Genomic DNA, 208385 nt, shown 5'->3' with positions numbered 1-208385 from the left:
ATTTTCAAGGATAGCCCTTGCAGTAAAAGGCCAGTGACGCAGCGGGCAAAGCCCGGGAACAACGTCTCCTTCCAGAGGCTAAAAAGGTGCAGCAATTTAAAATGATGCTGCAAGGGTAGTATGTTATTTCTTGCAAAATAACATGTTAATTACCCCATGCTTTGCCTCCCCTTAAAGGAGATATTGGTCTTGCTGAGGATGATTTCTTGGCCTGAACTGGTCGCAAAATCATCCTGCATGACACTTAAAAGGAGTCATCTTATTGCCCACATACCCACACTAGAGCCTCACTTAGGTTGAAGTTTGTTACGCTTCGTGTGGGTATGTGGACAAAAGAATCCAATGATTTTTCAGTAGCATAAAATTTGATGTTTGATACATCAGCAAGTTAAAAGAGATGATACAGTTATTTAACACTCTCGTTATTACTTATTGAAATTAAGTTCTTCCTCTATGATCTTTTGCATATCCTCTTTCTTCGGTAGCTCTAACATATATTTAGACACGAATAAGTTATTGTCCATGCCAGCAAGAGCATATTCTGCTAAGGCATGATTTTTATCTGTACATAACAAAATTCCTACGGGAGGATTGTCCCCTTCCATCATTATATTTTTCTTGTACCAATTCACATAAGTATTAAGTTGTCCTATGTTTTCATGAGTAAACTTCTCAAGCTTTAATTCAACCAATACATGGCATTTAAGAATCCGATTATAAAAAACTAAATCTACAAAGAAATGCTCTCCACCTATAAGAATTCTTTTTTGGCGTGCTTCAAAACAAAATCCATGACCCAGCTCTAAAAGAAATTCCTCTATTTTAGAAATTAATTGTTCCTCTAAATGTGACTCACTCATGACTTCTTTTGGCGTTAATCCTAAAAATTCAAATATATAGGGATCCCTAATATCTAAAGGCTTACTCTGAATCTCTGCTTTTTCTTTTGTTAGCTTAACTAATTCTTTTTTATCAATGGAAAGGCCTAATCTTTCATAGTAAAGGCTATCTATTTGCCTTTTTAACTCGCGAACGGACCAGTTTCCCTTAATACATTCTAGTTCATAGAAGTTCCTTTTTTGCTCATCCTTTATTTCTACTAGCATCTTAAACATGCTATACGAAATGTTATTCAAAAGCTCACTAGATGAAACTTTGAATTGTGCCGACACCGTAGGCACTTTTTCATCAGATACAAGAAAACCAGTAAGTTTTTCATTGAATTGTGCCGACACTGTAGGCGCAATTTGAGTATAGGTACGATAAAAATTAATGTAATCATAAAGTTGTCTTTTATTGCAATTGCTGACTTGGAGTCTAGCAAGATTTAAAGAAAGCTCTTTTAATAATTTATCTCCATAATTAGCGCGATCATCTCCTTTAAGCTCATATTCAGAAATATAATAACCAATTAGCCAATTTCTAATAGTGAGATATGTATTAACTGCTTTCTTAGCTTGGGAAGATAACTGATTATGAGTATCATTTATTATTTTTATGAGATCAGTAAAATTCGTTGGCTGCTTTTGAATCTGGTTTTTATTGCTCATTTATATCCTGTTAAAACCTATAAAAATAATTGATATTATACGCTTAACCAATGATAGTTTCCTTAATGAGTAATATTAGATAAGAAAATAAAGCAAGGGTCATGGGGTTGAAGCCCAACGGAAACGTACGCTAAGCTGAGCTGCTCATACGAAAAAAAAAATTAAGTTACCACCAAAATAAAAAACCCTGAATATCAGGGTTCTTAATAAATTAAACTGGGATCGCTTTATAACCGCTCTTGGGCTGGTACCTTAGTGGATGAGTGCATAGCATGGCTATCCTGTTCATACACTCACTAACAACATAATGGCACTTCATTGCTCAAAGCGCAGAAGTTTTTTGCGCTAGCATTCTTTTTATATCAACATAATGTGGTTTTTTTTCAATTTTTTCAATAAAGAATGCTTATCCATCCTTGGGAAGGATATTAGCGATTTTGTACGATTTTTAGAATTACAAAAAACATAAAGATAGAAAATCCTGCAAAAAGACACACGTTTCCAGCTGTTTCAATAAGAGGATACAAACCCTTTAGCAAATCACCTTCCGCAGGTGGTTTCTTTAAATGATATCCTACAAATAGAAATCCTAAAGTGGATAGTATTGCAAGTGCAGGCTCGGTAATCAGCCGGTATATTCCATAGATCAAACCTTCAATATTCATTTAATTTCCTTGTTTCAAATAACGTGATTAACATAATTGGTTTTGTAGGTCTGTTGCAAGCTTATTTAGCTCCCATTAAAAGAAATTAAACGAACAACCAATCAATACTGCCTGTTGTGCTGGGATGTGGTGCAACACTCCAGTCTCAGTTTCAGGGGAGACAGTTAGTTCGGGTTTTTTACCCCAGATGGTTTGATAACCTATAGTGATGGTGGCTTGTTGATTAATTCGATAGCCAAAGCCGGCCTGAATTTCAGGAGAATAGGCCTGCACATCATTGACCTCAACACGGTCTACTTGAAGTTGTCGAAAAGCAACCCCTCCCTTCATCCAGGCAATCAATGGGAAACCACCCATCGGCTCGGTTTCTAAGCCAATGAGTACATCCAGTAAGGGTTTAATCTGAGCAGATATTGGAACACCTCCTAATACATCAATAGACTCTTTGGACAAGGCAAGCCGCTGGGTATTTCCACTTTGAATGCCAGCTTCAATATCTGCTTGCCAATAAGGGTTGGTGAATAAAGTACGCCCTAAACTGAACCGACCCACAGCTGATTGGCCGTCATTATTGGTCATGTCAGGAGTATGTCCCATACCAAAGGCAGCATTGACTGTCCATGGTTTAAAATTAGTTTCATTATAGGCGTAAGTAAGTCCGGTTATATTCATTAAGGTGAGTAACAGTATTATTTTTTGTTTCATGATAAGTTCCTTAGTATTTCTCATAATTAGAGGTTAAAAACGACTGATGGCACGCACGCGCCCAATAGTGTTTGATTTGCTGCTGGCGATTATTTCTCCTGTGGAAAAATTTTGCAGCCAGGCATTGGCCACGCTGGCCTCAGTAGAGCTCCAATAAAATTCAGGGGCAAAAGACGATAAATTTGAAAGATGCAAATTGGTGTGCAGTAATTGCAACTCAAATGCGGAGGGAAGATACCAACCACCATAACAGATGTTGCCTACAGCAATTGGTGTTTTGCACGGCGTTACCCCATCCTCAAGCACTTGGAAATTAGCGGCCTGTAAGGCTGCAAAAACACCGCTTTGATTATCAATTGTCTGCGCAGCGATGATTCCCCGAGTATTACTTTCACCTGCCCCAATGCCATCACCTTTTGCATTGGTAATTTTGTTTCCCGAAGCCCCGTTACGCCATTGAATGCCTTGTCCGTTGACGTCAATCTTGCTGGCAATCAAACCGTGCTGTCCACTTTCATCCACATAAAATACCAGTCCTCCACGATATTCTTCGCCAATTTGATGGGATATTCGAGTCATTTTAATCACATCCCCTTCAATCGTGATGCCATCTCCTGCTGTGTAGGTTCCAGGAAGTCCACGCGGTCCTTCTGCACCAATTGGCCCTTGAGGTCCCGGAATACCTTGTGAGCCTTGAGAACCTGGTGTGCCCTTCTCTCCTGCAATACCTTGTGAGCCTTGAGAACCTGGTGTGCCCTTCTCTCCTGGAATACCTTGAGGGCCTTGAGAACCTGGTGTACCCTTCTCTCCTGGAATACCTTGTGAGCCTTGAGAGCCTGGTGTGCCCTTCTCTCCTGGAATACCTTGTGGGCCTTGAGAACCTGGTGCACCCTTCTCTCCTGGAATACCTTGTGGGCCTTGAGAACCTGGTATACCCTTCTCTCCTGGAATACCTTGTGGGCCTTGAGAACCTGGTGTACCCTTCTCTCCTGGAATACCTTGTTTCCCTTCAGGAATCTGATTCAACTCGATTTTTAGTTCGTTCACTTGTTTCATCAAAAGAGTGATGGCTTCCCAAATTTGTTTTTCACTACCGCCAGCTTGGACGCTTATACTGGTCAACAGCAATGCAATACTTAATATTTTTTTCATCATAGTTCTCATTTATTAGAATGCATGGATGGCACGAACGTGTGCGGGTGTTGATTTTTCATGGGTGCTTGGCTCACCACTACTAAAATCCACAAGCCAGGCTTGAGTGGTATTGTTTTCTGTTGAACTCCAATAGGGTTCATCAGCCAATTGACCTAATCCCATCCATTTTAAATTGTGATGCAAGGCCACAAGCTCATAGACTGAGGGCAAGTACCAACCTCCATAGCAGGCTGCAGTCGCAGTTATTGTGTCAGGACAAGGGGTTATTCCGTTGGCTGAAATCTGGAAATTAGCAGCAAGGAGTGCTGCAAACCGACCTTCTTGCTGATCAACGGTTTGTTCGGCAACGATGAGCCGAGTATTATGTTCTCCCGCCCCAAATCCTTTAGCTTGAGAATTAACCGTTCTGTCCCCTCCCTCCCCATTACGCCATTCAATGCCCGCGCCTTCATTCAAATCAGTAAGAGAAACCATTAATCCGTGTTGCCGACTGGCATCGACCCAAAATACCATGCCGCCTTGAAACACTTCACCAATTTGATGGGTGATAATGGGCAGTTCATTGACTTGTTTTTGAACTGAACCTACCCCAGTATTGAGTGCTCTAATCTCAGCATTAAGCTCACTGCGCAATGCATCTATTGATGCTTTTACATACTCCGTGGATGCCGGACTACACCATGCATTAATACTTAACACATAAATCAACACTCCAGTCGCAATCAATTTTTTTGTAGCCATATTGTTCCTTCCTCTTGCATAAAATTGGTCATTCATCATCTTTAAATAGTTTCGTCCTGTGTATAGTGCGTTGTTCTCTTTGTTCTGCGATAAGTCATCATTAAAGATGACTTGGCAAACCCGTGATTCGTGGTGCTCCTTTATTATCTAAAAAGGTGGTTTTACATTTAGGAAATCCCGAACATCCCCACCAAAACCCTTTTTTACCCTCCCTTCTGTACAGGGTGTTTTGACACTCTGGGCAGGAAAATTGACTTAATTCACAGGGATTTTTATAAGCGGGTGCGAGGTGTACTAATTGCTCTAGCATGCCGGTGAGCGTGTCACTCTGATCATCAAGAAAATCGGTGATCCCGCTCACCCCATTGGCAATACCATCCAATACTTGCTCCCAAAGTGCGGTGGTTGCAGGATTAGTAATGCTGGGTGGTAATTTCTGGATAAGGCCGCGCCCTTTTTGTGTGGAGATGAGTTGCTTGCCCTGGCGTTTGAGGTATTCTCTACTGATCAAGGTTTCTAAAATATTGGCACGGGTGGCTTCCGTGCCAATGCCTGCTGTTTCTTTTAGAATTTTTTTAAGCTGAGGATTGTCCACGTATTTGGCAATGGACTTCATCGCAGTGATTAAGGTTCCTTCTGTAAATCGTGCGGGTGGATTGGTTTTTCGTTTATCCACTTGGCAACTATTGACTGCCACCGGTTGTCCTTTGATTAATTGGGGAATGTTGCCTAAATGTTCCTGAGGAGAGCCTTCTGGTTCTTCTTGAGCTTCCTTCTCTTTAATCGCGTTTTTCCAACCTAATACTAAAGCTGTAGCACTTGAACCTTTAAAGAAATGTCCCCTGATATCAAGCACAACACTTCTTTGTAGGTATTCATAATCACCAAGAAATTGTGCCAGATAAAAGGCACGAATGATGTGGTAGAGCTGACGCTCAGGCTGTGACATACAGTGGAGGATTACCTGAGTGTTTGCTGTTGGGATGATGCCATGATGAGCCGTGATTTTTTTATCGTTCCATACCCTTGATTGGAACGTCTGCGGACATTGAGACAGTAAGGGTTCAATTTCTTTATCTACCCGTCCCAGCGCTTTTAATACGATGCTTGCTTCTGCAAATTGACTTTCGGGTAGATAACCGCAATCGGTTCGCGGGTAGGTGGTCGCCTTATGCTGCTCATACAAAGATTGAGCTACATCCAGGGTTTGTTTGGCACTGAATCCAAGTTTTGCCGAGGCGATTTGCTGTAAGGCGGATAAGGACAGGCATAAGGGAGGTGCCTCATTTTTTCGCGTTTCCTTAAATTCGTTAATAGTTCCCTGTTGGCCTTGTATTTGAAGTACCACCTCATCAATCAGAGATTGATTAATGCATCGTCCTTCCTCATCAGTAACCTCTTCAGGCATTACCCAGGTAGTCCAGAACAACTCTTGACTTATCGAGGCACATTGAGCTTTTAAAACATAATAATCCTTAGATTTAAAGTGTTCAATTTCAATGTCCCTATCCACAACCAATTTCAAAGTAGGCGTTTGTACCCGCCCTACAGATAAAACACCCTGCCCAGGAACACTGAATAAGCTGCTCACAGCCATCGTTAAATTCATGCCAATCAACCAATCGGCGCGGGCTCTGCCAAGTCCTGCTTGATAGAGCGATTCGGTGGAGCTGCCTGGACGAATAGAATTCAGTGCTTTTTTAATAGAAGACTCATCCAGGGCAGACAACCATAATCGCTCAACAGGACCTTTATAATTACAGTAATCCAACACTTCACGGCCAATCACATCGCCTTCGCGGTCAGCATCCGTAGCAATCACCACCGAGGTTGCTTTTTTTAATAACTGTTCAATGGCTTTGAGTTGTTTTTTGGTTTTTTCTTGTGGCTTTAAAACCCAATTCTTTGGAACAATAGGTAAAATTTCCATCCTCCAAGGTTTTATGTGTTCGCAATAGTGATCGGGTGGCATTAGTTCCAGTAAATGACCAATACACCAGGTGACTGCAATGCCCTGCCCTTCAAAACAGGATTGAGTTTTAATCTTAGCTCCAAGAACCGCAGCAATGTCTTTGGCTTGAGAAGGTTTTTCGCAAATATATAATTTCATGCAGCGCCCCTTTCTTCGGAGTGGTGGCTACTCAAAGGCTTGCTATCCTGTTCTAGTCTTTTGTTTAAACAAGACAGCAGCGGTTGCCTTAGTTTTTCTTCAAGCCTTGGTGCCACATTGGAGGTAAGTGCCTTATAAAGGAGGGAGTAATCCATTTCACCATGGTGTTTTGTATGGAGTTGATAGGGCTCTTTCTGATGAATTGCCTCATCGAGTGTAATCGAGGGCAGCTCTTTAACTGAGCTTAATAAAAGCGTACTTAAAAGACGATTCACCTCTTTGAAAGCGCGTCTTAGGTTATTAAAGTAATCATCATCATTGGTAAAGCATCCTGCTGTTCTTAAGGTTTTAAGAAGAGAGATGAAGTGGTCGTACACTTCAAAAAGTTCAACCAGACTACTGGCTAGCGCACTATCAAAGCGTACTTCAGGAAAGTGCACGGGTTGGTAGGTGATTTTTTTTCCAGCCAAATGCTTTTTCTTCTCCAACACCCCTTCGAATGTATCAATGTCATCATAAAATTTTTGGATGGTGGTATTAACGGCTTCATTCATTTGATAAAGGCTTAAGAGCGCATAAACACGCTGCTCCTGACAGAACTTGATTAAACTCGCTACCTTATTCATGAGCTTTTTGTAAAAATTCACCCCATTTTTTAGCTCGCGAGTAAACAGACGGTTCACTTCATTATTACTTAAAGTAAGTTTTACAAATGTTGTCATGATGGATTTCCTTCTTTAATGTCAGTGGAGTATTCAGTTCGAACAGGTTGGCTTAATCGACAAGGCATCACTTCCTGTTGCTGCCCCGATCTATTGATGAAATAAGTTTTTTCCTCACTAAAGGCTTGTTTTAAGGCGGTTTCCAGAACTTCGGTCACAATCCCTGAGCGACTTTGGTATTTGCCAAGAACTTCAGGCAGTAAAAAAACACGCTGGTCGTCTTGTTCTTGGAGTTGTCGCAGAATTAATTCTTGAGCATCTAACGAAAATTGTTTGTTACCAGATTGCATGCGGTGTTCAAGCCATTTGATAAAGTCCGGTATTATCTTTTTCGTTACATGGGGAGTTTCCAGCTCCTCTTGAGATACTACCAAAGACTCTTGAGCTGGTTCCTCAAAGCATGGCACGGAACGACTTACCTCAATTTCAGGACTTGATTCAGGGATTAATGGTTCAGCATTTTGCGACTGTTCGAGCTTATTGATGTCACACAAAACGCTTTTAATCTCATCGGGTGCCAGTCCATCGTTAAGAGGTAATGGAATTCGAACCTTATATAGTTCCCCGCCATTAACCAAAACAAACGCCTGGCCTTTAGGCAACGAGGTAATGTCGTTGACCTCCAGCATCCCAATTGAATTTTTTTGTACTCGGTCTTCATTGGTAGTATTAAAAAACACACCCTCATCACCATGTGGCGTATCACTCACCATTGACACTTGGGTATGTGATACCACATCAACACTGGGTAGAACTTTGATTAAAAGATTCGCGGTTTCATCATTTTCTACCCGTAAAATAATCAGCGTGTTTAAGTTGCCTTTGGTGACCTCAGCCATAGCCTTTGAGCCTAAAGCCACTTCTAAATCCTGTTTGGTTTGGGCATAAGCGGTGACCTGAAAGCCTGCTCCTCCTGCTTTATTTAATATTTTTACAAAGGAGTCCTGAATGATTTCAGACAGCTCGTCACAGTGAAGGTTCAGGCGGTAATTGGCATGGCTTTCTTTATAAATTTTTCCAGCGGTTGAGACTAAATCAGATAGAAACGCTTTGCCTACCGCTTGGGCAATATTGGGGTTCGTTAAGCTATCAAGACCTATATAAATCACCCGCTTGTTTTTAATGGAGGCCATCAATTCAATTTCAGACGTCGCTTGAGAAAAAGAAAAAATACCTGAAGCATTACTTTTATTAATTTCTGATAAAACAGGCCCAACACTGGCGGTAATTTTATCGTAATAGGTCTTGTCCATAAGGGCTGCATCGTATAAATCAATAAGTACCTGGTCGTGCAGGGACTCCACATTACCCTGGGCAATGGTGTCTGAGATGTATTGTTTAAAGTATTTAGAAACGGCCTTTGCGCGATCCATTGCAGGATAGGGATTGCCGTATTTATCAACACGGGCATCATTATCCGCAATGATTGAGGCAACATCAGTTAAATAATTAAGATGACGGGATGGCATAATGGTGTCGGCATAAGCCATCAATAATTGATCAAGACGACTGATGTAAAAAGCGATGGTTTTATAAGTAATGGGTTGATGCATTTCCTCAAGGCAAATCGCTACAATATTGACGTATTTCCAAGCGAAGGCGGCAAACTGTTTGCCCTCCCCTTCAGCGGCAATCGCATCAGTGATGCGTGTGGCCACCTCACTCACCTGGTCAAAATTTTTTAGGGGGTTGTAGCAGGCAGACAATTTTGGAAATCCTAAATGAACAATACGAAAATCTTCCAATCGATTAGAGGCTTTGCAGGCAGAATACATATCCCTGACCAATTCCAGATCTCCTTTAGGATCAACTACAATCACCGCATCACCATTTCGAATGTCTTGATTGATTAAGATGCTGGCCAGACGCGTTTTTCCAACTCGGGTCGTACCCACCACGAAGGTATGTCCCACGCGAATACTTTGCGGGATATAAACAGGCTTATCGCTGTCACCAAGCCCATGTAAATAAGGCTTGCCACCAACGTCAGGTGCGGGACGAAATGGATTTATCCGTGAAGGACTTCTGAGCCATGAAGCCAAATGTGTGGCTTCATGGTTTTTACAAAAGGCACTGACGGCTTGATGCACTACGTTTCGTTGTAAAAAACGCTCATTTTCAACTTGTTTGATTTGATGAAGGCGTTGGGTATGGCGGGGAAACCAACGAAAGCCGCGTCCTACAAAAAGCCAACGTTGTGACAGAGGTACTTGTGTTGTTGACATGGCATAATAAGGCATTGCTATCAAACGTTTTTGATAGCGAATTACGCGATAAGCTTGTAATGCACGATAACCACCCAGACCACCTAAGCTTAGGGCTGCATAAAGTCCCATGTTTTGGGTTAATAACAGTACATGAGGTAAGCAATATGCCAAAACAGCGAATGATCCCAAGGTTAGGGCAGAGTAGATCTCCGTGGGATCTCTTAATAAATTTTCAACAGGGTATCGGTTAGCCATGTTCTTACCTTAATAAATTTAAAACTTCGAAAATGACAAAGGCGCCAATTAAATAAAGCCGCGCATTCAACGCATATCGCCGCTGCTCCTCACTAGGAGGAGATGCTTGTTTTTTACTAAGTAGGTTGATTAAAAAAGGCCATGCAAAATAAAGGACTGCATAAAAAAGCCCATGGGTCATGAGTAAAGCCCACTTGAAGTGCTGAACTAATTGGCGAAATTGATTCAATGAATCTGTATTTTTTAATAAAAATGGCGTGATGCAGGCGATTAAAATCGCTAGCAAAATCAATTGAATTGCCACTATAATTGAAGGTCGAAGGAATTTTTTTAACATAAGGACAGCTCCTGATGAGTACTGCATTGAACGTCGGAAAAGGCTTGCTGAAACTGGCTTGGAGTTTGTTTAAAATAACTTTGTTGGTAGCTGATGCTGCGATTACCATATCCGGTTACAACAAAAAAACGCCACGGTATAACGAATTGGATGCCATTGAGCTTTTCCATAAAGGGGCGATAAGTCCTCAAGATTATGAGGATGCTACAAGACATCAGTAGTTGAATTAACCCACTCATATCATTCCTCGCGAGGCAACCTTAAGTCCTGTTTTGGCAACCTGCATTCCTGAATCAGCAGAATTTTGTGCGGCATTCTGTGAATACCCAAATAGACTTGCCAACCCTGCACCTGCATCTCCGCCAAAGTGGCTAGATAATTTAAACAACAATACTGGTGCAGCGTAGTAAAAAAGAACGGCCATATTGCGCATTGCAGCCACTAAATCACTGTCGCCCATGGGATCAATAACACTGCGTTCTAAAATACCCACGTAATGCCAAATGCATTGGACAAAAATCGCCATAATAAATAATCCGCAGAGCGTTCCTAAAGCACGCGGGCTATAACCGCTTAAAGCAAGAACAAGCGGTGTAAAGACAATTAAGAAAAAATAGAAGAATGCATGCATTACCGGCAGGGTTTGCATGGTGGCCTCTCTTTTTAATGGGGTAGATGTATACGATTTAACGGACTGCCCTATATTCACAAGACCGCGAGAAAGTGACGTTCCGATGCTGCTGTTGGTAGTATTCATCAGCGATTCGGAACTTTGTTCCTGTAAATCACGGTTATCCTGGATTAAAACTTTGGCGATGTAGTCTTGTGGGGTTAAATCAGAATTCCATGCAGACTGATGCTTTTGTTTGTAATCCAGTACTCGTTTACTCACATCAAGTGAGCCAATGTGTTTGTCGAAATACCCTGCTCGTTCAGATGCTTTCACCAAATCAGCCTGAATTTTGTCCCACCATTGATTGCATGTTGGGTACCCATTAGTAGGTTTATGGTTATTTACAGATTCATCAGCCTTAGCCGCCGACTCAAAATTAGGATTGGGGTATTGGGCGTAGGAAAATCCAGGCACCGGTTCTCGTGCTCTTGATTTGCCATAATAAAAAGTACGGAAGGTTTTAGAGCCCATCCAATTGAGATCGTCTTCACCACCATGACGCTTTAATATTTTTTTAATTTGTTCTTTTTCGTTATCAGTTCTAGACTCATTTAAATAACTGCCGCGTGCTTCTAAAAAGCACTGGCGATGAAACTGCAAGGCCTGCTGACGCAGCTCTTGTGGAATGTAGGTTGAAATCAAATCCCCCTGGATGGACTGAAGGCTATCAGTACACCCCGCCACTTTCATGAGCCCATAGCTGAAACTAGAAAACAGGTTTTGCAATACCGCAAATCCAATAGGCATTTTGACCTGATTGGTTAGTACGTTTGCAAAGGCTTCATCATAAGTAGTTCCTGAATCTTTAATATGCGATTCGCTGACTTCAGTGCCTTTTTTCATCGTGCACATCGGCTTAAACGACAGCCCCTTTTGTTCTAAAGGAACGCAGGGGTAGACAAATAACCCGCAAATTAAAAAAGTAATGGCCAACTCATACAAAAAATTATTTAGTGCATGCTCCGCCGCATTATGAGTCGAACCTGCTGGAGCCAGCACGTTTTTTAGATAGCGATACCCCACCATCAAAAAACCAATGTATAAGAGTCCTGTTTGCCATAGGGCATCAAACAACACATCATACTGCTGCCAGCCCAGATAGGTGGTATATAAAGCTAATGGACTAAATACAATCATGGTTCTACTCCTTCTTATCGCTGTTTTGATACACTGCGCCGTTTTTAATGAGATCAGTCTCATGAGTGCTGCCTGGCATTGATTTGGCTAAATCATGAGTGCGCAAATCCATAATGAGGTTTAGGGTTTGGGTCATCATTTTTTTACGAACCTCACTTTCAAAGGCCAGGGAGTGAATTTCTTTATCCAGCTTGCTGAGCGCGGCATTCACCATAGTTTGAGCGGGCTTTAGATTTTGTACCTCTTGAATTTGCATACCGGCTTGTAGGAGGTGGCGTAACATAATCGCCTCATCTAATAGATTTTGAATGGCAATTTCCTCTCCTAATTTGGATACGGTCATGATTTGTTGCTCGCGTGGCATGCGTTGGATTGCGGTAATGATTTCATCGGTAATAACTATATTAGAGGCGCTGATTTTTCGTAGATTCACTTCAGTTAAAGGCCACTTCTTATCAACCAACTTCCATAAAGCGCTACTTACATTAGTAACGCAGGTTGAGCTGCTGGCACTCTTTGGGCAGCTTTGAAGTAATGGGGAGAGACCAATGCCAGCCTTGGCATCATGTGCGCTGTTCTCTTTTTTATGACTGATGTGAATGTCACCTAAAACCAGTACCGCCCAATGAGCGGCCTCTTCGGGAGTACGCCAAATTTGAGCGAAATGATTTTTTTTAATATTGTCCTCTGAAGGAGCTGTCGCATCATCAAGCCCACGTGAAGGGGTGAGTAATACGTTATAACCTGCAATCACTACATCATTAATGACTTTAATAGGGACTTGTTTACTCCCACCCGCATTGCCTTTATCTCGATGCACCCAGGGTAGACCGTATTCTTCCCCCTTATTGGCAATGTCTTTGGCAGCTTTTGAAATATCGACAGACTCGCCCTTTTTGGCACGCCTTGCCGCATCCACCCACCCTTGAGAATCAGATACTGACAGCATGCCGCTAATGGGCGAATTTCCTTCCTCAAGGGCTCGTTTTGTTTCCTGACAATCAGCCACTTTTAAGGCAAATTCATTTTGCGCACCGGCAGAAGCATTTTGTAAGATATTATAAAGTCCTGGCATGGCTTGTTGCAGCTTGTACATAGGAAAGCCCGCAACAGAGCCTTTTAAATTATCGACGACATCCGAAGGCATGCCATTGACGGAATTTTTAAAATCATTAAACGTATTGGTAATAGTGACTACCGGATTAAACAAATTACAGCTCAACCCTCCTCCGTTGATGAACCCACCAATGGTTACGGTCTGGTCCCGATTAACCGGTGGCACGAACACATCCGACGAACTACCTAATTGATAATAATATTCGGACTGTTCTGGAAAGAGAGAACTCGCCAAGACCCCAGTACTGAATAAAACTCCTAACGCCACTACAGTTAATTTCATTGGTTTCTTCCTATCGTTTTTGAGGGGTGCCCACATCGGGTGTGCCCCAGAACAATTTGCCAGATTGTGTGACACAACCCTTGTATTTGCGCCACACCACAAAGACATAATTCCCATTGCCTTTGCGCTCATCATCTATACCCTCATCTGTTGGGTCGCCCGGGATGATGTTGCGATTGTTTGGATAAACTTCCTGCCAAATAACCTGTTTTTGGTGGGGATCAAACACCACATTAGCCGACACACAATGAGGCCCACAGGTATTGCTGGTCGAAATTTTTAAGTGCATGCCGCCTTCGTTGGTTACAATGTCTGCAGCATGCATTGCAGCCACGACTGAGGCTCTAAACCGTGAGGGCTGGGTGACGCGCATGAGGCGGGGCAGTTCATGACCCCATATATAGGATGAAGTTCCAATATCGTGATTCATTAAAAGCGAAAGCCTGCTTGCCATATAAGCAATTTCAGCGAGTTCCGTCCGTTCATTCACCGCATCAGCAAGACTTGAGTAATACAATTTCATGAACGTGGTTTCAGGCTTATGGGTTACTCCTTTCATTTGATAAATTGCTGATGGAGAGCCGATGACACTGACCACTCGGGTTCGGTCTTCATTAATGTGTTGCGACGCCAATTGTCCACTGCCATCACCAAAGCCCAAAGGCAGGTTTAGTGCTGTTGTAAATAACGACTTATAGGTGGTTAATGCCGCTTTATTTTCATAAAGAGTATTCGCCTCAATCCAGGGATTTTCACCAGGATTATTGGAAACGGTCACGATTAAATCAGGGACAAACTGAGATACTGCAGGACCGGGGGTTAATTTCGGTGGAACATTACGTTCTAACCACATGCAACCGCCAATCACCCGTGGATGGCTATTTTCTATTTGCTTTTTTAATACCCTGACTGCGATTTTAGGGGTGCTAATCGGCTTAATCGGTTTGGTGCTTTCAAACCCAAGGGCTGCCAATGAAAAAAGGACCATGTAAACGCACAGTATCCACTTAATCATGATGAGACTCTTTGTAATGACGACTTGCAATCAATGCCTTATCTGCTGCGCGTAGGCCATAAGTTACATAGCGCTTATCGATGACGATGGCAGGTAGTGATGACAGCGCATAAAGTCTTGCCCGCATCTGGCAGCGATAAAAGGCGGTCAGACGGGAATTTTGAACGGTATCAACCCGTTGTACTGCTGTAATCTCGGATGCATTACGGTTTAATTCCAAAGTCATTTCATTTAATGAATCAAGCGCACAGACTTCGGCCTGTAAGCCATTAAGTGCCACAGAGTATGCAGAGGTTGTAAAGACCTCGATGAGCTCTGCGTGAGTATTGAAACTAATCAGGCTAATCATCATAAAAACAATGCTCTTCAATGCTGCTGCTGCGTTTATTTTCCAAGCGTGTGGCCACCAATTCTGCCGCTTTAAGTACGCCATGTTCTTCCTCCAAAAGATGTCGGGTTGCTTTTTCTGATTTTTCATTCAGGAGTAACGCCAATAAATAGCGTGGTGGAATGACTCGAAATAAACCCTGATAGCGTGAACCTAATAAAACGGCTTCCGCATAGAGTCCCTTTTGCGAGTCAATATCCCGGATTAGGGCTTCTTGTTCAGGGGTTAATTGTTTGAATTTTTTTACATCAGCCAGTTCTTTTTCATCAAGTCCTAATAAAATCCAGGTTTCAATCAGAGAGAGAATTTTCATGGCCTTTTCTGAGCTCATGTCCCCCACATTCTGAGTAATGGGAACCAGCCATAGTCCTAATTTTCTGGCTACTTTTGCAGCCAGTAGACACGCCGACACAATCACATCAATTTGAAATTGCAGGTGGGCTTCATCAATAAATAAAAAAGTGGGTCTGTTGTCGTTTTGGGTGGCCTCGGCCATAGCCAAGATCCGCGGCAGCAAGGACACCATCACCAAAGCCAATTTCCCTTTATCGTCTTTAATGGCTGAAATATCGATATGAAAAATATCAAAGTCCCCTAAGGGCTCAGTGGGTACGTTAAAAAAGCGCGACTTATTGCTGTTAATTACATAGCTGTTGAGTCGGTCATGCATCTCCAAAATACGGTCTTTTTTACGAGGAACCTCCTCAAGAGCAAGTCGTTTTGCAAAGGCTTCCAATACATGTTCGGTCAGCATCTGCGGCACTTCATTTTTAAATGAAGTCAGGATGGCATCACTTAACACTTCAATCAGCAGGGTTTCATCACTTAAGGAAAACAACTCTTCTTCTTTTTCGTTCGCTTCCGTTATCATGGTACGCAAGGCTAAAAGCAGTTCACTTAAATAGCTGCGTGATTCTTCATCACAATTTAAATCAGAGTCTTGCGCAATTACTGCCAGATTGGCTTGTAAATCCAGCATCTTTTGGGCAAGTTTTGCGGCTTTTTCTTCCGATAAATTCTCACTGATTTCAGGGATTGCCTTATACGCTTCACAAAAAGGGTTTAAGGGAACCGCTTTGCTCTTTTGATTGCTGAGTAATAATTGTTTGGTGGATTTGCCCATCGTTTTAGCGTGAATGAGCATGCGATCAAAGGAGTTGCCCATTTCGAACAAAACAATCCGGGCATTTTTAGTGGCCATTAAGGAGTTAATCATCCAGCCTGTTGCCACCGATTTTCCAGCACCAGAGTTAGCAAAAAGGGCCATATGTGAGTTTTGACTGATGAAGTCATGATGCAAGATATCGAATAAAACAGGCTCACCTAAGCGATTAAAGAAGGTAAAGCAGGGAAGGTGCCTTGCCCCTTGATTGCGTCCATACACTGGGAGTAACGCCGCAAGCTCTGATGCAAACACAAGGCGGTCATAACACAAGTGTTTGCGTGCAAAGGAGGGAACGAAACTAAAAGGCAGGCTATTGAGGTAGCTGTTTAATGGATGTAAATCAAAGCTTGAATTAATGAGCGGCATCTTGGCATCAATAAATAACGAGTGCAGTTCTTTTTCAATCTGTAACAACGTTTTGTCATCACAGCCCCGGTAATACACCGCTTGATTCACCCAAAAAAGTCGATTGCCACAAGCCAGCTCATCACGAGCAGACTTGATGTCCTGACGTACTTCAGAGGGCTTAAGGCTTGTGCCAATAACGCCTTTTTCGATGCGCATCAAGTGCGCATCCAGTGATTCATCGCTTTCAAAGACCACCGATAAAGTATAAATAGAGCCTTCGGGTAAGCGATCTAATAAAGCGTAACGATGCTTGGGGTTGGCCTGGGGTTTTTCTCGGGAAATCAAACCAATTTCCGGGGCTTCTTTTAAGCCGTCTACATAAAGCACTCGATGCTTGATGCCATCAAACATAAAACCCTTCTCATCGCTTGCCACAGGACTAAAGAAGATGTTTTGAGGAAAGCAAAAGCTTGCGGGTTTATTCTTTTTTGGATAGGGGAAGCGCTTTAATAGCTCTTCACTATCGCCTTTCGTCAGTAGAGGGTTGGGGTTAAACCATTTGACCCACCAGCTGTAATACGCCCTACCGGTTAGGCGTTTTAAAGTAAGTCCTGGGGAGATGAGTTTGGCGGCAATTTGGGCGCATACTTCCTCGTGTTCACTCACTGCCGCATCCCTTGTTGTTTTGAGTCGCTGGTAGCGTCGATAAAACAATACCCGAATGCGCCTGCGTCGCCCACGAAAAGCCGCCCCGGTTTTGGGATCTAAAAACAGGCCTTCGGGCCGCGCCATTTTTTGAAATAAGTCCTGTAGGCGATTGAGGTACTCTTGAGTAAATTGGGTGTTTAAAATCTCAGGTTCAATGGCGTTTTGAATGTGTTTTAGCACAGGCTCTAATGAATATTCATCGCAGACGTACATCTGCATCACCCAAGGGTCGTCTTTGTGTAAAGGCACCACATTGGCAAAAGTATCTCTGATTTTATTAAAGACGGCTTCCAAGTGCTCAGGTGAGGTGGCTTCCGCCGGAATGTCGCCTAATTCAAAACCGCTTCCTACGCTTACTCCATCGTTGAGTAAAAAAAGATTTTTTTCATCACAAAAATCAACAAAGGCCAGGCGCTCCGCCAAAGAAGGGCCTTCTTTGGCGTACCCCTGCTCTATGGTTTTTGTTTTTAGAGGGCTAAGACCCCCCTCCCCTAATAACCAATTGATGGCCTGATTCACACGATTCATTCCTTGCCCCTTAATTAGTAGCGTTCACTGGCCAGCGCAAACTGGTTTTGCTTATAGAGAAAAAATTCGGTGGTGAACCCTGGTTTTACTAACTGCTCATCGCCAATGAGGGCCACGTGCGGGTAGATGTAAATAGGGATAGCCGGATTATCCAAAGCTTTAAACAAAGCTTTAGTTTCATTAGCTGCGGTTCGTGTTTCACCTTGGTAGTTCACCGCCATTTGGCCGCTTACCGTGCGTTTATAGCGCGGTGCAGTCCAGGAGGGCGCGGAAGTCGCTACACTTTGGTTGTAAATCTGGCTCACAGTAAGCCCCTCCTCAGGAATGGTTCCTGAGGCGACAGACTTGGCACAAGAGCTCAGCAACAGCAAACTACTTGAGACTAAAATCATGCGTATAGTGTTGTAAGTGACCATAATCTAATACCCTCCCTTTGGGTTCTTTATCGAGTTGAATGGTTTGAGTAAAATGAAGAGACATCCGGTTCGGGCGATAATGCGTTTGATTCCCCATCCGATACGGCACACTGGCAGGGACAAACACCATGTCAAAACTGCCTTGTATGCGCTTTTCAAGCCAATCGGCAGCTTTAACAGAGCCTTGCGCCAGAGCGCCACCTGCAGCATAGGGGGCAAAAGAGCCAGTAGGTGCAGCGCTTGCCCCGTTGGGTCCTGCAAAATAAGTCATCTGCCATTGGGATAAGGCATTACCAGCCCCTTCCATACCACCCGCAGCCAGCATGGCAGTAAGTACTCTTGGGGCGTTGGTGTAGTATTTGCCGTGAATGCAGGGATTACCGTAAGCCGTAGTTAAATAGCCCAAACTGTCGTTATTGACTAAATCCACCGAATTGGTCATCTGCTCTTTACCGACCACCACAAAATGACCGTCTTGAAAAGTGAATAACACGGAGGTGACATAAGCCCTGGCGCAGGAAATATTATCTAAAAAGGAGCCCACGCCGATTGCGTAGCCACTGACTTTCATCCCAGAAATATCAGGAGGAAGGGCTACGCCATTAGAGGCCATTAAATCTCCGCGGCTGATGATGGCGCTGAAGGGAAACAAGGGTTGCATCAGTTTGCCGTCAATGGGCACTTCACCGATTAATGCGGATAACAAGGTGGTATTGCCTAAGTCACTTCCTGCAGGAATGGTATAATAAGGAATACTTTGTTTTTTATGATCCTGATTGGGGATCTGCTTCTTAACCTTGCGGGTCAGTGTTTTTTGAATGCGCTTTCTTCTGTCATTTAACTTATTCCAGTAGCTCACCTCCTGTTCACTTAAAGGACGTTTCATGAGCTGTGCATCAATGTCAGTGACACCACCCATTGCATGAGGCGCTTCATTTTGAGCGAGTTGCCCTACGGGGTAGCCCGCAGCATTGTCCGCAGAGGCTCGTGATTCTTTTAATTGGACCAGCTCCTTTTTCAGATCTTCTATTGTTTGAGCTACTTCTGGGGGAAGCTCTTGGCGAACCACCACCCCGCCCTCTTCTTTAGATGCCATGAGCGCTGCATTGCGTTCACTTAGTGTTTTATTTTGTACTTCGATGGAGCGCATCTTTTGTTCGGTCTGTACCAAGCGTGCTGATACGTCACGAATATTGTCATTAAACTGACTGGCGATGGCTTCATTGATGTTATTAGGATTGGTTTTGTTCTCCGTTGAAACGGACTCACCACTGTTCCCGGAGTTGATTAAAACTAAAGCCACCACACCAACCACAACCCCTGTTAATACTTTAAGGCCTAAGTTCTTTTTCATCGGACAAACTCCTGAGTCTGAGATAAAGCCTCGCCAAAGGGTCGGTCAGACACCACAAAAACGGTGGTGGTGTCGGCAGTTCCACGAGGCTCTAGAGTATTGGTTGGGAAAAAGGTTGCTGTTTGCCAGTTGCCTATTAAATGATGCGGTGTGAGTACCACTCTTTTTTTAAGCTCGTTTTTTAATTCAATGGCTGTCACATACAAGTCTTCGCCCTGCCAGGAAATCAGGGGTCTTGCTAAAATACTGGCCCCATAAACCAGGGTGATGTTTTTATGGGTGCGCATCGCCGTGCGCGCCACCCCGGGAGGGGTTACTAACAAACGCTCCGGAGCATACAGCGATTGAATGGCAAACCGGGTTAATGACACCGGATTTACTTCAGGCGTTTTGCTGATTTTTGACGGCTCCTCTTCCTGCTCTGGGGCGGTAGAATCCTCACCATCTGATGCCATTAGGACTTCAATGGGTGCTGCATCCGTGGCCTCCTTGCTTGCCGAAAGGCTTAACACAATGGGCTCGCCCTCAGGCATTAATTGCACGACCAATCGTTTATTGGTAAAGGGCTCTTTGGCATTCAAGTACAAAGCATCCTGGATTTTCATCAAGCCTATGTCTTTGTCGAGCTCAGAATCCACAATGCTGATGGCCAAGGGAAATCTAATGAGGCGCTCCTGGTTCAATGGCAGCGTGATGTGGATTGGCGTCTTATCCCACAGGACATGTTGCGTGGGTTGCGTCTCGGCGTGCACCGTGCTGACACACAGCATCATTAAGAGTATCCATTGTTTAAAGTTCATGTTCTTCTCCTGTACGTTCCTGGCTTAATAAGTCTTTGACTAAGCGTTCGGGCTTGGTGTATCCATCAAGAGCCAATTGAAAGGGATTGAGTAATTTGGATAGGCTCACCTTGACTACTCTCAGGTGGTAATCCACTACTTTGTCTGCAATCACCATGGGGCTTTTGTCGTTTAGCCTCTGAGTAATGCGCAAGACCACATGCACCTCCCAGGTGTTGTTGCTTAGTCGTTTCACATCTCCTGGCTCTAAAAAACGATAAAGGCTTGCCACCTGTGCTCGATTAAAGAGTTGTGCCTGAAGGTATGCGTTAAAAGTCTGAGTCACAAGTTCTTGATGGCGGGGAGTGAAATAGTAATGAAAGCCTTTCAGGTTCGTTACAAATTCCTCTTTCCCCATTTGAGACCAGGAATTTAGGGGCGGGACTAAAGAGGTGACAAACCCATGCACGTATTCATCAGGCACCTCCCCGGCTTTCATTAATCCCCCATTAGCCACCATGTTAGGTGCCAGCCAAAATTCCAGCTTCTTAGGGGCTGTGCTCAAGGCGCCAATGAGTCCTGCAACCAAAAGCACTAAAATAATAATAAAAGTGAACAGCACGCGATTCACTTGATTGAGTGCATCAATTTTGTTCCAGTAATTAAACACGACGGGCTCCTAATCGTTTTGAGGTATGCCAAAGACCGCGATGGGCTAGATAAGGTGGTCGCACCAGACCCCATCTGGCCAGTTTTATTCTTATTTTTTTCATTAAATATCCGTGTGGTTTGCCCGCTTTTAAGCGAGAAATCGGTTTTGGTGCGAGGCTCACCCCGACAATGAAGCCAAGCACCAAGCCGAGACAGCCAAAAGCGCCAGGAAAGCCAAACAACACGCCGATGATAGTGAACACCAACGCCATCACCCCTGTGGTGATGGCCACAAGAACCATAAGTTCACGTAAAGTCAGCCCCTTAAATGCGGGAAAATCATGGGATAAATGACGGCTTGATGGGGTAGTCATGTTGTATCCTTAGAGTTTAAATTTATCGATGACGGTGTACCCTAAATAGCCCGTTGCAATACTGATGGTCAGATAGACAATCCCCATCACTGCAAAATTAGCAAATACTGCAAGCGAGCCGCCTTCATGTTTTTTAGCTTCCTCAATGCCATGCGATATCGTGGATATAAATTTGGTGAACATCACCACCGAGACGATGAATAACAAAATCATCAATCCCTGCCTCACCACATTGGATAAGACGGTCATGGCGCTCTTATTGCCTTGAGTCATGTCATCAGATGCCGCGACCTTAGGAAACCAACCACTATCAGCCCATAGGGCCGGCGCGTAGCTTAAATTGATCAGGGCAAGGTGGGCACTAAGTGCCCAGCGATTTATTGTTCTTGGTAGGTGCATCATGTCTAACTTCCTTTTGTTGTTAATAAACCGATAAATAAGGTGAGGCCTATGAGCAAACGCACGGTTCTTGAGCCTAGAGCCACCATAAATACTTCTGAAGCTTTTGCCTCCTCACTCATAAAGTGCACAATCGACCAAAGAATGGCTAAAATCACGCACATTAACGCCACGAAGCGAATCAGCCCGCTATAGGTTAAGGCCTGTTGCCCTCCTGCTTCGTTAAATGCTTTGGCAAAGTCACCCGCAAGTTGTTCTCTCATCGCTAGTTCCCCACAAAATCAAATGCGAGTGGCTTAACGGTTTTAGGCTCAATGGCGGGCTTGTTGATGTAGTCAATCAAGGCATTGCGAATGGCCACTAAATCCTCGCGAACCCCTGGATGGGTCTTTTTATCACTGCCTTCAAAGGCATTAATATGTAATTGAATGCGGGAATTAGGCTCAATTTCCTCTTCTGCCTCGGCCAATAAGGGCAGCGTGGCGTTAATTTGATTAATCACCCGCACTAAGGTTTTATTAAGCTCCGCCTGATTGCTGAAACTCACAGCACTAAAGAGCATTAATCCCAATCCAAACAGTGTTTTTTTCATCACATCTCCTTATAAATATTTTTTAAATCGACTGGAGGTCACGCTGACCAAACAAGCGAGCAACACGCTTAAACTCACAAAAACAGGCGTTGGCGATAAGGCATGCGGGATGGCAAGCCATAGACCCAAGACCCAAAACAAGGCGCGTCGCGCCAAAGGAATGGATTTATGAAAGACATAGGTTGATTCACGCCCTAAAGAGGCAGTACGAATGGCTCGTTGATTTAATCCGTCCACAAGTCCTGCACTAATGGCTAATAAAAACAGCGGAATGGCCGCAATCAAAATAGCTCCTTTGATTAATAACAGATCTCCTGTGGCGCCCAATAAAATCCAAAATTGTTGTGCCTTTAGCCAAAATTCATTGAAGGTTTGTTTTAACTCTGGCGCTATTGAAATTGGGTCTGGTTGAATCACCGCATCCATTTGTTCTTGTGCCATTTGAGCAAGCCTACCCCCTACTTCGTGTGCTTTGATCAAAGTGCTCGCCGAATGAGTGCGAAGGTCTGGGGTAACCCTTTGGCTTAACCAGGTAGTGAATGAGGCGTCGCTAAATTCACTAACAACCACTGCTTGCTTTAGGGACAGCGCTTTAATGGCGTTAGCAGTTGATTCAAAGCCTACATGAACCCAAGACCATAATGCCCAGCCCATTAAAACCAACCATCCAATAAATGCGACACACACCCAGCTCACCACTGCTCGTTTAAGCCAGGATGATTTTTTAACAGGTCTTTGTTTGCTTGCTACTGCCATATAACCCCCGAATCATAGGCAAATGGGTAATGATGCACATCTAATAAAGAGGCTAATTCATCGACATCAACTGCTTGTAAGGGTAGGCCCGCCAATTGTGTTAACTCATGCAGCGCGCGCGATGTGGCCACATTAGTAACAAGTCCCAATGCCTTGCTCTTTTGCAATTGCAAGGCATGTGCTTTTAACCAGGCACGGGAACGTGCATCATCGCCCACTACAAAAAGAGCGTGTGACAAGTTGCTGTTTCTAATGGTATGTGTGTTCACGACTCCAGGATTTATACGGCTGGTTACTGGTAAGGGAAATTCTTCTGATTCAGTGTGTGTCCCTTCTTGTTTTGAGGGAACCTGACCTGCCTCTAAATAGGGAGCTGCATCAATAACGGGTGATTCAATGGCTATCACTTTCAGCGCATAACAGGCTGCAATGAGACTCCAGGAGATGAAAAAAAACAGGGTTCGCATGTTAAAACACTCCCAAATCAACAACGCTTGAGGCGCCGCCTCTGGCCAACAGCAATAAAGGCGTGGTTTTTTTAGAGGCATTCAGTGCGTCAAAACTTAATTCACCGTGATTTAGGGTAATAGTTCCATTGCTTACTAATTCTCGTGGAATTTGATTAAGGTTTGCCCACACCTGAACCGCACGGTCATCCATCCCCATGAGCATCAAATGCAATCGTGTATTAGGACTTGCATTAATTGCTTCCATTAAGGTTAAAAGGACTGTTTTGATTGCGTCATCTGTTTTGATGAATAGAAATAAAGTATCGCCTTCATTAAGACGTATCGGTTTATAGGCAACTGGCGAATAAGGGGATGCATCAAACTCACCCACAACAGGTACATTGGCAAATAATTGATTGTAGGCTTTGTAAAACGCGTTATTCCACGCGATGTTTTTGGATACCTTTTGGGCTTCATGGCGAGCAGAAAGTAAGGCAAAATGGGTGCGCTCCGCCTCACTTTTTGCATTAATACCCAAGACATCCACAGGGGTTTGCCTTAATCCTTTATAATATACCGCACTGCGATTTTGCATTAAAAATACGTAGCGTTTTTCTTCCTCTTCAGTTAATCCCCAAACTCGTGCTTCATGGAGTTGCAAAGGGGTAAGTTTTAAGGTGTTCATGTCTTGCTCTGCGGTGATGTCGTCTTCATTCACTGAAAGACCTGTTTTGGCAAGCGTTTTATCGGTTGATGCCAAAGCATTGGAATTGTTGTGGTGCATGGCAATCCCAGGAATGGTTAAATCAGCATGTGCCTGGACATTTAAGAACATGAGGCTTAATAACAGTGATTTTTTAGACATGACTCACCCCTTCCTTAACCTATGTGCTCATGAGTTATAAGTACTCGCTCAGCGCGTGTATTTTCTAATTCAAGGCGTTGTTTGCCGTAATCAACGCTCACCACCTTCCATCCCGCGAGCGCATCGCCCTTCTCCAGGGGAATGGTTTTGTAGTCATAAGCAACACTGGCAACGGGGACTTGTTGAATGCTGTCAATACTCACGACAGAAAATGGCAGACTCTTTAGGGATACGTATTTGACCGGGGATTTTTTATCATCCAGGTGAGTTACCACTTCTTTGATGGAATGAAGCTCTTGGCCTAAGGTATTTTGGGTGTGGTTTAGAGACTCAGTTAATTGTTTGCTGTCGGCTTCTCGAAGCTGGTCGAGCCGACTGGATAACTGCGCAATTTGTTGGGTGATGGCATCAAAATTAACCTCTGGTAGGGGTTTATTAGCCGTTTCGCCCAACGTTTTTAATTGAGACTGCAGCTCGTTTAAGCGTGAAACGACCAGAGTGTCAGTCGCTGCGTCCTGTGTTGAAGAGGGCTCATTTCGAATGGTTGCCAAACCCAGCAAGGTGGACGTACCTATTGCCAGCACTAAGCCCCCAAAAAACACGCCTTTGCGAGTGGGTAGAATCAAAAGATTTTTTAATTGTTTGATGGCGTTGTTGTTCATGCTTTTTTTCCTTGGAGATTGGTTTGTGCTTTGGCGTATTGCGGTTTTAATTTAAAATTAACCTGGCGATGAAGTGGGTCTTGGATCAGAGAAAAAACTTGCTGTCCCACCAGAACCTCTAATCCATCCTGTACCGTTAATGGCCCGAGATTTCTCACCACTTGCGGTAGGGGTTGATTCATGATGTTTTTAAGCGCCTGGCTTTGTACCTTCTCATCAACCAGAGCGTATCCTGAATACTGCATCCAATGAGTTAATGCTTCACCTACGGTATGAATGCTTTGAGGAAAATGGATTTGTTGCACGGTGAGCAAAGGGTTAATTTGTGAGGTTAACGGCTTATTCTCAACGGTTGCGTAACGATTTACCTGGGTCACTTGAGCTGCATTCACAACGCTGGCGGACAGGCAAAAAATCACGATGCTGGTTGTGGTTTTTAACTGATTTACTGTTTTCACGGTCAAAAATCCCCCATCACGCTTCAAAAAGCGCAATTTTTTATTTAATTGATTTTTTATCTGCCAATACTTAAGCGCATTGGCAGTCCATTGGATTTAGATTAGAAAATGCCTGATAAGGTCCTCACTAATCCTTGCTCTAAAACAGGACGGGCGTCTTTAAAGGACAAATTCACTTTATCGGCATTAGACACCACACGAGTCCGATAACGCTGGTAATTGGTTTGTTTGCTGGATGTTTGATACGTGCCTGATGCGGTCCCGTTTTCAAGAGCAGAATTAAAATGCTCCTGCACCGTTACCCCTTTTCCTACGCGTTCAGAAATTTGAACGTCCGTTACTACGGTGTAATTGACGTCTTTTACTAAGGAATCAGCAGCCAATCCTACAAGCCCTCCTGCAATTCCACCGCCCAGCATGGTGTTAGAATTTCCAAAAGAACCAATGGCAGCACCAGTAGCTGCTCCCGCTAAGGCCGAGCCATAACCACCGCCCAGAGCATTTTGAGAGGCAGAGCGACTCATTTTCCCAACCTTCAAGATGTTGGCCTGAATCATGTAATGGGCTTGTGAAGGATTGGTAACAACCCGATAGCCACGCTCAGTTAATGCTTGGGCCAGCGGTTTCTCAATCGCCAAGCTCTCTTCTGAGGTGTTTTTTACGGAGACAAACACCGTTTTTTGAGACGGTGCAACGGGATCGAGAAAGATGGTTTTACTTAATTTAGTATTCGCCTCTAAAGTATGGTGCTCTAGTGCTGTTTGGGTTGCGGCACAGCCTATTAATGTTGATACAGCACAAGCTATTACAGTATATTGGATTGCTGTCTTAAGCCCTACTCTTGTTACGCTCATCATTATTCCTTTAAGTATTGTTGTTATTAGTTCACTGTATTTTTATTAATTAATGGCTCTTATTGGCATTATCGTTAACATGTATAGGTTTTATATAAAAACCACCCTGCTCTTTCTCTTTTTTTAATTTCAGATAAATCTCTTCACGATGTACGGAAATGGATAATGGTGCATTAATGCCAAAGCGCACTTGATTGCCTTTAACGCCTAAGACGGTGATATTGACCTCGTCACCAATCATCAGAGCTTCTCCTATTCTCCTGGTTAAAATGAGCATTTGTTTTTTCCTTTTTTTTATTAATGAATAGTCATTGATGGATTTGAATTCTGTTGAAACGCCAGGGTTTCGCAGGCATCGGCTGTCTTTTCAAAAGCCTCCCAAACGTCAGGTCTTAAGGTTTCGTCATACGCTAATAAGAGCTTGTTAGCGCATTGTTGCAGCATGGTCAGTAAGTCTTCAGTTAAAGTTCTCATCGATTACACTCCTATGTGTTGTTTGATTTGGTTTAAGTATCCCTTGCCTACCTCAAGATTTCGGGCTGGTTTGATTCGATGTGGCGCATCTATTTTAGGGAGGTCATGGCCTTGTTGAATCAAATGACATACTTGCTCATACTTTTCTTTAAATACGCTATAAGCTATGCCATCGTGATCGATTGAGAAGAAATCAAACGGCATTTTTTTTGCTACGAATTCAATCACTGGATGGCTCCAGCGTGGAATCGCCTTGCGAACGCTATTTTTGAACTCCCAATAGGCATCGGATGCTTTCGGCAGTTTTAAATCATCATAAAAAGCCATACATAGTGCTTTGAATTGCAAGCAATTAGGTGGGTACTCAGCAAACTTTCCATTGCCCGATAAGTTTCTTAATCGTTCCATTCCGCTCTCCAGAGCTTTAGGCGTTAAGCCTTTTAATGTGTCAAACCAAGTGCCGTTATCATGCGTACCAAATTTAGTTAGAAATAAATTGCCGTAGATTTTGGTGAGTTCCATCCAAAGCCAGGACACATGGTCTGTACTCAAGTTCGGCGCTGATGACTTTTGAGGTTGGGAATAACTCTTCTGTTGAAGGTTTGCAGGCGTTCTGGTTGAATCTTGCGACTGTCTCCAAGGCTGCGTCATAAGAATTGACTTTAGGGGATGCACGCTCATTGTTTGTACTCCTTGTCTGAGTGTTTGATATCATGGGCTCTTGTTGTTTGCGTTCGGCATGTTTAGCAAGAAAACTTAAATAAATGGGGTTGAAGTCAGCAAAAGTACTTCCCCATGCAGTGTTTTTGTCAATGAATTCTTGGATGATGTTGCTGTCAGTAGCAAAGCTGTAGCCTGATGCAATTGCTCGTGCAATTGTTTTTTGGCTGGGGTAGAAATTTGGCGATATGAGTTGTTTTAAATTTTTATTCCCAATTTCCTCGCCTAAGTTGTTGTTGTTTGTATTGTTATTTATATTAATAAATAACTTCTTTACACAGGGGTTAGGTATGTTAACTTCTGTGTTAAGTTCTATGTTAACTTCCTCATCAAAAACAACCTGTTCGTCAATGTTTTCTTGATTGTTGACTGGGTTTGTTAGTGTGTTAACTTCCGTGTTTTCAAAGATTTTACTAAAAATTTTAGGTAGTTGAGGAAAAAGGAATTTGAGGGATTGACCTTCGGAAACCACTTTAAAATATTCCCCGCATTCCCTCTCAATTGATTTGATGTAATTACGAATAGTTTGTTTGGATGGCGTACCACTTTCTTTTCTTCCTGGTGCGGAGTTAATTTCAATTAGCTTAGCAATATCATGATAGGAAACATCATAAACGATGCCCGTTGCTGGATCTGCCAAATTAATAAGAGACTTAATTAATAATGCGGGACCATAAGGGAATCCAATAAATGGGCGCTCTACATCTATTCTAGCTTTATTGAAGCATACGACTGCTTGAAGTTTATTTATAATTGAAATTTCATTACACATCTTAAAGATCCATTATTAATTGTTAATTGGCTGTTGCCATCAAATTAAACAAATTGTTCTATTGGATTATTTTTAACGAAGATTGTGTAAAGAATATTGTATTGAGCTATCATCCATAATTTCCTTGTCTAATGAATGCAATGGCTCAATCTATATGTTATGATTTTCACCATGGCATTCTGTCTTATGCCCGAATACACCGAGAGTGACTGTTTGGCGACCGTTCTCTCGGTGTTTTTTTTAGAACCTATGAAGATATTAACGCATAGCAATTCATGATTCAACATTTTACTCGATTTTTTTTCGACAAAAGTGTATTTTAATGAGATTAACCTAAATTTACACTAAAGATTACTATGACAGCACGCGGATCAATTACAGTTTCCTGGGAAGATGTGAAACAGGATGTGGCTAGACTAAACCCATCTTTACATCAAATTATTGAAAATGATATTAACTTAGTTCCATCGGAATTAACTATCCTAAGCTATAATTATGGCAGCCAGATAGGTGATGAATCGTATTTTTATTTCCCCGATTTAAAAAAATCTCCAACAATGCCATTCTGCATGGTCTATGAAAACAATTTTGAAATGTATATGGAGTTTAATGAACGAACATCACCATGGAAAATATATAAACCAGGGCAAATTTTCCCATATACTAAATTTTTAAAAAATAATTACCTATATGAGCCATCTGACATACTTAAAATGACAGCAGGTCTAAGGAATTCCTTTTTATTAATGAATAAATTCAGCGATAAAAAGAGACATTCATGGTTACAAAAAAAATATAATCTAACATGCTCCGTTCCCAATAATTTCGATGAACAATTTTTTGTTTTAAAACAAATCAGTGATCATATTAATCCTTCATGGAAAGCTAAATTACTTTCATTTCCTAAAACATGGGAAGAAAAAGCGTATAAATCACCTATGTTTGTAGATTATTTAAATTCTGTTGCCAATAATGATCATATTTTTAAGAGAAATATTTTATTGTATGACTATCTTCTAAATACCATTAATTTGGATAATAAAATAACTAATAATGGATTTATTAAGGAAGTAATTCGATATTTATTTTTCGTAGCCTGTGGAGATCAACCCGCTTATTTACCAACATCTAATGAATCAAACGCACCAATAAGCCTCTTTAGAGAAGCATATATTGACATTTTTAAATCTGAAACGATTCCCATTTTTATGACGCCACATAAATTGTCACCTTTTGAGTCAAATGAAACAGTGTATTATTCTCTTAATAAAGAAGATTTTTTATTCAAACCAAATCAAATCTCTAACTTAAATAAATTGTCTTCTGAAATTAAATCAGCTTTTGAAAATACTTGTGAAAAGATCTACTCTTCCAAAGTTGCAGTAAATACAATACTCCATAAATGCGCTGATAATTTAAATATTAATTTAATTCATCGTTGGAATATCAACTCTTCATCTGAAAACAATCAAGAAGAACTATTCTTTAATAAAGACAATTATCTCATGGACGAAATATCAAAATATAAAAACCTGGAATTTCCATTGAATTCATTATTTTTATCAGGGTGTTTTTCCATATCATATAAAAAAAATTATAAAGTATTAAATAAATGACCATTGGAAAGGAAATATGATTCTAATTTTAAAATGCCGTCAAAAATTGCCGTCAAATTACACTTGGATATCTTTTTTTTATCTAAAAATTTAATAAAGTCGGATGATAAAAATAGTTTTTGTTCACGTCTAATTTTATCCGAAACAATTTTAAGTCTTGTTTGTTTGTAACTAAAAGAATCTAATTCATTTAATATATAGGTAATTTTATGAGTATGATTTTTCTTATACTCTAAATAAATAACAATATCGTGTGCTATCTTTTCTAAGAATGGGGTCGCTGATTGTATCGGGATTGATGCCATGCTCTGTAGATTTTTTTCTAAATAATCTATAAGAGTAGGATACATTTTATTTGCTAGATCCCTGATAATATAGATATTTTTTGAACTATGCACGATAGGGATTTCACTTTTGATTGATTGATGATTTTTTTGAAAATATAAAAGCACATCTTTCTTTTTTTGATCTATGTAGTGCGCTTTTAATTGAACAAAAATTGCTTCTGGAACAGCAGCTTTTAGTGTCAACCAATTTCGTTTTTTAAAGTGAATTTTCCTTAATTTACAGATTAAATTATTGTCACATAAGTGTAACTTTTCTAATGTGGCTCTAATGTTCACCATAGCAATGGTTTTATCAAAACCATGGGTAGAGGGAAAATATGAAATTGCAACTTCATCATCCCCATCTAATACACCTGATAGATAATCTTCAAAAACCTTCCCAGATCCTAACATCCCATAATTACGAAGCTCATATGCCCGAAGAGCCCCCAGAGAAGATAATCCGATTACTTTTATTCCTTGCTCTAATGCCCACAAAATCTCTTTATGAGTAACACTAGCTTGTTGTTCAAACACACCATCTACAATAACTATTATTTCTATGCTTGGGTGTTTGAGTAAAACTCCGATTATATCCCCTCTTCTAATCGCTGGTAACAATAAATCGCTATCCTGAATATATTCTGATAATTCATCATGAGAAATTGTTGAGTCAACAAATATAGCTCTTTTTTTATTATTCATTATTTATTAGGAAAGTTTTTAAAATACATATATCTTCGTTACAGTAAGAGTATACAGCTAAGTCGTTATTGTTGTGATTTAGAAGTTTAACAATTTGATCGAATTGTTGTACCAGAGAAAGGTTCGAGGAATTAAGATTTTCGAAATAGATTTTTTCTGGAATTTGAGTCAATGTCTTTAATTTTAAAAAATTATAACAAGATTGATCCAAATCATCTCTTGCGCCAGATATAATACCAACTTTTGATTGAATTGCCTCAATATAGGCTTTCATAACCGCCTCATGCTTTGAAAAATGACAGCTATAACCAGCTACTACAGACTGATTATTTAGAGGATTACTATTTAAAATATTACTTTCAATCACAGGCAAATTAAAAATATTCTCATAAAAATAAAACGAGGCACTTATTTTATTCATATCTGTAAATCTGAATATGTCGCATTCAACGTGCTCTAGCTGTTTTTTTTTGGATAACTTGGTTGAATTTCTTTCTATTAATTCTAAAAAACTATAAATTAATGCTTCTTTATAATTTGACCCCGACGCAATACCATCGGAATTTTGTCCAAATATTTTAGAAAGAAGTAAATTACTATCAAGAGATAACGCTATATGTGGTATGTATATTTCTTTATTTGATATTAGGGTTCTTCCAAGGCACCAATCAAGACTTTGCTTACTTAATACTGTGGCGCCATAGTCTTGTTTATTTAAATTAACAAATAAATCATGATTATTAGCCAAATCTTCCTGTGAAACATTAATTATTTCTGGTTTAACTTCTTCTGCAAAATAAGTCTCTATAGATTCCATCAATGCTGCACACTGGGCCTCATCTTTATGTATTGATTTGCCCATGCTGACGGTTATTGATTTTGCATTCGGACGAATAGCAGAAAATATTTTTAGATCGGATGTATCATCTAAATAACTTAAATCAGCAAGCCTTGAAATTCCAGCTTGCTTTATATATTTTGAAAGCAGGGATAAAGTATCACCAGCAGATCTAAACCTCAAACTCATGATAAAATCATCCACCAGAAATTGCAGATAAAATATTCAAGGAGTCCTTATCTGTTAATTTAATGTAATTCAGTGTGTCTATTTTTATGCCATTTAAATAAAGTAATATATAATCTTTTGGCAAATCATCTTCGAATAAATACTTATATTTAGTTTTTAAAACATCACTTAGAAGTTCTTTCCAATATATTTTATCATTTACGATAAAACTATTGCTCAGATGATTTAACGCTCCAGGAAAGCTAACAGAAACTTCCATTTTAAATTAGGCCGATGGAATTCAAGGAAATAGGATTTTCAAATATATCATAAACTTCCTGAATATCTGTTTCAAAAAGATTAATATCCTGTTCAGATAAGGATACATTAAATTCTTGTTTATCATCCATTTTGCACCATATAGAACGAATTAATCATATTTTATTATATCATTGTTTTCTAAAGAGAAAAAATCATCTATTAAATCACTGTAAACGGAACTATATCCAACGAATGAAGCTGCAGTATTACTTGCTGATTTTGGAGTGTCATAATAACCACCAATATGAACTCGAAAATCAAAATTGTATTGTCCTTTAAGTTTTGGTAGGGATATTTGTGATACTTTGCCTTTTTTAAGAGGTATGTATCCACAAAAATCATATACCTCATTATTATTAAGCTTAATCGTCATATCTTTATCTAGCTCAAGGAGTACCATAGCGGTCTCCAGAGAAATCCCTGCCCTTCTTCTATGAATCAGATTTATAGCACCACCTGCTTGGCGAATATTAGTTTCTAGGAAAATGGGCTCTTGGTAATCATCTAGAAAAAATTCTGTATGCATAACACCATTTTTGTACTCTAGTAATTGCTGAACTTTAATGGATTCTTGCTCTATTTTTTTTTCAAGAGACAAATCAACTATAGGGAAACTGGCAATTATTTTCCCGTTTAGAAACATATGATTAGGATAAGAATATCTCCGTGCCTGAATATACTTAACTACGCCATTTTTTACTATCAATTCACAATGAAACAAGGGTTCAGGATAGAATTTTTGCAAAATAAACTTTATTTTAGAGTCAAAGCAAGTACTCTTCCAAACTATAAAGTCATTTTTACTTTTAATATGATAACCGCCCTCTGCACCAGCAAGATTGTCTGGTTTGATGAAATACTCACTGTAACCTATTGAATCAATAATATCTTCATACGCAAGATCTTCATGATAATCCAATGTTTTTGGAACCATCATATAAGGACTTAATAGTCTGTACATCTCTGATTTGACTTTATATTTCTCTATTGTTGGATAATTAATCCCAGGAATATTATATTTTGTTCTGAGCTTAGCTGCTTCAATTAGAAAATTATCATTAAAACAAACAATAGCATCAACCCTATTATTTTCTATGATTTTCGCTATTTCATCTATACACAAAGAATTATAATAAACACTGTTCTCTTTTCCGACTGTCTCTGTGCCCTCAAAATAAGCCAATGTTGGTTCAATATCGTTGGTTTTTAACAATTCAAAATCAACCAACTTATATGTAAAGGGCATACCAATTAATAAAGGGAATAATTTTTGCATTTAAGTAACCCTGTATTTAAATATAGAATTATATGCTAATGAGATTACTATCAAACCCATCATCGTGTTGATAAGCATTGCATCTAAAGATAAGTTAGTTAACTGAGAGCAAATGTATACCGAAAGATAGATTAATGAAGGACACAAACCATTAAGCACAATTACATTAAAGCTAGCTAAGCGCGTGCCTTGAAAATTATTGTAACCCGAAAGTTGTGCTACCTGACGCATAAAAAACATACTCATGTATTCTATATATGCAAAAACTCCAAACATAGTTATTAGTAAAATACTCACATGCTGCTCACTAATTAAAGAATAATAAAAAATCAAAAAAACCAATGGTACTAAGTAATTTATATAAGAAATTTGTTGATATAATTTAATCCGGGAATATTCAGTACGGCTCTTTACTAGTGACCAGGCCATTATGGCGCCTAAAATTAAAGAAACAAAAGGTTCAGAGGAATATGCAAAATTAAATAAATCAATACTGCTATGCAGATTGTGTAAGAAATAAGTTAATACCGAACCGGTAAACACTGCTAAAATAAGCCCATAACCCAATGAAATATTAATTATCAGTTTAAGGTCATTCGTGTGTAATGATTTTTTAAAATTATTATATATTATGCCTATGAATACAATTGTCAGCATTGGAGCTAGAACCCCAATAGACATAACAAATAAAGATAAACAACCAGAAAATATTAATGCTATAGTGATCAATATAATATAAGAAAATGCCCCTAATCTCCCAAATTTTAAGACTATCTTTAAACAGTCCCTCCAATATCCACGAATAATCAGTAAGTAAATAACAAATATGACTTCTAAATAAACACAATATTTACTATAAACTGTTAACTCGTTATTTTCATAAAACCATCCAAAAATAAATATTGAAATGATTCCAACTAGGTTCAAACTAAAACCGAAGTAATTATTAGCCTGGGTCACACTGATTCTTTGATTTTTTGTATATGTATTTAACTCAGCTCTGATTAAAAGCTGAAAAAATGAGATAATGAAATAATGAGCCCCACTCCAAAAATAAAGCTGGAGCTTATCAGCCGGATTTAAGACGAAGTAACTACTAATAACAAAAATAATACTAAGGATTGATGCAATAAAACGATACCAGTGAATAAACAAATGTTCTCTGTTTTTAAAATAATTCTTATTTAAGAAGTCCATGAAAAATGATAAAAAAATACTGGTAAATGCAATTAGAATTGTAATTTGTGAAAAAAATAAAATGAGCCTACTACTTTCATGCAACACTTGAGCATAGGCATTAAGCTCTACACCAAGTGCTCGGATAGGAAAATATACTGGTAAAATAAAAAAATAAATTAAACCAATATTCTCCGAAACTCCCCTGATAAATCTTCCTAACATTTTGTTAATCACATCCGTTCCCTTTTAACAACTTTACAAATACAAATGCTGAGGTTGATGACATAAAATGCTTTTGAGACTACAATGAGCAGATGTTGGTCTTAAAGTACCTAAAGTTTCAGTTCATGCTCTAGATTCAATAAATTTTTTCGTTATTTTTATAGTCATATATGCCATCAGAACGCTATTGTAGACAAATTAATCTTCTTGGGGAAGAAAACCAGCTTAAATTAGCTGAGGCTTCTGTGTTAGTAATTGGAGCCGGAGGAATCGGCTCCCCAGCTCTTATGTACTTGGTGGCTGGTGGCATTGGGAAAGTAGGTTTTATTGACTATGATTTTGTGACTCTGTCTAATTTACATAGACAAATTCTTTATACCGAACATGATATTGGGAGCACCAAATCATCTATTGCTTACCAAAAACTAAGCTCCATAAACTCAGAAACAAATTTAATTGAATACAATTCAAAATTAAATATTGAAATTGCAAATAGTATTATTCCTCAATACGATTTAATTATTGATGGTTCCGATAATTTTAAAACTCGTTATTTAGTTAATGATATTTGCTGTCAATTGAATAAACCATTCATTAGCTCAAGTATTTTTCAAAATAAAATACAAATCATTTTTTTTGATATTAAACAAGGATGTTATAGATGTATATTTCCTGAACCACCACCACCTTTTTTAATGAACAACTGCTCTGATGCTGGCGTTCTAGGTCCAACAACAGGTATAGCTGGATCGATGACCGCATCATTAGCCATTAAATATTTTGTAAATCCAAACGCCACCCCAGTTCAAAAAATAATTACTTTTGATAGTGATACCTTAAAGACAGAACAGTTACCATTTTCACAAATAGATCGCTGTTCAGGCTGCCATCATAAATCGATTTCTTGGCCAACTCAAAATTTTAGTGTGGAACTTCAAAAAATTGATTTATCAAATTATAAAGTCATTGATATTAGAGAAGTTAATGAAGATCGTAAGGTCAAGTTAACTAGTGATGAACTTCATATTCCTTTCAGCCAGATGATTGAGCTATCTAATAAAATTCCACAGGATAAATTGCTTGTTTATTGTCAAAGTGGCGTTAGAAGTGATTATGCAGTGCATTTTCTGCGCAAAAACGGGTTTCATGCGTTTTCACTTGACCAGGGAGTATCTACTTTGAAAATCAATACTGATGGATTTGCTTATTTATAAATATTTTTAATTTTCAATATCAAGATAATCATAAATCCTTTCAATACTTTCAAATTCCATCAAAACTCTTATTCGACCAGTCTTTAATGCATTAATTCTTACATTTTTGTTGTATAGGTTTAAAAATTTTTCGGATAAGATCTTCATGTCATCACTTGAAACCAGAGGCCTATTATTTATTTTTGTAACCTGAGGCTCAAGTAAATCCAGATATTTCTTCTCCTTAATAAACTTTTCTGTTTCTCGAACAGAGAGTTTTTTGTCTATAACATATTGAATTACAATATTTTGAAATTTATGATCTAAAATAATTGCTGCTCTAATATGGCCATAATCCACATCCCCATTTTCCCAAAACAATTTACATTCAGGGCTTAATAATGATGCAACACGAATTAAATTGGCAACAGTAGATCTCGGCTTACCGATTATTTTGGATACTTGATCAACACTTAAAAAATGCTCATCCTTAAGCTTTAATAAAGATTCAGATTCTTCAAGTAAAGTTAGCTGTTCTCGTTGAATGTTTTCAATTAATGCAATGGCAAAAGCTTCTCTCTCATTAACATTTTTTATTAGACAGGGAATTACAGTTAAACCAATTTCTAAAGCTGAAAGATATCTTCTCTCACCAGCTATCAGCTCATACTTTTCATCATCCATTTCTCTAACAATAATAGGTTGTAAGACGCCTTGTTCTTTAATAGACTCTACTAAGTCTTGAAGAGACTCTTTTGAAATTTTCCCATGTTTGCGAGGTTGATATTTACCAAGAACAATTTTTGCAAGCGAAATATTTTTCATTATATTTCCACTTTGCTTTTCATGGTTTAAGTTTAATAAATCAACTTCAATTGCATTAATACCCTTGCCTAAGATATTCATAAAATTGCCTTTTATTTGCTTGCAAAAAAAAACTTAAAAACCCCTATAATCCTCTGCCATCATGGGCTATAGAAGACTTGTCCCGTACGGGACTATTATTCTTCGCTTGCTATATCCTTAAGAAACTTTCGGTCCGCATACATCCATTGGCTTAAAGCCATCCGAATAATTGCGGGTTTAATATGTACTTCCAACATTTTTCTAGAATTTTTTATGTTAAGCTCTAAATCTATTAATTTCTCTATGTTATGCATATCAATATTTGCTTGAACAGGATTAGAACCAATGTTTTTCATCATGGCTCCTAATTTAATTTGAGTCAGTAAATTAATAAGAACATAATCATCGGATGAATTATTCCAATTAATATCATCTACTGATGAACTTTTAAAAAAGTGTTCTAAAGCCTCATTTACTAATTGAGATTGCTTCCCTCTTCCCGAATATTCTTTCTTGGCTTTTTCTTGAATAGATGTCCATAATTTTTCTGGGACGCGAAGAGTAATTTTTTTTTGTTTTTTTAAACAACTCTTTTGTTCTTTAGGTCTTTCTAGAAACATTATTTTTCCTCAGTACTTTTTCCCAATAAAAATTCTTCCAATGATTTTAAAAGAGATACCATATCATCAACTGTCTTAACTTCTGAAATAGTCGAATAATCCTTCAATTCGGGTATGCAGCTTAGAAGCTTATTACCTGCTTTAACACAATTGTCGATTGTTTTAATTTGCATTGAAGCAACGGATCTTTTGCGGCCATCAGTTCCTCTTGGAATGGGTTTTTTCATTTGAACAGGTAATTCAATATTTTTTTCTAACAACTTATAAATAAATAATTCCTGGCGATCTTGTCGATTATATGACGCCACTTTAATGAGATTATTGGCTGATAAATGCCCCGACTCCAACGCTGAGTATATTGATGAATGATACTTATCTGGATATAAAATTAATTTAATTAAGGTGGAAGCTAAATCTTTCTGAATTTTTAATCTAGTTGAAAGGTCTCTAACTGTTATCTTTGGATTTTCTTTAATTTCTTCAGAGGCAAGTTTAAAGTTACCTAGAACACTAATATTAGTCCTCAAACTATTTTCAGTAATTTGACGACCAATCTTATCTCTTCTGCTCAAATTATGAAGGCCTTCATTGCGAATTGCCTTAATATAGGGAATGCGACCAAGAATACAAGCCAAACGTCTTAAGTGACCCTCAAGCACAACTAATGTATTATTTTCAGAGTCTGATTCAATTTCGATCGGCTGTATTTGTCCAGTCTCCCTAATGCTTTTTGCAAGATTAACCAAAAAGTCAAATTCTTTTTTTTGAGTGATATTGGGAGAGTTAAGAAGCTCTTCAAATTGAGGAAATATAATAGATTCAATCAATTTGCCATCAACTTCTTCTTCATTAATTTTTACTAAACAATTCAAGTTCATATTAGATTCAAAAATATCCTCCATATCGATACCAACATGTTTTACCAACCAGGCATCATCAATCACCCAGTCTGGACGAGGATTATGAGCGCTAGGTTTTAAAGCTTTAGGCCTAACTTTATAATAGCCTTCGTCATTTCCATCATTAAAACTTACTTGTTTAGAAACATTTCCAAAATTTAATGACCTAGTAACATCACCATTTGATGAACTTGGTTTTTTTATTATTGTTTCTGTGCGTTCTATTGTACTGTTCTCAAAAATCATACTCATGCCATTTCCTCCAGCTCTTCTGTTACTAATCCTTTGGTTGCAATAAGATCTTCGAATCCTATTTTTTCAAAAATATAATTACATGCTTTAATCGCATCAATTCTTAATGTTGAACTCTTCTTTAGTCCATTAAAAGGCATAGCTAAATCAGCTCCTTTCGTATCTACTTTTGACATATCTCCAGAATCTCTTAATTCACATGGAATTAAATAAGGCTTGATATAAACACTCTCTTCTAATTTACTACGCTGGTCGTCTTGCCCTGTCCTTTTATTCCAGGCCTTTTGATTGGCTAGAAACCCAATAAGTTTACTAGCTTGAGATCTAGGTTTTGCATCATTTTGTTCATGAAAACAATGCAGCATTGCATTCAAACCCTCACAACTTTTCTCTTGTAGTTGAAACGGCATAACAGTATGAGTTGCAGCACGCATTAGACCAACAGACGTTATTGATATGGCCGGAGCGCAATCTGCAATAATCAAATCAAATCCAGCTTGATACATACGTTCAGGATCAAAAAATTTTCTTGGGATATCATATAAATCATCATATGATAAATTGCTATCAAATTGTTTTTCTTCAATTTTTTTCAAGATTTCATTATGGGCTGGTATAATTTTTAAGTTTTCATATTCATAGGCAGGATAAGCAGCAATAGGCTGATCTTTCATATATAAAGATGCTAGGCTAGAAATACCATCCCAATTAGGATGCAATTCAGGATCATATTCAGGATGAATTGGTGGAAAATATTTTGCAGGTAATTCTAGTCTATTATCTTTAACAATTCGTTTACTTAGGTTTGCTTGCCCATCACCATCTACAGCTAATACTCGCAACCCTAATATGGTAACTGCATAACTAATTAATAGTTGCGCTAACACAGTTTTTCCAACCCCACCTTTATTATTTGCAATAACAACAATTTTTGCTTTGTTATTCTCTATTGCCATATTAACTCCCCTAAATATTAAGATTTGTACTAACTACATTACATCAAAAAATATAAATAATAAAGCATAATTGCACTACCGTAGTGCTTATGAGTGTATTTCTTTTTTAGTGTCGGGAAAATAGAGATTATATTTTTTTGTTAATAAATTTATTCTTAAATATCAATATGTTATGTGAGTTTTGGGTGTGAAAAAATCATCTGATATTTTTTTAGATATTGATCATTTAAAATTTGTAGTGCATATTAAATCTCAATTAGAAGAGAAATATTATTCATAATAAAAAAAATATAAAATTTATAGAAGACGAAGAATGGTAAATAAATAGATAAAAGAAAAGAGGGCTTTATGGCATGGCTGCAACCAAGCCATAAAGAAAAAACATAGGATACTAATATGCATAATACTTCTGAGGGTATTCAGCTATCATATTAGTATTCCTTAAACTTTTTGTCAACGAATTGGCTAGACGCTAAGGATACTTTACGCATGCAAGAAAGTGCGTTAGTGATGGATTGCATTGATTTCATAAAGAAATCAACAGACACAAACTACAGCTCTAGACGAGCAGGAGTGGTGCGTCAGGGTAACTGGTGCGGCCATGATCCTGAGTCCCCGCGTTTTTTTCAAAAGCCACAGGAACATAAGGATCGCCCCAAAATAATTACCTGGGCGATTGATGCCTGGCGGCGTTACTATGGGCTACCCACATCCTATTTTAAAGAAATCCGTATGCGTCGCAACTCAACGCGCCAGCAGCGCTCTGAGGCACGTGAAGCTTTGGCAAGTATTGCTCAGGTCTTATTACATTACACAGAACTGGCAAGCCTTAGGGTGGGTGTACCTCATGCAAGTGAAGGATTTCGCTCCCTTACCATCGAATTTCTTGCTGATAAGGCAGGAATTGGTTTAAAGCGAGCACAACGCGCCATTAAATTACTGGTTCGTGCAGGCTATTTAAAAATGATCGAGCGTTTTGATGTCAAACTTGAAGAGGGAAAAGAGCGTTTTATTGGTCTTGCTGCGGTAAAATGCCTAACGCCCGCTTTTTTTAAAGCATGCAACATTAATCTGCAGGCTCTGTCTGCTCAACGCGCTCTAGCGCGTAAACGGCTTAATAAGAAGCGAAGCACCTTTATTGCCAATGCTCAGGAGTCTCAGGCTGCCGCACGTAACATTCTTGATTTTATAGCTCCCCAAGGGAATGCTAAAACCCATCTTGATGCGATGAAGGGCATGCTTAAGGGAGAGCAAAACACTGAAGAGCGGTTGCGCGAAAAAGAACGCAGACGAAGAGAATCCCTTCTACGTCGCCACAAATTGCGGGAATAGGGCGCTGTAACCTACTTCAATACCCTTACCTTTGTTATTAGAGAAGCCCTTCTATACCTCCAACACCACTAAAATGCCTCACAAACCCCAATTTTTATCACTATCTATAATTAGATTAAAAAAAATGTCCATCACCTGCAAAACATGTGAATTACAATGAATAAACCATCATTTTTAACAAAAGCTACTGTATATATTTTGTCATAATGAAATTTAAGTGTCTTATAGAATAGCTTTTAAGTGTCCGCTCTTACTTATAGTCCCGTTTAAACCTTCTTGAATATTATCCACAAGAAGGTTCTGTGGATAATTAATAATAAGGAATTCGCTTCGCTCATCAATCATTTCATCTTATTAAAAGGAATTGGCCTATGGCCAATAATCAAATAAAAAAACAAACAAAGCAATAATTAAAGATCGATTGCCTCATCACTCATCACTCAATCGCAATAAAAGATAACTCCGCATTTTATTAAGAACAATGACTACTCACTCGCAAGCTCGCTCCGTTCCTCATTGTTCTTAATAAAATACTCCGTTATTTTTATTTTTGCGACTGAGCGATGAATGACGAGGCACAAATCTAAATCTTTCTTTTAAACTGCTTTAAATGAATTCGCTTCGCTCATAACTATTAAATGCTCCTAAGCTCCAAAATCAAAGGCAGGTGGGCAAAATTCGAACATACCTTTATCCACATTTTTAGGGGATAACCATGTGAATAGATTGACTTAAGGCAATACCGATAAGGACTTAAGAACAAGGAGAAAGTGTACTCAATGAGAGTAATAGTTAAATGAAATAGTAATTAACTATTTCATTCGAACGCTATTTTTAAGATTAAAAGTTAAACATGACCCTTTTTTACCAAGATCCCGGCCGGGGGGCTAATTGATATAATCAATGTATCAACAGATGGTAAATACAAACAGGTGTAAAACCCAAATTAAACATATCTAATGTATCAACTATTGATAAATTCAATGGTTATCAATAAACTGCCTTCAATAATTACTATAGAGCTTTATAAACTATGGCCAATAAAAAGCGCAAAGTATCCCTGGATGACTATGTATCTTGTTATCACTATTTTGAACGTGCCATTCAAAATAATCGATTTATGACTGAAGAGACGAACAATTTGGTGAAAATAAAAGCAATCCAAGCCTTTGCTGAACTCAAAAACACAGCACATGATGAAGAAACAGTCCGCTTGTTTCAATTATGGCTTGATGAATTCGTAGATCCTCAAGCTTTTAGTCGCTGTTATCGTGCTCTGAATCAAAAAAAATATCTGGTCGAGAAAACTCTGCGTACTATCACCATCAGTGATGAAGCTTATAACGCATTAAAAGAAATCGCACATCAAAAAAATATCAGTCTCTCACAGGCGATAGTGGATGGCTGTACCGTACTGCGAGACAAAAATACTGAATCAATTAGACCATCGATAAACACGGACACATTAAAACCTAGTAACATCAATCCAAAACCAACTGGTTTGTCAATCCCAGTGATAACATCAGTTGCGCAAGGCAACACCAATGTCATTTCCTTGTTTGGTGATGAACTTGATAAGTCATCAGACGAGGAAGAGTCAGACACTGAGTTTGATTTCTTTGATTTTGAAGAAGTACGCGAATGGCCACGTAAACCTGAAGGCTATGATTTTAGAACCAATGAGTCCTATAAAAAATACCGCAAATATATTGAGCGTCTTACTATTAAAAAACCAGATGAAAAATTACTGGACACCTTTAATAAAACGATTAATTATTACCTCACCGAAGACAATTGCCAGCAGATTGGACCACAACTGCTTTTAATCCGTCAGGAACTCTTAAATCAAAAGCTCTTTTCTCAAAAATTTAATCCAGAACTCTTTGAGATCAGTAAGGGGTTTAACGTAGGGAATCTGACTATGGATGATTACGCAGATGAACTGATTTTTCTTTTAGGATACATCTTTGGCTGCACCACTGCCTCCATCACCGCAGGAAATAGACAGCCGACTGTGTTTGCAGGTCACCCAAACCATGTTCAGCTGGCCTACAAAACCTTTCATTACCTTGATGCCTTCTTGAACGATGAAGTGAAGTCCTTTGCCGCACGGTGTCATAAAAACACCAAAAGAAAAAATCGAACTACCCGTGCAAAATGGCATGGATGCCACCTGGTCGGAGTGATGCTGAACTCTATTATTGATGATGAAGAAGACTATATGTTGTTACCCCAATCAGAATATGAACAATTGTCTCAATATTCCTTTAAAAAAGTGCATGAGTATTTTGATGAAAACGAACCGCTTGGTGGTTGGTGGGATCCAAAAAAACATCCATTTAGATAACCTAAAGCCTGTAATATCATCAATAAAAGTGGGTCACTAAAAAAAGAATGACTGAACACAATTTATTCGATAGAATGACCAAGATTTAACCGTTCCAGGAAAAGCGCTCGGTTGATTGTTGTTTCAAACCAAATTAAGGAAACGTGGTAATGAGTAACATTCTGAATATTAAAAATCAATTTCCCCCCTCAATAAGCAACCTTAAGACCTTATTTTCACGGTTTTTATACGCTGCTTCAAAAACCGCAGATACACCTCAATCCAATACGTAAAAAAGGTACTGGTAATTAACTCAATAATTAAGAGGTTATCCGTTACCCTGCTTATCGTAATCTTACTCTGATAATCAGGTGACACCATTTCGATTTAAAAAAAATGGATGACCCATTCGTTGTAAGGAAGAATCATGTCGTATCAAAAAGTGGAACTTGAGTTGGCTTCTGATATCCATCAATCAGAAGACATGGAGCAGGACACTCTCGCTCAGAAAACAAAAAAAGATAAAGAACGTTTTGAGAAGATTGTAACGACTCAAAATAAAATACAGAAAATCAAGGTAGATCTGAATCAACTGATTCAAGCGATGAACCAAAATCCAAGTCTATTATCGAGGGCTGCCAATTTGTGGAATAAAATCCCTTTATGGCAAAAAATTACCGCAGGTGCAGTGCTTACCGTACCTCTTTTGTTGACTGGGCTCATGGCAAATCTTGCAGCCCTCATTACACTCAGTATTGTTACAGCAATTGTTTATACAGCAAGCAGTTTCCTTCTGGATAATCATCAGAGTCAAAATACAGACAATAGCGAACAATTAAATGCAGGAATTTCTAGTCTTGTTGAGCTGCTGGATACCATTATTTCAACTTTAGACCTCTTGCGCGAACAACTGGCCATTGAAATTGATGCATTTCAGAAAGAAAATGAACGTCTAACCGAGAGTGTTCAACAATTTTGTGAGCAAATTAAGACATTAAAGTCACAAATCAGTGAATTGAATGATACCGAAAAGGCACTGCGTGCAACTCAGATTGAACTCGAATTGACTGCCAAAACGCTTAAAGGCTCTATTGAGGAACAGTCTCAAGTTTTAGAAAACACTCAAAAGGAATTAGAGCAGGTTGTTCTGGCGTATAAAGACAATCAGAATCAGCTATCTGATAAAATTAAAGAACTTGAAGACATTAAACTAAAAATGGGTAAAGAGGTTGACCAGGCACAATCGATTACCCTCGTTCTGAGAAGTACCGTGGAGGCCTTATCAAAAACGGTCATTGCAGATGAAGAACAAAGAACTTCATTTCAATTAAGACTCAATGAGTTTCTTACCAATAAAGAAAAAAGTTTTGATCAAGTTGCGGAACGAATATGTGAGGCCGAACGCAAACTCGCAGTGGTTACGAAACAATTAGAACAAAGCAATCAAAGGTATCGCACATTGTTAGACAGGCAGGAACAACAGATTATTCGTCTGGAGCAACTGGATGCAGAACAATCCAATGAGGTGCAGGAGTTCAGTAATGAGGTTAAGCCTAGCATCAATGGGTTTTATGCAATTAAAAAAGAACCTCCATTTTTGGCAGTCTCCACCTATGGGACGCCGATGGTTGCTGCAGTATAACAGGGGCTATTCTTCTTTGAAAACGGTGTTGGAATAGGCATTGTCTTCATATTAGAATATCTGTATAGGGAAAACCCATCAATGAATGCCTTTTTCGGCAATTATTTTGAACTAAAACGAGTAAGCCAACATGGAAATAAGAACAGTAGCTTTTGAATCTGAGTTAATTATTACTTTGGAGAACAATCAAAAGGTGGTGATTACCCCTTTTAAAACCCATGAACCGGGAAATTTTAAACTGGGAATTGATGCGCCTAAACAGGTGACTGTGAACAGGCAGGAAATTTATTTAAGAAAACAGGAGCAGTTAAAGAAAGAGAATACATCAACTGACTCCTAATGGTTTTTGTCATAGCGAGATGAGTGGATTTTTATTAGCATTTATTCTGGAAATAATAAGGCTTGATGGTTTCATAAAGCAGATCGTTAAGGTGGTGTATCACTCGATGAATTAAAATATCATGGGTATCTGTGAATTGATGGGCGATTACATCACTGACTGCCTCAGTCGTTTGTTCTTCTTTGGCCAGGATTAACAGTAGATGCTCTGGTTGTGTGGAAAGAAATTCATTAATTAGCGGGCGAAGCAGTTCTTGCGTTACCTCTTTTTTGGATAAATAAATTAAACACTCGCGCTCCAGTGTATGAAACAATTTTTTATTCATGGGGTATTCCTTTGCAGCCATCCCTCAATATAGGTGATGGTTTCTTCTATAGTACTTACTGCCTGATGATAGAGTGCATCAAATAATTCACGTTGCCCAGTTTTCCAGTAGCGTTCAACATACTGACAGGCGTATTTCATACGGATGGTTCCTACATAAACCGCCCCACCTTTTATTTTATGGGCGGTTTTTTCAACCAGTGGATAATCAAGAGTCTTGAAGGCATTTTTCATGGATTCCAAATCAGTGGGAAGTTCCTGAGTCATTAAGGTTAACAATTCTTTTAACATCTCATGAGTTGCACAGTTCTTCAATGCTTCTTCACTGTTTAAGATAGGGAACTGGTTTAATTGAAACATCTCATCATCACTGTCAGGCAAGTCTTTTCTTGCTTTGGAGAGATCAACAGTTGGCGTTTCATGCCGCTCTGGTATGAACGATTTAAGAATATCTATGGCATGAGCCTGAGTTAGCGGTTTGGTTAAAACCGCGTCCATTCCTGCTTCGATGCAACGTTGTTTGCTCTCATCACCGCCATGGGCAGTGAGTGCTATAATGGGTACGTGTTTTGTTGTAGTGGTTTTATTTCGGATGTGGTGTGTTACTTCGTAGCCGTCCATTCCCTCACCTAAACCGATGTCCATGAAAATCAAGTCAAATGTGTGTTTTTTAAATAATTCAATAGAAGATAGTCCATTTGAAGCTATTTCCACCTCACAATTCATTGATTTAAGAAGAGTTTTTGCTACAGTTTGCGCAATTACATTGTCTTCCACAATAAGAACTTTTGTTTTCGGAATATTTTCACTTATTGGAGAAGGTATTATCGTTTGATGAGAAATGGGAGTCATGTAACTTACATCTGTTCTGATTTGCTGTTGATCTTCAGCTTCCTGTGTATCGCTTAAGAGTGGTTTTTGTAGAGGAACTATACAAGTAAATACTGTTCCTTTACGAGGTTCGCTATCTACGTAAATTTCCCCGTCCATTTCATCTATAAATTGCTTTACTACATAAAGTCCCAGACCAACACCTTTATATGTGCCTTGATACGAGGGAGTTAATCTTTTAAATTGTATATAAATCTCATCCTGTCTGTCCTTCGGTATACCAATTCCTGAGTCAATTATTTTTAATTGAATGATGAATTGTCGTTCTGTTTCGCGAGCTAAGGTCAAATTAATGGTAACGAACCCTGAATCAGTGAAATTAAGTGCATTACCTACGAGTTCCAAGACGATACGATGAAATCGGATTTTATCGCCAATAACGTATTGAGGTAATTGGGTGTCCAGTTCTAAATGCAGTTTTAATTGTTTCTCTTGTGATTTGGCACGATAGAGGGCTACAACATGCTCCATGGATTCATAGAGATTAAATTTTCTTTTAATGATAGGAATATCACCCGCGCTCACTCGAACTGCCTCTAATACTTCATCAAGCAATGAAAGCAGTGCATGACTGGATGCAATTAAATTATCAGCATACTCTTTAATTCGCTCTTCCCTTGACTCTGTTTTTAGTATTTCTGAAAATCCAACAATGCCAGAAAGGGGGGTTCTAATGTCGTGGCGCATATTATTTAGAAATTCCGTTTTAGCTATATTGGCGATCTCTGCACGATTTTTAGCATCCTGGAGTTCTAATTCTTGGGTTTTTCTGTCAGAAATATCAAAAGAAATGCCTAATATCCCAATTATTGCACCATCTTGAGTAAACAGGGGTATTTTACGAGTAAGTACTATAATGGGGCGTCCCTTTATAAAAATTTCTTCTTCAACTTCAATTTCTTTACCCTCTAACATGACTTTTTGATCTATGACACGAAATTGATCTGCATTTTCTTTTGGAGAGAAGTCATAATCTGTTTTTCCAATAATCTCATCAACAGAATTTAGGTTGAGATCATAAGCTTGCAAACTATTACAACCGAGATATCGGCCTTCTTTGTCCTTCCAATATACGTGACCAGGGAGACTAGTAAGTATGGTTTCAAACGAAATTTCAGAGGAATGAAATAAGGTGTGTTGTTGGCGAATAGGAACCGTACCAAATAGAGCAATTATCCGTTTATTCTCTATTATTGGTATGAATGAAAATTGCTGCATGACTAAGTTCTTATTCAAATCCCAGCTCAATAACTCTACCTGTGCTGAAATTTTTGCATTTAATATCAAATTAATATGTTCTTCCCATAATGAAAACACTTCAGGGTATGATTTGAAAAAGGGTAGAGTTTCTAATTGGGCTGAATCTTCCATGGGTGTTAGGGGAAGTCCAAAACAAACCTTTTGGAGCAAGGAGCAACTTAATATATGTTTATCCCTATCCAATAAAAATGTTTGATGCGGCATCTGAGGAATAAGGTATTTTAGTAAGTCTAGGGAAGGGAGTTGCCCCATAGATGTCCTTAAAGATATGCCTCGTCAATATTTAAATTAAGTATAGACCAGGTTACGTATATCTTTATGCCATCCGTAGACTAGCCTCAGGAAGTACTTGAATATGAGGTCTTATGCGTTCGATTGCAGTTCCAGGCATCTTTTTAAGAACACTATGAGGGTACTCATCCATAGTACTGCAAAAAATATGTTTCAAAAAAAACGTTGACGCATTACTTTGGGTTAATCCCCAGAGATGTGCTTTTAATTGCAAGTCTTTCAATTGCTCACTTAATTGCATGATCTGTGCGGTTTCAATAGAGCATAGTTGAGTATTCTCTATGAGAAGCGTTGCATAAGGGTTTTCGCGAAAGGCTGCGAGCGCGCTTCCTGAGTACTGAGGATGAGCCGCATTATTTGTAAGAACAATATGGCTTAATCCCATATGCTGTATAGCATTACGCATCCTCTGGTAATTGGGTGATTCTTGGTGTTCTGCTACACCATAGAATACCATGCATGGCAGATCATCCAGTATGAATGTGTCGCTGACCATAACAAATTCATTGAGATTTGGGTTTCCTTTGAAATGAAAGGTCATTATCTGCTGTTTTTGTGGTGTATTTATTTTCATTACCAAAACAGCATGGGCTTCGGATTGAATCATATGACGAACGATTATTTCAGTGACTGCATGACATGGTAAAACCATTCGCCCTTCATCGCCTGCGCGATGCAATAATGGAAAGATGGATTGTAATTGATTCAGTTTTGGGAGTTCAGAAAGCATTTGAAACATAAAGGAACACGATGCATTCGCAAGCGTTTTTTGAAAATAATGAGTCAGTTTCTTTGCATACCCTTGTGAGAGATTCCATTCGGATGCAACGTGCCGAACGTCAACAGACATCGGAATGTGCTCTTCATCTACTTTATGAAAATGACATAATAAGTGCGATAATACAATAAAGAGGGCATCATCGGATAGAGGAACTAAGCTATCACATTGGGAAAACAAGCCTTGCAAGGGTATGGAGGCACGTATCCAATCAGGTCTTTGATTTTTTGGGGTAGCTAGATAGCGTTCAAGTTCTACCTGGTGGGCAGTGATAATCGGGATAACTTGATGTATCCGAGAGTTTAATTGGTTTAAATCTAACGATATCTTTTCGCAATCTTGAGTTGCGAGACAGAGGATTTTATATGCCCTTATTTGACATAAAGTATCACCAACCTGCGCATCGAATCGTTTCAGATTTTGATTTTGAAACTGATTAATCGCTATTAAACTGTGCTCCATCAAGTTTTTCATGATATTTAAATAATGAATTTTTTGAGATAAGTCTTGGATTAAGATGGAGGGATCGTGAGGCAATAAAATTAAATTATCTTGCATGCAGTTTATTCCTTTATAGTGCACTTTATGGCTTCAAGAGGAGTGTGTATTTTATACTGTGTGCAAAATAAATACAATAAATATTTTTTAAGGACATCTAACGTATTGATTATTTCATCTTTTTATACCAATAGCGATAATAAATAATCAAGACTGATACGCATCCACAAGAAATTATACTCAATAAATAGCCTCCTGCCAGTAAATAATCACCAATAAGGACTCCATGTAACAAGGTAAACAGTTGAATAATATTAAATCCTGCAAAAGTAATGAGCGACAGGCCTTGAGATGATTTTGTTTTTATAAGGGTAATAATTTGCGGAATAAAGAGAAGGGCATTGACCAGGAGGCTCAGCGAAAAACCCAGTTGTATAATCCATTCTGTCATCATGCACTCTATCGGGGGAATTAATCTAATTATATGCTTATCTTGATAAGGATGTAATTTTACAGCATTTTTCTTGCAAGCTACTTTACCCTGCGCAAGGGCTATAATTTTTGAAGAGTTTTCCGATTATCATGTTCCATCTACGCTAATGTGTCATTTTTAGTCTTTATTTCATATAATAATTCTCGGATTCTCTTTGTCTGGTCTTGATTTAATGCGTTTTACACTTTTTTTTGCTGTCTTTTTAGTAAGTTCCTCCTCAATTGCGTCCCCAAATAATTTTGCTCAAGCAAAAAAAATTGCTGGTCTTATCGCGCGTGCACATTTATTTATGTCTCAACAATATACTATTCCCTTAAGCTCTTCGCAAAAAAAGCTTTTTCTTGCTTGGAATAAGCGCTTTCCTCCTACAGCATGGGAGCGTGAATGGGCGGCGCAGGTTGCCTTCATAGAAGGATATGAAAATCCTTACATTACTCAATGGGCATAGTGATTTCTCTGTCTAACCCCTTGGTGCATTACCAGGCTTTAAAAGGGAAATCTTGTTTATTAATAAAAAGCGATAAATTAGGCACTCCATTCATTAAACTTGACCAGGCACTCGTCTGATTGATCAGGTTACGCCCTAGGATATTGGTGGACGTTATTTTAGCAAATACACTTGACCAATCGAGTAAAGGATTCGCACAGAGATGTTCCCAAAATAGTTTTAGCTGTGCGACCCGATTATTGATTGGGTTGCCTGCTATAATTGCGGCATTAATAGCACCGATTGAAATACCTGCTACCCAGTCAGGAAGGAGATCAACCTCGGCAAGAGCTTCATAGACTCCTGCTTGATAGGAACCTAAAGCGCCACCTCCTTGTAACACCAGAGCAATACACTCAAACGGTGGTCTTTTTATTGTGTTTGATAACTTGTTCAGCCGTGATGCTCTATGCCCGTTGCTTTTCAAAGAATGCCCCTATAATAATGTATTATTAGCTTGAAAAATCCATTGACGGATTTAGTGTACTTTATTAAATATTAAGATAGGCATTATTGAGGAATTAGGCAAATTGCACCACCCATTGAATGAATTATTCAATGGGTGGTGCGGTAAAAATCTATTATCTTTCAGTGTCGAACATAAATGATCTTTAATTGGAGTTCTTTTATAGAATCCAAATGCGTTCCTTGTCATTAAGAAATCAGAATTAGTTTTATGCGAATGATGCATGGGTCAATAGGATTACGTTGTTATCATTTCATCTCTCGAAGGAGAAAAAGACTCACATCATCCATGGTTTCATGCCCCTCTCTAAACGGTTTTTCTAATACTCTGATGAGACGACCGATATAGAGGAAAAAATAAGCAATAAAGCCAAAAAGTATAAATGATTCTGGAGATCCTTCAGTCTTTAAGAACAGAAGAAAGAAGGTGAGAAAGCCTATTAATGATTCAGCCAGAATATGTACAGAGGGAATAAATTGAGTTCTTTGAATTTGATATATTCGTAAAATTATCTTTCTCAATGCACCTTGTTCTGTTTTTAAACGAACAAGAAAGTTAGGTGCCATACCTAATTGTTCCATCTCTAAGAATGAAGATGCTAATTGATTGATAGCATTTAGGCATGGATCTAAATCGTGGTGATTTCCTTCATGATCTATTCCTTTAAAAAAGAGCTGAACTATTTTACTAATAGTGGCATGAATTTTTTTTAAATCAAACTCATTATTCTTCTGATGAAAAAGGGTTGCTTCTTCCAGTATGTTTTCAAGAGAGGCTCTGATTTCTGCTGGAAATTTTTCGGCTTCTTTAAAGTCTGTCAAAATTCCAGCAAGCAAAATACTGATAATAAAAATGGCACCGGCCATGGTGCTTGTAAAAAGAGGGCTAACGACAACAAATTCTAAACTGAAACGATGGATAAAAAATTTGGTGATAAGCAACAAAATCATAAGGGGTACAACCCAAAAGCAGATATGAAATTTTTTGAACCCGTTGCTTTTCTTTTGATGTTTATGGCGCATCATAACGTAACATCCCTTGCTGATTTTTGTAGTAGATTTTATAAGTATCCCTATCCCTAAATTCAACTATACATTGATTTAATAAGGATTCAATTTATTAATTGATTGCCTGTACTCGATTTAAAGAGGGATTTATCCTTTAAGATTGTGCTCAGAAGTTAAGTGTTCGTTGGAAGCACATCGAGAAAAAAAAAGAGAGTAAAGGCAATTAATGCACAACCAGAAAGAATAAGTCCCATACGCCTCATTGTTTTTCCAGAATTCCCATTGGCCAGAACTAACAATACAATTCCTATAGCGAAAATAACACCACTTACAGCAAGAATACTGTGATTCATTACGATGTCCATTATCGCTCTTTTTAATCGTGAGATTGATTCAAGTATAGAGGAAAATAGATCACCAAGGGAACTCCATTAAAAAGATAGTTATTATAATTATTGAACATGTTTTTTAATGGAGTAATAGGTGTGGAGTTCATTTATAAAACTTCGTAGTTTTTTAAATTGGGCTTGAGTTGCTTCTTGGTCATTCGCATCGCTGCTGGCATCCATTTGTGTGGCCAGTTTTTTAATAGACGCAATAGAGTTTTGAAGCATCTTTAATTGGGCTGGGGATAAACTTTGGCTTAAATTAGGGAGTGCGTTCACCAATTTGAGAACAGCAAAAACATGATAATGCACTTCATTTAACTGATTGTTTTCAATTGCTTTATAAAGGACTATAGTGTACTCATCAATCTCTTGAAATATTTCTGGAGCAGTCGTAGGAATAATCACTTGAGATGCAAGATGCTCACTTGCTATTGCCAGTGATATCAATAGAAAAAAAAGCAATGAGATTTTAACACTTTTGTTGAATAACGAACTTAGGGTAAAGCGTTTTATATTCATAGTTTGCTCCTTTTAATGAGAGTCATTTATCCTCTGTTAATGTCGTGGATGGTGAGGATGATAGCCTCCAAAGCTGCGTTTCTTCGGAGCGTCATTATTGGATTTAGTGCTTTCTGTAGACGAGGAACAGGAGCATAAGAACACTAAAAGTGTTAAAAATACAAAAAATCTAATCATGTTACTATCCGTGTTAGTTTCAATAGATTAACTGTAATTTAAAAAGAATGGGAATGAAAGCGTTTATAATCATTAGTGCATGGGAATGGTATGAAAATATTTCTTATATAAAGAAAGATAAATATTATTGTTTACTATTTTTTTTAGTGCTTTATTCACTCTGTTTATTAATTTAAGGGAGTCATTCTTAGCCATAATTCCATAGCCTGTTCCAATGAGCAATGGTTCTCCAATCCCTTTAAACGATTGCTGATTATTGGTTATCCAATAGTCTGCAGAAAAATCGTCCATTAAGACACCATCCACTTCGTTTTTATTTAATGCGCTGATTAATTGTTCTGTCGTAGAGTATTCTGTAATGGATGTTCCTGGCAATTTTTGAGTAATCCAGTCTTTAAATATACTACCTTCTATAGCACCCACATTTTTTTTCGTTAAATCTCCCACTGTGGTGATTGAATTTTTATGGGTTGTCATAAAGCGTGCTTTACTTATTAAATAAGGCAGACTAAAAGAAAATTGTTGTTGCCTTTCATTGGTAATGATGATGGCAGCAATTGCCAGATCGATTGTTCCTTTGTTTAATTGAGTAAACAGTTGGTTAAAAGGCATGGGTTTAAATTGGCATTGAGTCTTCATTTCGGTACAAAGGCTAGTCATCAGCTCAATATCAAAACCAAAATAATGATCTTTATCCGCACGCATAGTAAACGGAGGATCGTAAGATACAATTCCTACTGTTAAGGGCTTAGCTGCTATGAGAGAAGTATGTATCAAAAGAATTATGCCTATAAACCGAATCAACATAGCAGAGTCACTTATAATAACGCATTAATTTGATAATCAATATCTTTGTTTTAACATGTATCCTCAGGTTTTTAAATGATTTTTAAAGAATAAATCGCAGGGGTGTATAATTAATCTATTTAAGGGTAAACTCAATAGAGATTCGTTAATACAGACAATTATTGAAGGTAAGGATGCTTTATTTTATCAGAGGGATAGTTACGGTTTTATTCATCTTTGTTTTCAACGAAGTGATGGCTGCTAATCCACTTACATTTAAAGACGCATTGAATCAAGCCTATCAAAACAATCCAGAATTGCAGGCAACAATTGACAAAGCACAGGCAATTCGTGGCTACTTTATTCAAAGCGGACTTTATCCTAACCCTCAAGTCACACTGACCGCAGAAAACTTTGGTGGCTCAGGTTCTTACAGCAGTTATGAAGCTGCAGAAACGACTTTTTCTATAACGCAACCCATTCCTTTAGGCCATCGGTTACAGTACCTGCAAAAAGCGACTTATGCGGATTATCTAGCCTCCCTTGCCAGTATTAATGTGCAAAAAGCAGTGCTCTATGTTGCTGTGGGTGTGGCTTATGTGGATGCATTGTATGCCTCTCAATGGCATCTCGTCACCAAGAAATTAATAAAATTAAACCAAGACATAGTTTCTGCAATAGATCGCCGTGTAAAAGCGGGAGCTGGAGCGGAATTAGATTTACGATTAGCCCAGGTGCGATTGGGTGAAGCGCGTATTCAAGAGAATAAAGCAGGACGTGAGGCCTTGTTACAGCGCGCAAAATTGGCGCGGTTATTAGGAACTAGTTTCCGTATTGATAATGTATTGGTGGATAGAGGATTGCCAGGTACGTTGTGGGACTGGCCGCAATTATTAAAGAAAATAGCGGGAAGTCCGCAATTACTGCAAATGAAACTTCTGCTGCAAGCCAAACGCGCCACCATTACTGCGGTAAAAAAATCGGTTTGGCCTGATTTAAACATCCAATTGGGTGGCCGTCATTTTTCAGACGATGGCAGTAATGCGGCTGTTGCCTCAGCTTATGCCCAAGTTCCTGTATACGAGCGAAACCAAGGAAAAATTCTCACAGCTGAAGCACAATACACTCAAACTGCTCATGAATATCGAGGAACCCAATTGGAATTGCGCCAAAATCTCTACGCGTTCTTTTTACAGGCACAGCAAAACAATTATGAAGCACAATTGGTTACTAAATCGTTGTTACCCTTAGCACGTAAATCCATAAACCTTGCTCAAGAAGGGTATCAAATGGGGCGTTACACCTACATTGAATTATCCGTAGCTTTAAATGCGTTATACGAGGAAGAGCGACATTATCAACAAGCTCATGCCGATTATCATAAATCATTAATTCAGATCACAGGACTTTTGGGGCTGGATAATCCCAAGGAGAGCAAATGAACTTTTTAAAACCCTTCATTATTATAGTCAGTGTTCTGTGTTTTTTTCATGTATGGGCGGGAGAAGATTCAACCGCTGCGGAAGAAACTGAACATCAAGAAAGTATAGAAAAAGGACCACAAGGCGGTCGTTTATTTAAAAAAGATTCATTGGCTATGGAGCTTTTAATTTTTGAACGGGGCATGCCTCCTCATTTTCGTGCCTACTTTTATGAGAATGGAGAAGTCATGTCACCTGATAAAGCGCGATTAACTGTTGCGTTAACTCGCTTTTCTGGAAAAAAAGAAACTATTCATTTCACACCTGTTGAGACTTTTTTACAAAGTAATGAAGTGATTCGTGAACCCCATTCATTTGAAGTAGGGATTAACTTAAACATCCAGGGGCAAAACATAACCTGGCATTATGAGACTGCGGAAGGGCGCGTTAAAATTCCCCAGACCGTTTTAAAAGCTGCAGACATCCAAACAGTGGTCGCACAAAGCCAAACCATTAAAACTCAATTAAAGGTAGTAGGAAAAATTGTTCCCAATCGCGATACCCTTACCCCTATTTATGCCCGTTATTCAGGTATTATTAAAGCCATCAATAAAAATTTGGGGGATGAGGTGACCAAAGGCGAGGTGCTAGTCACGATTGAAAGTAACGAGAGCTTACAAAATTACACTATAACCGCACCGATGACCGGGACTATTGTACAAAAATATGCAACCAATGGTGAGTTGGCACAAAGTACAAAACCCATTTTTGAAGTGGCTAATCTTGCTAATGTATGGGCAGATTTTACCTTATATCGCAAAGAAGCACCTTTGATAAAGTCAGGTATGGAAGTCACCGTAACAGGTGATGAAGGTAAGCCCCAATCCACGAGCATCATTTCTTACATTGCTCCTTTAGGGATTGAAGACAGTCAAACCACTTTAGCTCGAGCAATAATCCCCAATGAAGCTCGTGCGTGGTTACCTGGCATGTATGTGAATGCAGCCATCACCATTAAAGAAAAAGAAGTGCCTGTTGCGGTGCTTCTTTCTGCCATTCAACGTCTAAATGATCGCGAGGTGGTTTTTGTACAGCAAGGTGATTATTTTGAAGCCACTCCAGTGACTTTAGGGCAGAAGGACGACGAGTGGGCGGAGGTAGTGTCAGGTCTTGATAAAGACCAACGCTATGTGAGTAGAAACAGTTTCTTTATGAAAGCTGAATTAGGTAAAGATGGCGCAAGCCATGAGCACTAAGGATCAATAATGCTTGAGAAAATTATTCGGTTTTCCTTAAAACACCGTTGGTTTGTGTTGTTGTTTACTGCTGCTATTGCTGGTCTTGGGGTTTATAACTTTCAACGCCTTCCAATAGATGCCGTGCCTGATATTACGAACGTGCAAGTACAGATTAATACTCAGGCTTCGGGGTACTCCCCATTTGAGGTGGAGCAACGCATTACCTTCCCAATGGAATTGGCGATGAGTGGTTTGCCAAGTCTTAGTTACACCCGCTCTTTATCACGTTATGGATTATCTCAGGTGACGGTGGTCTTTAAAGACGGTACCAATATTTATTTTGCACGGCAGCTCATTAATGAACGCTTGCAAGAAGTGAAAAATAAGCTACCCCCTGAGGTGGAAACAACTCTTGGACCCATTTCTACCGGTCTTGGTGAGATTTTTATGTACACCGTGACCAATCAGGCGAACGTGCCTGTCAGCCAACGGTACAATCCTACAGAGCTGCGTACCATTCAAGATTGGATTATTAAACCGCAATTACGTAATGTTGAAGGCGTTGCAGAGGTTAATACGATTGGAGGTTATGAAAAGCAATTTCATATCACGCCCGACCCCATGAAACTGGTGCGCTATCGGTTGAGTTTAAATGATGTCGTTGAGGCTTTGGAACGCAATAATGCTAATGTGGGTGCTGGCTATATTGAAACTAATGGCGAGCAAAATTTAATTCGTGTTCCAGGTCAAGTAAAAGATAGTGCAGATATAGAGAACATTGTTATTGCAAGTTTTGAAGGAACTCCTGTTCGTATACGCGATGTAGCTGAGGTGGCTATAGGAAAAGAATTACGTACTGGTGCTGCGACTGAGAATGGTAAGGAAGTCGTTTTAGGAACGGTATTTATGTTGATGGGTGAGAACAGCAGAACCGTATCTGAGCGTGTGGCTGCAAAAATGAAGGAAATTAATAAATCACTTCCGTCCGGGGTTGAGGCCGTGACAGTCTACAACAGAACCTTATTAGTAAATGCAACGATTAATACAGTCAAGAAAAATTTACTGGAAGGGGCGTTATTAGTCTGTGTGATTCTGTTTCTCTTTTTAGGTAACGTTCGCGCGGCTTTAATTACTGCCATGGTTATTCCCTTATCAATGTTACTAACTATTACAGGGATGGTTGAGAATAAAATCAGTGCCAATTTAATGAGCTTAGGAGCGCTGGATTTTGGTTTGATAGTGGATGGTGCGGTGATTATCGTTGAAAATTGCATCAAACATTTAGGAGAGCAACAGCATGCTTTGAAGCGCATTTTAAATCTTGAAGAGCGCTTAAAAGTCATCTCCTATGCCACAACAGAAGTCATTAGACCAAGCATCTTCGGAGTGTTCATTATTACCGTGGTTTATTTGCCCATTTTAACCTTAACCGGAGTTGAAGGTAAAATGTTTCTGCCTATGGCAGAAACGGTCATCATTGCCCTGTTAGCTTCTATGCTCTTTGCCTTAACCTTTGTGCCTGCAGCAGTTGCTATCTTTTTAAATGGTCGGGTCCAAGAAAAAGAAAATTGGTTAGTGCATCATCTGAGTCTAGGATATGCCGTCGTATTAAGACGGTGTTTTCATGCCCGAAAAGTGGTCTTGGGTGCCGCATTATGTTTAGTAGCAGTAAGCCTTTTCCTGGCTTTTCGTTTAGGCGGAGAATTTATACCCAGCCTTGATGAGGGAGACATCGCCATGCATGCGATGCGTATTCCTGGAACCAGTTTAACCCAAGCCCTTACCATGCAGGATTTAGTAGAAAAACGGGTAAAAGAGTTCCCTGAAGTAAGCACTGTGTTTGGAAAATTAGGTACTGCAGAAGTCGCTACTGATCCCATGCCGCCTAACGTGGCAGATACCTTTATTATGCTAAAGCCACGTAAAGATTGGCCTAATCCTAAAAAAACTAAACAGGAATTAGTTCAAGAAATTGAACAGGCAGTTCAGCAAGTTCCAGGGAACAATTATGAATTCACCCAGCCCATTCAAATGCGTTTTAATGAGTTGATTTCAGGAGTTCGCAGTGATGTGGCTGTGAAAGTATTTGGTGATGATATGGATGTTTTGTTAAAAATTGCTGAATCTATAAGCGCCCAATTAAAAAAGGTTCCAGGGGCTGCGGATGTAAAAGTCGAACAGGTGAGCGGGTTACCTCTTTTAACCGTTAAGATTAATCGTGAGGCTTTAGCACGTTATGGACTACAAATCAGTAGCGTACAAGATGCCATTGTCATTGCGACAGGCGGTAAGAAGGGAGGGGAGTTGTTTGAAGGGGACAAACGTTTTGATTTGATCGTCCGTCTGCCAGAATCCATGCGCTCAGATCCTAATGTATTGCGCCAAATATTTATTCCTCTGCCGCCCTCAAAAGATGGAGAGCGTCATTTTATACCTCTAAATGAAGTCGCCTCTTTTGTTCGAAGTGAAAGTCCGAATCAAATCAGTCGTGAAAGTGGTAAGCGCCGTGTTGTGGTCAGTTCCAATGTACGAAATCGTGACTTAAGTTCTTTTGTGAATGAAGCAAAACAACGAATTGAGCAAAATGTCAAGATCCCTAGCGGTTATTGGATTACCTGGGGAGGACAATTTGAACAATTGCAATCCGCCACGCAACGCCTCCAAATTGTAGTGCCGATTACTTTAATCGGGATTTTCTTACTCCTTTTTATGAGTTTTGGGAGCGTTAAAAATGCCTTATTAGTATTCTCAGGAATACCCTTGGCCTTAACAGGTGGGATTATTGCTTTATGGTTACGGGATATTCCTTTATCTATTTCAGCAGGTGTAGGATTTATTGCTTTATCGGGTGTTGCGGTACTCAATGGCTTGGTTATGATTACCTTTATTAATAAATTGCGGGAACAAAAAAAGTTTTATTTAAAAGATGCAGTATTGCAAGGCTCACTAGCACGACTTCGCCCAGTATTGATGACCGCGTTAGTCGCCTCCTTGGGTTTTGTGCCTATGGCACTTGCAACAGGTACCGGTTCTGAGGTGCAACGCCCTTTGGCAACAGTAGTTATTGGCGGGATTATTTCATCCACTTTCCTGACCCTGTTGGTTTTACCAGGACTATATTACATTTTTCATGACCGCCGTAAAAATGGGCAACTCAGTCCACAAAAAAAGTCAGAGTGAATTTGACAAAGCACGGTATTTAGCTATAGTAATAGTTAAATACTTGTTTAACTGTTTAAGTCATTATGCTAACACACGATCAAATGATAACGCTAAGTGATATTTTACATTTAATGGGTGAACCTAATCGCTTAAGACTTTTGGTGACTTGTTTAGAAGGTGCTAAGTCTGTTTCTGAACTGGCACAACAATTACAATTATCGGTACCACTAACCAGTCATCATTTGAGTTTACTTCGTTCGGCTCGACTGCTCGTTGCTAACCGAGAAGGCAAACACATTTATTACAGTATTTATGATGCGCATGTACGCTGTATTTTAGATGACATGCTAAAGCACTTTACCGAAGAGACGGACAGTTAATAGGTTTTTTCTAATGGAACACGTCTTTGAGAGCAAGGTGTTGAATATCTTAATTGGTAGAACAAGGCCTATTTGGAGTGTTAACTATGACCGCACCTTTAACATTAACGACCTTTTTTGTTGCAGGCCTTGATTGTCCTTCTGAGGAACAATTAATCAGAAAGCAATTACAAACGATACCTGAAATAAAACAATTAGATTTTAATTTCATCGCGGAAGAAGTAACCGTACACCATTCTTTATCTACTATTGAGCCCATACAGCAAAAAATTGAAAGCCTGGGTATGAGCGTTCGTTCTAAAAGTAGCAATGTGTCAGACCAAAAGGGCAAGCGTTTTGGTATTGATGCGTCTTGGGGTGCCATTGGAATTGCTGGATTATTTGCACTTTTTTCAGAATTAGCTGCGTATTATTTTGCATCAGAACAATCCATTTGGGTCATTGTTCCTGCCTTATTAGCTATAGCGTTAAGTGGTCCTGCAACCATTAAAAAAGGGTGGATTGCTTTACGCACGAAAGCGATGAACATTAACAGCTTAATGTTAATTGCCATAACGGGTGCTGCCTTTATTGGTGCATGGCCAGAAGCTGCAATGGTGACCGTTTTATTTGCACTTGCTGAGCGTATTGAGCGTTATTCCTTAGATAAGGCACGTCAGGCGATTCGAAGTTTAATGGAAATTGCCCCAGAGGTCGCTCTGGTTAAAGGGGACAATGGTCAATGGCACACACTACTTGTTACAGAAGTACAACCTGGTGCCGTATTTAGAGTGAAACCCGGTGAGCGTATTCCTCTCGATGGTCATTTGATTTCAGGTCAAAGTACGGTGAATCAAGCGCCTATTACTGGAGAATCAATGCCGGTGAGTAAACGAGTAGGGGATAGTGTTTTTGCCGGAACACTCAATGAACATGGTTCGTTTGAAGTCAAAGTGAGTAATGCTTCAGGGGATACCCTACTCGCAAAAATTGGTAAGGCGATTGAACAAGCACAAAGTGAGCGTGCGCCAACTCAGCGATTTGTCGATCAATTTGCGAGGTATTATACCCCAATAATGGTACTCATTGCCGTTCTAATCGCCCTTATCCCACCCTTGGTATTTGGTTATCCTTTTTATGATTGGATCTATAAAGCATTAACCTTACTGGTTATTGCGTGCCCTTGTGCCTTAGTTATCTCGACACCTGTTACAGTGGTAAGTGGTTTAGCCGCTGCAGCTAAGAGCGGGATACTTATCAAAGGGGGAAGTTATTTAGAGAATGGATATCGCTTAAAATTAATTGCCCTGGATAAAACAGGCACATTAACTGAAGGAAAACCGGTAGTTACCGATTTTATTGCTTATGATAAAAACCATACAAAGAGCGAGTTATTACTATTGGCAGCAAGCCTCGATTCTCACTCCGAACATCCCGTGGCACACGCATTGGTGGCCTATTGGCATCAAGAGCAGCCTGATGAAGTGATGCTATCCATAGATCAATTTAGCGCATTGCCAGGTCGAGGTGTTAAAGGCCTCGTTGACCAAGAACTCTATTATGTAGGGAATCATCAATTAGCTGAAGACAATGAAGTATGTAGTTTAGGAGTCGAACAAGCGCTCGAACGATTGGAAGAAGAAGGGAAAACAACCGTGATCTTAAGCAATAAGACTCAGGTTTTAGCGATTTTTGCTGTAGCAGATACACTTCGTCCCACCAGTAAAAAGGCTATTGAAGCCTTGCATCAACAAGGCATAAAAACTGCGATGCTCACCGGAGATAATGCCATTACCGCTCGTGCTATTGCAACGCTTGTAGGAATTGATGAAGTACAAGCGAATGTATTACCTACAGACAAAATGAAGGCTATTGGTCTTCTTCTGAAGGAATATAAAGCAGTAGGGATGGTCGGTGATGGAATTAATGATGCCCCAGCCTTGGCTGCAGCTACTATAAGTTTTGCTATGGGAAAAGGCACTGATACTGCTTTAGAAACAGCCGATGTCGCTTTAATGAATGATAATCTGGCGATGCTGCCTTTATACATTCACTTAAGTCGTAAAACGTCTCGTATTCTACAGCAAAACATCAGCCTATCCCTGATTATTAAATTGGTGTTCTTTATTTTAGCTCTTAGTGGATTAGCTACCTTGTGGATGGCTGTATTTGCTGATATGGGTGCTAGTTTAATAGTGGTGGCAAATGGTTTACGATTGCTGAACGCTCATAAAAGCTATATGAAAAAGACTCATTTAGCCGAAAGTGACACGTTAATTAAGTAATTAAAGGGCGTAAATAGTACGCTTGTTACATGAGTTAGGAGGTCGTTATGTTGCAGTATAAAGGCTACATTGGACATGTGGTATTTGACGATCTCAATGAATTGTTTTTTGGAGAAATAATTAATACGCAAGCGGTAATTACTTTTCAGGCAACTATGGCTCACCATTTAAAAAAAGCCTTTATGGAAGCGATTGATCATTATCTAAAAAGTTGTGAGAAACAATTTAAAGAGCCTGAAGTACCTTTATTAGGACAATTGACACTCACTATTTCGCCCGAGCTTCATCGAGATGTATTCATGGCGGCAAAAAATTCAGGAGTGAGTTTGAATGTTTGGATTTGTAGTGCTTTAAGGCATGCAGTGTGTAGGCATTAAAAATAAGAAATAAGGGAGTGTTAACAAAAGAGGCTATATATTGAGAGGTAGTATATGAATAGCAAATTGCATTTCTTAGTAACCGAACCCTCTCTTGGCGCACGGATTATTATACGCGCTCAAATAACTCAATTGGGGCATTGTGTCGATATGGCCTTGGATGTTGAATCCACCTTAGTTTTGGTGGAATTAAAAACCTATCATGTCATTTTGATTGATGCTGAGCTTAATAAAGAATGCGATTGTTTTGAACTGACTGATCTTATCCGGGAACAATCAATCTTTAATAAACTGACCCCCATTATATTATTGAGTACATCACCTCATAAAATTTTAAAAAACAGTCGTTACCCTTGCTTTGCAAAGCCTATGAACATTAACGACGTCACTAAGATAATTAATTATTTGGAGGAATATAATAAAAATAAATGATGTAGTGTTGGGGTTGGGACATATTATCCTCAAATAGAATAGGAATACATCCTAATATTCAGTATGTTATGCTTAATAAGTATCGATTCAAAAGGAAATAAAAAATGACTATGGGATTTAAAAAAATTATTGTTTTGATAGGGGTATTCTTATTAGGTTGCAGTTTAATGTCCTGTGCAAAAAAAAATCCTGATACAGCTCATCCTGAGGAAGGATATCAAGGAGGGTTTGGTGGTGATGGTGGACATATGCATGAACCTAAAGAATAGCTCAGGTGTTTAATCAGTCAAGGAAAGATGATGGAACTTACTCCGTGGTTTTTAGTCGCTCTGTCTGCAGCAGTCATTGTGTTATGCGGGCTTTCTCTTTTCATTTTTAAAAAAAGAAAAAGCCGGTATTTCATTATTGTTCTCTTTATTTTTCTAATGTTTGCAGCCATTTTTTTACACGGGGTTTCATTTAGAATGTTATAAAGGGTGTGCCAAGTGCCTTTAAGTGCTAATTGTTAGATGCATCGGGAGTGATGTGACACATCATTGTTAGGAAGACATTATGGACAAAAAGATTAAGCCCAATGTTCAAGGAGTTTCGAGAGAACAATCACTTTGGTGGGCTCTTTCATTAACAGGTGGTTTTTTGATTGCTGAGCTAATCGGCGGTATTCTAACCGGCAGCCTTGCATTAATCTCCGACGCTGCGCATATGTTAACCGATGTTACTGCGTTAATTATTGCACTAATTGCTATTCATGTAAGTAAACGACCGGCTGATGCACGCCGTACTTTTGGTTACTATCGATTTGAAATTCTAGCTGCTGCATTTAATGCCGCTCTTCTTTTTGTAGTAGCGCTTTATATTATATATGAGGCATATCAACGGTTAAAACAACCTCCTGAAATTTATTCCACCGGTATGTTAATTATTGCCAGTCTCGGTCTGCTTATTAATTTAGCATCTATGTATTTATTATCCCGTGACAAAGATAAAAATTTAAATTTAAAAAGTGCTTATCTTGAGGTATGGAGTGATATGTTAGGCTCTGTAGGGGTGATTATTGCAGCGCTTTTAATTCGCTTCACAGATTGGAGCTGGGTGGACTCAGCTATCGCAGTTTTAATTGGATTGTGGGTATTGCCCCGCACGTGGATACTTCTCAAAGAGACTATAAACATCCTTTTAGAAGGCGTACCCGCAGGAATTGATTTTAACCAAATTAAGTCTCGAATAATGTCTATAAAAGGTATTTTAGACGTACATGATTTACATATTTGGGCTATTACTTCCGATAAGATTAGCTTAACAGCTCACCTTGTCATTGATTCTCGTTTTAAGGAAGAACTGGTCAGGGATGAAGTTCAGTTATTATTATTAAACCAATTTAAAATTTCCCATACTACCCTACAAACAGAAAATAAAAAGACACTTAGTCTGTGCAATAGGATTAATAATAATGAGTAATGACCAGGATTATCCAGTTAATCGTAAACGTTTTTTCGATGTCCTATATGGACAATAAGAATTATAAAATGATCGTCTTCAATTTTTGCGATAATACGATAATCCCCCGTACGATAACGCCACAGCCCCGAAAGGTTACCTGATAATGGTTTACCAAATGATCGCGGATCTTCAGCAGGAATTACTTGCTCCTTTAGATATTTAATAACTCTCTTTTGGGCAGAGTGTCCTAGTTTTTTTAGATCTTTTTCTACATCAGTATCAAATTCAATCTTCCAGGCCAAGGCGGTTTTCCATTTCTTCAAGAGTTATACGAGGATTTCTCTTTTCTAATCGTGAAAGGACAATAAGGTGCTCTTCCTGTTCATTTAGAAAATCTTCGATTGCTTGTTTTACATAATAACTTTTAGAACGATGTGTTTGTTCTGCTAAGCGTGACAAACGTTCTTCAAGTTTCTCCGGTAAGCGAACGGCTAACATAAGTTTCCTTTAAGTGTAACACATGTATTACAAGTATAGCATAGTGCAAGAGTTTGCACTATGCTCAAAGAATTTAAATTCTTATTAGGGCTGTAAGTTTTATATTTATTTGGCAGGAAAAAAATTAAGCCTTAAATAGCATTAGTCCAAAAAATAGAAGGCTTCTAAATTATATATTTTTATACAATCGAACGATACAAGACGATATCATGACGTCATTGCGTTCCCTGCCAGGGAATTTTAATAGTCAATTGTGTAAAGAGGCAAAAAATGAACACCACCAAAATCAGAGAAACATTAGATACTTGGCAAATTAGCATTTATTTTGGTGCGGTTGTAGTGGCAATCTTAATTTCTATGATTTTTTCAAGCACAATAGCTTTTGAACATGTAGTAAATCCGGCATTAGCACTGATGTTATTTGTAACGTTCCTCCAAGTGCCAATTGCTGATTTGAAGAGGTCACTCTTACAGTTTCACTTTCTAGGCATCCTGCTTTTAGTCAATTTTATGGTACTTCCGTTATTAGTTGCGATTTTAGTTCCATTTCTTCCCACGGATTTTATGGTGCGACTTGGAGTACTGTTGGTTTTGCTCACTCCTTGCATCGATTATGTCGTAACCTTTTCACATCTCGGGCAAGCCAATGCTCGCTTATTGCTGGTAGCTACACCAGCGCTTCTTATCGTACAGATACTACTGCTCCCAATTTATCTCGGTTTGTTCCTTGGAGAGAGAGCCACACACTTAGTTCAAATTGGTCCATTTGTTCAAGCGTTTATATGGTTAATTGCTATTCCCCTTTTATTTGCACTATTCGTGCAGGCATGGGCATCACGTAGCTTAACAGGGAAGAGAGTTTTAATAGCACTTGGATTACTTCCAGTACCAGCAACAGCTCTTGTGCTTTTCTTGGTAATTGCGTCGGTAATCCCACAACTTGGACTTTCCATTAAGTTGGTTTTAAAAGCAATTCCGATTTACATTGCCTTTGCAATTATCGCGCCTCTAATCGGATGGTTTGTCGCCCGAATGCTCCGACTGGATGTGCCGGCCAGTCGTTCAGTAGCTTTTAGCGCAAGTACTCGCAATTCACTTGTAGTTTTACCGCTTGCCCTAGCAATTCCAGGTGCTACTCCAATACTTCCTGCAATCATTGTTACTCAGACACTTGTGGAGCTGATCAGTGAATTGATTTATGTGCGCTTAATTCCTAAATTGATGTACTCAAAATAATAAACAATTTTATGGTATAAAAATTATCTACCAAATAAACAAAGCGACTCATTTGGGGTAGATAACGTACCTTATCTACCCCAAATGAGGTAAAATGAGAAAAATACTCATGGAGCATGCCTTGAATTTACTGAATGATAAAAACAACAAAAATCGAAAGTTTGGGGTAGATAAGGTTTTTCATCCTTTGGATGTTCATTTTGATACCAATTCGTTATCGGCCTGGTTGTCATTTTATTTTCAGGTTCATGTCAAAGGTGCGCCCGAAAAAACAGTTCAGGCTAAACAAAAAGACTTATCTAAATTTTTAAATTTTTTTCAGGTCGAAGTAGGGCACGACCAGGTAGATAATTGGACACCAGCAGTAAGTAAACAATTTCAACGTTCCTTATGCAATACCATTTCGGAGAAAACCGGAAAAGCATACAAAGCAACTTCCATTAATCGGACCATGGCAACCATTCGTCATGCAGGCCGTTGGCTTTATCAACAACGACCCTTAATTGCGGGCGATCCGTTATCAGGGGTTAAAGATTTACAGACAGATGCTCCAGAATGGAATGGCTTGAACTCGAAACAGCTTATGCGCTTAAAAGCAGCCTGCGAGCAACGCGCTAAAATATGTACTCGAAAAAATCAAAATGCATTATTGGAAACTGCTGTTTTTTATGTGTTGTTGGGAACAGGTTTGCGGGAATCTGAATTGGTCTCATTAAATGTACACCAATATCATTCAAAAGGGCTTCATTCTGTAGTACGACATAAAAGTAAACGGGTGACTACTAAAATTCCCTTACCGCAAGAAAGTAGAGAACATTTGGAACATTATTTAAAGAGTCGAGCTATAGAATCTGACCAACCCTTATTTATTAATAGGGCAGGGAATCGTATTAATACTCGGAATATATTTCGAATATGTCAGCGAGTTTTAAAACAAGTGCTTGCACTTTTACCAGAGAATGAGCGATTTGAATTTACACCTCATAAACTTCGGCATACTTTTTTGAAAAAAGTAACAGATAAGCATGGAGTGCATTTTGCTCAGGAACTTAGTGGAAATGTTTCAATAAAAGAAATTTTTCGTTATGCGAAGCCCAGTCAGGACGAAATGCAGGAAACAATAGAAGAATTATTTGAACCATAATTTGGTCTTATTTAAGCCATTAAAGTAAAGTAGATGTTAATGAGAATAAAATACAAAACGGTGGACAACTAATGAATAACAGAAATGATCTCATGATCCGCTTTGATAAGGCTTGGAAGCAAGGTGTAAAAAAAGTTGGTGTTGAATTTTTTAACCTAAAAGCATCCTCACTCAATGATGCCCACAAAAGATGGCAGTTAGAACCCAACTATCAATTCATTAAAGAGTCCATAGGCGGTTATAGCCATAGCAAACAAGTATTGCTTGCTATGATGTACTCTTTTTTTGATCCTGAGTGCGGTCAAGAACTACTTGAAAAAGTTGGTACATCAAACTTTGTTGATGCTCGATCCTACCTTGATGAAGAGGGGGTTTACATTATTTCTGAGCTTTGGAATAGCCATTACGGATGGTGAAAATCTTCCGAAATTCAGCATGTCCTTTATTTCTATAAGGTTAATATTCTGGATTTCCATCTATCAGGATTTAATCTTTTAGAATTTATCTGTTAATAATTGGGTTAGTATTTGGGTCAGTATTTCTTGAAATATAGAACTGAGTGCTATATAATTACACCATATAATAAAAAGAAATATGGAATGTTATTTTGCGGGTTTTTAAAAACAAATGGTTTACTAAATTTGCAAAGAAAGAGCGTATTTTAGATTCTCAATTATGTAAGTTAATAAAAGAGATTGAAAAAGGATTAATCGATGTTGATTATGGTGGTGGAGTTATAAAGCAAAGGCTTGGCAGAGCAAACCAAGGAAAGTCGGGTGGGTATCGGTGTATTATTTTATATCGATATAAAGATCTGGCCTTTTTAGTGTATGGATTTCCAAAAAATGAACGTGACAACATAAGCCAGGAAGAAGAGCAAATATTTAAAGATTTATCTTCGCAGATGCTTAATTTTTCTGGTGATGACATTGAGCGATTGCTCCAATCAGGTGCACTTGTGGAGGTACTATATAATGAGCACAAATAAAACATATAAAAGTGAGGTTTTTGAGGCTGTACATGAAACTGTTGTTGATATGTTTGATGCGGGTGTTATTGATAAAAAAACAATGCGACAATTTGATCGCGCATGTTTAACCCCGATACATGAATTTTTACCTGTAGAAATAAAGGCATTGCGTGAACGAGAAAATGTGAGCCAACCCATATTTGCGTATTGTCTTAATGTATCTAAAGATCTTATTAGCCAATGGGAGAGGGGGCTTAAAAAACCAGCAGGTACTTCTTTGAAATTACTTTCTTTAATCGAAAAGAAAGGACTAAACGCTATATTATAAATATATGGGACGAGTCAGGATACCTGTGATTACGATTGTAACCCAATCTTAATCACAAATAGAAATGGAGGCACTTACCCAATATTTTAGCCGAAGAAGAGTCTTATTGCCCTAATTCAGAAGCCAGATAACCTCGGACTGCTTTAAGAATCTCAACCAGGTAGTAATCCATCTTTTGCCATTCACTTTCACTGACACCAAAAAACACGGAAAAACGAAGCCAGTGGCTGAATAAAGCATTAGTAATGGCTTCGATGCGCATATCCTTTTTAAGGAAATCACAGGTGATGGTGTGAATGGCTGTGTTGACCGCTTCGGTCTGCTCCAGGGCAATTTTCTGCGGCACGTTATCCAATTTTTCAGGGTGGGTCAGATGTTTTTTTAATTGTTGCATAGAATCGTTTAGCGCACGAATTTCCTTGCTTAATTCTGGCTTGGGCAGGGAGTGGGTAGTTGATTTGACCAGTTTAATGATGGGCAGCATGTGGTGGAATGGATCAGTCTTGTCCAGTGTTTGTTTGCTGAATCCATTTATAGGCGCCTCCAAAGTAAACCAGAAATAAAAAAGGCTCATTAAAATGATTTTAATTTCATACCCCTGGGTTATCAGCTCCATGAGTGTTTTTTCAATGCCAGCATGGGCGATGAGAACCTCTTTTTGAAATGCATTGGCAGCGGGCGTTTTTTGGTTGTAGGTCTGTTCGGAAAGGTGGCGAATTTCACTTAAAAGGGATTCCGTTTCTTCATAATGAGCGCTTTGCTGGGCTTCTATTTTTGCATGCTCTGCGGTGGCGTACGATTCCATTAAGCGATAAATATGTTCTTGAAAGAGGCTCACTAAGGGTAGGCCATAATCAAAATATTGTGATTCTTTGAGGGATTTGTTTTGAAGGTGCGTGAAATAGCCCATCACCCAACCAATTTGGATGGCTAATTGATTGAGAACATAATGGTCTGAAAGCCCATCGAGTTCTTCTCTCCATTGTGCGCATTGTTCTGAGCCCATCAGCAGCATGAGTTTTGTCAGTGATTCATCGGAGCAGAAGGGGGTAGGTTGCTTTTTCTTGCTTCTGATTCCTGGCTGATTATTTATTTCGTCAAACATGTCCATGATTTCTCGCCCAAGGCGCATGGTTTGCACCACGATGCTGCCAGGGGTGATGTTGCGCAGTTGATCCAGATGGATTTTCTTTTTTTCCGTGCTTTTGACGCTGTGATTGATGGGGTGTTGTGCAAAAGCATCGAGTGAGGCTTTTGCCTGGTGCTGGATGAGCGTAAGGAGAGATGGTACTAAAGCTTCTGCTTTTTTAACGGTGTGTACCGTGGTGATTGTACCGAGGTAGGCGCAAAGATAACCGCACAGAATTTGAGGTATCTGCACCAGTTTTTCTTCGATGAGTACCCATTTGAGTTCTTCCAGAAAATGACTACAGCTTTTCATGGTGTCGTATTCAAGATCAGTTAACGAAAAATAAGCGTCTTCGTCAAGCAGTGCGTAATTGACATCGGGGAGCATCGGGGCTTGGTAGGAAATCATAAATTCTTCTTGTTACAAAATAGAAAGGGCTGATCCTGTGCCAAAATCAGCCCTTTGTGTTGGTATATGCAAGTCCAACCTTGCAAAGATGAAGCAATGATAATAGGTTTTTTGAAAAATTCAAGGCAAAAAAAAAGCCCCAGGATATGGGGCTTTGAACAGATTAGTTCTAAGGGCAAGATAACAAAGTATTTTCAGCAATGCTCCAAAGATCCCGATTTATTTTGATATTTTGATCAATTGCTTTAATTTGCCGGCTTCGAGCGCGTCGCCAGCGTCCTTTCTCATCCTGTCTGTAGCCAGGCAATCCTCCTTTGATAAGGTTCTCTTGAACGACATTTAAAACAGAAAATAAATCACGTTTCATGTCTTCACGTCGCCTTGGAGTTAACAGAGTTTTTGCCTCGATGACCAGGTTATCATCCTCACTAAAACGAAGAGCATGCGCCTGTTGAGCAAAATCCAGAAGCCTCTCATTGGTTAATTGAATCTCCTCCATTTGCTCCACAGCATCAAGCATTCTGTGAGACGACTCAACAACTTGATAGGTTCCTTCAATGACGTTTCTAATAACATCACCTTGATGTCTAACACGCACTTCATTGTAGTTTTTACCGGCAACCATACCATTGGTGCACACCTGACGATACAGTCCTGCCATCAAACGATACGAGGACATGCCATCGTGAGAGTTGACCAATACCAGTTCAGGAAATAAACCGCCATCCTGCTCGTGATAGTTTCTATGTCGAAATCGGACCATGTGTTTTGCAAAGGCCTTCCTTTCTTCATGTCTACTCGCTGATTGTGTTGCCTTGGTTGGATAAAACCCTTCCTGAAGCAATACATTAATGATGTCAGAAGTGGCAATTGGCTGATATCGCTCACTGGTATGTTCAGCAGCTCCTTGAGTAAATAGCGAAGGGGCTGCTTTATAAAGTTGTTCTGTTGTTAAAATATTCATTATGTTCTCCTGATTCAAAGAAAAAGGAGCAAGTCCCTAATGGGAGTCTTGCTCCCATTAGGGTTATTAAATTACTTTAATTAATTAAACTGGATAGGCTATACCCACAAAGACAAGTGAAGCAATTATCAATTGCCTGCCTGTCGGTGCTATTAAGGTACGATTCGACTAAAAGCTCCGACTGTTTCTCTGTTGGCTCTTCATCCTCTAATACAGCTGCGGTAATTTTCTCAATTAAATTCATGATGTTTTCCTTAAAAACAGTCAAAAATCCATCCCTTTCAGGATAGATTCCTGCAAGGGTTATGCTAGAGTATGAAACGTTTTAACCAATCGTTCATGCAATGTTTCTATGCATTCCGCGATGAATACACCTGGGTAGTATTCAAAAGGCTGCCAAAAATCTATTGCATCGTCATCAGTCCCTAATTCATCATTGTTTAACCGATTGATAAGGGTTGAATATTCAATATCATCGGGAAAATAACTGAGGAAAGTAGATGCTGCTGTCAGTTCAAATGGATTCATTTTAAGTGGTTCTCCTTAAGTTTTAAAAAAGGAGTTGTTCCCAAAGGGATAACTCCCTTCGGGATTAATGAAACAATTAAAAAGGAACTTCTTCACATTCCAACATCGAGTGCATTTGAGCTAAATACTCTTCTGGTGTTGGTTTATCAGTTTGCTCGGGTAGCTCTTTGGGTTTTGCGTTATCAAGTAACTGTATGGTTTGCACCACAATATTGATTGATTGGCGTTTAACACCTTCTGTATCAGTCCAGTTATTTGAGCGCAATTTGCCCTCAATATATACCTGACTGCCTTTTTGCAGGCGTTCCACAGCTAAAGTTGCTAATTTTCCAAAAAACACCAGATGATGCCATTCAGTAATGGTTTCCCATTCGCCATTACGGCGATAGGATTCATTCGTGGCAAGCGAGACTGAAGCAACAGGTTGATGTTCCTTTGTTTGGGTACTTCTAGGTGAATGACCCACGTGACCGATTAATTGGACTTTGTTTAATACTGCCATTTTAGTTCTCCTTTAAATGTAATTAATAAAAAATCGCACAATCGGAGAACTCCCGCACAAGGCAGAAGTTTTCCGATTGTGCGGATTAAAACGGGTAAAACAAGTAACAGGGTTAATCCTGCTTCCTAGACCAACTGTATGGAATGGTTCGTTGTGGTATTCCTTGCAATTATTCCATTCAACGTTCGAGCGCCAATTTGAAGTTGTGCTATGTCTTCTGCTGATATTTCATGCTGATAGGCATGAAGTTCAGCTATAGAGCGCAATAAATCAAAAAAGACTAAATCAGTTCGAGTGCATTGATTGGTGTATTCTGCAAAAGATGTTTGTTGCATGGGTTCTCTCCTTAGATTTTGGGAAATACCCTTGCCCCATGAGGAAGTGTGATTTCCCCGATGGGTTACAAACCTTTAAATAGGTTTAGTGATTGAAATGAATTAATGCTGAAAGATAAGCGGCTAATGAAAGACCGACTGTGATGATTGTACCAATCATCCAGCGTCTTGATGCCAACAACTCACTCCTGTTTTCACGCAGTTGCTCATTGTAGGATTTCATTCGCTCATCGAACTCGCGACGCTGTTCAACAAGTTTTTTATCTTGCTCAACAAACACTTGTCTGACGGCTTCACTTAACATGTTATCCACCTCATCAATACTATAAATGTTGTGAATTTCTATTTGAGTCAGTGTGGAAAAAAATCCCTCTGATGACTCTTTAGAAAACCCACTCACTTTAAGAATCTTAGCATATTTTAAGGTATCTGTCTGAATACGCACGACCATTTCTCCTGTAAAAGCCAGAGAAATAGTCAGCAAACGCTGAGTTCTTCTCCAGCGTAAGCCTACGTCATTCACCTTTTTTTAAACATGGTTGAATAACCCAAATTGTTAAAGAATATATTCTCAAAATGGGTTTGTCTGATAGGTATCAGACAATGAATTCAAACGGGTTCAAAACAAGATTAATTGCTTTAATGAAATAAAAATAAAGGAGTACACCTCTATTGTTTTAATAGGATTCAATATTTGTGTATTGAATTAAGGTATATCAGGTTCCCGACTAAACGCTCAGCTACAGTGATTGGGGAATTAGGGTAGCAAGTCACAAGACCGAAGAGTTCGGTTTCACCAGAATTACACTGGTTCATCAGTTGTGTTTTCTGTTTATTATTCTACTAAAATCAGTTAATAAATTCTACAAAAAATGATGAATTAACCACAATAAATTTTATGAACATTAGGCTTAGGAGCAATGCTGACTTTTTAATGGCACTTAACGTAAGTAGTATTGATATTATGTAAAGTATTAAAGCGGTTAGGTCTTGATTTTATTGGACTTCATCGAGTTACTTTACATAATCACTAACCGCAATAAATTTTAGTTACGGACAAGCGGGAGTGGCCTAATTCTCTAGAAATAATCTGTCTGGCACGTATGTCCCAGTCTTGTTCTTTTTGTGATAACTCTTTAAAAAGTTTTCCTCCTGCAATTGGTGGCAAAAGCCCTTGTTTGTTTTCATCAAACCAGCAGGTCAATTCGTGATAACGACGCTGTGCATAGGCATGACGAAGCCCATGTAAATTAGAGAGGCCTAATTGAGCTGTAATCGTTTTATAATGTCCCACCTGTTCTTTATAGGACTTCTCTGGTGGTATCAACGATTGTCCAGGACGGACTAGCTGGCTGATTCGATTAAGCCATTGTCGCTGTTCCTCAGTCCTTATTTTAATAATCCGGCCTATACCACCTTTGGTCCAGCTGGGTTGGATATTAAGATAGTTTCCTTCATAAGCCTCACTCAAGGTAAATTTAAGTGATTCTTCACGCCTAAATCCAAATAATGCCTGGCCTTCAAGAGACAAGCGTATGTGAGCATCGCAGCACTGTGAAAAATCAATATCAGTAATGGCTTTATTGACTGAGGGGACGTAAGAGCGACTTTCAATTTGATAAGCAGTGTTTTCTGATTTGATAAGTTCTGGAGTGCCTAGTTGTATTGCCATTTTACGCAGTTTGGCCATGTAATTTTTAATGGTAGCTGGATTTTTCCCCTGGCTTTTCCAATGTTCTATTAAGGCATGGACATGCCGTTCTTTAATTCCTTTGATATGCCCTACTTTAAAGCCCAGCTCATGTAAGTCTTTAATGCAACGCACCAGCATGACACGCGTATCTGCTCGAGTATTGAAGGATGAGATCCTCATCTGTTTCACCAGATGATGAATGGAGTAAGTAGCACTTCTCAATTTTGTTTTACTCATGGATCGTGTTCCAAAGAGGACTGGTTTTATTAATATTTGTTTCAGTAATCACTATTTTTTTTGCATCTGATTTGCTGTGGTTTTTACATAAATGATCAAAGCGTGATTTAGCATATAAATATCGATAGCTCACCTGCGTAGGGAGTTTTAAGGCACTTAATGCAAATTTATAAGCAAGGCGTAAATGATGTTCGCCAAATTGTTGATGCAGGCTCTTTTTGTTTTCCGTCAAGGTGACTAACTTAGTAATGATTATTTGTTGCTCTTCATTAATAATGGGTATCAGGCGATCTTTGCGATTAGTGCTGATTTCTCTAGTAATCCAAAGTTCATTTTCATGAATGTGGATGGCTGGTACAAGAAACATGGATTCAAGGAGTGTGAGACCAAATTTGGCTTGTAAAGCAAATAATAGATAAGCAATGGGCTCGTTGATTGCATTTAAAATGGTGTCGCTATGAATTTCTGGCCTCATGTTGTTTCGTGGTTTTACAAGACTCAATGATTGATTGTCTATACCCTCTATAGTGTGATTAATTTTATTTAAAAAATAGCGCAAACAAACCAGGTAATTCATAATGGTTGCCGTTTTTAACCCTTTGTTTTGCCAATAGCTCACTAACTTTTTAATATGTTCTGTTGTGAGTGCATACCAGGTTATGGGAACGATACGCGCTGCAAACAAATCGTCAATGATTCGATTCATCGAAAAAAGGCGAACCTGTCTTGTGTTCAATGATCCCTGGTTGTCCTGTTTCAGATATTGAATCATGGTTTGGGTTAATTTTTGCTTTCTGCTCATTGGCTTTAAGTTCCTATTAATGTCACTACGCTTACCCAGGATTTTGTTTAGTGTTATTCGAGCAGCTCATATAAATGATGCTTGGTAAGGACCACTAGGCTCGATGCGGGGGTAAACCCGTAGTTACTTCTTTAATCGATACTACACTTCGTTTTAAAGTCTTATTCTCCTTATACGATTCTTGGTTTAAAAGTCACAATTTCAGATTACGCCATTTGTTTAATCAAACGCTCAGTAAGAGTGTTCAATGCTTCTTCAGTCACTAAACTATTAATCAATTTCTTAAAGGTTGGTCTCATTTCAGTTGCTTGTTCTACGGTTTTTTGGACATTCATCAAACGTTCAAAGTTTTCCTGACTTAATAGATACTCTTTTTTATCCTGCATCTCATCAACGGTGCTCAACATGTCGCTATTACTAACTTCACGGGTGTTATTACTCATAGAGTTCTCCAGTTAAAATTTTAAAAACAAAAAAAGCAAAGTCATTTAATCCATTGCTTCACAATACAAACCATCAAAAATTTCAGTGTATTAATTCACAACACAAAAAAATAAATGTAATGGGTCAAAAAGTCACAATTTATAGTCAAAGTTTTTTATTCAAATAATTAATAAGTTATTAATCATTCAAGAGGTTCAACGAGGTGCAGAGCATTGCGTTGATTAGGATAGGTCAACATGTACGACATGTTGTTAGTGACTAATTATTAAAATAATTAGTTTTTTTAGGTCCTGAAGATTCAGGTTAATTTTGGTTCCCGACTAGGCGTCCGCTACAGAAGTTAGGGAATTAGGGTAGCAATTCACAAGACCAGGTTAACTTGGTTTCATCCGGCTTTCACGGATTCATCAGTTGTGATTGAAGTTAGTGTAGCAAAGGCCTGCATATCTCACAATCCAATCAAGGGATTTTTGCTGGATTTTTTACATTTATTTGAGTGCATTTTATGCGCATTTGAGTAATCGCTTTTAAAATGTGACAGAGTTTTCAAGGATAGCCCTTGAAAACTCTGTTGTTTGATGCAGCGAATCGCTGCGTCACTGGCAGTAAAAGGCCAGTGACGCAGCGGGCAAAGCCCGGGAACAACGTCTCCTTCCAGAGGCTAAAAAGGTGCAGCAATTTAAAATGATGCTGCAAGGGTAGTATGTTATTTCTTGCAAAATGAATAGCATGATGACATATAAAATCCTGGGGATTCGCCTCATTTGTGAATGGTGCAATCCATTATTTTTAAGAGTGGAATTATGGAGAAAACAGCTGAAATAATTCGGATGGAATCCATCCTGTATTACGACTTCGTCTAATACAGGCTACACTTGGTTTCTTCTGGCTTAGGAGCCGTCACAGTTACTTGTTTGGCCAAATCATCCATTCCTTCTGTCACAAAATCGAATCCGTCATCACCAGGAATTTGTTCTTCTTTAACAGTTCCGAATTCTAAAGGACGAAATATATAGGCTGTTTTGAAACCACACTGTCGCGCTGCTTCAAGATCATATTTATGTGAAGCCACAAGCAAAATTTCTGAGGCCTTTAATTTTAATACTTTTGCGGCACTTTGATAGACTAATGGATTGGGCTTATAACACTGAACTAATTCACCAGATAAAATAATATCCCATTCAAAACCAGCATTTTTGGATAAATCCTCCAGCAATCGAATATTTCCATTGGAAAGTACACCAATGCTGAATCGCTCCTTCAGCTTGTTGATTCCCGAAGGAACATCCGGCCATGGTTCCAGTCGATGCCAAACCATCCACATCTGCTCACGCTCTGGCTCGGTAAATTTATTAAGGATTTGATAGTGCTCTAAAGTTTTATTTAAAGCGATTTTATTGAGTTCATCAACTGTTGCAAAAGGACGTGTACCTTCGCTGATTTTTGTCATGTTTTCGGAATACGCATTGACCCAGAGACCTATAAACTCCTCGCAGCTCACATTGGTTATTTCTTTTTCCTCAAACAATACAGCAAATTCTCTAATCATTGTTCCACGCCAATCAACCAATGTTCCGAACACGTCAAACGCTATAAATTTAATAGAACCTTCAGGGGAAGGGAGTGAACAATCGTCATTTTTTATTCTCAACTCTGAAAAAAATCCATCACGTTTCGCGAAACCACCAAAACCCACAGAGGAAATGATATCTCTGCGACTTAAATCTTTTTCAAATAAAACATCCTTCAACGTATTCGTCTCCTGTACAATTAAAACAAGGATTATCCTGCCTCAACCCTATCACTGATTAATAGCTTTTCTGACAAAAAATAAAAAAACAGGTTTTCACTCTGTTATTGAACATGAATCAAATTCAGATTATAAATCGACTCTATTATTCACCGCAAAACTGGTCATACAATTTATGTGGCTTTTGGTGTACTCTGGTACACCTCAGTATCTTCAGAAGCAATCGTGTTATCATTGCCACTCTTGAGTTCAACCAACTGATGTTTAAACATGGTTACAACACAATGATCTATTTTATCTGCTTTTAATTCACCGTCACTTTTAAACAGAACACCGATTATTGGTGCTTTTGCCAATACTGAACGTATCGATTCGATAAATGAATCCCCATTAGGTGCCTGTTTGAGAATACTCTCCCCCTGTTTAAACTGCTCTGGAAAACTCAGTAACGCTTCATTGGTATCAGGCTTATTAAGAGAGTTCATTAATTTTCCCAGTACCTCATGTTGTTGAGGAAATAAATGAGAATCTCCCAACGTCGCCTGAAAATCAGTACATTACTTTTACAATTGATTGAGGGGAGCAAGACTCAACCTGCCTCGCAAAAAAATATCGAGACAGATTGAACACGAGTTATTCTTAAGAATTTGAACTACTGATTAGCCTTTTATACCAACAGGAAAAATGATATTGATCGAATTGTTGGATTGCCATTGAACAGCGCCACCCTTACCGTTTGTCAGATTATACGCTACACCAAACCGTGGCTCTACCGGATTATTACTTGCATAGTTGCAGGTGACTTGCCCTGTTGTGCTGTTGTAACTGGCTGATTCATTGTAGTAGTTCACTAGCTGAGATGGAACCTCATGAGCAAGTGAGATGGACTTAAAATAAATTGGATTATTTTGTGACAGAATATTTTCCACTCCATAACCAGCAATATAATCTCCAAAATGGGTGATGACATTTGGATTTCCCTGAGTAGCTGGGCAATAAATATCCACTACTAGTCCTACTGGGCCTGCATGGATAACAGGAGAAAACGTAATGGTAGACAGTAATAATATAGAATATACCAGACTGGATTTTTTCATCGAAATTCCCTCTTTCGGTTGTTTATTTATAGACTGATAAGACCTAAAGATCTGCTAGTCATGACTTCATGAATGAAATCATCTTACTGAATCGTTTCAGTAAAGGCATACAGAGAAAAGGCACCAGGTTAATCATGTTTCAGGACCTGTTAATTGTCAATAATCATTTATTCTCAGGATATTCAGCTCAAAGACTTTCATTAATAAAAACTGGCTTGACAGACCTTTAATAATTTATCTAGACAGTACGACAGAATTTGTATTCTAATGTCATAACTGACTCAAAGCAGGCAAAGGAATTATGATTTTTAAAAGGATGTTCTATCTCAGTATATTATTGAGCATTTGCTTTATACAGGCAGCTCAGGCAGAAGAAACAGATCAATTCACCCTTCCCCCTGGCGAACTGCAAGACATCGGACCAGCGGCAAGCAGCAGACTGTATGAAGTTCTCGAACAGATAGTAACTCAAACCAATTCGGAAATTCGAATGTTGCTGCCAAGAGCCAAGAACAGTCGGCTTGCTGCTGCAAAATTGGCATCGCGCCGTAAGGATTCCTATCTCGTTGATTTAATTTATGACAAAACAGGTCCCGGTTTTCCACGCTGGATGCGTTGGAGTCAATTACCAGTGGACATCAAACCCATGCAATATAAAGAATTCAGACCTTGGAAAACGGTTTACTGGCTCGTTTTCTCGCAATCGCCCTTATTTATTATTGGCCTGGCACCAACAATCAATATGTACGACTATTATTTTGGTACTGACAAGTTGGGGCATTTTTTCATGATGGGGCATACCTACTATAAAATTTATATGTTCTATCTGAATCACTGGAAATCGGCTAAAAAAGCCCATGCTGCTATCGTAACCTATGGTCAATTCCTGGAGCAAACCTATTTAGGCACCTTGATTAATGGCGTTTATTCCAATGGTGATTTAGCGGCAAATTACGCGGGTTGGAAATTTTACATGAATATTGGTCATCCTGTTAAAATTGGAAGTAAAACACTTCCCCCAATACTGGTTTTCAACAACAATCAATGGGAGTTTTCCAAACACGTCACCAGGGAGAACCTGTTGAAACCTTATATCTCGGATAATCTGAATGAAGCGTATAACCCCTGTCGTTACTCGTTTATGCGAGGCCAAATTCGCAGACAGATTAAAAAGCGCTGTGGCGAATGGATTGAACGCATAGGCATTACACAACAAATTGTTGAATCAAAACTTGAAGAAACTCGTCTGTGGCATGGAGAAAACTACGGTCACTGGCTTCCTGCAAGCAATGCGGTAACCCTCAATGCCTGTTTTGGAGGCAGCTAGAACAGAGTATAAAACCATAATCCTGTAACCGCTGTTGCGGCTTTTAATCCAAATGCCGCATTTTAGTGGTTGCAGCCACTTAAATCCCGTATAAAAATTGGGGTTTATGTCACTTAATTATCGTTCAAAGGATTTATTTCTTCATCCACCTGATTCTGCAGATCTTCAATAAACGCCGATACTTTTTCAATTTCTTCAAAACTGGCAATGTGATACATTGCATCGCCTTCATTAACCAATGGCAAATTAGTTTTACCTATAACAATTCCATTAAATGGTGCTTTTACAGTAATGGTCTTATTCATTAAAAAAGGATCATGAATATACCCAAGTGGGTCATCTTTTTTCACCGCTTGAGCAAGATCAACAATGGGTTGCACTAATCCGCTTCCTGGCGCGCGCGTCCAACTGCTGGTTTCAGTAATTACAGGTTCATATTTCTTCCGTTTGCTGGTTTTAGGCTTGGCAATCATACCCAGTAAGGTTAACACTTTAAGTATTCCGCGCACCCCCATCCGAATGCATAATTCATTAAACCTTAATGCCTCTCCACCTTCATAAACCAGGAGCGGAATACCTAACTCACTTGCAGCCTCCCTAAGTGAACCGTCACGTATTTTCGCATTGAGAATTACTGGTGTATCAAACGCTAAAGCCAGATCCCTGGCACCGGGTGTTTCCAGATTGACGCGCAATTGTGGCATGTTAATACGACCAATTGCGCCAGTATGCAAGTCAATCCCATAATTGCATTTGACAACCACTTCATTGATCAGGATATCAGCCAACCTTGCAGCAAGAGATCCCGATTTGGAACCTGGAAACGCTCGATTTAAATCCCTTCTGTCTGGCAGATAGCGAGATTGCAATACAAATCCAAAAATATTAGCCACAGGGATTGTAATTAACGTACCGTGTAGATGCTTCAATAAAGAATGATGATGAACTCGCCTAATGATCTCAATACTATTCAGTTCATCGCCATGAATTGTTCCGATGATAAACACTTTGGGTCCGGCTTTTTTCCCATGAAACACATGAACTGGGATATCCATGTTGCTCTGCGTATAAAGACTTGCTGAAGGCAAGGTCACACAAGCCCTGGTTCCCGGTTTTATTATTTGACCTGCAATTTCAAACGGAATATTTTGCATGGTATTTATCTTAAAGATAAAAATTATAAACTAAGTGTAGCAAAATAAATCAATTATTGGTGAATAGTTAAACGCTTAGAAGACATCCTGACATTGTTCCATAATAGTCAACATCTTAAAACGAGTACTCCCTATATTTCCTGTTTACTTAATGATGTGTCAGCGCTTAGAATACCCACCTCGATGCGGCTACCACTCACTTTGCATCATTTTTTATTCTCTTCATAAGGAAATACTATGTCTATTACCACTACCAAGATCGTTCGATTTCATAAAACTGGCGGTCCTGAAGTATTAAAATTGGAGGAAATGTCATTACCTGAACCCGAAGCTGGAGAAGTACGATTACGTGTACATGCAATCGGTTTAAATCGGGCTGAAGTGATGTTTCGCCTTGGACAGTATCTTGTAAATCCGCAGTTTCCATCCAAAATTGGTTATGAAGCCTCCGGTGTTGTTGAAGCAGTAGGCCCAGGAGTTGATAAAGGATTAATTGGTAAAAAATTCAGTTCTGTCCCTTGCTTTGATTTAGGTCAATACGGTGTCTATGGGGAAGTGGCCATTTTACCCGCGTACGCCCTTGCAGAATATCCAGAACACCTATCCTTTGCTGAGTCAACCTCAATCTGGATGCAATACATGACTGCTTATGGCGCTTTAATTCATTATGGCAAGATCACCAAAGGCGATTATGTTTTAATCACCGCAGCCAGTAGTAGTGTCGGAATAGCAGCGATTGAGATTGCACGAGCTCAAGGAGCCATCAGTATTGCGACCACTCGAACTCAAAAGAAAAAAGCCGAGTTATTAAAACTTGGAGCAGACCATGTCATTGTAACTAATGATGAGGATTTACCCGCTCGTGTACGCGAGATCACCTCGGGTAAAGGTGCTCGAATTATTTTTGATCCGGTGGCGGGAAAAGGTATAGAAGTTCTTGCAGAAGCAGCTGCACCCAAAGGAATCATCTTTGTTTATGGTAATTTATCAAATGAACCCATGCCCTATCCACTTTTTACTGCTTTAGCCAAGGGCATATCCATCCGTGGTTACACATTATTTGAACTGTCATCAGTACCTGAGCTGCGCAAAGAAGCAGAACAATACATATTCAACCATTTAAAAAATGGCACGTTTAAACCCAATATAGCCAAAACATTTGCCCTGGAAGATATCGTTGACGCTCACCATTATATGGAATCCAATGAACAAATCGGAAAAATTGTAGTCACCGTATAAATAATCTAAGTCATTTATCTTATCGGTCAAAGTACCGTTGGGTCACCCCGACCCATGGCCGTCAAATCAAAAGCCCGGATGAAGCACAGCGAAATCCGGGAGGCCTACGCGCAGCATGGTACCTTTTTAATCGGTGCCCGCTTCGCGGGACTTCCCGGATTACGCGCTTCGCACTTCATCCGGGCTACATTAAATACAGATATCAAATGTAGCCCGGATGAAGCACAGCGAAATCCGGGAGGCCTATGCGCAGCATAGTACCTTTTTAATCGGTGCCCGCTTACCGGGACCGTTGAACGCATTCTCTACTGACAAAAACTGTCAGCATCGAGTAGTACACTGGGTTCGATCATAACAACACTATCAGGACTTAAGAAAAACGCCCAATCTCTTCGTTAAGAGCATGTTTTTGTAATCCTGAATAAATTAAAGAGGACACTACTATGTTCGAACCAAACGCCATTGTACTTTATGTTGATAATCCTGCGATAAGCAGCACATTTTATCAGGATTTACTGAAAATAAAGCCGATAGAAGCCTCACCTGGATTCCATTCATTCACTTTATCCAATGGTATGAGTTTAGGTTTAAAGGCGATACACACGGTTATCCCAACTACAGATAATAGAGGTAGTGGTGAATTGGCCTTCACAGTCGATAATCACAGGAAGGTTGATGAATTATTTGCAGAATGGCAAATGAAAGGAATTAACATTGCTCAACACCCAACGCTCCTGACTTATGGTTATACTTTTTTAGCTCTGGATCCTGATGGGAATCGACTGCGCGTTGTCTCCCTCGAGTCATCATAAAAACTCAATATAGAAGGATCCAATCTTTATTTTATTTCTTGATTCTAATCCGCCTACGTCCCTAGGGATGTAGGTTTTTCATAACCTTATAACAGGTTACAAGTAGCAAACGAGCTAACCTTTTTACATTCAAAATGTGGCATAAATACTGCAATTATCAATCAAATATCAACAACCCCTGATATTCCAAGCACTAATCTGCTAAATTATAAGTTAAGACTGGATCTCAGGATCGCGCGAACAAGTCCGGGGAGTTCCTCAGTTTTTATACGTAATCCTCGCGAAAGCGGGGATCCATGCAAAAAGGTGGCATTGTGCTAAGTTTTAGGATGAATCCCCACTTTCGCGAGGATGACGCATAAAAAAAGAGGAGCTATCAGGAATAAATCGAGGAGCGTTGGGAATTAATTGACAACTCGCTCTAATAACCAAATTATGGTGTATTATTTTCTTAACTTATTGAGAACATGATGGCAGATATATTATTTATTTTATCTACAGTACTGTTTTTTTATCTTTGCAAGGGTGTAATCAGATTTTATGATTCATTATCATGGAGCAAGTGATGGATATTTATTGGATCAGTGGGCTAATTACTTTAGGATTACTTATCTATCTATTCATTGTTTTATTTAAACCCGAATTTTTTTAGCCTTCATACAGGGAATAGATTCTATGATTTCTGAAATGAGTATTGCACAAATTACTCTCTATCTTGTTGTGCTTCTATTATTGGTTAAGCCTTTAGGCTGGTATATGGCTATGGTTTATCAAGGGAAGTTCACTAAACTCAATCGTATTGGCGGCCCTGTTGAACGATTTATATTCAGGCTTTGCGGCATTAATCCAAATCAGGCTATGGATTGGAAACGCTATTTATCAGCAATGCTTCTTTTTAATTTACTTGGTCTATTGACCGTCTACCTTGTACAGAGACTTCAAGTGTATCTTCCGTTAAATCCACAAAATTATCCACCCCCCTCACCTCACTTAGCCTTTAATACAGCAGTAAGTTTTGCTACAAATACTGATTGGCAATCTTATAATAGCGACTCAACCATGAGCTATTTGACCCAAATGTTTGCCTTTACTTCGCAAAATTTCCTCTCTGCAGCGACGGGGATGTCATTACTCGTCGCTTTAACACGCGGAATTGTGAATCATGAACGTACTGATCTCGGCAATTTCTGGGTAGATACACTTCGTGGAATACTCTATATCCTCTTGCCTCTGGCATTTATTTTTTCGTTAATTTTGGTGTCACAAGGTGTCATACAAAATTTAAAGCCCAATCAAACCGTTAATTTGATCGATCCCTTTAATTATACGCAAGCTAGTAATAATTCCTTGGCACAACCCCTAATGGAAGGTACTAATCCAAGTACAGAGAGCATTAATGTGAAGCAACAAGTTATTCCAATGGGGCCTGTTGCATCTCAAATAGCAATCAAACAGTTAGGAACAAACGGAGGCGGCTTTTTTAACGTCAATTCAGCTCATCCCTTTGAAAATCCAACCCCACTAACCAACTTTTTAGAACTATTGGCGATCCTGCTTATTCCAGCCTCTTTGTGTTTCACCTTTGGCATGATGGTTAATGATAAACGTCAAGGTTGGGCTATCCTGACTGCGATGTACATTATGTTTATTCCTTTTATTTTTGTTGCAGTGTATTCAGAGCAATCAGGAAATCCTGCATTGACTGCAATTGGAGTTGACCAGGTAAGACAATTAAATGGATTTCCCGGCGGCAATATGGAAGGAAAGGAAACCCGATTTGGGATTGTCAGTTCCGCTCTATGGGCTACAGCAACAACAGCCGCATCAAATGGCTCCATTAACTCAATGCATGATTCCTATACTCCAATTGGTGGCATGGTACCCTTATGGATGATGCATCTGGGTGAAGTTGTTTTTGGTGGTGTTGGTTCAGGTTTATATGGAATGTTCATGCTGGTTATTATTACCGTTTTTATTGCTGGTTTAATGGTTGGAAGGACACCCGAGTATCTAGGGAAAAAAATAGAGCCTTTTGAGATGAAAATGGCTGCAATAGCAGTGTTGATAATGCCAGTAACCGTACTTCTTGCTACTGCAGTAGGATCAGTTACCCAGATGGGAACCAGTTCCATAGTAAACCCTGGCGCTCATGGTTTTAGTGAAATCCTTTATGCGTTTACTTCGATGGGAAGTAATAATGGCAGTGCATTTGAGGGCCTGATCGCAAATACTCCTTTTTATAATATATTAGGGGGTACGATGATGTTAATTTCCCGTTACTGGATTGCCATTTCCGTCATGGCTATTGCCGGCTCACTGACTCGTAAAAAACTAACAATCAGCAGTTCAGGAACACTCGCGACACATACGCCCCTCTTTATTTTTCTTCTTCTGGGTGTTCTTATTCTTATAGGCGCACTTTCATTTCTTCCAGCACTGGCATTAGGACCAATTGCTGAACAGTTGATGCTTGGGGGATATTATGGACAATAAATCAGGCCACTCCATGTGGGACATCAAAATTATAAAGCAAGCGGTATGGCAATCCATTTTAAAATTGGTACCTCAAAACCAAATCCGCAATCCGGTAATGTTTTGCGTTTATATTGGCTCCATATTAACAACTTTGCTATTCTTTCGGTCAATTACAGATCAAGGCGAATCTTCTCCTGGATTTATTTTAACCATTGCTTTACTCCTTTGGATTACCTTACTTTTTGCAAACTTTGCAGAAAGTATGGCCGAAGGACGTGGAAAAGCTCAGGCTCAGTCATTACGTAAAGCACGCAGGGAAATTCAAGCAAAAAAACTCTCCAAACCATCCCGAGAGGGCAAAATTACTTTAGTTCAATCCGCTCTTTTACGTGCAGGCGATATTGTATTGGTTGAAATGGGGGACTTCATTCCAAGTGATGGAGAAGTGATTGAGGGTATTGCCTCTGTTAATGAAAGTGCTATTACCGGCGAAAGTGCGCCTGTAATCAGAGAGAGTGGCGGAGATCGCAGTGCCGTTACCGGAGGTACACAGGTTATCTCCGATTGGTTAATTGTACGTATCACCTCAAATCCCGGAGAAACTTTTTTAGATGGAATGATCGCTTTGGTCGAAGGCGCAAAAAGGCAAAAAACACCCAATGAACTTGCTCTGACGATTTTGCTTGCTACGCTTACCATTATCTTTTTATTGGTATGTGCGACCCTTCTTCCATTTTCTATATACAGTGTTCATTCAGCCCATGCAGGCCAGGTTGTAACTATCACCGTTCTGGTAGCCTTATTTGTTTGCCTGGCGCCAACCACCATCGGAGGATTGCTTTCAGCGATTGGGATAGCTGGAATGGATAGAATGATTCAGGCCAATGTGATTGCCATGTCGGGGAATGCCGTAGAAGCAGCCGGTGATGTTGATGTCTTATTGCTTGATAAAACAGGGACCATCACCTTGGGTAATCGTGAAGCCATAGAATTTATACCTGCAGACGGAGTGGACGTAAAAACATTAGCGGATGCGGCACAATTGGCATCACTTGCTGATGAAACCCCCGAAGGAAGAAGTATCGTCATTTTGGCAAAAAAGAAATATGGGCTGCGTGGTCGAGAACTGACGCAGCTTGGCGCGACCTTTATTCCCTTTGCTGCAGAAACACGTATGAGTGGCGCTAATTTACCGGGTCGTCAAATCCGTAAAGGAGCATCCATTGCAATTGAAGAGTACCTTGAAGAACTTGGTAGTCTTTTACCGACATCTGTTCGAAGCAGTGTCGATCAGATCTCACGCAAAGGAGGAACTGCTCTGGTAGTGACCGAAGGAAACAGAGCTTTGGGCGTCATTCACCTGAAGGATATTATAAAAGGCGGGATTAAAGAACGCTTCATGCAATTACGGCGAATGGGTATAAAAACCATCATGGTCACAGGCGATAATGAGCTTACAGCCGCAGCCATTGCCGCTGAGTCTGGAGTGGATGATTTTTTAGCTAATGCAAAACCCGAAGACAAACTGAAACTGATTCGTCAATTACAAGCCAAAGGCAACTTGGTTGCCATGGCTGGTGATGGAACTAACGATGCTCCGGGACTAGCACAGGCTGATGTAGCTGTAGCAATGAATACCGGCACCCAAGCTGCAAAAGAAGCCGGCAATCTAATCGATTTGGATTCCAATCCAACCAAACTGATTGAAATAGTTGAAATTGGCAAACAATTATTAATGACCAGAGGAGCGCTAACAACATTTAGCATCTCCAATGATATTGCAAAATACTTCGCCATTCTCCCTGCGGCATTTGCAACAACTTATCCGGCCTTAAACGCATTGAATATTATGCATTTAGCCACTCCAAAGAGCGCTATTTTATCTGCTGTTATTTTTAATGCGCTGATTATCATTTTTCTAATTCCACTCGCTCTTCGTGGAGTGAGATATCGACATGTGGAAGCGTCCAAACTGTTGCGATCTAACGTTTTGATTTATGGTTTGGGCGGTTTAATAGTTCCGTTTTTCTGCATTAAACTCATTGATTTTATTTTAACCGGATTAGAGTTGGTATAAGGACACACTATGTTTAAAGAAGCTGTCAGACAAATAAGAACAGCATTTATTTTACTTGTACTATTGACTGTTTTAACGGGATTAATCTATCCGCTTATAGTAACCGGATTAGCGCAATTTTTTTTCCCATGGCAGGCCAATGGAAGTATTATTACGCACAATGACACGCCTGTAGGGTCCTTGCTTATTGGACAATCGTTCACCTCTCCAGGTTATTTTTGGGGTCGCCCCTCAGCAACCAACCCTTTTCCCTATAACGGAGAAGCGTCATCAGGATCGAACAGCGGACCTTCAAACCCGAATTTTTTATTAACCGTAAAAGAACGGGTAACCGAACTGAAAAAATATGATGTGCAACAAGACAGCTTGGTACCTGTTGATTTAGTCACTGCCTCTGGAAGTGGTCTTGATCCTGAAATTAGCCCCCTGGCTGCGATGTATCAAATACCCAGAATTGCTAAAGCCAGACAAATTCCGGTACAAATACTTGAGGATCTCGTACAAAAACATATACAAAATCGTACTTACAATCTATTAGGCGAACAACGTGTTAATGTTTTACAGCTAAACCTGGCACTGGATAACTTAAGGATTAGTCATGGTCAATCAACGCCTGAGTCCTGAACAATTATTACAGCAGATCAATGAAGAAGAACTGAAAGAACGGCGAGGTAAACTTAAAATATATCTTGGAGCATCTCCCGGTGTAGGAAAAACCTACTCGATGCTCCATGATGCGCTTGAAAAAAGATCCAAAAACCTTGACGTGGTTGTTGGTGTCGCTGAGTCTCATGGCCGAGTTGATATCAATGCCATGTTGGAACAGTTAGAAATAATGCCGCGCCAAACCATCAACTATCGAGACAGAGAATGTCAGGAGTTCGACCTTGATGCTGCGTTGAAACGCCACCCAGGCTTAATTTTAGTAGATGAAATGGCCCATACCAATGTTCCAGGCTTACGCCACGAAAAAAGATGGCAGGATATCAAGGAACTGCTGGATAAAGGCATCGATGTTTACACCACCCTGAACGTGCAGCATATTGAAAGTTTAAATGATGACGTTGCTCGTATAATTCAAGCGCCTATTAAAGAAACGGTACCTGATTCAATGATAGAACGAGCGGATGCAATTGAACTCATTGATATTCCACCCGAAGAATTATTAAAACGACTGCACGAAGGAAAAATATACTTTCCCAAACAGGCAGAACTTGCTGGCGAACATTTTTTTCGAAAAGGCAATTTGATCGCATTGCGCGAGTTAGCGTTACGTATCACAGCTGCCCGTGTTGGGTCTGATGCACAGGTATATAGGCATGATGCAGGAATAAAGGAAATTTGGGCAACAAATGATAAAATTTTAGTCTGCGTGGGTCCCCGGCCTGAAGTGCAAAGCTTGATTCGTTCTGCAAAACGTATAGCAAACAGCTTGCAAGCCGAATGGATTGCAGTCTATGTCGATACCCCCAAACTACGTTCATCCTCCCAACAAAGGAATAGTGCCATTCAAAATTTACGTCTGGCAGAACTTTTGGGCGCTGAAACCTATGTTTTAACAGGTTTTGACATTGTAAAAGAAATTATTAATTTTTCCCGTGAACAAAATGTCACTCAGATTATTATCTGGAAACATGTCTTAAGCCGCTGGCAAAGCTGGTTTCGTAGAAATCTCTCAGATGAAGTAGTACGTCAAAGTGGTGATATTGACGTTTACATTATTACGGGGGAAGAAACAAAATCCCAACCGGTAAAAAGTACCATACCGCATAGTTTTTCATGGAAATCGTACGGAATCTCGATTGGCATTGTGGCCTTTGTTACTGTCACCAATATCCTGATTGAGCCGGTCATGACCTCCAGTAATTTAGTCATGATGTATTTATTGGGTGTAACCGTTACTGCCCTGTGTGGGCAAATAGGACCTTCAATCCTGGCCTCTGTCCTTAGTGTGCTTTCTTTTGACTTTTTCTTTGTCCCCCCGGTTAATAGTTTTGAAGTATCTGATGTTGAATATTTTTTCACCCTGCTTGTGATGCTGCTTATATCGCAAATTATTAGTAATTTAACCATACTTGCACGTCGTCAGGCAGAGTCATCACGCATTACCCAAAGTCAAACGACAGCACTCTATACTTTGAATCGACAACTAACCAGAACACGGGGAGTTAATCACATCATAGAATTAGGCACCAATTTTATTGCCAAGGTTTTTAATAGTGATGTTCTGATATTAATCCCTATTAATGACCGGCTTATGCCCTCCTCCGATGATCTATCTCAGAACTCTCTAGATTTAAAAGAGTACAGTATCGCCCAATGGGTTTATGAAATGAAACAACCAGCAGGATTAGGTACAGATACCCTGGCATTCTCAAACGCATTATATCTTCCGATTATGTCTTCCGTTGAAACCATTGGTGTTTTAAGAATTCAACCCAAAGATGGGCATCTCTTTACCCCAGAACAAATGAAACTGTTGGAGTCGTGTATTAATCATGTCTCTTTAGCTTTGGAAGTGGATCGATTACAAGAAAAGGAACGAAGAAAAGATCTGGAAAAGGAAACAGACAAAGCCCGTACGGCCTTACTCCAGTCAATTGTTCATGATTTAAGTTCCCCGCTCAAACAAGTGATCAAAGCAGTCAATAGTTTAAAAAAAATCGAAGGGGCAAAAGTCAGAATTATTGAAGAACATATCGATTATGAAATTGATAAACTCAACAGATTAAACACGAATCTTCATCTAATTATTCAATTAGAGGCGGAGAAAATACCATTTAATAAAACGCCCTCTTCCTTAATTGATGTCATTAATTCTGTAATCGAATCCTCAAAAAACATACTCAAAGAAAGAACGGTGCAAACCAACATTCCTGAAAACCTTCCGCTTGTACTAGTGGATCAACACATGATAAAGGAGGTTTTTATTCACTTATTTGATAATGCTATTAAATATTCACCTCCAAAGACTCCTATTTATATTTCGGTACATATTAAGGACTACCAGCTGGTTGTCAGTATTGAGGACTTTGGATCCGGTATTGCTCATGAAGAAAAAAGTAAATTATTTAAAAAATTTTATCGGGGCAAGGGAGTCCTTACTGAACATGGGCTAGGTTTGGGTTTAGCAATCTGTCAAAAGATTATCGCGGCTCACGATGGCCAAATTTGGGTTGAAAATGTTGAAAACAAAGGAGCGGCATTTCGTTTCACCCTTCCGATCGTTAAAGATTAATCTTATAGACAGCCCAAGGTCTGAGTTTTTTAAAAATCACGACCACACACATTAACCCTTAACCTTCCGCATCATGCTCAAAACGATGATAATTCAGTAGCCTAACTATATTTTAGGTCCAGATACATTGACTTCCTCAAACATTCTCTCCAATTCAGTGATGGAGTCTGTTTGACTTTTGAAAAAACTTCCCAACATTAAAGGACTCTGTCGGGTCTTAAGCAACTGATACTCATATGAGTCTCTTATCCGTTCGATATAATCCGGCAAAAGTTCTTTAGGACAATCATTTAATTTTATCGCCAACTCGTTGAGGATCGCCATTTTTAAGCGTTCTCCCTTATATCCATAAAACGTATCACTACCTATCATGACAGGATGATTATCAATTAGTTGCCCAACCACTAACCCTTCAGCATACTCCAGTGTGTCATGACCCGCAGAATTTTGAACCCGTATATATCTGTTCTGAACATTGGAAAAGTTAAACAGATAGTTGCCGCACCTCAGCATCTGCAAAATGTGTATTTCATTTTTAAGCAATTGATTATTAAGGAATGATTCGCCCGCCACTTCATCTTCGACTAAAATCTTCATCTCAATTTTATTGAGTATCTTTTGACATAGTTCATAAAAATCACGCAGTGCCTGTCTTGTTGGCAGGCGATGTTCACTTTGGGTCAATTTTCCTATGATTTCAGTATTAAGTGCATCGCGCGCCTGAATAAACAAAGGGGTAGCGCGTGATTCTGACGTTGGAAATTGGCAATATAGTTCTTCATATTTGTATTTAAGCCAAAGATATACTTCGAGTACGCTGCGATTTTCGAGGCCTTCTTTCAACTCATCAAGAAATTTCAGATCATCAATACTTTTCATAATCATATACCCCGGAATATTTATAATATCCTATAATACGAGTTTAGTTTAACTAACGATCATTTAGGTATTTTATTTATCAAACCCATGGCCCCACAAATATCTTTCACCGTTCGATCCAAGTTATCCCCAGGATTGATTATTTTTTATGCAATTTTATATAATACGGTACAATTGATCCGTTGACTTATATTTTGGATAATGATTGGAAAATAAAAATTCAATTGCACCTGCTTTTATAATCATCGACTGGATAATCTGAATAAATTGTTCCTGTTTACCTTCAATAACGAATTTGCAATAAAAAGTAATTTCTTCAATTATAGCTCATTGTGCAATGAGCTATTGGGGCACACATAAACCATCAAATAATCCCTTTACAGTCCTTGCCTCAATGATATTAGCCATTTAGATAGAATACTGCTGCGCTTGGATTCATTGGTTTTGGTACCCAATGGGAATGAAGTTTTTTTCACTTATTTGATAATGCCATTAAATATTCACCTCCAAAGACTCCTATTCATATATCGGTATGTATTAAAGACTACCAGCTGGTTGTCAGTATTGAGGGCTTTGGATCAAGTATTGCTCATGAAGAAAAAAGTAAATTATTTGAAAGATTTTATCGGGGCAAGGGAGTCCTTACTGAAAATGGCCTAGCTTTGTGATTAGCAATCTGTCAAAAGATTATCGCAGCTCACGATGGCCAAATTTGGGATGAACATGTCGAAAACAAAGTGGCGGCATTTCGTTTCACCCTTCCAATCGTTAAAGACTGATGTTAAAAAATTAACAATCTTTGGTCAACTCAATGGATGCTATTTGAATTATCAGACGCATCTTTTTCCTGAAGCTGCTCTGTATTCTCTGAATCTCTCATACCAAATACAGAATCCTTGATTCTTTTTTGTGCGCCTTTCTGTTCGGTATCCATTATGGTACTTCCATCAGGAGTGCTGCTTATTGAGATAAGCTTTGTAAAGGCGTTCAGTGCACTAGTAAACATCGTTTTTAAAAATTGGGTAAAAGGTATTAAAGATTCAATAAATGTCATTGAGGATTTATCCCTTAAGACTATACCCGTGTTAGCCTCAGGAGCCGTTTTCTGTACTGTTGTCTCAAGGCCTGCTTTTTCTTTCAATAACTCAATACAGCTTCTATTTCCAGTTGCAATTGCTTTGGGTATAGCCTTAGCGTCAGTTATCAAACCTGGAATATCGATGCCAGGATTATTTTTTTCTATCAAGGAAATGACTTTTTCTATGCATTCGGGATTATTCGATTTGGCAGCTAACTGCAAATATCTTTTTTGAACATAAGGGTTCTGGATGTATTCATCGAAACGTTTACCAATATCCTCATCCTTCAGTAGACGCTCCAAGGCTTCGATCCTTCCTTCTTCTATAGCATTTACACATGCTTTATCGTATGTCGAAGTCACAAAACCAAATTCCAGTCCAACCATTCTGTCTTTATATTCAGGCCGCAATAAAACCTCAATGGCGTCCAACCGATTATGCTTCGCGGCTCGAGCCAAAGCCATGTCTGAACCGGTTACTCCCAAATCAAACAAAACTTCAATCATGCGTACATCATTTTGCATTGCAGCAACAGACAACTGATCAAAGTTTGAAACATTAACATCAATCATTCGAGTTAGAAAAGCCGGATCTTCTTCCATTAGACCTTCTACTAACTCCGCTTTGTCCGGAAATCCATAACTTATTTGTTTATCAGGATGGGCCATGACATTTATGGTTAATGGCATCTGGGTTAATGGTTGTTTATTTCTATCAGGACCAAAACTATCACTTGCTAACAAATTGGCAAGTTCCTCACCATTATCACAGATCATTATTTTTCTATCGTTTGGATCATAAACATGAAATTGCCCATCGATTACTGATATCGCAATAGTATGTTTGAGTGATGAGATAGTCCATGACGTTTCATTGGCCTTCATTTGTTCAAAGATCTTCGACCATTCTTCCGTTTTGGCAATCAACCCAAGATTGTATACTTTTTGCATGGGTTTTGAGATGAGAGCACCAGTCAATTTACCATCAGCATCTTTAACCGGTATAGAAACCCCTAATAAACTCACGCTATCATCCTGAGCATAACGCTTGTCAAACTCCTCTGGCAATAAAGCAAATATTGCCTCGCCAATAAATTTATTAATCTGGCTGTCGCTGATCTCACCCGACTCATTGAATTGTTGTGTTCCTTCAGCTATCTCGCCTTTTTTAATTAAAGCAATTGCACCCGCTTTTTTAATAATCGCCTGGATAATTTTAATAAATTCATCCTGTTTTCCTTCAATAACGTATTTGCAATACACAGAGGACAAACCATTACAAAGTCCGTTATTGTCGGCTTTTAGTTGTATTTTCCCTTGATGCTGCAAATAGGCATTAATCATTGGAATTAGATGGTATTGATCCATACCGATGACGTCATCGTATCCCAATGGTATTTCTTTATCGTTAGGTGTATTCACAATGATATTAATAGAGTAATAATCTCAAGTATAGCTCATGATGCTGGAGCTATGCCGGCACTTCGATATAATGAAATAGAAATTACCGAATAGTCTCTTTTCAGTCACTGCCTCTTGCTATTGGCAATTTAAATTGTATTCTGCGGTGCGAGTATGTGTTTGTTTTGATACCTCATGGGCATGAAGTTTATAGAGATAAAATGCTACGGTTTCGGTTAATAAACCTTCACTAAAACATTCAGCCATGTCTACCGGATCAGTTGTTAAATAAGTATCTAAAATTTCTTTTTCTTTATTGCTATAAGAAAATAATTGATTTCTGGCATAGGAATTTCCATGTAAAGAATATTGCCCTCTGTTATATTTAGGGTAGTCTGGAAGTTCCTGATATTGTTTTTCGTAATCAGAATGCGTTAATAATGGTTTAAGTTGTCTTAAAGAACTGGAAAGAACTCGTTGATCTTCTTGATTCAAACGGGGCAGACTCTCGAAAGACCTGGCAATAAACTCATTCAATTTCACGCCGCGAAAATTCTCATTGTTTATGATTAATAGTTCAAGGAACTCCAGGCGTCTTATCATTAATTTGTTATTTGTATCAAGCAAAAACTTGAAATCGATCTGGGCGCGTTCTTCAATCGTTGCCTCTGAAACGGTAGAACATAACTCGTATAAACATCTTAGCAGAACAAATTGTTCATTTCTGCTTTGCATGTGCTCAAATAACCTCTGCCAAATAAACTGAAAGAATTGGTTTTGCTGCTCCATGGTGAGTTGATGTAGAAAAGCTGACAACACAATAAGAGCGGTTGTAACACTCATTGGAGGTATGTATTCTTCATCCAGAAGGAACAATACAGTTTCTTCTATCAAAGATTTAACAGTTGGGGTATCCGATATACGATGAAGTGCTTCTTCGATCAAACTGTTTGCTGACTGTGTTTGTACCATTGTTGCTAATATATAATACACATCAGGGCATGATAAAAAGTTGTAACAAAAAGCCGAATCAAAATGTTCTTTAAGGCACGTTGGCTCTTCCAGACTAAGATAAAATGTACGATTTAAGAGAAGCAAGACATAATAACGATAGGCAAGATTCAGTTGCGTTGATAATTTATTTTCTAACAGAGGTAGCAAAAATTGAGCTTTATTATCCAATTCAGGATGAGCAACCCAATATCTTAAAATATTGGTCTGTTTCATCCGTGCTGTAGGGGTATTTTCCGCAAAAAATGTTGATGCGGCCTCTTGATTAGTAACAAGATGTTGAAAGAACAGGGGTAACGCAGAACTGGGCATTCTAATCCTTTAGCAATACTGTAATTGAGATCAATTCAATTCATCGATTAATTTAAAACTATGGCATTTTTAGCCCCAAATATCCAGATCCTTAACTGTTCTCGTAACTTAAGGAATCAAGACCTATAAGACCAAACAAAAGAACTTCGTCAAAAACCCATCCTTGAAATGACCTTCCATTTCAATTAAAGTGACCTTCCATTTTGTGAAACACCAAAGAATAACAGGAATACTATGAGCGCAACGAATGAAATGATGATTAAAGACCAATGGCAAATCATATCCGATTCTTTATTAAAAATTGCCCAGCTTGCAGAAAATAACACTCAAGTTATGGGCACGCTTATGCTTAACATAATTTCCAGCATTGGGGCGCTAGCAGAAAACACTTCACAAGGCGCATCTGCTGCTCTTTATTCCGAACTGGAAGCGTTTGCAAAAAGCAAAAACCCAAAGAATGCGGCAAATTCTGCCAATCAATCATTTACGAGTACCAATATTGCGGATGATGATTATTACTCTGCCATGAATTATATAGGTCAAAATCTCGTAGGCACTTTATTTAAGTCAATCAATGAACTTCCTGCACCGCTTCGTACACATGAAATGCTGTTAAGCGGAATCGAAGGCATGCTTGGTAATGTGCTCCATCAAAAATTTTCAACGAATGCTCATGAGAAACTGGACGGTTTTTATAAACACATTCGCATGCATCTTAATGAGCTGGGACATCGCCCAATAGAAACCGTATAAACCAGGATCAGGATAGTTCAGCGTCCTTCAGATTGATCCTGACAGGTTCTCAACTCATTGGGAACTTCTCAATACAGCAGGAAGTGGCATCATCCTGAACGCAACGAAGGATCTCCAAATGCAGGCACAATACCACATTCAGGAGATCCCTCATTGTATTCGGGATGACGTAATTCTTTGAATTGAGTCGAAGTGACCTCATCCTGAACGCGACGAAGAATCCCCAAATGCAGGCACAATACCCCATTCAGGAGATCCCTCACTGCATTCGGGATGACGTAATACTTTGAATTAAGTCGAAGTGACGTCATCCTGAACGCGAAAAAGAATCCCCAAATGCAAGCACAATACCCCATTCAGGAGATCCTTCACTGCGTTCAGGATGACGTAATTCTTTGAATTAAGTCGAAGTGACGTCATCCTGAACGCAGTGAAGGATCTCCTGAATGGGGCAGTATGCCCAACTCTGGAGCTCTCTCTCTTTGTTCGAGATGACGTAGAACAGTAATTCACTGAAACCTGACATCCAAACGGACAAGATACTCCAGGTTGCAAACAACCGAACCAGTTTGTTATAATTGCCCATTTTAAATACTACAAGGCTCAACTATGATCACTGTAATTTTTTCTTTAGGTCAATTTATTTCATCAGATTTAAAAAAATTAAAAGACTCTTTTCAAACATCTCTTGCTCAGGAACACAAAGAAGTCGATGGAGAAACGGTATGGAACTGGATTACTCCTTATTTACCCCGCCTGAGACTCGCCAAAATATCTCTAGAGGAACTTTGTCAGGAATTCAATACTCATTTTTCATCATCACTAACATTTGCAGAATTTAAAAAGAACTTTAACTCGATGTCCCAGGTCGATGCAAATTCACTCCATCGAATTGAACAATTCCGTGATTATTTAAGTGAACATCCTGATGTTCGCTTTTTAATCGTATCTCATACCAATACATCACACTTCGATTTCATCATGGACCAATTGGAACCGGTACTTCCCAATTGTCGCTCCGGTGTTATTAATAATCAAAGTACCGCTGACCTGGACTCTCAGATGCTGTTTGCTACATCCATGTATTCTCAATGCGAAAAACATCCTGATACCTTGCAACGCGCTATAACCCAATTGGAAATCGATTTAGATCAACCGATCATATCTTTTTTAAACACCGTACAAGAGTTAAAGGATGCTGCTGATTTTACCTATATTCAAGCCGATGCCGTTCTCAATACTGATAAAGTAATTGAGCAATTGGATGAGCGTCAGCGCTGTGGAGTATCATTGGGTTTTTAAACATGTTGAACGCCCAAATACAGTCCGGATTATGTGGGTGTTTTTTAGTTTTTGAAATCTAATCCTGAGTCTCGTTTTTATAAAATACCTGTAAGACTATGTCCTTCAAAGACATTGTCTTACAGGTATTTTTCTTGATAGAAACCTAATCTGCTCAAAATACTGACCGGTTTGAAGCCAAGATTATATGTATTGGAACAATACCCAATAAATCCTTGAATTAGGCTTTAAAATCCAAAATGCAAAGAAACACTAGCTATCTCAGGACCTAGTTTGAAGACTCATCATGTCCTTAACACTGAATCATTTATCCTGGGATTATTAGGTTTTTTCTCTCCCAAAACCAAAATGCCTCAACCGCTAGCCATCTTTGAAGCTGAATTAGAACATCTGGCAGCACGAAACGTTCCAGAACAAGCCGCTTCGGCACTATCGCTATGATACACAATAAGGCTTGATATGGCAGGCTAAATAATGAACAAATAAATTAAATTTAGACTAAACTATAATTATTACCAGTTTGTATGAGTATTCAATATGGGTACTAATCGTAAGAACAGGTCAGTTGTTAGCGTTAAGGCTGCTTTTGATGCAGCGAAAGTTACTGATGTAGTGGATGCGTTTAAACACATTTGCAATCAAACTGAAGAGTATTTACCTGTTGCCGGCCCTTTACCCAAAAATACCTACACTTATCAATTAGAGTTTCTTACACAAAAATTGCTGAGTATGGAACGTTTTTACATTAAAAATTCGGATGGGGAATATCAAATAATTTTTGACGATGGAACCCAACTGGATCTTACAAAAATCCTTGCTCATGCCAACTTCGAGCAACTGGAATTTAAACTCCCGGATTTTCAACAATATGAACAATACATTTATAATCACTCTCAATACAAACCGGATATAGAAAATGTTTTTCCGAGTGAAGAACAATTCAGAGCAAATGATAAAACAGGTGCGCTACGAGAATTGAATTATGCCGAAATGATGGCTATTAATCTGTATACCACTCAGGACTACTATAAAAATATAAATGCGTTCACCCGAGGTACTTATACTTTTGAAGATCGGCCAGAATGGATTAGAGATGTTATTCTGCATACAGTAATGAGTGCTAGTGGCCTGGCTAAAGCTCAGGAAGTAACGATACCTGGATCGTTTCGCTATGAAAGTGTTTATAGCGAAGAAGCACTTAAACAGCGTATTGATCTCGCCGAGTCGGGCGGTATCAGCATAGAGCGAAATTTCATCAGCTCAGCAGAAATACCCGCGGAACGGTTTGTGGATAAAATTGCAATTACCTATACTGATGTGAAAGGAAAATGCATTGCTCCCCTGTCGGCCTATCCTCAAGAACGTGAATTTTTAATTCCACCAACACAAATGCAGTGGAAAAACCACACACAAGAAGGGGATACGCATTACTTTCATGCAAGCCCGGTAGTTGACTTACAGAAGGTACATGAAGAAGCTTTGGAAATGACGTCACTAGAGATGCAAACCAATTATCAGTTAATGTTTTTGAGTAACCATGTACTCATGTTGCGAAAGCAGCTTGAATCATTGGATTCTGACATTCAGGAAGCTCTGGAACCCAAGCTTGCGGAAATGGAACAATGGATTAATGAACATGGAATCGCATTAGGAGAAGGAACCATTAGCAGCGAGGAGGTATCTCAATCACTCGATGGAATATGGAACCAGCTCAGTGAGGTGAGCGAGGAAGCACAGATCCTTCAGAATAAGCAGTTCATTCAGGAAAACGCCGTAGATACTGCTTACAGTTCCGGCGATTTTAAGACAAAACTGTCTGAGATAAAGCAAGAGGCTGAACCCGATCACGATCAGGAATATAATTTTAAACTTTAAGTCCTTAAAAAATATTCGCGCCATCAACATTAGGGTGTGTTGACAATTCATCAATTTATTCTCAACGTCCCGCGACCTGTTCGCGGGATCCAGAGATCGAGTATCATTACTGAACCTAGAAGGAATTGCCTCATTTCTCTTCTGTTCAATAACCAACCAGGTCATTAACATTTCATATAACCACTATTAATTTTTAAGCGTTCACTCAAAAAATTGAAATTGCTACCATGATTCTTGTTTTTACATGATGTAAAAATATTCTGAGCATTACTCATTCAATTCAGTACTGCAAAAAATAATCTTCAAAAGGATTTACGGCATGCCCAATATAGCAAAACGTACATTAAAATTTACTCAAGGCTTAGGTTACTGCACTTTAACTGCTGGAGCAGGTATAGGAACACTTATTTTGGCAACAGCAACCTGTGGTCTCGCCATGACTGGCGTTGGAATTCCCTTGGCATTTGTCACTGGAGTTGGAGCTGGTGGGTGTGGTTATGGAACAGTATTTTTTGCTAAAAAAACGGGACATAAATTTGTTCGCGCTTTTGAGGAGGGTGAGCATCATCACCATCATGGCAATCATGACGTAAGTTATGGTTTTACAGCAGTCGACGTTCATACATTTACTGGAAGTAATGCAGCAGATGCTTTAAAAAAAAATAATACCTCAAAAAGTACCAGCGCCAATGATGATCAATTACGAACTATCACAGAACCTCAAGTGCACAAACCACTGTTTAGTGTTCCTGTTACCGAAACAGCACCGACAGCTCAGATTATAGGAGATACTTCTCCAACCATAGATCCAAATTATGAAAATTCTACAGTTAGCCCGGCCGCATAAACTAAAATTTAACTCGAGATTTCAATTAATCTCGAGTTTCTACAATTTCATAAATCAATATCATTATCAATTCAGGCCCCTATTCAAGATGTTATAGTCTGTTTTACTTATTCTTTAGCTGTTTCCCATAAAGCCACATAGGCTCCCGTAGGATCAGCGATCACCGCCAATTTGCCCATCTCGCCAACGGGAGTAATTTCTTTTATTTCTTTAGCCCCATGATGAATTGCAGACTCCAGAGACTTTTTAATATCATCAACCAGAATATAAGACATCCAATGAGGTGGAATTTGTTCCCGCATTTCATTAGGTATTTGCCAAATTCCCGCGATGTCCGTTTCTTTTGAGGTAACAATGGTATAGGTCATAGTGCCTGCATCAACCTCTCTAAATTCCCAGTCAAATACTCGATGATAAAAATTCTTGGCTAGCGTCAAATTGGATGTCGCTAATTCATTCCAACAAAACTGTCCTGGCTTAATCATGATGATTTCCTTATATAAATTATGAACTCGCTTGATTGAATTCAATGTGACTGAAACAATAAAAATGCAATAACAATTGCCCCCTATTCTGCAGTATCACTTGGGTTTTGATTCAATTCATCATAACGATTTGAAGAATGGATTTTGAATCGATTTGTTCCTTCTGCCTTAATTTGATTCAATGCTAATTCAGCTAATTTAATCAAAGTTTGAATGTCATTACCGTTATGTGGATACATGCTGACTCCAACGTTTACTGACAAATGAATCACATGATCTTTGATTTGAACCGGCATTATCACTTCCTTTATCAACCGTTCAACAATAGAAACAAGCAGAGCAGTTGACGGTACATTGGCAAGCATGACCACAAATTCATCCCCGCCTATACGTGCTAAAATATCACCTCGACGTAAATTCGCTGTCAATTTAGAGGCTAAATGAATCAATAACTTATCCCCCACATCCTGTCCTAAATCCTCATTAATGGATTTAAAATGATCGACATCAAGAAGAATTAAAGCCACCGTGCCTTGAGTACGAGCAATTTGTTTTACCGTGATTTGGAAGAGTTCATACAACATATTGCGATTGGCAAGTCCTGTTAACAGATCATGGGTCACTTCATAGAAAATCCTGCCATTTTCAAGTGAGGTCATGGTTTGAGTCATTAATAAATGCAAACTGTTCAGATGCTCGAGTGTAAATGCACTACTCATGTTCATATGTTCCAGATAGAGTATTCTGGAACATTGGCCTTTGTAAAATAACGGCATCATTAAAAGGGCTTTAGGATTTTTTTCGATTACATAGACATCCTGACTGGATAGTTCTGATTGAGAAGCATCCTTTAAAATAATGGGTTGTTGCGTTCGATCAACATAATTCAGGATTGATTTTGGATAAACCTGTGGTGTATCAGCAGCTACCAGACCATTAAGAAAGACGGTCTGGTGCACCAGATTTCCTTCTGCTTCAACAATCCATTGCTCTTCAACTTTCGTTAAAATAACACAACGTTCAGCAGCAGTTAACTCCAATACGATGACCAAAAGTTTTTGTAATAGGTGATCCAGGCGAATTTCACCGGAGATTAACCGGGAGAATTTTAAAATGGCCAACATATCCAGGCTTTTTGTAGATGCGAGAGGATAAGGAGCATTCGATACAACGGATTCATAGCTCGAACTGTAATAATTAAGTAATAAGGTTGGATAAGCTTCCTCCAACAACTTGACTTTGGTTAAAGCCCCCCAGTCTTTATAATATCGATGTGCATTTCGCAAATAAAATTTGGCCACTCTATCGATCTTAATATCAAGACAATGAATAGCAGCCCGTTCACTGGCTATCGCTGCAATCAGAATCAGTCCACGGGAAAGAGCCAATTTTATTGACTCTTCATAAAGTGCAAGAGATTTTTCCTCATGATTATCCAAACGAGCTAATTCACTCGCCATAAGCAGTGAATAAATTTTATAATTATCAGGACACCAGGAGGCATATTTATCAATAAAAAGTGCCAATCGTTTTAATTTTTTTAAATAGAATTTACTCTGAGTTTTTGGCAAGTTTGGAAAATAAGAAAAAAGAGCAAGAGCAAAAAAGAATTTCCCATCTAAATGACTGACTAAGCCCTTATCGTATTCAGCATAAACCTCATGCTGTTCACCCGATTGAACTGCATCTTCATATTTACCCAATAAAAAATTCATGCGCGTCAATGTACTATAAAAAAAGCTTAACTCCGTTTTACTCTTTCCATGTTTTATTTCTTCTTCAAATAAAACAGATTTATCGATTGTGGCAAGTTCGGAATCTTCCAGGCATTGCACGGAATACTCCCAAAATTTTGCCACTGTGATAAAATCTGAAATTTTAACTCGATTCATAAACAACAAAGCCGAACCAATATTCTTTTTTACTTCTTCCAAATGATTACCAGCCGATAGGGAATGAAGAACCAACAATAATTTACTGTAATTGCTGTAAACCAAATCACCTACATCACAACATAATCTGAAGGCTTTATTGACTGTACTAGTACACTGTTCAAACGAGGTTTGATAAGGCTCTATAAAGGTACCTAAGATAAACTGATTTTTTCCTTCAAAATCCGATGCACCATACTCCTGCTTCAAACGGTCGTATAAACGAACAAAAGATATAGCTTCATCATATAAATTAAGTGAATGCATGATAATAAATGCATAAACAGGAATAGACATCGAAGTACTTTCGGTATATCCGTATTTCAGACTCAGGCTGATATTTTTACAGGTTAAAACAACAAAGAGTTTTTGATTGATGATAAACGCGCTATTTAATAATTGGGTAATTAAATCGACAATTGCTTTTTGTTGTAAATCACTCATTGGCGGTAAATAGAGTTCCTCAATTTTAGTATGTCTTAACTGGAATTTAATTTTATAAATAGCAATTAATATGTGCAGTACGTTCGGTTTCTCAGGAATTTTAATATTGAATTGACGTAATGCCGTCAAACCCATCTGCAAGGCCTCAGTATGTTTGCCTAAAATAGAGAACATTTCTATTTTCAATCGATATACTTCAAGACTGTCTGTCGCGCATCTTGAATGATTTAAAAGCTCGGAAAAATAAAGATCAGCAGTTATAAAGTCACCGAGCAGATATTTGCAAACAGCACACTCCTTATACAACTGAAAAGTCAGAGTGTACTTTTTACTCCAATTAACCGGCTCCAAAAATTCAACACCTGCGGATAAATGCTCATTTGCCGCATCATATGCCGATTCCATTTTCGCTTTTTGACCTGCCCAAAAATTATATTTAGCCAATGCATGTCGTTCTTCAATATCTTCAACTAAAGTGATGCTTTGGTTAAAATGTTTCAGCACACTGAATAGACGTTCATCATGCTCTTCCAACGGTTTTTGTTTTAATAACAATCGACCTATTTTTAAATGAATGGCAGGCCTATCCTGTGGTTCAATGAAGTCATATGCTGCCTGTTGAATTCGGTCATGGGCAAATCGATAATGTAAATTACCAAGATCCAAATCCGAAACTGTTTCATTTAACCCTACCAAGCCCAGTGTTTTATATGATTCTTCCAGAGGAATGATTAAATTGGCATTGATTGCCTGCCACAATTGTTCGGCAGTATTACTGGCAGATTGACCATTTGTAATAAGGAGCGTTTTTAAATCAAATTGATGACCAAAACAGGAAGCTAATTTTAAAGTGTCCTGACTGGGTTTTGAAAGCAGATGAATTTTGGCTGTTATCAGATTAATTACATTATCATCTGCACTTTGATGTTTGATCTCTTCTAAATTCCACTCCCAAATACCCTGATCATAAGAAAAAGTAAGCAAATGCTGCTGATAGATAAGCTTTAAAAATTCATTGATAAAAAAAGGATTGCCTTGTGTTTTTTCATAAACGCATTCAGCCAGACTCTGAATTCGTTCAGATGAACCAGCTAATGCATCCTGTAATAATTGTTGAACATTTCTTAAATTTAATGGCTGCAATGTTAATGTGGTGAACGGCACATGGCTCGTGCTTAAATGATTTAAACTGAGTTGCAGGGGATGATTCGCATTAATTTCATTATCCCGATAAGCCCCGATAATCAACAAATATTGAGTTTCTCTATCTTGTAATAAATTTTCTATAAAACCAAGAGATGAATTATCCGCCCATTGTAAATCATCAAGAAAAATCACTAGTGGATGTTCGACTTTTGCAAACACACGCACAAAATTTTGAAACGCCAGATTAAACCGGGTTTGTGCATCTACAGGATTTAACTGAGGTACGGCAGGTTGTTCACCAATAATCAATTCCACCTCAGGAATGACATCGATTACAACCTGACCAATGTTTCCCAATGAATGCAACAATTGATTTTTTAATATTTCGAGTGTTCCCTCTTGTTCTGCTAAAACCTGCTTAACCAGATTTTGAAACGCTGTTACAATGGCGCTGTAAGGCATACTCCTTCGTAACTGATCATATTTACCCTGTATGAAATATCCACGGTGCTCTATTATTGGCTTATATACTTCCCTGACTATAGAAGTTTTTCCTATGCCTGAATAACCGGCAATCAATATGATTTCAGAAGTAGCCTGACTTACCCTTTTAAAGGCATCAATTAATTGTTTTACTTCGTGTTCACGACCGTATAAATTGCGCGAGATACTCAAATGATCTCTGATGTCTTTAGTTCCTAGCGCGTATTCTGTGACATTTCGTTTCACCACCCACTGTTTATAACAATCCACAATATCTGACTTTATGCCTATAAAACTTGAATATCGATCTTCTGGCATTTTTTCCAATAATTTATCAATAATTGCTGCCAGCATTTTGGGTATATTTCGCCGGACAGCCAATACAGATAGTGGTTTTTTAGTGATATGGCTTTCAATTAACTCCTGGCTGTTGCTGGTTTGAAATGGCAATTGATTCGTCAGCATTTCATAGAATGTGACACCAAGCGAATAAAAATCTGTTCGATAATCTACTGGTCGATTAATTCGTCCGGTTTGTTCAGGAGAAATATAGGCGAGTCCCTCTACAAATTTATCCAAGTTCGAATAATCAAATGATTCTTCAGATAATTTAGTAGAAGCGCTCAAATCGATTAATTTAAGGGTTAAATGTTGGGTATCTATAATGATATTTGATGGCCGTATTTCCTTATGAATAATATTCCTCTGATGCAACTCACCGATAATATCAACCAATTGTAATGCCAGATCGAAAAAATCACCGATTTCCAGGGTATTTTCCATTAAATAAGAACTTAACAACTGCCCTTCTACATGTTCAAGAATCAAAACGGGAGCAGGAGTATTTTGTAAAAAATCATAGGCTTTAATAATTGGAGGGGCATTAATTGTTTTTAACAAATGAAATTCATGCTGCAAAATGGCCAGATTTTCTGAAGAGGTATAGTTATTATTAGGAATTTTTAATAATACCTTACACTTATCTTTTAGTCTCAAAGCATGATAGGTGTCGATATTATGATTATGCCTCATTTTATCGTGTAGTTCATATCCCAATACAGTAATCATTTACATCCCTGCTTGAGGTTGATCGTAAGTCCTGTCCTATGTCTTATCGATCGGAATATCTGATAGCATTAATTATAGACCAAATAGAACGGCCTATTCTTGAGTGCACAGTATGAACGAATTGAAATGGTGAGACCTTTACAGCATTTTTTTAATCAACTCGAATTAAGTATGAAATGCAATTAATAAGCTAAAATTAAATAAAGAGACCTCTTTGAAAGGACTAAGTTCCTCATGAAAAACCACAAAAATATCGCCGAAAACATCAGATCATCCGAGAATGGCACGAATAAGCATAAAAAAATAACCGTATTAGTTATTGTACTGATCAGCATCGCATTATTATGTTTTAATTAAATGCGCTGTAATTAGATTTTATCTCTTTGTATTAATAATAAAAAATGTCATATTTATGGAAGAGTTCAAGTTTTGTGTCATTCATAATACAACTGTCTCTTAAAAAAACATGGCGTTCTTAATTTTACCTTAATCTCTCCTACCTATAATATACAAATATGAATTTCAGGTAGGTTGATATGACTCATTTCAAAGATGATTTATCTCGAATATTTCAAAAATATCCGTTTTTACACATAGATAAATCAGGTGAGCTCACCATTATTGTTCCATTAACCGGTGCGCAAAAAATTACCGAGAATATATCGAAAGATACTAATAGAACAATGGCTCTTCATATATTTGGCGATAATACCTGTAAAGCAGATCTGGAACGAAGAAAATTCTTCCAAGGAACACAAAGATCTACCTCCAATATATTTAAAATCCAATTCCCCAATTTGATTAAGGAATTGAATCAATTAAGCTCTGATCCCGAACTCTTACCCAAAGATCACAAGTTTCTGCTCACAATAATAGATAACCTAAAAGTACTATGTGAACAGGTCGATACTTTTCAAACGGGCAATCCTGGTTATGAAGAAATGAAATCTGACCTTGAGCACAGGGAAGATCTGTTGGTTGCCAAAGGAGAATTTATTGTTAAAGTCAGGCCGGATAGCGCCAGGCCCTTAAATCTACCTAATATTATGAGTCTTACAAACCCTGGTGAACTGTCAACCCGAAAACTAGTACCCAAGGTAAACATCAATGAGTATCTTAATGCATTGTCCCAAATCAAAGCACCTGTCAAAAAAAACAGGAGTGCGCTTATCCCCAAAGCCATAGCACAAATACCCGATACCCGGGAGTATTTAAACCGATCTGATAATAAAAGTCCAAAAGAATTGTTTCTAAAAATATACCAATACTTGCAAAAAAAAGACAGCACCCTGGCAGATCAATCATTTGATGTATTTGAAAACATGGAAGAGAATTTCGCTTATCTCTGCGAAATAGATGATGATTTTAATCAGTGGAGTGATGATGAAATACTCAACGCCGTAGATTCAGTCTTTAATAATGCGGACATACTTAAAGAATCAACCCAAATCGAGCAAAAATCATTTGAAGCCATTTACCAGAATGCAGTAGCTCAATATGAAGAAAGACATTTGGATCCACAAAAAATTCGGGAAGATAAAAAATTAACCTATCAATTATTCATATTACAAACGTTTCTCTATCTGTGTACCGTGGAGCTCAGATTAAAAAATAAAGAAATTGCAAAGTCTTTTATCCATCTCATTCAAGATACGTATCAATTAAATAAGCTCATAGTCACTCTATGTACCGATGAAAAAGAATTCAGCAAAATCATGTCAAAAGAGTTTCAACTCTCTGCTGAAGAATATCAGTCAATCCTTGATGCAACCTTTGAAATCTCTATTCATCATTTGGAAGCAGACCATTATGACGAATTACGTGTAGCATGTGTCGCTGAAACCGTTCACGATTCAAATTACCTGATCATGGGTGGGCGTCTTTGCTGGAGTATGGTACCCATCACAGAAGACAGTAATCTAAACAGTCCAGAACAGCAAAAACAAGCCTCTGCGTTACATTTTGAAACCTTTTATAAAAACCGTGACGCCTACATGCAACGCTCTGTCGCATTTAAAGAAGTCAGGATATTACTCGATAAAACTTTGAAGGATGAATTAGAACAAAATACCTTAACGAACCTGATTCACGAGCTTTCAAACAACCAGTCAATACAACTTTTAACCGAAACGATCACCAATAAAAAATACGCGCAGACTGAACTATTAATTGAACACAGCAATTTAAAGTGCTCCTATAAAGCCATTACTCCTGCTCTAAAACAAAGCCCCATACCTACAAAGATAATTCAACTGTTCTTCAAAAAAAATCCTGAATTTGCCCAATATATTGAAGGGGCAGATTTGATTAAGGCCGTCCAGAGTGGCGATTTACAACTGATCAAACTCATTCTCTTGCACAGACCGGAATTGCTTGAACATGAAGATAACATGAAACAAACAGCCTTTCTTTGGGCATGCAGAACTGGACAGATTGAAGCAGCTGCTTTTTTAATGACCGCAGGCGCCAATATTCATTCCAGAACGGTTGTTCCACTAAATTATATTTATGAAACGGGAGAAATACCTTTTGGAGGCAGATCTGCTCGTCAATGGGCTGAACACTTAAGTACAAAAGATCCCCAAAAGGCAGCAATGTTTAAAACACTGTTTGCTAATTACTATCAACAATTGGAACATCAACTTATAACCAATCCAGCTTACAGAGAGCATTTTACCAAAAATCATATTACTCAGGCGATAGAGCACGGGGATTTGAATTTAATTAACCTTGTATTCAAACATCGCCCAGATTTAAAAAAGGATTTTAGTGATGAAGATTTAATTCGTGCGCAACACCAATTAGAACAAAACAATCTGCGTGAGCAAGTACTTCCCTATCAGGAACAATTTAATGCCAAACTAGAACAACTGCAAGTAAAAACAATGCAACTTGTCCAAAAAAGCGGTGGCAATGATGAGTTATGCCAGACACTTTACAAACTGAACATTAAATTAAACAAGGCAAGAAACCAGTTTTTTAATTATGAAATTACAGCAGAATCATTTAAAAGATTTCATGAAAAGTGCAAACAAGCACTTCAGAATGCCAGACCAATACTGGCTCAACACCGTGGCTGGCATAATTTCCCTGTATTCATCAGAGCAATTTTAGGGGTCATTTCAGCATTAACTGTTCTACCAGCATTAGCGATACAATGTACAGCACCCAATGGATTTAAAGGTACTTTTTTTGATAAGAAAGAAGCCATAAAAACCGATTCGGCTAAAAAACTGGATCAATTTGATTCGGATCTGGAGTCATTAAATTCTGAAATGAACAGCCAATTTAGTAAATAAATCCGAGTATAATGAATCGCCATTAATTCAGAACGAATCCTTCGCGAGGAGTCATCAATTTAAGGCGTCGCAAGGACATCAAACTCAGAACACTAATTAAACTGAGCAACATCAGAAACGAATCTACTCGCTCAATTCCCATCACACTCGTTATAAAGCTGAATAACGCAGAGCAGTTAAATTGACAAAACAAGGTGAGCGCCAAAGCCATAGCCATGTGCTGGGGAAATGGTCGAACAACTGATGCAGCAGCTGAGGCTACGATAAATCCTGTACCAAAATAATAGGCCATCATAGGAATAACGAAACTGAGTATTATATTCTCTGAACTGAGTGAAAATAACCACATGAAACATGCAGATAAAGCAAATAGACGGACGCCCAGGGTGGTCAACTGCACACTATGATAATAACTGACCAATAGACCACAGCATGCCGTACCTAATAGATGCATAATGGCCATAGTCGTTTTAATAGCTCCATATTCCGTACTGGTAAATTGAGCTCCTTTGATTAGTATAAAAGAAGCGCTGGTATTAAATGCAGATTCTCCAGCCATCATCAAAGCTGAGATCACTAAATAGCTGACAAAAACGGGATGACTAAAAACGGATAGCAGGCTCTTTTTCAATCCCGGAGGCAATAAATTGTGAGGTTTTGTTTCGACTAATCGCCCACTTAAGGGTAATAATAACAAGCCATAAGCAGCAATGAATAACAGAGCGACTCGCCAATTCCAGTACGTGTTTATTAGACCCCCAAACAAAGGAAGAAAACATATAAATACACCTGCCAAGGTAAATAACCAAGCAAAATATCGAGTGGCATTTTGCTCATTCTGAGTATCATTAATCATAGCCCTCCCCATTAACAAGGTTGCTCCGACACCTACACCTTGAAAAAAACGGCATATAAAAAGAAGATAAATTGAATCACTGAATGAGGCGATAAAGTTACTGCAAATAAACAATATCAATCCGCCAATCAATACCGGTTTTCTGCCGTAATAATCGGAGACAAGCCCCCACAAAACCATACTCAGTGCTTTCCCCAAGAGAAACAGGCTAACAGTCAGTTGCGCGATATTGGCTCCTACCGAGAAATAATCTGCCAATGCTGGCAAGGATGGAGTAAGAAAATGAATGTCCATATTTCCAAGAAACCAGGTCAATAATACCATTAATAAAGCACTCTTTTTCATGATGTCGCATCACCGTATAAATGAGATACATCCTTGATTTTTATAGGATACATCACGTGATATGCCAGTACCAAAACAGCAAAAAGCCCATACAGTGCAGCAATGACCAGAAAAATTAACGGATAGGAAATACAGCCAGCTAACAATCCTCCCAATAACAATCCAATAAGGTTGCCTGTTTTGGCAAATGAATTGGCTATTCCCAAAGCATAACCAGGCAGTACATTCCGATCCGAGCACAAAGCAAACAACGCTGGTAATAAAGCAGCGAGGACAACGCCCCAGAGTATTCGAAGCACAACAAAAATAGCGAAATTGCTTGTAAAAGCCTGCAGCAACATCAGGGACAGGCCCAACACACTGTAACGAATCAGAAACAGATTCACCTGCTCCGGATAATTACGACACCGATCAAACTGGCGGCCACACCATTCCGAACTACATAACATTCCAGCTGCTGGCATTGAGTACAGCAAACCAATCATCATTAAATTATCAGGAAAATAACCATTCAAATAGAGAGTAAAACCGGGATCTGGTAAAAACTTGGCAATTTGAGTCAACGAAATTAATACACACAGAAAATAAAAAATACTCCTGGAACCTGAAGACGATGATGCTTTGGGTATGCTTTGGCGCACATTATTTTTACTTGAAGGAGGTAAGCGAATTTGCATCATAAGAGTTATAAATAAACAGATAAGGCTTGCTGCGCCATATAAGCCTTGATAATCGGTAAACGCTAATGCTACGCCCCCAATAAAACCAGCAAGCGCTGTAGCCATTGCTTTTGTTGATTGTAATCGGGACAACTGTCTGCCTTTACTCTGCCAATCACAAATACTTACCGCATAGGTTTGCATGGCGATAATAAAACCTGCAAATGCACCCTGCAGGATTCGAATCACTAATATCCACGTTACAGAATCAACAAAGATCATACTCGCCTGAGTCACTACCAAAGCCCAGGAAGCACGCATAAGCATCGGCTTATACCCATAACGATCAGCGGCCATACCCCAGACAGGCGCTACTAAAATATTGGCTATCATAGGCAGGAGTAAACACAAGGTGCTGTAGAACACAACATGCTCCATAGGCGCATTACTTTGAGATGCAATGAGCAGAGGTAAAAATGGATTAGTCATTTCCAAAGCCAATATCATAAAAAACTGACCCAATAGAATGGTGCCCTGAACTGACTTAGTCATTGAACGTACTCAAAGGATTATCCAGAGTAAAATACTTCGGCTCATCCTGATCCTGATTCAGTCTCATGGTCAACAGGCTTTTATGTTGCCAAGGCCTGCTCAATAATTGCTGATAATGCCAACGATAGGCAGTCGGATGAATATCCCCTCTGTAATGCTCTAATAATCCTTTTAATACGGTTCTCACCTGAAGCCAGAGTTGATCGATAGGATAATCATAAGCAGCATTTAAAGTAGTTATCCAGTAAGTTAAATTACTTAAAAGATTTCCGTGGATAAAGGTTTGAGACAGACTGTTCAACTCAGAACAAGTAATCGTAGACTCAGGATGCAAAACTGGTTTCGTTGTTTCTTGATACAGTTCATGATAACAAACTTTTATTCCGCCCAAATCTCTGATTACCACCCCTACAGGTCGATTATTTTGAATCATAATGAGCGTATTTTGTTGATGAGCTTCCAGAGCGATCCCGTAACGTAGTAATAAATACAATTGTCCCGCTAGAACGGTATGACAATATTCAGAAAAGTACGCTCTGGGATTTAATGTACTGCTTTGAATTATTTCAATTAACAAGGGGACCTGACTAATGGGTGATAAAGCAAACAATGCGGCCAAAGGGACCAAGAACTGCTGTTCCTTCGTGTGTTGCAGAGGATTTTCACGTATCAACATAGCCACATGCTTTCTATTCTGAGCGGGAATTGATTGATCTGCAACATTAATCCCGGCTAAATCCCTGGCAATAAATAAAGCACCACCAAAGTTTTGATGCTGCGTCAGTAAATCACTGAGCCATGTTGAAAGCACTGAAGAATTATATACTGACGCAGGTGATACGGTTCGCATTGCGGAAGTCGTATGCACACCCACTGCCAATTTCAGATGCGGTTTATTATGTTCTAAAGGCATCATTGTGCGAAATGACATTGATGGTCTGGTTTTTTGGATATCAGGGATGATAACGAATTGCCTGGACTCAATTAAAGAAGAACAAAGCGTTTTTAATTGATGATTCCATTGCCAGGGATGAACAGGTAAAGGCAAATAATCATCCGGATCCTGGTGCATGGACAGCAGCGCCTGATTCCAATATTGATATTCTTGCGCAAAATGTTGAGCGAACAATAATCGGTAGCTTAGTTCATCTATTGAGGTGAAAGCCAAAGAACGATGGATGGCGGCCCAATGAATACTGACCTGGGTGTTAAACTCAGGTGAATAGTGCAGGACCTCATTAGAGCTAAAGCCCTTTTTAACTCGAAAATTTGGATGATAGGGATGGCCTGTACAGCCCCACTGTTCTAAAAACATCATCACTTCCTGTCGATCATGATGCTCAATTAACCAGGCCCATAATGTAGAGTAATTCTTTGCTTCTGTTTTTATCGACTGTTGCCAATGATGCTTATAGACGAGGGCTAAAGCCTGATTTATTATGCTCTCTTCCAGCTCCTGCTCCAAACCGTGCCATCGATTAAACAGATACAATGGATTGAGTGTTTTTTGATGATTTTTAAGCAGATTAAGATAGTGATGAATAGAGCATAAAGTAGTGTTACTCTCAATTAAGTGCTCACTAATCGCAGCATGCTGTAATCTGGAAAAACAGTCTTGATAAGCTGTTTCGATGAACTCATCAAGTTCTTTTGGGGAACAATGCAGACCGTTTTCAATGATTAAGCGATGCACGGGATGATTTACTTCTTGAGAACTAGTACTATTTACTTTCATTGAATCTACTTATTAAAAATCAGAATTAAGCACAATATAAATGATAATGATTCTCATTTGCAACAAATAAATCATTAAAAATGAATTATTGCTTGTAATGCAAAATTATTGACCTTTACCGAATTCCCAATAACCAAGCGATTCAATCCTGATGCTGTAGCTTTATCTGGATAACCATAGTCCTTGAAATATTGAAACTGCACACTCAAAAAGTGATAAGGAATTACTGAAAAACCAACGCCAACGCGTTTTTTAGGTAGTCTTAATGCCAACGCCTGAAATGAATAATCATAAAACCCGATCATTTTAAAAGGGATGTTTTTAATTTTAAGATCATTGGCACTCTGAACGCTGAAGGCTTTAGGCTGCGCCCCTTTATTATTGTAACTCAATTCTCCTTGATCAAAAGGACGTAGAGCCATCACATAAGTAAGATAGGTACTCCATGTGTTATTTTGCAGATTGACGTAACCAGAAAATCCTGGTACATCACTTCGAATTCGCTGAGATAAAAACCCGCCAAACCCTTTATTGTATTGAGATAACTGAGTCTCGGCAAAAGAGCGCAGGTAGCTTCCACCTACATCAAAATGTGCATCATGCACTCCAATATTAACATTATAATACAATGGCGATGATGAGGATTTTATTCGTGAGTATGGCTCGAAAAGCGAAACATTGGCATAAGCATAATCATCATAACTCAATACAGTAGTTACTTCATTGGTTTGCCCAAGTGCCTTGGTCAATGGTTTGTAGATTAAATCATTTCTATAACGCCCAAAAGTCAACCATTTTTTTCCGGTTTCAAAAAAAAGTTGGGAGGGATACAGATCAAAGGTGTCATAAAGTTGTTCAAAATAGAGTGACGGCGCAATTGGAGTCGGTACTGTGTTGTAAATCAATAAAGCGTTCACTTTATTCCAGTCCGTCAAAAGCCATTCAGAACCTAGTTTGATATTGGATAATTGTTGATTCAATAAGTAGCGTTCGCCCTGAGCCGCTGAGTTTGTCGCGTTAAAAAATATATGCCCATCATAAGTAAAATTTTTATGATCAAACAGACGGTCTGCTGAATCAGCAAAAGTAATAAAACTGCACATAATTACTGATAAGATAATACCAGTTATCAAAAATAATTTTGCCATATTGCGCAAATGATGAATGACTCATAAATACAAATGAGAATCATTATCATTTAAAATCATTGAATTTGGAACATCTATTTTTATCAGGTCAGGAAAATACACTCCAGAAGCTCTAGATCGCTAATGATTTAAATAGGCACAAATTAAATGGGATTATTAATAAGTTAAAAATATTAACTCCTAAACAGTTTCGACGTCCCGTGGCTTGTCCACGGGACGTCGAGACTTCGAGATGTGTATCTATTTAAATCATTCGTCGATCTGGTGATCTACTCGAAATGGTACTATATTCAACCTACTTATCAAAAATAACTACCAGATTACGCCCCAACTGTTTCGCTTGATATAATGCCTGATCTGCCTGTTCTATAATTGTTGACCCACTCTTGAACCCATCAAAAAAGGAGATGCCAGCACTGAATGTAACGCTAAAATGTTCATTCTCAATTATAAATCTGCATTGCGAAAACTGTTCTCTTAAATTATCTGCAATAGTTTTGGAATGATGAGGTGTGGTTCCAGGAAAAATCAAAGCAAACTCCTCCCCCCCATAGCGACCTACATTATCCTGACTGCGAATTCTCGATAAAAACATGGACGATAATTTTTTTATGACCATATCACCAACAGGGTGCCCGAAACTATCATTTATTTTTTTGAAATGATCGATATCAACCATAATAAATGACAAAGGCAAATGTTCTTGTCGTGCTTTCGCCAGTTGAATGTCCAACTGATTTAAAATACTGGAATGATTCAATAACCCGGAAAGACTGTCCGTTGTCATATAATAATTTAAAATGCTTGCCCGTTTTGATCGTGATCTGACAGCGGAAATTAAATGCTGTGGTGAAATCGGTTTTGTTAAAAAATCATCACCACCCAGACTGATGGCAAATAACTTCTTATCTTTATCGTCTTCGGTAGATAAAAAAATAATTGGAATCTTAGTATATCGACTTTCCTGACGAAGTACTGCAGCCAATTCGAAACCAGTACACTCCGGCATGTAGACATCCATTAACAGGAGATTCGGTTTAAATGACTCAAGCTCTTTTAATAAATTCAAGGGATTGGTTATCGCTCGAGCGTTCATCCCTGCTTGATTTAAAATCAGTGAATAATACTCAGCCAACGATTCACTGTCGTCAATAATTAAAATTCGATAAGATTCATCCGCGATGGTACTGCACTTGTAATTTAAAATTTGGGTTAATTGAATAACGTCTATTGGTTTTTGAAAAAAAGCAGTACATCCAGCACGAATTGCTTCCAGACGAGGCTTGATGTCTTCATTGGGGAGAATGCACAGTAATTGAATAGGAATTGGTTGTTCCTTTTGTAGCTCTAAAATATATTCAATTCCATTGTTCTTTAAATAATAAGTATCAAGAATTATCGCGACAGGTACTTGTTCTTCAACTGCTCGACGTAAAGTAATCAGATCCTGGATTTGAAAGGGTTCATAATCTATTTGTTTCAGACTCTCATACAATTGACGGTTTAAATTCTTGTCCTGCTCCAAAATATAAACAACCATTTTCTCAACTTGCGGTTCAGGTCTTGATTCAACCACTGGGAGTTTTTTGGGTAGCTCAAGAGACAGCACTTTTTTTAATTGATTGATATAAGACGCAATGTGTTTCTTGTCTTCTTGAGTCAGTTGGCCTTGAGTTAAAATATTTTTTAAAAATACCTCCATCTGACGCGCGGCTTTACTTAGTTCCATATAACCGTAAGTACCTGATGAGCCACATAAGCTGTGTACTTCCCTATGAAAATCCTGAAAGTGATCCACATTCCAATGATGCTGTTGTTCTTTCCAAAGCATCTCAATGCGATGAATTTTCTCAGGCAAATTTTTACTGTATATGGCGATAAGCTCATTGAGCTTGTTTTGCGCATTAATATTCATGATATTTTAACCATGCGTTCTGAATTGTTTCTGCAAGCGTCATGGGATCAAAGGGTTTAGCGATCACATCGATAGCTCCTAGCCCTTTATATTCCTCAATTTCATTAACTTGAATTTTAGCTGTCATAAAGATGGCTGGGATGTCAGAAAAATCGGTTATTTTTCGCAGTTCAGCCAAAGTGGTTGGGCCATCCATTTCCGGCATCATAACATCCAGCAAAATTAAATCAGGTATAAAGCTCTTCGCTACGTTCAAAGCTTCCTTACCATTAACACAATAACGTACAGTGAATAATCCAATATCCTCCAGAGCAATTTGCGCAATTGCTCGAATATCGTCTTCATCTTCAGCATATAAGATATTTTTAAGTTGTCTTTGTATCATTATCGATCCTTAAAAAATAAGCTCAGTTAAAGAAGATTCATGATTGTATTTAATAGAACCTCATTGGAGGAGTTTGATTTAACTAATGCCTGACTTACATATTTTGCATAATCTTCATTAAGTTGCATGTCAGAAAATACCAGTACGGGAGAATGATACTGAGCAAGCAGCGGTAAAATTTCAATGCCATTACCATCAGGCAACATTAAATCGAGAATTATTAAATCATAATCATTTTTATCCAGCAGTTCTTTCGCTTGCTGCAAATTGATGGCGGTAGAAACCAATGCGTGTTGCTCAAGCAAGGTACCTACCACATGTTGCATATCGATGTTGTCTTCAATATGCAAGATAAGAGGAAGACTGGGAGTTGAACCATTCCTTTTCTTTAATCGATTAATGGACGTTAATAATTTATTAAAATCTATAGGTTTATCAAACCAATCGACTACAGAAACCGCATCCCCATTTAATAGCGCATGACCCGTTTGAGCAATTACCGAAATAACAATAATATGTAAATCTTTAGTTCTGTCTTGCGCGCGTAACTCTCGAATAAAAGCAATCCCATCCTGATCAGGTAATATTAAATCCAGCAAAAGAGCCTGATATTGATGTTCTGCTAATAATTGTTTGGCCCGAGTAACGCTATCAGCAACATCAGCAATAAATCCTGCTGATTCTAAAAGCAGTCTGAGGTATTCAGATTGATCCTGATCATCATCACATATAAGCAATCTTCTTTGGGCTGACTGCGCATCAATTGTATTGGCTATTACAGGACTCGGTTTGACTTCGGTGACAGGAAGATCGAAATAAAATGTGGTTTGACTTCCCGGCTCACTCTCAAAATTAAGAACTCCACCCAGTTTTTCAATAATGGTTTTGCTGATATTTAAACCCAGTCCTGTCCCGCCTTTACCTCGTGTATCTGAGGAATCTGCCTGAGAAAATTTTTGAAAGATTCGAGATTGAAATTCGCTTGGTATCCCGAATCCCTTATCCGTGACCGATACACGTACTGTAGATTTTATTTGTTTCATAGTTACAGTAATGTGTTCACCTTTCGGAGAAAATTTACATGCATTTGAAAGCAAATTAGCTAAGACCTGCATTAAACGGCTGGAATCTACATCAACCTGTATGATAGATTCAGGCGGAATAAAGTCTATAAATACACCATATTTTTCCGCATACATTTTATTGGCCGCAATCGACTCAGAAATTAAATGATTCAAATCATAGGTCTTTATTTGAAAATCCATTTTCCCTGCTTCAATTTTTTCTATATCCAGGATGTCGTTGATCAATAACAACAAACGTTCACAATTATTATTTGCTATTTCAAGCAGCTTGTTCGCTTTTTCGCTGAATTCCCCCATAACGCCACTGACTAATAGGCCCAATGATCCACGAATTGAAGTTAATGGTGTTCTTAATTCATGGCTGACAATAGAGACGAATTCATTCTTTAATTTCTCTGTTCTTTTTAATTCTGTAATGTCATGCACGACTGCGACAGCGCCTAAAATATCACCATCGGAATTAACGATTTTCTGTCCATCCATAACGACATCACGTATTGTATTACTTGTAAAATTCATAATCAGTTCAACTCCATGCACCGATTCGCCCCTCAATACACGATGCAAAGGAAAATCTTCTTTGTGCAAAAGCGTGTGATCCCTAGTGGATAAACTGAAATAATCAAACAGATCATCAATAACCAGATTGTCTGCAACACCATTCATATAGTTTTGCAAGGTACGGTTTAATACGGTAATTCTACCTTTCGCATCACAGGCGATGATTCCATCTTCCAGATTATCCAACATCGCTTTTAAAAAATTTTTTTCGTTTTCTACAACAGCGATCATTTTTTTATAACTGTTTGATACGGTTAAGGCCAGACTGATTATTAATGCGGTAATTCCAGCAATAAAGAAAGCCAGATAATTGGGTTGGATTGCCTGCTCGTTTACCGGCATGTCGTGAAAAGGAATGGGAGTAAAGAGAGCTGCCGCCATACCGGTATAGTGCATACCGCAAATGGCAATACCCATAACTAACGCGCTGATAATTTTAAGATAATATTGCCGTCTTGATGAACCCTGGTTGCTTTGTAATGCGAGAAAAAGAGCCGCTTCTGCGGCAGTTATCCCGATCACGACCGAGAGAAAAAATAAACTTGGTACATAATGAATATTAACGTGACTTTTCATTCCCTCCATCCCCATATAATGCATGGTCGATATGGCAAGTCCGATAATTACGCCCCCCAGAGCAAACTGATAAATAGAATAATGGTGTTTTTGCAGAATAAAGAGAGCCAAAGCAGAAGCAAGGATAGCCATAATTAAAGAGGCAAGCGTCCAGGCTAATTCATAATCCATAGGCATGGGCATTATGAACGCCAACATGCCTATAAAATGCATGGACCAAATACCTGCCCCCATAGTGAACGCACCACCTGCAAGCCAGTATATTTTTGCGTGCGGATTTTGTTCCGCACTAAGTCGACCCACAAGGTTCAGTGCTACGCATGAGGCAAGAACAGCGACGACATAAGATAGAATTACTAATACAGGATCATACTGACCACTTATTAGATTAGATGGAATTTGGCCTACTTGAAACCAGTTGGATAAAGTAATCATATGTTCTTCCCTGAGTATCTATTACTACTTTTTAAGCGAGTATTTTATAAAGAATGTTATGAGAACCGTAATTGCGTTAAGTACCGGAATAACGCATCCCTCAATATTCCGAGCGCAACCATTATCAAAAGAAATTTCCTGAAACTCATTGTACGTTAATAAAAACTAAACCAAGTACCAATACCTAATTTTTATGATCTCATAGGAACATGAATACAAGATCATCTATATAAGTTTGGCACATGTTAGTTCATTAGTGTAATGAATCAGGCAAGCCCAAACAGAAAAAATCCATGCGCTAACAGAACTATTCCAATAATCGCTGCTATTATCGCTACCAGATAATATCCCCATCCAGAATAGACTTTCTCAGTATATTTGACCATACATTCAGGAAAGGCAAGCCACATCACTGATTTGATGACTAATAACCAGGCAATAAGTGTAATCAGTACATCTGACTCCCAAATCCAGATATTATGAACCAGAACCATCAGTATCCCGATGATTAATCCGATTGTTGCAGCAACAACTATGGTTGCACTACCTACTTTCAAATGGGTCAACATCTCCTGATAATAGGCAGCACGAGTCAACATAATAATTGCAATAATAATCAAATAAAGTCCGATTCCTTGAGCAAAAAATAGCGTGTGTAATGATTCGTGCACAATAAACTCCGTTTTGATTACACTTTATACTAGAAGTATAGTACAAAGCCGACAGTCTTTATCGGAACTAAAAGCAATAATGAATTAAAGAACCAATCTGTATGATTAATACAGGACTTTGCGCCATGGTTTGCAGATAGGGCAATAAAAACATCATGATTAAGGTCAAAACACTGCTGAATAAATCAAATAATGAGACAAAATCGAACGGAGAAAATTAGCCAGTTATATTGCAGTGAAAGAAAATTTTAATAAAATACTCATGCCAACAGAAGTAACAAGAATTATGGATATCAGATAAAAAATGACTGTCCTTAAACTGGTCTATAGTTCACAAGGCATCATTAATATTAAACTACTGCGAGTAAATCGTTTTTTTGATTCAGTGATTTATAATTTCAATTAATATTCAGATTCACACTGTCAATTTAGTTAATTCAATAATTTGCCTGTAATAATTGGTGTAATTATCAGAATCGAGTGGCGAATAATTTAAATTCTTTAATAAACCCATTAACTCAATAAAAAAATTCCGTGCGCTCTCTTTTTTTTCAAATTCATATTCTTTGATAATAATATCATTCAAAAGATTAAATAATTGTTTTTGTCTGGCTAAGGGAACGGATACATCAACAGAATCATAAGCATCTTGTTGCAAATAAACCATATCAAACATTAACGATTTCTGATAGGTGATGTAATCCTCCATCGTAATCCCCTCCTCCCCTGTCACCTGCATCATATTGAGGATATCCTGCCCCTGATGCAAGAGCTTGGTTATCTGGTTTACGTTAGCAGTCCAGGTAGATTCGAGATTGGTATCAAACCATGATTTTAGCTGATCACGATAACGTGACCATGAAATTAGTGGATCAACAGCAGGATAATATCGTTTATAAGCTCGATCGTAACTTAATCCAAGAAACGTTTTAACGGCACTTAATGTCGATTGAGTTACGGGTTCTTCAAAGTTACCTCCTGCGGGAGAAACAGTGCCCACTATCGTCAGGCTACCCACCGAGTTATCAGGACATTCAATGATACCTGCCCGCTCATATAATCCACGAATACTGCTGTCTAAATAGGCAGGGAAACCTTCCTCTCCAGGGATTTCTTCCATTCGACCTGAAGTTTCTCGCATGGCCTGCGCCCAGCGAGAAGTAGAATCAGCAATAAGCAGAACATTAAAACCCATTTGGCGATAATATTCACCTAAAGTAATCCCGGTATAGATTGATGCCTCTCTTGAAGCTACTGGCATAGAAGAAGTATTACAAATGATAATCGTTCTATCCATAAGCGTTCCGCCGGATTTCGGGTCAATTAACTTGGGAAATTCAGTAATGGTTTCAACTACTTCTCCAGCTCGTTCACCACAAGCCACAATGATGACTATATCCACATCTGAATATCGAGCAATCAGGTTTTGCAAGACCGTCTTTCCCGCACCAAATGGTCCAGGAATACAGGCTGTTCCCCCTCGAGCAATAGGAAAAAAAGTATCAATCAGACGTAAAGTAGTTATCATGGGTTGTGTTGGATAGAGGCGTTGTGCTTGGTGATTCATAATGAGCTTTTGAGCAATTGGAGTTCGTACAGGCCATTTCTGAATCATGGATACGTCCAGATGATGATGTCCCTCATCAACAAGCCGTGCAACAGGTGTGTCAACAGTGAATGTGCCCTGTTGAATCCAATCCACTTGAATATTTTGCCCCAAATCAAAAGGAACCATTATTTTATGAGTGAATCGACCTTCCTGAACAGTTCCTAAAACACTACCGGCGCCGAGAATATCACCTGCTCGAACTACCGCGTTAAAAACCCATTTTTTTCCCAGATCAAGTGCCGACTCACGAACCCCTCGAGGTAAAAAATAATTGTATTTGCTGGCAAAATTCAATAGTGGATTTTGCAAACCATCGTAAATCATTCCCAATAAACCCGGACCTAAAAGAACAGAAAGTTGTTCTCCTGATTGCTCTACTCGATTACCAATTGCAATTCCACTGGTATCTTCAAATACCTGAGCAATCGCTGTGTCGCCCTTTACATGCAAGACTTCTCCCATAATTCGTTCTTTTATCGCGACATTTCCTTGCTCGGGACAAATATAAATAATTTCATTTTTTATTAATGGTTGAGTGTTCGTTTGTTTGATCTGAACTATTCCTTCCTGAATAGCAATTACTGATGCACCGTAGTGTTCTGTTGGATTATAATTGTCGTTCATGACCTGCTTCCTTGATTAGGAGCCAAGAGCTTAGTACATAAATCATGTTCATCGATTATTAAATTAATCAATTCATCAAGATTTTTTAGAATACTGAACTTATTAAATTTGGACCAATAATCAATTATATTCCACCTTAGCAAATAGATAATGAGGAATTCGAAATCAAAATAATGGCCTGTTTCTATAATTGATAGGTAATTCCAAATGTGAACTAATAAAAACTCTTCAACAGCTAAAATATCATCCTTTGCTATTTCTACTGCTATTTTTGGAAGCCAGGGATACACTGCTTGTAATCCAAAATCAGGTTGATTCCAGTTTTGTTTTAATTTATAACTCCAACGTGTAATCCAATAATCTGTGGTGCCATCTGGCGGTATTTTCTTCTCATTTCTCATCCGAAGCGCCGTTAAAATACTGCGTAAATCCAAATACCAGGCAATGACTTCACGAACTAAAGCAGAGTCAATCTTTGGTAGATTGAGCCATTCCATTTTTGTTTCATTTAAACTGTGTTGCGGTTGAAACCAGCTGGTCCAAACCAACGATTCTATTTTAATAAGCAATTCATATTGTGTAGAAGGCAACAGTTTTAGGCGTTTTTCCAACTGAAGTCTCGATATAGGTGTTTCCTTAATTTTAAAATACGCGCTCATTCGAGGCAGACTGGAAACTACGGTATAGAATTGTGTCGTCATTGCAGCAATCCTTCCAACAATGCCCGGAATCGAGGCTGCATGTGCTTGATGAGTAATTGGCTTACGGCTTCTTCACTTAAATCCAGCACAATATCCTCATCAATAAGATGGATTTTAAGACCTGTCATATGAGTATTGGATGAATTAATTCGAACTTGCATTCCCTCTTGCAGCATTTTATTCGTGATACATTGAACCAAGGTTTTTAAAGAATCACCGTCCATTAAATCAGGATTTTTACGGATTTCATCAAAATCAAGCGCTTTTTCGGGTAACTGAATTTCAATATTTTTCGCCTTAAATGCATTCAGCTGCTCAACAGTGTTAATTCCCAATAATATAATTAACTCACGTAAGGTATTTTCGTTGTCCAATTCTTTATGAACAAGTCTTTTGACTTCCAAAGAAAATCTGTCAATTAATTTTTGTCTTAATTCAATTCGCATATTACGAGCAGCAAGCAGAAGCGCATCTTCAGCAGCTTTCTTTTCTTTTAAAATGTATTGATGCTCTTCTTCCATTAATGCTTTAACTTTAAGTTGAGCATCATTCAACATTTTATTGGCTTTTTCTTGAGCTGCATTGATTATTTTTTCGGCTTCTTCTTTTCCTGCATTAACACCATTTTGTTTTAATTTATCTATCAGTGTTTCTATCCCTTGAGAGATAGTATCGGGTGCATTTTCTTTCCTGGATTCCATAGTGAACTCCTAAAGTCCATTACTCAATACCAAAGCAAATACAAACACAAATACAGCAAAACCTTCTACTATCGCGGCTGGAGCAATAGACAAGCCAAATATTTCAGGTTTATTTTTAGTTGCATTTATCGCGCTGGCGCAACAAATTCCTTGTTGAATGGCACAAACCATCAGGGCAATACCTGTTAACATTCCAATACCAAAAAGGCCTCCGGAAACTTGTGGTGTTACAGTTCTATTTAAACTGAACATAATGACGATGCCCATAATAGCCTGAGTAGAAGGAAGTACCGAAACTCCAATATATTTTCCATACCCACCCTCAGTATCTAACATGACACCAATTGCGGCCTGACCTGCAATAGCACAGCCGCAGATACTGCCTATAGTTCCCAGCGCCATAGGTGCAAAAATCCCCATCCATCCAAAAAGCAACATAAAATCATTCATGAACAATTTCCTCCTTCCTGAAAGGCTGATATGGGTATCCATCTTCTTTGATAGACCATTTAAAAAACTCAATATAATTCAATCGTAATCCATGAATTACCGCACTCATTAAACACAACAAAAAATTCATTGTTTGACCAGCCAGTAAAATCAAAACTCCTAAAACCCAATGACTTGATTGTGTCGCCTGGTGAGCCATGGTGTTAAAAGTAATTGCCAAAGAGGCGCCGGCTAATCCTAAGGCGAATAAACGTAAATAACTGAGTATGTCGCCAAATAAAGAGGGTATTTCAGCTATAGCGACTAAACCATGGATTACCCTTTTTAGAAAAGTTAAGGGGCTTATTACAGGTTCGCTTGAAGCATAAAACATCATGAGCAACACGCTGATAATTAACATCAGAATAGCCAGCTTAGTGACAGAATTATTACTACCTATCAATCCAATTGATAACAGTACGACTGAAATGATTAAAATAATAATCCCCAGAGATTCCATTCGTTCATAATGAGTTTGGGCATACCACGAGCGTAAACCACTGGCTATACATAGATGAAGACAACCGATAAATAGTACAAGCTCCATCATCGATTTAAAATTGTTAATATTGAGTATCTTAAACTGCGCTAAAAACGTGCCCGACTTTGGTTCTATACCCCAATAACTGCCCAGCAGCACCCCATAAATAATTGAAAAAATACTGATGACTACCAATAATGGGCGTAGCCAGGATCCTGCATTATATGTTCCTATCCGTTTCCAACCAATGAGGGTAAAAACAGCGAGTACGATTCCATATCCAGCATCTGCAAGAATCATCGCAAAGAAAATTGAAAATGAAAAAAACACCATAAGTGAGGGATCCAAAGCATGATAACCCGGTGTTTGATAAAAATTTACCAATTCCTGGCCTCCCTTTAACCACGGTGGTGATTCCATCAGGGTTGGCGGTAATTCATCTTTTAATGGATCTTCAATGGCCAGGCCTAGTTGATTTACAGAACAATATTGCTCAATGAGCTTCAGTTGTGATTCAGGAATCCAACCTTGCAAAACGCTAAATTCTTGATGATCCTGAATTTTATCTTTGGCTTGATTCAATTGGGTACGATCTGAAAATTGAGCAACTTCACGAGACAGAAGATACCGGTAACGAGTCAGATTTCGTCGTTGATCAATCAAATCATCAATTAATTCATTAATTTCATCCAGTTCGTCCCGAAGACAATTTAGAGCAACTGCACCTGTATGAACTCTGGCAGAACTAAAGGGTGACAAAAGCGGTTCCTCTTCAGACAACCACACAATATAAACATGACGATGGGTTCTGTATACCTCTTGAATGGGTTGATCACTTGGAATTAATGCAATTTCCTTAAGGTTAATTTTATAAAACCATAATTTAATACCGCCTAATTCTTCTTCAGCAGGTAAAATAAAGTGCCCCCATTGAGATAATTCTTTGATTCTGGTTTTTAAAAACTCATGTCGATCAATCGCATCTCTTAATGCATGCTGATTGGCTAAAATATCTTTTACCACCTGATCTGGATTGAAATTTTTCCATAATAAACGGGATCTCCCCTGCTCTGGCGACTCGTTCAAGTAACGCAAAGCCATTTTGATCTGATCCAGCAAGGTTGTTGATGCATTTATTAAATTAGAGGTTCCTGGAGAATTTATGGCAATTAAATGGATACAACCCAAGTCTTGCAATGCATTTAAAATCGCTGATATATCGCTACTAAGACCTAAAATAGTCACTTTTTTAAACGATGCAATGCTCATGATAACTGCCTTTTCTTTTTGGCAATTTTGGAACTCACAACCGCAGCACGTTCATGATCAGATAAAAAGATCTGGATTAAACGAATATTCTTTAGCGCGGTAGGAATCAACACTTTTTCGAATAAATTTTTTCGTTGTGTAACCGTTTGAATGGATTTATTTAACAAAATCTGGCGTGATTCCATTACTTTAATATGTAATCGCAATTCAATTGATTGACATACCAAACGGATTAAACAATCCATCCAATGAGGAGAATTAAAATAGGCGTAATCAACAATTTTAAACTGGATGGATCTTAAAACCGGTAATTGAACGCCGACCAGATTCTCCTGATCTATATCAATTGTATCCAAATGGATCCATTGTTTTAGCGTTTCTGCATTAAAAAAAGCCATGGGCAAATGTGTTTCAATACGACGCTGTAATTCTGATTCCTGTTGGATATATAGGTTCATCTGTTTTTGATTCATATTCCGTTCGGACTGTAGCTTTTTTCTTTTTAATTCCAAAGAAGGCAAATATTTTTGATAATTTTTCAAATTATTTTGCTCCATGCTTAAATAAGCTTTATTCAGTTTGATTGGTTTCATAATCAACCTCCTGTCGCTTACCAGCCTGCGAATTCAAATATTTAGTAACTAATTCTTTTTTAATAAGTAATTCATTTTCGTGAAAACATTCACCAAGAGTCTGCCAACACAAATCCAGGGCTTTTTCTAAAGATATTGATACCTTGATGTCCATAAATCGTTTGCGGAATAAAAATCCAAACTTTAATAATCGTTCATCAAACTCAGAGATTTCAAAAGCCATAGCTTTTTTTTGTTCTGCTTCACAGGCTGCTGAATAGAACCGAATCATAGCATTCATTACTTGACCGTGATCATCTCTGGTTTGTTTGCCAATAACGTGTTGCTTTAATCGCGATAAAGAACCAAACGGATCGATAGATCCTGCATGCAAATAAAATTGTCCTTCAGTAATATACCCAGTATTATCAGGAACTGGATGAGTTACATCATTACCCGGCATCGTAGTGACAGAAAGTATGGTCACCGAACCAGCCCCCTGAAAATCACAGGCTTTTTCATAACGTTTTGCCAATTGAGAATACAAATCGCCCATATACCCACGATTAGATGGAACTCGCTCCATTGCAATTCCGACTTCTTTGAGTGCATCAGCAAATGCCGTCATGTCAGTCAGTAAGACCAACACACGCTTGCCTTCCTCCACTGCCATTTTTTCAGCAACCGCAAGTGCAAGATCTGGAACTAATAATCGCTCCAAAATTGGGTCTGAAGCTTGATTAACAAACATAATGGTTCGAGCGATGGAACCAAAATCTTCGAATGTTTTACGAAATGCATAATAATCATCAAAAAGTAATCCCATACCACCAAAAATAATAATATCGGCATCAGCCTGGGTGGCAATCTTTGCCAGCAATTCGTTATAGGGTTCACCAGCTATAGAAAATATAGGAATTTTCTGACTTTCAACCAAACAATTAAATACATCAATCATCGGTATATCGGTACGGATCATTTTTGACGCTAAAGTGCGTCGTGTTGGATTGACTGTTGCAGTACGAATAGGTGTTTTATCATCTTGTTCAAGATCTGGTCCGCCATCAATTGCTTTACCAGTTCCATTAAAAACTCGTCCAAGAATATTAGGGGAATAGGTCACCATCATAGGATGACCAAGAAATGTTACGGCCGAATCTGTAGCCAATCCCTTAGTACTACCATATATCTGTAACGTTACTACGTCTTCCTGTAAATGAGTAATTTGTGCTAAAAGCATTGAATCATTGGTAGTATGGACCAAGGCCAGGTCATTCAATCTCGGTACAACAAGGGTGTGATCTTTCGCTGTATGAGGTACAGTAACTTTAAGAATATCTCCTGTTATTTCTTTAATGTTCTTATAATAAATAATACCCATATCCATCCCTCTGTGTATTACGTATTCAATAAATGAACTGCAAAAGCGTATATACAAAACCTATTTCACTAGTATTACAAGATTTGCCAATCATCATTCTCAAAATGTCTCTGCCCAAATACTAATCTTTATTATCAGGCTGGCGTCGAGTTTTTTTTCTTCCCTTCATTGCATTATCCATCTTAAATTTTGAATGCTGTTCAATAAATGAATTAATTTCAGGAATAATAGTCTGACGAAATTTACTGCCATTAAATAATCCATAATGACCAACGCCCTTCGCCAAATAATATTTTTTCATGCTCTGAGGTAGATTTTTACACAGTTCAATTACTGACTTGGTTTGCCCAATTCCCGTTATATCGTCCTTTTCACCTTCAATGATTAAAATTGAAGTATTTTTAATGTCCTGCAATCGGATGTCTTTACCTTTCGATTTATATCTTCCTTTGACTAAGAGTTGCTCCTGAAAAACAGTATTGATGGTTTGCATATAAAATTCTGCTGTTAAATCCATGGTTGAGAAATACTCAAGATAAAATCGAACGGTTTTAAATGCTTCTTCTCGTTTATTTTCAGCATAATTATCAATGGCTTTTTTTAATGACTCCATATGCTTTTGAATATTCATACTCATGAAACCTGACAATTGCATAAATCCTGGATAGACCAGTCGCATTGCTCCGGGAAAACGAGTGGGTACCATGGAGATAACATTTTGCTGAAACCAGTCATCACCTCTGGAGACCGCCAGTTCATTAACAGCGGTAGGAGATTGGCTGGTATCAATAGGGCCACCTAACAAGATCGCACAACGCGGCAGAGCAGAATCATTATCGGTTGACATTAAAGCTATAGCAGCCAATACAGGAACAGTCGGCTGGCATATTGCCATGACATTGAGATCAGGGCCTAAAAGTTTAAAATACGACATGACATAATCAATATAATCATTTAAATCAAACGACCCTTCAGTTAAAGGTACATCTCTGGCATTTTTCCAATCAGTGATATATACATCATAAAAAGGTAATAGAGCTTTCACAGTATCTCTTAACAACGTGGCATGATGACCTGACATAGGGGCTACTAATAACAATTTGGGTAATGTTAAGGTGGTAATACCTCTTTTATTAAATCGCAATAAATCACAAAATCCTTTACGATCTATTGTTTCTTCATAAACATCATAATATTCATCCCCAATTTTAATTTCTTTAATATCAAAGGCTGGTTTTTCATAAATGTTGGTCATCATATGAAAGACATAAAAATAACCGTTTATCTCTCTAATGTTTTTAATATTTGATTGCATAAACGATTTAATTAATTCCTTTTGAAAATCGGGTAAAAATGGAATATTCACAGGTAAATTCATGGTGTCAGCTATTCGTCTAAACCGTTTTGACAGAATGAGACTGTAATCAGAATAAGGTTGGATAGCCCTCATTGTTAAATCATACCAATTATAAAGAGAGCGATTATCTAAAGGATTATGCAACATGGATAGAGTCCTTAAAAATAGCTGCGTCAATAAATCAGGCCAGGAACGATGTAATTTAAGGTATATAGAGTATAGTCAAAATTTACGCAATTTAAATTCTCACAAATAATTCAGGTACAAAGCCGCAGTTATTCTATAATTAATAACTAGGACCCTGAGTCACTAGGTACATATTATGGATACTTCTTTATTGTCCGGAAAAAGAGCTTTGGTACTAGGAATAGCCAATGAACACTCAATAGCCTATGGTTGTGCACGTATGTTAAAAGCTGCAGGTGCTGAATTGGCCATAACTTATCTAAATGATAAAGCCAAGCCATTTGTTGACCCAATAGCTAAAGAACTGACCTCGTCAATTTACACTCATTGCGATGTCACTAAAAATGATGATTTGGAAGAACTGTTCAAGCTAATCCAGAAAAAATGGGGGCACATTGATATCGTAGTTCATTCAATTGCCTATGCCCCAAAACAGGATTTGCAAGGTTCCTTGGTTGACTGCTCCAAAGAGGGCTTCCTTCTGGCAATGGATATTTCCTGTCATTCTTTTATTCGCATGGCTAATCTGGCTAAACCCTTGATGAACAATGGAGGAACACTGTTCGCCATGTCATTCTATGGTTCTGAAAAGGTTGTTGAACATTATAATCTGATGGGACCAATCAAAGCAGCATTGGAAGCATCTGTACGTTATTTGGCAGTTGAGTTAGGTCCCCGGCAAATAAGGGTTGTCGCACTGTCACCCGGCCCCCTTAAAACCAGAGCCGCATCAGGACTGGAGCAATTTGACAAGTTAATAGAACAGGCTAAAGAAAAATCCCCTTTAAAAACCCTTATTGATATCAATGATGTTGGAGCCATGTTGGTTTTCCTTGCCAGCAATTATGCTAAAAATATTACTGGAGATACCATATACATAGATAGTGGATACCATATTGTAAGTTGATATATGAGTATTTTGCTCAAATAATAGGGTGGGTTAATTTGACTACTATCTACTAATGGTTGTAGAGTTTTTAATATAGAATATGATGTATCACGTCAAGGAACGACATGATTAACCTACTCACTCGTTATCGATTTCTTGCCTTATTTATCATTTTAATAGTGTTTTGCCTATTTAAAGCAATAAATTCACAATTGGGTTGGTTTGAACGAACTGATGTTGTTTTTGCCGTTCTGATTGCTTCAAGCCTTTTAATTATTGGGCAAAAGCATAGATTGTTAATCTTTTTAATCAGTATACTCGTTTCTGTAGAGATTATATTACTCCTTATGACCCTTTATTGGGATGAAGCCACGATCTACGCATTAAAGCTTTTAGTCATTATTGCTTTTTTTATTCTGATGACCTCCTTCTGTCTTTATTTTACCTTACAGGATAAAACAATTAGTGTAACAACTTTGTTTGGTTCTTTATCAACCTATTTATTTATTGGCTTTGTTTTTGCATATATTTATCTATTCATTGAATGGGTTAGCCCAATGTCTTTTTCTGGATTACAAACACAACATGAGGCGCAGGCCATGTATTTTTCTTTCATCTCTCTAACAACGGTTGGATTCGGTGAAATAGTACCGCTTAAACCTATAGCACAAACGGTTGTTTGGCTCGAAGCATTCACTGGACAAAGTTACCTGGCGGTAATTATTGGACAACTGGTTGGACGTTATGTTGCCGATCACTTGAACATCAAAGGATGATCGTTATGAATAAAACTTCTGTTTCTGCAATCAGTTTTTATTGTTTGTGCATGGTTACAGGAAGTCTCCTTATCTCTTGTGGCGATACATCAAAAAAAAATGAGATAATTCAAGCCAGACCCGTACAGGCTATTCAGGTAGGCAGTTCAAAAAATTTTAACGGACGCTCTTTTCCAGGCAGAGCTACAGCGACTCAGGAAGTCAATTTAGCGTTTAATGTCAGTGGAACATTAATTGAATTACCAGTACATGTCGGTGACAAAGTAAAAACAGATACCTTAATAGCTCGACTTGATCCTAAAGAATTTGAGGTCAAACTGAACTCCGCCAAGGCTGAGTTTATGCGAGATGAAAAAAATTTCCTGCGCGCCAAACAACTCATTCAAAAAGGTAATATTTCTCAGGTAGATTATGATTTGCTTGAATCCAAATTAGCCATTGCTCAAGCAAATCTGGATCTGGCAGAAAAAGCTCTGAGAGACACGATAATTAAAGCACCGTTCAATGGAAAAATTGCCAACTTATACGTTGAAAATTATCAGAGTGTATCCACCCAACAAGCAATAGCACGACTTCTTGATACAACCGAGATTGAGATGGTTATCCAGATACCGGAAAATTTAATAAGTCTTATTCCTCAAGTGCAGAATATAGTCGTTCAATTTGATGCCTTTCCAACATATAAGATCCCCGCTCAAATTAAAGAAATCAGTAATGAGGCCTCCCCAGACACGCGAACGTACCCAGTAACCTTGGCCATGAAACAACCTAAAGACATAGAGATATTGCCGGGGATGGCGGGTAAAGCAACAGGTAGTGTTGAATATAAAACAGCAACAAACAATCTCATTACAGTTCCAGTTTCGGCATTGGTTACTCTGGGCTCTGATAACAAGAGCTATGTCTGGATAATTGACAGTAAAACCTTTCAGGTACACAGACGACAAGTTCAAATTGGCGAGCTAAGTCCAACCGGAGTTACTGTTCTCAGTGGATTAAATCCTGATGATTGGGTGGTTACAGCAGGCGTACATAGTCTGGATGAGGGTGAAAAAGTCACCATTTTAAATCAACCGGGTAATTAAAATATGTTTTCACTCGCGGGTTATGCCATTAAAAATCAAGTTGTAACTTCTTTTATTATAATTTTGTTAACCATTTCGGGGACTATCTGCTTTTTTAATCTGGGTCGTCTGGAAGACCCGGAATTCACAGTAAAAACAGCAACCATAACCACCCATTACCCTGGTGCAAACGCAGAACAAGTAGAATTGGAAGTCACTGATCTTATTGAAAAAAAAATTCAGGAAATGTCTGAGGTTAAGGACATTTCTTCCATCTCAAGAGCCGGATTATCCATCATCAAAGTCAATATAAAAAATGAATACTGGTCAGACCGTTTGCCACAGGTCTGGGACACCATGAGAAAAAAAATTGATGACATCAAAGATCGTTTACCTCCTGGTGCTGAAACACCAATTGTTGGCGATGATTTCGGTTATGTATTTGGTTTTTTACTCGCAGTTACTTCAGATGGATACAGTTACGCTCAATTAGAAACACTCACCAAAGCACTTCAAAAAGAATTAAGTGTAGTTAAAGGGGTTGCGCGAGTTGACTTATGGGGGGTTCAACAAAAAAGAGTCTATCTTGATATCTCAAATACCCAGTTTTCTCAATTAGGAATAACCATTGCGGATTTGGAGAGAACATTAAAACTACAAAACCAGGTCGTCGATTCAGGTCAGGTAGACTATCAATATCAACGCATGAGGATAGTACCAACAGGTGAATTTTCCACCGTAGATGCAATAGGGGATCTGTCCATAATTCCTCAATTAAAAGCTCATGCCCCTCAAAAAAGTGATGAAATCATCAGAATTCGTGATTTTGCTCTTGTTAAAGAAGGGTACATCGACCCACCTCAACAACTGATGCGTTATAACGGTTTACCAGCTATTGGTATTGCTTTGGCGCCACTATCCGGAGTAAATGCCATACAAGTGGGTGAGGAGATCAGTAAAAAAATTGATACTCTGCAAGTACACATGCCCAGAGGAATAGAAGTCCACAAAATTTCATGGCAATCCGACATTGTTGCGGAATCTATCAATGCGTTTCTCATCAATCTGCTTGAGGCAATTATCATTGTGCTGTTTGTCCTGGCGTTCACCATGGGACTCAGAGCAGGGATGATTATTGGTATTTCAGGGTTGATTTTAGCAATATTAGGAACGTTCATTGTGATGCAAATCCTGGTCATTGATCTGCAGCGAGTATCCTTAGGAGCGTTAATCATTGCCATGGGTATGATGGTTGATAATGCCATAGTTGTAGTCGATGGTTATACGAGCCGCTTGAGACAGGGTGAAGAAAAAGAACAAGCTGCAGTCAATGCTGCTCAAATTTCAGCATGGCCTCTTTTAGGTGCAACTATTGTTGCCTGTATGGCGTTTTATCCCATTTTTTCCTCCAGCTATGACACTGGAGAATATGCTGGTAGTTTATTTACTGTTATTGCTGTTGCCTTGATATTCAGTTGGGTACTATCGCAAACAGCGACTCCGCTTCTGTGTCTATTATTCATTACTCCGCCAAAACAACAATTAAACTCGGATAATGAATACAACAGCAGATTTTATAAATCGTACAAAAGATTACTTCAATTTGCAGTCCATTACCGTCTGACATTTACATTATCGATGTGTGCTTTATTAATCATTTCAATTTTTGGATTTAAATACGTCCCTATTACCTACTTTCCAGACTCATCGCGTCTGCAAGTAATGATTGATTATTGGGCGCCTGAAGGCACGCGAATCCAAGCAGTTTCATCAGATGTTCAAAAACTGGAAAAAAAACTCTTAGCTGATCCGGGAGTGGCTAGTGTCAGCACTTTTATTGGTCAAGGACCGCCTCGTTTTTACCTGCCGGTTGAATCCGAGTTCCCCTATTCATCTTATGCTCAACTCATTGTCAACGTAAAAAGCATGGCTGAAGTAGACAAACTGATAACTACCCTGCCTGCGTGGAATAAAACAACCTTTCCACAATCTATGGTCAGAGTAAGAAAATATGCTGTTGGAGCGTTTAATAACTGGAAAATAGCTGCACGATTTAGCGGACCAGCAAATGCTTCTCCCGCTGTATTGCGGCAGCTGGCCGATGAAGCCGTAGCAATTTTAAAAGCCAATCCCAACACCATAGATGTAAGAACAGATTGGCGGGAACGTGTACTGCAAATTGTCCCGTTATATCAACAGGAACGTGCACGTTGGGCCAATATTTCACGGCTGGATTTGGCGCAAACACTTTCCAGAGCCAGTGATGGTATTGTTGTAGGTCTTTATCGTGAACAGGACGATTTAATTCCCATATTATTGCGCCAACCGCAGTCTGAACGAGATACAGCAGCAATTGATCTTCCTCTATTACAAATTAACTCTCAGGTAAGTACCAAAACAGTACCCGTATCACAGGTAACTGACGGTATTAAATTGGAATGGACTGATCCCATTATCTGGCGTTGGGATCGAAAAAGAGCCGTTACAGTTCAATGCTCTCCAAACGGAGTTACCGCAAACACGCTGAGAGAAAGTATCCTGCCTAAATTTGAACAAATCAAACTTCCTCCTGGATATACGTTAACCTGGGATGGCGAATACAAAAGCAGTAAAGAATCAGCCGAAGCATTAAAGCCGGGATTATTTCCATCCGTTATTATCATGCTACTCATCATAGTCCTATTATTTAATGCCTATAGGCCCATGCTTATCATCATCGCCGTTATTCCATTTGCCATGATAGGTATTACATCCGGTTTATTAATTACCGGGGTATCATTTGGATTTATTGCATTACTGGGAGCCATGAGTTTGTCAGGAATGATGATTAAAAACTCAGTGGTATTGCTTGATCAGGTCAATATTAATTTAGCTCAGGGAATGAAACCCTATGATGCAGTAATTCAGGCGGGAATAAGTCGCTTATCGCCAGTAGTTAATGCCGCTTTAACGACCATTCTTGGCGTAATACCCCTTTTGCAAGATGTATTTTGGGTTTCTTTAGCTGTAACCATCATATTTGGTTTAACATTCGGAACAATACTGACTATGTTTTTAGTACCGACTCTTTATTGTATTTTCTATAAAGTTAAATCCAGTACTGATCCTCAGATAGAATAGCGCGTAAAACAATGATGGGAGTCGAGAGACTCCTTCACTGCCATGATGTATTGACCTTGTGGCTCAATGCCAGCAATTATTTGATTTGGGTAGGAGTTAATCCTGAAAACGCTTTATATTCATGAATAAAGTGAGCCTGGTCGTAATAATTACTGAACTCCATAATCTCCTCCCAGTTCTTCCCGTTCCGTAAATGCATTAAAGTAGTTTGAAATCGCTTGAGGAGCAAAAATTTTTGTGGACTGATACCAACATAATCCTTAAAGCGTCTTTCCAAGGTTCTATTTGTGTACCCCAAATCTGTCGCTAGATGATTCACACTACTGGTCACACAAAGATTCATGATTTGTTTCATTTGCTTAATAAAGTGCTCATCGACACGTTTATTTTTATTGGTATTTAAACCACTAAAAAATACTTCCAATGCCGGCACAATGTCTTCTATAGTGTGCAAAGATAAAAGCTGCTCTTCAAGTATGTCTTGAAGGGTTGTACCGAAAATATCGGATAAATTAAGTGCCTGATTTGTCAATGCGCTTGCACATTCATTAAAGAGAATAGGTACAGCCCAGGGATAAAAGGTGATTAAAAGGGTTTTTGTATCATTGGTGGAGTGTTTATATTCTTTATATTTTGTTTGCAGTCCACTGATTCCACAACGGCCCAGTTTTATTTGCTGACTCTCCTGGAGTAATAATAAAGAACCCGTATATTGAAAGCCCATAACCACATAACAATCAGGCATCACCCTATAGGGTTGGATGTCTGTCTGCTCTTCTTTGGAGTCAATCCCAATACTTTTTACTAGAGAAAACAACACGGGATTTAAAATATTGGATATGGGTAATACGTGCATCAGAAACTCTTGAATTCAACCTGTTTTAAAAACGTGTACCATTTCTATTATACAGATCTGCTCATAAATTCGCTAACCAAGTCCTGATGAGTTAAAAAGCCTCTCTATTGATTCCTTAGTACATTTCAAGATCACGCCCTATATGAGCTGTCGTATTTTTACAATACGAATGAATTCAATTATCGCATTATTAACTCTCTGATTCCTATTTCTAAACTTTATGGAGACATTACATGATGCAAAACCATCAATTTATTAGTGCAGATTACCCGTTTCAATCCCGATTTATTACTGTTAAGGGGTCAAATTTACATTATATTGAAGAAGGCGAAGGGAAACCCATCCTATTCCTTCATGGCATGCCATCCTCATCGTACATGTGGCGAAACATTATTCCCCATCTTAGAGGTTATGGACGATGCATAGCGCTTGATCTTATCGGTCATGGAACATCGGACTCGCCCGATATAGAGTTTCGTATTAAAGACCATTTAGCTTATCTTACCGAATTCATTGAACTACTTGATTTAAAGGATATTTTAATTGTTGGCCATAGTTGGGGCGCATCTCTGGGGATTGCTTACGCAAGAGAGCATGAACACAACATCAGAGGTTTAAGTTATTTAGAGCCTATGTTGGGTTCCTGGAAAAATTGGGAGGATTTTAATCCCAATAACCCCGCAGCTCAGGATCTCTTTAAAAAACTCCGTTCCTCAGAAGGATGGGATCTTATTGTGAATCAAAATATGTTTCTTGAGCACATTTTTGTCAATGCATCAATGAGAGAACTTTCTCCTGAGGAAAAAGCACATTACATCAGTCCTTTCCTAGCAATAGAACGACGAAAAGCTGCCTGGAGAGCACCCCAGGAATTACCTATAGAGCATAATCCAGCTGATGTCGTGACGCTTGTAGACACTAATTTCTCCTGGATGAAAAAAACAACCATCCCGCAATTATTTTTTTATACTGACCCTGCAGCTTTTTTCACTAAAGAAGCAGTTGAACACTTCGTACAACAAGCATGTGCTGTAACGCCCTGCTATTTGGGTAAAGGCGTTTATAATCACGCTGAAGATTACCCTCATGAAATTGGTTTTACCTTGGCTGCATGGATTATTAACACTTATTCTTTAGGATCGGTTACGCCAAAATTCAGCTTTTATACCACGATTCATAAAGCCATTAGAAAATCTCTATTTGATACTGCTGTACTTGCAGGACAGACCGACTTTTTTGATAGAGAGAAGAGAACGACCTTCGTCGAGAAATTTTCTGATTTGACGAGCTTATTAAAAAATCACTCGCTACATGAAGATACCTATATTCATCCACTCCTGATTGAAAAAAATATAGGTGCATCTATTGAAACAGATCATGAACGATTAGAAGAGGAACTACAGAGACTGGAACAGATGTTGCGAATAACCTGTGACAGTCAAGAGCAATCAATATGCTATGATTTAGGCACTAGTTTTTACCTCGCATTCAATGAATTTATTTCTCATTATTTACAGCATTTGTTAGATGAAGAAACACAAATTATGCCGGCTTTGCGAGAAGCATATCCCCTTTCAATCTTATTATCGGCTATGGATAAATTTAAAAAATCCCAATCAGAAGATGAGATGAGGCAATCGCTCAGTTTATTATTAGGAGCCATCAACATTAAAGAAGAACAATTAATGATAAATAATATTAAACAAGCTGCTTCGCAAAAATTAAATTAATTTCTGTCCAAAATTTAATCTATAATTTGATATTAAGAGAGCAAATAGGCGTATTTTCATCTGTTTTCTTTCTGAAAGATTGCCAAAAGGAGTAATTATTATGAATGCTTATATCAGGCCAATGTTATTAGTTTTAGCACTAGCTTTTACCCCAGCCATTGTATTTGCCGATGATTGCAATGTAAGCGACTGTAAAGGTGCAAAAGCTTCAGACGAAATTGACTGCCCGGGACATGGATGCGGTTGTTATTGCGATGAAAATGGAAATGCGCGATGTAAATGCACTCAACCCAACTAAAAAACTGGGTATACCACTTCATTAGGCGCTACAAACCCTACGAAACAAAAACCAATCTCTTTGTTTTCAAGGTTTTAAACAAAGGGGTTGGAGAGGGGCGCTAGTACATGGAGACAGTACTTAAAAGTTCCTTTTCCAATAATACCACTGTTTGATTGATTGCCTTTTCTACCGACTTAGAGAGTTCAGAATGATATTCCAGAGGACCTATCTCTATTCCGTACAGAATAATTTGTTCAGGCAATTCATCAAGGCTACGTCCTAAGGCGAGTGCCTGAGCTACTCCCATATCATGGGTTGAAAGCATAGGGTTTAGTTCGAAAATCTCTTCATTAATCAAACGATGAACGGTTCCCGGTTGGTTACCTGATTGAATGGCATCGATTAAAAAGACTCTATTAGCCTGACTCATTAATTCAAGCAAACGAACCCCAGGCCTATCATGTGCTTCGATAAGCACCGTACTGCAATTACGCCGTATCAAATCATTCTGTTTTAAACGTTCAGCAACTTTGCATCCGGCCTGATCATCGCCAAAAGGTGAGCCTATCCCAAGAACTTTTATTCGCTTCATGATCTATTAATGGTCAACTTTAAAAAGTGAGTGGAGCATGAAATGCAAGGATCGTAATTACGAATAATCATTTCACTAAAATGCCTTATTTCATCTTCCCCTTTATCCAAACCAAATTGCCTTAAAGAGACTCCCAGATCCTCTTCAATACGCGCCTGATTTTGACTGGTAGGAGGGACAATTCGCGCGAAACGGACCTTACCCTCTTGATCCAGTTTTAAATTCTGCCATAACATTCCTCTGGGTGCCTCCGTACAACCGAATCCCTCTCCGGCTTGTGGTATGACTTCGGGATATGAATAAGCAGGAAGCTCATACTGTTCCAAAATACGTATGGACTCAAGAACCGCATAATAAATTTCAACCGCACGGGCAATGATGCAGTGATACATGTTTCTTGAAGGAAAATGGATATTCAGATTCTGTAACAACAGATGGATGGGTACGGGAAGATGCCCGAAACAATTATTAAGTCTGGCCAATGGGCCTACTAAATAAGGCTTGTTCTGTAACAAACAATGTAAAGCAGTTGAATAAGGCACCTGGATCTCAGTAAAGTACGCATTAAACTCATCAATACTGATATTCAAGCCCTGATCAGAAACAATCCGTCCTTCATTCATAGGGTATTCAGTAGGATGATATAAAGACACCGAAGTAAATTCATGTGAATTGTCTGGCAATCCAAGCGTTGCAAGCCATTGAATTAATGCAACACAATCTGCCACCCGCTCTCTGGCCTGTTCCAGCATTATTTTTATATCTGTATGCGAAGGCGCTTTATAAAAACCACCGACACACGCGCCAACCGGATGCACCGAACGACCACCTAATAATTTGATTAAATCATTGCCAAAGGCCTGCAAACGCATGCCTCTGCGCACTTCTTCAGGATAGCGTTTTGCCATTTCAGGTACGGATTGAAATCCTAAAAAATCAGGCAAAGCCAAAAAATGAATGTGCATGCTGTGACTTTCCAGCCACTCACCACAATAAAACAAACGACGCATGGTTCGCACCCAGGGACTGGGTTGTATAGAAAAACACTGTTCAATCGCCTGAGTGGCACTCATTTGATACGCTACAGGACAAATACCACAAATCCGGGCGACTATATCCAATACTTCAGTGTAACTGCGCCCTTCCAGGAATTTCTCAAACAATCGTGGTGGTTCATAAATTTTTAACTTTAATGTTTCAATTTCGCTATTGCGAATATGCAGCTCCAGCGCACCTTCACCCTCAACTCGTGCCAGAATAGGAACATTAATCGATATATTATTACTCATTGATAATCCGAATTCCCTTAAAATAATTGCCCGCTTTATTGAAGGCGGGCGCTTGATTATTAATATGTAAAAACTGTCTTGCAACCGCTTCTTTATTGATTCCCCAGGACTCAAACCGAGTTCCTAAAGAGGTTGTATTCGCATTTTCTTTAGGACCATAACAGGCATAACAGGCACGGCCTAACGTAGGGCAAAGAGACCCACAACCTAACTGGGTTACCGGCCCCATACACGGTTGTTTTTTAGTGATTAAAACACAGACATTACCCTTACGTTTACATTCCATGCATTCAGAATCTTTTTTAATCCGCGGAGTCGCATTCGACAGCAGAAAACGAATGGCTTCTAATACCTGTTTGCCATTAACCGGACATCCCCATAACTCCCAATCAACACGAACATGTTGGGAAATAGCAGTGGATGTACTCAGGGTCTTGATGTAATCAGGAGAAGCGTAAACGCTGGACATCCATTCTGTTGCATCAGCGCTATTGCGTAAGGCCTGAATTCCTCCAGTAGTTGCGCAAGAGCCTATAGTAATAATGTATTTGCTTTGTTCCCGGATTTTTTTAATCCGTTCTTCTTCATGTGGCGTCGAAATACTGCCCTCAACAAAAGCAATATCTACTGTCGCATCAACTTCTATGGCACCTGCTTCAGCGAAATGCACCATATCCACCAATTCTGCCAGAGTAAGCAATGCTTCTCCTGCATTTAAAAAGGCCAATTGGCATCCATCACAGGATGTAAATTTATGTACAGCAACACGTGGCTTCATAGGGTTCTCAAGCGATTAAAAAATTAAAATCCCGGTTCTTTAAATAAAGCTTTAATTTGAGAATAAGCAAATACAGGGCCGTCCTTACATACAAAAAGTCCACCGTACTGACAATGTCCGCATTGTCCAATCCCGCATTCCATATTTCGCTCCATACTCAGAAAAATCTGGTCTTCGGAAAGTCCTTTTCCAGTAAGCACTCTGATCGCTGTATGCATCATCATTTCTGGCCCGCACATCATGGCTACTGTCTGCTCAGGATTAAGCGGTATTTTATCTATCATATCAGTCACATAGCCCACACTCCATGGCCATTTTGGACCTGCCTGATCCGCTGCAATATGTACTTCAGTGTGCGGTGACTTCTGCCATTTGGCGTATTGCTTTCGAAAGATGAAATCATCACTATGCTTCACCCCCTGCAAAATACTGAGATGACCGTATTCTTTTCTTCTGGCTAAAATATAATTAATAATTGAAATGGAAGGAGCGCAACCCAACCCGCCAGTCAGGACAACCACATCTTTTCCTTTAACCTGTTCAAGAGGCCAGCCGCGTCCGTAAGGCCCGCGAATGCCCAGTCTGTCACCAGTCCGTAATTGTTGTAAGGCTCTGGTCACTCGGCCAACAGCACGTATGGTATGGGTGAGTACCTTCGTTTCCTTGGGATCAGAAACTATAGATATGGCCACTTCACCCACCCCATAGAGATAGAGCATATTGAACTGCCCAGGATAAAAGCTGTACTGTTGATGAAGCTCATTATCAATAAACCGCAGGTGCAACGAAAAAATAGAGTTTGATTCCTCTACTCTATCAACTATTTCAACTTCATAAGGCAAATAAGGATCCGGGCAGGTATTAATCACTTTTTTTAACCCTCACGTTGGACTCTCCGGAAATGGCGGCCAGTTCTTCTGTAATATCAATACCGACCGGACACCAGGTCGCGCATCGTCCGCAACCGACACAGCCACTGGTTCCAAATTGATCAAACCAGCTTCCCACTTTATGAGTTAACCACTGACGATATTGTTTTTTAGTATCATTCCGGATGACGGTTCCATTCAAGTTACTGTGACCGGTAGTAAAACAGGAATCCCACTCTCGCTGATGTTCGCTGCTCGTGCCATCCAAAGCCGGCTTTTCTACCTCACTATGACAAAAACAGGTTGGACATACCGAAGTACAATTACCACAAGACAAGCACCGTTCTGCAACATCGTCCCAACGAGGATGATTTAAATTGGCAAACAATAAATCACGTAAAGCCCGTTGATTATCCAAAGGGATCTTTTTTGTTTGCATGTCTCCAGCATTTTTGACGTTGGCAGCTGCATTCGTGCATTGCGCTTTTTTTGCTTTAGTTAAGGTTAATGAATCAATAATCCCTTGACCTCGCTCAGTGCCCGTTTTAATCACAAAACCGTCATCTACTTCAGTCATTAATATATCAAAAGGATCCCTGACTTCTGGTCCGGTACCTGCCGAAACACAGAAACAATTTGAAGAAGAATAAGTACAGTTTACCGCAACAACGAATAATTGCTCTCTTCTCTTCTTGTACCGTGGATCAGGTTTACTGCTTTCGATAAATACTTTGTCCTGGATACGCATCGCGGCTAAATCACAAGAACGCGCGCCAATAATCGCGACCGGTAATTCATCAGGATGATGTGATTTAAAATTTAATTTCCCCTCTTCATTACGAACAACCGTCCATAAGGTTTCCTGCGGTTTAAATAAAACAGGTTTGATGGCTTGAGGGCCGTTGGCAAAGGCAAAAGCTTTACGTTCCGGGATTTGTTCCAGTCGATATTCCCCTGGAGCTTGATGATCACGAATACTCCAGGGCAATTGATCTGCACGTGTCAGGACATCATATACTATGGCATGATCCCGTACCTGCGGACCAATACAGGAATACCCGGCTCCTTGCAGAGCATCCAACAACGCTTGCAATTGGGTATGAGGTAAAAAATAACTGCTTGTATCATGCATCTGGATAATCCTTATAAGATGTAGTGACCGTACACTAACAAAAGGTCTAGCAAATCCTGGGTAATTGCTCCCCAATCAACCAATCTATTATCCTCGTCCCCCCTAATTTTGTTTTTAACTGAACAAAATGCCGAGGATCCTCAATCACCTCACCGATGACTGCAGCATCCGCACCCAAAGGATGGGAGCGCATTGAAGCCAATAATAGTTCGGTATCAGCAGCAGAGCAAATCACTACCAGTTTTCCTTCATTGGCTACATATAACGCATCCAGACCCAACAATTCACAGGCGCTGGCCACTTCAGTACGAACGGGTATTTTATGTTCATCAATGAGAAATCCTGCTTCTGATTGAAGTGCCAATTCATTTAAAGTTGTAGCAAGCCCACCTCGAGTCGGATCACGCAGACAATGAATGTCCGGTACAGCATGTACCATTTGTGAAACCAAACCATGTAATGAAGCCGTATCGGATTGAACCTGAGTTTGAAATTGCAGATTATTTCGATAAGCCATGATGGCAACACCATGATCTCCAATAGAACCACTGACTATAACGCGATCGCCTGGCCGTGCACGGTTACCCGAAATATGAATTCCCTCAGGCACTACCCCAATACCGGTCGTAGTGATAAAAACACCATCCCCTTTCCCGCGTTCAACGACTTTGGTATCACCGGCAATGATGGCAACCTGCGCCTCTTTTGCGGCAGAGGCCATAGATTCCACTATTTTTTTTAAATCAGCCAGAGGAAAGCCTTCTTCCAAAATAAAACTGGCAGTCAAATACAAGGGTTTTGCTCCGGACATCGCAATATCATTAATCGTACCATGCACTGATAATGACCCAATATCGCCCCCGGGGAAAAACAATGGGGAAATGACATGGGCATCAGTAGTCATCACCATACGTCCAGACGCCACTGCAAAACAGGCCTGATCATTTTTTTGCGCTAACCACTCATTATTAAAAGCAGGTAAAAACAGGTGATCAATTAACTGAGCCATGGCACGACCGCCACTGCCATGAGTTAAATTGATAACACCGTCCTTAAAATTCAGTTTGGGGCCTTGATATGTTCTGCTGAGCACTGCTTTTGTCATAGTGAATTCACCCGACCATAGGCATAAACTGCGGCACAGGCTCCCTCCGATGAAACCATGCAGGAACCCAGTGGATTTTCTGGCATACAGACCTTGGCAAACAATTTACACTCCTTTGGCTTTTTAATTCCACGCAACACATCGCCACAAAGACATTGCTTGTGTTCTTCTCCCACAGTTTCAGGTAATTCAAAACGCCGTTCTGCATCAAACTCTGCATACTGAGCTTTTATTTGCAGAGCGCTTTGGGGAATGTAGCCCAGGCCCCTCCACTCAAAACGATCTCTTAATTCGAGAACTTCTGCCATAATCTGTTGAGATACTCTGTTTCCCATTCGATTCACTGCCCGTGAATACTGAATCTCCACCTCACATCGACCTTCATTAATCTGTCGAAGTAACATCAAAATGGAATGCAGAACGTCCAAAGGTTCAAATCCGGAAATGACTATTGGTTTTTTATAAGCAGAACAAACCGCTTCATAGGGTTGGCTTCCTATAACGATGCTGACATGCGCTGGCCCCACAAAACCATCCAGATTCACCTCCTTGGATTGCAACAAACTGTCCATCGCAACAGGAGTGAGTACATGATTACAAAAAACACTAAAATTGTTTAACTTTAATTGCTTCGCCTGCTGAATCACCAAAGCGGTTGGAGGTGTTGTGGTTTCAAAGCCAATCGCAAAAAACACCACTTCCTTAAGCGGATTTTCCACAGCGATTCTTAGCGCGTCATCTGCAGAATAAATCATCCGGACATCGGCACCTGAAGCCTTGGCTGTTAAAAGGCTTTGTTGACCCGTGCCAGGAACTCGCAACATATCCGCGTAACTGCACAAGATCACATGAGGCATCCTGGCAAGACTGATTGCTTTATCGGTTCTAGCCATAGGTAAAACACAGACGGGACAACCGGGTCCATGGATCAGTTCAACATTATCCGGCAATAAATCCGGTATGCCGTACCGATGAATCGCATGAGTATGGCCACCACAAAATTCCATCAATTGATACTGACGTTCAGTGTCTGCCAACACGGCGATTTCACGAGCAAGGGCTTTTGCATAATCCGCATTACGGAACTCTTCAATGTACTTCATACGGGTTGATCCTTGAGCATTTCAGCAAACAGACTCAACGTTTTTTGAGCCTCATGTTCATCCAGGCGAGTGAGCGCATAGCCTGCATGAATAATGACGTAATCCCCCACGCTAATCTCATTCACCAAGGCTATTGAAATATCTTTAGTAATACCACCTAAATTAATAATGGCTCTATCGTCTTCAAGAATCTGAGTAATTTGTGCCGGCAATGCTAAACACATAAATTGTCCTTACATTATTCCAGTAATCCATGCCTGTCCCAATGAAATTCCACCATCATTAGGTGGCAGATTTCGTGGGAACAGCGGAGTAATTCCAGACTTGATTAACGCATTGGTTAATCCCTCCGTCAGGATCTTATTTAAAAAACAACCGCCACTTAATAGTACCCTAGCGAGTCCTCTCTCCTGACAGGCTCCTATAATCCACTCAGCAAGACCAGCAATTAAGGTTCCATGAAAAACATTGGCTCCTGTGATCGGATCGGCAAGATCAGATAAATAGTCCAGGGTGGGCATCATATCAAAAATATTATCTTTTATCCGCCAACCTCGTTTTAAAATTTGAGGAACGGTTACCAGACTTTCCAATCGCATGGGTGCCTGACCCTCATAAAAAGACAGAGTCTGAATACCCAATAAAGCACTTACCGCGTCAAATAAACGCCCACAACTTGAGGTCAGTGGACAGTTAATGCCTTGCTCCAGAAGAAGATGTAATGCCTGAGCCGAGGATTGTTCAGCAAAGCGCACTGCAATTTCATAGCCTTTTCCTAAACGATACAAAACACTTGCCGCCATTCGCCAGGGCTCGCGCGCAGCAACCTCACCCCCGGGTTGCGGAATGCAGGCTAAATGCCCCAGCCTTGTAAATTCAGCTCCTTCCAATAACAACAACTCCCCACCCCATGCAGCGCCATCGGATCCATATCCATAACCATCCAAAGCCAAACCAATAATTGGTTCGTCAATATGATGCTCTGCAGCTACTGAAGCAAGATGCGCATGATGATGCTGGATGGCATAAGCTGGAATCCCATAATGTTCTGCGAAACGAGTGGTATAAAAATCAGGATGCAGGTCATGAGCGATACGTTCTGGTTCTACATCCAGAAAGCGTATTAAATGTTCCAGCGACTCATGAAAAAACTCGATCGTTGCCTTATTGGTCAAGCTCCCAATATGTTGTGACACAAAGGCTTCATCCCCGCGAGTAATACAAAACGTATTTTTTAAATGTCCCCCTACAGCCAAAATTGAAGGAATGACACGGGGCAATTGGATGGGCTGGGGTACATATCCTCGGGAGCGTCGTATAAAAACGGGAGCATCATTCAACATATGGACAACTGAATCGTCAGCTCGGGTGACTATCTGGCGATTATACGATACGACTTTATCCGCTATAGATGAAAGGTTTTCCCAGGCTTCATGATCATCAATAATTAACGGCTCTCCGCCGAAATTGGCGCTGGTTACCACCAAAATAAGTTCTTGAAACTCATCCAGCCATTGACACCCATCAGGTTTTCCAGCAAAGGCATGAAACAAAAGATAATGAATTGGAGTATAAGGCAACATGACTCCGAGATGATTTAACCCCGGAGCCAGCCCATCAGGTACCGTTTGATTTTTTTTGGCAAACAAGACTATGGGTCTCTCCCGACTCTCCAAAACGGTTTTACCCTGTTCCGTCATGTCAACCAGAGCTTCAGCGCTTACAAGGTTCGCCACCATCAGTGCCAGTGGTTTGGCTTCTCTGTTTTTACCTGCTCTAAGTTTTAAAATACTGGATTCATTTCGCGCATCACAAATTAACTGATATCCACCCAGACCTTTTAAAGCAATCAGCTCTCCAAGGTGTATTCTTTTCGCCACCTCATCAATGGATAAAGACAGTTGCGGACCGCAGTCGGCACATGCTGTAGGTTGGGCATGATAACGTCTGTTTTCAGGATTTAAATAATCAGCAGTACAGGTCTCGCAAAGCGGAAATGCATCCATTGCGGTTTGACACCGGTCATAAGGTAAACCGCGTGTTATAGAATATCTTGGGCCACAATGAGTGCAATTTAAAAAGGGATAGTGGTAATAATGACTTTGCGGATCAAATAATTCATTCAGACATTGGGGGCATACACAGGTATCCGGACTAATTATCGTATGTACTTTTCCCTGTGCACTCTCCCGAATGTCAAAGGCGGTTTCCTCTGTTATTAATGGAATGAGTCGTGACTGAGAATTACTCAATTTTGCCAAAGGAGGTAAATTATTTTTTAACTCATCTAAAAATTGAGCACTTTGACCTCCCTGAATTTCAATGAGCACACCAGCGGCATTATTCTGAATCCATCCTGTTAAACCCAGTGTTTTCGCAATTCGATACACACAAGGCCTAAAACCAACACCCTGGACCTGGCCTTGAATAGTAATCTGCAGCCTTGTTGATTCCATCTACATCTTCTTTAAACTGGAAAGCCCCGACAATTTCGTGTTTAACCATTCATACCACTCTTGCAGCCCCTCTCCATTCTTCGTAGAAAGTGACAGGATTTCAAGTTCCGGGTTTATTCTGCGCGCGTACTCTTTGCATTGCTCCAGATCAAAATCAACATAGGGCAAAAGATCCGTTTTGGTGATCACTAATAAATCCGCAGCATGGAACATATCGGGATATTTAAGGGGTTTATTATCACCCTCCGTAACTGAAAGAATAACGATTTTATAGTGTTCTCCCAAATCAAATAAGGCGGGACAAACCAGATTCCCGATATTTTCAATAATGAGTATCGATTGTTCTTTCAAGGGGAGTGCTTCAACCGCATGCCCAACCCTGTGAGCATCCAGATGACATACTTTTCCGGTATTGATTTGGATGGCAGTTCCACCACTGTCTTTAATTTTCCTGGCATCGAAATCGGTTTGTTGATCGCCAACGACTACAGCGATATCAATGAGGGTGTTCAAGTCGCCTATTGTTTTGGCAAGCAAAGTCGTTTTTCCTGAACCCGGACTGGACATCAGATTTAAAGCCAAAATATTTTTTTGCAAAAAAAAACGTTCATTGTCTTCAGCGTACTGATTATTTTTTGCCAGAATATTCTGTTCGATTTGAACCAAATGCCCCTCATGTACATGATGATCAAGTTCATGATGATCATGGTGATGATGCTCATGATCCGTAGTTTGTTCCATTTCTTCAGTACAACCGCAGATTCCACACATTATTCAACCACCATGGATTTAATTCGTAACTCTTCACCCTGAGTAATACTTAATGAATGACTACCACACCTGGGGCAATCATCGTAGTATTCTTTTACAGGTACCTTTGCATGACAGGCATTACACACTGCTTCACCAGGAACATCGATAACCAGCAACTCGGCATTTTGCGCAACAGACCCCTGTGCTATTACCTTAAAACTAAAATTCAATGAATCCAGGTCAACGGCACTGAGCTGGCCAAGCTCCAAAACAATGGTTTTTACCCGCTCACACTTTGTCACAGCAGCCTGTTGAGTAATGAGTTCAAGGATGCTCTTGCACAACCATAATTCATGCATCACAAATTCCCGGTTCGATGAAGCAACACTTCGACCTAGAATACTCCAACACGACCTACAATGGGAAGCATTGTGCATCAGCAGTAAACGCTAAAATAAGCCAGACTGCATTTTATCGCTAGCGTAGACGCAACTTCCTAAATTGGGTTAATATGCGCTGTCTTAATATCAGTGGTACACCCATTAAAATCACTATGTCGAAAACTACACAACCTAAAAAACTGATTACCTGTGTCGTTCCTGTATTTAACGAGGAAGAGGTCATTGCAGAATTCGTTGCCGCGCTTGATAAAACACTAAAGGAGTTGAGCTACCCTTATGAAATGCTCCTTATCGATGATGGCAGTCAGGACAATACCTTTACGATCATTCAGCAATTAAGAACGCAATTTCCCATTCGATATCTTCGTTTTAGTCGTAATTTTGGAAAAGAAAAAGCACTAAGCGCCGGATTGGATCATGCTCGTGGAGACGCTGTTATTCTGATGGATGGCGACTTTCAACATCCACTTGAGTTATTAAGCGAATTTGTGCATCAATGGGAGCAAGGCTATGATATGGTTTATGCCGTCCGTCAAAACAGATCCGACGAATCCTGGTTAAAAAGAACCTGTGCAAAAGCATTTTATCAATTTACTTCCAAAATAAACCGCATCAATATCCCTGCAAATGCCGGCGATTTTAGATTACTAGATCGAAAAATTGTGAATGCCCTGCAAAAATTGCCAGAGCGCAATCGCTTTATGAAAGGATTATATAGTTGGGTTGGTTTCAAACAAATTGCCATACCTTTTGAAGTGCAACCTAGAAAATCAGGTACTTCACAGTGGAGTTTTTATTCTTTACTGGACCTGGCAATCACAGGCATTACCTCATTCACCGCTTTTCCTTTAAGAATGATAGCTGTTGGCGGAATAGGCGTCGCCACAGTAGCATTGCTCTACGCCGCATGGATTATCGCTAGCACCTTGATATTTGGCATACAGACACCCGGTTGGGCAACCATAGTCACTGCCATAACCTTTTTTGGCGGGTTACAATTATTTGCTTTAGGAGTGGTAGGAGAATACATAGGTCGTGTCTTTGATGAGGTAAAACATAGACCACATTATATAGTAGATGAGGATTCCAGTTTTGATGACAGCCGTTCTTAAATTATCTCATCGACTGATTTTCTATACAGGTATCGGTGCAACCTCAGCAATCGTACACATTCTGATCGTACTGAATCTGGTTACTTATGTTCAGTTAAATCCACTACTCGCGAATGTCTTTGCCTTCCTGATTGCCTTTAACATCAGTTTTCTGGGTCACAAGTACCTTACTTTTTCCAGACTTCAAGATCAAAAGGAATTAAGTTTACCGCATTTTTTTCTGGTCGCTGCCTCTGCGGGAATACTTAATGAATCACTGTATTTTCTATTATTACGTTTTACTCAATTAAATTATTTAATTGCTCTGATCCTGGTTTTAGGATTAGTTGCCGTCTACAGCTATTTGCTCTCAAGATTTTGGGCTTGTCGTTAAATTTAAAGATATGTGATGCTCCTCACAATCAAGCAAAAAGTCATCACTCATAAAATAATTCATTTCTTGTTTTCGAGTACAGGAAATCACATCAGCAGGATCATCACCCTCGCCCGGATGACACATGATTAGGGTATTAGAAGGCACTCGAGCCAACCATTGACGAAACAAAGATCTATAATCTGAGTCAGGAGCAAAATCATACACTCCCGAAAAAAAACTGTTGTGCGGGATGTTCAATTGCTTTAACTGGGTATTGAACTTTTTCCCCCCGGTTCGGGTCAGTATGGCTGATTTCACTTTAAATTGAGGGAGTGTTAAAGCGGGATAGGTGGATCGTAGGAATACTCCTTTGTCTTTTAATGATCGTTGCTTGTATAAATCAATAATGGTTTGGCGGATCACTGGAAACTGATGCACGTGTTGATGACCGTCTATAAATTCAGGATACTCACCCATCACCGTTACATAATGCTCCAACTGAGCATTCAATTCATGAAACACCTGCGCCTTGTTAATAGTCCGCGTATGGGTTCTTAGAATCAACTCGTTTAAACGAAAACATGGTCTTTCGGGTTTCGATAAAAAGGAACCCTCGGTGAGATTAAAATGCAGACCTGTACGAACCGGATTGTTCAGAACCAACAGTTCCTTAGCATATAACGAAAAATCCGGAACGTTCACCATGCAGCTTACTGCAGACAATCGATTCATGCGCACCAGCTTCAAGATACCAAGAGAAACCCCTTTATTCAGGCCAAAATCATCGGCACATAAAATGATGTTTTTAAGTTGACTCATCGGAATTTATGCCGTCTCGGTAAGTGTTTTTGCCATAAAGAAGCGAGTACTTAATATGTTGATACAAAGTCCACTGATGACTAACAAACCAGCCTCCAGTTTCCATAATTGAAAAGACTCACCCAAAACCAGAATGGAACTAAGCATTCCGACTACGGGTACCAGTAAAGTAAAAGGAACGATCATTCCGACAGGATATCGACTAATCAGCCAATTCCATACCCCATAGCCAATCCATGTTGAAATATACACAATATATGCCAATGAAATACTACCCTTCCAACTTAAATGTTCATAGGTATAACTGAAACTGCTAGGGCCTTCAAATATTAAAGCAAGGAGAAACATGGGGAAACAGGCTATAAAACTGCCCCATACAATAACTGAAATTAAATGGGTTGTTTTTATCTTTTTGGTTATCAGGTTCCCAATACCCCAGGTAGCAGCGGCACCCATGATAAATAAAAACCCCAGGAACGACACGTTCGAATCAAAATGCATAGCAACCAGGCCTATACCTGAAAATGAAACCAAGGCGCCAACCAGTTGACCAACAGTTGGTGTTTCCCCAATAAAAATTACGGCAAAAAAGATACTGAAAAATACTTGCACCTGCATTAATAAAGAGGCCATTCCAGGAGTCATGCCGACCTGCATGCCAATAAACAGCAGAGCAAATTGTAATGCAAACATGACCAGGCCATAAGCTGCAATAATGCGAAAAGGGACGGCAGGTGGTTTTATAAAAAACACTGCGGGGACGCTTGCCAAAAGGAATCTCAGAGCGCAAAGCAATAAGGGAGACATTTCATCAAGACCCCACTTGACGAATATAAAATTAATTCCCCAAATAAGCACTACCAATAAGGCTAACAATAAATGAGATATAGGCATTATGAGTTCTATAGATTAAAATACCCGCTTATTTTAACTTAAAAATAGAAATATTGCTAAGAATTAAAAACTTTTGCTTCAAATTAGATCACTTTTATTGCTAAGTTTGATAATATATCCTTAACGTTTAATTAATGGCCGATAATTAATCCAAGTGAAGTTAATTAATACTTCCTTAAGGATCAGTTGCTACAATCTAACTTAACCAATTTTATTTGTATTTGGAGAAACCAATGGCTAAGACACAAACAACTCAGTCAACTAAAGTAGTAAAACAAGACTCTTTTTTTCATAGTCGTTTACAACTCTTAGTCGCCGGTGCACTCTTTCCTGTGGGTAAAGGTGATTGGTATAAAGAGAAAGGTTATGGACCTAAAACAGCTAATCCAGAGGGAAATGCAGCATTTGATGATTTCCTGCAACAACAAAAAACGGATGAGAAAGCCCTATACCACAAAGCATTTAAAGGTTTGAATTTTGCTTTAACTATGGTTGATTCCAAATTAACTTCTGGTAAGGACTGTCAATTGGAAGTTCTTAAATGCGCACCGGAAGTAAAAGCGGAGAACAAACCAGGAACTGGCAAACACATCGTTTATTTCCCTGGAGCAAATACATATTATCAAGCCTGCTTTCGCGATATAACTGCTGCCGCCAAGCAAACTGGCGCTACCGTACATGCGTTTAATTTCCCTGGCACAGGAAAAAGTACGGGACAGGTTCGAGAAGCAAATGACTTAATCAATGCGGGTATCTCTGTAGTCAAATCCTTATTAAAACAAGGCATTCATCCTGATGACATCATTTTACAAGGTGACTGTTATGGGGCAGGTATAGCACTGGAAGTAAAATCACAATTCAACGATCAAGCCAACGTCAAATTACGCGTGGTCATGAATAATGCGTTTAAATCATTTAAAGCTGCAGTGTACGATATGATTACTCAATCCACCTGGATACCCAACGCATTAAAAACAATAGTCAAAACTCTATTGGAATTTACCGGTTGGCATCTTACTCCAGGTAAAAAATACATCCAGGCTGATCCCTATCAATGTCATATTCAACACAGTGGTGACCAAACGCTTATCTCAGCAACTTTATCAGGAAAAGTAAGTAAATATCATGGTGAAATGGTATCAACTGAAACCAAATCTAAGAAAAGAGCGCCCATGGTTGATAATTGTCCCGAAGAATACAAGCAAGATCGTGATGCACTGGACAGTATACATCTTGTTCGGGTTTCTGAAAAAGCCAAAGAACGTTTGGGTAACAAGTTTGGCAGAGATAAATTCGGTAATGTGAATGCTCATTTCGCGGATTTGTGTGAGCTGGAGATGCTCAATGGTAAGTCTGTTTATGAAGGATACATTAATGAATATCTGGTACGATCAGACCGATACATCCAGAATCATCCTCAGGACTGTATTCCTGAAGAGATTAAAATCAATTATCTTGCCCCAGCTCATGCTGTCGAAATCACGCAGGAAGAAGCGAATGATATGCAAGATGTTGCTGATTTATTAATTGATTCACAAAAATTCAGAGCAGATCCTGATTTAGGTGAGGACAATCAATTAGACCAGACATCAGAAGTTCAAGTTAAGGTTAGTTAAGGATTCTGAGCTGATTATGCTCAATCAATTCTGATTTATCGTTAAGGCCGGAAGTTGACAGACTCCCGGCCTTAAATTTTTCTTTAAGGTTATGAATTTATTTAATGGTTCTGTAGTTTAGTTCTTGCCTCTGTCACGTTACAATGGCCAAAAATTCTAAAGACAACCATGATGAAAGAAATTATTCTTGCCACCAGTAATTCTGGAAAAATAAGAGAATTACACGATTTATTAGCACCCATTCAATGTATATCACAAACCTCTTTAGGCATAGACAGTCCTGAAGAAACCGGTTTAAGTTTTGTAGAAAACGCCATAATAAAAGCACGACATGCCAGCTTCCTGGCAAATAAGCCTGCTTTGGCAGATGACTCCGGATTGGTAGTGCCTGCACTTGATGGTGAGCCGGGCATATTTTCCGCGCGTTATGCTGGAGTTCTGGCCAGCGATCAGGAAAACATCCAACTTTTGTTACATAATATGGCGCATGTACCTGCCGAACAGCGGCAGGCTTATTTTTATTGCGCCATAGCTCTGGTTCAGCATGCCAAGGATCCTGCTCCTGTGATTTCTACGGGCATTTGCCATGGAACGATTAGTCTGGTCGCCTCAGGTACAGGTGGATTTGGCTATGATCCTGTGTTCTTTATAAAAGAATATCAATGCACAGCAGCCGAATTACCTGCTACTATTAAAAATACCATCAGTCATCGCGCAAAAGCCTTACACCATTTACGCGAAATTATTCCCAGTTTAAAATGAATGTTGAATTAGAAAATCTCTTTGCTCAAGCCTATAAGCTTCAATATGAAGGTCAACTTCCGCAAGCGATCAGCCTCTATGAGCACATCCTTTCCAGAAACTCAAAACATTATGACACTCTGCATTTTCTGGGCTTAACCTATGCTCAATTAGGAGACATGGATAATGCGATTTTATACCTGTTACAGGCACAAGAAATAAATTCGGATGATCCTGCTTTATTAAATAATCTTGCCAATGCTTATAAAAAGTCCAATCAACTGGATAAAGCCATTCAATTCTATCTGAAGGCAATTCAACTAAAACCTGAATACGCACAGGCACATAATAATCTGGCAACGGTATATGCATTACAGAATAACTACCAACAGGCACTGGTCCATTATGGAAAAGCAGTCAATGCAGAACCGGATTTTAGCGCAGCACATTTTAATCTGGGATTACTGTTGCTCCAAAATAATCAGTTAGTTGCTGCTAAAACCCAATTTAATAATGTCATTTCCCTAAATCCTGAACATGCAGAAGCCTATTTTTATCTGGGAATCTTATATCTTGAAGAGAATATGCTTACAGATGCAGAACACGCTTTTCAAAAAGTTCTGGAACAGAATCACGAACACGTTCAGACGCTGGTCAACCTGGGGGTTATTGCTCTCAAAAAAGATCAAAACCAGATTGCGGTCGATTACTTCACTAAAGCATTAGCTCTGGACAATGAAGACATTGATGCTCGCAACAATCTAGCAGCCACATTCATGCATCATGACCGTTTTGAAAACGCCTTGATGCACTACGATGTCTTGCTAAAAAAAGAACCCAATAATATAGAGTATTTATATAATTCAGGTGTAGCTCAGATGGCTTTAGGCCATTTAAATGAAGCGATTATTTTTTTTGAACAGGTTCTGAATTTAAACAACACCCACACCCCCTCTCTAAATAATATGGCGGCCATTTATTTAAAAATGGATATGAGAGAAACTTCACGTGAATATTTACAACGGGCTTTGACAATAAATCCTCAGGATACCATCAGCAAACATATGCTAAATGCCCTGAATGGAACAACAGATGCTGACACAACTCCGGAATATGCCAAAAATCTGTTTAATAATTACGCCCTATATTACGAACACCATATGAAAGACCAACTCAATTATTCGCTCCCACAGCACATTGGTCGAACAATCCATGAACTGGAACTACTCCAGGTCAATAACACTTTGGATATAGGTTGTGGAACGGGTTTATCTGGAGTGGTACTGCGTGAAATCAGCAAACGGTTAACTGGTATCGATATTGCTGAAAAAATGCTTGCCCATGCCAAAGAGAAAGGGATCTATGACTCGCTGGTTCATTCTGAAGTCATTGACTTTCTCAACCAAAATAAACAACCCTATGATTTGATTGTTGCCGCAGATGTTTTACCGTATTTTGGCGATTTGAGTACCCTGTTTCAGTTAATTAGTCATCACCTGAACGCCCAAGGCTATTTCATTTTCTCTACCGAAATCAGTGAGCAGGAACCATGGACACTCCAAACCAGTGCCCGCTTCAACCATCATCCTGATTATATTAAAAGCCTGGCCAATGAATGCCGGTTTGAACTCATCAAAAAAGAAAAAGTACCGGCACGTTTACACAATCAGCACCCGTTGGAAGTGATGCTGTATGTGCTCCAAAAGAACACAACAGAATAACTGGTTTATTTTAATTGTAAGATAATTGAGCCGAGTCTGTTGCTTCAATTGTAATTTTGGTATTTCATCTTCTAAAAATAATTAGAGTTACACAGTGCGCATCATTATGCCACAAAAGCTGTTTTTCGCCCATCAAACAAACAATGTGTCCATGTAGGTCGCATTTGTATCATTTCTATTAAATCAGAAAACCGAGCCGCGACCGTAAGGAAGCGGGAAGGATGTAATAATCTCTTAATCTTATTGTGCTACTCTTAAATAGTACAAATAATTTTCAAAATGGTGAAATCAAGCGATGCCAAGTCCTTATTTATTTAATAATATTGATGGATTAAATGACCATTCTGGTTCACGACTAACTGGGCACATAACGCACGATCTGAAATATCAGCTTGAAGATGGATCTATCGTACCTATAATTTATAAAGAAAATAAACATCGTAATCCTGAAGCATCAATCAAAGAAGTAGCATTTAGCGAGATGGCTCGTCTCTTTATGCTTCCTAATTCAACCCCCAAATACCATTTAGTTCATGATGAGGAACAAAAAAAGATTACGGGTGTTGCTTGTCTTCATATTCATCTTGCTATTGCCCAGCAGGTCAATATTAAAAACACCGCATTTCAAAGAATTCATTTTTCTCCCGAAAAAAAACACTATGAATTTACTAAGGTCAAAATAAAAAATTCAGCGGACATCCCGTACCAATTTCTTAATCAGCTTCCACATGGCTTTTTCAGCACCCTAATGGAACAAAGAAATAAAGGGGCTCTTACTATTGATATGGATTCTCTTGCCAATACTTTTGTTAACAAATACACCCTGGAAGAAGATGACTTACATAAAGGGAATTTTGGCATCTATACCATCATCAAGAACAACAAACCACATATTGTTTTTTTCAATATCGATCATGATCTGATGCTCAGTGACAGCATTATGTCTTTTATCAATTTACGGGCCACTAACTGGTCGTATGGAGAGAAGTCATTTAATATTACGCCCAGAGATCTGATCAATTTTCCAGATCTTCGGGATTCTGGAAATCATTATTGGCCGACGCATGGGCGGTTTGCAGTTAAATTTAATGATGATAGAGCATACATTAATACCCGTGAAAGAAATGCATTCAGCAGTTTAAAAAATGATCCGGAATTCAATCAATATAAATGGAAACGATTTCTGAAATGCATCATGGTTCCTGAACAACTCATGAAAAGTGCTATGGCCTTACATTTAGATCCGTCCAATCCCAAGGATGCTTCTGATATTAATTTGATAACTCAGGCAACGCATGAACGAGTCATAAAACTACGAGCAGTGCTCTTCTCTATTCCCGAATTTCGCGAGTACCTGAACAGTGAGCACGGAAAGAACGATCTGAACACCATTAAACAGGAATTCAATCAGTACATGGCGGAATCTCTTATTAATCAGAACTCGTTAATCCGCTCAATTAAAAACGATATCGAAAGTCAATCCGACCGTTATTTAGAATTATGCTCCTCTGAACAGGAAACACTGATAAAAGAAGGAGATACTCCTCTACATATTAATATTCGTCTGGGCGAATATCGTTTTGATGAAAGTCAAAAAGCATTTAACGAGTATCTTGGTAGTGCTAACTTTGAAGGACAGAGCCCCATTGAAGTGGCTGCGGACATGGCCCAATCCTATGAACCTGGTTCTGAACAGATAAATCCAGGAAAAGATCCCTTGTGCGTCATCAGACATCTTCTGTCACAGGGCGCAAAAATGACACCGAAAGTTGCTGAAGTATTAGAATCAAAAGGTGTGGATATAGAAAACTACCATTTTCGCTCTCAATACTATGATAAAACGATCGCTAATTACGCTGATTTAAAAGCCGTGATGGGCGAGATTAGCCAAGATCCCGATTTAAGTCTTAAAAACAAAAAAACAATTGCGGTAAACGTAATCAGTCAGCATATAAAATCCCTTTCATCAGAAGAGATTAAACAATTAAAAAATGATCTGAATGGAACAAAAAATAATCCCATTGCTTCAGAGTTTCTCTTTATCAGCCAATTGCGCAGCAGTCTGTGGATAGTCAGGGCCATCCGTGGATTATACGGTAATTCATCAACCAAAATGGAGCTGAACAGCCTGATAAATGATTCAGAATACCGACTCAAGATAAACCCGCATCAATTATTCGCTCAACGTTATTCATCTACTATTTCTGAGAACAGGCCTGAAGTTACTGAAGACAATGAGTCCAGAAAAAACAATGGTTTTTAATATAACCGCAAGCCCATCAGAACGTTTTTAAATCGAAACGATAAGTTTAAACCTTAAAAAGGTAATACCAGTCCAGCATTTAATAATTGAATTTGCCTTCTGAATAAAAGTTGAATGTGTAACAGATTATCCGCATCAGTTGCTTCAAAACGAGCCACCAGGCAAGGGGTAGTGTTCGATGCCCGTAATAATCCCCAGCCATTGGCAAACTCCACTCGCAAGCCATCAATAGTAAGAATTCGCGCATCTGGAAAATCTGCTTGTTCACTAAACAATTTCATAAAAATAAATTTTTCTTGCTCTGCTATGGTGATCTTTAGTTCCGGAGTATTGATACTATTGGGTATCAACTTGAATTGATCACTAACTGTTAAATCAGAGGAACTGATAATTTCCAATAATCGGCAGGCGCTATACAGCGCATCATCGAATCCATACCAACGATCCTTGAAAAACAGATGACCACTCATTTCTCCGGCCAAAGCAGCCTGCTCTTCTTTCATTACCGCCTTAACAATAGAATGGCCTGTAGGACACATTTTGGCTGTTCCACCTGCATCCTTAATGACTTGTTCCAGATGAGTAGAACATTTAACATCATAAACTATGGTAGCTCCGGGTACTCGGCTTAATACCTCCCGGGAAAACAGCATCATCAAACGATCAGGCCAGATCATCTCCCCTGCATTGGTAATCAATCCCAAGCGATCAGCATCGCCATCAAACGCCAGACCTATATCTGCATGATGAAGAGCTACTGCTTCCTTTAAATCCGCTAAATTCGCTTCTATAGTCGGATCAGGATGATGATTGGGAAAACGACCATCCACATCACAATATATGGGAATAACCTCACAGCCCAACTGTGATAATACTGCTGGAATTATTGGTCCCGCGATGCCGTTCCCGCAATCAACCACAACTTTCAGCGGTCTTTTTATTTGGATATCGCTGACTATACGATGGGTATAATGACCCATTACATCAAGATGTGTCTCCTTACCTTTACCCTGTATGCGTTGACCTTCTACGACCATTTCATAAAGTGTGTCTATATCTTCCTGAGTTAAGGTTTTCCCAGCCAACACCATTTTAATGCCATTATAATCCGCAGGATTATGGCTTCCTGTAACCATTAGCCCACAATCCAGCCCTTGAGTATGGGTAGCATAATACATAACAGGTGTTGCTACAGCGCCAAGATCCACCACATCAATTCCACTGTCCAGAAGTCCTGTTTTTAAGGCCAGGGACAGACTCGGACTGGTAAGACGTCCGTCACGAGCCAAATAAATCTGTGTTCGATTTAAAGTGTTCAGATAGCAAGCAATTGCTAATCCAATGGTATAAAAAGAGTGTTCATCCAAATCCTGACCTATGACGCCTCTAATATCGTAAGCGCGAAAAACGGAACGAGGTATTTGTACTTGCTGATACATCATCTAATGTCTCCCTGAGCTACCAAAGCCGCCTTCACCTCTACTGCTTTCTGTAAAAGAATTAACTACTTCAAAGGCAGCCTGGACTACCGGTATAAAAACCAATTGAGCGACACGTTCACCAGGGTTAATCGTAAAAGGTTCCTGACTTCTATTCCAACAGGAGATTTTTAACTCGCCCTGATAATCAGAATCAATCAATCCCACAAGGTTTCCTAATACGATGCCATTTTTATGCCCCAAACCCGAGCGAGGCAATATAACTGCCGCCAATTTGGGATCCGCAATATATATAGAAAGTCCTGTAGGTAACAATACTGTTTCCTGTGGGGCTATCTGGATGGGTTCAGAAATACAAACCCTCAGATCCAGACCAGCAGAGCCACTAGTAGCATAAGTAGGTAAAGGAATCGTGTCCCCAATTCGTGAATCCAGAATTTTTAATTGTATTACCTGCTGCATCATCAGTTCCAATAAGTTTAATGGGGGTCATTTTGCAGAGTTGCTGCAAGGATTGCAATAATTTGTCCGGCCAGACGCGTTTTATTGGTTAAAGGAAGTTCTATCTGATTGTTTTTTGTAATTATAGTGACTTGATTGTCATCACTCTCAAAACCCATTCCCTTCCCCACCTGATTCGCGATAATCATATTCAATTTTTTCTGCTTTAATTTCTCTTTGGCATACTCAATCAGGTCAGTCGTTTCAGCCGCAAACCCAACAACATAACCGGCTTTACCGCTAGCGGAAACCGTACTGAGAATATCGGTATTTTTGACTAAATTAAGTGTTAATTCTGCATGATTATTTTTCTTCATTTTCTCTGCTGCGGGAGTCACCATTTTATAATCAGCAACAGCCGCCGCGCCTATAAATAGAGTTCCTTGTTGTAAACGATTCATGACCTCTTCCAACATGGATTGCGCGGACTCTACGCGAACCAGTTCTACTCCTGCCGAAGCAGATAGTGCACTAGGTCCACTGATCAGTGTTACTTGTGCTCCAGCCATGGCAGCCGCCTCTGCTAAAGCAAAGCCCATTTTTCCAGAACTGTAATTACTTAAATAGCGTACAGGATCAATCGCCTCTCGAGTGGGTCCAGCAGTGATCAACACTTTTTTTCCAGCCAGCAGCTGATGAACCTCATACAAACGCAGAGCACTAATGACCTGTTCTGCCTCACTGACCCGCCCCAATCCATGTTCACCACAGGCTTGAGAGCCCTCTTCAGGTCCAACAAACAGTACGCCACGCTCTTTCAATAGTTCGCAATTTGCCTGAGTTGCTGGATGAGCCCACATACTACGGTTCATGGCTGGGCAAACGATTACTGGCGTTTCAGCCACCAGGTACAACGTAGATAATAAATCATCTGCAATGCCCTGAGCCATTTTAGCAAGACAATTTGCAGAGGCCGGCACAATTAACAGATAATCAGCCCATCGCGCCAATTCAATATGTCCCATGGCATGTTCTGATTGCATATCAAATAAATCAGTACGCACTTCATTACTGGATAAAGCCTGCATTAATAAAGGACTGATAAACTGCTGAGCGGACTGAGTCATTACCACTCGGACATCGGCTCCAAGTCGGGTTAATTCCCTTACCAGATAGGCTGACTTATAAGCAGCAATACCCCCACAAACCCCCAGAAGGATTTTTTTATCAATAAAATCTTGCATGACTAACCATTTTTTATAAGAATACCACCGATCAAAGCATAAACTTCGCAATAAAGGAATATAAAAGGAATACAAAATGACGGTTGTCCAATCAACACCGCGGTTCGATCTGCGTGAAAAATTACTTAATTACGGCGTTCAAAGCCTCTCTGATACTGAGTTATTAGCAGTATTTATCAGTTCCGGAAGCAGGAAAAAATCATGTGTGCAATTGGCCTATGATCTCATAAAGCATCTTGGCGATTTACGAGCAATACTCAATGCCACTGCCCAGAACTTCAAGGAGATTCCCGGCCTGGGAGAAGTCCGCTACCTGCAATTACAGGCAGTAAAGGAAATCTGCCGGCGCAGTGACTTTATCCATTTACAAAAAGACACTCAGATAACCAACAGCAAACAAACCTATGCCTATCTGAAAAAAAGGTTACGGGATTATAAAAATGAAACTTTTGCTGCCTTATACCTTGATAATCAACACCGAATTATAGCCTATGAAGAATTATTTTCAGGGACCATTAATTCTGCAACAGTTCATCCACGACCCATTATAGAACGGGTACTTCAACTTAACGCAGCGGCTTTAATTCTTGCCCACAACCATCCTTCTGGAGTTTCCGATGCAAGTCACCAGGATCTGGAAGTTACCGTGCGCATTCGCGATGCGCTTGAATTGGTAGATGCTCGATTACTAGACCATATAGTCATAGGCGATAATGAGGTCTACTCCATCATCGCAGAGAGCAAATGGGTCTGCAATTAATCGTGTTCCTGATTGAAAAGGGTTCACTGATTTTTTAACACGAACAGAACTTACGAAAAAACCCCATCATCCTAAATTGGGTAGTTGAATCGTAAGTTTTGACTAAAATGTAATGGATAAAAAAAACATGGTACAACTGTTCATCCCTGATTTTATCAAAAACCGAATTGTTCAATTAATTCTTGCTCTCAGCATCCCTTTGGATATAGCACTTTCCGGCACAATAAAACATTTGCTCATTTTATTTGGATTGCCGTATTTAGCTTCCATAGCTCTTTACTGTTTGATGAATCCTAGAAAAACACCGATAAAACCCAGGATAAGCGAGCAATACAGGCCTTTAAAGTATAAAAAAACCCGGTTTTAAGGTCTGCTGCATCCAAAATAATTCAGCAATTATACTGATTCGTTCCTCTCGGAATCCCCAAAGATCAACCAGCTTTGGTGGATTCTTTATGGCATCAGAAGAAACAGGGGTTCAAAATGGATTTGTTTATTTTTATCTATCCAGAGCAAGCGATTTTGATTCCTTGCGATATTCTTCTGTAGGCGTCAGCAGAGCAGTAAAATCCCTGGAGCACCATCGTCGAGCAGTGAGCAATGAATGAGGTCCCTTACCATGGATTAGAGCCCATTGTGCATGCTCCAGTAATAAACCCGCTACATAAATCTGAGTCAAACAAAAAGCATAATGTCGTGCTGATATTTGTTGTTCCTCATCACTCATAGTCATCATGGATTCACTGTATTGCCTCAGACTACCTACCGCTTCCAGCATCTTTACTTTAAAAGGAAGTAAATCTGGGGTATCAATTGTATTCAAACGCTCCAGCATATCGTTAATGAACGGTAACAACGCATGCTCTTTCCGGATCGCACGCAAAACGTCCAGACTCAAAACGTTAGTCGTTCCTTCCCAAATTGCCAATACCTGCGCGTCCCGCAGTAATTGCGGCAACCCGGTATCTTCTACATACCCCGCACCACCAAAAGTCTCAAGGGCTTCACTCACAACCGTTATACCCTGCTTGGCAGTATACAGTTTAGCCAAGGGCGTAAGCAGTCGAAGCACTGCGGATTCCTCATGAGTAGCGTTCCCCGCCTCTTCTTTTCCTAATAACTCAATGGCATGAAATATCAGATGGAAAGCAGCCTCAAACTCCACTTGCAGATTAGCCAAGGTCTCCAGATGTAATCCATGTTCCGATAAATATTTACCAAAGGCCTTGCGTTTTTGTGCATAATCGCGAGAAAGTGCTATTGCCCTTCGCATATAGCCAACAGCGCAACAGGCATTATACAGCCGTGTAATATTAAATAATGAAGAAATTTTCTTAACGCCATCTCCTGGCTCACCAACCAAAGTTGCACGTGCGCCCTCCAGAGTCAGTTCCGCTGTCGGTAACGCATGAGTACCCAGCTTTTCCTTCAAGCGATTGATCCGAATATTATTTAAAGCTCCAGTCTCATCGCGAAGTTCCAGATAAAAAAGACTCAGGCCTTTACTGCCTTCAGGAGCTCCATCAATCCTGGCGAGTGTCATCGCCATTTGAGAAGTCGTTGCTGAAGTAAACCATTTAGTTCCCGACAAGCGGAACTGTGAACCATCAGGTATGGCCACGGTTGCCGTACCACTTACATCAGAGCCCCCCGTTCGTTCGGTCATCCATTGCCCTGAAGTCCAAAACTGTTTGGGATCAGACGAAACAAGATGTTGAAAAGCGTTCTGTCGGAGCTTTTCATCTCCATATAGCTCCAATGCCCTTGCAGCACCATCGGTCATGGCGAGTGGACAAGTAAATACAGCCGATGATGGGTGAAAAAGGTACAATTTGGCGAATTGGTAAATACGCGATAAGGCTCCATAGTGACGCGTGTATCCAATTGCGACTAATTGTTCTTCAGCCGAAATACGTTCAAGCTCTTTCCAGGCATTGGATGTTTCGATCAAATCCACTCGTCTTCCCCAGGGATCATAGGGAATATGACGAGGCGGCGTTAATTCAGCCTGTTTTCCAAGAAGATAAATGTCGTCAACAACACGATGTCCCAATCGATGCAGGTCTGGTTTGATTTCAGTTACTATGTGAGCAGGCAATTTCCATTCAAGATAGTCTCTTAAAACCCTGTCTTCTTCAAACTGGTTACCTAAACTGGGTGGTGATTGATAAAATTCGCTCATGTACTATCGTCCCTGTATGGTGATTCGGTTTATAATTTAATTTCAATGCAGTTAAGGCAAAACATCGATAATCAGTAGAATTAAACCCACTATAGCAATAAACGGGTGCAAGACTGCTACCAGTTTTAACACTGTTTTATTTTTAATATCGATAAACACCAAAGTCGCTCCCAGCAGTGCCGCTACAGAGAGTATTCCTAAACTGGTAATGAATAATCCAGATATCCCTGATACAAACAGATAACAGAACCCAATCAATAACGCTACTGCCGCAAAAGTCCCATGCAAAAATAATGCAGGAAGCAGAACAGGCTTATCTTGTAATACCGCTGTTATAAGCACAATCCCCAGACCAGCTGCTATCAAAAATAGAACGATTGCTATTCCTAACATAATCCCTCCTTTGGCACTATTGATCAGCGACTTCCATTTTAATCCAAAGCGCTTCGTGACCTTATTTAATTGACCAGGTAGCACTGTCTTCTTGCAAAACTCGTTGCACTTCATCTGTTGCTGTGCGTAAAGCCTCTTTGGTTAATCTTACTGTAATTGGAGGAATATTAAAAAATTGTAATATGAAGGTACTAAATGCGCTTTTATTATGATATTGATATAAAGCATCATAATCTTTCTGACTTATTTTAACGGCCTGAACGTATGCGTTCACATTCTGCTTTAATGAATTCTCCAATGTATCCCGTAAAGATCTGTAATCACTGAGATTATATTTTTCGTTGATACTTTCCCTGATAGCGGCCGCTGAATTGTTCAATTGCTCCATTACTTTGCTAATCACCATACTTTTTTCGTTATCCTTGCCATAGTTCTCAATTAATCGGTTCACTATTACCGTTAACCTTCCTTCAAGAAAATTCATTGCATTCAATATATACGTGTTTTTTTCCTCAAAGAATTTAACAATTTTTTTAAGATGATGTTCCGATTGTGTTTGCCGAATATGTTGGGTACTCGCATTTTTCATAGGCGATAAAGAGTGTCTGAGCGGATTAAAATTCTGTGTTTGGTTAATATAAGTACCGGACTGACTGTCTAAAGTACGATAAAAATTTTTAGTCCTGGCTCTATATTGTGACGCAGGATAGACATCATTAGCCCAGGGATCACAAATATATGCGTTATTACCCCATGTTTCTGGCTTATTAGGATGACTGTTTTTCTCCTTTCCGATCACTAAAAAAGCATGATCACCTCCGATGATATAGTAAACCTCCGCGTCAACCTGAGGTGCGAAATGAACTACATAATCCAAAGCCATTAAAGCCAGTTCATAACAATTTCCTAATGAATATTTTTTACAGAGATCAATTGTCTGGTAAAATCGCTTGATTGCTTTATCTATTTCCAGCGCGTATATCCGGGATTCCCTGCATGCGTATCTCAGATCAAATAACGCTTTTCTCAGAGAATATTGTTGAATTGCAAGATAAGAATTAGTAACAAGCTGGGTACTACCCATCAGAATATAGGATCGCGAATAGTCACAAGCACGTTGCGCGACCTGTTCTGAAGTTCCAATAATCTGAGAAGACGGCATAAATCACCACTCGATCAATCAAATTGGCATACCAGAAACCAATTTGACCAAAAATAAACAAACCATCCCTGCCTCCATTCATAATATTCCATTATTAATTAGAATCAAATGATTACTTACTGCACCCGTATTGTGTATACTTCAACTGTTTCTATTATTTACAGGACTTACGAAAATCGTTCAGTTCCTTCGTTAAAAGGTCTTTTTCGTAAATCCTTATTTATGGCTGTATTAAAAATCCCATTCTGAGTTTATTATTAAATTAGACAAAACCTATGGAACTTCTGAAAAATCTTGCTGCTGTATACGTTACCAAACCTGAATTTCGTACTGAACTTTGTGACGAGTTAGGAGATAAAACGGAAGTAGTTGAAGATTTGGTATTTTCTTCCCACAAGAAACTCGATGTATGTTTTGCCCAGGATATTTGGCTTGAACCCGTAGTCGCGACAGTTCAATCCATTTCAGAGGCGGTTAAAATACTTCGTCAAGCTGGAACATTCTGGTATTTACACCCGGTGAATCACATCAGAAGATCGCGCTTAATTGAAGAACAACTCCGCAAATGCCCTTCCATTACTCGTCATTTCGCCAGAGATATTGAACTGCCTGCTATTGGCGCTTTTTGCCTTCTGGATAAAAACACCCTGATTTATAGTGCTCAACGATTAAAAAAATGGCCACAGGGGCAGTGTTACTTCATAGAAGATAAAGTAAATCCACCCAATCGCGCCTATTTAAAATTATGGGAAGCTTTGTTCCTGCTGGGAAAATATCCTCAACCAGGTGATACGGTTTTAGATCTTGGCGCATCACCTGGCGGCTGGACTTACGTCATGCAATCGCTGGGCGCGACCGTTACTGCGGTTGATAAAGCGAAACTGGATGAAAAAATAGCGAAACTTCCCGGAGTTCATTTTTTACAACAGAGCGCTTTTGCTTTAGATCCTCGTACTATAGAACACAGTTATGATTGGGTGTTATCGGACGTGGCTTGCTATCCTGATCGTGCTTATGGCCTCATCAAAAAATGGATAGAATCTGGCAAAGCAAAACAATTGATTTTTACTATTAAACTCCAAGGTAAATCCGATTTAGCATCAATAAAACAATTTCAGGAACTCGACAACTCGCGTATTGTGAATTTATTTTATAACAAGCATGAAGCGACGTTTTTTTACCCCGCCTGAACTATTAATTTATTGGGTTTTCCCGCCCATCCAGCCCAACTTAAATCAATGGATAAAGAATCTTTGTCTTTTATTTTATCTGTTCAATAATTCATTATTAAGGTACCGAGACCTTGCTGATGAGATTGTGGATGCTCACCAATATCTTAAAACCTGCACATTTGACCGTCTTCAACTAACCGCCCAAAAGCAATTAGACCCTGATTAAATGCTTATAAAGGCACTAGGACTGGAGGTAGCAAGTGCCTTTGTCCTATGCTTGAGGGTATATAGTACGGGTATAAAAACTTAGCTCCTCCGGAAGTTGCGAGAAGCTAAGCTCTATTGAGAAGGGGTATCTAATGGTTAAAGGGGATATGACTCATTTTCTCAGATACATCTTCTATAAACCGCTCCCCATGGCTGGGTTTAAAGAATTGTGGCGATTGACCGGTAGCCATACGAAAGAATCCGACACCGCTAAAAACTAAAGATAGAATTCGAATACAATCTCTCATAAATCTTTGCCATATGGGATCTCGATGCTCTTTAATTATTTCCTTAGTTTCCTCTAATGAGTGATGAAATTCAGCCAATCGTTCCTTAGGTAACTTCTGATTATCTTCCAGGAAGAGGATCAAATCGCATACTGCAGATTTTTTGGTATGCAATAACTCGCTATTGTCTTTAGATTGATTCAAATGATTTAGATATTCTTTAGAAATTTTACTCAATGAATCAATCAATTCAATATCAGATGCTTCTTCATTACTTCGAAGTACTTTTAATTCCTCATACTCATTTTGAATTATTGGCGTTTGTTTTACTTGCTTTTGTTGAATTAAGTCTTCTTCGACTTCATTAATCCTGGTCTCTGAAACAGTATGACCCTCGGTTTCTATTTGCAGATCCTGATTAACAGGTTCAATTGGTTGTTGAGCATTCACTAACTCTGATTGTTCCTTTACGCTCTTCTCATCAAGTAATCCCAGGATACTATTCTGTTCCGAGAGTGTTTCTTTTGTAGTACTTTGTTTTGAGTGTGTCTCTGAATCACTATTTTCATGTATTGAACTGACTAAACTTGGCTTATCATCCATGGGAGCAATCAGGTCGCTGACTTTTTCCCCAGCAAGTTCCAGGCGATTTTGTCGGATAATAAGACCCGCTTTAGATGTAAGTGGGGTCCAAAGGAGGTCTGTAATTTTGGATATGGGATGAACATAGAACTCAGGCCAATGTTTCATCATTTTCAATACTATACTTTCATCTCTTATAGTTTCCATGTAAGACCCCAAACTAACAGGTTTTATTGAGAAAATAGTGTCCTCGACAAATTTCGTACCTTTAAAAACATAGAGATATTTACCACTTTTTGAATTAAGAGTATAAGAATTCATGTCCATTTCGCTAATTCTGTCATCCAGCATATCTCTGAAGTGTACATTTGCTCGAACGATAATATGGGCTTGTCTTTGGCTATGCTGATTGATAATATCCAAAGCCTCTTCTTCGGATACTCCAACCTGGGAACCTTCATTCATAAAGTGCTCATTCAACAGATCGGCTATCATCGAAAACAGTGCCGGGTTTTGAAAGGTTGCTGGCGTCAGTGTTTCTACGAATTTTCTGGGCAGTGCTAATGGAATGAAGAGATCGGCAACATCATCACGGTAAATACGCACGCCTTCGGTTGGTTCTTCAAAAACAGGGGTATCACGTCCAGGTGCTGAAAATGAAGGTCCTGAACTCGATGAAGAACTAGAAGAATTACTGGATGAAGAACTTGATGGCCAATCGTTCCAGTCAAAATCTGCAAAATTCCCCCTAAGAATATCCTCATTAAAATTCGGTTTTTTATCTGAAGGATATTGTTCATAAGCATCATAATATTTTTGGGCTTTATCTGGACTGTCAATGTGCAACCATGCGCTTTGTAACTCTTTAAAACGCTCTGTTGTATCTTCGCCTTTATTTTTATCCGGGTGCAGTATAATGGCCCTTCTATAGTAGGCTTTTTTAAGTTTCTGAAACGTACTTGTAGGTTCGACTCCAAGGATTTCGTAAACGGTTGGCATGTGTAACTCCTATAATTTAATTTGCGATGTTGAATAGGTTGTTTATTTGCTCAACTATTTTACGAAGAGGGTATTAAATAATTCTGAAGCTAAAGAGGCGGAAGCTGTATAGGGTATGCACATTTCGTATAGGTAATTCATATAGATTCTGATGAAAATAGAATTGAACAGTTAGAATGAGTATTAAAGGAAACCCTTAGTGCAATTAGCTAACGCTCCCATATTATAGGAGTTTGGAACAATCCATTGCATTAATGTAGTATCTAAAAGAGCTGGCTAATCGATTAGGTTTATCCGCATACCAGGAATTTAAAGCCTGAAGATCCACGCAATGCATAAAATGATAATTAACGCAGGCGGAATAGATAGGCCACAAAGTTCTGGATAGCTTATATCCTTCTAATAATTTAGCTTTTGGCCACAAGTCTGACCAATGTTTAAGGCATGCTTCTAACATCTGATGCCATATTAAATCCTGTTCTTTTACACCATGATGGACAGTAGCGGTATACAGGAAATTGTGTAAGGAGAAGAATGGGTGTGAAATGGCCAATTCGCCCAAGTCAATCAGTGTGAATTTCTGTGTCTCTGGATCAATTAACACATTGTTTGTGTTGAAATCTGGCTGAACCAGGGTCTCACTGATACCGTATAGGGATAAGGCCTGAAGTTGCTCTATTACGAGTGGATATAAATAATTCAACAGTTCCAATTCTGATTCCGTCACCCCATCCTCTTTTAAAAAATCGGTGTCATTGATTATTTCCCTATATAAACCAGGCAATTGATTTAATCGCCAATCTGGGATTCCTAACTTAAGAAACGGTTGTATATAACCTTCGGTGGCGCGTTGAAACGATGTAAATTGCTTGATTGCTTGACACAGTAGGTCTGTCTTACTCTCTTCGTTGAGGTATTTGCGCAGAGAGATTCCGGCACCTTTCATGAGGAAACAATGCAACTCATCGTTCTTAGCAATGATGCAAGGAACACTGGCTTTTAATTGATGGGTCAAAAATTGAATAACACGAGCCTCATTAGCAAGTAATGGCGCAGGTTGCTTTAAAAAGACATCGCCCTGTAAGGTAGGCAAGCGAATCACATGAGACCAGGGTGTTTCTTGAATTATCTCAGCCCTTCCTACTAAAGTATAACCTTTTGAGTTCAAACTAGCGGTTGCCCAGTTCATAATACCTGAATGATGTTCCATTATTTAACCTGTGTATGACTCAATTCCACCCATCTTAATTCAAGCATAGGCTATATCTCAATCTCATGGGGTTTTGGGTCATTATGCTTTATTGCACGTACTGGTATCTTATTAGACTGATTAAGGAACAAATCGCTGTAAAGTCCAGGTGTCATCAGTATATGTTGCAATTATTGAATCCGATAATCGATGTTCATTTAATTGATAAAATTTTATCTCTTCAGGAACAATTGTATAACCAATATATTCTCGAGGTCTTTCTGGAAGTGTCCTTTTATATAGCATCCTTAAAGCAACTAACTCTTCATCTAACTCCTGTTGTTTTTTTATCATCTGTCCGGACTTTGTGCCATAGACTAAAAAACGCAATCTTCGCTCTTGATCATAAGTCTCCCAGTATTTTATGTTTTCGCTTTCACCAAGCGGCCTTATTCTACCCAAGACAGTAACTTGTCTTTGGGTATTCGGTAACATAAAAGTAAAAGAAACATAGGGATTAACTGAACAATGTGCCACCTTCGCACTACCCAGCTGGGTAAAAAAAAGTAAGCCATGTTCGTTTATTTCCCGGATGGCTACTGTACGGCTTCTTGGAAACCCATTGTTATCTACTGTCGCTAAAACACCCATCTTAAAAGGCAAAGCTTCTGCATCTAGCCAAACCTTCATTAACCGTAACAACCAACTGTAATCAACGTGTTCAGGTAACTCTTCCAGAAACCAGTCTCTGTCCGCGAATTGCATGTTTTATATCACATTTTTTTACTCAGATGAGTTGGATTATACTATTACGTTAGTAATCATCATAATTGAATCTTTGACTCAATAACTCATTTCACTGGGAACGATACTATGCTGCTACAAATCGAAACGCAACGCACACTATTGCGCTTGTTAAGTGAAGAAGATCTAAACCTTGTGGCTGAATTAAATTCAGATCCCGACGTTAGAAAGTATTTTCCTGATGGAGTACAGTCCAAGGAACAAACCCAGCAAAGAATTAGGCAGTTGATAGGATTTTATAAAGAATATGGACTTCCTTGTTTTGTCATATTTAATAAGGAATCGAATGAATTTATTGGGCGTTGTGGTTTTGGTCTTATAGAGACAGGTGAAATTGAAGTTGGATATCTAATCGCAAGAAAATTTTGGGGTATGAATTATGCCTCTGAAGCTTTAAAAGGCCTTCTTAACTGGAGTAAAAATAATATTAAAACCGATTTTATTATTGCATTCGCTCCCCTGGAACACAAAGCTTCACACCGTGTAATGGAAAAATGCGGAATGCATTTCTATAAAGAGGATATTGGGCATGGTATAGAATGTAAATTTTATCGAATTAAGAACAGTGATTAATGTTGTTGCTTTAGCGAGTTGAATCCGCCCATTAAGGTCGCGCAGAAACCAATGGGGTCAGGCCCTGCCCCCATAAACACATAAACCCGACCCCTTCTTATCAATTACATTTTTTAGAATTCATATAATTTTGAGATATCTCTTACACGATAAACAGCTTATAGACGTAGAGTATTTATCCGGCGTTAACATATAATGTAATTGTTTGGCGCGGCTGGAATGATGACAGGACGTTTTAACGCCAGCGAGATCATGGATGGTCTCAAATTAATGGCAATCATAGCCGCGCACAGGCACAATTGATGATTGAATTCATCATTAACCAGATTTATTATCCTCTATCAGTATTCTATTCTAATTAAATTTCATGAAGCTCTGTAATTTTATACAATGCCATTTTATTCGTTGAGATTCATCTGAGTAATGTAGAATAATCCATCCAGTCGCCACCAATGGGGTCACACCAATGGGGTCAGGCCTTGAATTTTGAATTGAAACCACACTCCTCAGAGCTCTTTAAATGTAAAATTCAATCCCTGACCCCGTAAACACAGAAGATATTTAATTTTTATTGCAATAAGTTCTGTTATTGAGTCCTTTTTTTAGGTTAAGTTGACGATTTTTTCACGGTTTTTTTGGGTTTTGTTTCTTTTGCCGCTGTCACGTCATTAGCTTTTGAAGTTTTTTTGGGAGTTGGTGTTTTTACGGGTTTTTTCGCAAGTTTTTCACTTTGGACCTTATCGTTATGTTTTGCATGCAGGATTAAATTTGCTTTTTCTTTTAATGAACGTCTAATGGCTTTGAACTCTACCGTACGAATTTTAGCAAGATCCTTTTGTTGTGCGGTACTAATTAATACATTTCTCTCAATTTTTTCAGATAATAACGCGTATTTTTTCAGTACCCTTCGTGCATTGTTTGCCTGCTCTGTAGAATCAATCTTAGCTGGAAATTCGTGAATCTCTGCAACAATTTTTTTAATTTTTATTAATTCTATTGGAGTGCTATGTGGCATGATGAGTCTCACTTTTGTTAACAGTATAAAAAAGTATAGTCCATGGTTGGGAGTTCTTCCACTGCTCCCCTAAGTAATTCAAGACAGTTTCTACGCTTGCCACCCCTCCGAAAAATTATGTGTTTTGGGGACAGTTAATGTTATTTTTTGTTCTATTTTGATACAATGCATTTATTTAAATAAATAGATACTCTATGAATACTTCCACTTCTGTTTCAGCCACCCAAGAACTAAAAGCACTGCTTGAGATCGAAAATGCTAACAGACGAGCTTCTTGGTATCATTGTCTAACAAATTGCCTACCTTATGCTATCTTCACTAGTGGTGAACCTGAGATCATCTTCAATCCAGCAGGCCTCACCTATTATAATCTTGAGCTTACAAGCGTACTTGAAGATCGAAGTAACCTAACAAGCTATACTATCCCTGAGCTCATCGATACCTTCTTAATCAATGAAGGGGTTGGCATAGCCATTGAAGCACGTAATCCAAAACAAGCTATCGATCTCAGTTATGGCGACATCCTTGGTTTTCACCTCCATCGGACTTTTTCTGAACCAGAAGATCACTGGTTCAAAACAAATAAACCGCATGGTTCTATTATTCAAGAAGGGATGGATATCCTCATCAGCGACGTTCCCAAGCAAATCCTGCCCACTGCCTCAATAGAATTACTTGAAGCAATCATGCGGCATTACGGCCTCAACGATGCCAAAGTCAAGCTTATCTATCTCCCGGAAACCGAACAGCATGAGCTAGTCTTTTCGATAGACAAGAATCAATTAGAACCCAGCAAAATACAATCCCTACTCCAAAAACTAGGTTGGTTTTTACCAAGGTATTATTCCTATTTGGTTTGTGATCTGAACAATGTTTGGCCTCTAGTTGAAACACACTAAAACCCAGATAGAATGCCAATGGAGCCAGGACTTGAAGTTTGAATTACAAGCACACACCCCAGAAGTTTGTAAATTCAAAATTCAAGGCCTGCCCCCGGAAACACAGGGGGGTATAGAGTTATTCTTGATGTGATATAATAAGCCGTTTATACAGCAAAATTTGTTGGTACAACTTCATCCCCAAAATATATAATCAATAAAATCAATGATGAAGGCAAATGATAAAAAGGTGTTACTCATTGACGATTTTCTTAGTAAGAAATATCTTTGTTTCTCGTGATTTATTAATTACGTATATTTTAACTATCTGTAGAGGAAGTAGAAGATAACTTTATGAACTATAATGCGATTTTTTTGAACATTTACCGACTCATAACCGTTTTACTCCCAATGTTACTGGTTGCTTGTACGCATCAGCAAGCTAATGGTCCTGATCACTATGTAATCAAAGGGAAAACATATCATGTGATGAAATCAGCCAAAAATTACAAAGCAAAAGGAATTGCTTCCTGGTATGGTTCACACCCCCGGCATCAAAAAACATCGTCCGGTGAGCGCTTCAACAAGTATGCGATGACCGCAGCGCATCCAACACTCCCAATTGCTACACGGGTACGAGTCAAAAACCTGAATAATGGCAAGTCGATTATAGTTCGAATAAATGATCGAGGCCCTTTTTTATCGAACAGAATAATTGATTTATCCTTTGGTGCCGCTAAAAAACTCGGTATAAAAGGTCTTGCTCCTGTTGAAATTGAAGTAGTTTGATAGTGCAAATATTCCTTAATATGTATTGTGGAAATATAACAAATAAACTTTAAACACAATAAACCATTAAAACGTGAATAAGTGATATTTTAATATTGATATGAGCAAACCCAGTAACTGTCTTGAATTATAAATATAGGCAGTTGCTACTCCTGCTCTTTCTTTTCAAAAAATCCAGAAATTTCGTCATCCTGAACGTAGTGAAGGATCTCCACGTGCAGGCACTGGACTGTATTATCAGAGAATATTGAAAAGTAACCTTCAAAGCTCATCAGGCTCTTGAAAAGTCGAAAGAGATGATATTCGCTATACTTGGCTGATCTAAGGCTAATGCAAGTAATCGATCCACTCCCAGAGCAACTCCACTGCATGAAGGTAATCCATGTTCCAGAGCTTGGATTAAAAACGGATCTGCCTCTACTGCAGGCAATCCTAGCTGTTTTCTCTGTTCTTGATCCAGTGCAAAGCGTTTTGCCTGAGCATGAACATCCGTGAGCTCATGAAATCCATTAGCTAACTCGACTCCCCGATAATAGACCTCAAAACGTTCAGCAACACCATTCTGAATTTTAGCCAGTGACGCTTGGGAAGGCGGGAAATCATAAACGGCAACTGGAGCACTTTGTTTACCCAAAAAAGGTTCAACAACATGACTCATTAACAGGAATAAATACTGATCTCTATCCTGCTCTTGAGGAGACAACACAGATTCCAGTTGGTATTGCGACAGTACACTTCTAAAGTCATCTATTGAAGCAGTAAACGGATCAAGATCACAACATTCCATGAACGCTTCTTGATAGGTTTTTTTGATCAGAGGTTCGGTTTGCATCAACGTTTGCAGTAATAAATCCATCTCTTCCATCAAGGCATGATGATCGATACCTAGCTGGTACCATTCCAATAAAGTAAATTCAGGATTATGCCATCGTCCCAGTTCATCATCTCTAAAAACTCGAGCCAACTGAAATATAGGTCCGCTGCCTGCGGCAAGCAAACGTTTCATATGATATTCAGGGGAAGTTTGTAAACAATAGGATCGGTCTCTAAAAGTAGCCCTGATATTACTAAGGTACACATCAGTCACACCAAATTGAGCCATTATTGGTGTTTCAACTTCAAGATAATGCCTCTCGCTAAAAAACTGGCGTATTTGTGCGATAAACCGGGCTCGTTGCTTTAATAATTCTAAAGAAGCTGAAGGCTGCCATGACGGTTCAAACACCATTAATAAAAAATCCCCAATTCAAGTCGCGCGGCCTCCGTCATTCGTTCCTGCGTCCACGGTGGCTCCCATACCAACTCAACGGAACAATCACTCACGCCCTCGACCTGATTTACAGCCTGTTCGACAGTTCCAGGAAACGTTTGTGCTACAGGACAACCCGGAGTTGTAAGGGTCATTTGAATGTCTACATGACCTTCATCATTAATCGCAACATTATAAATCAATCCCAAATCATAAATATTGACTGGAATTTCAGGATCAAAAACACCTTTCAGTGCCAATATCACCTGTTCTTTCACTGCCTCATTATCCTGTTTTTTCTTAAAACCAAACATGCCAGACCTCTATCTAACGCAACGTGACGATTCAAACCTTAATGACATAGCCTAATTTTATAAATACCTGTTATTCAGTTTTCACTACGGTTGTGTCTTTATTTAAAGCCGCTTCCAAAGTATGCCAGGCTAAAGTAGCGCACTTAACCCGAGCGGGAAACGCCTTTACACCGGCAAGAACCGTCAATTTATCCATGGAACTTAATTGTTCTTCCTCATCCAAGGTGAGCATATTATGGAATCGATGAAACAAATCATGAGCTTCTTTAACAGTTTTACCCTTTAGTGCATCAGTCATCAGAGAAGCTGAGGCTTGTGAAATCGCACAACCACAACCTACAAAACTTAAATCAGTGATCAGATTATCAGCAATCTTGGCATATACAGTTAATTTATCGCCACATAAAGGATTAAAACCATTTGCCTGAGTTGTCGCATCCACCATGGAATGGTGATTACGCGGATTGCGATTATGGTCAATAATGATTTCCTGATAAAGTTCTCGCAACTCCATACTCATGCAAATACCTCTTTCACTTTTTTCAGCGCTTCAACACACAGATCAATTTCTTGTTGGGTATTGTAAAAAGACAATGAAATTCTTGAAGTCGCCGCCACACCATAGAAATCCATCAAAGGCATAGCACAATGATGACCACTACGAATCGCTATGCCTTCACTGTCCAGAATAGTACCAATATCATGAGCATGAATCTTACCATGCACAAAAGAAATCACTGGAACTTTGTGTTCCGCAGTACCGATAATGTTAAAACCTTTTACAGATTCAACGGCCGCGGTTGCATATCGTAATAATTGAGTCTCATACTCAGCGATAACATCCAGATCTAAAGACCATAAATAGTCAATAGCCGCGCCCAAACCAATAGCACCTGAAATATTAGGTGTACCTGCTTCAAATTTATGTGGAATCGCAGCAAACTCAGTGCCCTCGAAACTCACATAGTTAATCATTTCGCCCCCACCTTGATAGGGAGGCATACCGTTTAATAGCTCTTCCTTACCCCAAAGTACGCCTATACCTGTTGGACCATACATTTTATGTCCTGAAAAGGCATAAAAATCACAATCCAGATCCTGAACATCAACAGGTAAATGAGCAGTTGCCTGAGCACCGTCCAATAACACTTTGGCGCCGTAGGCATGAGCCATTTCAATCATTTTTTTCACTGGATTAATTGTACCCAAAGCATTGGAAACATAATTAATGGCTACAAATTTGGTGTTTTCATTTAATTTTTTTTCAAACTCATCCAGCAATAGTTCACCATTTAGTGAAATAGGAGCTACCTGCAGGATTGCTCCTGTTTGTTTACAGACCATTTGCCAGGGAACAATATTGGAATGATGTTCCATATGAGTAATGAGTATCTCTTCACCAGGCACGATATGAGGAGCAACAAGACTTTGAGCAACCAGGTTAATTCCTTCGGTTGTGCCGCGTACAAAAATACATTCTTTAGCTGACCTGGCATTAATAAAACGCTTTACTTTTGCTCGGGCATCTTCATACATCTCCGTTGCTCTGACGCTGAGTGCATGAACTCCGCGATGGACGTTTGAATTATCGTGCTCATAATAATGCGTCATCGCATCAATTACTGATTTAGGTTTTTGGGTCGTTGCAGCATTATCAAAATAGATTAAATCATAATCGTTGATTTTTTGACTCAGAATAGGAAAATCATTACGAATTGCATTAAAATTCAATGATGTAACTACTGAAGGATTAGTACTCATTAGCGTACCCCAACTGTTGAGTTAATAATTGCCCCATCCAATCAGCCAGGTCACGATTTTGAATGAGACGTAAATTGTCCTGAGCAAATGCATGTATTAAATATTTGGATGCTTCCAGTCTGCCAATTCCGCGAGTCGCCAGATAGAATAAAGCTTCCTCATCCAGTTGCCCAACGGTTGCACCATGAGAACATAATACATCATCAGCAAAAATCTCTAATTGCGGCTTGGTATCAATTTCCGCATTGGCAGAAAGCAGTAAATTCTTGTTTTGCTGTTTGGCGTTTGTATGTTGGGCGTCTTTGGATACGATGACTTTTCCATTAAATACAGCCCGTGATCGACCGGTTAAAATGCCTTTATAATCTTGTTCACTGGTACATTCCGGTACTAAATGATGTACGGTTGTATGATGATCAACATGTTGACCTTCCGCAGGAGCATAAATACCATTCATCAGACAATGTGCATGCTCTTCCTGCAAGTATATGCTGATATCACTACGCACCAGTTTTCCTCCCAAACTCAGGGAGTGATTGAAAAATTCACTGTGCGCGGATTGCCGCACCGCGGTATGACCAAGATGATAAGCCGATTTACTTTCGTTCTGAATTTTATAATGTGACAATCTGGCGCCTGCGCCAACAAATACTTCAGTAACCGTATTGGTTAAATAAGAACACGCTTCCGCGCCTTTATATTCTTCCAGAAGAGTAGCCTGGCTATCCGCCTCAGCGATAATCAAATGCCTTAAATGTACTGCCTGATTGTCCTGATTTTGGTTATGAATTAAAGCAATTGGTTCCTCAATGCACACACCTCTGGGAATATACAAAAATACCCCACTATGAATCAGTGCTGTATTCAAAGAATGAAAACCATGTTCCTGGTTTAAAATGGTTCCCAGATACGTTTTAATCAGATCTTCATGAGTGGTTAAAGCAAGGGCTAACGGCATTAACAAAACGCCTTTGGGTAATTGTTTAATCCATTCAGGTTCATTAACAACCACCCCATCCTGAATGAACACCTGTTGTTTCACCGGCAGATTTGAAGACGTTACACTATTTGAACTACTCGCATGCTGAGGTGTCTCAAACGGTTGTTTTAGAAAAGAATCGAGCAGGGTATATTTCCATTCTTCATCGTGACGGGTTGGAAAGCCATGACGACTTAATTGTTCCAGCGCTTTATCCTGCATTTGAGCAAGCCAGGGAATAGTAGATTTCCCGGCTTTAGCCTGCTGTTGATAAAAACTTAAAATCTCGTTCATCACTGCTCCGTTTCTTCAAGCCAGCTATAACCTTTTTTCTCCAGCTCAAGCGCCAAAGATTTATCACCAGACATGATAATACGGCCATTCACCAGAACATGGATAAAATCAGGCTCGATATAATCGAGTAACCGTTGATAATGGGTCACTAAAATTATAGATCGCTCGGCAGATCGCATGGCATTGACGCCCTGTGAAATAATCCGTAATGCATCAATATCCAGACCTGAATCTGTTTCATCAAGTATAGCCAGCTTTGGCTCCAAAGCCGCCATTTGAAGAATTTCATTCCGTTTTTTCTCACCGCCGGAAAATCCTTCGTTAATGCTGCGATATAAAAAGCTTTCATCCATATCCAATAATTGGCATTTTTCACGAATGAAACTCAAAAATTCTATAGCATCCAGAGTATTTCGACCCTGTCCTTTTCGAACAGCGTTGACTGAAGCCTTTAAAAAATTGATATTGGTTACCCCAGGTATTTCAACTGGATATTGAAAGGACATAAAAATACCGGCCTGAGCTCTTTCTTCAGGTGACAACGGTAATAAATCGTTCCCCAAATAATCTACTTCGCCACTGGTTACTTGATAAGAAGGATGCCCTGCCAGCACTTTAGACAAAGTACTTTTGCCTGAACCATTAGGTCCCATGATGGCATGCACTTCACCGGCGTTAACCTGCAAATTGATGCCTTTTAAAATTGATTGTGCATTCACTGCGACATTGAGTTCATTAATTTTTAACATATTAACCTACTGCCCCTTCTAAACTTATTCCTAACAATTTAGTGGCTTCCACCGCAAATTCCATTGGTAATTCTTTCAATACCTGCTTACAAAAGCCGTTTACGATCATTGAGACTGCATCTTCAGTGTCTATACCACGTTGTTGGCAATAGAATAATTGTTCCTCACTGATTTTTGATGTAGTCGCTTCATGCTCTACCTGAGCAGTCGGATTTTTTACTTCTATGTATGGAAATGTATGGGCTGAGCACTCACTTCCCATTAACATCGAATCACATTGGGTGTAATTTCGTGCATTGGTAGCCGTAGGCGCAATGCGAACGAGACCGCGATAGGCATTATGGGCGCGTCCGGCGCTAATCCCTTTTGATATAATGGTCGAACGGGTATTTTTTCCCAAATGAATCATTTTGGTTCCCGTATCAGCCTGTTGACAATTATTCGTTAAGGCAACGGAATAAAACTCACCAACAGAATCATCACCTTGTAAAATAACGCTGGGATATTTCCAGGTTATCGCAGATCCTGTTTCAATTTGAGTCCAGGAAATTTTTGACCGCTTGCCTCTGCAGGCACCGCGCTTGGTCACAAAATTATATATCCCACCTTTTCCTTCTTTATCACCAGGATACCAGTTTTGAACCGTTGAATATTTTATTTGCGCGCCATCCAAAGCCACCAGTTCTACAACTGCTGCGTGCAGTTGATTTTCATCACGCATGGGCGCAGTACATCCTTCAAGATAAGAAACATAACTGTCGGTATCAGCAATAATGAGTGTACGTTCAAACTGGCCTGTAGATGCGGCATTAATACGGAAATAGGTAGATAACTCCATTGGACAACGAACACCTTTGGGAATATAGACAAAGGAACCATCGCTGAATACAGCAGAATTCAATGCCGCATAGAAATTATCTCTATAAGGTACAACGGAGCCTAAATATTGCATTAATAACTCAGGATGCTCATGTACCGCTTCTGAAAAGGGACAGAAAATCACTCCTTTTTCAGCCAGCTTGGCTTTAAAAGTAGTTGCGACAGAGACGCTGTCAAAAACAGCATCAACAGCCACTCCAGCCAGCATTTCCTGCTCTCTCAAAGGAATGCCCAGCTTTTCATAAGTCCTTAATAACTCAGGATCCACTTCATCAAGACTTTTAGGCGCATCTTTTTTATTTTTTGGCGCAGAATAATAAGAAATCGATTGATAATCCACGGGAGGATAGTGCACGCTGGACCATTCAGGATGAGGCATGGTGAGCCAGTGTCTGAATGCTTTTAAACGCCATTCCAAGAGAAATTCAGGTTCGCCCTTAATTGCGGACAGACGACGAATAACATCCTCATTCAATCCTGGTGGAAAAGTATCCACTTCAATGTCGGTTATAAAACCATGTTGATAATCTCTGTCGAGCAGAGAATTAATATGCTCACTGCTTTTAGCCACGATTTACTCCACTTGCTAATTGCCGAACTCGATCAACATCCTGTGTATGAAGAGTTGGTTTTGCCAATGCTTCCAAACTGACACTATCCAGCGCAGTTTCTATCGCACGGCTTATTAAGCGCCAATTACCCTGAACGGTACATACTCCCTGCAAAGAACAATCATTGGGTTGCAAACTGCACTCGGTAAATCCACGATGTTCTTCCAACGCATAAATAATTTGTGACACTGATATTTCAGTAGCCGGTCTTTGCAGCCTGTATCCCCCGGTTACTCCACGCACCGAAGTTAACAGCCCTGCACTGGTTAAACGTTTTAATATTTTACTGACCGTTGGTACAGCTAAATGGGTATGTAAGGCGATATCACGAGCATTACACAGTTCCTGTGCATGCTTGGCAAGATATACCATCACCACTGTTCCATAATCAGCCAATTTGCTAAGGCGCAGCATAACACCCCCAAACCGAATTATCTAGTACCGAAAAGGTCTTAATTCAGGATAAACCCTGGTTGTGGATTCAATTCTGCTTTGAGATCCTATAGTATAAATATAGTACTAAATTGGTTCTATATATGACAAAAGGCGAATAGTACCTTATTATAAGGAAAATATCCAATCAAAATACCTTTTTTGACCCATTAATGGATATTTATTGAGTATCAATAGGGGCACTGTTCGTCGGATATCAATACAGTAAAACCATAATAGAATGCTGCCTTTTGGTAGCCTCACTCATCATCGAAAGTACCTTTTTCCAAAAAATTCAGTATTAATTTCTGCGTCTTAAAATTATTCATGATAAAGGTATGAGTAGAATTGATAACGACGAGATCTGCTTTTCCATCCAAATCAGCAGATGAAGGCGGCACTTTTGCATCAAATCGCCCCGCGATTATCCCCATTTTAATTTTGGGTACAGGCACATGATGTACATACGAGGATTCATCGGAACTCAGTTCTGCCAAAGGCTTAATGGGAGACGTAAATATCGGAAACATTTTTGTAGATAATTTTGCTAAAAAGGAGCCTTGGTTTGGCGGGGCCATCATGATCAAATACCCAATGTTCTTTAACTGATCTTTCGACAGTTTGGCTATGGCTTCCCTAACAATAATCCCTCCAAGGCTATGGGTAATAAAATGAATTTTAACCCCGGGATTCTGTGCTAATACGTGATCGATGTATTGATTTAAATGAATACTGTGTTCGTGAATAGTGTATTTTGCTGATGGATAACTGTATGAATATACAGTATACCCCTGATTTTCCAGAAACGATTTTAATAAACTCATACTCATGGATGTACGCATTAAGCCATGAATTAATACAACCAATTCACGTTCGTTTTGTTGTTTATTGCTCACTTCAGGAGCTTTAACCCCCACCTGATTGTTCTCATTGGCGGAGTACGCGTAAGCGGGCAGGAGAATACCTATTCCGATGAATAACATAAGAATGAATTGACTTATTAAGTGCTCATTGCGAATGACTTTAACCATCATACTCCCTGTCTGTATTTGAATAATACAATACCTCCTCATTCGCATTTCAACTGCGTGAGATATCGTAAACGGATTATAGTACCATTTATCTAAACTTCTTGTATAAGGCTCTTCCTATCAAAAACAAAATTAATACAATCACAGCCCAAAGCAACATCAACGGAACGAAAAATATGAAAAACTCTATCATTCCATAAGTAAATTGCCGCAAAGTTTTGATTAACTCTTGATAGGATTCGGAAATCACTTCAGTAATTTGCCACTTTGAATCTTGAGTTATCTGAATCTCGGGATTCATACTTAAATCTATTGTAATTAAAGAATAGGCTACTGATTCTTTATAATATTTGATTTGCCCCTCAGTAAGGTCTATTTTCCGTTGTGTTTCACTTAGTTGTTGAAAAACCAACAGTACGTCTTCTGTTTTCGTCGCGCCTTGCATGATTTTGGCGAGTTGCGCCTTGGTTGTTTTTAAATTATTTAATTCACTTTCAAGATTAACATATTGTTGCGTAATATCCTCACCAGTTACAGTTTCCTGTACGACCTTGATAGCCAGAACTTTTAAACTGCTTAGCACGCTATTTAAACCATTAGCAGGTACACGGATGCTGATTTTTGCATATTCCCCACCGCCATAAGAAACATTTTGATTCAATTCAGAATTAACTACATAACCTCCCGAATGGTCCGCAATTTGGGTTATTTCATCCAGGGCTTTTGGAATATCATTCACTTGCAAAGACAATTGCGCATTTCGAATAATCATTCGCCTCATCACCTGTTCTGATTGAACCTGTGCAGGTTTTTCTGTACTCATTGCGGCAGAACCGGGAACCGCATTATCCATCGTTTTATAAACAGCTGGAGCCCCCGCATACATGGTTGTTCCTGCTCGAGAAAACAAGAATTTATATCCGAATAATAATACCGAATAAATACCGATAACGACCAAGACAGAAACAATGATTTTCTTCATGATGATGCATCTCGTTGGGATGATACTAAAAAGTTTGGCATAAAATTCAACTAATAACCAATTTTTACTCTTGCTAATCTCACCTAAAGGAATAAGAATAAAGAATACAATTATTGGTCTTCAGGAGACAGGATGACTCACGACAAGGAAATCAGTGATCTGATGCAATCTGTTGCAGAAAAAAGCCTGCAAATTATTGCTGAATTAAAAGAAATGCCAAACCAACTTCCTGCCTTATTAAGTCAATTTATTGATTTAACGGAAAATTTCCAGAATTTAATTACCGTCCTATTAAATAATCCAGAAAAAGTTTGGCAAATGCAATTGAATTATTGGCAAGATGCTGTCAATTTAGCTCAGAATCAATTGAATCATTGGCTGCAAGGGAAAACCATGCCCATTGAAGATCATCGATTCAATGGAGAGGATTGGCTCAATAATCCTTTTTTTAATCTGTTGAGTCAGCAATATCTTCTCGCCAATGAACACATGAATTCCTTGTTGGAAAAAATGGAATATGGAGATAAAAATTTGGCAAAACGCGTTCGTTTTTTTGCCAAGCATTATATAGATGCCCTCTCTCCTGCCAATTTTATCCATACCAATCCGCAGCTCATTGCAGAAACCATACAAAGTAGAGGAAAAAATCTGTTGCATGGTCTGCATAATCTGCTCAATGATTTGGAAGTCAATTCATCACGATTAAACATCAAGATGACCGATACCGAAGCATTTAAACTCGGAGTCAATATTGCGACTACTCCCGGAAAGGTTGTCTTTCGCAATGCAATGATGGAATTGATTCAATACACTCCACAAACAGCCAAGGTAAAACAAATACCTCTGCTCATGATTCCACCATGGATTAATAAATATTATATTTTGGATTTAAGTCCACATAATTCATTAGTTAAATGGCTGGTTTCTCAGGGAATTACTGTATTTATTATTTCCTGGGTAAACCCTGATGAACGATTTGCCAAAAAAAGTTTATATGATTATTTAAAAGAAGGACCAATGACTGCCATTGCAACCATCCAGAAGCAATTAAACGTCAAAGAAGTGAATACATTGGGATTTTGCATCGGAGGTACTCTTCTGGCGACTTTATTGGCTTATAATAAAAGACATCAAGATGACTCGATTCGCAGTGCAACTTTCCTCGCTGCAATGATTGATTTTAGTGATCCGGGTGATATATCCGTTTTTATCGATGAACAACAGATTAAAAAACTGGAAGCTGAGATGGATGCCAAAGGGTATCTTGATGGTAAATTTATGGCGTCCAGTTTCAACTCACTGCGAGCAAACGATTTAATTTGGTCATTTTTCATTAAAAATTATCTGCATGGAAAAAATCCAGTTCCTTTTGACATCCTGTTTTGGAATGCAGATTCAACCAATATGCCAGCCACAATGCACTCGCAATATTTACGCTGGATGTATTTGCATAACGATTTGGTAAAACCAGGCAAAATACGCCTCAATAATACACCTATAGATGTAAGAACAATTGATATACCCACATTTTTTCTTTCTACACAAAAGGATCATATAGCCCCCTGGAAAACCACTTATACTGGCTTTCAACTCATGAACGGACCTAAACGTTTTGTATTGGGTGGCTCAGGGCACATAGCGGGAATTATTAACTCCCCGGCAGCAAAAAAATACGGTTATCGCACCAACACCAATTGCCCTGCCAGTGCTGATGAATGGCTGGAACATTCCGTCGAACATCCCGGCTCCTGGTGGGAAGAGTGGCTTAAATGGTTAAAATCTCATTCGGGTAAATCCATAACAGCGCCAGTATGGGATCAACTGCCTTTGCCGCCAATAATGGATGCCCCGGGAAGTTATGTATTTAAAAAATAATTGGGATAATACTGATTTGCAATGAAGATTCACAAGCAGTACTTAATCTCGAATAATCTCAATGGGATAGAATCTAATTCTATTCCCATTAAGAGATCACAACATCAAAGATCACGCCTAACTCATCAATTGCTTACTCTGATTTAACTTCGATCTTTCTATTTTTATGTCCTTTGGATGTATTCTTTGGAATTTCTACACTCAATACTCCATTTTTAAATTTAGCATCAATTTTAGCGTCATCAGAAACGCTTTCGAGGCTAAATTGACGAGAAAATGAACCACTGGTGCGTTCACTACAAATAAAATTCTTCCCTTTTTCATTATGCTCTGAACTTAATTCGCCAGATAAAGTTAATAAGCCGTTACCAAAATGTACATTTAAATCCTTAGCTTCCATACCGGGCAAATTGGCTTTTACAATATAACAATGTTCCTTTTCTTCAATATCCACTTCAGGCCATAGGTCATTTTTTAAAAATGAGGACAGATTTTTACCACCGCTCAATAAATTATTTTGAAATAAGGTATCCACATCATCTTTGATATGTCGCAACATATTCCAAGGTTCATATTGCATGAGGTTCATAATAATCTCCTTATAATTGTTCAACAAATTACCAGACGATCTAATAATAGTCCATTTTTTATGGAATTCCAGATCGATTAAAGGAGTAGGTATGCAAGAAGAACAATGATACTTATTCGTTTAATTGACAAAACAATTTGAGTTTTTATGTATGAGGCTATCTAATGAATTACAGGCTCAAGCACGCGTTATTAGTCGGGCAATTTGTTGCCCGACCTACGTTTAATGAATACTCAACTGCATAATGTTCTAATGCGCTCAATAAGCTCTCTGTTCTTACCAAAATCAGAATGTCCCATAGTAGCACTGGAAACTACAGTTCCATCTGAACGAATAATTAACCAGTCAACAAAATGAAACACCCTGCTTTGTCGATACCCAATAAGATTGGATTCATTCAGTTGTGTCATAGTGACTTCAGGAACTTTACTTTTAATGCATTCAGCTAATTGAACTAAGGTACCTACTTTCAGCGGAGGAATGTAATGAGCGTTATCTGCGGCAACCAAACTGCTTACCCAATTAGGCTTTTCTTCGGGTAATTGTCCATCGATTAACCCTTTAGGCATTTCCCGGAAATTAATTTGCGGAAATAGGTACATCACCCCCACCACACACCCAATTAACAGAACGATGATTAACATTATTTTCATTTATATCACTTCCTCTGAATGCCGTTGTTCTTCCTGAATACTGTGTTCCAAAGAAATATAATCAATTTTACCCGACGGCAAAATCGGAATTTTACTGCCAGGATATATCGTGTGGGGTACAAGCAGCTCTGATTGACCCTGTTCATGAATTTTTTTAATAAAACTCATCTTATCAGCATGTGCCGCTTCGCTGAATAACAAGATCTGCTCACCTTTTCTTGGGCATTTTCTGGTGACCGCCGCATGCAATAATTCTGGCCATATAGAAGCGGCTATGCCTTCAACAGCAGTCAGGGAAACCATCTCCCCGGCAATTTTGGCAAAACGTTTCGCACGACCGGAAATGGTAATAAAACTATCTTCATTCATCGTGACGATATCGCCTGTATCATGCCAGCCATCAAATGGTGGAATTATTGCTCCTGGCTTATCCGCATTCATATAACCTCGCATAATATTAGGACCACGTAGCTGCAGACGTCCGCCCACAGCAATTCCATCTACAGGTACTAAACGGCTCTCCATAAATGGCAAAATCATCCCTACACTTCCCGGACTTGATGCCAAAGGACAATTAAGAGAAATAACCGGAGATGCTTCTGTAGCACCATATCCCTCATAGATTTTTACCCCGAAGGTTTCTGACCAATATCTTAAAGTTTCTGGTTTCACTTTCTCTGCGCCAGCGAAAATATAACGAACACTGCTAAAATCATGTCGGTCAGCTGCACGCGCATAACCGGTTAAAAAGGTATCAGTACCAAACATTATGGTTGCTCCGGTTTCATACACCAAACCTGGAATCACTTTATAATGCAAGGGTGAAGGATAGAAAAAACATTGAATCCCGGTAATTAATGGAATAATGCTCCCAGCAGTTAATCCAAAACAATGAAAAATTGGCAAGGCATTAAAAAAGACATCTCGTGAAGTAAAATCAACCCGTGACTTCATTTGGCAACAGTTAGCTAGAATATTAGCATGGCTCAAGGCCACTCCTTTGGGCACCCCTTCTGAACCCGATGTAAACAAAACAACACCAGTCTGATCAGGTAAAATAGTCTCGCCCAGGAGTTTATAAACCAGGGCAGGAAACATACCTTTTACCAAGCCAGAAATTTTATTAGCCAGGTTTATGGATGATTTGAAGTCTTCCAGATAGCGAATTGTGAGACCTGCTGCCTGTAATTCATCAATTAAGGGTTCCAGTTTGGCGGTCGCAATAAATTGCTGAGAAGTATAAATCGACTTGATTCCAGCAGTGTTACACGCGGACAACAAATTATAAAATCCCATACTGAAATTCAACATGGCAGGGATACGCCTGTATGCCTGTAAAGCAAAAAAAGTGACCATACCCGCAATAGTGGTAGGCATCATGACCCCAACATGTTCTCCTGCCACCGTCTGTTTTTTGATTTGCTTTCCTAAAATAAAACAGCGGGCGAGAAATTGTCGGTAAGTCAAAGGCGTCCGGTTGCTGTCTTCAATTTTAGCCTTATTTTTAACGCCTACAGCAACCCCTTCAATCAATGCAGAAAATAGCGTTTGCGGCTGAAAACTGTTCGCAAATGCCAAATCACCAATCAATCGAAATAAACGCATACTGACTGCCTGTCGGTTTACTGGTAAATGGTCTGGTTGGATGAATAACTGGGAAGGCATTATATGGAGAGTAATTTTGGGTGCGATGCGAATGCTGTGTTTGCTTTTGCTGATCGAGAATAGGCTATGCTCAGCGCCTTCTATACGAATAGGTATGACCTCAGCACCAGCTTTCTGCAAAACAACTCCAGGTCCATCATAAACCTTGAGGCTTTCTTCTTGCTGACCTATTAATCCCTGTGGAAAAATAACGCAGCGTTTTCCGGAACGAATTGCCTTAATCAATACCCTGGTCGCTCTGGCGCTGCCTGGATCAATAACAATGACCTCAGCGAAGAGCAATACTAACTTTACCCAGAATTTTTTGAACATTAAGGGATGTAATGCGATAGTCAATCGTTCAGGTAAAAACACAGACAGCAATAGTACATCAATCACAGAAGTTCTGTTTGCGATAATCACTGAATTAACCGCAGGTTGATAATGCCCCTTCACCTCTACCCGAAACCAGGTCACCAGTAAGGCCTTAATCCAGCGTCTTGCTCTTTGAAGTTGCTTTTCTTTCCAGCTCAAACGTTCCATAGTATCAAATCTCTAAAAATTTACTTTGGTTAAAACAATCAAATCCTATAGTACAAGATTGAAACCAATTTAAATAGCTATTAACCGGGAACGGAGCAAGGCTTAAATTGGAATTATCAACCAGATTACTTGCGACTATCTCAGACCTGTAATAAAGTGAGGGATATGAATTACAAAAAAATCCATCCTGTTAAAACCGGTTGCTTCATTTTGGCCTTGGCCTCTTTTATTATTTGTGCCATTGCATTTCAACAGCACTCTCTTGAAATCATTGAATGGATTGATGATCTCGGATGGCTTGCGCCTGTACTCTTTATCCTGATCTACTGTCTTGCAACCTTAATGTTATTACCTACCATGGTATTAACATTAGCTGGCGGTGCTATATTTGGGCCATTATTTGGCCTGATATTAAATTTATTGGGAGCAACCAGTGGCGCGGCCTTGGCATTTTTAATTACGAGACATCTGACTTATGACTGGTTTTCAAAAAAACGCGGAGCAAAACTGGATAAATTAATAACCGGAGTAGATGAAAAAGGCTGGATATTTGTCGCTTTCTTACGATTAGTTCCTATAGTCCCTTTTAACCTGGTTAACTACGGTATGGGTATAACTGGAATTAAATTTCGTCTTTATCTCATTACAACCTTTGTTTTTCTAATACCGGCAGAAATCATTTATACCTATTTTGGATATGCAGGAATGGATGCTCTTGCCCAGCCCAACCATTTTTATAGAAATGGGGGTATTTTACTCACCGGCATAGCTGTTTTGTTTCTTTGTATTATTAAGTTCATCAAAAGAAAGCAAGGAGATTAATTGCTCTATCAAAGGGTGAGCCACCTCAAAAATCACCTGATCAACTGCTAGTACAGCCCTGATTCCCTGCAAGGAATTAGAAATAAACACGGCATCAGCTTCCTCAATCATGACTTTTGTTACCCCCTTCTCAATACAGGAAATGTTATGCTCCTGGCACAGGGAAAAAATTCGTGATCGGGTAATGCCTGGTAATACACCATGTTCCTGAGGAGGTGTGATTAATTGATTGTCCTTTATCAAAAACAGGTTCGCGCATGTCGTTTCAGTGGCGAAATGCTGTTGGTTAAAAAATAAAGCATCATCCGCACCCAGCGTTAACGCCTGGCGTCGTGCCAATATGGCCTCCAAATAATTAACCGTTTTCAACTGATATATTGGATTCGCTGCATCCCTTAACCAAGAAGTACTGATCAAACGTATAGGATGATTAAGAATATGATAATTAAACGTCTGAAATATCAGTTGACTAACCTGGCCGCGCTCTGCCAATCCTCTGGGAGCAGAACCGCCGCTTAAAATGGCTTTGATTCCCCCATGGTACAAGTTGTCACGTCTAATTTGCTGAATGAGATGCTCACACCAGTCATCCAATGACAGATCAAAGGGAATACCAAGCTGACGAGCAGAATGAGACAGTCTTTGCCAATGCAAAGCGGCAAAACAGGGCTTGGAACTATCTACTTTAATAGTCTCAAACAATCCCTCACCCAAAAAGATTCGATCATCAATTCCAAATACAGGGGTAACATCGCCCTTGTCTATTAATACCCTTGTATGCATTAAAAACCCATCTTTAATAATCTACGAAATCATCAAGTTCATCTCGTAATCGCTTTTCTTCCAACATATTTTCCAAACGTCTGCGAGCATCTAAACCATTAGCTGGTATATCAGCAAATTCAGTATCTACTTCTACTTCTTCAAAATCATCTACAACTTCAATTATTTCTTCTTCATCTTCTTCAAATAAGTCAGTCATACCCTTTCTCTCAGAGAGTTAACATCAATTCGTTAATTCACTTATTAAGTGGAACAAAATACCAGGACGGCTATATACCCTATTTTCTTTTTTTTTCCTAGTTTTTTTTAAAAATTTTTTCTGCATAGTGATTATATATTTGTGGAATTCTAAAAATCAGCATTCAATAACTACTTTATTTTATTCAGATATTACGAAAAATCCTACGGTCGAAGCAGAAGACAGTTTAGTTACATCTAAAATGCCACTGAAATTTCGTCATCCTGAACGCAGTGAAGGATCTCCAAAAACAGGCACCATGACGGTTTCAGGAGATTTCTCACTTCGTTCGAGATGACGCCTCTCCAACGAATTAACAATTCAATACAACAAAGAAATAGGGTGATGTTTGTAAATCCAGTTCTTATCAAATCCTCTACTAAGAAGATAAATACTTGAACTTTCACCCTAAACAACTAATAATCAATGAAGAGAAATAACATAAGTAATAGTATGCCTGATCAATTAAAAATTGCTTTACGTAACACTATAAAGCAAATACGCACTAAAATTTCACTTCCGTATCGAGCCAGATCCTCTACTCAAATTTGTAATCGAATTCGTGCGCTTGAAGAATACAGAAGAGCAAAGAGTATTGCCATGTATTTTGCAATCAATGGGGAAATTGATTTAAGTAACTTGTGGCATAGCGCCCCGTTACAAGGAAAATTTTGCTATTTTCCTGTATTAAATCCGAATTCAACACTTTCTTTTTTACCGGCTACGCCTAAAACACCTTTTAAAAATAATCGCTACGGTATACCTGAGCCTGATGTAAGTCGTGATCTTGCAATACCTATAGAGGAACTGGATCTGATCATCATACCGCTGGTAGCTTTTGATCCCCGTTGTACAAGACTGGGAATGGGATCTGGTTATTATGACCGAACATTAGTTAATAAAAAAAACTGCATGTTCCTGGGTGTAGCTTATCAATTCCAAAAAGTGGATTTTCTGATTGCTGAACCCTGGGATGTTCCACTTGATGCAGTAGTCACTCAAAGAGCCATCTATTGGCGTTTTCCCCAAACCTGACCACTCATTTTCCTAAAACATCCTATGAACCGAAAGAGCTAAGTGCAGGCTTACAAACAACCTTATAAAAAAAGCGCATTGTACATCAAGTACATGAGCATTTTATACAGTTTTTAAGATACTGCCTACTTCGTGTGAACGGTTGGATTTGAGTGCAGGTTAACAGAACAGGCTTATAAAAAAAGCGCAGTGTACATCAAGTACATGAGCATTTTTACATGCTTTTAAGATGCTACCTACTTCGAGTGAACGATTGGATTTGAGTGCAGGTTAACAGAACAGGCTTATAAAAAAAGCGCAGTGTACATCAGGTACATGAGCATTTTTACATGCTTTTAAGATGCTACCTACTTGTACATCAGGTACATGAGCATTTTTACATGCTTTTAAGATGCTACCTACTTCGAGTGAACGATTGGATTTGAGTGCAGGTTAACAGAACAGGCTTATAAAAAAAGCGCAGTGTACATCAGGTACATGAGCATTTTTTTATAAGCCTGTTCTGTTAAGATGCGCCAAATACAACCGTTCACAGGGCATCATTTCCTACTTCACCCGTTCTAATCCGCACCACCTGCTGCAACTCATAAACAAAAATTTTGCCGTCGCCAATTTTTCCTGTATAGGCTGATTTACAGATCGCTTCAATTGCGACCTCCACCATATTTTCCGGAACTGCCAATTCGATTTTAATTTTAGGAAGGAAGTCTACTACATATTCTGCCCCTCGATACAATTCTGTATGTCCTTTTTGACGACCAAAACCTCGAGTTTCGGAAATTGTTATTCCTGGAACACCTATTTCTATCAAGGCTTCATGTACATCATCCAGCTTAAAGGGCTTAATGATTGCGGTAATCATTTTCATATTGTTTCCATTGTGTAATGTAAAATTTAATAAGTACTTTCAAACTCAATTGTCTGGGTATAGTTCTTGAGTGGCAGTTTTGTTAGACTGTCAGCAAAAATAAACATGGAGTAACTATGTTCGACACGAAACAATTTGACGATTTGGCTCAAATGCTTTTTGCCACTCTGCCTACCAGTCTACAGAATATTGAAAATGACATTCAACAAAAATTTAAAGAAGTTTTACAGGCAACCTTCGCCCGTATGGATTTGATTACCAGAGACGAATTTGATGTCCAGTGTAAAGTACTTACCCGTACCAGGGAAAAGTTGGAACAACTGCAAAAACAAGTTGATGAATTATTAAAAGCTCAAGAAAGTAAAAATCAGGAAATCTGATTCTTGCAAAGCTTGGATGGTGTGATGATGTTCTCTGATTGGCGGGGCAATTGATGTTTTTAAATATCTTGCTCTACGCAAATTGGAATGCATTAGTCACATCATTCAGGAGAACACTATGATTTAAATTTATAAAGCAGTCCAGGAAATAAAGACTGCTTAATGTCCAACACAACAGGAAACTACATCATGAATCTCGCATTTACCAAAACGCGCAGCACTATTGGCATACTGGCACAATCCGTATCAGTAGAAGTACATCTATCAAATGGTTTACCTGGTTTCACCATGGTAGGACTTGCTGAAACCGCAGTAAAAGAAAGTAAAGACCGAGTACGAAGCGCGATTATCAACAGTCAATTTGAATTTCCATGCCGTAAAATCACGGTGAACCTGGGGCCTGCTGATTTACCTAAATCAGGTAGTGGTTTTGATTTACCTATTGCGTTGGGGATTCTAGCGGCATCAGGCCAGATCCCCCCCAGTAAATTAATGAATCATGAATTTATTGGAGAACTGGCTTTAAGTGGTGAGCTTAGAGGAGTATCTGCGATAATACCGGCTGTTCTTGCAGCTCATAAAGACAATCAATTATTGATAATTGCCGCTACCAATGCACCTGAAGCGTCATTAACCGGACATCAAGATGTATTTATGGCCAACAATTTAAGAGAAGTATGCAATTATCTCTGCAATGACACCCCATTACAAAACGTACCACCCAGACCCCAATACACTAAATCGACTCATGAACTGGATTGGTCAGATATCAAAGGTCAGTTCCATGCAAAAAACGCGATGGAGATTGCTGCTTGTGGTGGACACAGCATCTTGTTATGTGGTGCGCCAGGAAGTGGTAAAACCATGCTGGCGAAACGATTTAGTACTTTATTACCTGAATTAACTGAAACCCAGGCACTGGAGTGTGCCGCAATCAATTCAATACGCGGCAAACTACCTGATTTCGCAGAATGGCGCTCACCTCCTTTCCGTGCTCCCCATCATACCGCTTCCCCAATGTCTCTGGTTGGAGGAGGCAATCCACCAAAACCCGGGGAAATTTCGTTGGCACATCATGGGATCTTATTTCTTGATGAGTTACCTGAATTTAATCGACAAGTCCTGGAGACACTGAGGGAGCCATTGGAATCGGGGCATATCTGTATTTCCAGGGCAGCTGCTCAAACTGAATTTCCCGCCAAATTTCAGTTAATCGCAGCAATGAATCCATGTCCTTGTGGGCAGTGGGGTAACGCTCAGGCAAACTGTTTATGCACCCCAGATCGAATTAGTCGATATTTAACCAAGCTCTCAGCCCCTCTCTTGGATCGCATTGATATGCACATTACAGTGCAGGCATTATCTCCGGATGAGTTAATAAAACCCAATTTAAATCCCGACAAGCAAAGCGAATTAATCAGGGAAAAAGTAATCAAGGTTCGTACGATACAAATGGCGCGACAAAACTGTATTAATGCCAACTTAAGTTCGAAACAATGTGAGCAGTTGTGTGAGTTAGGAGACAGAGAACACACCTTTTTAAACGAGGCCATGAATAAATTGAAACTCTCTGCACGCAGTTATCATCGCCTGCTCAAGGTAGCGAGAACGATAGCGGATATGAATGAAAGCAAAAAAGTCAGTTTAAATTATCTACAACAGGCTTTATCTTATAAACAGACGTTTCAATCACCCAAATAGAGCATTCCTATAACAAGAATTACATTAGTACTTTATTTTACTTTTTCTTCACCATAGCTCTATAATTAATCAAACTGGTATATTTATAGAGCCATGATGAATCCAATCAAATTAATAGGTACCCTCATTTTAATCTTTATACCATGGGGATTCGTTTCAGCCGATGAATATCATAAACAAGCCATATCCATTATAACCAATTGCTATAATACCTCTGAAGATAAAGATGATATGGTTGTCCAATGCATCAAAAATAAATTGAAAGATTTACCCAATCCAGGGGACTACAGACTCAATGTAAAAACATCCAATCCTGATGCCGCAGGTCATTTTAGAGTCATTATTTTTATGATTAATAGTTCAGGTTACATGGTTTATTGCATAGGTAATGCTGATTTGAAAACCATGAAAATAAAATCATGCGTTCAGGATAGAGGAGAACCATTATCACCAGCACAGGAATTATCTATAGATACCTTATTAGACATCTGACCAGGATCACGATGATGAGACCATACCCTGATAATAGGGTATGATGGATTTTAGAAGTCCATAAATAATTGATGATTTAATTGATTTTGACAATTGGCCTAAAGGATCAAAGATTCAATAATTGCCATGCGAGAATAAACACCATTGGTTACCTGACGCAAAATAAACGATTGATTTCCATCGGCCACATCACTGTCAATTTCTATACCACGATTCATCGGACCTGGGTGCATTACCATGGCATCTGATTTCGCATAAGCTAAACTATTTTTGGTTAACGCAAAACTGTTCCTGTAGGTGTGTAAATCGAGATGGTCATTATCAGCCAAACGTTCACGTTGGACTCGTAAACAAATCACGACATCTGCATCAGATAATCCATCACGCAAATTATTGGTCACTCGCCCATAGTGTATTGCCTCAGGTTGCCAAAGTTCCGGGGCAATGAATACTAATTCACCAACCCCTAATGTACTGCAAATACTTTGAAATGAATTGGCTACACGTGAATGTTTTATATTACCTAAAATGGCAATTTTCAATTGTTCCAGTTTTGGTTTCTGTTCAATAATAGTCATCATATCCAATATAGCCTGACTGGGATGCGCATGGGTTCCATCGCCAGCATTGATGATATGAATTGAATCACCCAAACGTTCAGCCAAGTTCTGCTGCAATCCATCTTGTTTGTGGCGAATTACAAAGCAACGTATTCCCATTGCTGCCAAAGTTTTAATGGTATCCTCTATAATTTCCCCTTTACTTTCAGAAGAACTCTGCAGATCAATATTAATAACGGGCATGGATAAATGGTGTGCTGCTAATTCAAAACTAACCCGAGTTCTAGTACTGTTCTCATAAAATAAATTGGCCATAGTATGTTCGGCATAAGATGGATAATTTGAATTGTTCTTAAAATGAAGTGCTCGCAGTAAAAGGGTTTCTATCTGATGGCGTGATAACTGACTAATTTCGAGAAAATGTTTCATAAACCCTCTTTAGAGTTCGTTCCAAACTGTTTTTTTGAACTGACTGAATAAGCTAATTCTACACGAAGTACCAGAGGAATTCGAAGGACTTTTTCTTAAAGGATTTTGATATTTGTGATGCAACCCGGTTAATCGGACTATTCTGGATGTTGCAACCACTGTTCCAGAATAATACAAGCAGCAATGCTATCTATCTCTGTATTTCTAAGTTTACGGTAACCCCCTTGATCGAAGACCTGACCTCTGGCTTCAACTGTTGAAAGCCGTTCATCAACCAAATGGACCGGAATGGCAAAATGTTTTCGTAATTGTTTTGCAAATCTACGCGCAGCGGAAGTCGTATACAGCTCACTGTCATCGATACAGGTAGGTAAACCAACAATTAAAGCTTCAGGATTCCATTGTGTTATGAGTTTTTGAACACTATTCCAATCGGGCACACCAGATTTTGCGCTGATAGTAGATACAGGAGAAGCACTACAGGTCAATCGTTGTCCAACTGCAACCCCAATGCGTTTATAGCCAAAATCAAACCCCAAATAAACACCACTAGGCATGGCCGGCATCAGAACTAAGTTGACTCATTTTTACCCCTAAAGTTAATCCCGCATATTCCCAGCGTTCTTCAAAAGGAACATCATATAGAATTTCCGATTTATAAGGACAGACTAACCAGACATTATCCATTACTTCACGTTCCAATTGATTTTCAGTCCAGCCAGCGTAACCTAAAGTAATTAACACATCTTTAGGTCCTTTATCGTCCGCAATGGCCCTAATAATATCATTTGAGGTAGTCACAGTCACCTCATCCTGCAAAAACAAACTGGAACGCCATCCACCCATTTGTTTATGAATCACAAATCCTCTCTCTGGCTGCACAGGCCCGCCGAATAATAAAGGCATGCGATTTTGCTCCATACGAATTGGTTCAATTTGTAATTGCTCAAAAACGATGGACAAAGGAAACTGCATTGGTCTATTTATTATTAAACCAACCGATCCTTGTTCGTGATGCTCACAAAGATAAATTACCGTCCGTTCGAAATTAGGATCATTTAATGAGGGCATAGCAATCAATAAATGATTCGCTAATGAGCTTATAATTGCCATGAGGTCCCCCATAAGTTAGTCTCTATTCAATTTAATTATACACCAAAAACAGATTGCTTTTGTGCCATATTGAATTTAATTTAGCCACTAGTGCTGGATTAAAATAAATCTCATTAAATCATCAGTTTCAAACTCAATAAGTACGGGTTTACACCCCTGGCAAATGAACGGCGGATAACACCTATTGGATGCTTCAGGACTTCCCCAAAGCCACAAGGTCGAGGCAAATGGAAGGTGTTTCACTGTTCAAGTGCCTCTCAAATTTCGTCATCTTGAACGAGGTGATCTCCAAAACACAGGCACCATGCCGGAGTCAGGAGATCCCATGCTTCACTCGGGATGACGATGTTCTAGCTAGAGCTTTGTTACGTCATCCTGAACGCAGTGAAGGATCTCCAAATGCAGGCATCATGCCGGTTTCAGGAGATCGCTCACTTCGTTCGAGATGACCTTTCCCTAATGAATTAAACGCTCTTTTAACAAAGAGATTAGGCGTTTTTCATCAGTCCTGTGCTATTTTACTTCCCCTGCTGGCATAGAATTCACTATGGAAACTTTAATGTATAAGGTTGAATTTTGAGAAAATGGCCGTCCTGCAGTGTATGAAGTAGAATCAGAATCATTATTCTGAGTGCCCTCTGCACTACCCAAAGGCACCCATTTATTTAATGGAGCCATGATGGTGGTATTAACCTGCTGATTGTCAAATTGTTGTCCTCCTGCAGCATTCTCCTGCTCTCTAACCCGTTTAACAGACAATTTAACCTGATTCCCCTGCAATACAGGCTGTACCAATAAGCCATTCTGGATATTATGTTGCTGATATTCTACACCTGTAAAAAAGCCAACACCGACCGAACTTATTATAGGAACCTGTTCACCTGTTGAAACAAAAGCGGACTCACCACTCATCACTTTAACTGACTGACTACGCTGTACTTCAGATTGGGGATTAGTACTGTAAGTCACATCATTATTATTTTGCTCACTAAGCCAATCAGGGTCCCCTTGATATATGGCTATATTGAATGTGACTGGCGGCACATCCAGCTTATGCAAAACCTCTCTGATTTTAGTCAAGGTTGAAGGACTCACCACGACGATTAATGTTTGTCCTGAACCGCTTATTTTTTCCCCATCTTCTGTTTGTATAAGGGGTTGAATTAATTGAATCACTTTGTCTGCCTGCACATAATTCAATTCTATGACTTTCGTTATCATCGATTGAGAAAAAGCATTGCTGGCAAAGAATAATAAAGCGATTAACCATCGATTCATAGCGGCAACACTCCCTGTCTATTGAGTTAAAGAACTTCCTTTATATTTCATTGTAGCACTGAACTATTGAAATTGATTAAATGGAGTAAAATGAGTGGTTTTGTTCCTTCAAAAGTTTGGGTATAATCGCTTCAATCTGTCTTCAGGGATACGAACATTATGGGTAGCATTTTTAATATGTTTGGGCCATCACCAATAAGGCCTATTGAGCAACACATCCGCAAAGCACATCAATGCGCAAAACAGCTTTACCCATTTTTTGAAGCGGTGTTAAAAAAAGATTGGAAATCAGCTAACTCGATTAAAGAAAAAATTGTTTCTTTAGAAAAAGAAGCTGATTTAATCAAGCGTGATTTACGCCTGCATCTACCTACGGGGCTTTTTCTGCCTGTTTCACGTACTGATTTACTCGAACTGTTAAGTGCCCAGGACAGAATTGCCAACAAAGCAGAAGATATTGCCGGTTTAATTACCAGCCGACAAATGACCATTCCAGAACCATTAATACCCGTATTTATGCCTTTTCTACACCGTTGTCTGGATGCCTCAAAACAAGCCTGTAAAGCAATCAATGAACTTGATGAATTACTTGAAACTGGATTCAGAGGCAGTGAAGTAAAAATTGTTGAGGAAATGATCCTTAAGCTGGATGAAATAGAACATGACAGTGATGAAAAACTTGCTGATATTCGTCATCGTATCTTCGAGCTGGAAAAGGAATTATCAGCAATAGATATTATGTTTCTTTATAAACTAGTCCAATGGATTGGCGAATTGGCCGACAATGCCCAGACAGTAGGCGGTCGACTTCAAATTCTTATAGCCAGGTAGTAAATTCCTATGGATTATTCAATTTTGTTTCTTTTAGTAGCCATCGTTCTATGTTTTTTAATGACTTGGGGTGTTGGGGCTAATGATTTAGCCAATGTGATGAGCACCACTATGGGCTCAAAGGCAGTAACCGTTCGACAAGCCATGATCATTGCCATAATTTTTGAATTTGCCGGAGCTTTTTTAGGTGGAAATGGCGTTACTGAAACCATGAGGGACGGGATCATTAACACCAGTCAATTATCCAATGAGCCATTAATTCTAATTGAAGGTATGTTAGGTGTATTAATGGCCTGTACTATATGGATGAATCTGGCCAGTTATTTGGGTGTTCCCGTCTCCATTACCAATGCTTTAGTTGGCTCCATGGTTGGATTTGGCGCAATGGTTCTTGGTCCGGATGCCATACATTGGAATCAGGTTGCTCGAATAGCCATAGGCTGGGTTACTTCTCCTATGATTTCAGGAATCACAGCCTATGCCTTATTTATCAGTATTCAACAGACTATCTTTGTTAAACGAAATCCTTTAACTAAAGCCAAACTGTATATACCCATCTACCTATTCCTCATCGGTTCAATTCTGTCCTTTATTACTGTTTTTAAAGGATTGAATCATTTTGATATTCATTTGAATTTCAAGCAGGATTTGGCGGTTACTCTTGCTACCAGCATTATCATCACCATCATAGGAATAATCATTATAAAACGTATTCCTGAAAATCCGAAAATCAGACGCAGGGAACGTTTTATTCAGGTAGAGAAATATTTTGCGGTATTAATGGCTATGACTGCATGCGCAATGGCTTTTGCACATGGCTCCAATGATGTTGCTCTGGCAGTAGGCCCACTAACTATAGTGTATAGTCTGGTCATGAATGCCAATCAAGTGTTTGATGCCAATAATTATCCATCCTGGATCATCCTGTTAGGTTGCACTGGAGTTATTGCTGGTTTATTAATGTATGGCAGAAAGGTCATTGAAACAGTGGGTAGTGCTATTACGGCATTAACACCCAGTCGAGCCTTTGCAGCAACTCTTTCTGCAGCCACCACAGTAGTTGTTGCTACCAGTACGGGGATTCCAGTATCAGCAACTCAAACACTGGTAGGTGCGGTTCTGGGAGTAGGTCTGGCTAGAGGTATCGGCGCGTTGAATCTTATCGTGATACGGAATATTTTTATGTCCTGGGTTTTGACTTTACCAGCCGCATCCATTTTAACCATCATTTCTTACAAGCTATTGCATACGTTCTTGGGATAGTCTGTTAGGTTAATAGTATTAACCACCACCGTAGCATTAGCTCCGTCTCGAAGACTTGGAACGTCATCTTCGAGACGGCTTAATTGCAATGCTGTGCGAGTGATAATATCTTTTAGAACTTACTCGAGAAGGTTATTAAAACTCTTCCCAAATCTCGCCCTTATCATCCTTATAGTCTTTATTATCTCTCATGCACGCTATGCGCTCATGTTTTTTAATTTCTTTTATTTGCGATTCTGACTTTTTATGAGTCGCGTCAAATTCAAAGAAAAACTTATCATAAGGGCTTACATAGGCTTTATCTATATCATGTTCAGTCATACCAATTCCAAAAAACTTTATTCTTAATAGGTATTTTATCGTTTTTTTAACTAAGTTACCATTAAGCTTCTTCAAAAGTAAAAAGGCTAAGTAATGAAATTAAAAAAAGCGGAATTGCACGTACATTTAGAAGGATCCATTTCACCAGATTTAGCTGTAAAACTTGCTAAACGCAATAAATTAACCTTGCCCTCAGGTCTTATTGCGCCAGATGGGGAAAGTTATTTATCAAAAGATTTTCTTGATTTTCTCAAAGTATATGACACCTTGGCCGCTGTAATTAAAGTCCCCCAGGATTATTATGACATTACATTTGATTATCTAAGAGCTAATGCCCTGGAAAATGCCATATATATAGAAATGATGTACTCACCAGATCATGCGGAACGTTCCAGCGGGATTCCATCTCGTGAGCATCTCGCTGCAATCCAACAGGCTATTGACGATGCCAAAGATCAATTTAATATCGTAGGAAGAATAATAAACACCGCTGTGCGTCATTTTGGAGTTGAGGCTTGTGAACGAGTTGCGCGGCAGGCTGGCATTGATAAATTTCCGTGTGTGACAGGATTTGGTTTGGGAGGAGACGAAGCAAAATTCCCTCCGAAACTGTTTACTCGAGCCTACCAGATCGCCGCAGATGCGGGGTTGGAATGTACCGTTCATGCTGGTGAGTTTGATAGTGCTAGGGGTATGGTTGAAGCCATGGAACATCTTCCTATTAAGAGAATTGGACATGGAGTTAATGTCATACACTCTCCCGAAACTATGGCTATGGTAAAAGACAAAGGAATCGCGTTAGAAGTTTGCCCTACCAGTAATATCTTTTTAGGTTTATTTAAAGATATGAACAGTCATCCGTTCCCCAAACTTTATGATGCTGGCATCAAAGTAAGCATCAGCTCAGATGATCCTCCGTTCATGAGTACTACACTGGCACAGGAATATCAGCGTGTTCAGGAGTCTTATCAATACAGCGATAAAGTCATGAATGATATAACCAAAATGGCAATTGAAGCGGCTTTTGTTGATGAGAAGACCAGAAAAGAGCTGCTGGAAAGAATATAAGATTCATAGTTCTGCTTGAAAAGACCCCGTAGTACAGAACAGTACTACGGGGTCCCGTTGTTTTCTCATTAATCCATTAAGAGTGAGCTGATTGCTCTGCCAAATAATTTAATCCAATGTTTTCCTATAACGTTTAAATCCTATAAAAAGCACTACGAAAGTAAACAGTAGTATAGGGACGATCTCATACCAAACTTCAGCGAATCCATTGCCTTTTAATAAAATTCCGCGAACAATAATCAAATAATGAGACAGTGGCAAAATACTTCCTACCCATTGCGCCCATTCAGGCATCCCTCTAAACGGAAACATAAATCCTGACAATAAAATTGAAGGAAGGAAAAAAAACATGGCACCTTGCACTGCCTGAAGCTGATTAGACGCCAGCGTAGAAAAAGTTAGTCCGACAGACAGATTAGCTGCAATAAATGGAAGACTCAGTATTAATAATAGTAAGATACTGCCTTGTATTGGGATGGAAAACAGCAGTTTAGCCATTAACAAAATTAATGACACCTGGATAAAGCCAACCAACACAAAGGGGATTAATTTTCCAGCCATTACTTCCATAGGTTTCAATGGCGTTGAAAGTAAAGTTTCCATAGTTCCACGTTCATTTTCTCTGGTAATCACCAAGGCAGTCACTATGACCATAGTCATGGTTAAAACCACACCCAAAAGCCCCGGAACAATGTTAAATGCAGTAATGGCCAATGGATTATATATAGCATGTATCTCGGGTTGATAAGGCGTTGATTTAGGTTTTAATGATGATAGAGGTCCATTAAGATCTTCATTTAATGAAAGACTGGCAAGCTCTGTGAACACTGAAACCGCACGGCTTGTTGCTGCAGGATCAGTTGCATCAGCTTCAAGTAACAAAGGAGGATGTAAGCCACGAATTACATCTCGGGTAAAATTGGGAGGAAAACTCACTACAAATTGAACTTTACCCGTTTTCAGCATCCAACTTGCTTCTTTGTCATCAGTCTTTGAGCTGATAAAATTAAAGTAAGTTGAGTTTTCCATACTGGTTAGAATACGTCTGCTTAATGGCGTATTATCCGGATTAACCACTGCCGTTGGCAAATTACGTGGATTCGTATTAATGGCAAAGCCGAATAAAATTAACTGCATCAGTGGAATACCGATGATCATGCCTAAAGTCACTCTATCGCGTGACATCTGCACGAACTCTTTAATCATTACCGCTAATAAGCGGTTCAGGCTTCCTCTAGTCAACAAAAGGCTCCGGTGATTTATTTACTAAACTGATAAATGCGTCTTCAAGAGTAGGTTGTATTGAACACCATTGAATAGAATAGTGTGTACTTAATTGCTTCAATCCTTCCTCAATTAATTCAGTATTGTAACCACATACATGAATCAGGTTTCCAAATAAGGCAGATTGAACCACTCCAGGAATTTTTTTCGCATGTTGTAATAAAGAAGTAGTCACATTCCCTTTGATTTCCCATGTTTTTAAATGGGTTTCATCAATTACTTCAGATACTGTTCCGGTAGTTAAAAGTTTACCATAAGCCAAATAAGCTATTCGTGTGCAGCGTTCTGCTTCGTCCATATAATGAGTAGAAACAAAAGTAGTGATGCCTTCCTGACTCAGAAAATGAATTTGATCCCAAAATTCCCGCCTTGCAATAGGATCAACCCCTGCAGTTGGTTCATCGAGCAGCAGCAGATCGGGATCGTGAATTAAACAGGTTGCAAGTGCTACACGTTGTTTCCAACCACCAGATAACTCTCCGGTCAGTTGCTTTCTTCTGTCCGTTAAACCCAATTTATCCAAAGATTCAGCAACTCGTTTGTTTCGATTAGCTATTCCATAAACCCGTGCAATAAAAATCAGATTTTCTTCAATAGATAATTCAGTATATAAACTGAATTTTTGAGTCATATAGCCAACCCGTTCCTTAATTTGATCAGATTGAGTTAATATATCAAAGCCTAAACAGGTACCTTGCCCCGCATCGGCTTTTAATAAGCCGCATATCATCCGTATTGTTGTAGTTTTGCCACTTCCATTTGGACCGAGAAAACCAAACACTTCTCCTTTTTCTACCATCAAGTCAATATTATTTACTACTACTCTCTGACCAAAACTCTTACGAAGTCCTTTCACATCAATGATTATGTTTGAATCTGAGGCGCTCATTACAAGTTCACCATGACGGGTTGACCAGGCTTGAATAAAGAGGGGTTATTAATTCGAGCTTTAATCCTGAATACTAGTTTTGAACTATTATCTCGGCTATAAACCAAAGGTGGCAAATATTCTGCATCCGGGGAAATATAACTAATCACCGCGGGATTATTTTTTTGACATCCTTCGCAATCAAAACTGATATTTTGGCCGACTTTTAATTGAGCTAAAAATTCCAGAGGCACAAAAAATTCAATTCGAATGTTTTCAGGAGTTAACAAAGACAATACAGATTGTTGTGCGGCAACATATTCACCTGTTCGATAATAAGTATCAAAAATAACGCCATCTGCTGGCGCATAAATGGTTTTCTGAGCTAACTCCCATTGCGAAATATTTAACTTAGCAATTAGTGAATCAACCACACCTTGTTGTGCTGTGATTAAATCTTCCCGACTTCCTAATTTTGCCAATGCCAAATTGGCTTCATATTGCATTTTTAATTCTTTTTGTTGTTGCAAATAAGCTAAAGCAGCATCCAGACTGTCCTTATCGGAAGCCTGTTTGTCCACTAACTTTTGATAACGAGAGACTCTTATATCGGCTAATGTTATTTGGGCATTTGTCTGTTGAATTTGCGCTTCTATTGCATCAATTTCCTCACGACGTCGAGGCTTCTTTAAATCATTGAGTTGGCTTTTTGCCTGAGCTAATTCGCCCTGAATTTGAATAATGTTCATTAATTGAGGATTAGGATCCAGACTATATAATAACTCACCCTTCTTTACTTGTTGTCCACGTTGTACTGCCAGGTGGTTTAATACACCATAGAACGGAGAGGCAAGAAATATGTTCTCTCCTTCTACATATCCTTCAAATTGCTCATGCTTGTTACCGTTGCAACCATTAAGGATCATAATCATGATAATAATGAATAATGATTTTGAACGCATAAACATTCGATGCTTTAATAATATATACATTAATAGTGAGCTGTTTTTCCTATTTGTGCAAGTTACGGTAAATAAACAAAAAAATTTGGTAGGAAATGAAGTAGCTGCTACTATTAATTTATTTTCTATAAGTATCCTATGACAAAAAAACAGTTTGATCTGATAGTCCTTGGTGGCGGAAGTGGCGGTATAGCCAGCGCTGTCCGCGCAGCGAAATACGGAGCCAAAGTAGCTGTTATAGAACAATCACACTTAGGTGGGACCTGTGTTAATTTAGGCTGTGTTCCTAAAAAAATCATGTTTAACGCCTCACTAATCTCTGAAACTCTGCATAAATCTCATGATTATGGATTTAGTCCTGTGAGAATAAAGCTTGACTGGGATAAACTGATCACAAAACGCAATGAATATATTGAACGTTTACGGGTAAATTACGCGAATCGCTTTAAGCAATTCCATATCACTCACATCAGCGGAAGAGGGGTTCTTCATGAACAAAACGCTGTGCGCGTTGATAACACCATATACAAAGCGGAACATATAATTATTGCTACAGGCGGAGAGCCATCCCTACCCAATATTAATGGCATTCAGCATGTTATCGATTCAGATGGATTTTTTTCATTAACAAAACAACCCCAAAAAGTAGCCATCATTGGCAGTGGATATATTGGAGTTGAGCTGGCTGGTGTACTGAATGCGTTGGGAAGTGAAACACACCTACTAATGAGGGGTGACAGGCCATTAAGCAGGTTTGATAGCATGCTTGGCACTATGCTGCATGAAATTATGCTGCAACAAGGTATAGTGGTACATCCTAATCATAAAGCTCACTGCATTAATTTACACAGCGATGGAAGAAAAAGTATACAGTGTGAAAGTGGCTCAATAATTAATGATCTTGACGTCATTATTTACGCCGTTGGTAGAACTCCCAGAACAAGCCATTTAAATCTAGATAAATTAAAAGTTAAAACAGATAAACAAGGCCTCATCCGTGTTGATCGTTTTCAAAATTCATCTGTTAAAGGAATATATGCAATTGGGGATGTAACTAACGGACCAGCACTTACTCCGGTAGCGATTGCTGCTGGCAGACGTCTTGCAGACCGACTTTTTGGTCAACAACCCAAGGCCAGGCTCAATTATGATAATATATGCTCTGTTGTATTCAGTCATCCTCCGATCGGCTCTGTAGGTTTCAGTGAACAAGAAGCTATAGAACGATATGGCGCAGAACAAATCAAAATTTATAAAACACAATTTAATCCTATGTATGATGCATTAAGTGAAACAAAAACTCCGACTGCGATGAAATTAGTAACTTTAGGAACAAAAGAAAAAATAATTGGTCTTCACGTAATCGGGTATAATGCAGATGAAATGTTGCAAGGTTTTGGAGTAGCGATAAAGATGGGCGCGTGTAAGAAAGATTTTGATAATACAGTTGCCATCCATCCTACAAGCGCAGAAGAATTCGTAACTATGGTATAAATAATGACAAAGACAATTCGAAGTTTTGACAATAAACGGCCATCATTGGGAGAACGGGTATATATTGATCCCCAATCTGCAGTAATCGGAGATGTTACTTTGGGGGATGATGTCTCTGTATGGCCTATGGCCGTAATCCGCGGCGACGTTAATTATATTACAATTGGTCATTCCTGCAGTATCCAGGATAGCGCAGTACTGCATGTCACTCATGATGGACCTTATACCGTGGGTGGCAAACCGCTGATCTTAGGTAACAATATTACCGTCGGCCATCATGCAATGTTACATGGATGCACTATAGATGACCTTTGCCTCATTGGAATGGGCGCAATAGTTTTAGACGCAGCTCATATTAAACAACATGTAGTCATTGCTGCGGGAAGTTTAGTACCACCAGGAAAAATTTTGGAAAGTGGGTATTTATATATGGGTACGCCGGTTCAAGCAGTTAGAAAATTATCTGTTAATGAAATAGAACAAATCGAGTACTCAGCAAAAAATTATATTCGTCTTAAAGACAAGTATATAAATAATTGATCCAGGAAGGCTGAGTTGAACCACTCAGCCTTCCCCCAGAGTTCCTTCTCTTACAACCATGCCTATCAACTCGAATATATTCACTATGACCAACAAATATTGTTATCAGTTTTTACAATATTGTTTAAATTTGTTGCTAAACTTATAGAAATCTAAAATGGTTAATAGATTCACTCGAAGAAAGGAACATATTAAAATGAACATAATATATGCATCAGTACTTGGCGTGACTATATCATTTGTTAGTGCAACATCGTTTGCAGATGAGCAAACGTGTAACAGTCATTATGATTATTGCATGTCATCTTGCAATACTCAGTATAATCAATGCACTCAGAATAATAATGAAGAATCATATTGCAAAGATCAATACCAACCTTGTATTCAAGGCTGTAGTAACACTAGAGATAGCTGCCTGTCCCAGTAGTCATTGACTCAGGAGATTTGTATGAAATTGTCTCATCTATCGACTCTGTTAATGCTAATTGGAACTATGAGTTTTAACACTTATGCCTCACCACATACATTAGCTAATAATTGCCCTGAAAATTGTACATCGTGTTGGGAACAATGTACTAAAGATGACGATTGTGGTGTAGAGCATAAGTGCATTTCAACAGCATGTGGCAACAGGTGCGTTAAACAAGTTTCAGAGTAGTACTATTCAAAAATCTCAGGTAAGCGTGCAAAGACCCTGCTTGTCAATAAAGCTACTCCAGATAGAATAATCACTTTAACCAATATGGACTTATTGGATAAGCGCCAATTGACCTAATATTTCGAGATAATACTTTATCTGAGCTCAGAGCAGATGAAGATAATATGATTTAGATCATTTTATGAATAAAGTCGCTGGATACTGCGAAAATCAAAATGTGTACTAACTATCACAGATGTAATTTTAAAGACAAAAAAAAAGCGGCTAAAAAGCCGCTTTCCTGGAATAAAACCCTGGCGATGACCTACTTTCGCATGAGGAGACCTCACACTATCATCGGCGCATGTTCGTTTCACTTCTGAGTTCGAGATGGGATCAGGTGGTTCCAAACCGCTATTGTCGCCAGGAAAACTGTTATCCTTTGGATTGGTGATTTACATTTAAACCACTAAGCCTAAGGCCTGGTAA

General features: G+C 39.2%; 204 protein-coding genes, 1 rRNA gene and 1 pseudogene. 68 read left to right on the top strand and 138 right to left on the bottom strand.

From position 1 onward, the window contains the following. Positions 1-425: 425 nt before the first annotated feature. From IZU94_RS01025 to IZU94_RS00985, 9 genes are all read right to left on the bottom strand, one after another. Positions 426-1550, bottom strand: a complete 1125-nt coding sequence (locus IZU94_RS01025; RefSeq protein ID WP_203107428.1) for a PDDEXK nuclease domain-containing protein — start codon at positions 1548-1550, stop codon at positions 426-428. 428 nt (positions 1551-1978) lie between these two features. After that, entirely contained in the window at positions 1979-2215 is a 237-nt protein-coding gene (locus IZU94_RS01020) for a hypothetical protein (RefSeq protein WP_203107427.1), read from the bottom strand. A gap of 75 nt (positions 2216-2290) precedes the next feature. Further along, a complete protein-coding gene (locus IZU94_RS01015) occupies positions 2291-2920 on the bottom strand; it encodes a hypothetical protein (RefSeq protein WP_203107425.1) in 630 nt (209 codons plus the stop codon). A gap of 33 nt (positions 2921-2953) precedes the next feature. After that, positions 2954-4075 carry a hypothetical protein gene (locus IZU94_RS01010; protein WP_238400292.1) on the bottom strand — a complete coding sequence of 374 codons (1122 nt, stop codon included), beginning with the start codon at positions 4073-4075 and terminating at the stop codon, positions 2954-2956. Between the two features lie 12 nt (positions 4076-4087). Next, positions 4088-4816, bottom strand: a complete 729-nt coding sequence (locus tag IZU94_RS01005) for an Lcl domain-containing protein (RefSeq protein ID WP_203107423.1) — start codon at positions 4814-4816, stop codon at positions 4088-4090. Between the two features lie 100 nt (positions 4817-4916). Beyond that, positions 4917-6926: a DNA topoisomerase III gene (locus tag IZU94_RS01000; RefSeq protein ID WP_203107421.1), complete on the bottom strand. Its 2010-nt coding sequence runs from the start codon at positions 6924-6926 to the stop codon at positions 4917-4919. Continuing rightward, complete coding sequence (locus IZU94_RS00995) at positions 6923-7648, bottom strand: AcaB family transcriptional regulator (RefSeq protein ID WP_203107419.1); 726 nt, start codon at positions 7646-7648, stop codon at positions 6923-6925. Before IZU94_RS00995 ends, IZU94_RS01000 begins: the two co-directional genes overlap by 4 nt. After that, a complete protein-coding gene (gene traD / locus IZU94_RS00990) occupies positions 7645-10110 on the bottom strand; it encodes a type IV conjugative transfer system coupling protein TraD (protein ID WP_203107417.1) in 2466 nt (821 codons plus the stop codon). The genes IZU94_RS00995 and traD overlap by 4 nt, the downstream gene beginning before the upstream one ends. 4 nt (positions 10111-10114) lie before the next feature. Further along, the gene (locus IZU94_RS00985; protein ID WP_203107415.1) at positions 10115-10447 is read right to left on the bottom strand and encodes a hypothetical protein; all 333 of its coding nucleotides are present in this window, start codon (positions 10445-10447) and stop codon (positions 10115-10117) included. A gap of 14 nt (positions 10448-10461) precedes the next feature. On the opposite strand from IZU94_RS00985, the gene IZU94_RS00980 reads away from it, so the two are divergent. Further along, on the top strand, positions 10462-10668 hold the full coding sequence (locus IZU94_RS00980) for a hypothetical protein (protein ID WP_203107413.1): 207 nt from the start codon (positions 10462-10464) through the stop codon (positions 10666-10668). Between the two features lie 14 nt (positions 10669-10682). Here IZU94_RS00980 and IZU94_RS00975 read toward each other — a convergent pair whose 3' ends face one another. The 23 genes from IZU94_RS00975 to IZU94_RS00865 all read right to left on the bottom strand — a co-directional run bounded on the left by IZU94_RS00975 (position 10683) and on the right by IZU94_RS00865 (position 28383). Continuing rightward, positions 10683-12257, bottom strand: a complete 1575-nt coding sequence (locus IZU94_RS00975) for a conjugal transfer protein TraG N-terminal domain-containing protein (RefSeq protein WP_203107411.1) — start codon at positions 12255-12257, stop codon at positions 10683-10685. A 4-nt stretch (positions 12258-12261) separates the two neighbouring features. Beyond that, positions 12262-13656, bottom strand: coding sequence for an integrating conjugative element protein (locus IZU94_RS00970; protein ID WP_028383816.1), 1395 nt, complete (start codon positions 13654-13656; stop codon positions 12262-12264). A 10-nt stretch (positions 13657-13666) separates the two neighbouring features. Beyond that, positions 13667-14671 carry a TIGR03756 family integrating conjugative element protein gene (locus IZU94_RS00965; protein ID WP_203107409.1) on the bottom strand — a complete coding sequence of 335 codons (1005 nt, stop codon included), beginning with the start codon at positions 14669-14671 and terminating at the stop codon, positions 13667-13669. Next, on the bottom strand, positions 14664-15023 hold the full coding sequence (locus IZU94_RS00960) for a DUF1525 domain-containing protein (RefSeq protein WP_028383818.1): 360 nt from the start codon (positions 15021-15023) through the stop codon (positions 14664-14666). Before IZU94_RS00960 ends, IZU94_RS00965 begins: the two co-directional genes overlap by 8 nt. Then, a complete protein-coding gene (locus IZU94_RS00955) occupies positions 15013-17808 on the bottom strand; it encodes a conjugative transfer ATPase (RefSeq protein WP_203107407.1) in 2796 nt (931 codons plus the stop codon). The genes IZU94_RS00960 and IZU94_RS00955 overlap by 11 nt, the downstream gene beginning before the upstream one ends. A 14-nt stretch (positions 17809-17822) precedes the next feature. Then, entirely contained in the window at positions 17823-18224 is a 402-nt protein-coding gene (locus IZU94_RS00950) for a TIGR03751 family conjugal transfer lipoprotein (protein WP_182352975.1), read from the bottom strand. Further along, positions 18181-19578, bottom strand: a complete 1398-nt coding sequence (locus IZU94_RS00945) for a TIGR03752 family integrating conjugative element protein (protein ID WP_203107405.1) — start codon at positions 19576-19578, stop codon at positions 18181-18183. The genes IZU94_RS00950 and IZU94_RS00945 overlap by 44 nt, the downstream gene beginning before the upstream one ends. Beyond that, complete coding sequence (locus tag IZU94_RS00940; RefSeq protein ID WP_203107403.1) at positions 19575-20378, bottom strand: TIGR03749 family integrating conjugative element protein; 804 nt, start codon at positions 20376-20378, stop codon at positions 19575-19577. The genes IZU94_RS00945 and IZU94_RS00940 overlap by 4 nt, the downstream gene beginning before the upstream one ends. Further along, the gene (locus IZU94_RS00935) at positions 20368-21027 is read right to left on the bottom strand and encodes a DUF2895 family protein (RefSeq protein ID WP_182352978.1); all 660 of its coding nucleotides are present in this window, start codon (positions 21025-21027) and stop codon (positions 20368-20370) included. The genes IZU94_RS00940 and IZU94_RS00935 overlap by 11 nt, the downstream gene beginning before the upstream one ends. After that, positions 21020-21382 (bottom strand): TIGR03750 family conjugal transfer protein, encoded by a 363-nt coding sequence (locus tag IZU94_RS00930; RefSeq protein ID WP_182352979.1) that lies wholly within the window; start codon positions 21380-21382, stop codon positions 21020-21022. Before IZU94_RS00930 ends, IZU94_RS00935 begins: the two co-directional genes overlap by 8 nt. Positions 21383-21391: 9 nt before the next feature. After that, entirely contained in the window at positions 21392-21781 is a 390-nt protein-coding gene (locus IZU94_RS00925) for a hypothetical protein (protein WP_182352995.1), read from the bottom strand. 5 nt (positions 21782-21786) lie between these two features. After that, the gene (locus IZU94_RS00920; protein WP_182352980.1) at positions 21787-22044 is read right to left on the bottom strand and encodes a hypothetical protein; all 258 of its coding nucleotides are present in this window, start codon (positions 22042-22044) and stop codon (positions 21787-21789) included. 2 nt (positions 22045-22046) lie between these two features. Next, positions 22047-22373 carry a hypothetical protein gene (locus IZU94_RS00915; protein WP_203107401.1) on the bottom strand — a complete coding sequence of 109 codons (327 nt, stop codon included), beginning with the start codon at positions 22371-22373 and terminating at the stop codon, positions 22047-22049. Between the two features lie 9 nt (positions 22374-22382). Beyond that, complete coding sequence (locus IZU94_RS00910; protein ID WP_203107399.1) at positions 22383-23129, bottom strand: IncC plasmid conjugative DNA transfer DtrJ family protein; 747 nt, start codon at positions 23127-23129, stop codon at positions 22383-22385. Further along, positions 23120-23596 (bottom strand): PFL_4695 family integrating conjugative element protein, encoded by a 477-nt coding sequence (locus tag IZU94_RS00905; RefSeq protein ID WP_203107397.1) that lies wholly within the window; start codon positions 23594-23596, stop codon positions 23120-23122. Before IZU94_RS00905 ends, IZU94_RS00910 begins: the two co-directional genes overlap by 10 nt. A 1-nt stretch (position 23597) precedes the next feature. Continuing rightward, complete coding sequence (locus tag IZU94_RS00900) at positions 23598-24443, bottom strand: TIGR03759 family integrating conjugative element protein (protein WP_203107395.1); 846 nt, start codon at positions 24441-24443, stop codon at positions 23598-23600. Between the two features lie 14 nt (positions 24444-24457). Further along, entirely contained in the window at positions 24458-25105 is a 648-nt protein-coding gene (locus IZU94_RS00895; protein ID WP_203107393.1) for a hypothetical protein, read from the bottom strand. Further along, positions 25102-25563 (bottom strand): PFGI-1 class ICE element type IV pilus protein PilL2, encoded by a 462-nt coding sequence (pilL2, locus tag IZU94_RS00890; RefSeq protein WP_182352985.1) that lies wholly within the window; start codon positions 25561-25563, stop codon positions 25102-25104. Before pilL2 ends, IZU94_RS00895 begins: the two co-directional genes overlap by 4 nt. A gap of 101 nt (positions 25564-25664) precedes the next feature. After that, positions 25665-26420, bottom strand: a complete 756-nt coding sequence (locus IZU94_RS00885) for a complement resistance protein TraT (RefSeq protein WP_370529217.1) — start codon at positions 26418-26420, stop codon at positions 25665-25667. Between the two features lie 46 nt (positions 26421-26466). Next, positions 26467-26694: a carbon storage regulator CsrA gene (gene csrA, locus IZU94_RS00880; protein WP_182352986.1), complete on the bottom strand. Its 228-nt coding sequence runs from the start codon at positions 26692-26694 to the stop codon at positions 26467-26469. Positions 26695-26714: 20 nt separating this feature from the next. Continuing rightward, positions 26715-26891, bottom strand: coding sequence for a hypothetical protein (locus tag IZU94_RS00875; RefSeq protein ID WP_155824912.1), 177 nt, complete (start codon positions 26889-26891; stop codon positions 26715-26717). 3 nt (positions 26892-26894) lie between these two features. Beyond that, positions 26895-27413: a hypothetical protein gene (locus IZU94_RS00870; protein ID WP_203107391.1), complete on the bottom strand. Its 519-nt coding sequence runs from the start codon at positions 27411-27413 to the stop codon at positions 26895-26897. Next, entirely contained in the window at positions 27373-28383 is a 1011-nt protein-coding gene (locus IZU94_RS00865) for a hypothetical protein (protein WP_203107389.1), read from the bottom strand. Before IZU94_RS00865 ends, IZU94_RS00870 begins: the two co-directional genes overlap by 41 nt. A gap of 356 nt (positions 28384-28739) precedes the next feature. Between IZU94_RS00865 and IZU94_RS00860 the strand changes: the two genes are divergently transcribed. Then, on the top strand, positions 28740-29999 hold the full coding sequence (locus tag IZU94_RS00860; protein ID WP_203107387.1) for a hypothetical protein: 1260 nt from the start codon (positions 28740-28742) through the stop codon (positions 29997-29999). Here the strand turns inward: IZU94_RS00860 and IZU94_RS00855 are convergent. The 6 genes from IZU94_RS00855 to IZU94_RS00835 are packed head-to-tail and all read right to left on the bottom strand — an operon-like array spanning position 29978 to position 35046. Continuing rightward, the gene (locus tag IZU94_RS00855) at positions 29978-31030 is read right to left on the bottom strand and encodes a TfuA-like protein (protein WP_182352989.1); all 1053 of its coding nucleotides are present in this window, start codon (positions 31028-31030) and stop codon (positions 29978-29980) included. The two genes, IZU94_RS00860 and IZU94_RS00855, sit on opposite strands and share 22 nt — an antisense overlap. Continuing rightward, positions 31023-32057, bottom strand: a complete 1035-nt coding sequence (locus IZU94_RS00850) for a YcaO-like family protein (protein ID WP_182352990.1) — start codon at positions 32055-32057, stop codon at positions 31023-31025. Before IZU94_RS00850 ends, IZU94_RS00855 begins: the two co-directional genes overlap by 8 nt. A gap of 7 nt (positions 32058-32064) precedes the next feature. Next, on the bottom strand, positions 32065-32316 hold the full coding sequence (locus IZU94_RS00845; RefSeq protein WP_028383838.1) for a MoaD/ThiS family protein: 252 nt from the start codon (positions 32314-32316) through the stop codon (positions 32065-32067). Position 32317: 1 nt separating this feature from the next. Next, positions 32318-32446 (bottom strand): hypothetical protein, encoded by a 129-nt coding sequence (locus tag IZU94_RS18280; protein WP_255541645.1) that lies wholly within the window; start codon positions 32444-32446, stop codon positions 32318-32320. Positions 32447-32466: 20 nt separating this feature from the next. Beyond that, positions 32467-33633: an ATP-grasp domain-containing protein gene (locus IZU94_RS00840; RefSeq protein ID WP_182352991.1), complete on the bottom strand. Its 1167-nt coding sequence runs from the start codon at positions 33631-33633 to the stop codon at positions 32467-32469. Continuing rightward, the gene (locus IZU94_RS00835; RefSeq protein WP_182352992.1) at positions 33634-35046 is read right to left on the bottom strand and encodes a hypothetical protein; all 1413 of its coding nucleotides are present in this window, start codon (positions 35044-35046) and stop codon (positions 33634-33636) included. It lies immediately after the preceding gene. 158 nt (positions 35047-35204) lie between these two features. Here IZU94_RS00835 and IZU94_RS00830 point away from each other — a divergent pair, with 158 nt between their 5' ends. Then, positions 35205-36248: a ThiF family adenylyltransferase gene (locus IZU94_RS00830; RefSeq protein ID WP_182352993.1), complete on the top strand. Its 1044-nt coding sequence runs from the start codon at positions 35205-35207 to the stop codon at positions 36246-36248. Between the two features lie 6 nt (positions 36249-36254). Here the strand turns inward: IZU94_RS00830 and IZU94_RS00825 are convergent, their stop codons facing one another. The 4 genes from IZU94_RS00825 to IZU94_RS00810 all read right to left on the bottom strand — a co-directional run bounded on the left by IZU94_RS00825 (position 36255) and on the right by IZU94_RS00810 (position 39800). Then, on the bottom strand, positions 36255-37133 hold the full coding sequence (locus IZU94_RS00825; RefSeq protein WP_051190616.1) for a ParB/RepB/Spo0J family partition protein: 879 nt from the start codon (positions 37131-37133) through the stop codon (positions 36255-36257). Positions 37134-37228: 95 nt separating this feature from the next. Continuing rightward, positions 37229-37693 (bottom strand): hypothetical protein, encoded by a 465-nt coding sequence (locus IZU94_RS00820; RefSeq protein WP_028383841.1) that lies wholly within the window; start codon positions 37691-37693, stop codon positions 37229-37231. Beyond that, positions 37693-38844: a ParB N-terminal domain-containing protein gene (locus IZU94_RS00815; RefSeq protein WP_028383842.1), complete on the bottom strand. Its 1152-nt coding sequence runs from the start codon at positions 38842-38844 to the stop codon at positions 37693-37695. Before IZU94_RS00815 ends, IZU94_RS00820 begins: the two co-directional genes overlap by 1 nt. Then, positions 38841-39800, bottom strand: a complete 960-nt coding sequence (locus IZU94_RS00810; protein ID WP_028383843.1) for a ParA family protein — start codon at positions 39798-39800, stop codon at positions 38841-38843. Before IZU94_RS00810 ends, IZU94_RS00815 begins: the two co-directional genes overlap by 4 nt. Before the next feature lie 489 nt (positions 39801-40289). Between IZU94_RS00810 and IZU94_RS00805 the strand changes: the two genes are divergently transcribed. The 5 genes from IZU94_RS00805 (at position 40290) to IZU94_RS00790 (ending at position 45440) form a co-directional block, all read left to right on the top strand. Beyond that, positions 40290-41132, top strand: coding sequence for a hypothetical protein (locus IZU94_RS00805; RefSeq protein ID WP_182352951.1), 843 nt, complete (start codon positions 40290-40292; stop codon positions 41130-41132). Between the two features lie 1033 nt (positions 41133-42165). Next, on the top strand, positions 42166-43479 hold the full coding sequence (locus tag IZU94_RS00800; protein ID WP_203107385.1) for a DUF7168 domain-containing protein: 1314 nt from the start codon (positions 42166-42168) through the stop codon (positions 43477-43479). A 149-nt stretch (positions 43480-43628) separates the two neighbouring features. Continuing rightward, the gene (locus IZU94_RS18275; RefSeq protein ID WP_255542209.1) at positions 43629-43751 is read left to right on the top strand and encodes a hypothetical protein; all 123 of its coding nucleotides are present in this window, start codon (positions 43629-43631) and stop codon (positions 43749-43751) included. A gap of 134 nt (positions 43752-43885) precedes the next feature. Then, positions 43886-45100 carry a LegC2/C7 family Dot/Icm T4SS effector gene (locus IZU94_RS00795; protein ID WP_203107383.1) on the top strand — a complete coding sequence of 405 codons (1215 nt, stop codon included), beginning with the start codon at positions 43886-43888 and terminating at the stop codon, positions 45098-45100. 130 nt (positions 45101-45230) lie between these two features. Next, on the top strand, positions 45231-45440 hold the full coding sequence (locus tag IZU94_RS00790; protein WP_028383846.1) for a carbon storage regulator: 210 nt from the start codon (positions 45231-45233) through the stop codon (positions 45438-45440). Between the two features lie 34 nt (positions 45441-45474). On the opposite strand, the gene IZU94_RS00785 is transcribed toward IZU94_RS00790, so the two are convergent. From IZU94_RS00785 to IZU94_RS00770, 4 genes are all read right to left on the bottom strand, one after another. Further along, positions 45475-45765 carry a histidine kinase gene (locus IZU94_RS00785; protein ID WP_203107381.1) on the bottom strand — a complete coding sequence of 97 codons (291 nt, stop codon included), beginning with the start codon at positions 45763-45765 and terminating at the stop codon, positions 45475-45477. Further along, the gene (locus IZU94_RS00780; RefSeq protein WP_203107379.1) at positions 45762-48167 is read right to left on the bottom strand and encodes a response regulator; all 2406 of its coding nucleotides are present in this window, start codon (positions 48165-48167) and stop codon (positions 45762-45764) included. The genes IZU94_RS00785 and IZU94_RS00780 overlap by 4 nt, the downstream gene beginning before the upstream one ends. A gap of 64 nt (positions 48168-48231) precedes the next feature. Beyond that, positions 48232-49542, bottom strand: coding sequence for a hypothetical protein (locus tag IZU94_RS00775; RefSeq protein ID WP_028383848.1), 1311 nt, complete (start codon positions 49540-49542; stop codon positions 48232-48234). Between the two features lie 109 nt (positions 49543-49651). Further along, complete coding sequence (locus IZU94_RS00770) at positions 49652-49936, bottom strand: PQ-loop domain-containing transporter (protein WP_051190617.1); 285 nt, start codon at positions 49934-49936, stop codon at positions 49652-49654. A gap of 211 nt (positions 49937-50147) precedes the next feature. Between IZU94_RS00770 and IZU94_RS00765 the strand changes: the two genes are divergently transcribed. Beyond that, entirely contained in the window at positions 50148-50423 is a 276-nt protein-coding gene (locus IZU94_RS00765) for an endonuclease (protein WP_115343607.1), read from the top strand. 28 nt (positions 50424-50451) lie between these two features. Here IZU94_RS00765 and IZU94_RS00760 read toward each other — a convergent pair whose 3' ends face one another. The 5 genes from IZU94_RS00760 to IZU94_RS00740 form a co-directional block, all read right to left on the bottom strand. Continuing rightward, on the bottom strand, positions 50452-50889 hold the full coding sequence (locus tag IZU94_RS00760; RefSeq protein ID WP_238400289.1) for a patatin-like phospholipase family protein: 438 nt from the start codon (positions 50887-50889) through the stop codon (positions 50452-50454). A gap of 287 nt (positions 50890-51176) precedes the next feature. Beyond that, positions 51177-51953, bottom strand: a complete 777-nt coding sequence (locus IZU94_RS00755; RefSeq protein WP_035921635.1) for a hypothetical protein — start codon at positions 51951-51953, stop codon at positions 51177-51179. A 155-nt stretch (positions 51954-52108) separates the two neighbouring features. Further along, positions 52109-52300: a hypothetical protein gene (locus IZU94_RS00750; protein WP_028383851.1), complete on the bottom strand. Its 192-nt coding sequence runs from the start codon at positions 52298-52300 to the stop codon at positions 52109-52111. An 87-nt stretch (positions 52301-52387) separates the two neighbouring features. After that, the gene (locus IZU94_RS00745; RefSeq protein WP_028383852.1) at positions 52388-52843 is read right to left on the bottom strand and encodes a hypothetical protein; all 456 of its coding nucleotides are present in this window, start codon (positions 52841-52843) and stop codon (positions 52388-52390) included. A gap of 249 nt (positions 52844-53092) precedes the next feature. Beyond that, positions 53093-53827, bottom strand: a complete 735-nt coding sequence (locus tag IZU94_RS00740; RefSeq protein ID WP_238400288.1) for a transporter substrate-binding domain-containing protein — start codon at positions 53825-53827, stop codon at positions 53093-53095. A 173-nt stretch (positions 53828-54000) separates the two neighbouring features. Between IZU94_RS00740 and IZU94_RS00735 the strand changes: the two genes are divergently transcribed. From IZU94_RS00735 to IZU94_RS00695, 9 genes are all read left to right on the top strand, one after another. After that, a complete protein-coding gene (locus IZU94_RS00735; protein ID WP_058388971.1) occupies positions 54001-55248 on the top strand; it encodes a TolC family protein in 1248 nt (415 codons plus the stop codon). Next, positions 55245-56483, top strand: a complete 1239-nt coding sequence (locus IZU94_RS00730; protein WP_028383792.1) for an efflux RND transporter periplasmic adaptor subunit — start codon at positions 55245-55247, stop codon at positions 56481-56483. The genes IZU94_RS00735 and IZU94_RS00730 overlap by 4 nt, the downstream gene beginning before the upstream one ends. A gap of 9 nt (positions 56484-56492) precedes the next feature. Continuing rightward, entirely contained in the window at positions 56493-59645 is a 3153-nt protein-coding gene (locus IZU94_RS00725) for an efflux RND transporter permease subunit (protein ID WP_028383793.1), read from the top strand. Positions 59646-59710: 65 nt separating this feature from the next. Further along, positions 59711-60007, top strand: a complete 297-nt coding sequence (locus IZU94_RS00720) for an ArsR/SmtB family transcription factor (RefSeq protein ID WP_028383794.1) — start codon at positions 59711-59713, stop codon at positions 60005-60007. A gap of 86 nt (positions 60008-60093) precedes the next feature. Beyond that, positions 60094-62271: a heavy metal translocating P-type ATPase gene (locus tag IZU94_RS00715; protein ID WP_203107377.1), complete on the top strand. Its 2178-nt coding sequence runs from the start codon at positions 60094-60096 to the stop codon at positions 62269-62271. Positions 62272-62318: 47 nt separating this feature from the next. Then, on the top strand, positions 62319-62648 hold the full coding sequence (locus IZU94_RS00710) for a type II toxin-antitoxin system HicB family antitoxin (protein WP_133137691.1): 330 nt from the start codon (positions 62319-62321) through the stop codon (positions 62646-62648). A gap of 54 nt (positions 62649-62702) precedes the next feature. Further along, positions 62703-63080 (top strand): response regulator, encoded by a 378-nt coding sequence (locus tag IZU94_RS00705; protein WP_203107375.1) that lies wholly within the window; start codon positions 62703-62705, stop codon positions 63078-63080. A 104-nt stretch (positions 63081-63184) separates the two neighbouring features. Continuing rightward, positions 63185-63349, top strand: coding sequence for a hypothetical protein (locus tag IZU94_RS00700; RefSeq protein ID WP_203107374.1), 165 nt, complete (start codon positions 63185-63187; stop codon positions 63347-63349). A gap of 283 nt (positions 63350-63632) precedes the next feature. Next, positions 63633-64538, top strand: a complete 906-nt coding sequence (locus IZU94_RS00695; protein WP_203107372.1) for a cation diffusion facilitator family transporter — start codon at positions 63633-63635, stop codon at positions 64536-64538. Positions 64539-64555: 17 nt separating this feature from the next. Here IZU94_RS00695 and IZU94_RS00690 read toward each other — a convergent pair whose 3' ends face one another. Continuing rightward, the gene (locus IZU94_RS00690; protein ID WP_202972352.1) at positions 64556-64843 is read right to left on the bottom strand and encodes a type II toxin-antitoxin system RelE family toxin; all 288 of its coding nucleotides are present in this window, start codon (positions 64841-64843) and stop codon (positions 64556-64558) included. Next, positions 64806-65018, bottom strand: coding sequence for a type II toxin-antitoxin system RelB family antitoxin (relB, locus tag IZU94_RS00685; RefSeq protein WP_006871706.1), 213 nt, complete (start codon positions 65016-65018; stop codon positions 64806-64808). The genes IZU94_RS00690 and relB overlap by 38 nt, the downstream gene beginning before the upstream one ends. Positions 65019-65288: 270 nt before the next feature. Between relB and IZU94_RS00680 the strand changes: the two genes are divergently transcribed. The 5 genes from IZU94_RS00680 (at position 65289) to IZU94_RS00660 (ending at position 68696) form a co-directional block, all read left to right on the top strand. Then, the gene (locus IZU94_RS00680; RefSeq protein ID WP_203107370.1) at positions 65289-66254 is read left to right on the top strand and encodes an arsenic resistance protein; all 966 of its coding nucleotides are present in this window, start codon (positions 65289-65291) and stop codon (positions 66252-66254) included. A 94-nt stretch (positions 66255-66348) separates the two neighbouring features. Further along, positions 66349-67398: a tyrosine-type recombinase/integrase gene (locus tag IZU94_RS00675; RefSeq protein ID WP_203107368.1), complete on the top strand. Its 1050-nt coding sequence runs from the start codon at positions 66349-66351 to the stop codon at positions 67396-67398. 71 nt (positions 67399-67469) lie between these two features. Next, the gene (locus IZU94_RS00670; protein WP_028383800.1) at positions 67470-67814 is read left to right on the top strand and encodes a hypothetical protein; all 345 of its coding nucleotides are present in this window, start codon (positions 67470-67472) and stop codon (positions 67812-67814) included. Positions 67815-68005: 191 nt separating this feature from the next. Next, positions 68006-68386 carry a type II toxin-antitoxin system RelE/ParE family toxin gene (locus tag IZU94_RS00665; RefSeq protein ID WP_028383801.1) on the top strand — a complete coding sequence of 127 codons (381 nt, stop codon included), beginning with the start codon at positions 68006-68008 and terminating at the stop codon, positions 68384-68386. Then, a complete protein-coding gene (locus IZU94_RS00660; RefSeq protein ID WP_015444995.1) occupies positions 68373-68696 on the top strand; it encodes a helix-turn-helix domain-containing protein in 324 nt (107 codons plus the stop codon). Before IZU94_RS00665 ends, IZU94_RS00660 begins: the two co-directional genes overlap by 14 nt. A gap of 103 nt (positions 68697-68799) precedes the next feature. Here the strand turns inward: IZU94_RS00660 and IZU94_RS00655 are convergent, their stop codons facing one another. From IZU94_RS00655 to IZU94_RS00595, 13 genes are all read right to left on the bottom strand, one after another. Next, entirely contained in the window at positions 68800-70233 is a 1434-nt protein-coding gene (locus tag IZU94_RS00655; RefSeq protein WP_203107366.1) for a hypothetical protein, read from the bottom strand. A 169-nt stretch (positions 70234-70402) separates the two neighbouring features. After that, a complete protein-coding gene (locus IZU94_RS00650) occupies positions 70403-71197 on the bottom strand; it encodes a DUF932 domain-containing protein (RefSeq protein WP_006871713.1) in 795 nt (264 codons plus the stop codon). 76 nt (positions 71198-71273) lie between these two features. After that, a complete protein-coding gene (locus tag IZU94_RS00645; RefSeq protein ID WP_006871714.1) occupies positions 71274-71441 on the bottom strand; it encodes a hypothetical protein in 168 nt (55 codons plus the stop codon). A gap of 59 nt (positions 71442-71500) precedes the next feature. Further along, the gene (locus tag IZU94_RS00640; RefSeq protein WP_006871715.1) at positions 71501-71725 is read right to left on the bottom strand and encodes a hypothetical protein; all 225 of its coding nucleotides are present in this window, start codon (positions 71723-71725) and stop codon (positions 71501-71503) included. 76 nt (positions 71726-71801) lie between these two features. Next, the gene (locus IZU94_RS00635; RefSeq protein ID WP_028383803.1) at positions 71802-72227 is read right to left on the bottom strand and encodes a single-stranded DNA-binding protein; all 426 of its coding nucleotides are present in this window, start codon (positions 72225-72227) and stop codon (positions 71802-71804) included. Between the two features lie 125 nt (positions 72228-72352). Beyond that, positions 72353-72562, bottom strand: coding sequence for a hypothetical protein (locus IZU94_RS00630; protein WP_028383804.1), 210 nt, complete (start codon positions 72560-72562; stop codon positions 72353-72355). A gap of 85 nt (positions 72563-72647) precedes the next feature. After that, a complete protein-coding gene (locus IZU94_RS00625; protein WP_369410890.1) occupies positions 72648-73085 on the bottom strand; it encodes a hypothetical protein in 438 nt (145 codons plus the stop codon). 507 nt (positions 73086-73592) lie between these two features. Continuing rightward, entirely contained in the window at positions 73593-74492 is a 900-nt protein-coding gene (locus tag IZU94_RS00620) for a phage integrase N-terminal domain-containing protein (RefSeq protein WP_203107364.1), read from the bottom strand. Further along, entirely contained in the window at positions 74485-75294 is an 810-nt protein-coding gene (locus tag IZU94_RS00615; protein WP_203107362.1) for a phage integrase N-terminal domain-containing protein, read from the bottom strand. The genes IZU94_RS00620 and IZU94_RS00615 overlap by 8 nt, the downstream gene beginning before the upstream one ends. Positions 75295-75500: 206 nt before the next feature. Beyond that, positions 75501-75737, bottom strand: coding sequence for a hypothetical protein (locus IZU94_RS00610; RefSeq protein ID WP_203107360.1), 237 nt, complete (start codon positions 75735-75737; stop codon positions 75501-75503). A gap of 860 nt (positions 75738-76597) precedes the next feature. After that, the gene (locus IZU94_RS00605; protein ID WP_203107358.1) at positions 76598-77488 is read right to left on the bottom strand and encodes a haloacid dehalogenase type II; all 891 of its coding nucleotides are present in this window, start codon (positions 77486-77488) and stop codon (positions 76598-76600) included. Positions 77489-77661: 173 nt separating this feature from the next. After that, positions 77662-77973 carry a hypothetical protein gene (locus IZU94_RS00600; RefSeq protein ID WP_203107356.1) on the bottom strand — a complete coding sequence of 104 codons (312 nt, stop codon included), beginning with the start codon at positions 77971-77973 and terminating at the stop codon, positions 77662-77664. Between the two features lie 174 nt (positions 77974-78147). Next, complete coding sequence (locus tag IZU94_RS00595; RefSeq protein ID WP_203107354.1) at positions 78148-78585, bottom strand: hypothetical protein; 438 nt, start codon at positions 78583-78585, stop codon at positions 78148-78150. Between the two features lie 301 nt (positions 78586-78886). On the opposite strand from IZU94_RS00595, the gene IZU94_RS00590 reads away from it, so the two are divergent. Next, entirely contained in the window at positions 78887-79912 is a 1026-nt protein-coding gene (locus IZU94_RS00590) for a hypothetical protein (RefSeq protein ID WP_203107352.1), read from the top strand. A 113-nt stretch (positions 79913-80025) separates the two neighbouring features. Here IZU94_RS00590 and IZU94_RS00585 read toward each other — a convergent pair whose 3' ends face one another. Further along, the gene (locus tag IZU94_RS00585; RefSeq protein ID WP_203107350.1) at positions 80026-81066 is read right to left on the bottom strand and encodes a succinylglutamate desuccinylase/aspartoacylase family protein; all 1041 of its coding nucleotides are present in this window, start codon (positions 81064-81066) and stop codon (positions 80026-80028) included. 237 nt (positions 81067-81303) lie between these two features. Here IZU94_RS00585 and IZU94_RS00580 point away from each other — a divergent pair, with 237 nt between their 5' ends. The 8 genes from IZU94_RS00580 (at position 81304) to IZU94_RS00545 (ending at position 90907) form a co-directional block, all read left to right on the top strand. Next, the gene (locus tag IZU94_RS00580; RefSeq protein WP_203107348.1) at positions 81304-82305 is read left to right on the top strand and encodes a zinc-dependent alcohol dehydrogenase family protein; all 1002 of its coding nucleotides are present in this window, start codon (positions 81304-81306) and stop codon (positions 82303-82305) included. Between the two features lie 78 nt (positions 82306-82383). Then, positions 82384-82563, top strand: coding sequence for a hypothetical protein (locus IZU94_RS00575; protein WP_203107346.1), 180 nt, complete (start codon positions 82384-82386; stop codon positions 82561-82563). Between the two features lie 185 nt (positions 82564-82748). Further along, positions 82749-83117, top strand: coding sequence for a VOC family protein (locus IZU94_RS00570; protein WP_203107344.1), 369 nt, complete (start codon positions 82749-82751; stop codon positions 83115-83117). A 553-nt stretch (positions 83118-83670) separates the two neighbouring features. Then, on the top strand, positions 83671-83769 hold the full coding sequence (kdpF, locus tag IZU94_RS18390) for a K(+)-transporting ATPase subunit F (RefSeq protein WP_203107342.1): 99 nt from the start codon (positions 83671-83673) through the stop codon (positions 83767-83769). Positions 83770-83792: 23 nt separating this feature from the next. Beyond that, positions 83793-85610 carry a potassium-transporting ATPase subunit KdpA gene (gene kdpA / locus IZU94_RS00560; protein WP_238400270.1) on the top strand — a complete coding sequence of 606 codons (1818 nt, stop codon included), beginning with the start codon at positions 83793-83795 and terminating at the stop codon, positions 85608-85610. Then, positions 85600-87669: a potassium-transporting ATPase subunit KdpB gene (kdpB, locus tag IZU94_RS00555; protein WP_238400269.1), complete on the top strand. Its 2070-nt coding sequence runs from the start codon at positions 85600-85602 to the stop codon at positions 87667-87669. The genes kdpA and kdpB overlap by 11 nt, the downstream gene beginning before the upstream one ends. A 9-nt stretch (positions 87670-87678) precedes the next feature. Further along, on the top strand, positions 87679-88293 hold the full coding sequence (gene kdpC / locus IZU94_RS00550) for a potassium-transporting ATPase subunit KdpC (RefSeq protein ID WP_203107340.1): 615 nt from the start codon (positions 87679-87681) through the stop codon (positions 88291-88293). Next, a complete protein-coding gene (locus tag IZU94_RS00545; RefSeq protein WP_238400268.1) occupies positions 88268-90907 on the top strand; it encodes a DUF4118 domain-containing protein in 2640 nt (879 codons plus the stop codon). The genes kdpC and IZU94_RS00545 overlap by 26 nt, the downstream gene beginning before the upstream one ends. 105 nt (positions 90908-91012) lie before the next feature. On the opposite strand, the gene IZU94_RS00535 is transcribed toward IZU94_RS00545, so the two are convergent. Next, complete coding sequence (locus IZU94_RS00535) at positions 91013-91786, bottom strand: hypothetical protein (protein ID WP_203107338.1); 774 nt, start codon at positions 91784-91786, stop codon at positions 91013-91015. 485 nt (positions 91787-92271) lie between these two features. Here IZU94_RS00535 and IZU94_RS18070 point away from each other — a divergent pair. Beyond that, a pseudogene (locus IZU94_RS18070) lies at positions 92272-92454 on the top strand (ATP-binding protein); the annotation flags it as partial. 140 nt (positions 92455-92594) lie between these two features. Here the strand turns inward: IZU94_RS18070 and IZU94_RS00525 are convergent. Together IZU94_RS00525 and IZU94_RS00520 are read right to left on the bottom strand one after the other, a co-directional pair. Beyond that, entirely contained in the window at positions 92595-94286 is a 1692-nt protein-coding gene (locus tag IZU94_RS00525) for a hypothetical protein (protein WP_203107336.1), read from the bottom strand. Between the two features lie 117 nt (positions 94287-94403). After that, positions 94404-95588, bottom strand: a complete 1185-nt coding sequence (locus IZU94_RS00520) for a hypothetical protein (protein WP_203107334.1) — start codon at positions 95586-95588, stop codon at positions 94404-94406. A 234-nt stretch (positions 95589-95822) separates the two neighbouring features. Between IZU94_RS00520 and IZU94_RS18065 the strand changes: the two genes are divergently transcribed. Then, positions 95823-96341: a hypothetical protein gene (locus IZU94_RS18065; protein ID WP_238400267.1), complete on the top strand. Its 519-nt coding sequence runs from the start codon at positions 95823-95825 to the stop codon at positions 96339-96341. Between the two features lie 89 nt (positions 96342-96430). On the opposite strand, the gene IZU94_RS00510 is transcribed toward IZU94_RS18065, so the two are convergent. Further along, positions 96431-96697 (bottom strand): hypothetical protein, encoded by a 267-nt coding sequence (locus IZU94_RS00510; protein WP_203107332.1) that lies wholly within the window; start codon positions 96695-96697, stop codon positions 96431-96433. A gap of 253 nt (positions 96698-96950) precedes the next feature. On the opposite strand from IZU94_RS00510, the gene IZU94_RS00505 reads away from it, so the two are divergent. From IZU94_RS00505 to IZU94_RS00490, 4 genes are all read left to right on the top strand, one after another. After that, positions 96951-97643 (top strand): hypothetical protein, encoded by a 693-nt coding sequence (locus tag IZU94_RS00505; RefSeq protein WP_203107330.1) that lies wholly within the window; start codon positions 96951-96953, stop codon positions 97641-97643. A 273-nt stretch (positions 97644-97916) separates the two neighbouring features. Continuing rightward, positions 97917-98084: a hypothetical protein gene (locus IZU94_RS00500; protein WP_203107328.1), complete on the top strand. Its 168-nt coding sequence runs from the start codon at positions 97917-97919 to the stop codon at positions 98082-98084. Between the two features lie 96 nt (positions 98085-98180). Then, positions 98181-99518 carry a hypothetical protein gene (locus IZU94_RS00495; protein WP_203107326.1) on the top strand — a complete coding sequence of 446 codons (1338 nt, stop codon included), beginning with the start codon at positions 98181-98183 and terminating at the stop codon, positions 99516-99518. 319 nt (positions 99519-99837) lie between these two features. After that, entirely contained in the window at positions 99838-100365 is a 528-nt protein-coding gene (locus IZU94_RS00490; protein WP_203107324.1) for a hypothetical protein, read from the top strand. 107 nt (positions 100366-100472) lie between these two features. On the opposite strand, the gene IZU94_RS00485 is transcribed toward IZU94_RS00490, so the two are convergent. Together IZU94_RS00485 and IZU94_RS00480 are read right to left on the bottom strand one after the other, a co-directional pair. Next, complete coding sequence (locus IZU94_RS00485) at positions 100473-100850, bottom strand: VOC family protein (protein ID WP_203107322.1); 378 nt, start codon at positions 100848-100850, stop codon at positions 100473-100475. Between the two features lie 83 nt (positions 100851-100933). Next, positions 100934-105922, bottom strand: coding sequence for a diguanylate cyclase domain-containing protein (locus tag IZU94_RS00480; RefSeq protein WP_203107320.1), 4989 nt, complete (start codon positions 105920-105922; stop codon positions 100934-100936). Between the two features lie 536 nt (positions 105923-106458). On the opposite strand from IZU94_RS00480, the gene ankF reads away from it, so the two are divergent. Next, positions 106459-109221 carry a Dot/Icm T4SS effector AnkF/LegA14/Ceg31 gene (ankF, locus tag IZU94_RS00475; RefSeq protein ID WP_203107318.1) on the top strand — a complete coding sequence of 921 codons (2763 nt, stop codon included), beginning with the start codon at positions 106459-106461 and terminating at the stop codon, positions 109219-109221. Positions 109222-109243: 22 nt separating this feature from the next. Here the strand turns inward: ankF and IZU94_RS00470 are convergent, their stop codons facing one another. From IZU94_RS00470 to phaZ, 16 genes are all read right to left on the bottom strand, one after another. After that, entirely contained in the window at positions 109244-110422 is a 1179-nt protein-coding gene (locus IZU94_RS00470) for an MFS transporter (RefSeq protein ID WP_203107316.1), read from the bottom strand. Continuing rightward, the gene (locus IZU94_RS00465; protein WP_203107314.1) at positions 110419-111633 is read right to left on the bottom strand and encodes an MFS transporter; all 1215 of its coding nucleotides are present in this window, start codon (positions 111631-111633) and stop codon (positions 110419-110421) included. Before IZU94_RS00465 ends, IZU94_RS00470 begins: the two co-directional genes overlap by 4 nt. Next, entirely contained in the window at positions 111626-113368 is a 1743-nt protein-coding gene (locus tag IZU94_RS00460; protein WP_203107312.1) for an IucA/IucC family protein, read from the bottom strand. The genes IZU94_RS00465 and IZU94_RS00460 overlap by 8 nt, the downstream gene beginning before the upstream one ends. Before the next feature lie 74 nt (positions 113369-113442). Beyond that, complete coding sequence (locus tag IZU94_RS00455) at positions 113443-114516, bottom strand: LbtU family siderophore porin (RefSeq protein WP_238400266.1); 1074 nt, start codon at positions 114514-114516, stop codon at positions 113443-113445. A 295-nt stretch (positions 114517-114811) separates the two neighbouring features. After that, positions 114812-116431 (bottom strand): diguanylate cyclase, encoded by a 1620-nt coding sequence (locus tag IZU94_RS00450; RefSeq protein ID WP_203107310.1) that lies wholly within the window; start codon positions 116429-116431, stop codon positions 114812-114814. Then, positions 116421-116816, bottom strand: a complete 396-nt coding sequence (locus IZU94_RS00445) for a response regulator (protein WP_203107308.1) — start codon at positions 116814-116816, stop codon at positions 116421-116423. The genes IZU94_RS00450 and IZU94_RS00445 overlap by 11 nt, the downstream gene beginning before the upstream one ends. Positions 116817-116842: 26 nt before the next feature. Then, the gene (locus IZU94_RS00440; RefSeq protein ID WP_203107306.1) at positions 116843-119473 is read right to left on the bottom strand and encodes an MHYT domain-containing protein; all 2631 of its coding nucleotides are present in this window, start codon (positions 119471-119473) and stop codon (positions 116843-116845) included. A gap of 266 nt (positions 119474-119739) precedes the next feature. After that, entirely contained in the window at positions 119740-120144 is a 405-nt protein-coding gene (locus IZU94_RS00435; RefSeq protein WP_203107304.1) for a hypothetical protein, read from the bottom strand. 415 nt (positions 120145-120559) lie between these two features. Next, positions 120560-122377, bottom strand: a complete 1818-nt coding sequence (locus tag IZU94_RS00430) for a V-type ATP synthase subunit A (protein WP_203107302.1) — start codon at positions 122375-122377, stop codon at positions 120560-120562. Next, positions 122374-123078, bottom strand: a complete 705-nt coding sequence (locus IZU94_RS00425) for a DUF2764 family protein (RefSeq protein ID WP_203107300.1) — start codon at positions 123076-123078, stop codon at positions 122374-122376. The genes IZU94_RS00430 and IZU94_RS00425 overlap by 4 nt, the downstream gene beginning before the upstream one ends. Further along, positions 123075-123779, bottom strand: a complete 705-nt coding sequence (locus IZU94_RS00420; RefSeq protein ID WP_203107299.1) for a hypothetical protein — start codon at positions 123777-123779, stop codon at positions 123075-123077. The genes IZU94_RS00425 and IZU94_RS00420 overlap by 4 nt, the downstream gene beginning before the upstream one ends. A 9-nt stretch (positions 123780-123788) precedes the next feature. Then, a complete protein-coding gene (locus tag IZU94_RS00415; protein WP_203107297.1) occupies positions 123789-124229 on the bottom strand; it encodes an ATP synthase subunit C in 441 nt (146 codons plus the stop codon). Then, positions 124222-126018: a V-type ATP synthase subunit I gene (locus IZU94_RS00410; protein WP_203107295.1), complete on the bottom strand. Its 1797-nt coding sequence runs from the start codon at positions 126016-126018 to the stop codon at positions 124222-124224. Before IZU94_RS00410 ends, IZU94_RS00415 begins: the two co-directional genes overlap by 8 nt. Continuing rightward, the gene (locus IZU94_RS00405) at positions 126015-126611 is read right to left on the bottom strand and encodes a V-type ATP synthase subunit D (protein ID WP_238400265.1); all 597 of its coding nucleotides are present in this window, start codon (positions 126609-126611) and stop codon (positions 126015-126017) included. The genes IZU94_RS00410 and IZU94_RS00405 overlap by 4 nt, the downstream gene beginning before the upstream one ends. After that, positions 126589-127971, bottom strand: coding sequence for a V-type ATP synthase subunit B (locus IZU94_RS00400; protein ID WP_203107293.1), 1383 nt, complete (start codon positions 127969-127971; stop codon positions 126589-126591). The genes IZU94_RS00405 and IZU94_RS00400 overlap by 23 nt, the downstream gene beginning before the upstream one ends. Positions 127972-128092: 121 nt before the next feature. Beyond that, on the bottom strand, positions 128093-129475 hold the full coding sequence (gene phaZ, locus IZU94_RS00395; protein ID WP_203107291.1) for a polyhydroxyalkanoate depolymerase: 1383 nt from the start codon (positions 129473-129475) through the stop codon (positions 128093-128095). A gap of 175 nt (positions 129476-129650) precedes the next feature. Between phaZ and fabI the strand changes: the two genes are divergently transcribed. From fabI to IZU94_RS00375, 4 genes are all read left to right on the top strand, one after another. After that, positions 129651-130421, top strand: a complete 771-nt coding sequence (gene fabI, locus IZU94_RS00390) for an enoyl-ACP reductase FabI (protein WP_203107289.1) — start codon at positions 129651-129653, stop codon at positions 130419-130421. Positions 130422-130528: 107 nt separating this feature from the next. Next, on the top strand, positions 130529-131179 hold the full coding sequence (locus IZU94_RS00385) for an ion channel (RefSeq protein ID WP_203107287.1): 651 nt from the start codon (positions 130529-130531) through the stop codon (positions 131177-131179). A gap of 5 nt (positions 131180-131184) precedes the next feature. Then, a complete protein-coding gene (locus IZU94_RS00380; RefSeq protein WP_203107285.1) occupies positions 131185-132264 on the top strand; it encodes an efflux RND transporter periplasmic adaptor subunit in 1080 nt (359 codons plus the stop codon). 3 nt (positions 132265-132267) lie between these two features. Then, the gene (locus IZU94_RS00375) at positions 132268-135363 is read left to right on the top strand and encodes an efflux RND transporter permease subunit (protein WP_203107283.1); all 3096 of its coding nucleotides are present in this window, start codon (positions 132268-132270) and stop codon (positions 135361-135363) included. A gap of 76 nt (positions 135364-135439) precedes the next feature. Here IZU94_RS00375 and IZU94_RS00370 read toward each other — a convergent pair whose 3' ends face one another. Then, positions 135440-136219, bottom strand: a complete 780-nt coding sequence (locus IZU94_RS00370) for a helix-turn-helix domain-containing protein (protein ID WP_203107281.1) — start codon at positions 136217-136219, stop codon at positions 135440-135442. Positions 136220-136452: 233 nt separating this feature from the next. Between IZU94_RS00370 and IZU94_RS00365 the strand changes: the two genes are divergently transcribed. Continuing rightward, the gene (locus IZU94_RS00365) at positions 136453-137949 is read left to right on the top strand and encodes a haloalkane dehalogenase (RefSeq protein WP_203107279.1); all 1497 of its coding nucleotides are present in this window, start codon (positions 136453-136455) and stop codon (positions 137947-137949) included. Between the two features lie 100 nt (positions 137950-138049). Next, a complete protein-coding gene (locus tag IZU94_RS00360; protein WP_203107277.1) occupies positions 138050-138247 on the top strand; it encodes a hypothetical protein in 198 nt (65 codons plus the stop codon). Between the two features lie 100 nt (positions 138248-138347). Here IZU94_RS00360 and IZU94_RS00355 read toward each other — a convergent pair whose 3' ends face one another. Genes IZU94_RS00355 through hypA form a run of 11 tightly spaced genes read right to left on the bottom strand, consistent with a single transcriptional unit; the run spans position 138348 to position 148665 of the window. Next, positions 138348-138821, bottom strand: a complete 474-nt coding sequence (locus tag IZU94_RS00355) for a hydrogenase maturation protease (protein ID WP_203107275.1) — start codon at positions 138819-138821, stop codon at positions 138348-138350. Next, entirely contained in the window at positions 138818-140110 is a 1293-nt protein-coding gene (locus IZU94_RS00350; protein ID WP_203107273.1) for a Ni/Fe hydrogenase subunit alpha, read from the bottom strand. Before IZU94_RS00350 ends, IZU94_RS00355 begins: the two co-directional genes overlap by 4 nt. Continuing rightward, positions 140103-140888, bottom strand: coding sequence for an NADH-quinone oxidoreductase subunit B family protein (locus tag IZU94_RS00345; RefSeq protein WP_203107271.1), 786 nt, complete (start codon positions 140886-140888; stop codon positions 140103-140105). Before IZU94_RS00345 ends, IZU94_RS00350 begins: the two co-directional genes overlap by 8 nt. Positions 140889-140911: 23 nt before the next feature. Further along, complete coding sequence (locus IZU94_RS00340) at positions 140912-141757, bottom strand: FAD/NAD(P)-binding protein (protein ID WP_203107269.1); 846 nt, start codon at positions 141755-141757, stop codon at positions 140912-140914. Continuing rightward, positions 141750-142889 carry a 4Fe-4S dicluster domain-containing protein gene (locus IZU94_RS00335; RefSeq protein WP_203107267.1) on the bottom strand — a complete coding sequence of 380 codons (1140 nt, stop codon included), beginning with the start codon at positions 142887-142889 and terminating at the stop codon, positions 141750-141752. The genes IZU94_RS00340 and IZU94_RS00335 overlap by 8 nt, the downstream gene beginning before the upstream one ends. Before the next feature lie 46 nt (positions 142890-142935). Continuing rightward, a complete protein-coding gene (gene hypE / locus IZU94_RS00330) occupies positions 142936-143994 on the bottom strand; it encodes a hydrogenase expression/formation protein HypE (protein ID WP_203107265.1) in 1059 nt (352 codons plus the stop codon). Further along, the gene (gene hypD, locus IZU94_RS00325) at positions 143991-145097 is read right to left on the bottom strand and encodes a hydrogenase formation protein HypD (protein WP_203107263.1); all 1107 of its coding nucleotides are present in this window, start codon (positions 145095-145097) and stop codon (positions 143991-143993) included. The genes hypE and hypD overlap by 4 nt, the downstream gene beginning before the upstream one ends. After that, complete coding sequence (locus IZU94_RS00320; RefSeq protein WP_203107261.1) at positions 145094-145321, bottom strand: HypC/HybG/HupF family hydrogenase formation chaperone; 228 nt, start codon at positions 145319-145321, stop codon at positions 145094-145096. Before IZU94_RS00320 ends, hypD begins: the two co-directional genes overlap by 4 nt. Before the next feature lie 9 nt (positions 145322-145330). Continuing rightward, positions 145331-147553, bottom strand: coding sequence for a carbamoyltransferase HypF (gene hypF, locus IZU94_RS00315; RefSeq protein WP_203107259.1), 2223 nt, complete (start codon positions 147551-147553; stop codon positions 145331-145333). Then, positions 147554-148324, bottom strand: coding sequence for a hydrogenase nickel incorporation protein HypB (hypB, locus tag IZU94_RS00310; protein ID WP_203107257.1), 771 nt, complete (start codon positions 148322-148324; stop codon positions 147554-147556). Further along, positions 148324-148665: a hydrogenase maturation nickel metallochaperone HypA gene (gene hypA / locus IZU94_RS00305; protein WP_203107255.1), complete on the bottom strand. Its 342-nt coding sequence runs from the start codon at positions 148663-148665 to the stop codon at positions 148324-148326. Before hypA ends, hypB begins: the two co-directional genes overlap by 1 nt. 194 nt (positions 148666-148859) lie before the next feature. Between hypA and IZU94_RS00300 the strand changes: the two genes are divergently transcribed. Both IZU94_RS00300 and IZU94_RS00295 read left to right on the top strand, forming a co-directional pair. Further along, the gene (locus IZU94_RS00300; protein ID WP_203107253.1) at positions 148860-149819 is read left to right on the top strand and encodes a glycosyltransferase family 2 protein; all 960 of its coding nucleotides are present in this window, start codon (positions 148860-148862) and stop codon (positions 149817-149819) included. Beyond that, a complete protein-coding gene (locus IZU94_RS00295) occupies positions 149803-150192 on the top strand; it encodes a GtrA family protein (RefSeq protein WP_203107251.1) in 390 nt (129 codons plus the stop codon). Before IZU94_RS00300 ends, IZU94_RS00295 begins: the two co-directional genes overlap by 17 nt. Here IZU94_RS00295 and IZU94_RS00290 read toward each other — a convergent pair. Then, positions 150169-150993, bottom strand: coding sequence for a ChbG/HpnK family deacetylase (locus IZU94_RS00290; RefSeq protein WP_203107249.1), 825 nt, complete (start codon positions 150991-150993; stop codon positions 150169-150171). The genes IZU94_RS00295 and IZU94_RS00290 overlap by 24 nt on opposite strands. 6 nt (positions 150994-150999) lie before the next feature. Beyond that, positions 151000-151887: an EamA family transporter gene (locus tag IZU94_RS00285; protein ID WP_203107248.1), complete on the bottom strand. Its 888-nt coding sequence runs from the start codon at positions 151885-151887 to the stop codon at positions 151000-151002. Positions 151888-152120: 233 nt separating this feature from the next. Here IZU94_RS00285 and sdbB point away from each other — a divergent pair, with 233 nt between their 5' ends. The 4 genes from sdbB (at position 152121) to ankK (ending at position 158228) form a co-directional block, all read left to right on the top strand. After that, complete coding sequence (gene sdbB, locus IZU94_RS00280) at positions 152121-153503, top strand: Dot/Icm T4SS effector alpha/beta hydrolase (protein WP_238400264.1); 1383 nt, start codon at positions 152121-152123, stop codon at positions 153501-153503. A 171-nt stretch (positions 153504-153674) separates the two neighbouring features. Continuing rightward, positions 153675-154265, top strand: coding sequence for an RdgB/HAM1 family non-canonical purine NTP pyrophosphatase (gene rdgB / locus IZU94_RS00275; RefSeq protein WP_203107444.1), 591 nt, complete (start codon positions 153675-153677; stop codon positions 154263-154265). Beyond that, positions 154262-155965: a tetratricopeptide repeat protein gene (locus IZU94_RS00270; protein WP_203107247.1), complete on the top strand. Its 1704-nt coding sequence runs from the start codon at positions 154262-154264 to the stop codon at positions 155963-155965. Before rdgB ends, IZU94_RS00270 begins: the two co-directional genes overlap by 4 nt. Before the next feature lie 295 nt (positions 155966-156260). Beyond that, entirely contained in the window at positions 156261-158228 is a 1968-nt protein-coding gene (gene ankK, locus IZU94_RS00265) for a Dot/Icm T4SS effector AnkK/LegA5 (RefSeq protein WP_203107246.1), read from the top strand. Positions 158229-158281: 53 nt separating this feature from the next. Here the strand turns inward: ankK and IZU94_RS00260 are convergent, their stop codons facing one another. From IZU94_RS00260 to coaBC, 3 genes are read right to left on the bottom strand one after another with little or no spacing between them, the layout of a single operon-like run. Further along, positions 158282-159670: a phosphomannomutase/phosphoglucomutase gene (locus IZU94_RS00260; RefSeq protein WP_203107245.1), complete on the bottom strand. Its 1389-nt coding sequence runs from the start codon at positions 159668-159670 to the stop codon at positions 158282-158284. Continuing rightward, positions 159671-160129 (bottom strand): dUTP diphosphatase, encoded by a 459-nt coding sequence (dut, locus tag IZU94_RS00255; RefSeq protein ID WP_203107442.1) that lies wholly within the window; start codon positions 160127-160129, stop codon positions 159671-159673. 17 nt (positions 160130-160146) lie between these two features. Next, positions 160147-161352: a bifunctional phosphopantothenoylcysteine decarboxylase/phosphopantothenate--cysteine ligase CoaBC gene (gene coaBC / locus IZU94_RS00250; RefSeq protein WP_203107244.1), complete on the bottom strand. Its 1206-nt coding sequence runs from the start codon at positions 161350-161352 to the stop codon at positions 160147-160149. Between the two features lie 76 nt (positions 161353-161428). Between coaBC and radC the strand changes: the two genes are divergently transcribed. Beyond that, positions 161429-162112 (top strand): RadC family protein, encoded by a 684-nt coding sequence (gene radC, locus IZU94_RS00245; RefSeq protein WP_203107243.1) that lies wholly within the window; start codon positions 161429-161431, stop codon positions 162110-162112. 112 nt (positions 162113-162224) lie between these two features. Next, the gene (locus IZU94_RS00240; protein WP_238400664.1) at positions 162225-162479 is read left to right on the top strand and encodes a hypothetical protein; all 255 of its coding nucleotides are present in this window, start codon (positions 162225-162227) and stop codon (positions 162477-162479) included. A 132-nt stretch (positions 162480-162611) separates the two neighbouring features. Here IZU94_RS00240 and IZU94_RS00235 read toward each other — a convergent pair whose 3' ends face one another. The 3 genes from IZU94_RS00235 to IZU94_RS00225 all read right to left on the bottom strand — a co-directional run bounded on the left by IZU94_RS00235 (position 162612) and on the right by IZU94_RS00225 (position 165849). After that, positions 162612-164294 (bottom strand): acyl-CoA dehydrogenase family protein, encoded by a 1683-nt coding sequence (locus tag IZU94_RS00235; RefSeq protein WP_203107242.1) that lies wholly within the window; start codon positions 164292-164294, stop codon positions 162612-162614. A gap of 51 nt (positions 164295-164345) precedes the next feature. Then, positions 164346-164687: a hypothetical protein gene (locus IZU94_RS00230; protein ID WP_203107241.1), complete on the bottom strand. Its 342-nt coding sequence runs from the start codon at positions 164685-164687 to the stop codon at positions 164346-164348. A gap of 61 nt (positions 164688-164748) precedes the next feature. After that, entirely contained in the window at positions 164749-165849 is a 1101-nt protein-coding gene (locus IZU94_RS00225) for a hypothetical protein (RefSeq protein ID WP_203107239.1), read from the bottom strand. A gap of 275 nt (positions 165850-166124) precedes the next feature. On the opposite strand from IZU94_RS00225, the gene IZU94_RS00220 reads away from it, so the two are divergent. Beyond that, complete coding sequence (locus IZU94_RS00220) at positions 166125-167039, top strand: SAM-dependent methyltransferase (protein ID WP_203107238.1); 915 nt, start codon at positions 166125-166127, stop codon at positions 167037-167039. A gap of 338 nt (positions 167040-167377) precedes the next feature. On the opposite strand, the gene IZU94_RS00215 is transcribed toward IZU94_RS00220, so the two are convergent. From IZU94_RS00215 to IZU94_RS00205, 3 genes are all read right to left on the bottom strand, one after another. Next, a complete protein-coding gene (locus IZU94_RS00215) occupies positions 167378-169096 on the bottom strand; it encodes a J domain-containing protein (RefSeq protein ID WP_203107237.1) in 1719 nt (572 codons plus the stop codon). A 223-nt stretch (positions 169097-169319) separates the two neighbouring features. Beyond that, entirely contained in the window at positions 169320-170306 is a 987-nt protein-coding gene (locus tag IZU94_RS00210; RefSeq protein WP_203107236.1) for an aminoglycoside phosphotransferase family protein, read from the bottom strand. Between the two features lie 120 nt (positions 170307-170426). After that, entirely contained in the window at positions 170427-171050 is a 624-nt protein-coding gene (locus tag IZU94_RS00205; protein ID WP_203107235.1) for a pyridoxamine 5'-phosphate oxidase family protein, read from the bottom strand. 108 nt (positions 171051-171158) lie between these two features. Between IZU94_RS00205 and IZU94_RS00200 the strand changes: the two genes are divergently transcribed. After that, entirely contained in the window at positions 171159-171662 is a 504-nt protein-coding gene (locus IZU94_RS00200) for a GNAT family N-acetyltransferase (protein WP_203107234.1), read from the top strand. A gap of 607 nt (positions 171663-172269) precedes the next feature. Here the strand turns inward: IZU94_RS00200 and IZU94_RS00195 are convergent. Beyond that, entirely contained in the window at positions 172270-172677 is a 408-nt protein-coding gene (locus IZU94_RS00195; protein ID WP_203107232.1) for a hypothetical protein, read from the bottom strand. A gap of 194 nt (positions 172678-172871) precedes the next feature. On the opposite strand from IZU94_RS00195, the gene IZU94_RS00190 reads away from it, so the two are divergent. Further along, positions 172872-173576, top strand: a complete 705-nt coding sequence (locus tag IZU94_RS00190) for a hypothetical protein (protein WP_203107231.1) — start codon at positions 172872-172874, stop codon at positions 173574-173576. Between the two features lie 333 nt (positions 173577-173909). Next, positions 173910-174344 carry a septal ring lytic transglycosylase RlpA family protein gene (locus IZU94_RS00185; RefSeq protein ID WP_203107230.1) on the top strand — a complete coding sequence of 145 codons (435 nt, stop codon included), beginning with the start codon at positions 173910-173912 and terminating at the stop codon, positions 174342-174344. A gap of 271 nt (positions 174345-174615) precedes the next feature. On the opposite strand, the gene epmA is transcribed toward IZU94_RS00185, so the two are convergent. The 10 genes from epmA to IZU94_RS00135 form a co-directional block, all read right to left on the bottom strand. After that, on the bottom strand, positions 174616-175572 hold the full coding sequence (gene epmA, locus IZU94_RS00180; RefSeq protein WP_238400263.1) for an elongation factor P--(R)-beta-lysine ligase: 957 nt from the start codon (positions 175570-175572) through the stop codon (positions 174616-174618). After that, positions 175572-175907, bottom strand: a complete 336-nt coding sequence (locus IZU94_RS00175) for an SUF system Fe-S cluster assembly protein (RefSeq protein WP_203107229.1) — start codon at positions 175905-175907, stop codon at positions 175572-175574. Before IZU94_RS00175 ends, epmA begins: the two co-directional genes overlap by 1 nt. A 70-nt stretch (positions 175908-175977) precedes the next feature. After that, a complete protein-coding gene (gene sufU, locus IZU94_RS00170) occupies positions 175978-176427 on the bottom strand; it encodes a Fe-S cluster assembly sulfur transfer protein SufU (protein ID WP_203107228.1) in 450 nt (149 codons plus the stop codon). Continuing rightward, a complete protein-coding gene (locus IZU94_RS00165) occupies positions 176424-177668 on the bottom strand; it encodes a cysteine desulfurase (protein WP_238400262.1) in 1245 nt (414 codons plus the stop codon). The genes sufU and IZU94_RS00165 overlap by 4 nt, the downstream gene beginning before the upstream one ends. After that, positions 177658-178941, bottom strand: a complete 1284-nt coding sequence (sufD, locus tag IZU94_RS00160; protein ID WP_203107227.1) for a Fe-S cluster assembly protein SufD — start codon at positions 178939-178941, stop codon at positions 177658-177660. The genes IZU94_RS00165 and sufD overlap by 11 nt, the downstream gene beginning before the upstream one ends. Then, entirely contained in the window at positions 178941-179690 is a 750-nt protein-coding gene (gene sufC / locus IZU94_RS00155) for a Fe-S cluster assembly ATPase SufC (RefSeq protein WP_203107225.1), read from the bottom strand. The genes sufD and sufC overlap by 1 nt, the downstream gene beginning before the upstream one ends. Before the next feature lies 1 nt (position 179691). Continuing rightward, complete coding sequence (gene sufB, locus IZU94_RS00150; protein WP_203107223.1) at positions 179692-181140, bottom strand: Fe-S cluster assembly protein SufB; 1449 nt, start codon at positions 181138-181140, stop codon at positions 179692-179694. Continuing rightward, positions 181133-181594, bottom strand: a complete 462-nt coding sequence (locus IZU94_RS00145) for an SUF system Fe-S cluster assembly regulator (protein WP_203107221.1) — start codon at positions 181592-181594, stop codon at positions 181133-181135. Before IZU94_RS00145 ends, sufB begins: the two co-directional genes overlap by 8 nt. 278 nt (positions 181595-181872) lie before the next feature. Next, positions 181873-182646 (bottom strand): esterase/lipase family protein, encoded by a 774-nt coding sequence (locus IZU94_RS00140; protein WP_439649214.1) that lies wholly within the window; start codon positions 182644-182646, stop codon positions 181873-181875. 85 nt (positions 182647-182731) lie between these two features. After that, a complete protein-coding gene (locus IZU94_RS00135; protein WP_203107219.1) occupies positions 182732-183625 on the bottom strand; it encodes a DUF4349 domain-containing protein in 894 nt (297 codons plus the stop codon). Positions 183626-183757: 132 nt separating this feature from the next. On the opposite strand from IZU94_RS00135, the gene IZU94_RS00130 reads away from it, so the two are divergent. Further along, positions 183758-185500, top strand: coding sequence for a PHA/PHB synthase family protein (locus IZU94_RS00130; protein WP_203107217.1), 1743 nt, complete (start codon positions 183758-183760; stop codon positions 185498-185500). 133 nt (positions 185501-185633) lie between these two features. On the opposite strand, the gene IZU94_RS00125 is transcribed toward IZU94_RS00130, so the two are convergent. The 3 genes from IZU94_RS00125 to IZU94_RS00115 form a co-directional block, all read right to left on the bottom strand. Beyond that, positions 185634-186089 carry an Hsp20/alpha crystallin family protein gene (locus tag IZU94_RS00125; protein WP_203107216.1) on the bottom strand — a complete coding sequence of 152 codons (456 nt, stop codon included), beginning with the start codon at positions 186087-186089 and terminating at the stop codon, positions 185634-185636. A gap of 233 nt (positions 186090-186322) precedes the next feature. Then, a complete protein-coding gene (locus IZU94_RS00120; RefSeq protein WP_203107215.1) occupies positions 186323-186742 on the bottom strand; it encodes a DUF1499 domain-containing protein in 420 nt (139 codons plus the stop codon). After that, entirely contained in the window at positions 186743-188929 is a 2187-nt protein-coding gene (locus IZU94_RS00115; protein WP_203107214.1) for an AMP-binding protein, read from the bottom strand. Positions 188930-189094: 165 nt separating this feature from the next. Here IZU94_RS00115 and IZU94_RS00110 point away from each other — a divergent pair, with 165 nt between their 5' ends. Beyond that, positions 189095-189751, top strand: coding sequence for a TVP38/TMEM64 family protein (locus IZU94_RS00110; protein ID WP_203107213.1), 657 nt, complete (start codon positions 189095-189097; stop codon positions 189749-189751). Here IZU94_RS00110 and IZU94_RS00105 read toward each other — a convergent pair. Continuing rightward, entirely contained in the window at positions 189683-190534 is an 852-nt protein-coding gene (locus IZU94_RS00105) for an aminotransferase class IV (protein WP_203107212.1), read from the bottom strand. The genes IZU94_RS00110 and IZU94_RS00105 overlap by 69 nt on opposite strands. A gap of 13 nt (positions 190535-190547) precedes the next feature. Then, complete coding sequence (locus IZU94_RS00100) at positions 190548-190733, bottom strand: PA3496 family putative envelope integrity protein (protein WP_203107211.1); 186 nt, start codon at positions 190731-190733, stop codon at positions 190548-190550. A 492-nt stretch (positions 190734-191225) separates the two neighbouring features. Between IZU94_RS00100 and IZU94_RS00095 the strand changes: the two genes are divergently transcribed. Then, positions 191226-191807 (top strand): 5-formyltetrahydrofolate cyclo-ligase, encoded by a 582-nt coding sequence (locus IZU94_RS00095; RefSeq protein ID WP_203107209.1) that lies wholly within the window; start codon positions 191226-191228, stop codon positions 191805-191807. 529 nt (positions 191808-192336) lie between these two features. Here the strand turns inward: IZU94_RS00095 and IZU94_RS00090 are convergent. After that, positions 192337-192675, bottom strand: coding sequence for a P-II family nitrogen regulator (locus IZU94_RS00090; RefSeq protein WP_058474433.1), 339 nt, complete (start codon positions 192673-192675; stop codon positions 192337-192339). Between the two features lie 116 nt (positions 192676-192791). Between IZU94_RS00090 and IZU94_RS00085 the strand changes: the two genes are divergently transcribed. The 3 genes from IZU94_RS00085 to IZU94_RS00075 all read left to right on the top strand — a co-directional run bounded on the left by IZU94_RS00085 (position 192792) and on the right by IZU94_RS00075 (position 195248). Further along, positions 192792-193055, top strand: coding sequence for an accessory factor UbiK family protein (locus tag IZU94_RS00085; RefSeq protein WP_203107207.1), 264 nt, complete (start codon positions 192792-192794; stop codon positions 193053-193055). Positions 193056-193244: 189 nt separating this feature from the next. Then, positions 193245-194756 carry a YifB family Mg chelatase-like AAA ATPase gene (locus tag IZU94_RS00080; RefSeq protein WP_203107205.1) on the top strand — a complete coding sequence of 504 codons (1512 nt, stop codon included), beginning with the start codon at positions 193245-193247 and terminating at the stop codon, positions 194754-194756. A gap of 93 nt (positions 194757-194849) precedes the next feature. Then, positions 194850-195248 (top strand): hypothetical protein, encoded by a 399-nt coding sequence (locus tag IZU94_RS00075; protein ID WP_203107203.1) that lies wholly within the window; start codon positions 194850-194852, stop codon positions 195246-195248. Between the two features lie 98 nt (positions 195249-195346). Here the strand turns inward: IZU94_RS00075 and IZU94_RS00070 are convergent, their stop codons facing one another. The 4 genes from IZU94_RS00070 to IZU94_RS00055 all read right to left on the bottom strand — a co-directional run bounded on the left by IZU94_RS00070 (position 195347) and on the right by IZU94_RS00055 (position 198628). Beyond that, entirely contained in the window at positions 195347-196237 is an 891-nt protein-coding gene (locus tag IZU94_RS00070) for an aspartate carbamoyltransferase catalytic subunit (protein WP_203107202.1), read from the bottom strand. Between the two features lie 137 nt (positions 196238-196374). After that, positions 196375-196794 (bottom strand): Holliday junction resolvase RuvX, encoded by a 420-nt coding sequence (gene ruvX, locus IZU94_RS00065; protein WP_058474428.1) that lies wholly within the window; start codon positions 196792-196794, stop codon positions 196375-196377. Then, positions 196787-197350 (bottom strand): YqgE/AlgH family protein, encoded by a 564-nt coding sequence (locus IZU94_RS00060; RefSeq protein ID WP_203107201.1) that lies wholly within the window; start codon positions 197348-197350, stop codon positions 196787-196789. The genes ruvX and IZU94_RS00060 overlap by 8 nt, the downstream gene beginning before the upstream one ends. A 513-nt stretch (positions 197351-197863) precedes the next feature. Further along, positions 197864-198628, bottom strand: coding sequence for a secretin N-terminal domain-containing protein (locus tag IZU94_RS00055; protein ID WP_203107200.1), 765 nt, complete (start codon positions 198626-198628; stop codon positions 197864-197866). A gap of 159 nt (positions 198629-198787) precedes the next feature. Here IZU94_RS00055 and IZU94_RS00050 point away from each other — a divergent pair, with 159 nt between their 5' ends. Together IZU94_RS00050 and IZU94_RS00045 are read left to right on the top strand one after the other, a co-directional pair. Beyond that, positions 198788-199459: a TIGR00153 family protein gene (locus IZU94_RS00050; RefSeq protein WP_238400261.1), complete on the top strand. Its 672-nt coding sequence runs from the start codon at positions 198788-198790 to the stop codon at positions 199457-199459. A 9-nt stretch (positions 199460-199468) separates the two neighbouring features. Further along, positions 199469-200722 carry an inorganic phosphate transporter gene (locus IZU94_RS00045; RefSeq protein WP_203107199.1) on the top strand — a complete coding sequence of 418 codons (1254 nt, stop codon included), beginning with the start codon at positions 199469-199471 and terminating at the stop codon, positions 200720-200722. A 135-nt stretch (positions 200723-200857) separates the two neighbouring features. Here the strand turns inward: IZU94_RS00045 and IZU94_RS00040 are convergent, their stop codons facing one another. Next, positions 200858-201043 (bottom strand): CBU_0585 family protein, encoded by a 186-nt coding sequence (locus IZU94_RS00040; RefSeq protein WP_203107198.1) that lies wholly within the window; start codon positions 201041-201043, stop codon positions 200858-200860. A gap of 93 nt (positions 201044-201136) precedes the next feature. Here IZU94_RS00040 and IZU94_RS00035 point away from each other — a divergent pair, with 93 nt between their 5' ends. Further along, the gene (locus tag IZU94_RS00035) at positions 201137-202111 is read left to right on the top strand and encodes an adenosine deaminase (RefSeq protein WP_203107196.1); all 975 of its coding nucleotides are present in this window, start codon (positions 201137-201139) and stop codon (positions 202109-202111) included. Between the two features lie 108 nt (positions 202112-202219). Here IZU94_RS00035 and IZU94_RS00030 read toward each other — a convergent pair whose 3' ends face one another. From IZU94_RS00030 to IZU94_RS00020, 3 genes are read right to left on the bottom strand one after another with little or no spacing between them, the layout of a single operon-like run. Further along, the gene (locus IZU94_RS00030; protein WP_238400260.1) at positions 202220-203353 is read right to left on the bottom strand and encodes an ABC transporter permease; all 1134 of its coding nucleotides are present in this window, start codon (positions 203351-203353) and stop codon (positions 202220-202222) included. Next, positions 203346-204284 carry an ABC transporter ATP-binding protein gene (locus IZU94_RS00025; protein WP_203107195.1) on the bottom strand — a complete coding sequence of 313 codons (939 nt, stop codon included), beginning with the start codon at positions 204282-204284 and terminating at the stop codon, positions 203346-203348. Before IZU94_RS00025 ends, IZU94_RS00030 begins: the two co-directional genes overlap by 8 nt. Then, entirely contained in the window at positions 204284-205225 is a 942-nt protein-coding gene (locus tag IZU94_RS00020) for an HlyD family secretion protein (protein WP_203107194.1), read from the bottom strand. Before IZU94_RS00020 ends, IZU94_RS00025 begins: the two co-directional genes overlap by 1 nt. Before the next feature lie 138 nt (positions 205226-205363). Here IZU94_RS00020 and gorA point away from each other — a divergent pair, with 138 nt between their 5' ends. Next, complete coding sequence (gene gorA / locus IZU94_RS00015; RefSeq protein WP_203107193.1) at positions 205364-206719, top strand: glutathione-disulfide reductase; 1356 nt, start codon at positions 205364-205366, stop codon at positions 206717-206719. Between the two features lie 3 nt (positions 206720-206722). Beyond that, entirely contained in the window at positions 206723-207259 is a 537-nt protein-coding gene (locus IZU94_RS00010) for a gamma carbonic anhydrase family protein (RefSeq protein ID WP_203107192.1), read from the top strand. A gap of 949 nt (positions 207260-208208) precedes the next feature. Here IZU94_RS00010 and rrf read toward each other — a convergent pair. Then, positions 208209-208324: ribosomal RNA gene (gene rrf, locus IZU94_RS00005) — 5S ribosomal RNA — on the bottom strand. Positions 208325-208385: the final 61 nt, after the last annotated feature.

The sequence above is a fragment of the Legionella bononiensis genome (assembly GCF_016786215.1).
GTDB lineage: Bacteria > Pseudomonadota > Gammaproteobacteria > Legionellales > Legionellaceae > Legionella > Legionella bononiensis.
Note: the sequence above shows the minus strand (reverse complement) of the source record. Positions and strands in the feature narration are given on the sequence as shown.

Coding starts and splice junctions, on each gene's coding strand:
- IZU94_RS00535 (WP_203107338.1), bottom strand. CDS start 91,786: ATGAAAAGTATTGATGATCTGAAATTTCTTGATGAGTTGAAAGAAGGC.
- IZU94_RS00620 (WP_203107364.1), bottom strand. CDS start 74,492: ATGAGTAAAACAAAATTGAGAAGTGCTACTTACTCCATTCATCATCTG.
- IZU94_RS00075 (WP_203107203.1), top strand. CDS start 194,850: ATGATGAATCCAATCAAATTAATAGGTACCCTCATTTTAATCTTTATA.
- IZU94_RS00820 (WP_028383841.1), bottom strand. CDS start 37,693: ATGTTTCTAGAAAGACCTAAAGAACAAAAGAGTTGTTTAAAAAAACAA.
- IZU94_RS00875 (WP_155824912.1), bottom strand. CDS start 26,891: ATGAGAACTTTAACTGAAGACTTACTGACCATGCTGCAACAATGCGCT.
- IZU94_RS00840 (WP_182352991.1), bottom strand. CDS start 33,633: ATGCAAAAATTATTCCCTTTATTAATTGGTATGCCCTTTACATATAAG.
- IZU94_RS00955 (WP_203107407.1), bottom strand. CDS start 17,808: ATGAATCGTGTGAATCAGGCCATCAATTGGTTATTAGGGGAGGGGGGT.
- IZU94_RS00870 (WP_203107391.1), bottom strand. CDS start 27,413: ATGGAACTCACCAAAATCTACGGCAATTTATTTCTAACTAAATTTGGT.
- IZU94_RS00575 (WP_203107346.1), top strand. CDS start 82,384: ATGAAGCACAGCGAAATCCGGGAGGCCTACGCGCAGCATGGTACCTTT.
- IZU94_RS00270 (WP_203107247.1), top strand. CDS start 154,262: ATGAATGTTGAATTAGAAAATCTCTTTGCTCAAGCCTATAAGCTTCAA.
- IZU94_RS00110 (WP_203107213.1), top strand. CDS start 189,095: ATGAATTACAAAAAAATCCATCCTGTTAAAACCGGTTGCTTCATTTTG.
- IZU94_RS00680 (WP_203107370.1), top strand. CDS start 65,289: ATGAACACCACCAAAATCAGAGAAACATTAGATACTTGGCAAATTAGC.
- IZU94_RS00300 (WP_203107253.1), top strand. CDS start 148,860: ATGTCGAAAACTACACAACCTAAAAAACTGATTACCTGTGTCGTTCCT.
- IZU94_RS00095 (WP_203107209.1), top strand. CDS start 191,226: ATGCCTGATCAATTAAAAATTGCTTTACGTAACACTATAAAGCAAATA.
- IZU94_RS00090 (WP_058474433.1), bottom strand. CDS start 192,675: ATGAAAATGATTACCGCAATCATTAAGCCCTTTAAGCTGGATGATGTA.
- IZU94_RS00855 (WP_182352989.1), bottom strand. CDS start 31,030: ATGAATAATAAAAAAAGAGCTATATTTGTTGACTCAACAATTTCTCAT.
- IZU94_RS00750 (WP_028383851.1), bottom strand. CDS start 52,300: ATGGACATCGTAATGAATCACAGTATTCTTGCTGTAAGTGGTGTTATT.
- IZU94_RS00630 (WP_028383804.1), bottom strand. CDS start 72,562: ATGCAACAAACATCTTTTGCAGAATACACCAATCAATGCACTCGAACT.
- IZU94_RS18275 (WP_255542209.1), top strand. CDS start 43,629: ATGAGTAACATTCTGAATATTAAAAATCAATTTCCCCCCTCAATAAGC.
- IZU94_RS00650 (WP_006871713.1), bottom strand. CDS start 71,197: ATGAATATTTTAACAACAGAACAACTTTATAAAGCAGCCCCTTCGCTA.
- IZU94_RS00055 (WP_203107200.1), bottom strand. CDS start 198,628: ATGAATCGATGGTTAATCGCTTTATTATTCTTTGCCAGCAATGCTTTT.
- IZU94_RS00635 (WP_028383803.1), bottom strand. CDS start 72,227: ATGGCAGTATTAAACAAAGTCCAATTAATCGGTCACGTGGGTCATTCA.
- IZU94_RS00025 (WP_203107195.1), bottom strand. CDS start 204,284: ATGAGCGCCTCAGATTCAAACATAATCATTGATGTGAAAGGACTTCGT.
- IZU94_RS00930 (WP_182352979.1), bottom strand. CDS start 21,382: ATGACTACCCCATCAAGCCGTCATTTATCCCATGATTTTCCCGCATTT.
- IZU94_RS00460 (WP_203107312.1), bottom strand. CDS start 113,368: ATGAAAGTAAATAGTACTAGTTCTCAAGAAGTAAATCATCCCGTGCAT.
- IZU94_RS00205 (WP_203107235.1), bottom strand. CDS start 171,050: ATGCAATTCGCGGACAGAGACTGGTTTCTGGAAGAGTTACCTGAACAC.
- IZU94_RS00570 (WP_203107344.1), top strand. CDS start 82,749: ATGTTCGAACCAAACGCCATTGTACTTTATGTTGATAATCCTGCGATA.
- IZU94_RS00980 (WP_203107413.1), top strand. CDS start 10,462: ATGAGTACTGCATTGAACGTCGGAAAAGGCTTGCTGAAACTGGCTTGG.
- sufD (WP_203107227.1), bottom strand. CDS start 178,941: ATGAACGAGATTTTAAGTTTTTATCAACAGCAGGCTAAAGCCGGGAAA.
- IZU94_RS00545 (WP_238400268.1), top strand. CDS start 88,268: ATGGTCAATCAACGCCTGAGTCCTGAACAATTATTACAGCAGATCAAT.
- IZU94_RS00905 (WP_203107397.1), bottom strand. CDS start 23,596: ATGCGAACCCTGTTTTTTTTCATCTCCTGGAGTCTCATTGCAGCCTGT.
- IZU94_RS00850 (WP_182352990.1), bottom strand. CDS start 32,057: ATGAGTTTGAGGTTTAGATCTGCTGGTGATACTTTATCCCTGCTTTCA.
- IZU94_RS00385 (WP_203107287.1), top strand. CDS start 130,529: ATGATTAACCTACTCACTCGTTATCGATTTCTTGCCTTATTTATCATT.
- IZU94_RS01015 (WP_203107425.1), bottom strand. CDS start 2,920: ATGAAACAAAAAATAATACTGTTACTCACCTTAATGAATATAACCGGA.
- IZU94_RS00380 (WP_203107285.1), top strand. CDS start 131,185: ATGAATAAAACTTCTGTTTCTGCAATCAGTTTTTATTGTTTGTGCATG.
- IZU94_RS00425 (WP_203107300.1), bottom strand. CDS start 123,078: ATGACGACACAATTCTATACCGTAGTTTCCAGTCTGCCTCGAATGAGC.
- IZU94_RS00445 (WP_203107308.1), bottom strand. CDS start 116,816: ATGATACAAAGACAACTTAAAAATATCTTATATGCTGAAGATGAAGAC.
- IZU94_RS00050 (WP_238400261.1), top strand. CDS start 198,788: ATGGGTAGCATTTTTAATATGTTTGGGCCATCACCAATAAGGCCTATT.
- hypF (WP_203107259.1), bottom strand. CDS start 147,553: ATGGAATCAACAAGGCTGCAGATTACTATTCAAGGCCAGGTCCAGGGT.
- IZU94_RS00455 (WP_238400266.1), bottom strand. CDS start 114,516: ATGGCAAAATTATTTTTGATAACTGGTATTATCTTATCAGTAATTATG.
- dut (WP_203107442.1), bottom strand. CDS start 160,129: ATGCAGCAGGTAATACAATTAAAAATTCTGGATTCACGAATTGGGGAC.
- IZU94_RS00040 (WP_203107198.1), bottom strand. CDS start 201,043: ATGACTGAACATGATATAGATAAAGCCTATGTAAGCCCTTATGATAAG.
- IZU94_RS00910 (WP_203107399.1), bottom strand. CDS start 23,129: ATGGCAGTAGCAAGCAAACAAAGACCTGTTAAAAAATCATCCTGGCTT.
- sufU (WP_203107228.1), bottom strand. CDS start 176,427: ATGAGTATGGAGTTGCGAGAACTTTATCAGGAAATCATTATTGACCAT.
- IZU94_RS00895 (WP_203107393.1), bottom strand. CDS start 25,105: ATGAACAACAACGCCATCAAACAATTAAAAAATCTTTTGATTCTACCC.
- IZU94_RS00770 (WP_051190617.1), bottom strand. CDS start 49,936: ATGATGACAGAATGGATTATACAACTGGGTTTTTCGCTGAGCCTCCTG.
- IZU94_RS00655 (WP_203107366.1), bottom strand. CDS start 70,233: ATGATTTCCTACCAAGCCCCGATGCTCCCCGATGTCAATTACGCACTG.
- IZU94_RS00950 (WP_182352975.1), bottom strand. CDS start 18,224: ATGGTCACTTACAACACTATACGCATGATTTTAGTCTCAAGTAGTTTG.
- sdbB (WP_238400264.1), top strand. CDS start 152,121: ATGGCTAAGACACAAACAACTCAGTCAACTAAAGTAGTAAAACAAGAC.
- IZU94_RS00175 (WP_203107229.1), bottom strand. CDS start 175,907: ATGTTTGGTTTTAAGAAAAAACAGGATAATGAGGCAGTGAAAGAACAG.
- IZU94_RS00130 (WP_203107217.1), top strand. CDS start 183,758: ATGACTCACGACAAGGAAATCAGTGATCTGATGCAATCTGTTGCAGAA.
- coaBC (WP_203107244.1), bottom strand. CDS start 161,352: ATGCAAGATTTTATTGATAAAAAAATCCTTCTGGGGGTTTGTGGGGGT.
- IZU94_RS00430 (WP_203107302.1), bottom strand. CDS start 122,377: ATGAACGACAATTATAATCCAACAGAACACTACGGTGCATCAGTAATT.
- IZU94_RS00795 (WP_203107383.1), top strand. CDS start 43,886: ATGTCGTATCAAAAAGTGGAACTTGAGTTGGCTTCTGATATCCATCAA.
- kdpF (WP_203107342.1), top strand. CDS start 83,671: ATGGAGCAAGTGATGGATATTTATTGGATCAGTGGGCTAATTACTTTA.
- IZU94_RS00640 (WP_006871715.1), bottom strand. CDS start 71,725: ATGAATCCATTTGAACTGACAGCAGCATCTACTTTCCTCAGTTATTTT.
- IZU94_RS00140 (WP_439649214.1), bottom strand. CDS start 182,646: ATGATGGTTAAAGTCATTCGCAATGAGCACTTAATAAGTCAATTCATT.
- IZU94_RS00885 (WP_370529217.1), bottom strand. CDS start 26,420: ATGATGAGCGTAACAAGAGTAGGGCTTAAGACAGCAATCCAATATACT.
- IZU94_RS00780 (WP_203107379.1), bottom strand. CDS start 48,167: ATGGGGCAACTCCCTTCCCTAGACTTACTAAAATACCTTATTCCTCAG.
- IZU94_RS00785 (WP_203107381.1), bottom strand. CDS start 45,765: ATGAATAAAAAATTGTTTCATACACTGGAGCGCGAGTGTTTAATTTAT.
- IZU94_RS00120 (WP_203107215.1), bottom strand. CDS start 186,742: ATGAAAATAATGTTAATCATCGTTCTGTTAATTGGGTGTGTGGTGGGG.
- relB (WP_006871706.1), bottom strand. CDS start 65,018: ATGTTAGCCGTTCGCTTACCGGAGAAACTTGAAGAACGTTTGTCACGC.
- IZU94_RS00105 (WP_203107212.1), bottom strand. CDS start 190,534: ATGCATACAAGGGTATTAATAGACAAGGGCGATGTTACCCCTGTATTT.
- IZU94_RS00345 (WP_203107271.1), bottom strand. CDS start 140,888: ATGAAGCCACGTGTTGCTGTACATAAATTTACATCCTGTGATGGATGC.
- IZU94_RS00365 (WP_203107279.1), top strand. CDS start 136,453: ATGATGCAAAACCATCAATTTATTAGTGCAGATTACCCGTTTCAATCC.
- IZU94_RS00610 (WP_203107360.1), bottom strand. CDS start 75,737: ATGAGTAATAACACCCGTGAAGTTAGTAATAGCGACATGTTGAGCACC.
- IZU94_RS00710 (WP_133137691.1), top strand. CDS start 62,319: ATGTTGCAGTATAAAGGCTACATTGGACATGTGGTATTTGACGATCTC.
- IZU94_RS00020 (WP_203107194.1), bottom strand. CDS start 205,225: ATGCGTTCAAAATCATTATTCATTATTATCATGATTATGATCCTTAAT.
- IZU94_RS00860 (WP_203107387.1), top strand. CDS start 28,740: ATGACAGCACGCGGATCAATTACAGTTTCCTGGGAAGATGTGAAACAG.
- ruvX (WP_058474428.1), bottom strand. CDS start 196,794: ATGCCTAGTGGTGTTTATTTGGGGTTTGATTTTGGCTATAAACGCATT.
- IZU94_RS00670 (WP_028383800.1), top strand. CDS start 67,470: ATGAATAACAGAAATGATCTCATGATCCGCTTTGATAAGGCTTGGAAG.
- IZU94_RS00585 (WP_203107350.1), bottom strand. CDS start 81,066: ATGCAAAATATTCCGTTTGAAATTGCAGGTCAAATAATAAAACCGGGA.
- IZU94_RS00375 (WP_203107283.1), top strand. CDS start 132,268: ATGTTTTCACTCGCGGGTTATGCCATTAAAAATCAAGTTGTAACTTCT.
- IZU94_RS00060 (WP_203107201.1), bottom strand. CDS start 197,350: ATGGCAATTATAAGCTCATTAGCGAATCATTTATTGATTGCTATGCCC.
- IZU94_RS00400 (WP_203107293.1), bottom strand. CDS start 127,971: ATGGGTATTATTTATTATAAGAACATTAAAGAAATAACAGGAGATATT.
- kdpB (WP_238400269.1), top strand. CDS start 85,600: ATGGACAATAAATCAGGCCACTCCATGTGGGACATCAAAATTATAAAG.
- IZU94_RS00190 (WP_203107231.1), top strand. CDS start 172,872: ATGAATACTTCCACTTCTGTTTCAGCCACCCAAGAACTAAAAGCACTG.
- IZU94_RS00600 (WP_203107356.1), bottom strand. CDS start 77,973: ATGAACTCTCTTAATAAGCCTGATACCAATGAAGCGTTACTGAGTTTT.
- IZU94_RS01010 (WP_238400292.1), bottom strand. CDS start 4,075: ATGATGAAAAAAATATTAAGTATTGCATTGCTGTTGACCAGTATAAGC.
- hypE (WP_203107265.1), bottom strand. CDS start 143,994: ATGACAAAAGCAGTGCTCAGCAGAACATATCAAGGCCCCAAACTGAAT.
- kdpA (WP_238400270.1), top strand. CDS start 83,793: ATGATTTCTGAAATGAGTATTGCACAAATTACTCTCTATCTTGTTGTG.
- IZU94_RS00405 (WP_238400265.1), bottom strand. CDS start 126,611: ATGAAACCAATCAAACTGAATAAAGCTTATTTAAGCATGGAGCAAAAT.
- IZU94_RS00845 (WP_028383838.1), bottom strand. CDS start 32,316: ATGGAAGTTTCTGTTAGCTTTCCTGGAGCGTTAAATCATCTGAGCAAT.
- IZU94_RS00730 (WP_028383792.1), top strand. CDS start 55,245: ATGAACTTTTTAAAACCCTTCATTATTATAGTCAGTGTTCTGTGTTTT.
- radC (WP_203107243.1), top strand. CDS start 161,429: ATGACGGTTGTCCAATCAACACCGCGGTTCGATCTGCGTGAAAAATTA.
- IZU94_RS00450 (WP_203107310.1), bottom strand. CDS start 116,431: ATGAATATTAATGCGCAAAACAAGCTCAATGAGCTTATCGCCATATAC.
- IZU94_RS00970 (WP_028383816.1), bottom strand. CDS start 13,656: ATGAAATTAACTGTAGTGGCGTTAGGAGTTTTATTCAGTACTGGGGTC.
- IZU94_RS00975 (WP_203107411.1), bottom strand. CDS start 12,257: ATGATTGTATTTAGTCCATTAGCTTTATATACCACCTATCTGGGCTGG.
- IZU94_RS00195 (WP_203107232.1), bottom strand. CDS start 172,677: ATGCCACATAGCACTCCAATAGAATTAATAAAAATTAAAAAAATTGTT.
- IZU94_RS00230 (WP_203107241.1), bottom strand. CDS start 164,687: ATGTTAGGAATAGCAATCGTTCTATTTTTGATAGCAGCTGGTCTGGGG.
- IZU94_RS00470 (WP_203107316.1), bottom strand. CDS start 110,422: ATGAAAAAGAGTGCTTTATTAATGGTATTATTGACCTGGTTTCTTGGA.
- IZU94_RS00595 (WP_203107354.1), bottom strand. CDS start 78,585: ATGAAAAAATCCAGTCTGGTATATTCTATATTATTACTGTCTACCATT.
- IZU94_RS00260 (WP_203107245.1), bottom strand. CDS start 159,670: ATGATGTATCAGCAAGTACAAATACCTCGTTCCGTTTTTCGCGCTTAC.
- IZU94_RS00085 (WP_203107207.1), top strand. CDS start 192,792: ATGTTCGACACGAAACAATTTGACGATTTGGCTCAAATGCTTTTTGCC.
- IZU94_RS00805 (WP_182352951.1), top strand. CDS start 40,290: ATGCAAGAAAGTGCGTTAGTGATGGATTGCATTGATTTCATAAAGAAA.
- IZU94_RS00915 (WP_203107401.1), bottom strand. CDS start 22,373: ATGAAAAAAACACTGTTTGGATTGGGATTAATGCTCTTTAGTGCTGTG.
- IZU94_RS00115 (WP_203107214.1), bottom strand. CDS start 188,929: ATGGAACGTTTGAGCTGGAAAGAAAAGCAACTTCAAAGAGCAAGACGC.
- IZU94_RS00010 (WP_203107192.1), top strand. CDS start 206,723: ATGACAAAGACAATTCGAAGTTTTGACAATAAACGGCCATCATTGGGA.
- IZU94_RS00900 (WP_203107395.1), bottom strand. CDS start 24,443: ATGTCTAAAAAATCACTGTTATTAAGCCTCATGTTCTTAAATGTCCAG.
- IZU94_RS00510 (WP_203107332.1), bottom strand. CDS start 96,697: ATGGGGTATTGTGCTTGCATTTGGGGATTCTTTTTCGCGTTCAGGATG.
- IZU94_RS00145 (WP_203107221.1), bottom strand. CDS start 181,594: ATGCTGCGCCTTAGCAAATTGGCTGATTATGGAACAGTGGTGATGGTA.
- IZU94_RS00720 (WP_028383794.1), top strand. CDS start 59,711: ATGCTAACACACGATCAAATGATAACGCTAAGTGATATTTTACATTTA.
- IZU94_RS00350 (WP_203107273.1), bottom strand. CDS start 140,110: ATGAGTAATAATATATCGATTAATGTTCCTATTCTGGCACGAGTTGAG.
- IZU94_RS00045 (WP_203107199.1), top strand. CDS start 199,469: ATGGATTATTCAATTTTGTTTCTTTTAGTAGCCATCGTTCTATGTTTT.
- IZU94_RS00995 (WP_203107419.1), bottom strand. CDS start 7,648: ATGACAACATTTGTAAAACTTACTTTAAGTAATAATGAAGTGAACCGT.
- IZU94_RS00925 (WP_182352995.1), bottom strand. CDS start 21,781: ATGCACCTACCAAGAACAATAAATCGCTGGGCACTTAGTGCCCACCTT.
- IZU94_RS00210 (WP_203107236.1), bottom strand. CDS start 170,306: ATGGAACATCATTCAGGTATTATGAACTGGGCAACCGCTAGTTTGAAC.
- IZU94_RS00505 (WP_203107330.1), top strand. CDS start 96,951: ATGATCACTGTAATTTTTTCTTTAGGTCAATTTATTTCATCAGATTTA.
- IZU94_RS00765 (WP_115343607.1), top strand. CDS start 50,148: ATGCGTTTTACACTTTTTTTTGCTGTCTTTTTAGTAAGTTCCTCCTCA.
- ankK (WP_203107246.1), top strand. CDS start 156,261: ATGCCAAGTCCTTATTTATTTAATAATATTGATGGATTAAATGACCAT.
- IZU94_RS00465 (WP_203107314.1), bottom strand. CDS start 111,633: ATGACTAAGTCAGTTCAGGGCACCATTCTATTGGGTCAGTTTTTTATG.
- IZU94_RS00290 (WP_203107249.1), bottom strand. CDS start 150,993: ATGAGTCAACTTAAAAACATCATTTTATGTGCCGATGATTTTGGCCTG.
- IZU94_RS00335 (WP_203107267.1), bottom strand. CDS start 142,889: ATGCATGATACAAGCAGTTATTTTTTACCTCATACCCAATTGCAAGCG.
- IZU94_RS01000 (WP_203107421.1), bottom strand. CDS start 6,926: ATGAAATTATATATTTGCGAAAAACCTTCTCAAGCCAAAGACATTGCT.
- hypD (WP_203107263.1), bottom strand. CDS start 145,097: ATGAAGTACATTGAAGAGTTCCGTAATGCGGATTATGCAAAAGCCCTT.
- IZU94_RS00035 (WP_203107196.1), top strand. CDS start 201,137: ATGAAATTAAAAAAAGCGGAATTGCACGTACATTTAGAAGGATCCATT.
- IZU94_RS18280 (WP_255541645.1), bottom strand. CDS start 32,446: ATGGATGATAAACAAGAATTTAATGTATCCTTATCTGAACAGGATATT.
- IZU94_RS01025 (WP_203107428.1), bottom strand. CDS start 1,550: ATGAGCAATAAAAACCAGATTCAAAAGCAGCCAACGAATTTTACTGAT.
- rdgB (WP_203107444.1), top strand. CDS start 153,675: ATGAAAGAAATTATTCTTGCCACCAGTAATTCTGGAAAAATAAGAGAA.
- IZU94_RS00945 (WP_203107405.1), bottom strand. CDS start 19,578: ATGAAAAAGAACTTAGGCCTTAAAGTATTAACAGGGGTTGTGGTTGGT.
- IZU94_RS00520 (WP_203107334.1), bottom strand. CDS start 95,588: ATGCCCAGTTCTGCGTTACCCCTGTTCTTTCAACATCTTGTTACTAAT.
- IZU94_RS00355 (WP_203107275.1), bottom strand. CDS start 138,821: ATGAAGCGAATAAAAGTTCTTGGGATAGGCTCACCTTTTGGCGATGAT.
- IZU94_RS00415 (WP_203107297.1), bottom strand. CDS start 124,229: ATGAATGATTTTATGTTGCTTTTTGGATGGATGGGGATTTTTGCACCT.
- IZU94_RS00815 (WP_028383842.1), bottom strand. CDS start 38,844: ATGAGTATGATTTTTGAGAACAGTACAATAGAACGCACAGAAACAATA.
- IZU94_RS00285 (WP_203107248.1), bottom strand. CDS start 151,887: ATGCCTATATCTCATTTATTGTTAGCCTTATTGGTAGTGCTTATTTGG.
- IZU94_RS00700 (WP_203107374.1), top strand. CDS start 63,185: ATGACTATGGGATTTAAAAAAATTATTGTTTTGATAGGGGTATTCTTA.
- IZU94_RS00070 (WP_203107202.1), bottom strand. CDS start 196,237: ATGAAACATTTTCTCGAAATTAGTCAGTTATCACGCCATCAGATAGAA.
- traD (WP_203107417.1), bottom strand. CDS start 10,110: ATGGCTAACCGATACCCTGTTGAAAATTTATTAAGAGATCCCACGGAG.
- IZU94_RS00125 (WP_203107216.1), bottom strand. CDS start 186,089: ATGAACCTCATGCAATATGAACCTTGGAATATGTTGCGACATATCAAA.
- phaZ (WP_203107291.1), bottom strand. CDS start 129,475: ATGTTGCATAATCCTTTAGATAATCGCTCTCTTTATAATTGGTATGAT.
- IZU94_RS00675 (WP_203107368.1), top strand. CDS start 66,349: ATGAGAAAAATACTCATGGAGCATGCCTTGAATTTACTGAATGATAAA.
- hypA (WP_203107255.1), bottom strand. CDS start 148,665: ATGCATGAATTATGGTTGTGCAAGAGCATCCTTGAACTCATTACTCAA.
- kdpC (WP_203107340.1), top strand. CDS start 87,679: ATGTTTAAAGAAGCTGTCAGACAAATAAGAACAGCATTTATTTTACTT.
- IZU94_RS00755 (WP_035921635.1), bottom strand. CDS start 51,953: ATGATGCGCCATAAACATCAAAAGAAAAGCAACGGGTTCAAAAAATTT.
- IZU94_RS00775 (WP_028383848.1), bottom strand. CDS start 49,542: ATGCAAGATAATTTAATTTTATTGCCTCACGATCCCTCCATCTTAATC.
- IZU94_RS00485 (WP_203107322.1), bottom strand. CDS start 100,850: ATGATTAAGCCAGGACAGTTTTGTTGGAATGAATTAGCGACATCCAAT.
- IZU94_RS00740 (WP_238400288.1), bottom strand. CDS start 53,827: ATGTTGATTCGGTTTATAGGCATAATTCTTTTGATACATACTTCTCTC.
- ankF (WP_203107318.1), top strand. CDS start 106,459: ATGACTCATTTCAAAGATGATTTATCTCGAATATTTCAAAAATATCCG.
- IZU94_RS00725 (WP_028383793.1), top strand. CDS start 56,493: ATGCTTGAGAAAATTATTCGGTTTTCCTTAAAACACCGTTGGTTTGTG.
- epmA (WP_238400263.1), bottom strand. CDS start 175,572: ATGGTGTTTGAACCGTCATGGCAGCCTTCAGCTTCTTTAGAATTATTA.
- IZU94_RS00225 (WP_203107239.1), bottom strand. CDS start 165,849: ATGCCGTCTTCTCAGATTATTGGAACTTCAGAACAGGTCGCGCAACGT.
- IZU94_RS00420 (WP_203107299.1), bottom strand. CDS start 123,779: ATGGAATCCAGGAAAGAAAATGCACCCGATACTATCTCTCAAGGGATA.
- IZU94_RS00220 (WP_203107238.1), top strand. CDS start 166,125: ATGGAACTTCTGAAAAATCTTGCTGCTGTATACGTTACCAAACCTGAA.
- IZU94_RS00790 (WP_028383846.1), top strand. CDS start 45,231: ATGGAAATAAGAACAGTAGCTTTTGAATCTGAGTTAATTATTACTTTG.
- IZU94_RS00200 (WP_203107234.1), top strand. CDS start 171,159: ATGCTGCTACAAATCGAAACGCAACGCACACTATTGCGCTTGTTAAGT.
- IZU94_RS00715 (WP_203107377.1), top strand. CDS start 60,094: ATGACCGCACCTTTAACATTAACGACCTTTTTTGTTGCAGGCCTTGAT.
- IZU94_RS00495 (WP_203107326.1), top strand. CDS start 98,181: ATGGGTACTAATCGTAAGAACAGGTCAGTTGTTAGCGTTAAGGCTGCT.
- IZU94_RS00695 (WP_203107372.1), top strand. CDS start 63,633: ATGGACAAAAAGATTAAGCCCAATGTTCAAGGAGTTTCGAGAGAACAA.
- IZU94_RS00295 (WP_203107251.1), top strand. CDS start 149,803: ATGACAGCCGTTCTTAAATTATCTCATCGACTGATTTTCTATACAGGT.
- gorA (WP_203107193.1), top strand. CDS start 205,364: ATGACAAAAAAACAGTTTGATCTGATAGTCCTTGGTGGCGGAAGTGGC.
- hypB (WP_203107257.1), bottom strand. CDS start 148,324: ATGTGTGGAATCTGCGGTTGTACTGAAGAAATGGAACAAACTACGGAT.
- IZU94_RS00800 (WP_203107385.1), top strand. CDS start 42,166: ATGGCCAATAAAAAGCGCAAAGTATCCCTGGATGACTATGTATCTTGT.
- IZU94_RS00960 (WP_028383818.1), bottom strand. CDS start 15,023: ATGATGATTAGCCTGATTAGTTTCAATACTCACGCAGAGCTCATCGAG.
- IZU94_RS00440 (WP_203107306.1), bottom strand. CDS start 119,473: ATGATTACTTTATCCAACTGGTTTCAAGTAGGCCAAATTCCATCTAAT.
- IZU94_RS18065 (WP_238400267.1), top strand. CDS start 95,823: ATGAGCGCAACGAATGAAATGATGATTAAAGACCAATGGCAAATCATA.
- IZU94_RS01020 (WP_203107427.1), bottom strand. CDS start 2,215: ATGAATATTGAAGGTTTGATCTATGGAATATACCGGCTGATTACCGAG.
- IZU94_RS00985 (WP_203107415.1), bottom strand. CDS start 10,447: ATGTTAAAAAAATTCCTTCGACCTTCAATTATAGTGGCAATTCAATTG.
- IZU94_RS00360 (WP_203107277.1), top strand. CDS start 138,050: ATGAATGCTTATATCAGGCCAATGTTATTAGTTTTAGCACTAGCTTTT.
- IZU94_RS00615 (WP_203107362.1), bottom strand. CDS start 75,294: ATGAGCAGAAAGCAAAAATTAACCCAAACCATGATTCAATATCTGAAA.
- IZU94_RS00080 (WP_203107205.1), top strand. CDS start 193,245: ATGAATCTCGCATTTACCAAAACGCGCAGCACTATTGGCATACTGGCA.
- IZU94_RS00830 (WP_182352993.1), top strand. CDS start 35,205: ATGCCATCAGAACGCTATTGTAGACAAATTAATCTTCTTGGGGAAGAA.
- IZU94_RS00590 (WP_203107352.1), top strand. CDS start 78,887: ATGATTTTTAAAAGGATGTTCTATCTCAGTATATTATTGAGCATTTGC.
- IZU94_RS00745 (WP_028383852.1), bottom strand. CDS start 52,843: ATGAATATAAAACGCTTTACCCTAAGTTCGTTATTCAACAAAAGTGTT.
- IZU94_RS00735 (WP_058388971.1), top strand. CDS start 54,001: ATGCTTTATTTTATCAGAGGGATAGTTACGGTTTTATTCATCTTTGTT.
- sufC (WP_203107225.1), bottom strand. CDS start 179,690: ATGTTAAAAATTAATGAACTCAATGTCGCAGTGAATGCACAATCAATT.
- IZU94_RS00370 (WP_203107281.1), bottom strand. CDS start 136,219: ATGCACGTATTACCCATATCCAATATTTTAAATCCCGTGTTGTTTTCT.
- IZU94_RS00320 (WP_203107261.1), bottom strand. CDS start 145,321: ATGTGTTTAGCATTGCCGGCACAAATTACTCAGATTCTTGAAGACGAT.
- IZU94_RS01005 (WP_203107423.1), bottom strand. CDS start 4,816: ATGGCTACAAAAAAATTGATTGCGACTGGAGTGTTGATTTATGTGTTA.
- IZU94_RS00215 (WP_203107237.1), bottom strand. CDS start 169,096: ATGCCAACCGTTTACGAAATCCTTGGAGTCGAACCTACAAGTACGTTT.
- IZU94_RS00810 (WP_028383843.1), bottom strand. CDS start 39,800: ATGGCAATAGAGAATAACAAAGCAAAAATTGTTGTTATTGCAAATAAT.
- IZU94_RS00235 (WP_203107242.1), bottom strand. CDS start 164,294: ATGAGCGAATTTTATCAATCACCACCCAGTTTAGGTAACCAGTTTGAA.
- IZU94_RS00185 (WP_203107230.1), top strand. CDS start 173,910: ATGAACTATAATGCGATTTTTTTGAACATTTACCGACTCATAACCGTT.
- IZU94_RS00135 (WP_203107219.1), bottom strand. CDS start 183,625: ATGAAGAAAATCATTGTTTCTGTCTTGGTCGTTATCGGTATTTATTCG.
- IZU94_RS00165 (WP_238400262.1), bottom strand. CDS start 177,668: ATGAGTACTAATCCTTCAGTAGTTACATCATTGAATTTTAATGCAATT.
- IZU94_RS00100 (WP_203107211.1), bottom strand. CDS start 190,733: ATGACTGACTTATTTGAAGAAGATGAAGAAGAAATAATTGAAGTTGTA.
- IZU94_RS00940 (WP_203107403.1), bottom strand. CDS start 20,378: ATGAACTTTAAACAATGGATACTCTTAATGATGCTGTGTGTCAGCACG.
- IZU94_RS00645 (WP_006871714.1), bottom strand. CDS start 71,441: ATGAATTTAATTGAGAAAATTACCGCAGCTGTATTAGAGGATGAAGAG.
- IZU94_RS00240 (WP_238400664.1), top strand. CDS start 162,225: ATGGATAAAAAAAACATGGTACAACTGTTCATCCCTGATTTTATCAAA.
- IZU94_RS00580 (WP_203107348.1), top strand. CDS start 81,304: ATGTCTATTACCACTACCAAGATCGTTCGATTTCATAAAACTGGCGGT.
- IZU94_RS00920 (WP_182352980.1), bottom strand. CDS start 22,044: ATGAGAGAACAACTTGCGGGTGACTTTGCCAAAGCATTTAACGAAGCA.
- fabI (WP_203107289.1), top strand. CDS start 129,651: ATGGATACTTCTTTATTGTCCGGAAAAAGAGCTTTGGTACTAGGAATA.
- csrA (WP_182352986.1), bottom strand. CDS start 26,694: ATGCTCATTTTAACCAGGAGAATAGGAGAAGCTCTGATGATTGGTGAC.
- IZU94_RS00490 (WP_203107324.1), top strand. CDS start 99,838: ATGCCCAATATAGCAAAACGTACATTAAAATTTACTCAAGGCTTAGGT.
- IZU94_RS00965 (WP_203107409.1), bottom strand. CDS start 14,671: ATGATTAAGTGGATACTGTGCGTTTACATGGTCCTTTTTTCATTGGCA.
- IZU94_RS00410 (WP_203107295.1), bottom strand. CDS start 126,018: ATGAGCATTGCATCGTTTAAAAAAGTGACTATTTTAGGTCTTAGTAGC.
- IZU94_RS00480 (WP_203107320.1), bottom strand. CDS start 105,922: ATGATTACTGTATTGGGATATGAACTACACGATAAAATGAGGCATAAT.
- IZU94_RS00660 (WP_015444995.1), top strand. CDS start 68,373: ATGAGCACAAATAAAACATATAAAAGTGAGGTTTTTGAGGCTGTACAT.
- IZU94_RS00705 (WP_203107375.1), top strand. CDS start 62,703: ATGAATAGCAAATTGCATTTCTTAGTAACCGAACCCTCTCTTGGCGCA.
- IZU94_RS00865 (WP_203107389.1), bottom strand. CDS start 28,383: ATGTGTAATGAAATTTCAATTATAAATAAACTTCAAGCAGTCGTATGC.
- IZU94_RS00825 (WP_051190616.1), bottom strand. CDS start 37,133: ATGAATATCTTAGGCAAGGGTATTAATGCAATTGAAGTTGATTTATTA.